Below are 225,785 nucleotides of genomic sequence, written 5' to 3'. Positions count from 1 at the left end.
AGCGGTGGCCCGTGTTCGCACGCACCCACGCGCTTGTCCGTGGGGAATCACAGCAGTCGCAGCCGCCCGGGGCCGTTATCGTGCCGGTGTCCGCGACGAAGGGGAACAGCGATGGATATGATCAAGGCGCTGATGTTTGGCGCGATCCTGTCGGCGACACTCGCGCTGGTTATCGGATCGCAAGGATCGAGCGCGGGCCCGCTCGCGATCCACATGGTGCAGGTTGTCGATGCCAAACTGTATTGGTCGTGGCCGGTATTCTTTTCGGCCAGCGGAATCGCGTTCGGGTTGATGCTGCTGCAACGCTGACCACGCGGGCACCGGACGAATACCCGGCACACACAAACCCGGCACGACGAAAAAGGGCGGCTCCCATGCGGGGCCGCCCTTTCGTCTTTCCCCGAGGGGAGAAATCAGCGCTTCGAGAACTGGAAGCTGCGGCGGGCCTTGGCCTTACCGTACTTCTTGCGTTCCACCACGCGGCTGTCGCGGGTGAGGAAGCCTTCAGCCTTCACCGCGCTGCGCAGTTCAGGCTCGTACTTGGTCAGCGCCTGCGCGATACCGTGCTTCACAGCGCCTGCCTGGCCCGACAGACCGCCACCGCGAACGGTGCAGATCACGTCGTACTGACCGGTGCGGTCGGTGATGGTGAAGGGCTGGTTGATCACCAGACGCAGGGTCGGACGCGCGAAATAGGTTTCCTGATCGCGGCCATTGATGGTGATCTTGCCGGTGCCGGGCTTGACCCACACACGGGCAACCGCATCCTTGCGGCGACCGGTGGCGTAGGAACGGCCCTGCTTGTCGACTTCGCGATCCCGCAGCGGAGCGGTGACGCGGGCGATTTCAGCAGCGTCACCCTGAGGGGCGTTGCCGGCAATGTCCTTCAGATCGGCGAGATCGGACACGGTGGTGGTTTCGTCAGCCATTATGCAACGACCTTGTTCTTGCGGTTCATGGAAGCAACGTCGAGCACTGTCGGCTTCTGGCCGTCATGCGGATGCTCGGTGCCGACATAGAGGTGCAGTGCGCGCATCTGGTCACGGCCCAGGGGACCGCGCGGGATCATGCGTTCCACGGCCTTTTCGAGCACACGTTCGGGGAAACGACCGCCCAGCACCTTGGCCGGGGTGGTTTCCTTGATGCCGCCGGGGTGGCCGGTGTGCTTGTAATAGATCTTGTCGGTCGACTTCTTGCCGGTGAACTTCACCTTCTCGACGTTGATGACGATCACGTGATCGCCGCAATCAACGTGCGGGGTGTAGATCGGCTTGGTCTTGCCGCGCAGGATGTTGGCGATGATCGATGCGAGGCGGCCGACAACGAGGCCTTCGGCATCGATGATGTGCCAGTTCTTTTCGACCTCGGCCGGTTTGATCGACCGGGTCTGCTTGCTGAGTGCCTTCATGGCATGTGTCCTTGGTTCGAAACTGTCCTGCCGCCAGATGTCGGCAAGAATCACCCCGTGCGATCGCTGGATCGGGTGGGGAAGTGGGGCGCAAATGTCGTTTGACCCTGCGAAAGTCAAGCAAAAGCGCCGTTTGCGCGTAGGGTAAAATAATACCCTATGACAAATCAGGTCACTGGTGCAGCGCCCCGATCCTCAGACTGCGGCGGTTGGAGCGCGGGCTTTTGCCAGTCCGTGCGCATGCATCGCCCATGCCGTCGCTGCGACGGTCAACGCGCCGACAAGTTGATGCGCCGCCGCGATCCACAGCGAAACCCCGCTCAGCACGGTGGCGATTCCCAGCAGCACCATCGTGCCGATGGCCGCATTCAGCGCGATGCTGGCAAAGCGATCGGTGCCGCGCACGCGCCGCGCCAGCCACACCAGCGCGGCAACCGCGACCCATGCCCACCAGCGGTGCAGGAAATGGAGCAAAAAGGGATCATGCGTCACGGTCCAGATCACGCCCTGCGTCCAGCTGGTTTCAGGGACAAGGCGATCGTTCATCAGTGGCCAGTCATTCGCGGCATGGCCTGCGTTAAGTCCGGCCACCCATGCGCCCAGCAGCAGTTGAACGAACAGCACGGCCGCCGCGGTGCCTGCGCCCACTGTCAGCGGGGCAGGGCGCGCTGTGGGATCGCTGGCAAGGCGCCGCAGGTCGCGCACCGTCCAGACAAGTCCGCCGAGCAGGAACAACGCGGTCAGCAGGTGAGCGGACAGCCGGAAGTGGCTGACATCGGTGAGATCGGTTTCGCCCACGCCTGACGACACCATGTACCATCCGAGCGCGCCCTGACCCAAAATAAGACCGAACATCGCTATCAGGCGCCAGCCATAGCCCGCCGGAATGGCGCGTCTTGCAGCAAACACGATTAACGGCAGCAGAAACGCCAAGCCGATCACACGGCCCAACAGGCGGTGGAACCATTCCCAGAAGAAGATGAACTTGAACGCCGCCAGATCCATGCCCGCCGGGCCACTTTCGATCCGGTATTCGGCCGTCGCCTGATATTTCACGAACTCGGCCTGCCATGCCGCCTCGGTCAAGGGCGGAAGGATGCCGCTGACGACGTTCCATTCGGTGATCGACAAGCCGCTTTCCGTCAGCCGTGTGATACCGCCAACCACCACGATTGCCACCACCAGCAGCGCGACCACCATCAGCCAGCGGGCAATCGCCAGCGGCCGTGCGCGGGTTTGCGTTGCGGGGGGAAGGGGTTCGACACGGGGGCAGATAGGGCCATGATGTCAGGCTCTTTGTGCTTCGCCGTGGCGGTGTGCAAGCCTGTTTGCTGCAAACCCCCATGCGCAGCGCGCAAGCAGGCCGCCCATGCGGATCGTGGAGCGCAATCGGCAGCACGTGTCGCGAATGGTGTCTTGCGCGATGTAACAACATAACATATAACGACTGCAGATCATGCCCCAGAACGCCCTTCCTCCCGCGAGTCGCACCTCGCTGCGTCGCCGACTCGATCAGATGGGTATTGGGCTGGCGGGTTTGTGCGCGGTGCATTGCCTTCTCACTCTGTTGCTGGTGTCCGCGCTTGGACTGGGCGGACATTTCCTGTTGGCTGAAAGCATCCACCGGATCGGTCTTGCGCTAGCGCTGGTTGTGGCAGGCGCAGCGATCGGGTGGGGCTACGTGCGCCACGGACGGGTGCTGCCCTTTCTTGTTGCGTTGGCGGGACTGGCCTTGATGGCAGCGGCGCTGGTGGTGCCGCACGGTGCCAACGAATTTCTGCTCACACTGGTCGGCGTCGCGCTGGTGTCGGGCGCGCATCTGCTGAACCTGCGCGCCGCGCGCTGATTGCAGCCCGCACTCGCAGGTTGCAGCCACGGTCTGAGCGCCTATGTCGGCGCCATGACGAAAAGCATCACTCTGAACGGCGCCCCTCACCGCTCTGACGCGGCGACCATCGCTGACCTCGTGCGCGAACTTGAATTGGCACCGGAAAAGGTCGCGGTGGAACAGAACGGCGCAATCGTGCCGCGTTCGACGCTGACTACAGCGCCGCTGGCCGACGGCGACCGGCTGGAAATCGTGCATTTCGTCGGCGGCGGCGACCATCAGGGCGACAGTTGGACCGTGGCGGGCCGCACCTTTACTTCGCGGCTGATCGTGGGGACGGGCAAGTACAAGAGCTTTGAACAGAACGCCGCCGCGGTTGCCGCGTCAGGTGCCGAAATCGTCACGGTGGCGGTGCGGCGCGTGAATGTCAGCGATCCCAAGGCGCCGATGCTGACCGACTTTATCGATCCCAAGAAAATCACTTACCTCCCCAACACCGCAGGCTGCTTTACCGGCGACGACGCGGTGCGCACCCTGCGGCTGGCGCGCGAGGCGGGGGGCTGGGATCTGGTGAAGCTCGAAGTGCTGGGCGAGGCGCGCACGCTCTACCCCGACATGCGCGAGACGCTGAAGGCGACCGAGGTGCTGGCCAAGGAGGGGTTCCTCCCGATGGTGTACTGCGCCGACGATCCGATTGCGGCGAAGCAATTGGAGGATGCAGGTGCGGTAGCAATCATGCCCTTGGGCGCGCCGATCGGTTCGGGGCTGGGCATCCAGAACCGCGTGATGATCCGCCTGATTGTCGAAGGCGCCAAGGTTCCGGTGCTGGTCGATGCCGGCGTTGGCACGGCGTCGGACGCGGCGGTGGGCATGGAACTGGGCTGTGACGGTATCCTGATGAACACCGCCATCGCCGAAGCCAAGGACCCGATTCGCATGGCCCGCGCAATGAAGCTGGCGGTGGAGGCCGGGCGCGAATCCTATCTGGCCGGACGCATGGCGCGGCGGATGTATGCCGATCCCTCTTCGCCGCTCGCAGGATTGATCTAGGTTAAAACTACATAACCCTAAATTAACCACGCTGTGCGACGTTCTCCTTGTCTGAAGGAGACATGCGCCATGATGATGCCGATTGCCGAAATGCGGGAATTTGCCGGGTTTGCCCCGGCCGAACAGCGATACATCAAGCGCAGCCTCGATATTGGCCTGGCGCGCACCGATGCGTTCCGGCGGTGGGGCCGCAGCGAGAGAGAAAACATCGCGATCCGCCGGCAATATGTCGCCTATCAGGATCTGAAGACGCTGCGGGCGCTTATCCCGCAGGATGGCACCCCGCAGGAAGTCGAACGCTTTCTTGGCAAGTTGGTGCGCTGCGCTGCCTTTGATCTGGAGCAGGAGCGGTTGGGGTGCTTTTCCGCCTTCCGCTTTCTGTACGAACGCCTGCTGGGTGCGCGTGCGCGCCCTTATCTGCCGGCCGCGTTCTGCGCGGCAAGCGCGCTGCCCAGCATCGCCCCGCAGCGCCGCAAGGTCTTGTTGCAATCACTGTCCGAAGCCGCTGCGACCGCGCCGGGCTGGTCGGAACGCGAGCCGGTGTTCCTGCCCGAATATGTGGACGACTTCGAAGCCGCCTGAGTCTATGTCGGGGCGCCTATGCAGTCGCCCTATCACCCCCCTGTCAAACGGTCGCTCAGCATTGCGGGCCACCAGACATCGATCAGCCTTGAACCGCTGTTCTGGGACATGCTGAAGGCCGCCGCCGCGCGCGAAAAGCTGGCGGTTGCTGCGCTTGTCGCCCGCATTGATGCCGAGCGGATCAAGTCACCGACGCCGCCGGGCCTGGCGAGCGCGATCCGGGTGTGGCTGGTGGTGAACGCTGAACCTGCCCGTTCGCCCTAACGAACGGGGGCCGGCCTTAATCGTCCACCCGCTCGATATCCGCGCCCACCAGCTGCAATTTCTCCTCAAGCCGTTCATACCCGCGATCGAGGTGGTAGAGGCGCCGCACCGTCGTCTCGCCTTCGGAGGCGAGCGCGGCGATGACGAGGCTCATCGAGGCGCGCAGATCGGTCGCCATCACTTCGGCGCCGGTCAGCAGATCCACACCCTTGACGACCGCGGTGCGCCCTTCAGTGGTGATGTCGGCGCCCATGCGTGTCAGTTCGGGCACGTGCATGAAGCGGTTTTCGAAGATCGTCTCTTTCAGCACGCTGGCGCCTTCGGCCCTGCAAAGCAGCGCCATCAGCTGGGCCTGCATGTCCGTGGCAAGACCCGGATAGGGCGCGGTGGTCAGGTTGGTCGCCTTCATCGCGCCGTTGGCGCGCACGTTGATACCCTTGGCATCCCAGTCGATATGAATGCCGATTGCCTGCAACGCATGGATCGTTGCCATCATGTCATCGGCCTTGGCGCCTTCAAGCCGCACCTCGCCCCCGGTAATCGCCGCAGCGCAAGCATAGGAGCCTGCTTCGATCCGGTCGGGCATGACACGGTAGGTGGCGCCGTGCAGCCGCTTGACCCCGTGGATGATAAGGCTGGACGTGCCGATGCCTTCGATTTCCGCGCCCATCGCCACCAGCATGTTGCACAGGTCGACGATTTCGGGCTCACGCGCGGCGTTGAACAACCGGCTGGTGCCGTTGGCCAGCACTGCCGCCATCAGCGCATTTTCGGTCGCGCCGACAGAAACGACGGGGAAATCGAAATCGCCGCCGGGCATCCCGCCATCGGGCTGAATGGCGCGGACATAGCCGGCTGCCAATTCGATATGCGCGCCAAAGGCTTCCAATGCCTTCAGGTGCAGATCGATCGGGCGATTGCCGATCGCGCAGCCGCCGGGCATCGACACCGTGGCTTCACCGCTGCGCGCCAGCATGGGGCCAAGCACCAGGATAGACGCGCGCATCTTGCGCACCAGATCATAGGGCGCGACATTCGATGTGATCCGCGTCGCTTCCATGCTCATCACCCGGCCGAAATCTTCGGGCCGCGTGCCTTGAATGACAGTGGTGACGCCAAACTGGTTCATCAGGTGCTGGAACCCGTCGATATCGGCGAGCCGCGGCAGATTGCGCAATGTCAGCGGCTCTTCAGTCAAAAGCGCACAGGGAATCAGGGTCAGCGCAGCATTCTTCGCGCCGGAAATGGGGATGGTGCCGGAAAGGCGATTGCCGCCGCGGATGATCAATTTGTCCATGCCGTCAGCCTTAGCGAAAAGTGCTTGCCGCGCAACTCGCAGCCGAGCCTTGCGCAACATTGATTGACCTTCGGTATTGTGCAAGGCACGGCGCAGGGATCGCACGATTGACGCAAGCAGCCATCAAGGGTGACACATGCCTCCCAAACCGATCCGCAAAGCTGTTTTTCCTGTCGCCGGGCTTGGCACCCGGTTTCTCCCCGCGACCAAGGTGGTTCCCAAGGAACTGCTGCCGGTCGTGGATCGCCCGCTGATCCAGTACGCTGTGGACGAAGCGCGCGAAGCGGGCATCGAACAGATGATCTTCGTCACCGGGCGCGGCAAGACCGGGATCGTCGAACATTTCGACATCGCTTTCGAACTTGAACAGACGATGTCCGAACGCGGCAAGGATCTGTCCGTGCTCGATTGCGCACGGGCCACTCCGGGCGATATCATCGCGGTGCGCCAGCAGGTGCCCATGGGCCTTGGCCACGCGATCTGGTGCGCCCGCGCCATCGTGGGTGACGAGCCCTTCGCGATCTTCCTGCCCGATGAACTGATGGTCGCGAAGGAAGGCGGTACTGGCTGCATGAAGCAGATGGTGCAGGCTTACGAACAGGTCGGCGGCAATCTGATCTCGGTGCTGGAAGTGCCGATGACGCAAGTCTCCAGCTACGGCGTGATCGATCCGGGCGATGCGAACGGTGCGCTGACCGAGGTGCGCGGCTTGGTGGAAAAGCCGGCGCAAGCCGATGCGCCGTCGAACAAGATCGTTTCGGGCCGCTATATCCTTCAGCCCGAAGTCATGCGGGTGCTGGAAAACCAGGGCAAGGGCGCAGGCGGGGAAATCCAGCTTACCGATGCCATGGCCAAGATGATCGGAACTCAACCGTTCCATGCCGTAACCTTCGATGGCAACCGCTATGACTGCGGCAGCAAGGTCGGCTTTGTTGAAGCAACGCTGGCGATAGCACTGGCCCGCGCCGACATGGGCGCTGAGGTGCGGGCGATTGCGCTGGATTTGCTGAAGTAACGCCATCCGCGTTTATGCTGTCGCCCATGCCTGTTGGAGACACATGAGACACTGTCTTGAGACGAAAAACCTGTGATCCTTTCGCTGGTTTGCAGAAGGCAGGTTTGAACGATCATTGCGCAGGATCATGGGCGCGATGCTGGCATTTCGGATGCATGTAGGAAAGCAGGTGCGCGGGCAGGCATGATGGCCCCCCGCGCAGGGAAGATCACTCGGCCGCTTCGTCGTCTGCTGGTGCGGAGTCCGCTTCATTCGCCCTTGCAACAGCCTTTTGCGGCGCAGGCGCTGGCTCAGGCGCTGCCTCGGCATCCGCGGCGCCCTTTACCAGCCCGGACAGCGACGATCCGTCCAGCCCCAGTTCCTTCATCAGCCCGTCAAGCACGGGGGCCTGCGCCCGGTAAGCCAGCGCTGCTGATACCGCATCACTGGCAAGGTTCCCCGATGCACCGCCGCCGGAACCGCCGCCGGAACCATTGCCGTCATGGCCCGCGCGCCCGCCATTGGTGAGCCCGTCGACCTGCACGATCTTGATCGAATCGATCGCTTCCATCGGTTTGGCGCTTTCGCGGATGACTTCGGGCAGCACCTTGAGCAGCGCCAGCTTGGTCTGCAGGCTGATCTGATCGTTGGAAAGGATATTGGCGGCCTCGTTGATCGCGCGTTGGCCTGCGGCCTCGACCTCGAACCGCACGGCCGCCGCTTCGGCGCGCAACTTTTCGGCCTCGGCCTCGCCCTGGGCTTCGAGCCGGAGCGCTTCGGCGCGGTTGCTGGCGGCATCCTTTTCCGCTTCGGCCTGCACCTTGACCCCGATGGCGTCACGTTCGGCCTGCTTGGCAGCTTCGATCAGTTCGATCTTTTTCTGGCGTTCGGCAATCTCGCTTTCGCGCGCGGTGGCCACGCGTTCCTCGGCCTCGACCGCCTTGGCGCGGGCGTCATCGGCCTCCGCCTTGGCCTGGCTTTCCTCGCGCGATTTGTTCTGCACCGCGATCTGCTGTTCCTGACGGGCGATTTCGAGCGCGCGCTGCTGGATGATGCGCGCCTCCTCGACGAGGCGATCCGCTTCGATCTGCTGGGCATCGACCTGCTTCTTGGCTTCGATCTTCGCGGCATCGGCCTCGCGGTTGCGTTCGGCTTGTTCGCGGGCGATTTCGGCGGTCTGGCCTGCGCGCCGCACTTCGACTTCGCGTTCCTGTTCCAATCGCGCATATTCCTGATCGCGCGCGATTTCGAAGCTCTTCTGGCTGGCTTGCAGGTTCTTGGTTTCGATCTGGACGCGGGTGTCCTGTTCGATATCGTTGCGCAGCTTTTTGCGCGCTTCGATTTGCTCGGTCAGCTTGGTCAGACCTTCGGCGTCAAAGGCGTTGTTGGCGTTGAAGTGTTCGATGCTGGTCTGGTCGAGCCCAGTGAGCGAAACCGATTCCAGCTCCAGCCCGTTCATTGCCAAGTCGTTGGAGCTGACCTGTTGCACCTTTTGAACGAAATCTGCGCGCTGTTCGTGCAGTTCGTTCATGGTCATGCCCGCCGCAACCGAGCGCAGCGCGTCGACGAACTTGCCTTCGACCAGATCCTTTAGCAGGTCTGGCTGCATCGTGCGTTGGCCCAGCGTTTGCGCGGCCATCGCAATCGCATTCGCGTCAGGGCGGACACGCACGTAGAATTCGGCCTTCACGTCGATCCGCAGCCGGTCGAGCGTGATCAGCGCCTCGCTGTCGCGGCGCACCACTGGAAGCACCAGCGTGTTCATGTTGACCGGCATGGTTTCGTGGAACACCGGGAATACCAGCGCGCCGCCATTCATCACCACGCGCTCTCCGCCCAGACCGGTGCGCACAAAGGCGGTTTCTTTCGATGCGCGGCGATAGAGCCGCGCCAGAAAGGTCAGGACGATGATCACGAAGATCAACCCGGCCGCGCCGATCGCCAAATAAGAAATCAAGCCTCCGGATGAGCTAAGAAGCTCCGTCGCCCCCGACTCTCCGGTTGTGGTCAAAGCCATTTGCGTTCCCCTTAAGTGTTCAGCCCAAGCAACGGGCTTTCATAGTGCACGCCGTAGAAGGTCTGCCCTTCACGGCGCACCAGCAGGACGGTATCGCCTGCATTCAATTCGAGTGTCTGATCGTGCGGTTCCACCATCACGAAATGGGCTTGCCCGTGCATGTCGATCACCTTGGCGCGTGCGGGCGATCCGGCGCGGGCGGTGCCTATCTGGATTTCGGCATCGCGCCGCACCAGATCGTCGATGTCTATAGCGGTGGTTTCATCCTTGGGCATGATCGCACCGATCGGACGCATGGCAAGGCTGTTGAGCGGCAGCGCAGCCGCGCCCGCAGCCAGCGCGGCCCATCCGGCCGAAAGCGGCGCACCCAGCATGTTCGTCAGCACTGCTTGCCCGATCACGCCAACAGTGGCGAACACGAACAGCAACGCCGCCAGCCAGATCAGCAGCGGCACACGGCCCAGCCCCAGCAGCGTGGTCAGCGCTTCGCCAAAACTGCCCATTTCGAGCCCGTCAGGCGAATCGATTTCGGTTGCGCCTTCGATCGCCTCGCCCACGCCGCTGACTTGCAGCAAGGCGATGATGGCCAGCAGGGCAAACGCGATCAGGAACGGCAGGTTGTGCGGTTCAAGCAGGTTCATGCCGCAACCGGCGCCTGTGCAAGGCGAACTGAAAATCCCATACCCCGAAAACTAGGCCAAAAGCCGTTGAAGCCAAAGCACAATCGGACGCGGTGCGGCCGATTTTCAGGCAGACGTGATGCACAGCGGCAAGGTTTTGAGACCGCCGACAAAGGTGCTGTTGGCGCGCCGTGCCTCGCCCGCTGGTTCGACATGCGCCACCCGGTCGAGGATCGCTTCGAACAGGATGCGCATTTCCAGCCGCGCCAGATGCAGGCCAAGGCACTGGTGCGCGCCCGCGCCGAAGGCGAGGTGGCGGTTGGGCGAACGAGCGGCATCGAACCGCCGGGGGTCGGGGAACTGCGCGGGATCATGGTTGGCGGCGACGTAATTCATCATCAGCCAGTCGCCCGCCTTGATTGCCTGCCCGCCCAACTCGCAGTCCTGCGCGGCGGTACGCATGAAGTGCTGCACGGGGGAGGTCCAGCGGATCGCTTCCTCGACGATGCCGGGCAGCAGCGAGCGGTCTGCGCGCACGCGGGCGTATTGTTCCGGGTCGTGGGCGAGCGCCTGCATCGCGCCAGCGGTTGAGGCGCTGGTAGTATCATGACCGGCGGTGGCGACGATGATGTAATAACCCGCCATGTCGCGCGGTGGCAGCGGCTGGCCATCGACCAGCGCATTGGCGATCACGCTGGCGACATCATCGTTGGGGTTGCGGCGGCGCTCTTCGGCAAGCTGCGCAAAGTAATCCTCGAAGGTCTTTACCGCGCCTGCAACGATCTGCACCACCTGTTCGGGCGTCATCTTGTCCATGCCGGAGCCCGAGAGATCCTTGTCCTGCCCGCCGAACAATTGCTGGGTAAGCATCTGCATGCGCGGCTCGTCCTCCGGCGGAACGCCAAGGATCTGCATGACGACGCGCAAGGGATAGGGGCCCGAAACCTGCTTCACGAAGTCCACTTCCGGCCCTTGTCCGATCATCCGGTCGACCATCTGCGCCGCCAGTGCGCGCAGTTCATCTTCCAGCCGGGCGAGGTTCCTCGGCATGAACCATTCCTGCGTCAGCTTGCGATATTTCGGGTGGATCGGCGCATCGAACACCACCAGCGAATCGACCAGCATGTTCGATCCCGTCGCCGCGCGGCTGAAACGAATCGCCTCGCTGAAGCTGAACACCACCGGACGCGGGTTGTTGAGGAAGGCAGCATTGTCTTTCGACATCCGCATCACATCGTCATAGCGAGTGACCAGCCAGAACGGATCGAACAGGCCCGGCGTATCGGGCTGCACCTTCGCGACCGGCGTTTCGGCGCGGATGGCATCGAAGGTATCGAGCAGCCCGTCCCATTCGGCATAGGCGTGCGGGTCGATCACCCGGCGCGCAATGTCGCCGGGGATCACCGCCGGCGCGCTCATGCCGCTGCTTCTTGGGCGCGCGCGGCGTATTCATCGCGCAGCTCGCGCTTGTAGAGCTTGCCATTGGCTTCACGCGGCAGTTCGGGGCGGAAATCGAACAGTTTGGGCATCTTGATCTTCGACAGGCTGGCGGAAAGGAAATCGCGCAATTCCGCCTCCAGCGCCGCGCCGCCGTCCTTCAGGGCATCGGCCATGTCGCGTGGCTGAACCACCGCCACCACCTTTTCGCCCAAGTCGGGGCAGGGCGCGCCGATCACGGCGGCGTCCATGACCCTGGGGTGCGTGACCAGCAGGTTCTCGATCTCCTGCGGGTAGATGTTGACCCCGCCGCTGATGATCATGTGGCTCTTGCGGTCGGTCAGGAACAGGAAGCCGTCGGCATCCAGATGCCCGATATCGCCCAGCGTCATCCAGCCTTTGGTGTGCATCGCCTCGGCGGTTTTGGCGGGATCATTGTGATAGGTGGGCAGCAGCGCGTTCTCGAAATAGATCAGCCCGTCCTGATCCGGAGCCAGCTCGGTCCCGTCAGGCCCGCAGACGTGCAACGTGCCATAGATCGCCTTGCCGACGCTGCCGGGGTGCGTCAGCCAGTCCGCGGAACGGATCATGGTCATCCCGATGCCTTCGCTCCCCGCGTAATATTCATTCACGATGTTGCCCCACCACTCGATCATCTCACGCTTGATCGGCACCGGGCAGGGCGCCGCGGCGTGAAGCGCGCGCTGGTGGCTGGAAAGGTCGTACCGGCTGCGCACTTCGGGATCGAGCTTCAGGAAGCGCACGAAGTGCGTCGGCACCCACTGGCTGTCGGTCACCTTGTATGTCTCGATTGCCTCCAGGGCGTCTTCGGGCTCGAACTTCTCCATCATCACCACCGTCCCGCCCAGGCGGTGGACAACCGAACACCAGCCAATCGGCGCGGCGTGATACAGCGGCGCGGGGGAGAGGTAGACCATCGACCCATCGGTCGGCATCCCGGCCCCCATCACCGCCAGCCCCACCAGCGGCACGGTGGCCTGCGGATCGGGGTCTTCGGGCGGGGCAGGGCGGATGCCCTTGGGCCGCCCGGTGGTCCCGCTGGAATAGAGCATCACCACGCCTGCGCTGGGATCGGGGATCGGATCGGAAGGCTGCGCGGCCAGCGCGGCGGCAAAGTCTTCCCCGTCCGCGCTGTCCATCACCAGCACTGTGAGTCCGGGACATTCGGCGCGGATGCCCTCCAGCACATCTGCAAAATGGCCGCTAGTGATCAGCAGCGTAGCCTGCGCGTCGCGGATGATATAGGCGGCCTCAGGCGCGGTCAGCCGCGACGAGATCGGCACCAGCATCGTGCCAGCGCGCTGCGAGCCCCAGATCAGCGTGAAATATTCGATCCTGTTTTCCAGCAGAACGGCAAAGGCATCGCCTGCCTTGATCCCGCGCGCGCGCAGCAGGTGGGCCAGACGGTTCGATTCCGCGTCCATCGCGCCATAGGTGATCTGCTTTCCCGATCCGGTCATGATGACAGCAGGATGATCGGGGCGGGTCGCGGCGTGCGCGATCGGATGCATCGACATGTGTTCTCTCTCCCTTGCCGGTCACTGCTTGTGAGCGTGCGCGGCTTGGGACAGGAAGTTACGCGAGGCAGGGCGACCCGCAAGCAAAAACGGTATCGAAATTGCTACTTATCTTTGTGGCGAGACCGCGCGGGCATTGGGCACAAAAAAAGGCGGCGGGTAAACCCGCCGCCAATGTTCGGACACCCTCTCCAATGTCCGGCCCGCTTGCAGCGGGCAATATCTTGCAGCTTATTCGCCGCCCTGACCGGTCAACCGGGCATCGCGGGCGTAGGCAAGCTGTGCTTCGCTCTCAACCATATACGGAATCGGATTGACTGCAAGCCCGTCGACGCGGACTTCGTAATGCAGGTGCGGGCCGGTCGAGCGGCCAGTCGAACCGACATAGCCGATCAGGTCGCCCTTCTTGACGTAATCGCCCGCAGCCACGGCAAGACGCGACAGATGCGCAAAGCGGGTTTCCATCGACGCACCATGATTGATGCTGATGAACAGGCCGTAGCTTGAGAACCAGTCGGCGCGGCCGATCACGCCATCAGCGGTGGCATAAACCGGGGTTCCGGTTGGTGCGGCCAGATCAATGCCCGAATGGGCGCGGCGGCCGCCAAGCACGGGGTGCGTGCGCATCCCGAAACCGCTGGTCAGCGCAGCGCCTTCAAGCGGCATGCGCGACGGCACCGAAACGGTGCGCTGCGGGATGGGTGAGGAAAACGCGGCAACCTGTTCGCCGGTGCCAAGCGTGGGGGCGGCGCGTTCGAGAGCCGTCATGCTTGAAAACAGCGACTTGAAGCGGGTGTCGCCGTTGTCGACCGCATCGCCATGCGCTTCGCGGACGGGTTCGACCATATCTGCGGTGGTTGCAGTGTTCGCGGTGTTGGCAAAAGCCGGAGCGGCGGCGGAAACCAGAATTGCAGAGCAAGCTGTAGCAGCGAGCTTCATTACGCGGCGCACGTCGAATTTCATAACTGACCCGGTTCCCGATTGCGGCCCGCCTTTTTTTTGAAGCGGCACCGTTGGATTATTCCGACACGTCGTCTTGCGCGCCTTCGCTGGAATTTGGTTATCCGGGTGAGTCGTTAATGCGCAATCTCTGCATAGAAATCACGCGATAAACCGGCTTCAAGACGCGCTGAGTCGTTGAATGGAGGGCGAACAAAACCGCGAAAATGGAGTTTTACCAATCTGCGCCAATAAGATTCGGCCGGCTCCTGCTTCATTTCGGCACAACGCTTAAAGTGTTTTGCGCCGAATCCGACGTGGCGAATTTCGTCGTCAAGAATGCGTGCCAGAATTTTTGCGCCGCGGTCATCGCCGCTCGCCTTGACCCGTTCCAATGTGGCCGGGGTGACATCCAGCCCGCGCGCTTCAAGCACCATCGGAACCACCGCCAGCCGCGCCGCCACGTCGTGCCGGGTTTCATGCGCCGCCTCCCACAGCCCCGCATGGGCAGGAAGCGCGCCGTATTGGCTGCCCAGTTGTTCCAGCTTGCGCGCCAGCAGCGCGAAATGCATCGCCTCGTCAGCGGCCACATCCAGAAAATCGCCGACAAACTCTGCGCCCATCTGCGCGCCAAACCGTCCCGCCATATCGAGCGCCAGATCGATCGCGACGAATTCGATATGCGCCAGACTGTGCCACAGCGCGATCCGGCCCCGTTCGGATCCGCCTTTGCGCCGCTTGGGCATCTGGCTGGGAGGAAGCAGATCGGGCGCATCGGGCCAAGCGGGCTGATCGGGCATGGCGACATCGAAGTCCCATACCAGGGCGCCGCGCCGCCACGCCCGCGCCACGTCGCGCGCGGCAAAACACTTGGCACGCGGATCTGCGGTGCACAGCGCGGTGCGGATGGCGCGGGCGACAGTTTGCACAGGAGCGGTCACAGCGCCCTTGCGGCCGCCAGCACATCTTCGGCGTGGCCGGCGACCTTCACCTTGGGCCAGACCTGCGCAATCGTGCCATGTGCATCAACCAGATAGGTTGCGCGCACCATGCCCATATAGGTCTTGCCGTACATCTGCTTTTCCCCCCATACGCCCAGCGCATCGGACAGCCCGCCTTCTTCGGCATCGGTCGCCAATGGTGCGGTGAGGCCGTGCTTGGCGATGAACTTCGCGTGCTTCTTGGCCGGGTCCTTGCTGACGCCGAGCAGCTTGGTGCCAGCGGCTTCGAACGCGTCCTTCAGCGCGGAGAAATCCTTGTTTTCGGTGGTGCAACCGGGGGTGTCGTCCTTGGGATAGAAGAAGATCACCAGCTTCGATCCGGCAAAGTCGGACGGTTTGACGCTGCCGCCTTCGGGCGTTTCCATCGCAATATCGGGGATGGCGTCACCGACGCCGGGAAAAGTGGTCATGCGCGAATCTCCTGTTCGGGACCGAGAATGTCTGGGCCCAGAATTTGTTTCCAAGCAGCCGCAACCTGCTGCCGTGCGGCGGCAAAGGCTTCCAGCAGGCCTTCGTAGCTATCCTCTCCGCACGCCCGCGCCAGCGCACGCGCACCCGAAGGCGGGGGTTCGCGGCCATCGGGGGCGAGCAGGCGTCCGGCGACCAGCATCCGGGTCATCAGTGCGTGCGGCTCGGCCAGATCGGCGGGGATCAGGCCCGCCGCCGCCAGCCCGGCGATCGCCTGTCCAAGATCGGGCGAGAGCGCATCCATCGCGGCCTCGGCGAGCGGGCGGCCATCGGCGGTTTCGCCCCTCAATTGCAGGTAGTGGACCAGAAACTCGATATCGACGAGGCCCCCACGCGCCAGCTTGGCATCGAGCGGGCCGGTGGGCGGCTTGTGCCTGGCCATCTCGGCGCGCATCCCCAGCACCGCATCGCGCAGCGCCGCTTTTTCGCGCGGGTCGCGCAGCACCTCGGCCAGCACGCCTTCGAGCTCGGCGCGTGCGGGCGGGGAACCGTAAAGCACGCGCGCGCGGGCGAGGGCCATGTGCTCCCACGTCCACGCCGCCTCGCGCTGATACTTGCCGAACGCTTCGCAGCTGACCGCCAGCGGGCCTTGGTTGCCCTGCGGCCTGAGCCGCGTGTCGACCTCATACAGAGCGCCTTGCGCGGTCGGCACCGAGAGCGCGGCGCTGACACGGCTGGCAAGGCGGTTGTAATAGGTCGTCGCCCCCAGCGGCCTCGGGCCATCGGACTGGGCGGCGAAATCGCCGGTGAAGAGATAGACGATATCGAGGTCCGAGGCGTGGGTCAGCGCGCCGCCGCCCAAGCGCCCAAGCCCGAGGATCAGCAGTTCGCTTCCCGCCACCTCGCCATGCTTGGCTGCAAACTCTTCTATCGTGGCCTGCGCTGCCAGCTGCATCGCAGCCTCGGCAGTGCGTGACAGGGCGCGGGCGATTGCCAGCGGATCGGCCAACCCTTCGATCAGCTGGATCCCCAGAGCGAAGCGGATTTCGCCGGTGACGATGCGGATTGCATCAAGCAGCGCTTCGTAATCGGCACGGATCGCAGCACCGCGCATGCGTGCCATGATCTGCGGCACATCCCCCGGCAGGTCGAGCGCATCCTTGTCGATCAGCGTGTCGAGCAGTTCGGGTTTGCGCGCCAGTTCGTCCGACAGCACCGGGGCCAGTGTCAGCGCGGCGACCAGACGCTGTGTCAGATCGGGCCGCGCATCAAGCAGGCGGAAGGTGGTGATCGCGCTGGGCACGGTTTCGATGATGCGTTCCCAGCGAGTTACCGCGCGCATCGGATCATCGGATTGCGCCATCGCTTCAAGCAGGACAGGTGCAAGCCTGTCCCATGCCGTCACCGCCTGCGGGGAACGGATCGCGGCAAAGCGGCCATCGCGCCATGCCTCGATCCGTTCGGCAAGAATGTCAGGTTCGGGAAAGCCCCATTCGCCCAGATTTCGGGTAAGCGCACTGACCGGCATTGCAACGGGGGCGGGGGCGGCGTCCGGGGTTCCGATCAGTTCTTCATAGATGCGCGCCGTCCGCGCGGTGATCGCGGTCAGTTCCGCGACCAGCGCCGCGCCGTCTTCCAGCCCATCAAGCTGCGCGACATTGTCCAGCGCCGCGCCATCGGGAAGCGCATGGGTCTGGCGGTCATAGACCATCTGCAGCCGGTGTTCGACCTGCCGCAGCCGGTCGTAAGCCTGACCCAGAACATGCGCATTGTCGGCGGGTATCCACCCGGCGGCGGCGAGCCGGTCAAGCGCTGCGCGCGTCCCGCGCACACGCAGCGACGAATCGCGGCCCCCATGGATCAGCTGGTGCGTCTGGGCGTAAAATTCGATTTCGCGGATGCCGCCGCGTCCGCGTTTTACGTCGAACCCGCCGCCCGGCGTGCGCGGGCCCTGGTGGCTTTCGCGAATCCGCAGCGTCAAGGCGCGAATTTCTTCAACCGCCCCAAAATCGAGCTGCGCGCGCCATACGAACGGGCGGATCTGGGCCAGAAACGCCTTGCCCGCGGCGATGTCACCCGCGGCGGCGCGGGCGCGGGTGAAGGCGGCGCGTTCCCACGCCAGCGCCGCGCCCTGATAATGTGTCAGCGCCGAGCCGACCGGTACGGCAAGCGGGCTGATCTCGCTTGCGGGCCTGAGCCGCAGATCGACCCGCAGCGCGTAGCCATCGGCGGTGCTGGATGAAAGCAGCGCCACGATCCGCCGCGCATAGCGTTGCGCGGCCTCACCCGGATCGTCCGACGCGCGCCGGGCCAGCCGTTCGCGGTCAAACAGCAGGATCGGGTCGATATCGGATGAATAATTGAGCTCGCCCGCGCCCTGTTTGCCCAGCGCCAGCGCGATGAAGCCGTCGGTCGAATCGCGGTCGGTGCGTTCGGCGATCGCGGTGCGGATGGCGCGATCGAGCGCATGGTCGGCAAAGGCAGTCAGTTCGCTCACCACCTGCGTCAGCGGGAAGGCGCCGGCCAGATCGCCCACTGCCAGCGCGGCAGCAAGCGCCAGCCGTTCGCGCCGCAATGCGACCTCGGCGTCGGCGCCCTCGCCCTGCTGGCGTGCCCAAGCCAGCGCCGCGTCGCCGTCACCTGCGGCAAGCAGCGCGGCAAGTTCCGGCTGGCGTTCCAGCGCGCGGGCGAGAAATGGCGCATGGGTGCGGGCGCGGTGCAGCGCGCTGTCCCAGTCAGGGGTTGGTCGGTTGCCCATTGCCAGCCTCTCTGGCCCCGCGCCGCGGCTGCGGCAAGGGGGGCCCGTTCTTGACCCCTGTGTTCACGCCCCGTGCTTGCACCGCACTTCCCGCTCTGCAATGGATCGTGTCTGAACGTGACACTTTCACCGGAGACTTATCGCCATGGCACTCAGACATTCCGCGCTCTTCGCGGTCACGGCAGCGGCGCTGACCCTGGCCGGATGCCAGACGATGACCGACAGTCAGGCCGTCGCGGGGCTGGATATTCCCGCAGCGCAACCGGGCCAGCTGTCGCAAAGCACCATGAAAGACGTCACCCGCACCTTGTCCAGCGATGCGTTCGAAGGCCGGATGCCCGGCACCCCCGGCGAAGACAAGACCATCGCGCTGATGACCGAACGCTTCAAGGCGGCAGGGCTCAGGCCCGGCAATGGCGATTCGTGGGTGCAGGAAGTCCCGCTGGTGGAGATTACGGGCAGCGATTACGCGCCGCTCACGATCAGCGGCAAAGGCACCGACCTCAGCTTTGCATTCCGCAAGGACTGGGTGGGCGTAACCTATCGCGAAGACGCCGCGACCGCGATTGCAGATAGCGAGCTGGTGTTCGTGGGTTACGGCATCAATGCGCCCGAACGCGGCTGGAACGATTACGCCGGGGTCGATGTGCGCGGCAAGACGGTGGTGATCCTCGTCAATGATCCCGATTGGCAGACAAGCGGCCTTGATGGCACCTTCAATGGCAAGGCGATGACCTACTACGGTCGCTGGACCTACAAATATGAAGAGGCTGCAAGGCAGGGTGCGGCGGGCGCGCTGATCGTTCATCAGACCGCGCCTGCCAGCTATGGCTGGAACGTTGTCGAAAGTTCGTGGACCGGGCCGCAGGCCTATGCCCAGCGCGGCGAGAACGCGCCGCCGCTGACGCAGATGAACGGCTGGGTCACCGAAGACGCCGCGCGCAAGGTGCTTGCCGCCGCAGGGCAGGATCTGGACGCGCTGACCCGGGCTGCGCAGGCGAAAGGGTTCAAGGCGGTTCCGCTGGGCCTGACCGCGTCGACGCGCTTTGCCAGCACCTTCCGCAGCATCACCTCGCACAACATCATCGGCATCCTGCCCGGCTACGAGGCGCCCGACGAATACGTGATGCACACCGCGCATTGGGATCATCTGGGGCGCTGCACGCCTGCGCCCGATGGCGATGACATCTGCAATGGCGCGGTCGACAATGCCACGGGCACCGCCGCGCTGGTGGCGCTGGCCGAAGCGCACGCCAAGGCCGGTCCGGCGCGCCGCAGCCTTGTGTTCCTGGCTGTGACGGCGGAGGAATCAGGGCTGCTCGGCGCGAAATATTACGCCGAAAATCCGGTCTTCCCGCTGGCGCAGACCGTGGGCGGGATCAACATGGACGCCTTTCAGGTGGCAGGGCCGGCAAAGGACGTGACCGTGGTAGGGCCGGGCAAGTCGCAGCTTGACCTGTTCCTTGATGCCGCGTTGAAGGCCGATGGCCGCGTCGCCACCCCCAATCCCAAGCCCGAAGCAGGATATTACTACCGTTCGGATCACTTTGCCTTCGCCAAGGAAGGCGTACCGATGCTGTATATTGATGGGGGCGAGGATCTGATCGATGGCGGAACCGAGGCCGGCGCCGCGGTGGCCGCCGATTACACCGAAAACCGCTACCACGGGCCGAAGGATGAATTCAACGAAGCCTGGGACTGGTCGGGCGTGATGGCTGATCTTCAGCTGTATTACCGCATCGGCCGCGCACTTTCGATGAGCACAAGCTGGCCCAACTGGAACGAAGGTGACGAGTTCAAGGCCGTGCGCGATCGGTCTTGCGCTGGCAGCACCGCGGGCTGCTGAGGGCGAAATGTCAGCCCTTATGCCGCCCGAATGGGCTCCGCAGGACTGGCTGTGGATCGGCTTTCCGCACTTGGCCGAAGAATGGCCTGGCTGGCTTGAACCGGCGCAGGAACAGATGGCCGCGTTTGCGTCTGCGGTGGCCGACAGCGGGCAAGAGGTTCGTCTGCTGGTGCGCGACGCCGCGAATGAAGCCCGCGCGCGCCAGCTTGTCAGCGACAAGGTGACGCTGGAGCGGCGGGTTTACGGCGATGTCTGGCTGCGCGACACCGGGCCGCTGGTGGTGTCGGACGGGCGGACACGCATCGCCCGCCGCTTCGGCTTCAACGGCTGGGGCGAGAAATATCTGATGCCCGGCGATCAGGAAATCGGGGCCGAATTGGCGCGTGACGCCGGGCTTCCCGTTACTGCGATCCCGATGATCCTGGAAGGCGGGGCGGTTGACGGTGATGGCACCGGGCTGGTGGCGACGACCGAGCAATGCCTGCTCAACCCCAATCGCAACCCCGCCCTGACCCGCGAGCAGATCGAGGCGGAACTGGCGGCGCAGCTGGGCTTTACCCGCGTGCTGTGGCTGGGCGATGGGCTGATCAACGACCACACCGACGGGCATGTCGACAACCTTTCGCGCTTTGTCGGGCCGAACCGGCTGGTGGTGCCGCAAGCGACGGGCACCGATGATCCCAACGCCGCGATCTATGCCGATGCGGCGGCGCGGGCGGACGCGTTCGGCGTCGAAGTGGTGCGGATCCCTTCGCCCGGCCTGCTGATCCGCGACGGGGTGGTCGAGCCGGCAAGTTATGTGAACTTTGCCATCACCACGCATCTCGTGGTGGTGCCCACGTTCGGCAGTCCGCATGATGCCGAAGGGGTCGCTGCCATTGCCGCGCTTTTCCCTGACCGTGACACGATCGGCCTGCCGGGCGAGGCCGTGCTGGCAGGCGGCGGTGGGTTCCACTGCGCCAGCCAGCAGATGCCGACCGAGGGTGCGCCTTAACGCTTCGTTAGGATTTTGGGGCGAGAGTGCAAAACCATGAACCGTGCTCACGCTCTGGCCCTGCCGCTCGTCTTTGTCACCCGGGTCGATCCGTTCGAAGCGGCGCGCCGGACAATCGTGCTGGGCTGTGCCGCCGCGCTGGTGTTTGCAGGGCAGGCCCTGCCAATCTGATTGCGCCGCTTGCGGATCAGATCAGGCGCGCCAATGCCGCCGCTGCTGCACCGCCCAGTATCAATCCGACCACCGCCCGCCAGATCGGATCGCTGATTCGCCCGGACACCCGCGCGCCCAGTGCGTTTCCGGCAAGGATCATCGGCAGCATCACGGCTGCAAATAGCAGCAGTTCCGCCCGCAAAACACCCAGCCACACAGCGCTGCCCAGCCCTGCGGTTGCTGCGATGGTGAAGATCAGCTGCATCGAGGCCTTGATCGTGATGCGTGGCAGCGTGCGCCCGGCGTAATACGGTACCACCGGCGGTCCCGGCATTCCGGCATAGCCCGTCATCAGGCCGCTCAGCAAACCCACGCCCCCCGTCACCGCCCGGCCCGGCACGCTTTCGCCGCGGCGCGGAAGCAGGATCGCCAGAAACGCGCTGAGCGCGATAAGCGCGATCACCAGCCGCGCCACGTCATTGCCGGTCATCGACAGCGCCCACAGGCCAAACGGCGTCGTCAGCACCGCCATGGTGCTGATGACCCACGCGGTCGGTTCGGCATTGCGCACCAGCATCCGGATCTCGGTAGCCCCGATCATCAGCGAAAGTGCGTTGGCAAGCACCACGGCTTCGACCGGCGGCAGGGCGAGTGCCAGCACCGGAACAAGCAGGATCGCCATGCCAAATCCGGTCAGTCCGCGAACGAACGCCGATCCCAGCGCCGCTGCAAACGCAACCGCGATCTGGACTGCGGTGAAGCCTGCGAAAACCTCCACCAGCCTAGCGGACGCCGCGCGCCTTGAGCCAGGCTTCCATCTCAGCAATTTCCTGCTTTTGCGCGGCGATGACCCGGTTGGCGAGATCGCGCGCCTGATCGTCCTTGGCGTATTTCAGCGCCACCTGCGACATCGCGACCGCGCCTTCGTGGTGGGCCAGCATCCCTTGCATGAAGGCGACATCGGGGTCGGCGGGAATGTCGGCCATGCCGGCGTGCATCGTGTCGTTCACCGCCTTGTAGGCGGCCTGCGCCTCGGTCAGTTCGCCGGGCGTGGCCGCGCCCATATCGTGCCCCATCGCGGCATGATCGACCGTGGCTTCGGCAACCGGCACGTCGGCGGTTTCGGCCCCGCAGGCGGCGAGGAGCAGTGCAGCGGCAAAGGCGAACGCGGTTTTCATCGTCAGTTCTCCGTTTTCAGATCCGGCGGTGTGCCTTCGGCGCGCAGCATCGCGATCGCTTCGGCCAGCGGCATCACCTTCTGGTGTTCCGCGCCCAATGTGCGCACCGCCACGGTGCCTTCATCGGCCTCACGCTTGCCGACCACCAACAGATGCGGAACCTTGGCGAGCGAGTGTTCGCGCACCTTGTAGTTGATCTTTTCGTTGCGCAGGTCGGTTTCGACCCGGATGCCCGCGGCGCGCAATTGCGCTTCAACCTCGGCGGCATAACCATCCGCGTCCGACACGATCGTTGCCACCACCGCCTGCACCGGGGAAAGCCAAGTCGGCAGGCGTCCGGCGAAGTGTTCGATCAGGATGCCGATGAAGCGTTCGTAGCTCCCGAAGATCGCGCGGTGGAGCATCACCGGGCGGTGCTTCTCGCCGTCCTCGCCGATGTAGTGGGCATCGAGCCGCTCGGGCAGCACGCGGTCGGACTGGATCGTGCCGACCTGCCAGGTGCGCCCGATCGCGTCGGTCAGGTGCCATTCGAGCTTGGGGGCATAGAACGCGCCTTCGCCGGGGAGTTCCTCCCACTCCAGCCCGTTCGCCGTCAAAGCATCGCGCAGTTCCTGCTCGGCCTTGTCCCAATCCGCTTCGCTGCCGAAGCGCTTTTCGGGGCGCAGGGCGAGCTTGATTTCATAGGTGAAGCCGAAATCGCGATAGACCGAATTGGCGAGTGCAAGGAACGCCTGCACCTCGGCCACCACCTGCGCTTCGGTGCAGAAGATATGCGCATCGTCCTGCGTGAACTGGCGCACCCGCATCAGCCCGTGCAGCGCGCCGTGGGGCTCGTTGCGGTGGCAGCAGCCCATTTCGCCCAGCCGGATCGGCAGATCGCGGTAGGAAGTGATCCCCTGCTTGAAGACCATCACATGCGCCGGGCAGTTCATCGGCTTGATCGCCAGCCACTCGGCATCGTCGGCCACCTTGGGGGAGGCCGCGCCGCTGTCTTCATCCACTTCGGGGACCATGTCGGGCACCGCGAACATGTTCTGCGCGTATTTCCCCCAGTGGCCCGATTGCGTCCACTGGCGCACGTCCATCAGCTGCGGGGTCTTGATCTCGCGGTAGCCGCTGCCGTCCATCTTGCGGCGCATATAGGCTTCGAGTTCGCGCCAGATGCGGTAGCCCTTGGGGTGCCAGAAGACGCTTCCGTGCGCCTCTTCCTGCAAGTGGAACAGGTCCATTTCGCGGCCCAGCTTGCGGTGGTCGCGCTTGGCGGCTTCCTCCAGCCGGGTAAGGTGGGCGTTCAATTGCTTCTTGTTGAGCCAACCGGTGCCGTAGATGCGGGTAAGCTGCGCATTGTTCTGATCGCCGCGCCAGTAAGCGCCGGCGACGCGCATCAGCTTGAAGGCATCGGGGTCAAGCTTCCCGGTCGAGGGCAGGTGCGGGCCGCGGCACATGTCGAGCCAGTCTTCACCCGACCAATAGACCGTCAGTTCCTCGCCTTCGGGCAGTTCCTTGGCCCATTCGGCCTTGAAGGTCTCGCCCTCGCCCGCCCACTTGGCGATTAGGTCTTCGCGGGTCCAGACCTCGCGGCGCAGCGGCTTGTCGGCGCGGATGATGCGGCGCATTTCGTCTTCGATCGCGGGCAGATCGTCCATGCTGAACGGCTCGCGCGTGTCGGGCGCCTTCACGTCATAGTAGAAGCCATCGTCGGTCGAAGGGCCGAAGGTGATCTGCGTGCCGGGGAACAGCGCTTGCACCGCTTCGGCGAGGATGTGCGCGTAATCGTGCCGCGCGAGTTCGAGCGCATCAGCCTCGTCACGGCTCGTCACCAGCGCAAGGTTCGCATCGCCATCGAAAGGCCGGGTCAGGTCGCGCAGCTCACCGTCGACGCGCGCGGCAATCGCGGCCTTGGCAAGGCCGGGGCCGATTGCAGCGGCGATATCTGCCGGGGTCGAGCCAGGAGGCACTTCGCGCACCGATCCATCGGGCAGGCTGATCTTGAGAAGTTCGGTCATCATCGCAGTTCCGTCTCGTTTGGGCGCGCCTTAGGGCAAAGGCTGACGCACCGGAAGAGCGGTGTTGTGCGAAGAACCAATTCGGGAGGGACACCGCGCCGCCCCGAACCGGGCGGCGGGCCTGGCGTCTAGCGCACAGCCCCCCGCCCCCGGATAGTCCGGGTTGTGGTGGTGGCAGTGGTGGTCAGCAGGCGGGCCATGCACACAGACATAATTCGCCGCGCCCCACGAGTCACGCGCAACCTGACATGCGATAGCTGCACGGTTGCTTTGCATCGATAAAATGGAAAGCCTGCTTGACATAGCTGAGAATCGAATTGTAAAGGTAGCTTGCCATTTTGAAAAAGGAGCTTTCCATGAGCAATATCAAATTCGCTCTCATCCTCAGCGCCGCCGTCATGGGGGTCGCTTTGCTTGCCGTGTTCGACATCGTCCCCGAAGCGGTTGCGCAATATGCGCCGTTGGCGGTGGTGCCGTTCATCGTGTCCCGCCAGCCAGCGTGCCGTGCATTCGGCAAAGGCAAGGCAGCATGACCACGCGCACACCGGCGATGCGCCGTTATTTCCGCGTCCATCTGGCGCTGACTGCGCTTTACCTTGCGCTGGTGTTGCTGGCTTCGCTGTTCGTCCCCGATGATGCCGCGCCCACGCCGATGGTGATCGCCTTTGCGCTGCTGCCCGGCTTCGTCGTGCTGGGCTGGATCTGGAACATGGGGCGCCTGCTGGTGGAAATGCAGGACGAATATCTGCGGATGCTGGAAGTTCGCAAGATGCTGTGGGCTTCGGCGATCACCCTGTCGATTTGCGGGGGGTGGGGCCTTGTCGAACTGTTCGCAAGCGTACCCCGCCTGCCGGTGTTCTATGTCTTCCCGATCTGGTGCGTGGGTCTGGCGGTAGGGCAGGTGATCAACCGCTTTACCGTGGGCGACGGGGGCTGCGCGTGAACAACCGCCTGAAAATCCTGCGTGCCGAGCGGGACTGGAGCCAGCAGGACCTGGCCGACCGGCTGGGGGTGAGCCGGCAAAGCGTGAACGCGATCGAAAAGGGACGCTACGACCCGTCGCTCCCGCTGGCTTTCACGATTGCCGATCTGTTTGGCCTGCCGATCGAGGCGATTTTTACCCGTGATTAGTCGCGGCCCCAGCCGCCATCGGCATGGGTTTTACTGAAATCGGGTGGGGGCAAAGGCTGCCCCACCTTCGTTCGCCGTTCGTATCCCGGACCGAGCGCGGGCGCGCTTTCGATGCTGCGCAGTTCCTTGGCGACGTTTTCTTGCAAGGTCTTCTGCATCGTGGCCACCGCGCCCGGATTGGCCGCCACTGCCGCAGCCAGTTTGGCCTGCATCAGCTGCTGATCAAACGCCCGCCCATCCAGCGCGGCATCGATTTTCTCTTCCATCGCAATCCGTGCGATGTCGTTGATCAGGGGGTCTTCGCCAAGGCCCATGATCGCGTCAGCATCGGTGAAGGCGAATGTTATCGAAACCCGCGTACCGGTATCCTCGGGCGCCAGATGGGCGCGCACCTGCGCCATTTTCTGCGGGCCGGCCATCACATCCCATCGCACCAACCCTGGCCCGCGGCTGCGCAGCAACAACCGCATATCGCCCGGCCCGCCCAAATCGCCAGCTTCCGGGCCCAACTGCAACCCGGCCAAGCGCGCCTCGACCGCCGTGGGGGCCATGGGATAAAATTCGCCCTGATCGAAGGCGCCTCCCAACCACGCCCCGCCGCCGATCACCGAGGCGGCTCCTGCCAAGCCTATCATGCGCACGTCTGCGTCCTCCCTTTCAACAGGGAGCGAAAGATAGCGCCGATGGCTTAACAAGCCGTCACTAGCCGGCAACCTAGACTTCCAGCGTACCGCTGCCCTTTTCCGTCATGATCCGCTTGGTGCCTGCAAGCCGCGTTGAACGCTGTTTGACCCCGGTGCTGAACCGATATTCGGTCATTGCCCGCGCCGGGGTCAGCTCCACAACCATATAACCGCGCTGCGCGGTGTCGGCCCATTGGAGCTGTTCATTCTCGGCCACCAGCGCGCTTGCCAGCGTGTCGGGCTTGATGAAGCCGAGATAGCTTTCAAAGCCGGGGGAACTGACCGAACACACGCCGAGTTCGACGCCCACCGCCGCGCCGTCCTGCGTCAGATCGAAGGCCCAGCCATTGTGGGTGTCGCCCGCCAGCACGATCAGGTTGGCATCGGCGTTGAGCGCCGCTGTGAATACACGCTCGCGCGCGGCGGGATATCCGTCCCAGGCATCCATGTTGAGCGGCAGGCCTGCCTTGCTCGCCATGCCCGCCGCAGCAAGACGCTGGCGCACGAAATCGGGCAAGCCATCGCCCAGCATCCCGGCGAGCGCCTGCGGGCTTTTGAGGTTGCCGATCAGCACCTGCTGCACCAGCACCTGCCAATGCGTGCCGGCGGAGGTTGAAGTAGCGAGGCTTTCAGACAGCCACGTTTCCTGCGCAGCCCCCAGCAATTGGCGATCGGGATGGGCCCAGTCCCCATCGCGGAAGGTATCGAGCGCGGCCATCGCCGCTTGCGGATCGGTTTTGCCCGCCAGCACCTGTTCCAGACTGAACGGCTGTTCGCGCCCTTCGAGCCGGGTGTCGAGCCGCAGCAAGGTGGCCAGATCGCCAACCTGATAGGCGGCATAGGGCGCATCGGACACCGGCATCCATTCGCGGTAGGCTTGTTTGGCAGCGGCCTTGCGCACCTGCCAGTCGCCTTCGGTATCGGGCTGATGATTCTGCGCGCCGTTTTCGTAGCTGTCGTTCGCGCTTTCATGGTCGTCCCACACCGCGATCATCGGCAGCACCTGATGCAGCCGCTGACAATCGGGATCGGCGCGGTAGGTGGCATAGCGCAGGCGGTAATCGGTGAGCGCGACGATTTCCGTCGCGGGCGCCAGCACACGTTCGGGCAATCCCTGCCCCGCGTTGGGATAGGTCCCCGCGCCATATTCGTAGATGTAATCGCCCAGATGCACCGCCAGATCGGCATCGTTCGCCTCGACCGCGTGACCATAGGCATTGAACCAGCCAAATCCGAAGTTGGAGCAGGAAAACACTGCCAGCCGGAACTTCGATGTAGTGTCCACCGGCAGCGTGCGGGTGCGCCCCGTGGGCGAGGCGGTGCCATCGGGCGCCATGAAGCGGAAGAAATACCAGCGATCCGGCGCAAGGCCGGTGGCCACGCCCTTGGCGCACCAGTCGCGGCTGGCCGAAGCTGTCACGCTGCCTTCGGCAACCGGTGCCGCGAAATCCTCGCTCGCGCTGACCTGCCATGTCAGTGCGGTGTCCGCTTCGGCCACGTAGCGCGTCCACAGCAGCACCGATTGGGCCGAAGGCTCGCCGCTGGCAACATTGTGCGTGAACCCGGTTCCGAAACTGCGCGCGGCCAGCGGCGCAGCGGCGAACGCCGCACCTGCGACGGCAAGCGTGAACAGATGGCGGCGGGTTAGCGCCGTTGCGGATGAAGCCGGCTGGGCGGCGGTATCGGTTTTGAACATGGCGGCGGGTTATTCCTCTCCGGTTGCGCTGCTGTGACAGCCGCCCGATGACAATACCCGATACTGTGGTTGCCTTTGCGCCGTTCGGCAAGGCATGGAAGCGGCATGACTGACCTGATGCACCACACGCTTTACGACGGCCGCCGCGTCGCCTTCCGCTACACGCCGGGCAGCAGCCCCCAGACATCCCCCTGTCTTGTCTTTCTGCCCGGCTATATGTCGGACATGACAGGGAGCAAGGCGACCGCGCTCTTTGCCGAGGCCGAGGCGAAGGGGCGCGCCTGTCTCCTGCTCGATTATTCAGGCTGCGGCCACAGCGCAGGCGATTTTGTCAATGGAACGTTGAGCGGCTGGCGTGACGAGGTTCTGGCGCTGGTCGAAAGCTATGTCAGCGGGCCGGTGCTGCTGGTGGGATCGTCGATGGGCGGCTGGCTGATGCTGCTCGTGGCCGAACATCTGAAACACCGGCTGGCGGGTCTTATCGGGATTGCGCCCGCGCCCGATTTCACGCGCTGGGGCTATAGCGATAAACAGCGCGACGCGCTGGCGGCGGGCGCAACGATTTACGAACCCAACCCCTATGGCCCCGAACCCACGCCCACCCATGCCAAATTCTTCGCCGATGCCGAATGTCACCTGCGGCTGGACCACGCGATCGATCTGTCCTGCCCGGTGCGGCTGATCCACGGCAAGGCCGACGCCGATGTGCCGTGGACCATCAGCCTGCGCCTTGAAACGGCGTTGCAGTCGGACGATGTTCAGGTGGTTCTGATAGAAGACGGCGATCACCGCCTGTCGCGCGACAGCGATATCGCAGCCATCAAGGCCCTCGTGGCCGAATATTACGGATAGAACCCCAAGGTGCAAACGACGTCTCTGCTTCTTGCCTTGCTGCTGCAGGTTGGCCCCAACCCGATGACGGGGGCGATTCCCAATGACGATCTGGTGCGTGACCGGCCAGCCAGACCCGCCGCTGTACAGACAGAACTGAACGCGACGAGCGCCTGGTTTGAAACGTGCCTCGATCAGTTGGCCGACGATCCTGCGCGCGCGCACACGGCGGCGCAAATTCGTCGCAGCGAAACCACCGGCCCGGACCGTGTTCTGGCCAATCTGTGCCTTGGCACCGCGTCCAGCGCGCTGAACCTGTGGGACGATGCGCGCGCCGCCTTTGTTGCTGCTCGCGATGAAACCCCGGATGATGAACAGCGCACCCGCGCCCGCTTTGCCGCCCTGGCCGGAAACGCTGCGCTTGCGGGCGGCGATGCGCAGGGCGCACTGACTTTGCTGACGGCTGCCGAAACCGATGCCCGCGCAGCCGGATCAACCGCGCTCGAAGCGATCGCCGCCACTGACCGCGCCCGTGCCTTGGTGGCGCTGGGGCAGAGTGACGCAGGTTTGGCGGCGCTCGAATTGGCCACGGCGCTGTCGCCAGAGCGCGGCGAGGCCTGGCTGCTGAAAGCCACGTTGCTGCGGCGGCTTGACCGTCTCGGCGATGCGCAGAGCGCAATCGAGCGTGCAGTTGCATTGATGCCCGGCAATACCGATGTGGGACTGGAAGCTGGTGTTATCGCCGTGCTTGCCGGACGCGATGATGCGGCGCGCGCCAGCTGGCAATCGGTGTTGGCCATCGCACCCGACACGCCGGCCGCCGCAACGGCCACAGATTACCTGGCGCAACTTGGCGCACCGCAAGACACTGCCCCCCCGCAGGAGAAACCCCGATCATGACCCGCTTTTCCGTTCTCGATCTGGTGCCGGTCCGCGAAGGCGGCACATTGACAGAGGCTTTTGCCGCCACCACCGATCTCGCCCGCGCCGCCGATGCGCTGGGATGCGATCGTTTCTGGGTGGCCGAACATCACGCGATGGACGGGATTGCAGGCGGGGCGACATCGGTGGTGCTGGCGCATATCGGCAACGCCACGCGCCGCATCCGCATCGGATCGGGCGGGATCATGCTGCCCAACCACACGCCGTTCCAGATCGCCGAACAGTTCGGCACGCTGGATGCGCTGTTCCCTGGACGGATCGACCTAGGACTGGGCCGCGCGCCGGGCGCCGGGCCCGAATTGCAGCGGGCGCTGCGCAAAAACCTGCATCAGGCGGCAGAGTATTTCCCGCAGGATGTGGCTGAACTGCGCGCATTGCTGACGGGCAACCTCGACCTGCCGATTGCGGCCACACCCGGCCTTGGCGCGCAGGTGGAAATGTGGATGCTGGGGTCAAGCCTGTTCGGTGCGCAGCTTGCTGCCCAGTTGGGCCTGCCCTATGCCTTTGCGGCGCATTTTGCGCCCGATCATCTCGATAGCGCGCTGGCAGTCTATCGCCGCGATTTCCAGCCGTCCGAGGCGTTGGACAAACCGCATGTCATGGTGGCGATGAACGTTTTTGCCGCCGATACCGAAGCCGAAGCGCATCTGCTTGCGTCAAGCCAGCAGCAAAGCTTTGTACGGTTGCGCAGCGGGACACCGGGCAAGCTGCCACCGCCAATTGCAGACTATGCCAATACCTTGCCCGCGCAGGCGCAGGCGATGCTTGCCCATCTGGGCCAGGCGGCTGCGGTGGGCACCGCGTCGCAGGTTCGCGAACAGATCGCGGCCTTTGTCGCACGCACCGGGGCCGATGAAATCCTGCTGTGCGGAGCGACCTATGATCCCGAGGCACGTATTCGCAGCCTCGAGGCCACGCTGGAGGCGTGCAACACCGTACCTGTCACCTGATACGCTAACATCGCCCCACGCAATCATCGCGCTTGCGCGGCGTGGGCGGATCGGCGTATCGCTGCCCGATACGATAACAACAATCCGGCACAATAATATTACGCCCAAGCGAAGCCGGTCATGCAGGATGAGCAGGAGCCGAATATGGTGTCGAAACCCACCGCCGCCGCGTCAACCCCCACAGCGGCGGCAGCGCCCAAGCCCGCGCTGATCAAGGCGCTGCGGCGTCAGCTCGAAGCCTCGATGCTGCCCGGCGATACACCGGTCGACAAACCTGCGCTGGACGAAGCGGCGGCATGGCTTCTTGCTGCAGCGGCGCGGCGCGCTCCCGGTCAATCGATCGTCCAGATCGAATCGGCGACCGGAGAACGGCGCCATCTGCGTATTGCGATCGTCAATGACGACATGCCGTTCCTTGTCGATTCGGTGGCCGCGACAATTGCATCGCAAGGCGTTGCGATCGATCGCCTGCTGCACCCGGTGATCGCGATTGATCGCGATGATACTGGCGCCGTCACTGCACTTGGCAAGAACGGCGCTGCGCCCGGCAACGGACGCGAATCGCTGATCTATATCGAAACCCCGCGGGTCGATGCGCGCCAGCGCCGCGAATTGCTCGATGCGCTGCAAACCACGCTTGGCGATGTGCACGCGGCGGTGAACGACTGGCCGGCCATGCGCACGGCGCTTTCCGACGATGCGGCAATGGCCGGCGCGCTCGATACCGAAGCCGGGGCGTTGCTGGGCTGGCTGTGCGCGGGGATGCTGACCCAGCTGGGCCATCTTACCCGTCACCGTGATGGGACAAGCACGCAGCGGCTTGGCATCTGCCGCGCCTCAGCCAACGAGCTGCTTGCCGAAATCAGCTATGACCGGGCGTTCGAATGGTTTGATCGGCACGATGATGCCGGCACGCTGCGTGCGCTTCTGGCGATTAAATCCAATGTCCATTCGCGCGTGCATCGCACAAGTCCGCTGGACCTGTTTATCGTTCCGCTGCGCGAAGACGGGCGCGTTGTCGCCTTGTCGATCCATGCAGGCCTGTGGACCAGCGCGGCGCTGAATGCGCAGCCGGGGGAAGTGCCCGTGCTGCGCACGATGGTCGCCAACATGACCGCGCAGGCGGGCTTCGATCCGGCGGGGCACAACGGCAAGGCGCTGGTGCACGCCTTCACATCACTGCCCAATGATCTGCTGACCGCATTCGACCCTGAACGCGTGGCGGATCTGGTCACCGCCAAGATGGCGTTGATCGACCGCCCCCGCCCGCGGCTGATCATGGTGCGCGCCACGCTGGAACGCCATGTCTTTGCCTTTGTGTGGTTGCCGCGCGATCAGCTTTCCACTGATGTGCGGCTGCAGATCCAGGCGATGCTTCTTTCGTCGCCGGGTGCCGCGCTGCTCGACTGGAGCCTTGAGGTGGAAAGCAGCACGCTGGCTTTGTTGCGGTTCCTGGTCGATGTGCGCGCCTGCGCCGAACTGCCCGATGATACCGCGATCGAAGCGCAGCTGGTCGATCTTTTGCGCGGCTGGAACGAAGCGGTGGCAGGCTATCTGACGCAAACCGAAGAAGAAGGCCGGGCCGCCGCGCTGGCGGCGCGGTATGCCCCTGCATTCCCGACCGGCTACCGCCTTGCCTATGGCGCGCACGAAGCGGCGCGCGATATCGCCAAGCTTCGCACACTGGCACTGGCGGATGATCCGGGCGGCGATGGCACGCGGGCGGTGCGATTGTATCGGCTTGAAGGGGACGCGCCCGATACGCTGCGTCTCAAAGCCTATGTGATGAAGGGCGCGCTGGCATTGTCCGATGCGGTGCCCGCGCTGGAGCATTTCGGGTTCCGGGTGGCTGCCGAAGTGCCAACGTTCCTGACCGATCCCAGCCTCGGCACGATCCATGAATTCCTTCTCACCGTGCCGCCGGGCCGTGATGCTGCGGCGTTGCTTGATCGGGCGGCCCTGATCGAGGATGCGTTGGCCGACGTGCTGGGCGCGGCGAGCGAGGATGATCCGTTCAACCGCCTGATCCCGGCCGCAGGCCTTGCCCCGCGCAGCGCCAACTGGATGCGCGCAATCTATCGCTATCTGCGCCAGACGGGGGTGAGCTACACGATCTATACCGTGGTCGATGCCCTGGTTGCCGCGCCGCACGTGACGCGCGCGATGATCGATCTGTTCACCGCCCGCCACGATCCGGCCTTTGAAGGCGACCGGGACGAGGCGATCGCCGTGGCGCAGAATGCCTTTACCCGCGGTCTTGCCAAGGTCACTGCGATCAATGACGACCGATTGCTGCGGCTTTACCGCGCGGTGATCGATGCGGTGTTGCGCACCAACGCCTTTGCGCCCGCCGCCGCCGAGGCGCTGGCCTTCAAGATCGATTCCGCCAAGGTCCCCGGCCTGCCCAAGCCACTGCCCTGGCGCGAGATCTTCGTCTATTCGCGCCGCGTGGAAGGCATCCACCTGCGGTCGGGCGCGGTGGCACGCGGGGGCCTGCGCTGGTCCGACCGGCGTGACGATTTCCGCACCGAAGTGCTTGGCCTGATGAAGGCGCAGCGCGTGAAGAATGCGGTGATCGTGCCGACGGGTGCTAAAGGCGGGTTCTATCCCAAGCAATTGCCTTCGCCCGCGATCGACCGCGAAGGCTGGGCGGCAGAGGGCCGCGCATCTTACGAAATCTTTATCCGCACCTTGCTGTCCGTCACCGACAACATCGTTGGCGGCAAGGTTGTGCATCCCGATGGCGTACGGGTACTGGACGGGCAGGACCCCTATTTCGTCGTCGCCGCGGACAAGGGCACCGCCACCTTCTCCGACATTGCCAATGGCATCGCGCAAGGCCGCGACTTCTGGCTCGACGATGCCTTCGCCAGTGGTGGTTCGAATGGATATGACCACAAGGCCATGGGCATCACCGCGCGCGGCGCATGGGTTTCGGTGCAGCGCCACTTCCGCGAAATGGGGATCGATGTGCAGACGCAGTCGATCACGGTCGCAGGCTGCGGCGATATGTCGGGCGATGTGTTCGGCAACGGAATGCTGCTGTCCAGGGCACTGAAACTGGTTGCCGCTTTCGATCACCGCCATATCTTCATCGATCCTTCGCCCGATCCGCTGACCAGCTGGAAGGAGCGCAAGCGGATGTTCGAACTCCCTCGGTCAAGCTGGGAGGATTACGATGCCAGCCTGATCTCCAAGGGGGGCGGAGTGTTCCCGCGTTCGGCTAAATCGATCAAACTGTCGAAGCAGGCGCGCGATGTGCTGGGTATTGATGACAAGACCATCGAACCCGAAGCGCTGATTTCCGCAATCCTGCGCAGTCCTGTCGATCTGATGTGGTTCGGCGGCATCGGCACCTATGTGAAGGCCGCGCAGGAAAACAACATTCAGGTGGGCGATCCCGCCAATGACGGGCTGCGCGTCGATGCCACTGAAATGCGTGCGCGGGTCATCGGCGAAGGCGCGAACCTTGGCGTCACGCAGGCCGGGCGTATCGCGTTCTCGCTGGCGGGGGGGCGCATCAACACCGACTTCATCGACAATTCGGCCGGCGTCGATTGTTCGGACAACGAAGTGAACATCAAGATCGCGCTGGCCGCCGCCATGGCAAGCGGCAAGCTCACGCCCAAAAAGCGTAACACGCTGCTGGCTGCAATGACGGATGAAGTCGCCGCACTGGTCCTGGAAGACAATCGCCTGCAGGCTTTGGCGCTGTCAGTGGCTGAAAGCCGCGGCGCTGCCGTGACCCCTGCCTATATCCGCCTGATCGAACGGCTGGAGGAAGTCAGCGATTTCGATCGCCGCACCGAAGGGCTGGCCGATGGCGAAACCCTGTCGCGCCGCGCGGCTGACGGGCAGGGTCTGACCCGCCCCGAACTCGCGGTCCTGTTGTCGTCGGCCAAGCTGGCGCTGCAAGCGGCCATCGAAGCCAGCGGTCTTGGCGATGACCCGGTGCTGGAACCGATGCTGCTGGCGCGCTTCCCGTCCGCGATGCGCAAGACCTACGCGGCCGAAATACGCGGCCACAGGCTGCGTTCGGAAATGATCGCTACCAGCCTGTCGAACCGTATCGTCAACCGGCTGGGCATGGTGCATCCTTTCGAACTGGCGGAAGAAGAAGGCGTGGGGCTGGCCGATGTTGCCGCTGCCTTTGTGGTGGCTGAACGCTTGTTCGGGCTGGAGCCGCTGTGGCGCGAACTGGATGCAGCCGACATTCCCGAAGCCGCGCGCCTGATCCTTTTCGACCGTTTGGCCGCCGCTGTTGGCAATCTCATGTCCGATGTGCTGCGCACCGCGTCCGGCAAGGTGGAAGCCGGCGCAATGATCGCCGAATTGCAGGACGGTGTGGCTGCGCTGATTGCAGGGCGAGACGAACTTCTGACGGATGAGCCGCGCGCCCGGTCGCGCGCGCTGCGCGACAGCTTTGTCGCCGTCGGTGCGACAGAGGCGCTGGCCGCCAAGGTTGCCAATCTGTTTGATTTCGATGGCGCGGTGGGCCTTGCACGGGGCGCGCTTGTCACCGGGATCGAAACCAAGCTGCTGACCCACGCCTTTACCGATATTGGCACGCTGCTGGGGCTGGATTGGGCGCAGGGGACCGCCGCCTACATGAGCCCGTCCGACATCTGGGAGCGTTTGCTGGTGTCAGGGCTTGCGCGTGATTTCCAGCAGATGCGGATCGAATTCTTGCGGCGCCTGATGAAGGGCACGACCGGGAAGGACAATCCGCGCGATGCCGTGGCGGCCTGGGCGCAAAGCAATGCCTTTGGCGTGGCGCAGTTCCGCGCCATGATCGGCCGCGCGCAGGCCCGCCCGCCGGTGGGGGCTGCGATGCTGGCCCAGATCGCCAGTCAGGCGCGCAATCTGCTCGAAAGGTAAACGGCACGGGTGATCGTGCCGCTGATCCGACCCGGTTGACCCCGGCGCCATTTGCGGGAAGTGAAGGCCCGCACAGCGCCGGAGGGGCATAGGCAAGGCATGGCAACCACCGATCAAACCACCCCAGACCATTGGGATGTCATCATCGTCGGCACCGGCCACGGCGGGGCCCAGGCGGCGATTGCGCTGCGTCAGCAGGGACACGAAGGGTCCATTCTCATGATCGGGCGCGACACCGCACCCCCTTATGAACGCCCGCCGCTGTCGAAGGAATATCTGGCGGGAGACAAGGGCTTCGAACGGATCATGATCCGCCCCGAAGCGTTCTGGGCAGAACGCGATATCACGCTGCGCCTTGGCGCGGCGGTAACGGCCATTGACCCGATCGCGCACCGACTGACTTTGAGCGACGGCGGCCAACCCACCTATCGCAAACTGATATGGTCGGGCGGCGGCGATCCGCGCCGATTGCCGGTGCCCGGGGCGGTGCTGCCCGGGGTGTTTTACGTGCGCGACAAGGCCGATGCCGACGCGATGATGGCGGCGCTGACGGATGGGGCCAAGCGTGCCGTCGTGATCGGCGGTGGCTATATCGGGCTTGAAGCGGCCGCAGTGCTGCGCAAGCTGGGCTGCGAGGTCACGCTGATCGAGATGCTGCCCCGCGTGCTGGCGCGTGTGGCTGGGGAAGAACTGTCGACATTCTACACCGCAGAACACCGCCGTCAGGGTGTCGATGTGCGGCTGGAAACCGGTGTGCATTCGGTTCTCGGTGAAGAAGCGGGCCGGGTCACGGGCGTCAGACTCGACACAGGAGAAGAGCTGGCCTGCGATATGGTGATCGTGGGGATCGGCGTAGTTCCGGCGGTCGCTCCGCTGATCGCGGCGGGGGCCGCGGGGTCCAACGGCGTCGATGTCGATTTCTGCTGCCGCACCACGCTTGATGATGTCTACGCCATCGGCGACTGCGCCGCCCACGCCAATCCCTATGCTGACAACGCCGTGATCCGGCTGGAATCAGTGCAGAACGCGCATGACATGGCGGCGACCGTTGCGCGCGCGATTATGGGCGAAAAGGAACCCTATCACGCGCTGCCGTGGTTCTGGTCGAATCAGTATGATCTGAAGCTTCAGACAGCAGGCCTGAACCTGGATTACGACCAGACCGTGCTGCGCGGCGATCCCGAGACACGCAAATTCACCGTGGTCTACATGCGCGCCGGGGTGCCGATTGCGTTCGACTGTGTAGGCACGATGAAGGACTACGTTCAGGGGCGCAAGCTGTTGGAAAACGGCCCGGGCAAGATCGATCCGGCGCTGCTGGCGAATCCCGATGTGGCGATCAGAGACCTGATGTAAGCTGTGCCAGCGCCCAGCGCGCTGCATCTGCGACCACGGCATCGGGGTCTGCGGTGAGAGCTGCTACCTGCGGCGCCAGCGCGGCGTTGCTGCTGTTGCCTGCGGCATACAGGCAATTGCGCACGAACCGGTCGCGCCCGATCCGCTTGATCGGGGAGCCGGAAAACAGCGCACGAAACCCCGCATCATCAAGCGCCAGCAATTCCGCCAGACGCGGCGCAACCAGTTCGGCGCGAGGCAGGAATTCGCGGATGGCCTGCGCTTCGCTTGCAAATTTGTTCCATGGACACACCGCAAGGCAATCGTCGCAGCCGTAGATGCGGTTGCCCAACGCGGCGCGGAATTCCTCCGCCACCGGGCCCTTGTGTTCGATGGTCAGGTACGAAATGCAGCGGCGCGCATCGAGCTGATACGGCGCAGGGAAAGCATCGGTGGGGCAGGCGTCCAGACAGGCGCGGCAGCTTCCGCACTGGTCGCGGTGTGGCTGCGCCGCGGCAAGGTCAAGCGTGGTGTAGATTGCCCCCAGAAACAGCCAGCTGCCGTGGGTGGCGCTGACCATGTTGGTGTGCTTGCCCTGCCAGCCGATCCCTGCCGCTTCGCCCAGCGGCTTTTCCATCACCGGGGCCGTATCGACGAACACCTTGACCTCGGCCCCCGGCTCTTCAGCCACCAACCAGCGGGCGAGCGCCTTAAGCCGCTTTTTCACGACATCGTGGTAATCTTTACTTTGTGCATAGACCGAAATGCGCGCGTGTTCGGGCGAGCTTTCAAGTGCCAGCGGATCATGCGCGGGGGCATAGCTCATGCCCAGCGCGATCACGCTGCGCGCCTGCGGCCACAGGCCTTGCGGCGAACGGCGATGTTCAAGCCGCGCCGCCATCCACTCCATGCTGCCATGCTGTCCTTCGCCCAGCCACTGTTCCAGCCGGGCGGCGCGCAATGGGTTTTCCCCCGTGCCGGTAAATCCACATGTCGCAAAGCCCAGCGCGGCGGCTTCGGCAGCGATCCGCACTTCAAGACCATCTCTTGCCGGGCCGTTAACCATGTTCGGAGAGGCTCCCGTTCAATCCTGCGCGTTAACCGCTGGAGGCTATGGACATGGCGGTAAGCGATCACGCAGCATCGGGCAATCGGGTGGCTGGCAATGGGATAACCGGCAATCAGGGAGATGTCTTCAGTGCCATCCCGGCCGATGCCCGCCCGCTGGCTATCGAAGCGCGAGGGTTGATCAAGGACTTTGACGGCACGCGTGCGGTGGACGGGGTGGATATTTCCGTACCCGAAGGCGCGATTTACGGCATTCTCGGCCCCAATGGCGCAGGCAAGACCACGACCTTGCGGATGCTTCTGGGCATAATCGATCCCGACGCAGGCGTACGCCGCGTGTTCGGGCACGATCGCCCGCATGATATTGGCCGTTTGATCGGCTATCTGCCCGAAGAGCGCGGGCTTTACCCGTCGATGAAATGTGTCGAAGCCATTGCCTTCATGGGCGCTTTGCGCGGGTTGTCGCTGAAGGAAGGCCGCAGGCGCGGTGCCGAATTGCTGGAACGCCACGGGCTTGGCCACGCGGCTGACCGGCAGATCCGTCAGCTTTCGAAGGGCATGGCGCAGACCGTCCAACTGCTCGGAACGCTGGTGCATCAGCCACGGCTGGTCGTGCTGGACGAACCATTCTCCGGCCTCGACGCGATCAATCAGGGCAAGCTGGAATTGATGATCCGCACGCTAGCGGATGATGGTGTCACGGTGATCTTTTCGACCCACGTGATCCACCATGCCGAACGCTTGTGCGAAGGCGTTGCGATTATCGCGGGCGGCAAGGTGCCCTATGCCGGTTCCGTCGAAGCCGCGCGCGACCGGATCCCGGCGCAGGTGCGGCTGGAGACGCGGGCCCGCGAAGGTGCGTGGCTTTCCGCACTGCCGGGGGATGCGCGCCGCAATGGCGATTTCTTCCAGTTCACGTTGCCCGAAAGCGGGATTGAGCCGCTGCTGAAGGGCCTGATCGAAGGCGAAGCTGGTATTCTCTCGCTGTCGATCGAACGCGCAGGGCTGCATGACGCCTTCGTCGCCATCGCGGGTGAGGCGGCCGCGCGCCAGCTCGAAGCCGATAATCAGGGGAACCGCGCATGAGCGAGAATTTGCGCCCGCGTCTTTCGGCGCTGGAAGCTGCATGGGTCATCGCCCGGCGCGATTTTGTCGCCGTGTTGTTCAGCCGCGCCTTCCTGTTCTTCCTGCTTGGCCCGCTTTTCCCGGTGATCGTCGGGGCGCTGGCAGGCAGCATCGGCGGTGAGGTCCAGCGCGAAGCGGTGAGCATTGAAGTGGGTCTTGCCCTCAGCGAGAGCGAAACCACCGCAATGATGGCGGCCAGCGGCCAGCTTGCCCGTCAGCTTGGCTCGGCCATGCCGTCGCTGCGGCCTGTCCCCGAAGCGGCGCGCAATCCCGATTTCGATGCCCGTGCCTTCATGGAAGCGCGGCGTGGAAACTACGCGGCGATCATGACCGGATCGCTCGAATCGCCCACGTTGGTCGGCACGGGTAACCAGATCCGCCGCTGGCAGGGCCCACTGGGCCTGATCGCCGACAACGCCTTGGCAGCCGAACCGGCCAACTATCCCGCGATCAAGGCCGAGGTGGTCGTCACCAGCGCCGCATCCGAACGCACCAGCCGCATTCAGACCGCACAGATCGCGCAGATGCTGCTATTCCTTTTGACAATGCTGCTGGCCGGGATGGTGCTGTCCAATCTGGTTGAGGAAAAGGCCAACAAGATCATCGAAATCCTTGCCGCTGCCATCCCGATGGATGCGGTGTTCATGGGCAAGCTGTTTGCCATGCTGGCGGTGTCCTTTGTCGGGATTGCGGTGTGGGGCACGGCGGCCTGGGCGCTGTGGGCGGCTGGCGGCGATGCGATCACGCAGGTGACGGGGTTTGATCCGGCGCGCCTTCCTGCCCCTGCTGTCGGATGGCCGCTGTTTGCCATCCTGGGCGTGATCTATTTCGCTATGGCTTACCTGCTGCTGGGCGCGCTGTTTCTCACGATCGGGTCGATGGCAAGTTCGGTGCGCGAAGTGCAGACCTTGTCGATGCCGGTGACGATGGTGCAGCTGATGGTGTTCTTCCTTGCCGCCTACACCATTAAGCAGCCCGGTTCAGGGCTGGAGCTGGCGGCGATCGCCTTCCCGCTGTCGTCGCCCTTCGCTATGCTCGCCCGTGCGGCGATGGAACCGGATCTGTGGACCCATGCGGCCGCCCTGCTGTGGCAGGGCATCGCTGTGCTGCTGATCGTTAAGGGCGGGTCGTTGCTGTTTCGCAAGCGGGTGATGAAATCGGGAGGTGCGGGGCGCGATCCCGCACGCAAGGGCGCACGGCTCAACGCCTGAACTGGCCCCACAATCAGTCTCCAATCGCAACCCACTATTGACATGCCTGTCAGTTGAGGCAGACTGCGATTCGGACGGAGCGGCTCAAGCCAGAAGCGGCCCGACGGGAGACAGACATGGCCACGATCGCCCCCCACGCGCCGCAAAGCGTTCAGCGCCCGAAAGTGCGGCATGAACCCACCGCGTATGATGCGCTGAAGTCGCATTTCGCCGCGCATCCCGAAGAACGGCCGCGCCATCCTCATGCCTGGGATGTGAGCCGATCTGACATCTATTTCGAGGACCGCTGGCAGCCGATCTTTGCCGAGATGCGCGCCGCCGGGCCACTGCATCATATTCCCGAAAGCCCTTTTGGCCCCTATTGGGCGGTGGTCGGCCACAAGGCGATCCAGCATATCGAAGCGCTGCCTGAAACATTCTCGTCAAGCTGGGAACACGGCGGGATCACCATTCTCAACCGCCTGACTGAGGAAGAGGCCGCGGCTGCCGGGACCGACACCCGCGAACTGCCGATGTTCATTGCGATGGACCGCCCGCAGCACACCGGTCAGCGGCGCACCGTCGCGCCCAAGTTCACGCCATCGGCGATTACCGACATGGAAACGGAAATCCGGGCCCGCACCGGCGAACTGCTCGATTCGCTTCCCCGCGGCGAGGTGTTCGACTGGGTTGATACCGTCTCGATTGAATTGACCACGGGGATGCTGGCGATCCTGTTCGGTTTCCCTTGGGAAGACCGCCGGTTGCTGACCTTCTGGTCGGACTGGGCGGGCGATACCGAACTCGCGACCGTGCGCGAACTGGACGAAATGCGGTGGGGCATCCTTCAGGAAATGGCTGCTTATTTCCAGTCGCTCTGGATCGAGCGGACGATGGACGCAGAGCCGGGCAATGACCTGATTTCGATGATGCTTCACTCGCCCGCGATGAACCAGATGCGGCCCGAAGAATTCATGGGCAATCTGGTGCTGCTGATCGTCGGCGGCAATGACACCACCCGCAACACCATGAGCGGGATCATCCATGGCATGGACAAGTTCCCCGACCAGCGCAAAGCGTTTGAGGAGCACCCCGAACTCATCCCCAACGCGGTGCAGGAAATGCTGCGGATGCAGACCCCGTTGGCGCATATGCGCCGCACCTGCACCGAAGACACAGACGTGTTTGGACAGACCATTAAGGCGGGCGACAAGGTGGTGCTGTGGTACTTGTCTGCCAACCGCGATGAAGAGGTGTTCGACAACGCCGACAAGCTCGACATCACCCGTGAAAACGCCCGCCGCCATCTTGCCTTCGGCTATGGCATCCACCGCTGTGTGGGCGCGCGCCTGGCGGAATTGCAGCTGAAGGTGTTACTGGAAGAAATGCACAAGCGCCGGATGCGTGTGCATGTTGCGGGCGATGTTGAACGGGTGCGCGCCAACTTCGTGCACGGATTCCGCAAGCTTGAAGTGGAAATCACCACTTTTTGACAGAGGGTCTGTGGGCGGATGTGAAACTGCCGCGGCGTTCCGGGCGTATTAAGGATGTACCTAATACGCCTCTCGTGATGGAAAGCTCTGTGATGCACCTGCCCCCGATCAGCCGCCGCCGCCTTATCGCCGTTGGCGCTACCTTGCCGTTTGTCGCTGCTTGCGGAAGTGTGCCGGCCGAAGCGAAGAATTACCCCAAGGGCAAGACCGAAGCCGAATGGCGGCGCCTGCTCACCAAACAGCAGTTCTATGTCCTGCGCGAAGAAGGCACCGAACGCGCTTTCACCTCACCGCTCGACAAGGAAAAGCGCAAGGGCACCTTCGTATGTGCGGGCTGCGCCAACCCCGTCTATTCATCGCTGCACAAATACGACAGCCGCACCGGCTGGCCGAGCTTTTATCAGGCGGTAGACAAGGGCGCCGTAGGCACATCGACCGACTACAAGATCGGCTACCCCCGCACCGAAGTGCATTGTGCCGATTGCGGCGGACATCTGGGCCATATCTTCGCTGATGGACCCAAGCCCACCGGGAAACGCCACTGCATCAACGGTGTCGCGCTGAAGTTCGTCCCTGCCTGAGCCAGCGCAATTAGGATTCGAGCAGCGCGGGAGCCTGCAGCAACGCAGCCAGACGCGCAAACTCGCCCAGCGTGAAGGTGTCGTCGAACACCACCCCATATTGGCGATCGCGCCGCCAGCGCACCTTGGCGCGCACTTCGCGGATCTGTCCGCCGGGTCCGGGGCCCGCGATGCGGACATTCTGGTCGATGGCCAGCAGCGTGTCGCAGCTAAGCCGCGCGCCTTGCTGGGACACGTTTTCCACCACCGCGTCGAAGCAGCCCGACAGGGTATGGATCGTCACCGGAAAACACAGGCCCAGCCGCAAACCACGCTTGGGATATTCGGCCGATTCGTGGACCAGCCGCGCAACTTCGACGGTTTCGTCGAAGGTGAACCCCGCCTCGTTATCGCGCTGCCATACCCGATTGACTTCATACACCGCGCCTGCTGGCATGTGCAGCGCGTAGGTCGCGCATGCTGGCAAGGCGTGGAACAGCCGCACGCTGATCCCGGTTTCCGAAACATCGCGAATCACACACACGAATTCGCCCTGCGCCGACACCAGCTTGGCAGCGCGGATCAGAAGCGTGAACCGCGGTGCGGCGCGCTGATCCGCGTCGGTCGCCGTTGGCTCCGGTGTCAGCTTGGCTGTGTTGGTCCCTGTGTCCATGTCCAATTGTCCCAACCCGACAGCCCCTGGTCCTGGCACTGGCGAGACGCGAAGATGGGGCGCGACTGCCCCAAGCTTGCCCCAAAGGCTTAGGTAGAAGGCGTTAAGGCGGAGATAATGGCAAGATCGCGATCAACGCTGCGTCGCAGCGGGTGAAGGCGATCTGGTACGGGCGGCGGGACTCGAACCCGCACGAGCAAAGCTCAGGGGATTTTAAGTCCCCGGCGTCTACCATTCCGCCACGCCCGCATCACAACGCCCTTTGCACAGATTGCCGGTCGAGCGCCAGAGCTTGCCAGTCGCCGAATGATCGCCCATCTCGGGCGAGATTTTCGGGAAACAAGGGCGCACCATGGCGGGCGAGGCATCTGACGCGCATTCTGTGGTGGCGACCATACAACCGGCGATCACGCTGCTGGGCCTGGGCATCGGCGCCGCCTTGGCGAGCCGCGCGCTGCGGTTGAACCCCATCGTCGGCTATCTCGGCCTGGGTCTCGGGCTTGCCAGTCTCGGCACGGCGGCCGATTTCCGCGGGCCCGTGGTTGCCGCAATGGCAGAAGCCGGTGTGATGTTTCTGCTGTTCAACCTTGGACTGCATTTTTCGCTGGGCCGGATACGGGCCGAGGCCGCCAATATCTTCGGCTTTGGCGCCTTGCAGATGGCGGTGGCCGGCGGCGGCTTTGCGGCCTTGTTCTGGATGTTCGGCCTTTCGCCGGCCTTTGCCGCGATTGCGGGGTTCAGCATGGGGCTATCGTCGACCGCAGTGGTGATCGGCTTGATCCGCGAGCGTGGGCAGGAAGACTGCCCGGTGGGCCGCGCCGCGCAATCGATCCTCATCTTTCAGGATATCGCTGCCATCGCGCTTCTGGTGACGGCTGGCGCCTTGGCGGGTGGCGGCGATCTGGCGCCTGCGCTGGGAATGGCGGGGATTAAGGCACTGGCAGCGTTCGGCATCGCAGTGCTGTTTGCGCGCTTTCTCACAGAGCCCCTGTTCGGTCTCATCGCACGTGCGGGCACAACCGAGGTCTATACCGCGACCGCGCTGTTTATCGCGTTGGCAGCCGGGTGGGCGACAGGCATGGCAGGGCTGTCACTGACACTGGGCGCCTTTCTGGGCGGCATGGCAGTGGCCGATTCGCGTTACCGGATCCTTGTCCAGACCGAGATCGACGCCTTTCGTGGCCTGTTCCTGAGCTTTTTCTTCATCTCGGTCGGCTTGTCGATCGATCCCCTTCTGCTGGTCAGCGACTGGGACCTCGTGGTTGCCATGACACTGGCAATGATCGTGCTGAAGTGCGCGTTCAATGTGGCGGCCGCCCTGGTCAACCGCTGGTCGGTGCCCGGATCGATTCAGCTGGGTTTTCTGCTCGGGCAGGGCAGTGAATTCACGCTTGTCCTGCTGGCGCTGCCAGCTGTTGCAGGTCTGGCAGAGCCGAGGCTGGTATCGGCGCTGGTGACGGCCATCGCGATCAGCCTGGCAGTGACATCCTTGATCTCCAACATAGGACGCAAGCTTGCAGGGCGCCTGCGGGCAGGTCCGCCCGACCGCAAGCTGGCAGGCGATGACGCGCCGGTGCTGATTATTGGAATGACGCCTGTGGGCCGCGCTCTGGCAGATGCGCTGTCGTATAATGATATCGGCTACCTCGCCTTGGAAGCCGATCATGACCGGTTCGAGCTGGCGTTGGCAGACGGGTATCATGTCCACCGCGCCAATCCCGCCGATCCGCGCAGCTGGGACGCAATCGGGATCGATCGCCGTACGGTTCTGGTCGTCGCCACGGGCGATACCAGTGTGTCGCGTGAAGTGACTCCGCTGGCGCAGGAGCGCATGCCGAATATCGCGCGAATCATCGCCGCGCCGGGTCCGGACGAGGCGAGCGAAATGGCCCAGCTCGGCCTGTTGCCCGTCGATATGAGCCTGAGCGGCGGCAGCGCACGCATGATCGAGCTGGTCTTTACCGCACTGGGCAAAGACCGCACGCTTCCACTACCCGGTCTCGCACACGCCGATCATCGCACGCGCGAAGCCGCGTAGGACGCACGCGCCGGCGATACCCTGTTGGAGCGACGGACATGGTTGACCACCAGCCACCAAAGCACCGCCGCACTGAACATCAAGCTGAGCATGGCGCATGCAGGCCCGATACCTGCTGCACCATGTCGGCAGCCTTATTTGTTCAAACGTTCACGAATTTCCTTGCCGGCCTTGAAATAGGGCACGCGCTTTCCGGGCACGTCCACTGTTTCGCCGGTGCGCGGGTTGCGCCCGCTGCGCGCCTCACGCTCCCGCGTGGAGAAGGCGCCAAAGCCGCGCAGTTCCACCCGGCCACCTTCGGCCAGACGCTGTGCGATTTCATCGAAGAAAATATCCACCACCTGCTCGATCTCGTCGGCGCGGAGGTCTGGATTGTCTTTATGCAGTTCCTGCAGCAATTCGGATCTGATCATACCGATCTCCCGGCGTGATGGACGGTTCGGCCACCATCTACGCCGCAAATGCGGGTTACCCCGTCGTTTCGTTTACGCGCCTCCGACCCGAAAGGCGGCCCCAATACTCGCAGCCATGCAGGTTAGGCAACCCGCCGCTGGTGAGTAGGAACACACTGGCAGAATAAGGGAAATTCTGCAAGTTGCATTCCGGCCGGCGCGTCAAATGTCTATGATGTGTGCGCCAAGTTCGCCGGGTCGAGCCCCAGGCGCTGCATTCGGTTGACAATGTCAGGCCATTCTTCGCGCAGGAAGGTTTCGCGTTCAGCACTGCGCAGGCGTTCCGCGGCGCCGCGCACGACATACATGCCGACACCGCGCTGCACTTCGACAAGGCCATCGTTCTGGAACTGCTGATAGGCTTTCGCCACGGTGAGCGGGTTGGCCCCCTGCTCTGCCGCCAGCGCCCGCACCGACGGCAGCATCGCACCCTCCGCGTAGATACCGTCGATGATCGCCGCCGCGATCTGGTCGCGCAGCTTGAGATAGACGGGGCGGGTGGAGCTTGGGCGGTTTGGGGTCATGTACGGCAAAGTCCCTTGCGAGGTGCATCAGTGCCATAATACAGCCATGCGGTCAAGTTGATCGCGATCCGGTTTCATACGCAACAAAAGCTTCACATGACCGAATGAGGCGTTAGGTTGCGCCCCCATGGTACCGCGCCCGGAGAGGGGTGCGCACAAGGGATATCCGATTTCATGGCTACTGCTGAGCTTCCGCATGGGGACAGCGCCGGGACTTTTCTCGGCCACCCCAAAGGTCTGTTCGTCCTCTTTTTCGCCGAGATGTGGGAACGCTTTTCCTACTACGGCATGCGGGCGCTGCTGATTTTCTACCTGACCAAGCATTGGCTGTTTGACGATGCCCAAGCTGGCGTCATCTACGGCGCATATACCGCGTTGGTGTACATCACCCCGGTTCTGGGCGGCTATCTGGCGGACAAGTATCTGGGGCAGCGCAAGGCCGTGGCCTACGGCGCGGTGCTGCTGACCTTCGGCCACTTCCTGATGGGCTTCGAAGGCACCGGCGGCCAGGATCAGGCCGCGCTCAACATCTTCTGGCTGGCGCTCGCCTTCATCATCGTCGGCTCGGGCTTTTTGAAGGCCAACATTTCGGTGATCGTCGGGCAGCTCTATCCGCGTACCGACGTGCGGCGCGACGGGGCCTACACCATCTTCTACATGGGCATTAACCTCGGCGCCGCCTTCGGTTCGTTGCTGTGCGGGTATCTGGGCGAAACCTATGGCTGGGCTTACGGTTTTGGTGCTGCGGGCTTTGGCATGCTGCTTGGCCTCGTTGTGTTCACGGTCTTCAGGCCGCTGCTGCTGGGCCGGGGCGAGCCGCCTGCGCTGTTGAGCAAGGGGCTCGAATGGGGTCTTTACGCCGTGGGTTTGCTTGCCGTGGTTGCATGCTGGTGGATGGTACAAAATCAAGCTGTAGTGGGCAGCCTGCTGGGTATCGCTGGCGCCATTCTGGTCGCTTACGTGATCTTCACCGCCGTGGTGAAGCTCGAACCGCATGACCGGGACCGTATCTTTGCCGCGATGTTCCTCATCCTGGGCTCGATCCTGTTCTGGGCGTTGTTCGAACAGGCTGGTTCGTCGCTCAACCTTTACACGGACCGCTATGTCGACCGGGGCGGGGTGCCCGCATCGGTGTTCCAGTCGATCAACGCAATTTACATCGTCCTTCTGGCTCCGCTGTTTGCAGCGTTGTGGACGTGGCTGGGCCGCAAGGGGCTTGAACCCTCGGCGCCGGCCAAGTTCGGATTTGCGCTGATGCAGCTGGGAGCTGGCTTCCTTGTGCTGGTGGCAGGGGCTGCGACGGGGGACATGACCCCGGTGCTGTTCATCTTCCTCATCTATCTGCTCCACACCACCGGCGAGCTTTGCCTCAGCCCTGTCGGCCTGTCGGCGATGAACCGGTTGGCACCAGCGCACATGGCATCGCTGATCATGGGCACGTGGTTCTTCGCTTCGGCCACCGGCAACTTTGCCGCAGGACTGATCGCGGCGGCGACCGGATCGGAAGCGGCCTCGGGCGAAGGCGCGGCCAAGGAAACCGTGCTCGGCGTCTACAGCCAGATCGGCTGGGTGGCGATTGCGGTGGGCGTGGGCGTGCTGGTTGTCAGCCCGCTCATCAAGAAGCTCATGCACCTCGACACGTTGCAGGACGATGATGCCAGTACCGCACTCGAAGGCCAGAAGGAAGCCGGACTCGAAGCACAGCAGGCGGGTGTCCACCCTGCTACCCGTCCGGCTGAATAACACAGGGGCGATAGTTTAATCGCCTGACTGCATGGACAAGCTTCCCGTTTCCCGTCACACATTGTGACAGGGAAACGGGAAGGGTTTCGATGATTTCACACACCAAATTGCGAGCGCGCATCGGCGTGCTGGCCACTCTGGCAAACGCGCTGGCGCTGTCCGCCTGCGCGACCACCGGGACTTCAGGCGACACTGCGAGCGCCTCGGGCAAATCCGATGACAAGACTTTCGCCGCGACGCCCGCGGGCGATCCGGTGTTCGCCTCGACCTACAAGCCCTTCCCTAACGCCGCGACCGCGATCCGCGGTGCGACGATCTATGACGGCAAGGGCGGACGCATCGAAAACGGCGTCGTGTTCATGTCTGGCGGCAAGATCACATCGGTCGGCGGCCCGGATACCCCGATCCCGGCCGACATTGCGGTGTTCGACGGCACCGGCAAATTCATCACCCCCGGCATCATCGACATTCATTCGCACCTTGGCGATTATCCCTCGCCCGGTGTCGAAGCCCATTCGGACGGAAACGAAGCCACCGCGCCGACTACGCCCGAAGTCTGGGCCGAACATTCGGTCTGGCCGCAGGACCCCGGCTTCAGCCGCGCGCTCGCCAATGGCGGGGTCACCGCGCTCCAGATCCTCCCCGGCTCGGCTAACCTGATGGGCGGGCGATCGGTCACGCTCAAGAACGTGCCTGCGCGCACGGTGCAGGGCATGAAGTTCCCCGGCGCGCCCTATTCGATGAAGATGGCCTGCGGGGAGAACCCCAAGCGCGTTTATGGCAGCCGCGGGCGGATGCCGTCGACCCGGATGGGCAACTTCGCCGTCAACCGCGAAACCTGGCTCGGCGCGATCGATTACGCCAATGATCCCAAGGCGAAACGCGATCTCGGCAAGGAAACGCTGGTCGGCGTGCTCAAGGGCGACATCCTGATCCAGAACCACTGCTACCGCGCTGACGAGATGGCGCTGGTGCTCGATATGGCCAAGGAGATGGGCTACAAGGTCGCCGCGTTCCACCACGCGGTCGAAGCCTACAAGATCGGCGATCTGCTACGCGAAAACGATGTGTGCAGCGCGATCTGGGCCGACTGGTACGGCTTCAAGATGGAAAGCTATGACGGCATCATGGAGAACGCCGCCTTCCTGCAACGCGAAGGCGCCTGCGTGGTGATCCATTCGGATGACCAGAACGATATCCAGCGACTGAATCAGGAAGCCGCCAAGGCGCAGGCCGCCGGGCAGCGGCTGGGCATGGACATTCCCGATGCCACGGTCATCCAGTGGATCACACTGAACGCTGCCAAGGCAATGGGGATCGATGATCTGACCGGCAGCCTTGAAGCCGGGAAGATGGCCGATGTGGTGCTGTGGAACGGCGATCCGCTGAGCGTTTATTCGCGACCCGAGAAGGTGTGGATCGACGGCGCACTGATGTTCGATGCGATGAACCCAAAGACCCGTCCGGTGAGCGATTTCGAGCTCGGCCAGCCCGGCGAAGGAGATGTGAAGTGAAGCGGCTTCTCACGCTGGCGGCGAGCGTTCTCGCCCTCACCGCTCCTGCGATGGCGCAGGATGTCACCATCACCAATGCCCGGCTCGTGATCGGCGATGGTTCGGCCCCGATCGAGGGCGGCACCGTGGTCGTGCGCGGAGGCAACGTGATCTATGCTGGCCCCGCGGGCGGTGCGCCGCAGGGCGGCACGTCTGTCGATGCGAACGGCGGATGGGTAACACCCGGCCTGTTTGCGACCGTCACCACGCTGGGTCTTGCGGATGTATCGGCGGTGGGTGAAACCAATGACATTACCGCACGCGGCACGCCGTTCAGCGCGGCGCTGGACGCATCGACCGCGATCAACCCGACATCGCAGCATATCCTTGTCCACAAGGCGGCGGGTATCACCCGTGCAGCGACGACAACGATGCCTTCGGGATCGATCTTCGCCGGGCAGGGTGCAATCATTGATCTGGATGGCGATGCCCGCCCCGTGGTGCAGGCGCGCGCGTTCCAGATGGTGACGCTGGGCGAAGCGGGTGCGGACAACGCGGGCGGCAGCCGCGTGGCCGCCCATGCCCTGCTGCGCGCTGCCCTGCGCGAAGCGCAGGCGCTGATCGGCAAAACCGGTATTCCCAAGACGACCGAGATCGGCAAGGCCGATGACGTGCTGCTCAGCCGTTTCGATGCCGAGGCGCTGGTGCCGGTGGTGACGGGGCGCCAGAAGCTGTATGTCGCGGTGGATCGGATGGCGGATATTCGCGCCGTGCTGGCGTTGAAGCAGGAATACCCGCGGCTCGACCTTGTTCTGGTGGGCGCGACCGAAGGCTGGCTGGTAGCGAATGAAATCGCGGCTGCCGGCGTGCCGGTGATCGCGAACGGGCTTATCGACCTCCCCGAAACCTTCGAGCAACTGGGTGCGACGCAATCGAACGCCGGGCGGCTTGCCGCTGCGGGCGTGAAAGTTGCGATCAACGCAGCCACCATGCAGGACCCCCGCCGCTTGCAGCAGGTGGCGGGCAACCTTGTCGCGCTGACCCGGATACCCGGCGCCAACGGCATGGAGTGGGGGAGGGCCTTTGCTGCGATCAGTTCCGTCCCCGCCGATATCAGCGGCATGGGCGGCAAGGCGGGCGTGCTGACGGCAGGCGCGCTGGGCGATGTGGTGATGTGGGACGGAGACCCGCTCGAAGTGGGGTCTGTGCCTACGCGGGTGTTCATCGGCGGGGTCGAACAAGATCTTACCAATCACCAGACCCGGCTGCGGGATCGCTATATCGACCTTGATGAAAGCGACCGGCCCAAGGCTTACGATTGGTAATGCTCGGATCGCCCAAGCTGTTCGGCGCCGCCTTGATCGGCGCGTTTCTCACCGTTTCTGCTCCAGTTCTGGCGCAGGACGGTCAGAGCGTTTCCACGGTGGCCGACGATGCACAGAATCCCGCGTGGCACACCCAGCAACAGCTCTATCTTCTTGGTCTGACAGCGGAGGATGGCTGGCACTTCATTGATGGCGGCGTGCGGTGGCGCTGGATCAGCTATCGCGCATCGCAGCGCAAGCCGACCGTGGCGGATGAGGTTACCGTTCATTACGAGGGCCGTCTGCTCGACGGGACAGTGTTTGACAGTTCCTATCAGCGCGGCGCACCGGCAACTTTTCCGCTGGGCCGACTGGTCAGGGGCTGGCAGCTTGCCATCCCGCAGATGGGCGTGGGCGAAACGATCGAAATCGCCATTCCCGCCGATCTGGCCTACGGCCCCGTTGGGCGGGGACCGATCCCCGGCAATGCGACGCTGGTGTTCAAGGTGGAGTTGATCGACATCGCCGACTAGGCTTGCAACTACTTGGGGGAGGGTGCGTGTCATGAACGAAGCATTGGTGAGCCTGATCGCGGCAAATATCGCCTTTGTCGGCACGCACTTCGTCATGTCACATCCCTTGCGCGCACCACTGGTCAAGGCCTTGGGCGCGGGCGGGTTTCAGATAGCCTATGTCGCCGTGAGCTTTGCCACGCTGGCGTGGGTCTATTTCGCATTCCTCGCATCGCCCCCTGCCGATCTGCCCGGATCAGGCACCATCGGCTGGATCGCGGCGACGATCATCACCTGGCCTGCGATGGTTCTGCTTGCAGGTTCCTTCATCGGCAACCCCGCGCTGCCAACGCCTATGGCAGAAGCGCAGGCGCGGGCGGAACCTGCACGCGTTTTCAAGGTGACACGGCACCCGATGATGTGGGGGATCGGGCTGTGGGCGCTTTCGCACATGGCGCTGTTCTGGAGCACGCGGACGATGGTGACGGCGCTCGCCATGGGTATCCTCGCGCTGGTCGGCGCCCGGCTTCAGGACACGAAGAAGGAAGCCTTGATGGGCGACGCGTGGGCCGCATGGGAAAGCCGCACAAGCTACTGGCCGCGTTGGGGCGTTTTGCTTCGTGTCGGCGCGGTGCCGCTGATCGCAGGCACCGCGCTGTGGCTGGCGGGAAGCTGGCTGCACCTGTGGCGCGCTGGTATTCCCGCCGGCGTGTGGCGCTGGATCGGGTAATTACTCGCCCTTGAACACTGCTGCGCGCTTCTCGATCAGCGCGGCAACACCCTCGGCATGATCGGCGGTGGTGTGCATCATCGCCTGCGTGTTGGCGGCAAGTTCCAGTGCGGTGTCGTAGCTGATCTGCTGGCCCTGCCGCAGCAGGTTCTTGGTGTGGCGCAGCGAATGCGGCGGCAGCAGCGCAATCTTTGCCGCAAGCGCGCGGGCCTCGTCCATCAGCGTGTCTGCTGGAACCACCCGGCTGACAAGGCCCCAGTCTTTTGCGGTGGCGGCGTCGATCACATCGCCGGTGTAGAACAGCTCTGCCGCGCGGCTCATGCCGATCACGCGGGGGAGAATCCATGTGCCGCCATCGCCGGGGATGATCCCGAGCTTGAGGAAGGTGACGCCAAACTTGGCCGCCTCGCTCGCGATGCGGATGTCGGCAAGGCAGGCGACATCGCAGCCGAGGCCGATGGCAGGGCCATTAACTGCAGCGATAACCGGGACACGCAGGCCGTACAATGCGCGCAGCATCTGGTGGATGTTGTCACGATAACCGTCTGAGATCGCCGGCGTGGTGCCGCCGAAGGTGCCGGTCTTGTTCTGCATCGCCTTGATATCGCCGCCCGCGCTGAATGCACGGCCTGCGCCGGTCAGGATCACCACCCGGCAATCCATGTCTCGGTTGATCGCGTTGGCGACGCTCACGAATTCATCCCCGTCACCCGGCGCGCCCAGCGGGTTCATCGTATCCGCCCGGTCTAGCGTGAGGATGGTGACGGGGCCTTCTTTGGCAATCTGGATCAGGGACATTGCAGGGCCTTGCGCGATAAGGGAGGACAATTCAGCTTGCGTATAGGCGCGTCGTCGCAAGGGCAAGGCTGGCACCCTGTGGCCTGTGCTATGACAAGGGGGCGAAGCGGAGAACTCGATTGCCCGGCCTTACCCTGATTGCAGCCCCATCACCGCTGTTGCGCGCCGCGCTGGCGCTGGCCGCACCGCCAGCTGCGGCGCATCCACCGCTTGTTGTTCCGCTGGAATGGCACCTTTCTGCCGCGCAGGCCGCCGTGCCCCTTGCCCAGACCGAAACAACCCCACCGCCGCGCGAGGGCGATACAGGGGCTGATGAGCCCGTAAACGAAATCGTGGTCGAAGGCTCGTACGGCCCGCCCAAAAGCGATCCGCTCGAGCAGATCAATGAAGACAGTTACCGGATTACCCAATCAGTCGATCAGGCGTTGGTCGAGCCTGTCACCTATGCCTACCGCGACGGTTTGCCCGAGCCGGTGCGTGATGGGCTGGGTAATGTGGTGCGCAATCTTGCCGAGCCGAGCAATGCGCTGAACTTTTTGCTGCAAGGCAAGGTCGGCAAGGCGTTCGAAACGCTGGGGCGGCTGGCAATCAACACCACGCTGGGCGTGGGCGGACTGTTCGATGTGGCGGGCAACAAAGCCGATCTGCCCTATCGCCGCAACGGCTTTGCCAACACGATGGGGTTTTACGGCGTAGGGCCGGGCCCCTATGTTTACATGCCGCTGGTGGGTGCGACCACTTTGCGCGATTTCATCGGCAATTCGCTCGATCAGGCCTTGCTGCCTTATACCGTCGGCGAACCGTTCAACCGCAGCGAATTTGCCGCGAGCTATTTCGTGGTCAACGCGATCGACCGGCGGCTGGCGCTCGATGCAGAATTGGTCGAAATTCGCGCGTCGGATGATCCCTATGTGATGCGGCGCGAAACCTACCTCGAACGGCGCCGCCGCGAGATTGCGGCGCTGAAGGGTGAGCCGGTGACGGGGCAGGAAACCGCCCCCGTCCCTATTGAAGAGCCAGCGCCGCAAGGCAACCTGACGGTGCCGGAGCGGTTGCAAATCCGCTCCGTGCCCCCGCCCGAAGGCCGTTAAGCCCGCGCTTCTTCGCCCGTGGCAACGCCTGCGCTGTTGTGCTTTAGCGCCTTCAACACCGTATCCACGATCTGCGGGGCGTTCAGCCCTGCCTCGTCATATTGCTTCATCGGGTCGTCGTGATCGATGAAGGTATCGGGCAGCCGCAGCGTACGCACTTTCAATCCGTTGTCGGTAAGGCCGGTGTCGCTGGCAAAGGTCAGCACATGCGCGCCGAGCCCGCCGACCGAGCCTTCCTCGACCGTGACGATCACTTCGTGGGTGCGCATCAGGCGGGCGATCAGCTCTTCGTCCAGAGGCTTGGCAAAGCGCATGTCGGCGACCGTGGTCGAAAGCCCCTTGGCTTCCAGCGTATCGGCGGCCTTTAACGCTTCGGCGAGGCGCGAACCGAGCGAGAGGATCGCCACCTTGGTTCCTTCGCGGACCACGCGGCCCTTGCCGATTTCCAGCTTCACCGGAATCTCGGGCAGGGGAACCCCGGTGCCGTTGCCACGCGGGTAGCGGAAGGCGATGGGGCCGTCGTCATACTCGGCGGCGGTGTAGGTCATGTGGACCAGTTCCGCTTCGTCGGCGGCGGCCATTACCACCATGTTGGGCAGTGTTGCCAGATACGTCACATCGAAGCTGCCAGCGTGCGTCGCCCCGTCCGCGCCGACCAGTCCGGCGCGGTCGATGGCGAAGCGCACCGGCAGGTTCTGGATGCACACATCGTGTACGACCTGATCGTAGGCGCGCTGGAGGAAGGTGGAGTAAATCGCCGCGAAGGGTCGCATCCCTTCGGCCGCCAGACCCGCCGCGAAGGTCACCGCGTGCTGTTCGGCAATGCCGACATCGAAGGTGCGGGTGGGGTGCGCCTTGGCAAACTTGTCGACGCCGGTGCCGGACGGCATGGCGGCGGTTATCGCGCAAATGCGGTCATCGGTCTCGGCCAGCTTCGCCAGCGTCAGGCCGAACACGTCCTGATAGGCGGGCGCGGATGGCGCGCTCTTGGCCTTTTCGCCGGTGACGACGTTGAACTTGGGCACGCCGTGATACTTGTCGGCGCTGTTTTCGGCCGGCGCGTAGCCCTTGCCCTTTTCGGTGACGACATGGATCAGCACCGGGCCTTCGGACGTGTCGCGCACGTTTTCGAGCACCGGTAGCAGGTGATCGAGATTATGCCCGTCGATCGGGCCGACATAATAGAAGCCCAGCTCTTCGAACAGCGTCCCACCGGTCACCAGGCCGCGGGTGAACTCTTCCGCCTTGCCGATGGTGTCGTGCATCCGGCGGCTCAGCTTCTTGACCGCGCGGCTGGCGAGGCTGCGGATGCCGAGATATTCGCTCGAGGACACCATGCGCGCGAGGTATGCCGAAAGCCCGCCCACCGGCGGCGCGATCGACATGTCGTTGTCGTTGAGGATCACGACCAGCCGGTTGCCCGCCAGCGCGGCGTTGTTCATCGCCTCATAGGCCATGCCCGCGCTCATCGAGCCATCGCCGATCACCGCAATGCCGCGGCCCGGCCGCCCACGCAGTTTGTTGGCGACGGCAAAGCCCAGCGCTGCACTGATCGAGGTGGAAGAATGCGCCGCGCCGAAGGGATCGTATTCGCTTTCGCTGCGCTTGGTGAAGCCTGAAAGCCCCCCGCCCTGACGCAGCGTGCGGATGCGGTCGCGCCGTCCGGTAATGATCTTGTGCGGATAGCACTGGTGCCCCACGTCCCACACCAGCTTGTCCTCGGGCGTGTTGAACACGTAATGCAGCGCCACGGTCAGTTCGACCACGCCCAGCCCCGATCCCAGATGCCCGCCCGATGTGCTGACGGCATCGATCATTTCGGTGCGCAGTTCATCGGCAAGCTGGCGCAGCTGTTCAGGCTTGAGGCGGCGCAGGTCGTCGGGTGTGTTCACCTGATCGAGCAGGGGCGTAATAGGCGATTGTGTCATACCCCCCAGCCTTACACGGGGAAATCGGGCGTGTCGATTGAAGGCTTTGCGTCAGAACGATTGCGGTCAGGTGCACCCTTTGCAGCGACCGCGAATTTCCAGCACCGGCCGTTCGGCCCGGAAATCGCGCGCCGCAGCAATCGCTCTCACCGCGCGGCTGACATCTTCGTCGTCGACATGCGCAGCCTCGCCGCATTCGTCGCACACCAGGAAGATGCAGTCATGCGCGCAGCCCGGGTGGGTGTTGGCCAGATAGGCGTTGGCGCTTTCGACGCGCATGGCCAGATTGCCCGCCACAAACACATCCAGGATGCGGTAGACCGAATTGGGGGCTACCCGCTTGCCGCGCGCGGCGGACAGGTTGTCGGCGATGTCATAGGCGGACACCGGGCGTTCGTGCCGGGCAAGTTCGGCAAACACGGCCTCGCGCATGGCGGTCCATTGTTCGCCTGCCGAAACCAAAGCCCGCGCCGCTTCGGCGACGAGGCCGGGGCCGGAATGTTCGTGATGCTGATGTGCGTGCGGTGCCATGGGCATGATATAGGCGGGCCCGCAGCAATCGCAAAGCGTCGCTTTACCGGGGGCTAGCCCGCGTCGCGCAGGAAGGTGCTGCGGTACATTGCCGGGAACATGGTCTTCAAGGCTGCAACCTTGGGCGCATCCCACCGCACGATGTAGCGGCTGTTCGGATTGTTGATCATGTAATCCTGATGATAGGCTTCGGCCGGATAGAACGCCTTGTAAGATTCAATCTGGGTGGCGATTGGCCGTTTCCACAGACCCGCCTTGCCAAGCTGTGCGATATAGGCCTTGGCCACCGCAGCCTGTTCGCCATTGGTGGGCACGATGGCGCTGCGATAATGCGCGCCCACATCAGGGCCTTGACGGTTCTTGAGGGTCGGATCGGCCACCACCGAAAAGAAGATCCGCAGCAACTGATCATAACGAACGACCGCAGGATCATAGGTGATCCTCACGCTCTCGGCATGATCGGTCATGCCGCTGGAAACAACGTCATACTTGGCGCTTTTCGCGGTTCCGCCGTGATAGCCCGACACGGCTGATTTCACGCCCTTCACATGGCTGAACACGCCCTCGACACCCCAAAAACACCCCCCGGCAAAGATCGCTGTCTTGAGGCCCTTGGGTTCCTTCGCGGTGCGGGCGGCGGCCGGTGCGTTGACGGCTTCTTCGGCCGCGGTGGCGGGGCCGGCGCAAGCGGTCACCGCAAGAGCAGCGGCGGCAAGCAGTGCGGCAAGCGTTTTCATGGGCGTCAGCGTCCTTCGGGCGCGATGAGGAAATCACCGGCGGGAACCGGGGCTTCATGGCTCTCCGCCGCCTGTGCTGCGGGCGCTAGTTCGCCGCCCCAAGTGCCAGCGTTGCCCACAGCCAGCATCACGGCGCCAAAGGCGAAGCCGATGCCGAAGTTGCGAAACAGATCGGGTGAGAAAAGGCGCATGGGAAGCTCGCAATGTCCGTTGTAGCCGAATGTCCTTTTGCCCGATGCCGAATTGCAGCGGGATGAACGTGGCCGTCAGGCCCGATTGGGTTGGGCTCTGATCTAGATACGGAACAGCAGCCGAAAAGATGAGATCAGGCGCGCGTCGTGGCGAACCGTGCGCCGCCTGCGTCAAGGCAGACACACGGTACGACGATCAAGCCACGCGAACGGCCGCGGACCATCATGAGAACAGCCAGTTTGGCGGCCAATCAGTGGCGGAAATGGCGCATCCCGGTAAACACCATCGCCAGCCCCGCTTGATCGGCGGCTGCGATCACTTCGTCATCGCGGATCGATCCGCCTGGCTGGATGACGGCAGTCGCGCCCGCTTCGGCAGCGGAAATGAGACCATCGGCAAAGGGGAAGAAGGCATCGGACGCCACAGCGCTGCCCTGCGTACGGGGAGCGGCCCAACCAAGGGTTTCAGCGGCTTCTCTGGCCTTGATCGCGGCAATCCGCGCCGAATCGCGGCGGTTCATCTGGCCTGCACCGATCCCGGCGGTAGCGCCATCCTTGGCATAGACGATCGCGTTGGATTTGACGTGGCGGGCCACGGTCCAGGCAAACAGGCAATCCTTCAATTCCTGATCGGTCGGCGCACGTTTCGTAACTACCTTCAGATCATCCAGACTGACGGCGCCCGAATCGCGCGACTGGATCAATACGCCCCCTGCCAGCGTCTTCATGGTCAGACCCGCGCGGCGCGGATCGGGCAGCGCGCCGCATTCCAGCAAACGCAGGTTCTTTTTGCGGGCGAAGATTTCACGCGCTTCGGCGCTGACGCTGGGGGCGATGACGACTTCGGTGAAGATCGCCGCAATCGCTTCGGCGGTGGCGGCATCCAGTTCGGTATTCACTGCCACGATGCCGCCGAAAGCCGAAACCGAATCGCACGCCAGCGCAGCCTCCCACGCTTCCAGCAGGCTGCCCGATTGCGCCACGCCGCAGGGGTTGGCATGCTTGACGATCACCACGGCGGGGTCCTGCCCTGCAAATTCGGCCGCCAGTTCGAGCCCGGCATCGGCATCGTTCAGATTGTTGTAGCTCAGTTCCTTGCCCTGCAACTGCGATGCTTGCGGCACGCCTGCGGAGCCGACAACCTGCGGCACGTAGATCGCGGCCGCCTGGTGCGGGTTTTCGCCGTAACGCAGCGTATCCGCACGCTTCAGCGCAATGGGGAGCGTATCGGGAAACGGGACAGTTTCGCCATCGGCATCGGCAAATGCGAACCAGCTGGCAATCGCGCTGTCGTAGGCTGCGGTGCGGGCATAGGCCTTGCCTGCCATGCGCGTGCGGAAGGCCTGCGTGGTTGCGCCGTCGTTCGCTTCCATTTCTGCCAGCAGCACAGAGTAATCGGCCGGATCGGTCAGGATCGTGACGAAGCCGTGGTTCTTCGCAGCCGAACGCACCATCGACGGCCCGCCGATGTCGATGTTTTCGATGATCTCGTCGCGCGCGGCACCCTTGGCGACGGTAGCTTCGAAGGGATAGAGATTGACCACGACCAGATCGATGGCGCCGATCCCGTGGGCCTGCATCGCAGCCACATGTTCGGGGTTGTCGCGCAGAGCGAGCAGCCCGCCGTGGACGGTGGGGTGCAGCGTCTTGACCCGCCCGTCCATCATCTCGGGAAAGCCGGTGAGTTCAGAGACATCCTTCACCGTCAGTCCCGCATCACGCAGGGCCTTGGCCGTGCCTCCGGTGCTGACAAGTTCCACGCCGCGTTCCGCAAGGCTCGCGCCCAATTCGGACAAACCCGTCTTGTCGGACACCGAAAGCAGCGCCCGCTGAATTGCCTTGTCACCCATGGCTGAAACCTATCCCGTTTTCCGAAGGCGCCAGGAGAATTGCCCCCCGCTGCGCAGTGCCAGTCCTTCGATCACCAGTTGCTGCGTTGCATGCGGGCGGCCTTCGCCATCAACCCACAGGCTGTCTTCCGCAGCAAGCGTGATCGCTCCGGCGCCCGCCCTATCGCCGCCCAGTCGAAATTGCCAGAGCCGACCATCGGGCAGCAGCAGGCTTGCGCCGCGATTGTCGCCCGAAATCTGTACATCGACGCCGCTCCCCAGATGGAACCGCAAGGCAAAGGCGATCTTGCCGCGTTTGCCGTTACGCCCGCTGGGCACCAAGATGTCTTCACCCGCCAGTTCGGTGCCATCGCCCGACAGCGTCAGGATGCGCTGGTGCGTCAAACCGAAACGGCTGACATAGCCATCATGCGCCGCTTCGATCCGCGTCGCCTCGCGCGCGCCCTTGCCAGCGACCATACGCCGTTCGAGGCTGACCGTTTCCACCCCTTTGCCCAGTTGGCCAGCCAGCAGAACCGCTGTGGAATTGGCATTGTCGAGCACGAGGGTTGAAAACGCGGCGGTTGCCCGCAGTCCCTGACCGATCCGCGCTGGCACCTGCCCGCCGGCCAACGCCGCGCCGCCGCAATTGACGATGATCCGCTGCGGCCCGTCCGACAGTTCAAACGCCAGCGTCGATGCGCAGCCCGTGCGTGCATGCTTGGCACGCGGCGGCGGCGCCGTGTCGAATTGTAGCAAGGTTTCGCCGGCCTTGATGCGGCTGTAACCCCAGCCCTTCACCACCGACAGCGGACGGGCGCGCACCCCGCTGGCTTCGATCACCGCATTGATCCGGTCCGCCGAAATTGCGCCCTGTCCCTGCCAGCTTCCCAGCATACCGTCCCCGTGTCGCAGCGCCAGCACCGGAGGGACAAGCAGTTCGCGCATCACCGCGAACGCGGCCGGCGGTGTAGTTTCGGCGGCATCGTAGCACGCCAGAAGATCGGTCAGCAGCCGGATCGCATCAAGCTGCGCGGCCGGACAGCGTGACAGCAGGCCGCCATCCTCGCCCACCATGTCGCCCAGCGCCCGCACCAGTCCGGCTTCTCCGAACAAGCGTCGGGGCTTGCCATGCGGAAGCAGCAGCCCTGCCGCCACGACACCGGCCCACGCAGCGACCTGCCCAAACCCGGCAGCCTCGCGCGGGGCCTTCTTGTCGAGCCAGCCTGCGGTTTCGGTGATGGCGCCAAGCAGCCGTGACTTCAGGTTTTTGTTCGTGCCCCCCAGCATCAGCGGTGCATGCACCAGCCACGCCATCAGCCTTGATCCGGCATATTCGGGTTCCCACGCAGGGCCTTTGCCCGGTTCACGGTGGGCGTGGAGCCATTGGGTTGCGATCCGTTCCGCCACTGCGGCGCCATCGGCGCGGCTGGCGCTGGCGGCCAGATCCGCAAGCCAGCCGAACCCGTGCAACATCCGTTCTACCCCCGGGGCATGACGCGCCGCCGGGGAAAAATCGAAGCTGGCAATGGGCAGCCGCGTGCCGTGGACCAGGAAATGCCCGGCGCGCAGCGCGGTGCCTGCAGCCCGATCGCCGCGATTGGGGCTGTTCACTGTCGCCAGCACGCGCACCGGTTGCGGGCGACGGAACGGCGCCGCAAGCGCATGTCCGGGCACGCCCAATCGGTACGCCAGCCGCATCAGGGCCGCCCCCGGCCCGGCATCAACCGCGATCACATCGCTCAAAGCAAGCGCGCGCGACGGTTCTTCATGCAGGACAGGCTCATGCGGAGGCAAGGACACCGACCCCGCCTCAGCCCCTGCATCGGCCCCCGTTTCCAGCGCCATCACTGGATTTTCGGCAGCCCGCTCCACCAGCGCATCGGCACGAACAGCGGCCGGATTGCGCAGCAGGGTTGCCATCAGTGTGCGCCTTTCAACGCCGCAATATTCCCGGCGTAGGCATCGGGCCCGCCCTTGAAAGTGGCTGATCCGGCGACCAGCACATCGGCTCCGGCATCGACACACAGACGGGCAATCTCGGCATTGACGCCGCCATCGACTTCGAGATGAATCGGTCGGCCCGATTGCGCAATCATCGTGCGGACGCGTGCGATCTTGGCAAGTTGCGATGCGATAAAGCTTTGACCGCCGAAACCAGGATTGACGCTCATCACAAGAATAAGGTCCGCCATGTCCATCAGGTTGTCGAGCACTTCGACCGGCGTGCCCGGATTAAGGACGACCCCAGCCTTTTTGCCCAGTGCCTTGATCGCCTGCAAGGTGCGGTGGATGTGTGGCCCGGCTTCAGGATGCACGGTGATGATGTCCGCGCCGGCTTGGGCAAAGGCTTCGAGGTAGGGGTCAATCGGGGCGATCATCAGGTGCACATCGAACGGCTTCTGGCTGTGGGGGCGCAGCGCCTTCACCACATCGGGGCCAATCGTGATATTGGGCACGAAATGCCCATCCATCACATCAATATGAATCCAGTCCGCGCCGGCCGCATCGATGGCGCGCACCTCTTCGCCAAGACGAGCGAAATCGGCAGACAGAATCGAAGGAGAGATGAGGGGTGATGGCATGGCGCGGCGTAAGGCCTTTCTGTGACGCTTTGCCAGCCATACCGGAGGCGCGAATCAAGGGACAAGGCATAAAGGCGACCTTTTCCACCGTCGCCGCGCGTTTGCCGGCAATTAAGCCCCAATTCAGGCGCGTCGTGCCAAAACAGCGCCTTGTCCGGAAGGCCTCGACCCCGCGCCCGTGCTTGCGCGCCTTTCCCTCTCCTTTTATTCAAGAGATGCCCATGAACGGTTTCCTTCCTCCTATCAGGCTGTCGCATCGCGGCCAGCGCATCGTGGCATCGCTGGCCGCGACTGGCCTTGCGCTGGCAGGCCTGCTTGCCGCGCCCGTGGCCGCGCAGTCGTTTTCCTATGCCAAGTCGGCGGGCAATGATCCTGGTCAGTGCGCAGCTGGCAAGGGTCCAGCGGCGCGTGTAACCGTGAGCGGCTTGAAATCGTCGGAAGGCAATCTGTTCGTGCGCGCTTACCCGGCCAACAGCCGCGACTGGCTGGAAAGCAAACGCTATGTCATGCGCATCGATGCGCTGCCGCAAAAAGGCACCGTGTCTGTCTGCGTGCCGCTGCCGGCTGCGGGTGCTTACGCGATTGCGGTGCACCATGATGTGAACGGTAATCGCAAGTCGGATCTGTCCGATGGAGCGGGCATGTCGAACAATCCGGGGATCAAGAAAATCCTCGGCCTCGTCCCCCGTCCACCATCGGTCGACAAGGCGCGCTTTACCGTTGGTGAAGGCGTCGCCCGCCTGTCGATCGCGGTGCAATACATGTGATCGGGATCAGCCGCCGCCGCGCTGGCGGCGGCGGTGTTCGCGCAAATCCCACAGCACCTGCGGCGCGGCGAGCAAGGGAAAGCGTTCGCGAAACGGCGTCAGCCTGACCGGCATGCCGGTGTGGCGTTCGATTTTCCACGCCGCATAACGTGCTGCCCCTTCGAAAGTGGTGCTGGCCTTGACCAGACGCAGCAGATTGAGCGGCTTGCCCATCCGTGCGCGGCGCTTCCACCATGCCAGAATCCGGGCCCGCTCGTGCCGCGCAAGGTCCGGGGACAGATCGGTGCCGTCCTGGCGCGGGGGGATGCCGCCTGCTGCCAGTGCGAGGGGCAGCAATCCGGCAAAATGCGCGGCGTTGACGCTGAGAATATCATTTTCGCGCCCGCTTTTCTCGACCCGGAATTCGGCGGTATACGTGGCGCGAAATAGCGCGCGCCAGTAATCTTCGGCGGCGGCGCTGACAGGGCCGAGCGCCGCGGCGAGCCGGGCTGCGGTGATAGCGGCTGCGCTGATTGCAGCGATCACTTTGCTACGCGCATCGTCATCGGCCGCCCAGATTAGTGCGCTTGGCTGGACGAAGCGGGCCCATATGGTCGTATCGGTCAGCACCCCTTCCGCTGCGCGGGCGAACGTCGCCAGTGTCATGGTGGCGACCTTGGCCCGCAGAACCGTGCCGCCATGGTCGCGTTCGTGATAGCTCACCTGCGGCCAGATCGTGTTTTCATGCGTGCCGGGCAGCAAGATATAGAAATCGAGCACCCCATCGAGCGACCCGGTGCGCAGGTTCGATCCGTAGAACAGCACCGCGCTGGCCCCGGCATCATCGGCCAGTGCCCGCGCAAACGCGGCAACCGCAGGATGAGCAGGAGCGGCAAGACGTTCCGCGATCCGCCCGGCCAATGCCGTTGGCGGCACGGTCATGGCGCGACGAAAGCGAGCTCCGGGCCCTGCTCAATACGGTAATCCCCGGAAGGGAACGCTTCTCCGTCGAGGATGAACTGATCATCGATCGTCAGGCTGAACTGCGTGGTGGCAAGCTGATGGATACCGCGCGCACGAAGCGAGCCGCGGATCTTCCCCATCAGCACCAGCGGAACCAGCGCAGTTGTGCGGCGCGTGATCTGATCGACCGCCACCAGCTTCAGCCCGCTTTTCAGCGCACCAAACGGCTTGATCCCGGCGGGCAGCCGTTCCAGCGTCGATGCAAACAGCAGCTGCCGCATCGCCGGATCGCCCTGTCCGCTGTGCGCCATCGGCGCATCGGCCGCGCCCAGCCCGATCTGCATCCGCGCACCCTTGCGCCACGGATTGCTGCGTCCGGCAAGCACGGACTGTAGCAGGGCCCAGATTCCTGTCACACCGACCACCATCGAATTGAACGCGCCCAGCTTGTGTGCGTTCTGGCCGGCCTGAATCGATTTGGTGAACGCGCCAGCGCCCATGATGAAACCAGCCACGCGCGAATCGGGCTCGTCCGCTCTGCCCACAGCCATCGGGCGGCGGTAAATCCGCGACCCGTGGTCAAGCGCGTCGATCGCGTCCTGCAACGTCCAGTCATCGGGCACACCCAGATCAACTGTCAGCGCATTGGTCTTTCCCTTGGGCAAGACCGCGATGACCGGCCATTCGTCACCGAAGATGGTCTGCCCGCAGGTCAGCACATCGCGGACGGTGCCATCGCCGCCGTTGATGACCAGAAGATCGATGCCTTTGGCTGCAAAATCTTCCAACGCTTCGGGTAGCTGCGCACGAGCCCGTGGCTGGGCAATGTGAACATGCGGGCACAGACCGCAATCGAAGTCCGCGCCAAGATTGCGGTGGCTACGGGGATTGTAGATCACCCCCACCGTCGGCGCCTGTCCGGCGTCGCGCACGCGCCGCATGCGGCCACGCGACGCATTCGCCGGGTCCATTTGCGGGATCTGTCCAAATTCGTAGATAGGCGTAGCCATGCGCGTCCTATACTTGTCGGAAAACTAACTTTCTACCGCAATCTTGACCCTGAACCGTCACAGAGCCAGGCGCAGAAGATTGGTCGCCCCCCGGGAAATGCAAGATCGCGCAAGCCCGCCGGTGGCAGTTTCGCGACATATACCGCCTTTTGATGAGGCGCGCCGCGTGGGCGCCGCTATTCGCCGCCTTCCAATGTACGGATCGTGAACTGGCTCACCAGCCGCTGCACACCGGGCAGAGCCGAAAGGATTTCGCGGTGAATCCGTTCGTAACTGTCGTGTTCGCGCACCAGTACCTTGATAAGATAGTCGGACTGGCCACTCATCAGATAGGCTTCGACGATTTGCGGCGTGCTTTTCATCGCCTGTTCGAATGCAAGCATGGTGGCCTGGCGTTGATCGGTCAGTGTGACCTGTACAAACACGGTCGAAGGATTGCCCCGCGCAGCCTTGGACAGCCGCGCACGGTAGCCCAAGATCGCCCCGTTTTCTTCCAGAGCCTTCACGCGCCGGTGCGCGGCTGAGGGCGAAAGCCCGACCCGTTCACCCAGTTGCTCTCCGGTCAAATGCGAATCCTGTACCAGCAGATCGAGAATTTTCCAGTCGGTGCGGTCCATATGCGTCGCTTTTGCGTTAAACCATCCAATGACGCAAGAATTTCCCATTCTTGAGGCGGCGCATTCTGCTCATTGCGAAGAAGGTGCAACGCGCTTCTGCTAGATGCAGGGGCAGAGAGATCCAGCAGGAGAGAACCCATGCGCGTCGGCGTGCCCACCGAAATCAAGAACAACGAATACCGTGTCGGTCTGACCCCTGCGGCGGTCGCCGAACTGACCCGTGCCGGGCATGACGTGGTGGTGCAGACCGGCGCAGGCATGGGCGTGGATTTCGCCGACAGCGCGTATGAAGCGGCAGGGGCGACGATCCTTCCTGATGCGGCCGCGGTGTTCGATACCGCCGAGATGATCGTGAAGGTGAAGGAGCCGCAGGCCTCCGAAGTCGCGATGCTGCGGGCTGACCACGTGCTGTTCACCTATCTGCACCTTGCCGCCGACAAGCCGCAAACCGAAGGACTGATGGCTTCGGGCGCAACCGCGATCGCCTATGAAACGGTCACCGCCAGTGATGGCACCTTGCCGCTTCTGAAGCCGATGTCGGAAGTCGCGGGCCGCATGTCGGTGCAATGCGGGGCGCATTACCTTGAAAAGCACCAGGGCGGACGCGGAGTACTGCTGGGGGGGGTTCCGGGGGTAGAGCCGGGCAAGGTCGTGATTCTGGGCGGCGGGGTCGCCGGGGTCAACGCCGCGCAGATGGCCGTGGGCCTGCGTGCCGATGTGACGATCTTCGACATTTCCAACCGCCGTCTTGCCGAGCTTGACGCGCAGTTCGGCAACCAGATCAAGACCGCCTTTGCCTCCACCGCGGCAATTGCCGAAGCGGTGCGTGAAGCCGACCTGGTGATCGGTGCGGTGCTGGTGCCGGGTGCCGCCGCGCCCAAGCTTGTCACGCGCGAGATGATCGCCGCGATGCGCCGCGGCGCGGTGGTGGTCGATATTGCGATCGATCAGGGCGGCTGCTTTGAAACCAGCCATGCGACCACGCACGAAGACCCCGTATTCGTGGTGGACGGCGTGATCCATTACTGCGTGGCCAATATGCCCGGCGCGGTGGCGCGCACGTCGACCATCGCGCTTGGCAATGCGACGCTGCCGTTCGTGCTGAAATTGGCCAACATGGGTGCAGAAGCGGCGATGGCCGCCGATCCGCATCTGGCCGAAGGGCTGAATGTGTCAGGCGGCAAGCTGCGCGTGGCCGCCGTAGCCGAAGCGCTGGATCTGCCGCTCGGCTAATTGCCGGCAAGCTGCACAGTGCGTCCCCGCATGGCATCGGTTGATACCGTGCGGGGACGCGCCGTACCGGACAATCAGCGGGCTTCGGGCACGGCCCTGATTTCTACCGGCGTTCCGCCTGCAAGGTAACGCTGCGCTGCGGCCTGCAGATCGGCCGCGGTTATGGCGTTGAGCAGGTCCAGCCGCTGACGCCGGCGGTCCAGCACGCTTGCATCGCTCTGCGCATTGGAAACCAGATCCAGCCACGCCGCATTCTGCGTTTCAGCGCGCTGGAAAGCGGCGCGTACGGGATTGCGGGCACGCTCCATCAGATCGTCTGTCGGCGGCGTTTGCGCCAGACGACCGGCAATCGCCTTCATTGCCGCCGCGGTTGCGTCCATCGCTTCAGGCGGGACAGTGGCGAAGGCAGCAAGGTAGCCGAAACCTTTCACATCGGTGCCCGAATAGCTGAAGGCTTCGGGCGAATAGGTCGTGCCCAGTTCCTCGCGCAGCGTTTCGGTCAATTGCAGGCTCATGACCGAAGCGAGCAGGTCGCGGGTCAGATCGTCGCGCAGATCGGTGCCGTCGGTGGTGGGCCAGCTCAGCGCGATGGCCCCCTGATCGGCGCCGCCGATGTGCGTCAGCGTTCTGACCGAACGATCGGTGGCGAAGGCAACGGGTTCTGCGGCGTCGATCGTCTCTGTGCGGATGGCGCGCGTTGGCAGCGCACCCAGCGTCTGCGCGACTGCGGCAATCGCCGCGTCAGGATCGAAATCGCCGACCAGACCCAGCGCCAGCGAGCCTTCGGCCAGCTGCGGCTGCACCTGCGCGCGAAGATCATCCAGCGTCACCTGCGCCAGCGCTTCGGCGCTGGTAAAGCCGAACCGGGCATCATCACCCGCCATCACTGCGCCGATGCTGGAAAGCAGAAGGCCCGCCGGATTGGCCTTGATCTGCTGGACGATCACCGGCCCGGCGCCCGCCAGTTGCGCCGCCGTTTCAGGCCGCCACCCCGTCGCGGTCAGACGTGCTGCCAACAGATCGAGCTGCAATTTGAGATCGGCGGACGTGGTCTGACCCTTGGCGACCAGCGCGTTTGCTTCGCCCTCAAGTCCCAGCCCCACGGCCTTTCCTGCGAGCACGCGGCGCAATTCATCGATGTCGTGGGCTTCAAGCCCATCAATGCTGGCGGCGACGGGAAGCAATTCGCGCAGACCTTCGCGGTCCTTGGGGAATTGCGAAAAACCGCTGCCGATCCGCATGGCAAAGGAAAGCTTGCCCGGTGCGAAATTTGTGACCTTCAGGTTAAGCTGCAGACCATTGGCAAAGCGGACGGTGCGGATGCCGAGATCGGCGATGGTCGTGTCGTCAACAACCGTTCCCGGTGTGCCCCATTCGCCATACGCCCACTGCGCAGCGGCGGCTTCGACAGGCGCGGTGACCGCGACCGCGGCGCTTTGTTCCAGCGCCGCTGCGATCTGCTGCGATCCGCCTGCAATGGACTGCTTGGTCGAAACGTGAACCAGCGTCGGCCCGCCTTGCCACGCAGCGCGGAACGCTTCGCTGACCGCTTCGGGTGTCAACGTGGGCTCGATCGCCTGATAGAACGCCAGATCCAGCGCCGGAGCGGTGGGCACTGAATTTTGCAGACTGGCTACAATCAGGCTTTCTGCAATCGCGGCGTTGGGGCGCCCATCGGCCTGCGCCACCGCATTTGCCAGAGCGGTTGCGATATTGGCCTTGGATTCGGCTATTTCTGCCGCGGTGAAGCCGAACTGATCGGCGCGGCGCAATTCGTTTTCGGCAAGTGCCAGCGCTTCATCCCACTGGCCGTCCTTGGCGACCGCGACAAGACCGAACGAGCGCGCCGAACGGTACAGCGGTTGATCGGCCATCTGACCGAACAGAATCGGCGCATCGGGCTTGCGCACAAGCGCGTTGACGCGGTTGGTGAGCGCGGCTGCGGCCACCGCGCGCAGCACATCATCGCGCGAAGCTGCGACGCTGTTGGCCGGCGGTGTCCAGCGCGAAACCCGTTGCAGTTCGATGATTTCGGGGATCGCCGGATCGACAAATGTGCCGATCGCCGGGGCATCGGTCGCCACATTGACGGGGCCGTCATAAATATCGCGCGCCGGCCCTTCGGCCTGCCAGTCGCCGAACACCGCTTCAATCTTGTCCTGCATCGCAGCGACATCGAAATCCCCGACGATCACCAGCGTTGCACGGTAGGGTCGGTAATAGCCCTTGTAGAAGGTCTGCAACTGATCGGCGGAGATATTGCGGATACGTTCCTCGCTCGCGGCGATCCTGTCGCCAATCCGCGAACCGGGCAGGGCGGCCTGGAAATAGCTGGCGCCGCGGCGCCGGTTGGGATCGTTGCGCACCTGCGCTTCGCTGAGCATGATGCCGCGTTCGCGATCGACGGCGGCAGGGTCGAAGGTCAGTTCCCCCGCCATTTCGCGGATGACCTTGAGCGCGGTGTCCACCGTTTCGTCATTGGTGCGCGGCAAGGACAGCTTGTAGGTGGTGTAATCAACGCTGGTTTCCGCGTTCGTATCTGCGCCGAAGGCCAGACCCAGCCGTTCCAGCATCGGCAAAAGCTGGCCTTCGGGGATGTTGGTCGACCCGTTGAAAGCCATGTGCTCGACAAAGTGCGCTGCGCCCAGTTCATCGTCGGCTTCTTCGCGATATCCGGCCGAAATGTTGAAGCGGACCGCAGCCTCGCCCGGCGGGTTGGCGTGGCGTTTGATGGCATAGCGCATGCCATTGGGCAGGCGGCCGAAAGTGATATCGGGATCGGCAGGGAAATCGGTGCTGGCAATACCCCATGCCGGCACGCCGCCAGTCTGGCTGGTGGGTGCAGTGGCCGACTGGCCGGTCGTATCCTGCGCCGCGGCGGCAGATGGCAAGGCCAGCGCCAATCCTGCTGCCATCGCCAGCCATGATGCCGTGCGCAGTGAACCAAACATTCTGCGACCCATGAAACTCTCCTGTTGCATCCGTCTGCGCCAAACCCCTGCAGACATCACCGGTTTCTAGCCATCCCCGGCAAGGCTTGGCAAGCGACGCCGCCTTTGGGGCAGTGTCAGCCGACATACCCACCGAAACCGTCAAATGTGCCTTGCCATCGCGGCCCAATATTTCCAGAAATACGGGATCTTATTCCAGCTGCGGCGCTGCCACGCCGCAATGACGCTGCACCATGTCTGGCCACGGGGTATCGCATCGCATGTCTGTTCTGGAAATCGCCAATGTCGTGAAGCGTTTCGATACCGTGCTGGCGGTGGACGATTTGTCCTTTGCGGTGGCGCCGGGCGAAATCTTCGGGTTTCTGGGCGGGAACGGTGCGGGCAAGACCACCACCTTGCGGATGGTGCTTGATATCATCCGCCCGACTTCGGGGACCATCCGGGTGCTGGGCGACACGCCCGATCGCCGTGTGACAGCCGCCATCGGGTTCCTGCCGGAAGAACGCGGGCTTTATGCCGGGATGAGCGCGATCGACACGATCGTCTATTTCGGGCGGCTCAAAGGGATGACCGAAGCGCTGGCGCGAAGCCGCGGGATGGACCTGCTTGACCGGTTCGATCTGGCCAGTCGGGCCAAAAGCCCCATCGGCGACATGTCCAAGGGCATGGCGCAAAAAGTGCAGCTTGCCACGGCGCTCATCAACGAACCCAAGTTGCTGATGCTGGACGAACCGTTTTCGGGTCTTGACCCCGTCAATCAGGGTTTGCTGGAAAACGAAATCCTGCGCGCCTCGCAACGCGGGGCTGCCGTCATCTTCTCGACCCATGTGATGCAACATGCCGAACGTCTGTGCGACCGGCTGTTGTTGCTGAGAAAGGGACACAAGCGGTTTGAAGGCACGATCGCCCAGGCCCGCGCGCAATTGCCCGCCAGCCTTACGGCGGTTGCGAAAGCCGATCTTTCGACCCTTGCCGGGGTCAGCGCGGCCACCGCCGTCCCCACAGCCGATCCCGGCTGGCAGGAATGGGCGCTGACACTGAAGCCGGGGGTCGATCCCGGCACGGTGCTTGAGGATTGTTCGTCCAGAGGGATCGCGTTGCGGCGCTGGGATCATCATCAGGCGAGCCTGCATGACGTGTTCGTCCGGCTTGTCGGATCAGAGGAGGTCAAGCCATGACGATCGCCAACATCCTGCTGGTGGCCAAGCGCGAGATGCTGCAAATCCTCAAGATGCGCAGCTTCTGGCTGACGCTGCTGATTCTGCCCGCCGCCGTGGCGATCGGGCCCTTGATGGGCGAATCGCTGGCCGATGGCGAACCGACCCGCGTAGCGGTGGTCGACCGTTCGGATGCCGACGCGGATGCCGCGCTTGCTGCGCGATTCCAGATGGATGAGACGCAATACCTGCTGCGCGAATTGTCACGTTACGTGCTGCGCTACGAACTGACTGATGCCGACCCCGGCGCCTCTTGGCTGGAACAGGGGCGGTGGTACACCCCGCAGGATATCGCTGCTTTCGAGGCAGCCGGCGGCATCGAAGCCGCGCTGGCGAAGATCGAAGCCGTTCGTCCCGATGGCGTGCCGACCTTCGACATCCCGCCGCATGACTATGCCTTCATCGCTCCGCCGCCGGCGCTGCTGAATGCGCCCGCAGATGGTTTTGCGGGCGCGGCGCGCGCGCTGTTTGCAGATGATACCGACGCTGACCACCCTGAAATCGTGGTGCTGATCCCCGAAGGCTACCCTGCTGACACGCGTATCGGAATTTATTCATCGGACGAGGTGCGATCCACCTTTGTGACCAAGCTGCAGGAGGTGCTGACCATCGATCTGCGCACCCGCCTGCTGGCCGAAGCGGGTATTACAGGTGAACAGGCGGCACTGGTGCAGACCATCGCACCCACGCTGGCCATCGATACACCGCCCCCCGGCGGCGGCGCGCGTGAAACCCTGCTGGTGCGTTCGATCGTCCCGATTGCGCTGGCCTATGTTCTGATGATGAGCCTGTTGCTGTCGGGCAGCTGGATGCTGCAAGGCTCGATCGAGGAACGATCCAACAAGCTGATCGAAAGCCTTCTGGCCTGCATCACGCCGGAAGAACTGATGTATGGCAAGCTGCGGGGTGCGTTGGTGGTGGGCCTGATGATGATATCGGTCTGGGCTGGCTGCGCCGCGGTGGCGGCCTATGCCACGCAGGGCGCGATCGCCGATCTGATCCGCCCGGCGCTTGAACCAGTGTCATCACCCGGTATCATCGCTGCGATCCTGTTCTTCTTTATCGCCGGATATGTCGGAATTTCCGCGCTGTTCGTAGGGATCGGTTCGATGGCCGATTCCATGAGCGAGGCGCAGGGCTTCATGATGCCGATTCTGCTGATCATCCTGCTGCCGATCACCTTCCTGTTGCAGGCCATCCTGCTGGGAAGCGATGGCATCGTGGTCCACATCTTCACCTGGGTGCCGCTGTGGACCCCGTTTGCGGTGCTGGCGCGGCTGGGGCTGGGGATCGAGGCGTGGGAGCTGATCGGGTCAGGGGTCTTGCTGACAATCGCGATCGTAGGAGAGCTTGTACTGGTTGGTCGCCTGTTTCGGGCCAGCCTGCTTGCATCCGGCCAGAAGCCAAGCTTTGCCAAGGTGATCCAGCGCCTGAAGCGTGCGCCCGGCCAGGGTTGACCGGATACCCCCAAAGGCAGCGACAATGACACTGCTGGCCTGCTCTTATGATCGCATGGCGCGCCGTGCCCTTTCGATGTATTGCCACCGGGCAGGAAAGGGGATCGGTTGCAATGGCAGGCGAGAACGGCGTGGAGGATACCGATAGCGGGCGCCGCCCGTCGGTCTTCGTCAGCTATTCGCGCACCGATCTTGACCGCTCCCGACCCGTGATCGCGCTGCTTGAAGATGCGGGTTTCGATGTTTGGTGGGATGGCAAGCTGGAAGGCGGCGAAAACTACCTCGCCACCACAGAAACCGCGCTCGAAACCGCAGATTGCGTCGTGGTGCTGTGGTCGCAGGTTTCGGTCGCTTCGCACTGGGTGCGCGACGAAGCCCAACGCGGGCGCGAACGCGGATGCCTGGTGCCGCTGTCGCTTGATGGAACGATGGCGCCGCTTGGCTTTCGCCAGTTTCAGCTGCTCGACATTGCACAATGGTCGGGCGATCCCGAAGCCGAAGCGGCAAAACGCATTCTGGTCGCCGTCGGGAGCAAGACTGGCGAGCAGGCATGCACTACCCCATCGGTTCCCTGGCAGCCGCGGCGTGCCGGTGCGGCGCTGTTGGGAGCCCAAGGCCCCGCGATCTCGCGCCGGGGCGCGCTGATCGGCGGCGCGGGTCTGGCCGGGGTCGCCGCGCTTGGCGCAGGGTGGGCCGCCGGGCTGTTTGGCCCGGCCACGGCTGGCGCTGTGTCGATGGTGGTGCTGCCCTTTGCCAATCTCACCGGCGATGACAGCAAGACGTGGTTTTCCGACGGATTGTCCAATGCCCTGCGCGCCGTGCTGGTGCGAAACCCCCGGCTCAAGGTTGCGGCCCCCACCTCCTCAAGCGCGATTCAGGGCGAGGATGAATTTGCGATTGGCCGCAAACTGGGGGTCGAACACATTTTGCGCGGCAATGTGCAGCGCGATGCGGCACGGATGCGGGTTTCGGCCGAACTGGTCGAGATCGAAGGCGGGCTGGTACGCTGGGCGGAAACCTATGACCGCGTCGTCGATGATGTGTTTGCGCTGCAATCGGAAATTGCCGAAACCGTGGCCACGTCGCTGGTCGCACAGGTCGCCTCCAGCGATGAAGTGCAAACCAGCCTCGCCGCGCAAAAAGAGATCGGCGGGACACGATCGGTCGCCGCTTATGATGCCTTTTTGCGGGGCGTTGCTATCTACAAAAGCTCGACCGGATCGGACACCGATCGCGACGCGCTGGCGCAGTTCGATACTGCGATCGCGCAGGACGCAGGCTATGCCGCGGCCCATGCGATGCGGTCGACCGCGCTGGCGGCGATTGCCAATGCGGCAAGCAGCGCCAGCGAAATCCAGCGCCTGTATGTCGATGCCATCGCAGCGGCCGAACGCGCCATTGCGATCGAGCCGAAGTTTGCCTTGGGCCATCTTGCGCTGGGGTTTGCATTGAACAATGGGCAATTGCAGCGATCCGCCGCTGCGCAGCATTATCGCGCGGCCGAACAGCTTGCGCCGGGCGATGCCGATGTGCTGCGCGGCGCGGCGATATTCCATTCCTATGGCAAGGATCAGGCTCGCGCGGCGCAGATGATTGCGCGTGCGCTGACGCTCGACCCGCTGAACGCCCGTGCGTTCCTGGCCGCCGGGTTCATCGCATTGTTTGCGCGGGATTATCCCAAGGTGATCCAACAAATGGAACAGGCGCTCTCGCTCAATTCGGGCATCCCCAGCGCCCATTTCGGAATTGCCAATGCGCGCTACCTGCAGGGTGATCTGGAAGGCGCGCAGGCGGCGGCGGCGAAGGAACCGGTGCGGGTGTTCGAATTGACATTGACCGCAATCACCGCCGCAAAACGCGGCGATAACGCGGCCGCTGATGCCGCGCAAACCGCATTGATAGGCGAATACGGCGATGCCTGTCTGTATCAGCAGGCGCAGATTGCCGCGCAACGCGGCGCGGTTGCCGAAGCGATCGCGGTGCTCGAACGGGCGTACACCACCCGCGACCCCGGCGTCCTGTTTGCGCGCAATGATCCGATGCTTGATCCGCTGCGCAAGGAAGACGGTTTCAAAGAATTGCTAAGACAGCTTGGATCGTGATATTATCGTGCCTTCGGGGAATGGGAAAAAGGGGTAACAGCATGAAGACGTCTGCTACATTCGTGATCGCTGCGGGATCGGTGCTGGCTTTGGCCGCGTGCAATCCCGATCCGGCTGAAACGCCTGTCGAACCTGTCACCAGCGAAACAATGGCCCCTGCCACCGCGGCGACCGATACCGTCATGGACCCGGCAATGGACCCTGCGGTCGACCCGGCCGAAGCCGCCGATGAAGGTTTCGACCCAACCAGCAACCCGATCCGGCCGCAGGCGCCTGCCGATGGCAATGAAACGGCGCCTTCTTCGGAATAACGCGGGGCAAGACCGCACGATGTTTCACGTGAAACATCGTGCGGAAGCTGCGGCGTGGCCGAAGGCGGCGATCAGCGCGATCCGAACCCGGGCACGTGCGAACGCAGCCATGCCGTGACACGCGGGTGCGCGATCCGGGTGTAGCGGCTGGGCCGGCCTGCGGTGCCGCAGGCTTTCCCGCCGCTTACCACGCCGATCACGGTGGGGATCTTGTCAGCATCGCCATAGGTGATGAGCGGGCCGCCGCTGTCACCGCTGCATGCCTGACCGCCATCGGCGGCGCGGGTGTCATCGGCGCAGATCAGCGAATCGCGGCGGAACGTGTCTTCGAAACGGGTATCCGCAGTGCAGGCCTGCCGATCGCGCAGGCGGACCCGCGCGGCGCGCAGATGGTCGGGCACCAGCCCGGTGCCCACACTGGTTTCGCCCCAGCCATATGTCACCACACGGCTGGTGCGCGCCAGATCGCGCTGATCAAGCGGCAGCGGATCAAGCCGGATGCGGCGCGGTGATATGACCACGCGGCCCTGCTGGCCGCGGCGCGTATCATATTGCACCAGCGCAATATCGAAGGAGAGCGGCTTGCGCTTGAAATCGGGGTGCGCAATCGCCCGGATGATCGGATAGCTGTGTCCTTCATCGCTCAGCGGATTGTTCAGCCCCAGCCGCACCCGATGCCCCGCCTTCACGATGGACACCCCGCCATCTTCGGTCAGACAATGAGCCGCAGTCAGGATCCAGCCATCGCGGATGACAGCGCCGCCGCACTTCACCCGTTCAGCCGGGGTCAGCGGGCGGGTGAGCGTTTCGGGCCGCCAGATCAGCGCCTGCCACGGTGCTTCGCCCACCCTTGCAGCATAGCCTCTCAACACCCTAACAACCGAATCGCACAGCTTGTCGGTGTAGCTTTGCCCTTCGAAGACAACGGTCGTGGTGGTGCAAGCGCGTTCCTTTTCTTCGCGCACCTGACGTTCGTTTTCGATGCGTTCGCGCTCGGCCTGCTCTGCGGCTTCAGCAATTTCTTCGGGGGTCGGTTCGGGGACGTAATCGGCCGAGGCCAGGGTCAGCGGAGTTGCCGGATCGGCTTGCGCCATCTCTTCGAGGAATTGGCAGGCGGTGTAGTTGTATTCGCGGGTTTCGCAGATATCGATGTAAAGCAGCGAGGCGGCAGCGATGTCTTGTGGAAGCAGATCCCCCGCAGCCAGCATCGCGGCCAGCCTTTCGCAGGATGCGGGCTCTCCGCCCTCGCAGCTGCGGCGCAGAAACGCTTCGAGCCGGACGGGATCGCCAGCATCGCCGCTGCGCCACTGCGTTATCATCAGCCGGGCCGCAACGCCGCACACTGCAGCGTCGCCCGCATCACACTGCGGTGCCAGCAAGGTGAGCGCGCGCCGAGCATCTCTGACAGGGCTTTGATCCGAAGCCAGCAGCATCCCGAACTGGCGGCATGACGCCTGATCTCCGGCATCGCATCCTGCGATGAGGTTCGGGACCGTGCGAAGGCTTTCGGCGGCTTCGCAATAGAAACGCTCTAGGGTGCAGGCCCGGTCCAGCGCTGCCTGCGCCGGCGCGAATTGTGCTGCATCACTGCCGATCGCATAGGGCAAAAGCCGGGTCGCCCGGTCACGGCACAGCCCCGCATCCCCGGCATCGCAGCCCAGCGCGATATAGTCGTCATACCGCACAGCAGTATCGGGCATGATCAGCTTTTCCCAATGCGCCGCAGCATTGCGGCAGGCGACCGGATCACCCCCACGGCATTGCCGGTCGAGCAGTGCGCGGCCTTCGTCCTGTTCTTCCCGGGAGCGATCCTGTTGCAGCAAAAGCCCCGCCAGCGCCGCGCAGGCGGCACGCCCGCCGCGATTGCAGGTATCGCGGCGGAGCGCCTCAGCCGCTGCCGGATCTGGATTGCCGAACATTGACCAGGCGAGGGCATCGGCCTGCCTGTCGCAACCGGTCAGGGTGCCCAAGGCACAGGCGCGGGCAAAGAATTGGAGGCCGATCTGTGCGTCGGCATCATCCGGCCGGCTGCTCAGCAAGTCCCCCAGTTCATAACATCCCCCGCTGTTCTGGTTGTCGCAGGCCCGGCGCATCAGCAATTCTGCCACCGGGCGGTTCTGGGGGCGGCCTTCGCCCAAGCGATAGGCGCGGCCCAGCGCCGCACAGCTCGCCCACCTGTCCGCACCCGCGCCCGACTGGCACGCCAGTTCGTGCGCATCGGCCCTGGCGGTTTCGCGCGCAATCTCATCCGCCGGCTTTTCCGGATCAGCCCGCGGGGTGCCGCGCAAATCATAGTATTCGCGCGGGATCGGCCCATCAAGGATAGCGTCTGGTAAAACCGGGGCGGCCATAGCCGGGGCCGGCAAGGCCAATGCGGCACAGGCAAGCAGCATCGTCAGCAGCATGGCAAAGCGTGTGGCCATCGCATGTCCCCAATCGCGGGCGGGAATATGCGCTTTTGCTGCCGTGCCGTCAAACTGTCAGCCGACCCGGACCGGCCAAGTTCGGTCTTGAAACCGCGTCCTACCCATCTATGGACCCGCGCGATGGTGTTACCCCGGTTCTATTGCGATGATATTGCTGCGCTTCAGAAGGCGGGCCGCCGCCGATCGCTGACCTTGCCGGGCGGCACCGACTTTTCATCGAATGATTATCTGGCGCTGGCAGGGTCTGATACCTTGCGCAATGCCGCCCGCGCGGCGCTGGACAGGGGTGTCAATCTGGGGTCGGGAGGGTCGCGGCTGCTGCGCGGTAACACGCCCGAACACGAAGCGGCAGAGGCCGCCGCAGCGCGGTTCTTCGGCGCGGAATGCGCGTTGTATGTCGGTTCGGGGTTTGCTGCCAACAGCCTGCTGTTTTCCTCTCTGCCGCAGCCCGGCGACCTGATCCTTCACGATGCGCTGATCCATGCCAGCGTCCACGAAGGCATGCGCCTGTCACGCGCACCGCACCGGGCGTTTGCACACAATGATGTTGCCGCAGCGCAAGCCGAAATCGCACGCTGGCGCGCAGCGGGCGGGCGCGGCACGGTCTGGATCGCGTTCGAAACGCTGTACAGCATGGATGGCGACATGGCGCCTGTGGCCGCGTTTGCGGCGCTTGCCGATCGTGAAGGCGCGATGCTTGTGATCGACGAAGCCCATGCGGCGGGCGTCTTCGGTCCGCAAGGGCGGGGGCTTGCCTGGCAATTGCAGGCCCGGTCTAATGTGGTCACGCTGGCCACCTGCGGCAAGGCGATGGGGTGCGAGGGTGCCTTCATCCTGACAGCATCGGTGCTGCGCGACTTCATCATCAACCGTGCGCGCAGCGTCATCTTCTCCACTGCGCCGTCCCCGCTGATGGCCGAAATCGCTAAGGCCGCTCTGGCCGCGGTTGCCGCTGCGGATGACAGGCGCGCGCAGCTCGCAACGCTGATCGCGCTGGCGCAGCAGACGTTTGAACCCTTTGGCGTGCTGCCCGGCTGTTCTCCGATCCAGCCGATCATTATCGGCGACGATGCCCGCACGATGGCGGCTGCGGCGCGGCTGCAGGCCTTGGGATTCGATGTTCGCGGGGTGCGCCCGCCAGCGGTGCCGCCGGGCACGGCACGGCTGCGCCTGTCGATCACGCTCAACGCCGATGCCGCAGCAATCGCGGCGCTTGGCAAGGCTTTGAAGGAGGTTGTGTGAACCAGACTGTCATCGTGACCGGAACCGACACCGATGTCGGCAAGACGGTGTTCGCCGCGGCGCTGACACGGGCGCTTGGCGCGCATTACTGGAAACCCGTTCAGGCCGGCGACGATGACGGCACCGACCGGGCGCGCGTGGCTGCGCTGGGGGTGCCGGAGGCGATGATCCTTCCCGAAGCCTATTGCCTCAAGACGCCGTGTTCGCCCCACCGCGCGGCGCGGATCGATGGCGTCAGCATTGATCCTGCCCGTCTGGCTCTGCCCCGAACGCACGGCCCGCTGGTTGTTGAAGGCGCAGGTGGCGCGCTGGTGCCAGTGACGGATCATATTCTTTACGCCGATGTCTTTGCGCAGTGGCGCGCCCCTGCGGTGATCGTGGCGGCAACCCGGCTGGGAACGATCAACCACAGCCTGATGACGATCGAAGCACTGCGCGCCCGCGGCGTTCCCATCTGCGGCATCGCCTTCATCGGTGATCCCGAACCCGATAGCGAAGACACGATCTGTGCGATCGGCAAGGTGACGCGGCTGGGACGCCTGCCGCGGCTCGATCCGCTGACACCCGCCGCGCTTGCAGATGCCTTTGCCGCCAATTTCCACCTGAAGGATTTTGCATGACCGGCCCGGCAATCTGGCACCCCTTCACCCAGCACGGTTTGCGCGAACCCATTCCGCAGGTCGTGCGGGCAGAGGGCGCGGTCCTGCACACCGCAGACGGCGACGAGATTATCGACGCCATATCGTCATGGTGGGTGACAACCCACGGGCACTGCCACCCCCGCATCACCGCTGCGATCGCGCAGCAGGCAACCCAGCTCGACCAGATGATCTTTGCCGGCTGGACGCACGAGCCTGCGCAGCAGGTCGCCGAAGGTCTGCGCGCGATCATGCCGGACAGCCTGACACGGGTGTTCTTTTCGGATTCGGGTTCGACCAGTGTCGAAGTCGCGCTCAAGATGGCGCTGGGATACTGGCGCAACACGGGCGAGCCGCGCGATCGGATCGTGGTGATGGAACATGGCTATCACGGCGATACCATCGGCACGATGTCGGTGGGCGCGCGCGGGGTGTTCAACAGGGCGTATCAGCCCTTGCTGTTCGACGTGACATCGATCCCCTTTCCGCATGATGGCACTGCGCAGGCCACCTACGATGCGCTGGAGACCGCGTGCCGCCAGGGCGCGGCGGCGTTTATCGTGGAGCCGCTGATACTGGGGGCGGGGGGGATGTTGATCTACCCGCCCGAAGTGCTGGCCAGGATGCACCGGATCTGCGCGGATCAAGGGACGCTGTTCATCGCCGACGAAGTGATGACCGGCTGGGGCCGCACCGGAACTCTCACCGCATGCGAGCAAGCCGGCGTTGTCCCGGATATCCTGTGTCTGTCCAAAGGGTTGACCGGCGGCGCGATACCGCTGGCGGTAACGATGGCGAGCGAGGTGATCTATCAGGCGCATTACGGCCCCGACCGGGCGACGATGTTCTTCCATTCCTCCAGCTACACCGCCAACCCGCTCGCCTGCGCTGCAGCGGCGGCCAATCTGGCGATCTGGCGCGATGAGCCGGTGCGCGAAAGAATCGCGGCGCTTTGCCAGCAGCAGACTGATCATCTGAACGCGCTTGCAGCCCATATGCGTGTTTGCAATCCGCGGCAGATCGGCACGATCACAGCGTTCGAAGTGGGAGGGGCAGAAGGCTATCTGTCAGATATGGCCCCGCGCATGCTGGCAATGTTCCGCGAACGCGGCGTCTTGCTGCGGCCACTGGGCAACACGGTGTATGTGATGCCGCCCTTCTGCATCACTCCCGATCAACTTGCGCGCATCTATGCCGTGATCCGCGAGGTGATAGATCACCTCGACAATTGAGACGCCAAGCCAGAGCGCTCGTTCTGACGCGTGACAATCGGCGCAATAGCCAACGCACCCGCATCGGTTCGAGTGCCCCTTGGCGAAGTTGCAAGATTAAAAAACTGCCTCTCAAGCCTGCTTCTGAGGCGGCAAGCTATCTGGCTAGGTCCGCTGCCCGGCCGACTTCGCGCTGCTAATTACCACAGCTTGAGCTGTCCTCTTTTGGCACCGACGCGGAGTTTCAAAAAACAACCCTATGCAACTGGTAAACACACTGTTAACCAACGAATAACGGGATGGGGGGGAAGTTCATTGGCCGGTTGGGTCATGTCTCCCACTCGGGTGGGAAGGTGAAAATCTTCACAGCAAAAATGGCGAGACAATTCTCCAGATCTCGTCGGTCGCAAACCGAATGTGCTTTGGCTCTCAGGCGAGGGTCAAAGGTTTTATCTGGTTCGTCTAAAGGTAAGGGAATTATCATGAAGAAGATCATCATCGCTGGCGCCGCCGCCGCTCTGTTCAGCGCCCCGGCATTTGCAGGTCCGAGCGATACGCAGGATTTCGACATCAACGCCACTGTCACACCTGAGTGCAGCATGGCCAATCCGACCAACATCAACCTCGGCGCGCTTTCGATCAACGAAGATCCGGGCGAAAACGCGTTGTTGCTGAACAATCCTGCTCCGTCGACCGCGCAGTCGATCTACATCAGCTGCAACACCGATGCGACCTTCTCGGTTAACACCCTGAATCGGCGCCTGCTGACCGCTTCGCCGGTTACAGACACCGCGCAGTTCACCAACGAAATCCGTTACGACATCAAGCTGACTCCTGATCGTACGACCAATTTCGCTGGCCTTGGTTCGTACAAGCCGCGCGTGCAGGCTCCCGGTCCGATCGCTTCTGGCGGCCAGCCTACTGGCGAATTCCACGCCAACTACAGCCTGGTCATTGGCTACGAAGCTGCGAACGTCAACAACAAGCGTCCGGTCGCCGGCAGCTACACCGAAACCGTGACCTTCACTGTCGCTGCACTCTGATTTTCCGCAATGCGGATTTGATTTCAGGAAAGGGAGGGGCGCTGCCCCTCCCTTTTTTATTTGGCGCATTCTTGCGGCGCGCCCCGATAGCTTGACTGAAAATTAATTCCCCGAGGTTAGTGTCGCCTGATAAATCGGGAGACAAACCTTGCGCCGAGCATTGTTGCCAATGATGGGAGTCGTAACTCTGGCGATGCCGGCCGGTTCGCTCGCAGCACGCGAAGCTTCGGGATCTGCGACCATTAGTCTAATTGTTCCTGAAGTATGCAACGTGTCGGCGGGACAGTTCATCCTGACAGAAGTCGGACTGGTGGTCGGCTCGGTTCAAGAGTTCTGCAACACCAGCACCGGTTTCCAAATTGTTGCAAACCACCGGCCGCTCGAAAGAAGCGAGCAGGCGGTTGTGCGATATGGCGGAATAGCTACCGTCCTTGATAGCACCGGTATGGCAAAAGTCGCTAATCGCAGCGGGCAGCGGTTTCAAAATGTGCCGGTTGCAATCAGCGCAAGCGCGCTAAACACGCCGCTTTCAATCGCCTTCTCCGTCGTGGCGATCTGATCTCAGCTGGCGGTCACTGTGACCCTAACTCGGTCGGCATAGGCACCGGCCCTTGCCGAAAAAGGCGGAACTTGCAGGCGCAGCGGATGAAAGTCGCCCAAGGCATCAGTCCCTCGCGGCACTTGTGCGGCAACCCCTCCTACCAGACTGACCGATCGGCTATCCATCCGCAAATCGTAGGGTATCCGCCCGCGTTGTTCGGAATGCACCAACTCGCCGCGGTTCTCGGACTCGAACTGTACCGAATAGGCCGATGTGCTCCACACCCGGATGCCGAATTGCTCCGATAAAGTGGTTGCCGTTGGGTCAAGCTCACCAAGGTCAATCTGCGCAACGCGATCGGTTCCGGTCGCTCCGACAACGCGAACTTCGGCGGCAGCCGGAATATTCAGTTCGATGGTGAATGGAAGGGTATCGACAATTTGTCCGAGGTTGTCGACCAACAGCAGAATCAAATCTTCGGTCTGCGCGCCTGATTTTGTGCCCCACCCACTGGCAATCTCCAGCTGGAAGGGCAGGGCAAAACCATTGGGACCGGCGCTTACTTGGGCGATACGAAGATTGCTAGCGGGCGTGCCTGGCGCGGTTTCGCTGGGCAGGATCGCCACGGCTTGACCGCGTGATTGCAACTTGAGCGGGGTGGGATTGATGGTCGGCGATGTGCTCAGGCGGGCTACCCGCAGGGTCGCACTGCACGCACCGTTTGTACCGGCATTCCGAATCCCGACCTGAAAATACTCTATCGCAAAATCATCACGCCCGACAACAATGTCGCGAACCACCAAGGTTTGAGCGGCATCGACAAATGTCGGTTGGCATTCGGCTTGCGCCAGTGCCGCAGCCGGAACCGCGCTCGCGACGCATGAAATCATGGCAAACAATGGCAGCTTCATCGCGCGCTCCTATTCGCAGGCTTCAATTCTACCGGACCAAGGCGAACGATCGGATCCGTATCGTCTGAAATGTCTACCACGAATGTTCTGTCCGATCCGCTAATCCGGATTTCATAACTGCGGCCCGGTGCAAGGCCGAATACGCCAAACCGGCCAGCCGCATTGGTAAAGAATGGGGAGCCTTCCAACACCTCGCCCGTCATAAGATCGCGCACGACCCCTGTTGCAACAGCAACAACGCCATTCTCGTCGCGCAGCGTGCCAATTACCGTCACAAAATTCGCTTCGCCGACGATTACGGCATAACCGCTTTGATAGGGTGGTTCGAGCAGCACCGTGCCATCACCCACATCAAATCCGCTTTCAGGATCGGCGGCATCGAACTGTACGTTCTGCGCGCTATAAACGCCAAGATCTCCTTGAAGTGCCGACCCGAACGGCCCGCTACGCGCGTAATATTTGCCGCTGTTCAAGCCGCGGCCCGTTATCACATTCTGATCATCGATCGCATCGTTCGGTTTGGCTAGAAGAAACGCGCCGTTAATCGGTCGGCCGATGCCGAATTGGCCGCCTGCAAATGCCAATGCGGTGGCCACTTGAACGCGAATTCGTTGTTCCTGCGTGATATTGCCGAAAGATGCGCCGCGCGAGGTCAGATCGGCGCGGGCATCAAACCTGTTGGCTTCGTATTCCAACTGCAGATCAGACCGCACGTCATCGCCAAACTGTGATAACGCAACGTCATAGCCGAACGAGCCGACCTCGTTTTCGGCGCCGTTTGACAGATTCGCTCTGAAATTGTCGAACCGGGTGCGGACATCGGCCGACGCGCGCGTCCCTCGTCCGAGCGCCAGCGCAACGCCGAAGCGGACACCAAATGCGCTACGGGTATCGGTGCGCAGCCCATATTCAAGCCCGCCGGTCAACCGCAGCCTGTCGTTCAGGCGGTGGGTATAATCGGCAAACAGGGCGTAATCATCGGACTGGTTGCCGCCTGTGAAGTAACTAAAGCCGATCGTAGCGACCGAATCGAGACCGAACGAGCGTGAGTAGGTCGCTGTGAGCGAAAGAAGATCAAAGTTGATCGGCAACAGGTTATTGACGCTGGTAAAGCCTTCGCTCTGGTAGCTGACATTGGCAGCAAACTGATTGGACGCCGTCAACGGACCGCCCACTGAAAAGCTGTATCCGGCTCTGATCGCAACACCGCTCTGCCCGCCAGCGGTGCTCCCCGCGAGCTCGACATCGAGAAACCCGGGAATGAATTGCGGAACCGCGATCACGCTCGCCCCGACGACCTGAATATTCTCGCTGAGTTGCAAGGCGCCGCCGACGATCAGGTTTTCGGAAAGTGCGCGGCGATAGAGCGCCGATGCGACGGGATCGCTGGTGTAGGTCGGGGCGAAACCGAGATTGTCGGCCAACACCCCGACCCCGATCGAATATTCCTCGTCACCTGCCGGAAGCGGCAGACTTTCGAAGAAGAAGTCATAAGAAATGACGTCCTTCTGGCCGAACGAATCTGTGACAATCAGCTGGATATCGTTCGAGCCTTGCTGGATTGGCAGCGATGACAAATCATAGGCGCCCGCATCAAGCTGCAGGCTTTCGACATTCACACCATTGACCACCACATCCACCGTCGACCGGTTGTTGAGGAAGATCTGGCGACCGTTAACCCGCAATGCCGAAAGACCAGGTTCGAAAATACGACGGCGCTTCTCTACACCGAAACCGGCGATTTGCGGTACAGTCAACAGTGAAAGGGTTTCGATACGCAAGTCACCAGCGGAATACCTGCGAAAGGACTTTGGGTCATCATAAACAAGCCGGGTATTACGGCGTGAAAACCCATAGGAATCGCTGAATTGATCAGTAAAGGCACCGTCATATTCTAAAACGGTATTGCCGACGCGCGTCGCCCCCGAGAGAAAAAACTCCGGATTTTGGCCACCAAGATCGGTCGAATAATTGTAGTTGCTGATGATGTTGAGATAGGTGCTGAAGCCTGCAGGGGCGATCCGGTCAAGTTCAGGCCGATTACCGTTATCACGGCTCGGAATGATTGACTGCACCGCTCGGAATTGCGGCTTCACCCCAAGCAATTCGAGTTCAAGACGGTCGGAATTGAATGAAAGATCGAACCCCGCCCGGCGTAAATCCGGGATCGGTATCAGCTCCTGCTCAGCCGTTGCCTCTGATAGCGCCGCGCGCCCTTGTTGGTTGAGTATAGTATCCAGTTCGCGAATTAGACTGTCTTTCGCAACGAAAACTTCGTTGTTGCTTCTGACTTCGATCAAAACGTCACCAAAGGCCCGGCTGGTCGATACCAGAGGAACCGTGAACGAGATGGCGTTCCGCAATCTTGGCGCGGCTTGGGGATCTTCGCTAACCGGACGTATCGCTGGCTGCGCGCCAGACTGCGCTTGGCCCACAGATGGCAAGAGTACAGCAATCGCGCCGACGCTTACCGTCCAAACAGACTGAAGACTTACCACAGGGTTTCTTACTGTTCGATGCTGATGCGGATCGATTCTGACTGAAGTGGCTTTTCGGTTGGAATGAAAAACTGCCGCGTCTTGCCGGGACCGATCACCCCAACACCTGTAAACTTAGCCGCCTCGCGCGGGGTCAAATTCAAATCGAAAGGCTCGCCGCTGGTGGTTTGTCCGGTAATCTGCCAGTTAGCGCGTCCTGCAAAGAAATAACGCGACCCGTCGTTGCCGAGATCGACCAGAATGCCCTGCTCCAATTCTGCGACCTCGGGGGCCTCATTTTCGACGGGCGTCCCAACAGCAGGTTCTCCGGAAAGTTTTTGCCGTTCTATATAGCGGGCATCCCGGGTGATGGGCTGTGCCTTGGTGTCATTCGGCACGACATTGACCAAGACATTATAATTCACAACCACCTGCACCTGATTTTGCCCTTCTTCGAAGGCAACCGGTATTTGCCGAATCGCAAGATAATAAATCTGCGAATTTTCAAGCGCTTCTTCGCCTACGTATTGCACGCGGAAAACCTGCTGCGAGTTCGCCTCAATCAGCGCTTGTGGTGGGAACACGATAAACTGCTCGTCCGCTGGTGTCAGCGTCAGCTCACCTGTCAGCGAAATATCGCCGCGCATCATTTGCACTTCGTAGGCAATATCGCGGCTTGCATCGTTGGTCAGTTCAACGCGTCCAACCGAACCACGTCCCGTCGGCGTCATATCGATAATCATCGGCGAAACACGGGAAGCCGAAAGTGGCAGCGGTACGGCTGCAAGTAGCAGAGACGCTACAATACCGCGAAACATGACGCGCCAATTGCTCAAACCCATTTTCAATCCCCATAAGGCGGCGGCCACGACATGGTTTTGCGCCCCGTTATCATCCCGTTAGAGGGGATATCGGGGGGTGCCAAGTCGCGTAACCAATGGTTGTTGGTGGGTTGGCCCAAAATGCGACCGATTCTTCGCCGATCGTGAAGACAAAGAATTATAGGGGCAAGAACGAACCAATCGGGAACACGATCATTCTTGCGCGCCGCCGATCAATTATCTTAGATGTATATGGAACCGCAGACGCAGATGTGCGTGCGCCGAATGTGGAAGTAGACGTCATCGACTATTACATACAAGTCGCTGGCCATTCGCCATTGCCTGCCGCGGTCGTCACCAAAGCTCTGGCAGCACCGACTTGTACCAGATCATCGTGGCGGCTGGCGATATTTTGAATGTGGATGTCCCGATGCAATGATCGGAGAAACATCGCAACTGCCATTCAAAATCGCAGATAAGCCACTAAAAAGCTGGTGCACCCGACAGGATTCGAACCTGTGACCTCTGCCTTCGGAGGGCAGCGCTCTATCCAGCTGAGCTACGGGTGCCTGCGGCGTGACGCATCTTTGCGTGCGGCGCGGCGCTTAGCAAGAGGCTGCGTGCGGCGCCACACAATTGTTCGGGCGCGGTGCGGGTCGCTGCAATTGACCGCAGGATCGCCACGGGTGGGCTTAACCAATCGGCAAGGACGCCCGCCTAGGCTTTGCCCCATGGCCAACTTTCCGCCCGAGACGATTCTCTTGCAGACCGCCTGCCGCGGTGCAGACGATCCCGCGCCCGAGGTTCTGGCCGAGGCATTGATTGCCTTGCACGGACAGGCCGCGGGACTGGCGCTGCTGGCGCGAATCGCGCCGGAACCCGTGGAGATCGCAGGCGAGCTTGGGGCGCTGATTGCGCGTTCGCAGCCCTGGCAGCGGGCGCTGGTGGCGCAGACGGTCGCCGATTGTGCGGCGATGCTAGATACCGGGCTGAGCGCGCTGAGCACTCTTACCCGCCGGGGACAGGATACCGCTGCACCTGCGCTGGTTTTGTGGCGCGAATTTCACGCAGCGCGGGCCGCGATGGTCGCCGTGCTTGCGCCAGAATCGCGGCCATAACGACATCTTGACGGCGTTCCGCTTTCGTTCCATCGACGGCGCATGACTGGCGCACCGCTTTCTATCGCTGATTCGTCCCTTGCCCCTGCGCTGGCGGCTTGTGATGTCGCCCGCGGGATCGGACGCCTGTTTGCGCGCAACAATATCTGGTGCCTTTCCGAAGTGCCGCTGAAGAACGGGCGCCGCGCCGATCTGATGGGTATCGATGCCAAAGGGCTGGTTGTTATCGTCGAGATCAAGGTGGCGCGGGCAGATCTGCTGGGTGATGCCAAATGGCCCGACTATCTCGATTATTGTGACAGGTTCTATTGGGGCCTGCCGCCGGGGCTGGACCGGGCGCCGCTTGAAAGCGATGCCTATCGCCCGGAAAGCTGCGGTGTGATCGTGGCGGATGGGTACGATGCCGAAATCGTGCGCCCGGCCGCCTTTGCGCCGCTGGCTGCTGCGCGGCGCAAGACGCAGGTCGAACATCTCGCCCGGATCGCGATGCGGCGCTACATGGCGATGCGCGATCCGCTGTGCACCGCGCCCGACACGCTGGCGTAACCCGGCACGACTTTGCCCTGTCACGGGGCTTTGATTTGCGGCATATCGCCCAGACAATGCTTCCAGCCAACACCCCCGTTCCGCTTGCCCTGCTGTTTGTCAGCATCGCGGTCACGTTGATTGTGGCGCTGCGGTATGTTCTGACCAGCGGGCTGTTCGCTTTTGCCACGTCACGGGTCAGGCCGGGACTATATGCGGGAAAATCGGCGCAGATCGGGCGCGAGGTGCGCTGGTCGCTGTTGTCGGCGGCCATTTACGGGGTGCCTGCCGGGATCGTGCTGTGGGGCTGGCAGCATCGCGGCTGGACCGCGATCACCGACGATTGGGCAAGCCTGCCCTTGTGGTATCACCCGCTATCGCTGCTGATCTATCTGTTTGTGCAGGATACCTGCTTTTACTGGAGCCACCGCTGGATGCACCGGCCCAAGTGGTTCCGGCTGGCGCATGCGGTGCATCATGACAGCCGCCCGCCGACGGCCTGGACCGCGATGAGCTTTCATCCGATCGAAGCGGTGACAGGCGCGGTGGTGGTGCCGGTGCTGGTGTTCCTGGTGCCGATCCATATCGCCACGCTTGCACTGGTGTTGACGATTGCAACGGTGATGGGCGTGACCAATCACATGGGGTGGGAGATGTTTCCGCGGTGGCTTGTTCACTCAGCGTTGGGACAATGGCTGATAACGGCCAGCCATCACGAGCGCCACCACGAGGAATACAGATGCAATTTCGGGCTATATTTCCGGCTATGGGATCGGCTTTGCGGAACCGACAAGGGGCTGTCGCGGCGAATTGTCGCAGAAGCGGGGCACGCATCATCGGCGGCGCCCCGGTGAAGGCGGCTACATTGGGGCTTGCCCTGTTTGCCGCCGGTGCGGGCGCGGCTGTGCCTGCGGCGCCGGCAAAGGCGGGCGAGGTTGTCATCACCGTCACCAATCTGCGTTCCGAACACGGCGTGGTGCGCGCCTGCATGACCGCCCGCGCCGATGTCTTTCCCAAATGTATCAAGGACCCGACCGCGCATCGCACCGCAGTGCCTGCAAACGGCAAGGTTGAAATCCGCTTCACCGGGGTCAAGCCCGGTCAATACGCCATCGCGCTGCTCCATGACGAAAACGACAATGGCAAGGCTGATCGTTCGATGGGGATGATGCCGCGGGAAGGATATGGGTTTTCCCGCGATGCGCCTGTCCACATGGCACCGCCCAAGTTCAGCGACGCCGTTTTCACGCAAGGCGAAGGCAGCCATCACGTGACCATCAAGATGCGGTATTTCCTCTAAGCCCGAACAGCGACCTTGCGTGCATTAGGGGTCGTTTAACGAGATGTTTACCACGCCCCGCCAGAACCGGTCAGGAACAGGTACACCAAGGGGCGGATTACGGCGATGGACACTCTGCGCGGCACCTTTGATCCCGACGCGACCGCGAATCGGGACTGGGACGCTCCCGATGACGATACCGGGTTCGACTCATCGCAGCGCCGCGATGTGCCGCCCGCCGCGATCGGACAGGACGAACGGCGGATGCAGGTGCGGGCCTACAACCACTGGGCCAGCCTGCTGGGGGAACGCATGTTCCCTAACATCACCGACCTTGATCCTGCCAGCCAGCCCGATTTCGGCCCGCATTCGGTTCTGCTTGATTTCAGTAACGGGATCGACAACCCGGCAGTCTGCTTTCTGGGTGCGCGATTGGCGCAGGAATGCGGCGCCACCGGCGTCATCACACGCCTTGCCGATGTGCCGCCGCGCTCCTTGTTGAGCCGCATCACCGATCATTACATGCAGATCCTCGCCAACCAGGCGCCGATCGGGTTTGAGGCGGAATTCGTCAACCACGCCGGAACCGCCATTCTGTATCGCGGCATCCTGTTGCCCTATTCCAGCGACGAGACCGCGATCGATTACATCTACGGCGTCATCAACTGGAAGGAAGTGGCCGATCAGCTGACCGCTGACGAACTGCTGCTCGAAATCGATCAGGCCCTGGAACTTGGCGCAGACCTTGAAGTCGTCAGTGAACCGGGTGTGCGTGCGGCCGATCCGATGACGGACTGGGCCGATTCGCCCGCGCATGAAGATGCCGACAGCACGGACCTTGGCATCACGGCGGAATTTTCCGCTGACGACGCCGATGATTTTGCCGGGATGTCGGCGCTGGGCGGCGGATATCAGGTCAGTATCGCCATGCCCGATTTCAGCCAGTTCACTCTGGACGGCGATGATGAGGAATATGACGAGGACGAAGGCGAGGATGACGGCGATCTGGCCGGTTACAGCTTCGCGTCGCTGGCCGACTATATCGAAGCGCCCACCAAGAAGGCGATCGATCTGACCGGGCTGGAACCGATGCCCGAAGACCCTGCCGAAGCCGAACCGGTTGACGGAGACACCCACGCCAGCATCGATGTTGTGCCTGAAGCGGCCTTCCTGCCTGAACCGGAATCCGATTTCGAACCCGAACCCGAGATTACGCCCCTAGCCGAAACGGCGCCCGCGCCCGAACCCGAACTTGAACCTGAACCCGAACCCGAACCCGAACCCGAACCCGTCGCCGAAATCACCGCAGCGCCCGAAGCCGATCCGGTTGCGGAGATTGCGGATGTCGTTGACGATCACTTCGATGACGAACTGCCCATCGATGACGAACTGCCCGTTGATGCCGGTTTGTATGATTGCCTTGCCGCCGCTCGCGAACTGGCCCGCGCCGCAGACAGCACCGAAGATCGCAGCCGCACCGCGCTTTATGCTGCTGTCAGCCGCGCTTACGACTTTTCGATCGCTGCGCAGGGATCGCCCGATGACTACGCCGAACTGATCGCCGATAGCGGTCTGACGGTGCAGGACCGTGCGCCGATGACGCCGGTGGTCAAGCTGGTGTTCGGGCATGATTACGACAAGACCCGGCTGACCGAATATGCCGCGGTGCTGACCCATGCCCACCGCCTGCGGCTGGACCGCGGCGCGCTGGCCCGCTTCCTGTTCGAAGTGGACGGCGGCATCAAGGCGGTGGTGAAGGCCGAACGCCGTCTGCGCCGCGAAGAGCAGGGCAAGCCGGTTGAAGATGCCGCAGCCGTGCGCGAAGCATTGGCACAGCAGCTGCGCGAACTCGAAGCGATCACGCTGGAAGAACTTGATGGCGCCGGATCGGAATTCGCGCTGGTGCTGATCCGCCGTGACGAAATCGGCTGCGCGGAAATCCTTGCCGAAGTGCCCGAAGACGTCGCGCTGATCGAACGCGCTGCACGCAAACTGTTCGGCTGACGCAGGGCGAAACGCGGCGGTCTTCAGTTTGCGTTCAGGCACCAATCCGGTAGGGTTGGCGCCATGCGCGCTCGCTCACATATCCAGGCATATTGCCTTGCGGTACTGGCGAGTGCGGCGCTGGCGTTACAGCCGGTTCGCGCGCAGTCGATCCTGCGCGACGCCGAAACCGAAGAACTGCTGCGGGACATGGCGGCCCCGCTGGTCGAAGCGAGCGAGCTTGAATCGCGCAACGTCGATGTCGTCCTCATCAACGATGGATCGATCAACGCCTTTGTTGCGGGCGGGCAGGCGATCTATGTCCATTCGGGCCTGCTGGGCGAAGCGGAAACCGCGATCGAAGTGCAAGGCGTGCTGGCCCACGAACTGGGGCACATCACCGCAGGCCATGCAGTGCGCTTTGACGAACGCACCAAACAGGCGACCAATATTTCGATCCTGTCGCTGCTGCTGGGTGTCGGCGCGGCGCTGGCCGGGGCGGGCGAGGCGGCAATGGGTGTCATTGCGGCAGGGCAGCAGGTTGCCGCGGGAAGTTTCCTGTCATTCAATCGCGATCAGGAAGCCGCCACCGATCTTGCCGGCGTGCGCTATCTTTCCGGGGCGGGGATCACCGGCAAGGGCATGATCACGTTCTTCGAACGGCTGCGCGGCAATGAAATCCGCGCTGGTTACAGCCAGGCCGATGAAGCTGCCTATGCCCGCACACACCCGCTGTCCGGCGATCGTATCCAGATGCTGCGCGGCCTGCTCGATCAGGACCCGGCATGGGACGTTCCGCCCGATCCTGCGTTGCAGATCCGGTTTGAACGGGTGAGAGCCAAGCTGTTCGGATACCTCGCCGAACCGCAGCGCACCTTCAACGCGTTTCCGCCCAGTGATACGAGCATCCCGGCGCGCTATGCCCGCGCCTATGCCTATCACAAGGAAGCGCGGGTCGAACTGGCGCTGGCCGAAACCGAAGCCTTGCTGGCGGCAGAGCCCGACAATCCGTGGTTTCTCGAACTCAAGGGGCAGGTGCTGCTTGAATCAGGCCGCCCGGTCGATTCGCTGGTGCCGCTGCGCAGGGCGACCGAGCTGACCCGTGCCAATCCGCTGATTGCCGGGATGCTGGGCCATGCGCTGATCGCGACCGAAGATCAGAGCTATTTCGCCGAGGCTGAACAGGTGCTGCGCGCATCGGTGCAAAAGGATCGCTACAACCCCTTCGCCTGGTATCAGCTGGGCGTGGTGTACGAAGCACGCGGCGATATTCCCCGCGCCCGGTTGGCAAGCGCGGAACAGCAGGTGATGAACCGGCTGTATCCTCAGGCGCTGGCCAATGCGCAGGCTGCCGAAGCCTATCTGCCCTATGGTTCGCCCGACTGGATCCGCGCACAGGATGTTGCATTGGAAGCGCGCGCCGAACTGGAACGACTGCGCGACCGGCGCTAGGCTGGCGCGACTTTACCCGCTTATCGACGGAACCCCTCCCCCATGTCCTCCCTGCCGCCTGCCTCCGATCGCGCGCCTGCGCCCCGCACGCTGACAGCAACCGTGCTGACAGCGCTGATGGCGCTGCTGTTCGGCTTTCTGGGTGCGGCGCTGTGGTCGTATTCGGGGCTGGGCGACCGCCACACCCGCGCCTACCTGCTCGCCAACCCCGATCTGCTGCCGCAAATGGCGCAGGCCTTCGAAGAACAGGAATCGGCCAAGCGGCTGACGCAGATGGGCGGCGCAGTGCGTGAACCCTTTCCCGGCGTGGTGCTTGGCAACCCCAACGGCAGCACGGTGCTGGTCGAATTTACCGATTACAATTGCCCCTATTGCGAAGCCAGTCTGAAGGACGTGAAGCGGCTGGTGGCCGAAGATCCCGATCTGAAGGTCGTCATCCGCGAATGGCCAATATTCGAAGGCAGTGACGTCGCATCGCGCATGGCGCTGGCCGCCGGTTTGCAGGGCAAATACCGCGCCTTTCACGAAGCGATGTTTGCAACCGGCGATGTTGACGCCGCCGCCAGGGCCGCCGGGCTGGATATGGCGCGGGCCCGGCGTGACGCGGCATCAGACGCTGTCTCCACCGAAATCGCGCGCAATCTCGATTTTGCGCAGTCGCTGGGCTTTAACGGCACGCCCGCATGGATTGCGGGCGATGCGCCCATTGGCGGCGCGGTCGGATACGAAAAGCTGAAGGCAGCGCTTCAGGCTGCGCCGCAAAAGGCGGGCTGATGCACGCCATGCGGGCGTTGTGGGGGACAGGGTTGCTGCTTGCTGCACCGCTGTCAGCGCAGGCCGATACCGCAGGCGCGCCCGTTGACTTCGCGGCAGAACGCGCGGCAATCGCACGCTATCAGGATGCCGATCAGCGGTTGCAGGATGTGGGATGGCATCTGGCCCGCAGCAACGCAGCCTTCTGCCCGCATGTGGTGCCTTCGGTCGGCCTGCAATTGCAGGACATGGCAAGCTACGGCGACCCCGCCATTGCTCGCGCCGCGCTGGGACTGACGGGCGATTTTGCGGTGCAGACCGCCGCGCGTGGTTCGCCCGCCGCGCTGTCGGGCGCCTTTACCCGCAACCGCGAGATCGTGCGTCTGGAAAGGTTTGACCCTAACCAATGGCCCGCAGGCCCGGCGATGGACTGGCGGCGGCTGGCGCGCAGCCATGATCATGTCGAAGCGATGCTGGCCGAACACGGCGGGATCGCCATCGGTTTTGCCGACGGCAGCGAAGCGCGGCTGGTGCCGGTGGACACATGCGCGACGCGGTTTGAACTGATGGGCGCGGGCGATACTGCGGTGGCCGATGGGGCGCGGGTGGTGATCGGGATTGAATTTCCCGCCTTTGCCTACCGTGATGAACCGGTGTTTGCCGCGTTGGTGGCGCATGAACTGGCGCACAATGTGCTGGGCCATGATGCCTGGCTGGATCGCAACGGCCGCAAGCCCAAGCGCGTGCGCCGGATCGAGCGCGAGGCTGATCGGCTGGCACCCTGGCTGCTCGCCAACGCCGGCTATGATCCGGCCGCCGCGGTTGAATTCATGAACCGCTGGGGGACCGCGCATGATGGCGGCTTGCGGTTTCGCCGCAATCATGAAGGCTGGGATGAACGCGCCGCTGCAATGGCCGCCGAAGTGCCGCAGGTGGCCGCGCTGATCGCACGCGAAGGGCAGGCCGACTGGCGGGTGCATTTCCGCCGCGAGATCGACCCTGCTGGCGGGCTTGCACCAAAGGCCGGACGCTGATGATTGCGCCGAACCGTTGCAGGTTAGCGCCGGTGCGGCCGATTTGCGGTGCGGTTTGCGACGAAATGCGTTAGACCTGACCGGCTATGGCAGTGCTCCAGATACAGGCGGCGCCGTTCTTCGCCAGCAAGAACCGGGCGTTCTGGAACCTCCAGTTGGCAGGCTGGGGCGCGGCATTCCTGCTGCGTGCGGTATCGGCGCTGGCAAACCAGCAATCGCTCGACATTCTGGCGCTGATTCTGGTGACGACGATCACCGGCTTTTCGATCAGCCTGATCCTGTCGGTCGTCTATCGCAGGCTCATCCACCAGTCGCCGCTTGTTACGTGGGGGCTGACCACGGTGGTGCTGTTTGTGGCCGTGATGATGCATGCATCGATCGATGCCTGGGTGCAGGGCGTTTATTACGCAGGCAGCCGTGACACCACCTTTGCGCAGCGGCTGATCGGGTTGCTGTATCTGCCGCTGACATTGCTGGGCGGATGGAGCGCGCTGTATTACGCGATCAACTTCTTCCTGACCGTCGAACAGCAGGCCGACCGTCTGGAACGGCTAGAAGCGCAGGCAACCGCTGCGCAGCTGGCGATGCTGCGCTATCAGCTTAACCCGCACTTCCTGTTCAATACGCTCAATTCGATCAGCACGCTTGTGCTGCTCAAACAGACTGAACCTGCCAATGCGATGCTGACGCGGCTGTCGGGGTTCCTGCGTCACACGCTGATTGCCGAACCGGGCAGCCAGGTCAGTTTGGCGCAGGAAGTGGAAACGCTGCAACTTTATCTCGACATCGAACGGATGCGGTTTGAAGAACGGCTGCGCACCCATTTCGAAATCGACGATGCCGCGCTTGATGCGCAGCTTCCTGCGATGTTGCTGCAACCATTGGTTGAAAATGCGATCAAATACGCTGTCAGCCCGCAGGAAGAAGGCGCGCGCATTTCGCTTACGGCGCGGGTGCTGGGCGATCGGTTGCGGCTGACGGTCGAAGATACCGGGCCGGGGATCGAGGATATGCAGCGTTTTCTTGCGCGTGTGGCCGCCAATTCTTCGGGCACGCCCGCACCCGGCCGCCCGGTTTCGACCGGTGTCGGTCTTGCCAATATTCGCAATCGTCTGGCGCAGGCCTATGGCGACACGCACCTGTTTGAAACCCGTTCGGAAGCTGGGGGCGGCTTTACCGTATTGATCGAAATCCCCTTCACCCGGGCCGATGATCCCGAAATCGTTCCGTCAGCATCACGCCCCCCCGGCGCCTTGGTTGATGGAACATTCGGCAACATCGTCCCGTTGAACCCCCCGCAACGTACGATCGGAAATCCCGCATGACCATCAGAACCATTCTTGTCGATGACGAGAAACTTGCCATTCAGGGCCTGCAACTGCGGCTTCAGGCGTTTGAGGATGTCGAAATCATCGACACCTGCGCCAACGGCCGCGAAGCGATCCGCAAGATCAAGACCGAAAAGCCCGATCTGGTGTTTCTCGACATCCAGATGCCTGGCTTTGACGGCTTCAGCGTGGTTAAGGGCGTGATGGAAATCGAGCCGCCGCTGTTCGTCTTCGTCACCGCCTACGAAGAACACGCGATCCGCGCATTCGAAGCCAATGCGGTGAATTATCTGATGAAGCCGGTGGACGAACAGAAGCTGGCCGACACCATCGAACGCGTACGCCAGCGTCTGGCGGAAAAGAAATCGGCCGAAGATGCAGGGCAGCTGCTTGACGTGCTGTCGGAAATCGCGCCCGATCGCGCAGCGGACTTCGTCGAAACCACCGCGCCCAATGCCGAAAACGCCGATCGCTTCGAAAAGCTAATCAACGTCAAGGATCGCGGACAGATCTTCCGCGTCGAAGTCGACACGATCGAGCATATCGAGGCTGCGGGCGATTACATGATCATCTCCACCGGCGACAATTCGCTGGTGCTGCGCGAGACAATGAAGGATCTGGAACGCCGCCTTGATCCGCGCAAGTTCCAGCGCGTCCACCGCTCGACTATCGTCAACCTCGATCTGGTGCGGCAGGTGAAGCCCCACACCAATGGCGAATGCTTCCTGGTGCTGGACAGCGGCGCCGAGGTGAAGGTTTCGCGGTCTTACAGGGATGTGGTGGCGCGCTTCGTTCATTGATGCGACTTTGAGGACGAGCCCGCCTCCGCGGGCTCGTCCTCGATAGACGTGCAGCAAAGCTGCGCCCGCTGCTGTCGGGCGGTCGCCCTTGCGGTCGCCTTGCGACCGTTTAATGAGAGCCCATGACCGCTTTCACCCTCCCCGGCTTCGACCTTGCCAAATTCATCCGCGAAACCCTCGCCGAAGACCTCGGTGAGGGCCTCCCCGGCGGCGGGCGGGATGTCACCAGCGAAAGCGTGATCCCCGCCGATGCGCGCTTCACCGGGGTGATGGACAGCCGCGATAAGATCGTCGTCGCGGGCCTTCCGCTGGCCGAGGCGTTCTTTCGCCATCTCGATCCCGAATGCGTGATCGAACCGCTCGTGCGCGATGGCGACGCCGTCTCCGCGGGCACCGATCTGATGCGCCTTGAAGGCAGCGCCCGCGCGCTTCTCACCGCCGAGCGCAGCGCGCTCAACATCGTTCAGCACCTGTCGGGCATCGCCACGATGACGCAGGCCTATGTCACCGCGATGCGCGGGCCGGATGGCAATCCGGCTTGCACCCTGCTCGACACGCGCAAGACCATTCCCGGCCTGCGCTTCCTTGAGAAATACGCCACCCGGCAGGGCGGCGCGCAGAACCACCGCATGGGGTTGTGGGACGCGGCGATGATCAAGGACAATCATGTTGCCGTGGCCGGTTCGGTGGGCGAAGCGGTGCGCTGCGCGCGTGATGCCGGGGTGACGCGGATCATCTGCGAGGTCGACAATCTCGACCAGATCGAACCTGCGCTGGCGGCAGGCGCGCATCACCTGCTGCTCGACAACATGGACCCCGCTACCCTCACGCAAGCGGTGCAAATCGTCGCAGGCCGCGTGCCGACCGAGGCGAGCGGGGGCGTCAATCTCGATACCATCGCCGCCAAGGCGGGGAGCGGGGTCGACTACATTTCGGTCGGCCGCCTGACACAAAGCGCCCCTGCGGCCGATATCGGGCTGGATTTCAAGCCGCTATGATCCCGCTGTCGCGGTCCCGGCCGCTGAGCATCAATCTGTTCGCCGCCGCCTTCATTGCAGCGGCGCTGATCGCGTTTCTTGATGGGATCGGCGATATTCCGGCGATGCAGGCGATGTTGCGGGCCGATCTGCCCGGTGTCGCCTGGTCGCGTGACGCGGTGATCGTGACACTCAGCGCGCGGCTGTCGATCGCGCTGATCCCGGTGGCGATGGTGTGGCTGGCCGCGGTCCGCTTTGCGCGGTGGATGGTGACGGTGCTGGCACTGGGCAAGCTGCTCAATCTGCCGGAAGGGGTGCGTGCGATTGCAGCCGGGGGTGCGATCGATACTGCATGGCTGACCGCGCTGGTGCTGGGGATGCTGGCGGTGGCCATGCTGTTCACTCCGGCAAGCAACCGCTGGTTTGCGCAGAAGGGGGAGAACAAAGCTGAGGTGTTTGAATAGCCTGATCGCCGCATTGGCGCTGATCCTGCCCGGCGCCGCCAGCGCGCAGGCGTACCAGTGCCGCATGCCGCAGATCGCCAGCGTGCCCAAGGTCATGCCCGATGGTCCGCGCCGCCAGATGCCGATCAACGGCTACACGCTGGCCCTGAGCTGGAGCCCCGAATTCTGCAAGCCGCGCTCCGATCAGCCAAGCCATGCGCTGCAATGTTCGGGCCGCAACGGCAGCTTTGGTCTGGTCGTCCACGGATTGTGGCCCGAAAGCGGGCAAAGCTGGCCGCAGTGGTGCGAAGCCCGAACCGCGCTGACCCCGGCGGTGATGCGCGCCAACATGTGCCTGTCGCCGTCCGAACGGCTGATCGCCCGCCAGTGGGCCAAGCATGGCAGCTGCATGGTGAAACGTCCGGCTAGCTATCTCAAGGTGATCCGCATCCTGCGCGGCGGTCTGCGTCTGCCCGATTACGACCGCATCAGCCGCGAAGACGCTCTGACCGCAGGGCGGGTGCGGGCGGCGCTTGTCGATGCGAACCCGGGCTGGCGCGAAGAGGCGATCGGCGTGAAGTTGAACGCGCGCGGATGGCTGGAGGAGATCCGCCTGTGCTATTCGCAAACCTTCCGCCCGGCGCGCTGTACGCCGTCGCGTTATGGTGCCAGGGATGATGCCCCGGTTAAGATCTGGCGCGGGCTTTAGGCTGCGGGCAAGGTTCGCCGCGGCCGCATCAGTTTTCCGATTTCCAACCCCATGCAAGCCGGCAGGGCAGGATGTTCAGCCATTCGAACCCGCTATCGACGCGAGTAAAATGCTGCGCGGTCAGGTCCTGCGCCGATTTGCTGAACTGGTAGGTCAGGAAGGCACCGCCCGGCCGGATTGCCCGGTGCGTGGCTGCCGCAATCCGCGGGCCGATGCCTTCGGGCAGCGTGGAGAAAGGCAGACCCGACAGGATGTAATCGGCCTGCTGGTGCCCCTGTGCGCGAATGATATCTTCAACATCTTCGGCAGAGCCATGAACCGCGACAAAGCGGCTGTCGGTGATGGTACGGTTGAGATAGTCAATGAACAGCTTGTTCGTATCGATCACGATCAACATGCCATCGCGCCGCAAACGATCCAGCACGGGGCGGCAGAAAGTGCCGACGCCGGGGCCATATTCGACAAACAGCTGGCACCTGTCCCAATCAACCGGGCCCAGCATCTTGCGGATGGTAAAGCGCGATGACGGGATGATCGACCCAACCATGACAGGGTGTTCGATGAAGCCTTGCAAAAAGACGCCCCAAGGCCCCAGATACTGGCGCAGCTTCTGTTTCAGCCGCGTGGTCTTGCGCACCTGCGTAACTTCGTAACCCGTCATTATGTCTCAACTTCCCATGCCACGCCCCCCGGCATGAGGACCCACTTGACGCCGCGACGGTTTGCAAAATCGTCATCGAATTGCAAGATATTGAAGCCGCCCTTGCCGCAGCCCCGTCAGGCTGTGTCAGGTTTGCGACGAAACCGGCAGTGCAACATGCCAGTCGAGTGTGGCCGCAACTTAACGACGCTGGCGGAAAAAGGTTTGCAGCAGATCGGCAGCCTCAGCCTCGCCGATGCCGCTGTAGATGTCGGGGCGGTGGAGGCATTGGTCCTGCGCGAACACCCGCGCCCCATGTTCGACCGCGCCGCCTTTGGGATCGCTCGCCGCGTAATAGACACGCGCAATGCGGGCGTGCGCGATGGCACCTGCGCACATCGCGCAAGGTTCCAGCGTGACCCACAATTCGCAGCCCGTCAGCCGTTCATCCCCCAATGCCTTGGCCGCACGGCGGATCGCCACGATTTCGGCATGGGCAGTGGGGTCATGATCGGTGCGCGGGCTGTTGTGCGCTTCGGCGATGATCACGCCGTCGCGCACGATAACCGCGCCAATCGGCACTTCGCCAGCCTGCGCAGCAGCGCGGGCAAGCGAAAGGGCGCGGGGCATGAAACCACGAAAGCTCGCTTCGATCATGCACCGCGCCCGCAGCGTAAAGATGGTAAAGTCTTATTCGTCGCCGGTGACAGGTTCGCCTTCGGCATCGCCGGGCATGGTGATGTTGACATCGGGAACTTCAACCGTGGTTTCCTTGGTGCCGACATCGACGTCAGCGGTTTCAACATCGAATTCTGGCAGCGCGCCGCCTTCGACCTGAACTTCAGGCATGTCGCCTTCCTGCGTCTGATCAACATCGCATGCGGCAAGCCCCAGGGCCAGGGCTGCGGTGAACGTGGTGGCGATAATGCGCTTCATGATTTTCTCCTGTGGGCCCGGCACGAATATGCCCCCAAGCCCGGGTTGTGGAGGGTAGAGGTCGAATCAGGCAAGTCATGTTCCACCAAACGCGCCAGACTGCGACGAAAGGAGCCTTATGCGCGCCAAATTGAGCGCAATGCTTCCGAACCTGCTAGTTGCTTGACGATTCGGACCTTGCCCGTTATGCGCGCCGCTTTCCCGGATTAGACACGAACCTTACGAGAAGAGAACCACCATGTCGCGCATCTGCGAACTGACCGGCAAGGGTCGCATGACTGGCCATAATGTCAGCCACGCCAACAACAAGACCAAGCGCGTGTTTCTGCCCAACCTGCAGAACGTCACGCTGATGAGCGAAAAGCTCGATCGGAGCTTCAAGTTCCGCGTTTCGACCCACGGCCTGCGTTCGGTTGAACATAATGGCGGTCTCGACAACTGGCTGATGAAGACCAGCGACGAGAAGCTGTCGACCAACGCGCTGAAGGTGAAGCGCGAACTGGCCAAGGCGCAAGCCGCCGCCTGATCGCCGCGCTGTCCTGCGGGATGGATGCGAACGGAAAAAAGCGCTCGGGCTGTCCCGGGCGCTTTTTCGCGTGTGCGGGATAGAGCCTTACCGGCCCATGGCCACGGTATCGGCATCCCAGTCGAACCGCACCAGCAGGCTGCGCTGGAAGATCGAAAAATTGTTGTCCGAAATCAGCCACAGGCTCCCGCGGGCGGGATCTTGGGGTGACGCGGCGTAGGCCAGCCCTTCGAAATTATCTGCCAGCGCGCCGCCGGTGAGCCGCTGGATCACTCGCACCCGCCAATTGGCACCGGCGCGAATCGCGCGCGGATCGGCAATCGCAATCGCGGTGTCGAACGGCGGAGGAATTGCCAGGGCATAGCGGCGCAGCAGAATCATCACACGGCCATCGGGCAGTGCGGTGGCATCGACCGGATCGAACCCTTCGGGCGCGATGAACCGGAACCGCAGCGGCTTTCCGGCTTCCACCGGATCGCGGGCGAACAGCAACGCGTCATGCGCGGTGACGCTGCCCGCCATCGTGCCTTCGGCGATGATGAGAAAGCGCCCGTCGCCCAGCCGAGTAAAGGTTTCGGGGCCGCTGTTGATGCTCCATCGGGCCATTTCGGCAGGGGCCCGCGTCCGGCGCGTGCCATCGATGGTAAATCGGGTGATCAGATTGTCATTTTCGAACGCGCCCCACACTGTGCCTGTGGCGGGGTCGCGCGCCAGCGATTCCAGATCGACCACCTCCTTGCGTCCGCGGCTGCGGTTATTGACGGGGCGGAAACTGCCCGGAACGGCGCGGGGGCGATCGCCGGAAAGATCAAGATCGAGCAGCCAGCCACGGTCGCTTGCGGCCAGCGCCGATCCGCGATTCCCTGCCACCAGCGCCGAAAAGCCGCCGAACCAGCCGTGCCGTGACCGCAATTCCCATACACCCGTCAACCGCAGCGCGCCCGCAGTGCCGCGGGTATCAGCAACCGGCGTGATGGATACCGTCGCCACATCGCTGCGCAAACCGACAGGGGTGCGCACGAAGGTGCCGGGCGCGAGGCCCACAGCGACGAGCGCAAGAAGCAGGAGACGCAGCATGCGCGCCGGGCCATCGGCGTTCATGCCGGCGCGGTCAACCGCCAAGCGGGCGCTTGTCAGCCGCGATCAGCGCCCAGCAGGCGGCGGGTCGCGATCTCGCACGAGGCGTAGGCTTCCTGCAGATCCGCGCTCCAGTACCGCAGTTCGGGCAGCGGGATCACTTCGCCGGTAACTGCGCAAAGCACATGGCTTCCCGGGCGCAGAACGCGGAAACTGGACGCGCCGTAATAAAGTTTGGCGGCCTTGTCGGATGGGGTCATCAGCATGGACCGTTTGATAGCACCGCAGCGTTAAGTGAACAAATCATCTTGAACCGGACCGGCGCCCGGACTGCGTTTGCGTGAGGGTTGCGGCGTGGGTTGAGGCGGGGGCGGGGTGCCGGTCGTGGGAACCGCATCAAGCGTTCCATCGCGAAATTGCATCGTCAGAGCGGGTTCGCGCGCGGCATCGGCGCGGTTCGTCAGCGCCCTCCCGCCCGAATCGCGGATGATCGCATAGCCGCGCTCCAGTGGCTTTTCGGGGTGAAGCTGGCTCATCACACGGGTCAGCGCGCCGAGCCGGTCTGCGCCTTGCCGCAGCGGCCGTTCGATCAGGGCAGAGGTCAGCCGCGCCCGGTCGAGCCGGCGCTGCGCTTCGGTGGCGGCGCGGGTGAGCAGACTGGGCGAAAGCCGCGCTGCCGCGCCTGCCAGCCGTTCGCGCCCCTTGGCGGAACGGTCCCCCAGCGCCCGGCGCAGCCGTTCGGACAGCTCGTCCAGCCGCTGCGCCTGCGGTTGCAGCAGGTTTTCGGGCCGCGGCATCATTCGCACCCGTGCCGCCAGCCGTTCGCGCCCCAGCTCCACCGGACGGTACACCGCCCGGCGCTGACGTGAGGCGAGATCGGCCAGCGTAAAGGCCAGATCGGCACGCACCGGCACCGCCATTTCGGCAGCGGCAGTGGGCGTGGGCGCGCGGCGATCAGCGGCGAAATCGGCCAGCGTGGTGTCGGTTTCGTGGCCCACCGCGCTGATCACCGGGATTGTGCATTCCGCGATGGCGCGCACCACCGCCTCTTCATTAAAGCTCCACAAATCCTCAATCGAGCCGCCGCCGCGCGCCACGATCACGACATCGGGACGCGGCACCGGGCCGCCGGGCTCCACCGCAGAGAACCCCCGCACGGCCGCCGCGACCTGTTCAGCCGCGCCGTTGCCCTGCACCAGCACCGGCCACACGATCACATGGGTGGGGAAACGATCCGCCAGCCGGTGCAGAATATCGCGGATCACCGCGCCCGTCGGCGATGTCACCACCCCGATCACTTGCGGCAGAAACGGCAGACGGCGCTTGCGCCCGGCATCGAACAGGCCTTCGCCCGCGAGCCGCGCGCGGGTCTTTTCCAGCAGCGCCAGCAACGCGCCTTCGCCCGCCAGTTCCATGCTGTCGATCACGATCTGGTATTTTGACCGGCCCGGATAGGTGGTGAGCTTGCCGGTGGCGATCACCTCCAGACCATCCTCGGCGCGGAAGTTCAGCCGCGCCGCGTTGCCCTTCCACATCACCCCGTCGATCAGCGCGCCATCATCTTTCAGCGCGCAGTAGAAATGCCCCGATGCCGCGCGCTTCACGCCCGACAATTCCCCGCGCAGCCGCACAAAGCCGAAGCGATCTTCGACCGTACGTTTCAGCAGCGCGGAAACCTCGCTGATGGTCAGCGGCGGGGCATTGTCGCCGCCCCGTGGGCGCGCTACCAGCCCGGCATCGTTTAGACCGGTTGGGTCATCACTGTTGGGCGGAGGGGCCATGAATATCCTGCTTCTGGGGTCTGGGGGCCGCGAACATGCGCTGAGCTGGAAGTTGGCGCAATCCCCGAGCCTTGCAAAGCTTTACGCCGCCCCCGGAAATCCCGGCATCGCCGATGAGGCGGAATGCGTGGCGCTCGACGCGACCGACCACGGCGCAGTGATCGCCTTTTGCAAGGCGCAGGCGATCGGCCTTGTAGTGGTTGGCCCCGAAGCGCCGCTGGTGGATGGGCTTTCCGATTCGCTGCGCGCAGCAGGCGTCGCAGTGTTCGGCCCGTCGCAGGCGGCGGCGCAGCTTGAAGGATCGAAGGGTTTCACCAAGGACCTGTGCCAGCGTGCGGGTATCCCCACCGCCGGTTACGTGCGCACCGCATCACTCGAACAGGCCCGCGCCGCGCTCACCCGCTTTACGTCGCCCTATGTGCTCAAGGCCGATGGCCTGGCGGCGGGCAAGGGCGTGGTGATCGCCGAAACGCTTGAGGATGCCGAGGCCGCGCTGGCCGACATGTTTGGTGGGCAGTTCGGCGGCGCAGGCGCCGAGGTGGTGATCGAGGAATTCATGGCCGGCGAGGAAGCCAGCTTCTTCGCGCTGACCGATGGCACCGCCATCGTCCCATTTGGCAGCGCGCAGGATCACAAGCGGGTGGGCGACGGGGACGTGGGCCCCAACACCGGCGGCATGGGCGCCTATTCCCCCGCTCCGGTGCTGACCCCGGACTTGCAGGCCCGCGTCATGGCCGAGATTATCGAGCCGACCGTGCGGACGATGCGGGCAGACGGGAACCCCTATTCTGGTGTGCTGTTCGCCGGATTGATGCTGACGGCGGACGGCCCGAAGCTGATCGAATACAACGCCCGCTTTGGCGATCCCGAATGCCAGGTGCTGATGATGCGGCTGGAAAGCGATCTTGCCGCGATCATGCTTGCCTGCGCCAAGGGGGAACTGGCGGGCACGGCGCTGTCATTCCGTGACCAGACCGCGCTGACCGTGGTGATGGCGGCCAACGGCTATCCCGGCACCCCTGAAAAGGGCGGCGCGATTGCGCTCAATAATGCCGAGGCTGAAGGCGCCAAGGTGTTCCACGCGGGCACCGCATTGAAGGACGGCGCGCTGGTGGCAAGCGGCGGCAGGGTGCTGGCCGTCACCGCTACCGGCGCCAGCGTCACCGAAGCGCAGGCGCGTGCCTACGCCGCAGTGGACGCGGTGCGTTTCCCAAGCGGCTTCTGCCGCCGCGACATCGGCTGGCGCGAAGCGGCGCGAGAGCGCGAGGCATAGCGGCTGAATATCTGCATCGCTGGAAAAAAGCTGCCGTTCAGGAAGCGACCCCGAAGCGGACATGGAAGATGGTGCTGAACCAATAAATTTATTATAAGGCGGTCGGATGCTGTTGCTCTATCTTTCAGCGTTAGCTCTCACTCTAGCCGCCCCCGCTGCGCAGATTGAATGTCAGCGAATTCCCAACTGGGAAAAGGTTCTGGAAAGCCAGCCGCGTTGGATCGTGATCGGCGAAATCCACGGCTCGAATGAGGTGCCAGAAGCGTTCGCTAACGCGATTTGCCTTACCGCCCAATTGACCCCAGTTGTGGTTGCAGTGGAGCAACCGACCTCGGACCAGCTTGCCATCGACGCCTTTGTGCAATCCGATGGAGAAGCCGTTGCGCAAAGCGCGTTCCTGAAAGCGCAGATGTGGAATGGCGATGTGAAGGATGGGCGCTCGAGCGAGGCATACTTCCGTCTATTCGAGAGCTTGAGGCGCATGCTCGCTGCCGGACTGATCGAAAAGGTTGTTGCCTTTCAGCCTTCCACTTTCACGACCCAGCCAACTCCGGCCGAATACGAACAGGCCATGGCCGAAATCTTGATAGGCGCAGGGCAGCCCGACATAACCGTGATCGCCTTGGTCGGAAACGTCCATGCGATGCGCACCGAAGTGCCTTGGCAGCCAAGTTACATGCCGATGGCAGGCCGACTGCCCCGCGAAGAAACTGTCAGCTTGAATACTTCTGCCAGAGGGGGTGCGGCTTGGAACTGTCAGGGAGCAGATAAGTGCGGCCCGCAGTCGTCGCCTGCTCCCGCGCCAGGCGAGCAGGTTGCTGGCGTTGAACTCGACGCAGAAGAAGGTTGGTATTCCGGCACACTGAATCTCGGTGTCCCGACGACCGCATCGCCGCCGAAATCTGGGGTAGAGCACGCTCGCCCCTGATCGTCAGTTATCCACCCACTTGCAGACATACGCATGTCGCTCGCCAACGTCCGAAGGCGGAAAGGCAGGTATCCGGGCTTTCCGGATAAAAGCGGACTGCCTGCTATGCCTTCAATGGCGTAGGCTGAAACCAAAGCTTGCTTGAAAAGGCTGGCACGCTCGCCACTTGTCACGGCAGGCTCGAGCAATGAAGGAGAAAGCGCAATGGCAGGTGGATGGGCGCGCGATGGTGCCGTGCAAGATCAGATTGACGACACAATAAGCGACGCTGTGAAGCGGGCGCGAAGCGATTTGCCATCAGGCGAAGCTGCAAAAATCTGCGCTGAATGCGGCGAGGATATCCCCGAAGCGCGTCGCCGGGCATTGCCGGGGGTAAAGGTCTGCGTCGCATGTCAGTCCGCTCGTGATGCACGCAAGGCTACTGTCGGGATCAATCGGCGCGGAAGCAAAGACAGTCAGCTTCGCTAACCCCGGTTCATGAAACCAATGCAGTACCCGGAACTGAACACGCCGCTCAGCTAGCCAGTTTTGCATACTACCGACGAATGCCCGATTTCCACTAACTTCCGGAATTGAGCAAGGCGCATGCGCAACCCCGAAAGCGGCCTGGCAGCTTTGTCACAATTCTGGAAAATTCCTGCCGTTCGGCAAACGACCCCTTTGCGGACGTAAGGTTCAACGCTAAATGCAGTGCCATGTGGCTGCGACGTTTAGCAAACTTACTCCTTGCCGCTTACCTCGGCGGCTTGGTTGGTTGCTATGTTAGCACCTATCAAGCACATCTCGCATCGTCGTATTCACTCGATTCAGCCTACGATATAGTTTTCCCGCTTTATTTCGCGTTCGCCATCTTATTTTTTACAATACCGGGCCTGATCTGTGTCTCAGGACTTTATCAGTTGGCGAAATCACGAACTACAGGCGCTTTTTCGTATGGTTTCGCAGTCCTGTTCGGCTCAGTAATTGGCGGCCTCGCATTCTGGTTGCCCACATTTTCGATAGAGCAGATGTGGCTGGGAGCGTATTTCGGACTTGTCACCGCCGTGATCTGGTCCGGCATAAATCGGTATATCTTGCCAGCTTTTTGACGACTGCAAACCACCCACTTCCGGTTATTCGCCATCCTGACGCATTTCGCCAAAAGCGGTCATACGACCGGCTCTTGATTTGATCCCCATCAACGACAGGGTGATGCGGATGGCGTACAGGGGCTTCATGATCCAGCCCCCCTTTCGCTTCCTCGCCCCGCTCGCCCTTCTCGCGCTTGCCGCTTGCGCCGCGCCCGGCACCGATAACCCGCCGCCGATGGTGGGCAAGGCGACTTCGCCCTCGCCCGATACGCGCGCGCCTGCCTTTGTCGAAGGGGCATGCGGCGGGTGCCACGCGGTTGAGCCGCCGTTCCTGTCCCCCAATCCGCAAGCCCCCAGCTTTGCCGCAATCGCCAACCGGCGGGGGCTTTCGCAAGCCTCGCTTGCTGCGTGGCTGGGCGAAGCGCACAATTATCCCGAAGACATGGATTTCACCCTGACCGCTGCACAGATCGACCAGATCGCGGCTTACATGGTGACACTGCGCGGGGCGGGATACGTGCCGGAGCGGTGAACTTTCCTACAGGCGCGGGGAGCGGCTAGGCTCGCCGCCGCTCTTTGCCATTGTCAGCCCCCACCCCGCCCGCCGAGCGCGGTTTTTGCGCTTCTGGACAGTGTCTCATGTGTCTCATGCGACAGGAAATCGGCCGCAAAGCTGAACGCAGCGCCGCCGACTCTGTCGCAAGCAGATTTGCGTTCTGAGAAGAGGCTCGCCCGGAGCGACGAGCGAAAGACCAACCCACCGGGACACAGGCCCGCAAGGGCGACCGCCCGCCCGCAGGTGCTCGCGCGCAGCGCGAAACGCGCCGAGGACGCTCGCCGGCAGCGACGAGCGAAAGACCAACCCGCCGGGCCACAGGCCCGCAAGGGCGACCGCCCGCCCGCAGGTGCTCGCGCGCAGCGCGAAACGCGCCGAGGACGCTCGCCCGGAGGGGCGAGCGAAAGACCTACAGCCGTTCTTCCATCAGCTTCAGCATATCGGCTTCAGGCCGCGGGCCGTAATGCGCGATCACTTCGGATGCACAGATCGCGCCGCGCTTCAGACAGCGGGTCAGCGGTTCGCCCTTGGCATAGCCCGACAGGAATCCGGCCGCGAACTGGTCGCCCGCGCCGGTGGTGTCGACCACCTTCAGCACCGGCACAGCGGCCACTTCGGCGCGTTCGCCATGCGCAATCGCGACCGCGCCCTTTTCGCCTTGCGTGGCGACCAGCACCGGCACCTTGCCCGCCACCGCCGCAAGCCCGGTTTCAAAGTCGCCCTCGCCCGTCAGCGTTGCCAGTTCGCTTTCGTTGACGAACAGGATGTCGATCACGCCGTCATCGATCATGGCGCGGAAATCGTCACCGTGGCGCGCAATCACGAAGCTTTCCGAGGCGGTGAAGGCGACCTTGCGGCCCGCATCGCGTGCCACTTCGATGGCGCGGCGCATGGCGCGGCGGGGCTCTTCCGGATCCCACAGATAGCCTTCGAGATAGAGAATCGCCGCCGAAGCGATCAGGTCTTCATCCAGCGCGCCCGCTGGCAGGAACTGGCCTGCGCCCAGAAAGGTGTTCATCGTCCGCTCGCCATCGGGCGTCACGAAGATCAGCACGCGGCCCGTCGCAGGTTCGCCCTCGCGTGCGGGCGTATCAAAATCGATCCCGGTGGCGCGCATGTCGTGGCGGAACACCTTGCCCAGCTGATCGTCAGCCACCTGGCCGATGAAAGCGCATTCGAGACCAAGTGTGGCAAGACCTGCCAGCGTGTTGGCCGCCGAACCGCCCGAAATCTCGCGTGCGGGCGGCATGGCTTCGTACAGTTCGTCCGCGCGTCCCTCGTCGATCAGGGTCATGCCGCCGCGGTTCAGTTCAAGCTCCTCGATCAGTTCCTCCGAACAGGAAGCGATCACGTCGACCACGGCATTGCCAATGGCGATCACATCGTAACGGGGCGGGGTCGTATCGGGCACAGCGGATTCCTTGGATGATGGCTCGCGGTCGCCTAGCCGCCTTCGCCGCCTGCGCCAAGCTTCTGTGTGCGCACATGCCGCGCTGCGTTGACTTCGCTGCGCGCCCATCCCATCGCACGCGCCATGTCCGCTGTCTTCGCCGCGATTGTGAAAGCCTTCGGCCAATTGGGCGACCGTGCGGTAACGGCCGTGCTGGCGAAAAGCATCGTCATCACGCTGCTGCTGTTTGCGATGGTGGGCGCAGGGGTCTATTTCGGGCTCGCCGGTGCCGCGTCACGCTATGGCGTCGCGGAAAGCTGGGCGGGGCTGGCCACGGCGGTGCTGGTGCCGATCGCGATGTGGCTGTTGTTCCGGATCGTGGCGCTGGCGGTGTTGCAGTTCTTCGCTGACGGGATCGTCGTGGCGGTGGAAGTGCGGCACTATCCGGCGCTGGCAGCGCGGGCGCGTCCCTTGCCCTTGCGGCGCGAAGCGGTGGTGGCGATTCGCGGGGCGATGCGGGCGCTGGGCGCGAATCTGCTGGCGCTGCCGGTAGCGGCGCTGTTGGTGTTCACCGCCATCGGCCCGGCGGCGGTGTTTCTGGCGGTGAATGCGGTGCTGCTGGGGCGCGAATTGACGGATATGGCGTGGCTGCGCCATGCAGACGGGGCGGACAGCGCCAACCCTGTCTCCAGGCCCGAACGGGTATTGCTGGGCGCTGTGATTGCAGGAATGATGCTGGTGCCTTTTGTGAATATCATCGCCCCCGTTATCGGCGCAGCAGCCGGGACCCATCTGGTACTGCGGCGGCTGGACGCGCGTGGGGGCAAGCCATGATCGGCCGGCTTGCCATGATCGCGATGCTCGCTTCGGCGTTGGCGGGATGTGTGGGAAGCGGGCAGCCCACCGCTGCGCGTCCGGCGCCCTCCTCTGCCGCTGCCCGCAGCGCGGTCGTGCTGGTGCCGCAGGTGATGGCGGCAGCGGGACTTGAAGGCGTGATCGGATCGCCTGCGCCTGCGCTGACCCGGCGGTTCGGAGAGCCGCGGATCGACCTTGCCGAAGGCGACGCGCGCAAGCTGCAGTTTGCAGGTCCGGCCTGCGTGCTCGATGTCTACCTCTACCCGCTAGCCGCCACGGCGCAGCCCACGGCGACTCATGTCGACGCGCGGCTGCGTCAGGGCGGCGCTCCGACGGACAAGGGGGCCTGCATCCGCGAGGTCGAAAGTCAGGCGTGCGCGCGGTAACGCGGTCTTAAGCATGCCCGTGGCATGACCCGGCGGCATTTTCAGGGGACCGACGCCGCATGACCACGCAATTCACCGCCATCGCCCGCGCCGCCGCCGCCGAAGGGCAGATCACCGCCGATGGTTTGCTGGCGCTGCGGCGCGAAGGCTGGGGTGACGGGATCATCACCCGCGCCGAAGCCGAAGCCCTGTTTGCGCTTAACGCCGCACTTGCTACACGCAGCTCCGAATGGTGCGACTTCTTCGTCGAGGCAATCGGCGAGCATGTGTTGAACGGCACTCCGCCGCGGCTGCAATGCTCGCGGGAGGAGGCCGAATGGCTGATTGCGCAGATCGATGCCGATGGCCGGGTCGAAAGCATGGCCGAGCTTGAGGTCTTGGTGCGGATCCTCGAACGCGCAGAAAACACGCCCGACCGGCTCAAATCCTATGTGCTGGATGTGATCGAGCGCGAAGTGCTGACCGGCACGGGCCCGGCGCGCTGCGGGGGGCAGTTGTCGGCGACACACATCAGCGCCGCGGAATGCCGCATCATCCGCCGCGTCATCTTCGCCAGCGGCGGTCATGGCCCGGCGGCTGTCACCCGCTTCGATGCTGAAATGCTCTTCCGGCTGAAGGACGCGACCCTGGGCGATGAAAACGCCGCCGAATGGGACGATCTGTTCATCGACGGAGTCGCCAATTATCTAAAAGGCTTCACGCTCAAGAACGCGCAGCTCAGCCATGAACGACGGCGCGAGCTGGAAGGCTTTATTGCCGACAACCACGCCAGTGTCGGCCGGTTCATGGGCCGCGTTGCGCGCGAAGCGCCGCAGGTGATGAACCATTTCGGCAAGGTGTTCGGCAAGAAGGGCGCGTCTGGTCTGAATTATGCCGCGCTGGCTGCCGAGGGCGAAAAAATCACCAACCATGAGAGCCAATGGCTTGAAACGATGATCGCCGCCGATGGCGAGGTTGATGAGCTGGAAAGCCGCCTTATCGCGCGGCTGGCGGCAGACGATTGAGCCTACGGCGCCTCAGACCATGAAACTCTCGCCGCAGCCGCAAGCGCCCTTGGCATTGGGATTTTCGAAAACGAAACCGGCGGTGAAATCATCTTCGCGCCAGTCCATCGTGCTGCCGATAAGGTAGAGGACGCTGGCGCCGTCGATGTAGAACACACCGCCCGGTGTCTCGATCTTCTCGTCGAACTTCGCTTCGGTGGTGACATAGTCGACCGAATAGGCAAGGCCCGAACAGCCCCGGCGCGGGGTCGACAGCTTGACGCCGATGGCATCTGCCGGGGCCTTGCTCATCAAATCGGCAATGCGCGCTTCGGCCGACGGGGTGAGGATAACCGCAGCCTTTGGGGCAGGACGCGTGGTTGTGGCGGTTTCGGTCATCACAGCATTCCCAGTTCAAGACGGGCGTCATCACTCATCTTGTGCGGGCCCCACGGCGGGTCCCAGACCAGCACCACTTCGGCATCGCGAATGCCCGGTACGCTGGCAACACGCAGTTCGATTTCACCCGGCATTGATTCGGCCACCGGGCAGTGCGGGGTGGTCAGCGTCATCGTGACAGTGGCATCGCGGTTGTCATCAACCTCGACCCCGTAGATCAGACCGAGATCATAGATGTTCACCGGAATTTCCGGGTCGAAGATTTCGCGCAACGCGGCGATGACATCGGCTTGCAATTCGCTGCCATCGCCGCCGACAGCGGCCTCGCCCGTTTTGGCGGCAAGGAAGCCTTCAAGGTAATCGCGGTTGCGCGGCGCGCCAGCCTCGCCCGTGGGCGCGGCGGTTTCGGTATCGTTGTCGATCGCATCGGAAACACGGGCGCGCGGCGGCTTCATGTCGGTCTGATCGGCTGAGCTGTCCATCGCTCTCATCCTTTTCCAAATATCTTGCGGGTGCGGGCGATCCCGGCGAGCAGCGCGTCGACATCGGCTTCGGTGGAATAGAGTCCGAAGCTGGCGCGCGCGGTGGCGGGAACACCAAGATAATCCATCAATGGCTGAGCGCAATGATGCCCGGCGCGGATCGCGACATTGCTTTCATCCAGAATTGTGCCGAGATCGTGCGGGTGAATGTCATCAATCGCGAAGCTGACGATCCCGGCGCTGTCAGCAGGGCCGAACAGCGTCACATCATTCATCGCCCCAAGTTCCCGGCGCAGGCGGGCAACCAGCGCTTGTTCGTGCGCGTGGATGCGGTCAGGGCCAATCGCGCTGACGTAATCGGCGGCAGCGGCAAAGGCGATGGCCTCGGTGATGGCAGGTGTGCCCGCCTCGAACCGCTGCGGGCCGGAGCCATAGGTGGTCCCGGCAAAGGTCACGCGGTCGATCATCGCCCCGCCGCCCTGATAGGGGGGCATATCAGCGAGCAATTCCGCCTTCGCCCACAAGGCGCCGATCCCGGTCGGACCGTAAAGCTTGTGGGCCGAGAAAACGTAGAAATCGCAGGCCAGTGCCGCAACATCGACGCCCATGTGCGGCGCGCTCTGGCATCCGTCGAGCAGCAGCTTTGCACCCACCTTGTACGCCGCCGCCGCCGCCCGCGGCGCGTCAAGCAGACTGCCCACCACGTTGGAGACATGACCAAAGGCCACTAGCTTGTGCGCCTCGGTCAGCATCGCTTCAGCCGCGTCAAGATCGATCTGATGATCGTCGGTCAGCGGGCACACGTCGATCACCGCGCCGGTTTCCTGCGCCACCATCTGCCACGGGACGATGTTGGAATGGTGCTCCAGTTGCGAAAGCAGGATGCGGTCCCCTGCCTTGAGATTCGCGCGGCCCCAGGTCTGCGCGACCAGATTGATCGCCTCGGTTGCGCCGCGGGTGAAGATCAGCTCGTCTTCATGTCCACCGATGAAGCGCGCAACAGTGCGCCGCGCCGCTTCGTAAGCGATCGTCATGTCGGCCGAGCGTGCGTAAACCCCGCGGTGGACGGTCGCATAGTCCTCGCCCATGGCGCGGGCCATCGCGTCGATCACGGCGCGCGGTTTTTGCGCCGTGGCGGCGGTGTCGAGGTAGTGCCAGGGCTGCCCATCGGCTGTGACAAGGCCGGGAAACTCGGCGCTGAAGTCGCGCTGAATGGCTGCGGGGGCGTTCACAGCTTGGCTCCTTCCAGCGCGCCGAGCGCCGCAGCGAGCAGCGCCTCGCGCTCATTCTCGTCATACAGCGCCACGAAGGCATCGCCGATAAAGGCCTGCACCAGCAACCGCTGCGCGGTGGCCGGATCGAGCCCGCGGGCCATCATGTAGAACCGCGCCGCTTCGTCCAGTTCGCCGACCGTTGCGCCGTGCGCACACTTTACGTCGTCAGCAAAGATTTCAAGCTGCGGAACCGCATTGGCGCTTGCCCCCGCTTCGAGCAGCAGCGCCTTGAAATCCTGCGCCGCGTCAGTCCTTTGCGCATCGCGTGCAACCTTGATTTCGCCAAGGAAATTGCCGGTCGCCCCGGCCCAGTGAACAGCGCGCACGGTCTGGTTGCTGGTCGCGTCGGGTTCGGCGTGTACGACCTGCGTCACGAATTCGCGGGTGACATGGCTGCCGCCAATGGTCACGCCGCCGAATTCGAAATGCGCACCGCGGGCGAGCCGCACTTCGATCTCGACGCGGGTGTAATCGCCGCCCGCATTGGTGACGAAGAACGCCGCCTGCGCCCCTTCGCCCAGTGTCACGCGAAAGCGGTGTAGTTCGGGTGCGTCACCGCCAACTGTCATGCAGCGCGAGACGCGCTCGCCCGCTGGCACGTCGATCGCCTGCCACTGGTCAAGCGCCGCCGCGCCAAGCCGCGCCACACCGTCCATATCGGCGTAGCGCCACGCCTCGTCGCGGCGCGTCGGTAGACGGGGGGGCTGAAGAGTGGCTGTGGTCACGCCATCACCGCGTCATAACCCTCGGCCTCAAGCCGCAGCGCGAGTTCGGGGCCACCGGTTTCGACGATCCGGCCATCGGCAAGGATGCTGACCTTGTCGGGCGTGACGATGTCGAGCAGGCGCTGGTAGTGAGTGATGAGCAGCACAGCCTTGTCGGGGCTGCGCATGATGGAATTGATGCCTGCGCCCACGATCCGCAGCGCGTCGATATCTAGGCCTGAGTCGGTTTCATCCAGCACCGCGAAGCTGGGGTTCAGAATGCCCATCTGCACCATTTCGGCGCGCTTCTTTTCGCCGCCGGAAAAGCCGACATTCACCTGCCGCTTGAGCATGTCCATGTCCATTTGCAGCAGCGCGGCCTTGTCTTTGGCGAGCTTCAGGAACTCCCCGCCGCTGAGCGGTTCTTCCCCTCGGGCCTTGCGCTGCGAATTGAGGGCTTCGCGCAGGAACTGCACGTTGGAGACGCCGGGGATTTCGACCGGGTATTGGAAGCCTAGAAACAGGCCCTTGGCAGCGCGTTCATGCGGGTCGAGCGCGAGGAGGTCTTCACCGTTGAAGGTCACGCTGCCTTCGGTCACATCATAGCCGGGCTTGCCGCCGAGCACGTTCGACAACGTCGATTTACCCGCGCCATTGGGGCCCATGATCGCGTGAATCTCGCCCGCAGGCACGCTCAGGGTCAGACCCTTTAGGATCGGCTTGGGATTGTCGCCGCCACCGACGGTGGCGTGGAGGTTGGTGATTTCGAGCATCGTTTCGTTCTCTGTCTTATCGCGATGACGAAGGCGCACGGGGCTTGCGATCATCACGCGGTTTGCGGTCGTCCCTGGCGCCGGGGCGCGGCTTGGGGCGGTCGTAGCTTTGATTGGGATTGGCCGCCTTGTGGGCGCGGGCGGCGGCTTTGCGTTCGGCAATCCGGTCGCGCATCACTGTGGTGAGGCGCTGGAGCACCGCGTCTATGTCTTCGAGGATGTCCTTCGCCGCGATCCGCATCACCTTGATGCCGACGCTTTCGAGGCTCTTGTCGCGCCGCTTGGCGAGGGCATCGTTCTGCCCTTCTTCGTCGATCGACAGCGCGAGGCCCATGGCATGGCAGTTGAAATCGACAATTGCGCTGCCGACCACCGCGTGGCGGGTGAAGGTGTAGCGGCCCAGATCAGCCTTGCTGAACTTCTCCGCCAGCGCCTTGTGCGCTTCGGATGAATGGCGCCGCATCTCGCGCGCCTGTTCGTGCAGCGCGTCGAGCCGCTTATCCGAAATCTCCCACCCGCGGCCCTTCTTCTTGAGCGCGGGGGCTTCGGCGGTGGCGGCCTCGGGGTTGAGGGCGAGGGTTTTGCGGGTGGTCATGAGGTGCGCTTCGCCCGGTAAGTGCTGACGGCAATCGCAATGGCAGCGATCGGCAGGAAGTAGAATATCGCAAGATCAAAGGTCGAATGGGTGTTCGGAAGGGGCACTCTCCAATCGCCATAGCCCTTGGCAATCCATGGCCCGCTTAGAAGCCAGCCCAATAAGAGCAAGAAGGCAAAGGCGTATCTCACCCCACGCTCCCCTCAAGCGAAATCGCCAGCAGCTTCTGCGCCTCCACGGCGAACTCCATCGGCAGCTCTTTCAGCACATCCTTGGCAAAGCCGTTGACGATCAGCGCCACGGCTTCCTCTTCGCCCAGCCCGCGCTGCATTGCGTAGAACAGCTGTTCGTCGCTGATCTTGCTGGTGGTCGCCTCGTGCTCGATCTGGGCGCTGGGGTTCTTGACCTCGATATAGGGCACGGTGTGCGCGCCGCATTGGTCGCCCAGCAGCAGGCTGTCGCACTGGGTGAAGTTGCGCACGCCGCTCGCGGTCGGACCGACGCGGACGAGGCCGCGATAGGTGTTCGATGATTTACCCGCCGAAATCCCCTTGGAGATGATCGTCGAGCGGCTGTTCTTGCCGTTGTGGATCATCTTGGTGCCGGTGTCGGCCTGCTGGTAATTGTTGGTGACCGCGACCGAGTAGAACTCGCCCACGCTATCCTCGCCATTGAGCACGCAGGAGGGATATTTCCACGTCACCGCCGAGCCGGTTTCGACCTGCGTCCAGCTGACCTTGGAGCGGTCCCCCTGGCACAGCGCGCGCTTGGTGACGAAGTTGTAGATTCCGCCCTTGCCCTCGGCATTGCCGGGATACCAGTTCTGCACGGTCGAATATTTGATCTCGGCATCGTCCATCGCGACCAGTTCGACCACCGCGGCGTGGAGTTGGTTCTCATCGCGCATCGGCGCGGTGCAGCCCTCGAGGTAGCTGACGTAAGCGCCCTTTTCGGCGATGATCAGCGTGCGTTCGAACTGCCCGGTGTTTTCGGCGTTGATGCGGAAATAGGTCGAAAGCTCCATCGGGCAGCGCACGCCTTCGGGCACATAGACGAAGGTGCCGTCGGAAAAGACTGCGCAGTTCAGCGCCGCAAAATAGTTGTCGCGCACCGGCACGACCTTGCCGAGCCACTTCTTGACGAGGTCGGGATATTCGCGGATCGCTTCTGAGATCGAGAGGAAGATCACGCCCGCGCGCAGCAGCTCGGCGCGGAAGCTGGTGGCGACAGAAACGCTGTCGAACACCGCATCGACCGCGACCTTCTTCGCACCCTTGACGCCTGCCAGCACTTCCTGCTCGCCCAGCGGAATGCCAAGCTTGTCGTAGATCCGCTTGATCTCGGGATCGAGGTCATCGAGCGAATCGAGCTCGATCTTCTTCTTTGGCGCGGCGTAGTAATAGGCGTCCTGATAGTCGATTGTGGGATAACCAACCTTGGCCCAGTCGGGCTCCGGCATGGTCTGCCACAGGCGGAAGGCCTTCAGCCGCCAGTCGAGCATCCATTCGGGCTCGTTCTTCTTGGCCGAGATGAACCGCACCGTGTCTTCGGTAAGGCCTTTTTCGGCAAATTCGGTCTCGATATCCGACGACCAGCCATGCTCGTAATCGGCGGCCTTGGCGGCGGCTTCGCGGGCTTCGCGGTCTTGCACTTCAATCTGGTCGCTCATGCGAGATATTCCTCGACAAGGGGGATGGTCGGCACCGCTGCCGGCGGATTGCGCAGCTGGGCAAGCGTGATGCCCGCCAGCGCACCGCGCAGCGCCTCGTTGATGATCGGCCAATGCGGTTTCATGTTGCACGCGGCCTCGTAATCGCAGGCGGTGTGATCGACGCAGGCGGTGAGCGCGATGCGCCCTTCGATCGCTTCGACAATATCCGCCACGGTGATCGCCGCAGCAGGGCGCCCCAACTGCAGACCGCCATGCGCGCCTCTGACCGTGCGAAGCAGCCCCGCCCCGGTCAGCTTCGACACCAGCTTCTGTACGGTGGGCACCGGCAAACCCGTTTCGGCGGCCAGTTCAGATGCGCTCACCCGGCCGTTGCCGCAGTGCTGCGCGGCCTGGCACATCGTGATGACGGCGTAATCGGCAAGATTGGACAGGCGCATTGCGAGCGGTTCTCAATTCGGACTGGTTCGTTCCGATTTGTCAATTAGGACCGAACCGCTCGTATTACAACCGCAAAGCGCCCCCTTGCCTGCTCGGGTGCGGCGGGTGGGTCAGGGATTCAGTTCGCGCAGGTTTCGCGCACCGATCATTTCGGACAGGTAGGGGGTCGAAGGATCAGACAGCCGCGCCGGGGTTCGCCCGACGAAGTGAGCGATTTCGCGGATCATGTGCGGTTGATCGAAGAAGGCCTCGGCTATTTCGGCCTCGTCCTGCAATGACAGCAGCGGGGCGGACAGCAGTGCAGCGGCGCGCAAAGCGCGATACTTGCGGGCCAACGCGCGCGGGGGGAGGCCGAAATAGCGTTCGACCAGACGTTGAACCTGACGCGCCGAATACCCCGCGACACCCGCCAGCGCGCTGACGTCGGGATTGAACGAGGCGGCCAGCCAGCGCCCGGTGGCCGCTATCAGTTCCAGATGGCGCGGATTGATCGGTTTGAGGTTCTGGGCAATAAAATCACCGACTGCCCTTGCGCAGTCCCGCCCGGACAATGCGCCTTCGCGGTAATCCGCAAGCAGGCGCTCACCGATCTCGTTGATGGCCGGACCAAGCAATGTCGATGCGGGCAGCAGGCGATCGCGGTATTGCCCGGCGTGAAGCCCTGTCAATGCGGCCCATCCCAAGGGCGTAAGCGCGGCGCCAAAGGCATGAAAGGGGCCGTCGACCACGATCGGGGTGGCGCGTGACAGCGGGGTCATCAGGCCGATCGGGGGATTCGGATCGCGGTGCCCCTGCGCAAATTGCATTTCCCCCGTGCCGTGCGGGAACAGGCACAGATTCCCGATTGATGCGGGCTGGATATCGCGGATCATCGGTTCATCACAGCGGAAGTGATAAAGCGTCGTGACAAAGGGCGCGAGCTGCGGCGGCGGTGCAATGTAATCGATTGCGATCAATGCTGGCGAAGTAAGCATGGAGTCTTCGCCGGGCGGGCGGCCGATCAGATCGGGCGGGGCTATCGATGTGTCCATGATGTGCCTTAATGCGTCATGGCACATTTCTTTCCCTGATCAATACAGGATTAAAAAAAAGGCGGCACCTCCATAGGAGGCACCGCCTGTTTAAGTAGAGGAACTCCAAGCAATGTTGCTCCGAGCCCTTCGGGTCGCAAGAAAGCCCATAAAGTGCGAATCGCCTAAAGGATTGTATGCAAGCGACACGCAATTGCCCCTAAGGCACTGGTAGTCCCATTTTGGCCCACAAATTCGCGATTAAACAACTGCGGTCGTGCCAATCCGTCCGATTCGCTCGACACGCAAACCCCGCTGACCTAACGGCGCGAACGATGCTGTTCGATCTTATCAAACCTGCTTTGTTCGCGCTCGATCCGGAAGCCGGTCATCGCCTCGCGATTCGCGGCCTGTCAGCGCTTCCGCGCCGGAACCCGCCAGCACCGGGCGGCGCGCTGGCGATCAATGTGGCGGGACTGTCGTTTCCCAATCCGGTCGGCGTGGCGGCAGGTTTCGACAAGGACGCCGAAGTGCCTGACGCGCTTCTGGGCCTGGGGTTCGGCTTTACCGAAGTCGGCTCGATCACGCCGTTGCCGCAGGCTGGCAATCCCAAGCCGCGGTTGTTCCGGCTGGTCGAGGATCAGGCGGTGATCAATCGCATGGGGTTCAACAACAGCGGGGCGGAGGCGGCGCTGTCGCGGTTGCAGGCGCGCAAGGGGCGGTCCGGTATCGTTGCCGTGAATATCGGCGCCAACAAGGATTCGGTCGATCGCATCGCCGATTATGCGGTGATGGTGCGCAAGATGGCGCCTTATGCCAGCTATCTGTGCGTCAATGTGTCATCGCCTAATACGCCGGGGCTGCGGGCGCTCCAGGATGAAGGCGCGCTTGCCGCGCTGATAGACGCCGTTACCGCCGCGCGCGATGCGGCAGCCAATGCCGCGCGCGTCCCCATATTCCTGAAGGTCGCCCCCGATCTGGAGCCGGCCGATATCGATGCGATTGCGCGCATTGCGCACGACAAGCGGCTGGGCGCGCTGGTCGTGTCGAACACCACGATTGCGCGCCCCGCACTCAGTTCGCGGCACGCGGGCGAAGCGGGCGGGTTGTCTGGCGCGCCGCTGCGCGCATTGGCCACTCAGCGTCTGCGCGATTTTCGCAAGGCCACCGGCGGTGCGATTCCGCTGGTTGGCGTCGGCGGAATTGCGACCGCAGACCATGCCTGGGAGCGGATACGGGCCGGGGCAAGCCTGGTGCAGCTCTATTCGGCGATGGTCTATGCAGGCCCCGGCCTTGGCGCGCGGATCGTGCGCGGGCTGGAAGCGCTTATGCGGCGTGAAGGCTTTGCGAGCATTGCCGAAGCGGTGGGAAGCGAATAGCACGCAGTCATGCGTTTCTTTCCTGCTCTTGCCGCTTCGGTGGCGCTGGCGCTTTCGGGCTGCGCCACCCTTCCGCCGGTCGAACCTTCGCGGCCAGCGTCCGCAGGCGCGGTCAGCTCCGCCGACCCGCGCGCAACCGCTGCGGGTGATGCGATGCTGGCGCAAGGCGGTTCTGCGGTCGATGCCGCAATTGCCGTAATGCTGGCGCTTACGGTGGTCGAGCCGCAAAGTTCCGGAATCGGTGGGGGCGGCTTCATGCTGCGCGCCGACGGGGCGAATGGTGCGCTGACTACCATCGATGGCCGCGAAACGGCGCCGGCGGCGGCCACACCGACCCGGTTTCTCGATCCGCAAGGCAAGGTGTTGCCGCGTGAGGTTCGGGTCTTTTCCGGCCTGAGCGTTGGTGTGCCCGGAAACATGGCGCTTGCCGCCAAGGCCCACGCTGAACAGGGTTCGCTGCCTTGGGCTGCGCTGTTCGATCCTGCCATCGCGCTGGCACGTGACGGGTTCACAATGAACCGCCGGCTGCACGAATCGCTCGCGCAGAACAAGGGCCGGGCCGATCGCGACGAAGCGGCGCGGCGGGTGTTTTTTGGCGCTGATGGCGAACCGCTGCCGATCGGCACATTGGTGCGCAATCCGGAACTGGCTGCGACGCTTGCCGATCTGGCCGCAGGCGGGCCCGGTGCGATGTACGATCGCAGCGCCGACGAGCTGGCGCGCTGGATCGCCAAGGAAACTCCGCAGGACGGCACGATGACCCCGGCCGACATGCGCGGCTATTCCGCCAAGTCCCGCGACCCCGTGTGCGCGCCCTATCGCACGTACCGGGTGTGCGGGATGGGCCCGCCATCGTCGGGCGGCGTCGCGGTGGCGCAGATGCTCGGTCAGCTCGAACGGTTCGATCTTGCCGCGATGGGCCCGGGAAGCCCGCAGTTCTGGCACCTGTTCGTCGAAAGCCAGCGCATCGCCTATGCTGATCGCGAACTCTACATTGCGGATGCCGATTTCGTCGTTGTCCCAGTGTCGGGGTTGGTGGATCGCGCCTATGTCGCGCGCCGATCGGCCTTGATCGCGCCTGAAACCACGATGGCCAAGGCCGAAGCAGGCGTGCCGCCCGGCGCGCCGCTGGCACGCGGCGACGGGCCGGAAGAACCGGAAAACGGCACAACCCATTTCGCCATCGCCGATGCAGCGGGTAACGCCGTCAGCTACACATCGACTATCGAAGGTGCGTTCGGATCGGGACTGTTCTTTGGTGGGTTCTATCTCAACAACGAGCTGACCGACTTCACCCTGACACCCGAAGCTGATGGCAAGCCGGTTGCCAACCGGGTCGAGGGCGGGAAGCGTCCGCGTTCTTCAATGGCGCCGACCATCGTCTATGATGCGCAAGGTCAGATCGTGATTGTTATTGGTGCTGCAGGCGGGCCAACCATTCCGGTGCAGGTGGCCCGGTCGATCATCGGCGTGATCGATTTCGGGATGAGCGCGCAGGACGCGCTTGCCATGCCTTTTATCATGAGCTTCGGCGATTCGGTGCTGATCGAAAGCGGCAGCGCGCTTGAAGCGATGGAACCCGCGCTGAAAGCATTGGGTCATAGCGCCATTCGCAAAGGCTCCCCGCCGCTGAAGGCCAACGCCCTGCGGCGTCTGCCGACCGGCGGATGGGAGGTCGCTGTTGATCCGCGGCTGGCAGGCAAGCTCGAATACAAGTGACGCGGCTGGGGGCGGATCGCCGCTCTGCGCTTGCTGCTCCGGCGATCAGCTTCTAATCTGGGCCGCATACGGGGTCAGGCTTGAACTCCGAGACGATAACCCGAAGGGATCAGGAGCCTTTGCCAGTGCATGCCCCCGCCTTGCCGCATTCGCCCCGCGCGGTTGCCAACCCTGCGGACCACCCGCTGTTACAGGACATCGACAAGGCCCGGAACCTTGTCGAACTGTTCCTCATGCGGGCCGATGAAAAAGGCGATGCGTCTTTCCTTGGCCGCAAGACCGGCGGGCAGTGGGTCACGCAAAGCTGGCGATCTGCGGCAGAGCATGTTTGCCTGCTGGCCGAAGCATTGCGGCGTATGGGGCTTGATGATGGCGACCGGGTGGCGCTGGTGTCCGAAAACCGGCCCGAATGGTGCATCGCGGATCTGGCGATCATGGCGGCAGGCTGCATTACGGTGCCCACCTATACCACCAACACGCGGCGCGATCACGCGCACATCCTCGACAATTCCGGCGCACGCGCCGTGGTCGTCTCGAATGAAAAGCTGCTCGCCCCGCTGGTGGGCGCGATCGGCGAAACCGGGCTGGTTGAACATGTCATCGGTATCGACAATCTGAAACGGCAGCAATCGGGCAGCTTTGAATATCATAGCTGGGGCGCTCTTGTGATCGGCGACGCAGCAGAAGCGCGGGAAGCAGTGAATACGCGGATCGCGGAAATTGACCGGTCTGACACCGCATGTCTGATCTACACCAGCGGCACCGGCGGGGCGCCGCGCGGCGTGAAGCAGCATCATGGAGCGATCCTGTGCAATGCGGCGGGCGCGGCTGAGGTTCTGATCGAGGATTTCGGCCTCACCGAAGAACGGTTCCTGTCGTTCCTCCCACTCAGCCACGCCTATGAACACTCCGGCGGACAATATCTGCCCATCGGCGTCGGCGCGGAAATTTTCTATTCCGAAGGCCTGGAAAAGCTGGCGAGCAATATCGAGGAAACCCGCCCGACGCTGATGGTCGTGGTCCCGCGCCTGTTTGAAGTGCTGCGCACGCGCATCATGAAACAGGTCGAAAAGCAGGGCAAAGTGGCCAATTTCATGATGGACAGTGCGCTCAGGATCGCCGGGAACAGCAAGGACGGCAAAAAGCGTCTGCGCGACCGGCCGCTTGATCTGCTGATCGAAAAGACACTGCGTCCCAAGATCCGCGCCAAGTTTGGCGGACGGATCAAGGCGATGGTTTCGGGCGGCGCGCCGCTCAACCCCGAAGTCGGCAATTTCTTCGATGCGATGGGGCTGACCATGCTGCAAGGCTACGGCCAGACCGAAGCCGGGCCGGTGATCAGCTGCAATCGCCCCAAGGTCGGGCTGAAGATGGACACGGTCGGCCCGCCGCTGCGCGGGGTCGAGGTGCGCGTGGCCGAAGATGGCGAGCTGCTGGTGCGCGGCGAACTGGTGATGCATGGTTACTGGCGCAACGAAGCCGAAACCGCGCGCACGCTGAAAGATGGCTGGCTGCACACCGGCGACATCGGCCATTTCGATAACAAGGGCCGGATCGTCATCACCGACCGCAAGAAGGACATGATCGTCAACGACAAGGGCGACAACATCGCCCCCCAGAAGGTCGAAGGGATGCTGACACTCCAGCCCGAAATCGCGCAGGCGATGGTGAGCGGGGACAAGCGGCCCTATGTCGTGGGCCTCATCGTGCCGGACGCCGAATGGGCGCTGGAATGGGCGCGCGCCAATGGCGAGAAGTTCGACCTGAAGGCGTTGCAGGATCTCCCCGCGTTCAAGAACGCGGTGCGCGCGGCGGTCGACCGGACTAATGCCGACCTGTCGGTGATCGAGAAGGTCCGCCAGTTCGCGTTCGCCGACGAAGCGTTTTCGATCGAGAATGAGGAAATGACGCCGAGCATGAAGATACGGCGTCACAAGATCCGCGACCGATATCAGCCGCGGATTGACGGGCTGTATCGGGGGTAGGGGGCTGGCTTCAGCCTCTCAGCCGTCACCCCAGACTTGATCCGGGGTTGGTCTTCGTGGAATCCTTTGTAGGCTTCACCTTCGCGGCCAGTGCCTTGATGTGACCCAGCTGCTGATGGAGGTGTGTTTGCACCTCCTCGAGCTCGGCAAGAATGGTAAGCATCTCGATCCGGTTGAGCTGCCGTGGCGGCAGGCGTTTCTCGGTCTTCCCGTCGAATGCGGCATGCTGGATGACCACACCGTTACCCGACGCCTTCACCGTCCCGTGTGCGAGATAGGCGCGCAATTCGTGGACCTTCTCCCACCGCCCGATACGCGTCCTTGCGACCTTGCCGTGTACCCCGAAATCGTGACTGGCGATGCAGGTGCTCAACGCTTTGAGGCGCGCGCCGGCGAAAGGGTGGCGCGCATCCTTGCCCACGGCGATGCCCGCCTTTTCGAGCGCGCGCAGGCAATCCGCAACTGAATGTTCGGCGCGGGAAAATACCTCAAGGCAGCAGCCCCGCCAGGCACAGACCGCTACGGACCAATCATCCAGTCCGAAAAAGCTGATCTTGTTGATATCGAAATGCACGGACATGGGCGTCGCATAAGATGCAAGCCCTTAAGCCTTCGTCACTTTTGTCACGCACGCCCTCAATAAGGCGGCTTCACCTTCTCTCGCTGCGTCTTGGCTGCCGCGGTCCACCACAGCAGATCATCGGCAAAGCGCGGAAACTGCTGCTCGAGCGCCTTGCCGCCATCGCCCACTGGCTCCCCGTCCTCGTCCAGAGTATCCTTCATCGGACCCACCGCAATGGTGCTCGAGACCACCACCATTCCCATCTCGCCGAGGATATCGCGCCACGCCAGTGCAGAGCGCACCCCGCCGAAACGTCCGGCAGAGTAGCTCGCGATCGCCGCGGGCCGCCAGAACCATTCTTCCAGAAAGTGGTCGGTGAGGTTCTTCAGCCCGGGCTGCACGCTCCAATTATATTCGCCCGTCACAAACACGAAGGCATCGGCCTTGCGGATCTTGCCTGCCAGCGCCTCCATCGCCGCAGGCGCCTCACCTTCGGGATATTCCTTGTACATGCGGTCGAGCATGGGGAGATTCACCGCCTGTGCATCGATCAGCTCGGCATCCGCACCGCGTCCCTGTAACTGGCGGACGCAGTATTCGGCCAGTCGGATGCCTTGCTGGTCGTGGCGGTAGGATCCGTAGAATACAAGAATGCGGTCAGCCATCGGAAGTCTCCTTCATTGGCGGGCTAACGCAGGCACGTGACAGATGCCCGGCGATTCGGGACAAAACATGGTTTCTGCGCGGGAATTTGATGGCGGGCGGGCTGTTCTTCCCACCGATCTGTTCGAACCTAACAGCCATTGTCACGAGAATCGTCGCATTACTCTGCTAACACATTGGTGCGACCCGAGGAGCCTTGGCTCCTGCCTTCAAGCCCCTGCCGCAAGGCAGGGGCCTTTTTTTCCCGGCACTTTGGGTTTGGCGCAAGACCGCGGCAGGTCACGATCAATACATGTGCTGGCCGCCATTGATGCTCATGGTCGAACCCGTCATGAATCCGCCATTCTCTGACGTGAGGAAAGCCACCCCGCGGGCGATTTCTTCCGCCATGCCAAGCCGGCCGACGGGGATCTTGGCGACGATCTTCTCCAGCACGGGCGCGGGCACGGCGGCGACCATATCAGTGTCGATATATCCCGGCGCGATGGCGTTCACGGTGACGCCGCATTTCGCGCCTTCCTGCGCCAGAGCTTTCGTGAATCCGTGAATACCGCTTTTGGCTGCAGCATAATTGACCTGGCCGTATTGGCCCGCCTGTCCGTTGATCGAACCAATATTGACGATCCGTCCCCATCCCCGTTCGCACATGTCGGGGAAAGTGGCCTTGGCCATGTTGAAGCACCCGCCAAGGTTGACGCGGATCACGTCGTTCCAGTCATCGAAACTGACCTTGCGCAGCGTGCCATCCCGGGTGATGCCCGCATTGTTCACCACGATATCGACGGCACCGAAATCGCGCGCGATCTGCGCGCACCCTTCCAACGTGGCTTCGTGATCGCCGACATCCCATTTGAACGCGGGAATGCCCGTTTCGGCGGTGAAGGCCTTTGCCTTTTCTTCATTGCCCGCATAGTTGGCGATCACGGTATGACCCTGCCGGGCAAGACGCTTGCAAATCGCCTCCCCGATCCCGCGTGTACCGCCGGTGACGATGGCTACCCTACCCATGCGCATTCCTCCCCAATTCTCAACATGTTTGCACCATCAGCAACGTAGCGTTGCCGTAGCGTCAGGGGAAGCGACGAATAGCTATGTCATCGCTGCAACGGTACGGCTTGGAAAGCAGGTCGTGAGGAAAAGGGGGGGCAGCGAAGCGAGACGGATCGCCCCGTACGAAACGGTCAGAACTTGATCTGTGTTCCGACGTAAACCGCTTGGCTATCCTGCACCGAATTGGTCAGCGGATCGAGCCGCTCACGTTCCTGCGAATAGCGCACGCCCGCTGTCACATTGAGATTGGGCGAAAGCCGGAAGCTGCCGCCCAGACCAACCGTCTGCGCTGCGGTGGCATCAAGCGTATTGGCCGACCGTCCCGCAATCTGACGATCTTCCAGTTCGATTCGCGGCTGAAGGCGCGAAGGCCTTTCGTCCGATTTAGGGCGTGAGGGTTCAAACTGCGCTAGATCGGGCAACGCCACATTCTTGACATTGGCCGACAGATCGATCGATCGCGTGAAGCTCTTGTAACCGCGCGCCGCACCCAGCTGGAACCGGCTGGTATCAAGGCCTGCCAGACCCAGTCCGCGGCCCGGTGCCACCTCCACGGCCTTGCGCACCGTAATGGCACGGGCGCTGTCATCATCGACGCGAACGGCCACGGTCATGGTGCGATTGCCGGAAAGCCGGGGCGCACTGGCCGGCGTGAAGCGCACACCGCGCGCCCGCGCCTTGTCAGCTACGCGGGCGGCCAGCGCAGGATCGACCGAAGCGGGCGTAAACATCCGCAACCCCAGCGATTCCATCGCCGCAGAACTGCGTGCTACCGATCGCATCGGGCTGATTTCGGCGGCGAGCGCAAAGGCACCGGGAAGCGCGAAAGCCAACGCTCCGCACGAAAGCGCGCACAGGGCAAACGACGGCAGCGTGCGCTGCGCCTTTGCTGAGCTGTCCGACTTGCGTGCCATTATGCGATCCGATTCCCGTTCTGTTGTGCCAGATTCATCCGACCCGGCCATTTCGCCTCACCACGACTCACCTTAATGGCGGCTGAGTCGCAGCGATTGCTAACCAGTGATAGGCACGGTCTGCTTGCATGCAATGGCTTTGCCATGATGCGAACCGGATTCGCGCCCGACCTGTGGCTCCATGCACACAGACGCCGCATGCAACCCTAATTCAGGTTGGGTAAAGCCCACAGAAGGCCTTGGAGCGGTTGATGCTTGCCGCATCAACCCTTGGGGCTATAGAGCGGGCCCATACACATGATGAGGATGAACCGGCTGTGACACGCGCCAATTCCGCCACTTTCCGCCACGCCCCCCGCCGCCGTATGGCCGGCCTTGCCCTGCTTGGAGGCGCGATGATTGCTCTTGCTGCGTGCGGCGGGAAGGATCGTCCGCGCACCGAACTGGCGGCAGCGCAGATCAACACCATCGGTGTGAATGCCTATCTGTGGCGTGCGTCGCTCGACACGGTGGCCTTTGCCCCGCTGCTTCAGGCTGACAGCGCCGGCGGCGTGATTGTGACTGACTGGTACACCAACCCCGCCAACCCGGGGGAGCGCGTGAAGCTGACCGTCACGATTCTCGATCAGGATCTGCGCGCTGATGCGTTGCGCGTGGCGGCAAGTCGCCAGGTCAACGAAGCGGGCACGTGGGTCGAAGCCCCCGTGCAGGCGGCAACGGTCCAGAAGCTGGAAGACATCATCCTTACGAAGGCCCGCGATCTGCGCCGCCAGGCGCTCGCATCGTAACACCGCCCTGCCACGGATAGGCTGACATGACTGACCATTCCAATGATCTGTCCGTCACCGGCGGACGGGAGCGTTTCGATCCGTCTGTGGCCGACAGCCGCTGGCAGCGTGCCTGGACGGACGCAGGCACCTTCATCGCTGATTCTGACAGCGAGAAGCCCAAAAGCTACATCCTTGAGATGTTCCCCTATCCCTCGGGGCGCATCCACATGGGGCATGTGCGCAACTACACCATGGGCGATGTGCTGGCGCGCTATCAGAAGATGCGCGGGTTCGAAGTGCTGCACCCGATGGGGTGGGACGCCTTCGGAATGCCGGCCGAAAACGCCGCGATGGAAAAGGGCGTGCATCCCGGCGGGTGGACGCGGGCGAACATCGCGCAGATGAAGGCGCAATTGCAGCGCATCGGATTTGCGCTCGACTGGACCCGCGAATTCGCCACTTGCGATCCCGAATATTACGGCCACGAACAGGCGCTGTTCCTCGACCTGTATGGAGCGGGCCTCGTCTACCGCAAGGAATCGACCGTCAATTGGGACCCGGTCGACATGACCGTGCTCGCCAACGAGCAGGTGATCGACGGCAAGGGCTGGCGTTCTGGCGCCGAGGTCGAGAAGCGCAAGCTCAACCAGTGGTTCCTGAAGATCACCGACTTTGCGGACGATCTGCTGGAGGGCCTGGGGAGCCTTGAAGACTGGCCCGAAAAGGTCCGGCTGATGCAGGAAAACTGGATCGGCAAGTCGCAGGGTCTGGAATTCAGCTTCGATCTTTCCGACGGTGGCAAGCTGGCGGTCTATTCGACCCGGCCCGACACGATCTTCGGCGCCAGCTTCTGCGCCATTGCCGCCGATCACCCGATCGCGCAGGGCCTGGCGGATGACCCCGAGGTCGCCGCCTTCATCGACCGGTGCAAGAAAGGCGCGACCACGGCTGCCGCGCTCGAAACGGCGGAGAAGCTGGGCTATCGCACGCCCGTAACCGCCAGGCATCCGTTCACCGGGGCGGACCTCCCGGTGTTCATCGCCAATTTCGTGCTGATGGAATACGGCACCGGCGCGGTGATGGGCGTGCCGGGCCATGACCAGCGCGACTTCGAATTCGCCACGAAATACGACCTGCCGATCCTGCGCGTCGTCGCCAGCGACCCCGTGCGCGCGGACGAGCCTTTCAAGGGCGAAGCTGAGGCGGGCGACGGGGTGATCGTCAATTCCGACTTCCTCAACGACATGACGGTGGAGGACGCCAAGCAGGCGGTTATCACCCGCGCCGAAAGCGGCGGTTGGGGCGAAGGCCGCACCGTGTGGCGTCTGCGCGACTGGGGCGTCAGCCGCCAGCGCTATTGGGGCACGCCCATCCCCTTCATCCACTGCGATACCTGCGGCGTGGTGCCGGTGCCCAAAGCGCAGTTGCCGGTGAAGCTGCCCGAGGATGTCAGCTTCGAGGTCCCCGGCAACCCGCTCGAACGCCACCCGACCTGGAAGCACGTGGACTGCCCCAAGTGCGGCGCAGCGGCGCGGCGCGAGACCGATACGCTCGACACCTTTGTGGACAGTTCCTGGTATTTCTTGCGCTTCGCGAGCCAGCCCGCCGACCGTCCGTTCGACCCCGAAGAGGTCGCCAAATGGCTGCCGGTGCAACACTACATTGGCGGGGTCGAGCACGCGATCCTGCACCTGCTCTACGCCCGGTTCTGGACGCGGGCGCTAGCGCACATGGGCCAGATCGCGGTGCAGGAGCCCTTCGCGGCATTGTTCACGCAAGGGATGGTGACGCACGAGACGTATAGCCGCATCGACGAGAGCCGCGGCGTGCCGGTGTTCTTCGCGCCCGAAGACGTGAACCGCGCATCCGATGGTGCAACGTTGCGCGCCGATGGCGCCCCGATCGACATTGGCCGCGTCATCAAGATGTCGAAGTCGAAGAAGAACGTCGTCGACCCCGATGCGATCGTCGCTCGCCACGGCGCGGATGCGGTGCGCTGGTTCATGCTGTCCGACTCGCCGCCCGAACGCGACCTGCCGTGGTCGGATGCAGGGATCGAGGGCTGCGCGCGCTTCGTGCAGCGCCTGTGGCGCTTGTTCAGCGCCTATGACGCGGGCGCGGCCGGCGAGGACAAGGCGCTCGACCGCAAGACCCATCAGACCATCGCAGCGATCGCCAGCGACATCGAAGGCTTGGGCTTCAACAAGGCGGTGGCCCGCATCTATGAATTGGCGGGAGCCGTAGAGAAGGCCGCCCCTTCTGCAAGCCGGTCCGCGGCGATCCGCGCTTTGGTTCACCTTGCCGCTCCGATGATGCCGCACCTGGCCGAGGAAGCATGGGCGGGCATGGGCTATGCGACCTTGATCGCCGATGCCTCTTGGCCCGAAGTCGATCCCGCGCTGCTGGTCGATGACGAGGTTACCATCGCGATCCAGCACATGGGCAAGCTGCGCGACACCGTCACCGCGCCCAAGGGGGCATCAAAGGACGCTCTTGAGGCGTTGGCGCTGGCTTCGGCCAATCTGCAACGATCGGTCGATGGCGCTGCGATCCGCAAGATCATTGTGGTGCCCGATCGTTTGGTGAATATCGTTACCTGATGCGCATCCTGCTTTCGCTTATGGCGATAATCGCCCTGTCGTCCTGTGGTCTTTCGCCGATGTATGCGGGCGGTGCGCGTGCAGACGTGGCGCAAGGGCTGGGCGCGGTCGAGGTCCCCGCGATCCCCGGGCGTGGCGGGTGGCTGGTTAAGAATGCGCTGGATGCGCAATTCGGCATGGCGGGCCAAACCACCCCGCAATATCGGCTTGATGTTCGGCTGGACGATTCGCTCGAAGCGCTGGGCGTGCTCAATGATGACACGATCAGCCGCGAACGCCGGATTTTGCGCGCGCGCTATCAATTGATCGAACTGGCAACAGGATCGGTGTTGCTTGATGCCACTGCGGGGTCTGATGCTGGAATCGATGTGGTGTCATCGGAATATGCCACCATCGCGGCCGAGCAAAAGGCGCTTGAAAACCTCGCCATCGAAGTGGCCGATCGGATGGTGACGCAAGTTGCTTTAACGCTGCGCAATCGCGCCGTTGCAGGCCAGTGAAGGCCAAGAACGGCGATTTTGCCCGCGGTATCCCGCAAGGTGCGTTGTCTGCCCGGATCTTCTTTTTCTGCGGCCCGGACGAAGCGGGTGCTAGCGCGGCTGCAAACCGGATCGCGGCATCGCTGTCGGAACCGGGCGAGCGGGTGGAGCTTGCCGGGGCCGATTTGCGCCGCGATCCAGCGCTTTTAGGGGACGAGGCGCGGTCCACTTCGCTGTTTGGCGGCGCACGTCACATATGGGTGCGTGCCAGCGGTGACGAGGCGCATGATGCGATTCAGTACCTGATCGAAACGGCCGATGCAGGCGCAGGCCTGGCGGCGCCTGTGCTGGTGGTGGCAACGTCAGCCACTGACAAATCGCGCACGGCCAAGCTGCTGGAAAAGCGCAAGGATGCACTGGTGGCGATGTTTCATCCGCCCGACCTTGGCACCGTGGCAGCGGCGGTGCGCGGGATGGCCGATGCTGCGGGCCTGCGCCTCGGCGGCGATCTGGCCGAACGCATCGCCCGGGGGGCCGGGCTTGATGTTCGTCTGGCCCAGTCCGAGGTCAGCAAGCTTGCGCTTTATTGCGGTGCCGATCCGCAGGCCCCGCGCCCGGCCACGCCCGAAGATCATGCAGCGATCGGCGCCGCCACCGAAGAAGATGGGTTTGCGCCGCTGATCAATGCGGTGCTTGGCGGCGAACTTGGCAAGATTGCTTCTGAAATCAAACGGATGCGTGAATTGGGCCTCAACCCGGTGGGCGTTGCCCTGGCGCTGGAACGGCGGGCGGCGCAACTGGCGCAGATCGCTGCTTATGTCGGCCCGCGCGGCAGTTTCGACCAGATCGACAAGGGCGCCGAGATGCGTCTTGGTATCTTCTTCAAGGAAAAGCGCGACATCGCCAACCAGTTCAAGCGGTGGACACTCGGGATGGGGCGGGGCAGCCGTGAAACCCGACTCGAACGATTAATACCGCGGCTGACGGTTCTCCACCGCAATCTGCTCGCCAACAGCCAATCTGCGGAGTTGCTGCTGGCGCACGAACTGGCAGAAATTGCCCGCTTTGCCGCGAAGCGATAGCAAAATGTGACAAACTGCGTTTCGCAGTCGCACAATGTGATCTTTCCTCTGTATGGGGCGCTAAGTAGAAAACCCTGGGTCGCGCCTTCGGGGGAAGGTCTCCAATGAATCGCGTCACACCGAAACTTCTGGAATCGGTTCGACATAATGCCGTCGATAGCAGGTTGGCGCCCTCGTTGGAGCGGCGGCGACTGCGCGCGTATGTCATGCTTTTGATAGCTGACGGCGTGCTGTTGAACATGTGTTTTGCGGTTGCCGCCTTACTTTGGGAAGGGCGCTGGTGGGAACCGCGCTCGATGTTGGCAGCGCAGGCGACGATGCCGATTTTCTACACGATTGCGCTGTATAACGGTTCTTATGGCGTCACTGCGCTGCGCGATTGGCTGTATGCGTCGCGCAAGGTGGTGGTGGCGCTTGTCATTTCCGCTGCGCTTATCAATTTCCTCGGATTCTATACCAAGTCGAACGAGGATTTTTCCCGCGCGGCAGTCACGCTCGGTTTGCTGTTCACTGCGATTTCGCTGGTTATGCTTCGCCGCGTGGTCGCCGAGTTCATCCAGCGCCATTGGGGTGGCCGGGTGTCGAACTGCATGGTGATCAATGACGGGGGGGCAAGCTTCATCTTCGACGGGGCAGAGACGATTTCGGCGGAAGAATACAATCTCGACCCCGGCAGTCGTGACCCCTTCATGCTAGATCGCCTCGGAAAGCTGTTGCGCAATCAGGATCAGGTCGTTGTCAGTTGTCCGCGCGAACGGCGCGAGGGGTGGGCGTTTCTGCTCAAATCGGCGGGTGTGTACGGTGAGATCGTCAGCGAACCGGCGCACAGCTTGGGCGCGGTGGGGGTGCATCGCTATGATTCGCTCGACCGCACGACACTGGTGGTATCGACAGGGCCGCTGGGTCTGCGTGCGCGCATACTGAAGCGATCCTTTGATGTCGCGGTGGCGGGCAGTGCGTTGCTGGTGTTATCGCCGCTTCTCATTCTGGTGGCGATCCTCATCAAGGTGGAAGACCGCGGCCCGGTACTGTTCATCCAGCGCAGGCTGGGACGCGGCAATCAGTTCTTCAACATGTTCAAGTTTCGCTCCATGCTCGAAGACAAGCTTGACCATGCAGGATCACGTTCTGCCGCGCGCGAAGATGATCGTATCACCCGCATTGGCCACATCATCCGCCGGACCAGCATCGACGAATTGCCGCAGATCATCAATGTGCTGAAGGGCGATATGTCGATTGTGGGCCCGCGCCCGCACGCGCTGGGATCCCAGGCCAACAACAAGTATTTTTGGGACATCGACCGCGAATATTGGCAGCGTCACTGCCTCAAGCCGGGGCTGACAGGGCTTGCGCAGGTTCGCGGACATCGCGGCGCGACCGAGCACGAAAAGGATCTGACCGACCGGCTGCAATCCGATCTTGAATATATCGCAGGCTGGTCGTTGCGGCGCGATATCGGAATTGTGCTGCGCACCGTGCTGGTTCTGAAACACAATAACGCCTTCTAACGCCGGTAAAGCCCCATGCGGCGTTATGGGTTACGGTTCTGCGGGACAGTAAAGCTTCCGGTGACACGCCCTGGCCCGGCGGGTGTCCCCGGCGCACCGATGCTGGAACCCGAAGCCGTGCCATCGACCGTCGAAAGGCCGCTGGCAAGATCGATCACCAGTCTGCCGCCGTTCAACGTATCCGAACCACGGCGTAGGCTGACATTGCCTGCCATCGTGATGATCCTGCGGTTGAAATCATAAATTGCATTGTTGCCGCTGGCACGTTCGTTGCCGCGGGTGACAACCACGCCGCTGGTGGCCGTGATACGCTGAATTTCCAGCTGCCCGCTATCGGTGAAGTTGACCAGCATCCGGTCGGATTGAATCCGCAGCCCCGCCTGATTGACCGTCACGCCGCCGCTGAAAATCACCTGATTGGCGCGGTCGTCGAGCACGATCTTGCCGGCATCATAGGTGACAGGCGCGTTGGAATCATGGCTGGCGATGCCTTGCGCATGAAGAGCCATCCCTCCCGCCAAAGCGGCCGCCAGCGCAAAGCCCGCAGCCCCCCAGATCAGGGCCAGACGGCCAAGCGGTGTGCGCACGGGTCGGGCATCGTCAGGCGGTAAGGTCATCACGGCATCCTCAACTGGCCGGGGATCATCGTCAGGCGAGCATCGCCTTCGAGCGTTATCGTGCGCGCCGACAGATCGGCGCGCATCGTGTTGGCAGAAAACGTCCCGGCCGGGATCTGGCCCGAGACGCCCGAATCGCCCTGCATCGTACGCGCTTTTAGATCGACCGAAACGCCGCGGGCAATCATGGCATAGCCATCATTGGCGGTGAGGCGGACCGGTCCGTTCACCGCGACGGTTTCGGCGTCGATGTCATAGATACCGCCGTCGGCGCTGAGCCTTGCGGGCCCTTCGGTTAGCAACAACTGTGCGACCAGATCCTGCATCCGCACCAGGCCTTCGGTGCTGGATCGCTGCACCGCATCGCCCGCCAGAAGCGAGAACGGCCGGCCCTGATTGTCGCGGCCGCGATACATCGCATTGTCCACGCTCAGCCGGTCATCAATCTGGGCGACCTTGTTGCGATCGAGCAGAAAGCTCACCTCGCCCCGCGGGCTGAGCGGGGTGATGATCATCAGCGCCGCCATCACACCGGCACCCATCGGCAGGGCGCGTGCCAGAAACCGGACCAACCGATCATGCGATCCGCCGGGCGCGGCAAAACGCTGACGGCGGCCACGCAGCGCACGCGCTTCGCTGGTTTCGATGCGTGGGTTCTGGGCTGGAGCCATGATCCGGACGGTGCTTCGCGCTTCCTTGTTGAAGGCTTACATGTGGCTGAAGATGTCGTTTTCGGCCCATCCGGCGATATCGAGCATCGCGCGGGTGGGAAGAAAATCGAAACAGGCCTGCGCGATTTCGCTGCGACCTTCGCGTTCCAATCGCCGGGTCAATTCGTCGCGCAAACGGTGAAGATAACGCACATCGGACGCGGCGTAATCGCGCTGCGCATCCGACAGGACAGGGCCACCCCAGTCCGAGCTTTGCTGTTGTTTGGAAATGCTTTCGCCCAGCAATTCTTCGACCAGGTTCTTCAGACCATGCCGATCGGTATAGGTGCGCACAAGCTTGCTGGCGATCTTGGTGCAGAATACCGGCCCGGCCGTGACGCCAAGGTAATATTGCACCGCAGCCAGATCAAACCGGCCGTAGTGGTAGATCTTCACCCGCGCCGGATCGCTCAGTATCGCTTCGAGATTGGGCGCGTCATAGGCACTGCCGGGATTGAACCGGACAAGGTGTTCGTCACCCGATCCATCGGAAATCTGTACGACGCACAACCGGTCACGCGGGGTGATGAGACCCATCGTTTCGGTATCGACCGCAAGATCGCTGGTGCCGGTCAAAACGCCGGCGGGAAGGTCTTCTTCATGAAAATGGACAGCCATGCCGCCCGCCCTACGCCGATTGGGGAAAGAGGGGAAGTGTTCAGTGGCCTGTTCAGACAGGGCGTGGCAGTTGGGCGGGGATGACAAACGAGACGATCCCCGAAAGCTGGCGCAGCGTGCTGGAACCCGTTCTGGCCGCGCCCGAAGCGCGAAAGCTGGGCGGCTGGCTGAAGGCCGAAGAGGCCGGCGGCGCTGTGATCTATCCTCCGTGGGGGCAAAGGCTTGCTGCGCTTGCACTTACCCCACTGCCCGATGTGCGGTGCGTGATCCTGGGGCAAGACCCTTATCACGGGGCAGGGCAAGCCCACGGGCTGGCCTTTTCGGTGCAGCCCGGCGTGCGGGTTCCGCCTTCGCTGGTCAATATCTACAAGGAGTTGGAGGCCGATTGCGGAATTGAGCGCCCACAAAGCGGCGATCTGACGTCATGGGCGCGGCAAGGTGTGCTGCTATTGAACAATACGCTGACGGTGGCGGCTGGTCAGGCCGGAAGCCATGCGGGACGCGGATGGGATGCGGTCACCGATGCCTGCGTTGCGGCCGTCGCTGACCGCGATGAACCGACCGTCTTCATCCTGTGGGGCAGCCATGCCCGCAAAAAGGCCGGGCGGGTGCCGGGCTTGGGCCGTGCAAGCCAGCATCTGGTGCTGACATCCGCACACCCCAGCCCGTTGTCAGCCTATACCGGCTTTTTCGGCTCGCGTCCGTTCAGCCAGACCAACGCCTTCCTCGCAGAGCATGGGCGGGGGACGATTGACTGGCGGTTGTGAAGGGCAGGGCCGCAGCCCCCGTTACCTTTTGATGAAGTCGGCAATGGTGGCGGCAACACCGTCGCTTAGCGGTAGATCGGGATTGCCGTAAGCGGCGATATTGGCTGCCGGGTTGTTGCTGTCCACCGTCTTTAGCACGTGATTGACGCCGGGCAGCACAGTCAAGGTGGCGGCAGGTTGAGCGGTCTTGATGCGTTCGGCATCGGCAACCGACACTTGCAGGTCCTGATCGCCCTGTACGATCAGGATCGGCAGGTCGGTGTTCGCCGCAAGCTGCGCCGGGTCCAGCGCGAAGGCGCTGATGAGAAAGCCTTGCACGGCCGGATTGAACAGCGGATGAAGCGGCGCAGGCAAGGTCGCCAGATCAACGCGCTCCCCTGCAGCAAGGCTATCGATCGCGGCGTCGGCTGGTGCGATCAGCGGCGCATTGGCGGGGTTGGCGCGCAGCTGCGATTTGATCGTGTCGCCCATCGAACGCCCCAAGGAGGCTACCAGCACGACGCCGCACAGATCCTGCCCCTGCTGCGCCGCAGCAAGCGCCACAAGGCCGCCTTCGCTATGGCCGATCAACCAGACGCAAGGCGCCCTTGTTTGTTCGCGGATTGCAGCCACCCAGGTGGCCGTATCGGCGACATAGTCGGCAATCGTGACGGCATTGGCATCGGGGATGGCGGCTGCGCTGCCGAACATGCCGCGCTTGTCGATCCGCACGCTGGTGATCCCTTCTGCAGCCAGCGCTTCGGCAAGCATCCTGTAGGTAGCGGCTTTCAGGCCCATCGGATTATTCCCATCGCGGTCGGTGGGGCCTGATCCCGGGATGATCAGGACTGCCGGCGCTGTGGCACCCGGCACGCGCAGCATCGAGCCTTTGAGCAGCCCTTGGGGCCCAGCCGCTTCGATCTCGATTTCAGCCAAGGCTGTTTGCGCATAAACAGGATGGGTCATCGCTGCTGCGCAGCATATCAGAAGTGTGGCAATCCGTGTCATGGCGCGCTCCCTTACATCTTATCCGGCGCGAGTGCGCCACAACCACCAGCTATAGGCAACCGGCACCACGACCGCGATTGCGATCAGAGCGGTTATTGCGATCCATTGCCCTTCGGGCGAAATCGGTGCGAGCGTTGCCAGCACGATCAGGCAACCGGCGATCATCATCATCTTTCCGCCGAGCCGGTGCGTGGCGATCCAGTTGTCGGTATCGGTCAGCGTCCACGGGGTACGAATGCCGACAAGGAAGCTGGGCCGTGATTTGGGCAAGCTGTCGCCAATCATCACCAGCAAGGCGCCCAGCCCCACCAACACAAGATCAGGGCCCAGATCCCAGTCCAGCCCGGGCCCGGCAATCGCCATCTGGACAAAAACCATGAGCAGGATCGTTCCGATCCAGGCCGAACGCAGCAAGGGGCCCGACGCTTCGAGGCGATCTTGCAGCGGTTCCATCTGCGGCACGGCGGCAAACAGGACACCGATCAGCACGGATACACCGGCCGGAAGCAGCAGCGCGGTTCCGGCAGAAGCGAACCCATCAGCCTCGCCCGCGGCGTTCCAATGGATCGGCAACTGCGCTCCTTCCGGCAGGTGCGCTGCTACCCACAGACCGAACAGCGCCATCGCGGCTGCGATCACCAGATTAGCGACCAGAAGCCCGCGCACTTTCATGCCGTTTCACCTTCGTCAGGCTGGGGTGCCGCGTCCTGCGTGCCGATGCCGACGCGCCCCATAAAGCCAAGCAACGCCTCTTCAAGCGTCGACAGATTGAGCGTGTAGGTGATTGATCCGCCGCGGTTTTCCCCACGGATCAGTCCGGCTGATTTCAGCTTGGCAAAATGGCCCGACATGGTCGGCTTGGACACAGGAAAACAATCGGCGATCGCACCTGCCGACATGCCGCCGCGCTTGAGCAATTCCAGCACTTCGCGGCGGATGGGGTGGGCCAAGGCGTCGAATATCTCGGTCATCGGCATTTAGCTAAATGCCGAAATGATCCGTGTCAACCGCAAGGCTTGCCTTGCAGGTTATGTTATCCGGCGTGCGCGGCAATCCATTCTTCCACCACCGGAGCTACCTTCGTGCGCCAGCGGCTGCCGTTGAAGATGCCATAATGGCCCGCGCCTTCGGCCATGTAATACCGCTTCTTGTCGTCGGGCAGGTTGGGTGTCAGCTTCAACGACGCCTTGGTCTGGCCCAGACCGGAAATATCGTCTCTTTCGCCCTCGATCGCCAGCAGCGCGGTGTCGGTGATCCGGGTAATATCCACCAGTTCGCCCTTGTGACGGAATTCGCCCTTGGGGATCGAATGCTTCTGGAACACCTCTTCCACCGTCTGCAGATAGAATTCCGCCGTCATGTCGCAAACGCTGCGGTATTCGTCGTAGAAGTCTTTCGTCGCCTGAGCGGAGGCATCGTCACCTGCGGTGAGGTGTTTGAACATTTCGTAATGGCTCATCATGTGGCTCGACAGGTTCATCGACATGAAGGCATTCAGCTGCATGAAGCCAGGGTAAACCCTGCGGCCTGAGCCGGGGTATTTCATTGGCACGGTGGCGATCACCGATTGGCGGAACCATTCGATCGGGCGCTGCATCGCCATGTTGTTGACCACGGTGGGGCATTCGCGCGTGTCGATCGGGCCGCCCATCATGGTGAGGGTTGCCGGCGTCGCAGGCGAATTGTGGAGGTTCAGCAAAGCGGTCGCTGCGAAGGCCGGAACGCTTGGCTGGCAGACTGCCATCATGTGGATGCGCTGACCGCCAGCCTCTTCGTGAACGTGTTCGGCAAAAGCGATCAGATAATCGATGTAGTCGTCCAGATCGAAGCGACCCGCCGTCAGCGGCACCATCTTCGCATCAGCCCAATCGGTGATGAACACATCGGCGCTTTCCAGCATCCGTTCCACCGTGCCGCGCAGCAACGTGGCGTAATGCCCGCTCATCGGAGCGACAATCAGCAAACGCGGCCGGTCTGAAGGCGTACCTTCAACCGTGAAGTGCAGCAAATCCCCGAAAGGACGGCTGAGCGCGATGGTTTCCTTTACGGCATGCGCATTGCCATCAATCATGATGCTGGTGATACCAAAATCAGGCTTGCCGTAATGCGCGGTGGCATGGGCGAACACTTCAAGCGCGTTGGCCGTCATGGGTCCCATGCCGACATACCCGAACGGATTGGCGGGATTGGCCAGCATTTCTGCGCTGATCGAAGCGAGCGCGCTGGCGCTGTTCATCCAGCTGCGCTGGAGTTCATAAGCATGATAAAGCATCGGCATACCTCAAGCATCGAACGGTTTGCCGCCCGGTTGTCGCGGCATCGTGGGCATACAGATGGGCCTTCGCCGACCATTGTGCAATGCACAATTGATTCAGCGGCGCGCTGCCGGGCAGCCGGTCATGGCGCTTTTTGCACGTGAAATTTCTGCCGTGCAGGGCTAGAGCGCTGCGATCATGCAAGTCGAACTCCCGAAGCGCGAACTTTCCGATGGCCCGGCCCATGGCGATATGATGGCCGAACCGCCCGCGGCGGCAACATCTGCGCAAGAGGCTGCAGCGCCCAAGTCACGGTCGCTCGGTCCGCTCAAGATGGTGTTCGGCACGGCCATTCAGTATCCTCGGCAGATCGGTTTGGCGCTGCTTGCGCTGGTCATCACATCGGCAGCGACGCTCGCCATTCCGTGGCGCTTCAAGGTTATCATCGATGAAGCCTTTACAGGCGCCGCCAGCCCGGACGATATTGGCCGGGCGTTTCAATACCTGCTGATGATCGTCGTGGTGCTGGGCATCGGCACTGCGCTGCGGTTCTATTTCGTCAGCTGGCTGGGCGAACGGGTGGTGGCCGATATCCGGCTGAAGGTGCAGGCCAATCTGCTCCGCCTGTCACCGGGCTTTTATGAAGTGAACAGCCCCAAGGAAATTTCCAGCCGGATGACAAGCGACACCGCAGTGATCGAAAACGTGGTCGGCACCACGGTATCGGTCGCGCTGCGCAACACGCTGACGGCCATTGGCGGCATCGGCCTGCTTTTGTATCTTGCCCCGTCGCTGACGCTGGGCCTTCTGATCGGCATTCCTCTGGTCATCGCGCCGATCGTGTTTTTCGGGCGCAAGATACGGGCCGTTTCGCGTTCGAGCCAGGATCGCATCGCTGACGTCGGGGCTTATGTCACCGAAGTCCTGTCCGCGATGAAGATCGTGCAGAGCTTCGGGCAGGAACGCCGTGAGAGTGATCGCTTTGCCGGGGTCGTTGAAGGCACGTTCGATACCGCGCGGCGCCGGATTGTGCTGCGCGCCGCAATGACGTCGGTGGTGATCCTGCTGGTCTTTGGCGGGGTGGTGCTGGTGATGTGGCGCGGCGCGCTGGCGGTTGCGGAAGGCACGATCAGCGGGGGCACAATCGCGGCATTCGTACTGACCGGCGGGCTTGTCGCCGGCGCGCTTGGCTCGCTGACCGAAGTGTACGGCGATCTGTTGCGCGGCGCGGGCGCGGCCAGCCGCTTGGCCGAACTGCTTGATTCGCGGCCTGAGATCGCTGCACCTGCCCGCCCCGAACGTCTGCCCGAACCGGCACGCGGCAGCCTGTCGTTCCGCAATGTCACGTTTCGTTACCCCGCCCGTCCCGAAGTCGCCGCATTGAGCGACTTCACGCTCGAAATCGAGCCCGGAGAAACCATCGCGATTGTCGGCCCTTCGGGCGCCGGCAAATCCACGATCTTCCAGCTTGTCGAACGCTTTTACGACCCGCAGGTCGGCACGATCCGCCTTGATGGAGTGCCGCTGACCAGTGCCGATCCCGCCGATATCCGCGCGCGTCTGGCGCTGGTGCCTCAGGAAGGCGTGTTGTTCAGTGCGAATGCTCGTGACAACCTGCGCTATGGCAACTGGAGCGCGACCGACGAAGAGATCTGGGATGCGGCCCGCGCTGCCAACGCAGAAAGCTTCCTGCGCAAGCTGCCGCAGGGTCTGGATACGTATCTGGGCGAAGGCGGCACGCAATTGTCTGGCGGGCAGCAACAGCGCGTCGCGATCGCCCGCGCCTTGCTGCGCGATGCGCCGATCCTGCTGCTGGACGAAGCGACCAGCGCGCTGGATGCCGAAAGCGAACAATTGGTGCAGCAGGCGCTGGACGGGTTGATGCAGGGGCGCACCACGCTGGTAATCGCGCACCGTCTTGCCACCGTACGGGCGGCTGACCGGATTATTGTGCTGGAAGATGGACGGATCATCGAACAGGGTACGCATGATGCCTTGACCAAGGCCGGCGGGCTCTATGCGCGCCTGGCCCGGTTGCAATTTGCCGATGCGGCCGCCTGAAAGCGCAGCCCTTGTCTTTTCGACGAAACGCATGGCCCGCCGGATAAGCGGCAACTCTTTGGCTTGTGCGACGTTATTGTGACCTCTTGCAAATATTCTGCCGCAGCTTTCCAGGGACACCCCAGATATGATCCACAAGACAGCCGCCCTTATCGGCGCCAGCCTGATCGCGCTTGCCGCGCCAGCTTTTGCGCAGGACCATGCGCACGGGCAGGACATCGCGATCGACGCGCTGACGCAAACCGGTTCGGATACGCCGGCGTCGGCCTTGCCAACGATGAGCTTCGGGGAATGGGGCGTCGATCCCGACCTGCTTGCTGACGACATCAAGCCGGGCGATGATTTCAACGCCTACGTCAACAAGCGGTGGATCGATGCCAACCCCTTGCCCGCCGAATTCAGCCGCATCGGCGCCTTCACCCTGCTAGGCGAAAAAAGCACCGCCGACGTAAAGGCGATGATGGACGACCTGATGGCCAAGGATGCCGCCAGCCTTTCGGATGACGAACGCCGCATCGTCGAGGCTTACCGTGCCTATCTCGACACAGATACGATCGAAGCTGCCGGACTTGCTCCTGCGCGCCCCTATCTTAACCGGATTGTGGCTGCGACCAGCCTTGAAGCTCTTGCGATGCTGTGGGCCGAACCCGGATACGCCAGCCCGCTTGGGGCCGGTGTGGGCGTCGATGCCAAGCAGCCCGACCGGTATATCGCCAGTGTCGGCTTTGGCGGGCTGGGGATGCCGGACCGCGACTATTATCTTGATACCTCGGAAAAAGGTCAGGCAATCCAGGCCAAGTACAAGGAATTTCTGGTCTTCCTAATGGGCGAGGCCGGATACACCGATCCGGCGGGAGCCGCTGCGGCGGTCTATGCCTTTGAAGATCGCATTGCCCGCGACGTGGCGTGGGATCGCACCGTGCGTCGCAACCGCGATCTCACCTATAACCTGCTGACCGCGGACGAACTGTCCGCAATCAGCGGCAAGGTTCCCGTGGCCGCGATGTTGCAGCAGATCGGCGTGTCCGACAGCCCTGGCTTCGTCGTCAGCCTGATGCCGCCCACCGCTGAAGAAATCGCCCAGTACAAGCTTGATGATGCCACACTCGCCAAAATTGGTACGGGTTTGCCGGGTATGTTCAAACTGCTTGAAGATATGCCTGTCGCGACGCTTCAGGCGTGGATGATGAAGGAGTTTCTGGCGAACAACGCGGCCGTGCTGCCCGCGCGCTTTGATGCGGCCAGCTTTGCATTCTATGGCAACACCCTGCGCGGCACACCCGAGCAGCGCCCCCGCTGGAAGCGCGCCATCGGCGAATCCGAAGGCCTGTTGGGCGAACTGATCGGCAAGGAATATGTCGCACGCCACTTCCCGGCGGAAAACAAGGTGGCGATGGACGAACTGGTCGCCAACCTGCGGTTGGCCTTGCGCGAATCGATCGCGGAAATCGACTGGATGGGCGACCAGACCAAGGTACAGGCGCTGGCCAAGCTCGACAGCTTCGACCCCAAAATCGGCTATCGCCCTAATCTGGAAACCTATGAAGGCCTTGCGATCACAGCAGGTGATCCCATCGCCAACCGCATGGCTGCGGCAAAATGGCAGTTGGCCGATAATGTTGCCAAACTGGGCCAGCCAATCGACCGCACTGAATGGGGCATGCTGCCCCAGACCGTGAACGCCTATTACAACTCGGTGAAGAACGAAATCGTCTTTCCCGCTGGCATTCTGCAGCAGCCGTTCTTTGCACTGTCGAACGATATTGCGGTCAATTACGGCGCCATTGGCGGCGTGATCGGCCACGAAATTGGTCACGGTTTCGACGATCAGGGGTCAAAGTCGGATGCCACGGGCAAACTGAGCAACTGGTGGACCGATGAAGACCGCACCGCGTTTGACGAATTGGGCAACCGTCTGGTCGCGCAGTACAACGGTTTCTGCCCGCTCGACGATGGCAAGACCTGTGTGAACGGGCGGCTGACGCTGGGCGAAAATATTGGCGATGTCGGCGGGCTTTCGATGGCTTACCGCGCCTACAAGATTGCCACCAAGGGCAAGGACGTACCGGTGATCGACGGGCTGACAGGTGATCAGCGCTTCTTCCTGGCCTGGGCGCAGGTGTGGCGTTCCAACCAGCGCGAGGCAAATTACCGCAACCGGCTGGTGACAGACAGCCACAGCCCCGAAGAATATCGCGTCAACGGAGTCGTGCGCAATCTGGACGAATGGTACGAAGCCTTCGGTGTGAAGCCTGGCGATGCCATGTACCTTCCCCCGGAACAACGCGTGCGCATCTGGTAATCCGCTTCAAGGCCCGCCCCATCAACCGGGCGGGCCTTTTGGTTTGACTTGCCGCCCCCTGTCGGCAAAGCGCACCGCCCATGAACGAAACCATCGTAGCGATCCTGCTCGGCATCCTTGAAGGGTTGACCGAATTCCTGCCTGTCTCATCGACGGGGCATCTTATCCTCGCCTCCGAACTGTTCGGTTACGACGCTGCGCAGTGGGCGCAGTTCAACGTCGTGATCCAGCTCGGCGCGATCCTGGCAGTGGTGGTGACGTATTTTCGCTACCTGTGGGGGATGTTCATGGGTCTGCTGAAGTGGGAGCGAACATCGGTGCTGTTCGTGCGCAACCTGCTGATTGGCTTCACACCCGCCGCGGTGATCGGGCTGCTTGCCAAAGACCAAATTTTTGCACTGCTCGAAAGCCCGCTGGTGGTGGCCTGGGCGCTGCTGGTCGGCGGGATTGCGATGATCGGTCTGGAAAAGGCCGTGCGCCCCGGTGAAGACAGCGGTGTCGCCGCAATTCCTCTGAAGAAAGTGATCGGCATCGGTTTTATCCAATGTCTGGCGATGATTCCGGGCACCAGCCGTTCGGGCGCGACCATCCTTGGCGCATTGGCGATGGGCGTAGGGCGCAAGACCGCCGCCGAATTCAGCTTTTTCCTTGCGGTGCCCACCATGCTGGGTGCAGCAACCGTCAAGATCGCATCCGAACCCGAAGCACTGCTGGCCGGCAACGGGTTAATCGGGTGGGGCGAGATAGCGATCGGTCTTGCTGCCGCCTTTATGGCGGCGATGTTGGTGATCCGCGCCTTTGTCACCTATGTCAGCCGCTTCGGGTTTGCGCCCTTTGGCTACTACCGCATCATCATTGGCGGTGCAGCGCTCGTTTGGCTGACATTGCGTTAATTGCACTTTTGCGGAACGGCTTTCTGTTCCGCTGGTTGAGAAGGTGAACCGGGCCGATCGCAATCGGGCGGTGTTATCGGAGATTGCAGACAAATGGCGTTGCTGGTGCTGATCGTGTTGGGGGCTACGTTAGGCTGGCTCGCCTCGATTATCGCCCGGACCGAGGCGCCGGGCAGTATCCTGCGCCAGATCGGCGTGGGAACCACGGTTTCGGTGATTGCGGGCGAGTTGGCCAATGAGGGTGCCGTGGTCGGCAGCCTGTCACTCCTCAGTCTTGGCGTGGCGCTGGGTGCCACGGGGGCTGCGTTGGTACTGTATCATGCACTGCGCCTGCGCAGGACAAACGCACCCACATGAAATTTTGCAAGCCTATGGAACTTTCGACACGATACGCTCTATAGGCAAGCTTGGCAGGTGGATGCCTGCCAGCCAGTTTTATGGAGAGCGTTATGAAGTTCACGTCCAAGCACACTGCCTTCTTTGCTGCCGCAGCCCTCGGTCTGTCGCTCGCTGCCTGCGAAGGCCCGAACGAAAACGCCATGGAAGATGCTGGCGAACAGAACGCCGAGATGGTTGAAGAGAAGGCCGACGCCATGGAAGACGCTGGCCAGATCACCGACGCCCAGGAAGACGCCATGGTCGACAATGCTGAAGACAAGGCCGACGCCATGGAAGCCAAGGGCGAAGCCATGGATGACGGCGCGGTCGTCGCTGAATAATTCGTCATATCCGTTGGCTGGCAACGGCCAATGATAGACACGACAGCCCGGGACCTTGGTTCCGGGCTGTTTTCTTTTTTGTCAGACGGGGCGAGCCCCACTGCCGCGGCCACCGCGCAGATGATATTCCTGCGTACCGCGGTGAAGCACGTTGTCGACATCGATCACCGCAGAATTGGCGTAGGTAAACCCGGAGGGCAGGCTTCGGTACAAGCGATCAAAATCGCGTTCCACCGTCTGCCGGTAAAGTTCGCCAAATCCGGGGATCACGAAATAGGTCGGTTGCAGATCGCTGATGACGTAATCGGTGCGCATGACACGATCGACATTGAGCATGATGCGATTGGGGCTTTGGGCTTCAACCGCGAAACGCGCCTCGGTTGGCCCCGACAGAATGCCCGCACCGTACGCGCGCACGCCGTCCGCTTCCTCGATCAGGCCGAATTCAACCGTGTACCAGTACAGCGCGCCCAATGCTTTCAGCCGGTTGTAGCGCATCGCCTTCCACCCGGCGCGGCCATATTCCTGCATATAGTCGGCATAGACCGGATCGGTGAGCATCGGCACATGGCCGAACACGTCATGGAAGACATCGGGCTCTTCGATATAGTCGAAGGTTTCGCGGGTGCGGATGAAATTGCCCGCCGGGAAACGGCGGTTGGCAAGATGCCAGAAAAACACATGATCGGGGATCAGCATCGGCACGGGCACCACGCTCCACCCCGTCAGCGCGCCCAGTTCTTCCGACAGGGTGCCAAATTCCGGTACGCCGCCGCGCCCCAGATCAAGCTTTTCGAGCCCTGCCAGAAACGCACTGCAGGCCCTGCCGGGCAGCACATCCATCTGACGCGCAAAAAGATCGTCCCACACCGCGTTGTCATCCGACGTATATCGGGTTTGCGCAGGCTCGAGCCAATCGTCCCCCACATGGTCCGGTTTGGTAAGCGGCGCGGTGAAGACATCGTCTGCCATGTCTGGCAAAGTAGCGAAATCGGGTTGGGGATCTGCGAGCGTAGCCATATTGTTGCAGATGATACTACCTTTGCGACGACAGCACAAACAGGAGAGCGGCACTTGGGGATGAAGCGCAAGGAATATGAGGCGGCGCTCGAACCGCTGACGCTTGAACTGGTCAGCATGGCGCGGTGGGCCAAGGCAACCGGCGCGCGCATCGTGGTGGTGTTCGAAGGGCGCGACACGGCGGGCAAGGGCGGTGCCATCACCGCGGTGCGGGACAAGCTGAACCCGCGCCAGTGCCGCACGGTGGCGCTGTCCAAACCGACCGAAGCAGAAAGCACGCAATGGTATTTCCAGCGCTACGTCCCGCATCTTCCCTCTGCAGGAGAAATCGTGCTGTTTGACCGGTCGTGGTACAATCGGGCGGGTGTGGAACGGGTGATGGGCTATGCATCCGCCGGGGAGGTCGATGCTTTCCTCGCTGCGGCACCAATGTTTGAAAAGCTGCTGGTGGATGATGGCATTCTGCTGTTCAAATATTGGCTGACAACCGATCAGGAACAGCAGGAGGCGCGCCTGCGCGAACGGCTGGATGATCCCTTGAAACGGTGGAAGCTGTCACCGATCGATCTTGCCGCGCGCGAAAAATATGGTGCCTACACCAAAGCGCGCGAAGCGATGATCAAGGCGACCCATACGAGCCATGCGCCCTGGACGCTGGTGGATTTCAACGATCAGCGGCGCGGACGGCTGACACTGGTCAGCGATCTGCTCTGCCGTATCCCTGATACGCATAAAGCGCCCGATGCCATTGCCTTCCCCGAACTTGGCAAAGCGCCAGCACGCGAAACCTACAAGGTGTTGAAGCCGATTGCGGACTTCCCGCTGGACTAGAGCGCGGCTTTTGCCTGCGTGATCTGCCGCCCATCATCGGCGAAGGCGGCAAGTTCGTAGCCCGGCGCGTCCCCGGACGCATGGTGGCGCATTGCCAAATGCAGCGGCTCTCCTGCAATTGCGGGGGAAAGACCGCGGAATTCAAAGCTGCGCAGCCGGTTGTGCCCCAGTTCCCGCGCCGCCAGTTGAAGCAGCAGGCTTGCGGTCAGCGGGCCATGCACCACCAGCCCGCGATAACGCTCAACCTTTTGGGCATAGGGCGCATCATAGTGGATGCGGTGGGTGTTGAAGGTCAGCGCCGAATAGCGGAACAGAAGCGGCGCATCAGGTGTGATCGTGCGCACGGCATCCCATTGCGACGCGTCGAAATGTCCGTCACCCGGCAGCGCGGGGCTGAGCGGGCTGTCGAATGCCGCGGCATCGCGATAGACCAGCGTCTGCGTCTCGATCACCGCCAAGGTGCCATTGGCGCGGGTCTGGTGTTCGACATCAACAAAGGCAAGCTGGCCCGATCCGCCTTCTTTTTGCGTGACTGAAGCGATCCGGCTGTTGCGTTCGATCACCGCGCCGATGGCAATGGGCGCGTGGAAGGCGATCTTGGATGATGCCCACATTCGGCGCGGCATCGGAAAGGGGGGAAGAAAGCTGCCCGGCGTTTCGTCACGCGCGGGATGCCCATCTTCGCCCAGTTTGGCGGTTGGGGCCTGCGGGGTGCATAGCGCAAAGTGGATGCCCTGCGGCATGATGGCAGGATGGGGACTGGGCAGGTCAAATGTCGCCAGCCAGCGCGCCGCAAGCGCGGGATCGAGCCGGTCTTTGGTGCGCTGCTCGCGCCCGATCCACGCCGCAAAGCTCATTCGGCACGCTCGAATATGGCGGCAATGCCCTGTCCGCCGCCAATGCACATGGTTTCCAGCCCGAAGCGCACCTGCCGCCGCTGCATTTCATACGCCATGTCGGCAAGTATCCGCCCGCCTGTCGCGCCGATGGGGTGGCCAAGGCTGATTCCCGAACCATTGACATTGAGCATGTCATGGCGGCTGTCATCCTCGCTCCAGCCCCAGCCTTTCAATACGCTGAGAACCTGCGGTGCGAAAGCTTCGTTGAGTTCGACCAACCCGATATCGTCCCAGCTGTAACCTGCCCTTTCAAACAGGCGCTCGACCGCCGGGACCGGGCCGATCCCCATGCGTGACGGGTCGCATCCTGCCGCCGCCCAACCGCCGAACCACAGCATCGGGGTCAGCCCCAGTTCTTCCAGCTTGTCTTCGGCGACCACCAGACAGGCAGCGGCGGCATCGTTCTGCTGGCTGGCGTTGCCTGCGGTGACGATGGCCTGCGGATCGCGCCGGCCATCGATCGGGGCAAGCTTGCCCAGCGTTTCCATGCTGGCATCGCTACGATAGCCTTCGTCATGGTCGAAGATAACCGGATCTCCGCGCCGCTGCGGGATCGCGACCGGGATAAGCTGCTGCGCAAACTTGCCATCCGCCCACGCCTTGGCGGCGTTCTGGTGACTGCGCACGGCATAGGCATCGGCCTGTTCGCGGGTGATGCCGTAATCCTTGGCAAGATTTTCAGCAGTCTCGATCATCCCGGTGATGACCCCGAAGCGTTCGATCGGCTGGCTCATCACCCGGCCGCGGCTGAGGCGGTCGTGCAGCGTGATGTCCCCCATCCGGACGCCGCCCCTGCCTTGCAGGGTGTAATGTTCGACGTTCGACATGCTTTCCACGCCGCCAGCCACAACGACATCGGCCATTCCGGTTTGCACCATCATCGCAGCCGTCGCTACGGCCTGAACGCCCGAACCGCAGCGCCGGTCCAGCTGAAATCCGGGAACTTCGATGGGAAGACCCGCTGCCAGCCACGCCCAGTGGCCGATTGCAGGGGCTTCGCCATTGCCATATCCCTGACTGAAAACCACGTCATCGACCCGCGCCGGATCGATCCCGCTGCGATCCATCAGCGCCTTCAGCGCAACCGCGCCCAGTTCACCGGCGTTCATGCTCGCCAGCCCGCCCAGAAACTTGCCCACGGGCGTGCGTAAAGGGGTGCAAATGGCGGCGCGTCTGGTCATGACTTCAAAACTCCGTTCGCCCCGCGATTGTCAAAGGGCCGCACTTTTCTGATCCCGTGTCCCAAAGCGATGGGCGGTGCTTCGACAAGCGTAGCACGAACGGGTTTGGGTGATTATTCCTTGTCGCTCAAGGCCACGGTCCCTGCATCGACCAGCTTGCCGATGGCACCGGACGACAGGCCAAGTTTTTCCGCCAGCACCTCTTCGGAATGCTGCCCGAGGAAGGGCGCAGGGGCGGGATCACCGGCCTCGCGCTCCGGAAGATTGGCGAAAGAGCGGGTGGCGGGATAGTCAAAGCCGGATGGATTGGCAGGGGCAGGCCCGAACAGCGGATTGTCGGCGACCAGCGCCCGATCATTCGCCGCTTCAAACGCGGTGCGGTAACGTTCGAAGGTGCAGCCCTGCGCAGTCATGCGTGATTCCAGTTCGGCGTAATCCGCGTGTTCGGCAGCGTGCTGGAACAGGGCGAAAAGATCGCTGCGATGCGTAAAGCGCGGCGTATCGCCATCGGCAAATCGGACGCCATATTCAACTTCAAGCGCCGCGATGCCCGCTTCGACGCCGAACGCCTTTACCAGGCCGCCCCATTGCTTGGGCGTCAGCGCCGCGACCATGAAGCGCACCCCGTCGCGGCTGCGGAAATCGCGCCCGAAAGCGCCCCAGATCGCATTGCCAAGCCGTTCGCGGTCGCCGCCGCGATACAGCACTTCGGCCATCAGCCCGGCGTTCGCCATCGTCCCGATCGCGACATCGCCCAGCGGCAGGCGCACTTCACTGCCCTCTCCCGTTCGGTCGCGGTGGCGCAGTGCGGCGAGCATGGCGAAGGCGCCATAAGCCCCAGTGATGAAATCCCACGCGGGCAGCACCTGATTGACCGGCGGCGCGGTGACCGGGTCCCAGTCCTCCGGCCCGCCCATCAGCGGGTATCCGACCGCCGCGTTGACGGTGAAATCCATCGCCTGGCGCCCATCGTGCCAGCCCATCACGCGAAGGCTCACCATGTCCGCGCGCCTGGCCTGCATCGCGGCATGGCTGAGGAAGCTCTTTTCGGGCAAGTTGGTGATGCACTGGCCGACGCTCGCGGCCAACGCCACCAGCAGCTCGCGCCCTTCGCCCGATTGCAGATCGAGCGCGAGCGACTTCTTGGCGCGGTTGAGGTTCTCCCAGCTGAGCGAGCGTCCCTCGCCCGTCAGCATGTAGCGGTTGTAATCGAGCCCGCCCGCCTTGTGATCGACGCGGATCACCTCGGCGCCCAGTTGCGCGCAGTAAAGCCCCGCGGTGGGAGACGCGACGAAGCTGGAAACCTCGACGATGCTCAGGTCATTGAGGAGGTTATACATCTCAGGCGTTTGCCGCCCACTCGCGCAGCATGTGCTTGGCGATCTGGAGTTGCAGGATCTGCGTCGTGCCTTCGTAGATGCGGTAGATGCGCGCATCGCGGAAGAAGCGCTCGGCGTCGTATTCGGCAAGGTAGCCTGCGCCGCCATAGACCTGCACCACCCGGTCGACCACGCGGCCGCACATTTCGCTGGCGAAGACCTTGAAGGCGGCCGCCTTGACCAGAATGTTTTCGCCCCGGTCGGCGCGCGCGGTGACATCGGCCATCATCGCCTCGGCGGCGTAGATTTCGATCTCGCTGTCGGCGAGCATCGCCTGAATCAGCTGAAAATTGGCGATCGGCTCGCCAAAGGCTTTGCGTTCATTGGCGTAACGCAGCGCCGAATCGAGCGCACGCCGGGCATAGCCGGTCGCCGCCGCGCCCACGGAAATGCGGCCGTTGTCGAGGCTCTTCATCGCGAAGACGAAGCCCTTGCCGGTCTCGCCGCCGAGCAGCGCGTCGCCCGGCACATGCACGTCATCGAGCATGATGTCGGAGATATGCGATCCGGCCTGCCCCATCTTCTTGTCGGGTGATCCGGTCGAGACGCCCGGTGCGGTCATCGGGACGAGGAAGGCCGAGACGTGCGCGTTCTTGGGCAGGGCTTCCTTGTTGGTGCGCGCCATGATCAGCGCGACATCGGCGTGCGGCGCGTTGGTGATGTACCGCTTGGTGCCGTTGAGGATCCAGCCATTGCCTTGCGTGTCGGGGACCGCGGTGGTCTGAAGGCCCGCGCTGTCGCTGCCCGAGCCCGGTTCGGTCAGGCCGAAACACGCGATCTTGCCTTCGGCGATCTGCGGATACCATTCTTCCTTCTGCGCCTGCGTCGCGCCGTTCTTCAGCGCGCTCGAAAACATGCCGACGTTGATCGAGAAGATCGAGCGGTAGGCGGGCGCGGCATAGGCCATGATGTTCACGACGCGCGCATATTGCGTCATGTTGAGGCCCGCGCCGCCAAACTCCTCGGGCACCGACAGGCCGAACAATCCCATGTCGCGCATTTCGTTCACGATCGCGTCGGGAATGCGGTCTTCGGCAATTACCTGCGCTTCGGCGGGGAGCAGGCGTTCGCGTACGTAGCGTTGCAGCTGCTCGGCGAACTGTTCGAAGGTGTCATCGTCCATACCCGGATTGGGGGCGGTGAGCGTGGCGGGAGCGTTCATTGTGACAATCATCCTTGAACGGAAGGCGCAAAACAAAAGACGGGGCGCGGCGCAGTCAATTGCGCGCAGGCGAAGCGGTGCCTGCTGTTGCTGCGGCCGGCGTCCCGGTATCGGCAGGCGGCGTGGGCGAAGGCGCCGTGTCCGACGGCAGGGCGTCGGCGGGCAGGGCGTCGGCGGGCAGGCTGCGCGCATCCAGCATCGACGCCGCCTCTTCCAACGCCTGCGCTTCTCCCGGGCTGACGCCGCCCGGCGCGCTTGCCCGCTCGTTCCCGCACCCAGCAAGCGCGCAGGCAAGAAGGCAAGCAGGGCACAGGGCGGCGGACCAGCGCGGCATCAGCGGGCCTATTCGGCGGTGTCTTCAGCCGCAGCGGCGGCTTCTGCTGCGACATCAGCGGCAGCATCGGCCGCTTCGGTGGCCCCGGCTTCGGGAGTTTCCTGCGTGACCGGGACATCAGTGGCGGTGGCGGAGGGATCGGCGACGGGTACCTCGGCAATCGGCGCCAGCGCGGCATCGGCGGGCATCTCCACAGTATCGGCGGTAGCTTCGGTCGAGGCGTCATCGGCGCTGCCGCAGGCGGCCAGCATCAAGGCCGCACCGGCAAGGGCGGTCAGGGGAAGGGCGTTACGCATGCAAAAGTCCTCTCTTGGGTCACGGTGTTGCGACGGGTTTAGCCAAGCCTTGGGCCTTACGCCAAGCAGCAAATGGTGCCTTAACCATTGCCCGCTATCTTCGATGCCATGACCCGCACGCCTTCCTTCGCGCTTCACGCGCTTGCCGCCGCCGTTGTCCTGCCTGCTGCCGTGCTTGTCGCGCAGCCTGTGCCGGGGGCCTTCACCGTTACCGAAACCGGGCGCAGCTATGGCAATCTGCAGGACGCGGTAAACGACATCGGCAACACCCGCGCCACGATCCGGATCGCGCCGGGCACGTACCGCCAGTGTGCGGTGCAGGAACAGGGCGTCATCATCTACGAAGCCGCCGAACCCGGCACCGTGACCTTTGCCGGGCGCGCCTGCGAAGGCAAGGCGGCGCTGGTGCTGCGCGGTACGGGTGCAGAGGTGCGCGGGCTGACCTTCAGCAATATCAATGTCGCGGACGGCAATGGCGCAGGCATCCGCTTGGAAGCGGGCGCGCTCAATGTCGCCCATGCGCGCTTTCAAAACAGCCAGCAGGGTATCCTGACCGCCGACAACCCGAGCGGCCGTATCTATATCACCCGATCAACCTTCACGGGTCTGGGCACCTGCGAGAACGACGCAGGCTGCGCGCATTCGCTGTATATCGGCAATTATGGCTCGCTTACTGTGCGCGAAAGCCGGTTCGAACGCGGCACCGGGGGCCATTATCTGAAGGCCCGCGCAAGCGAGGTGGTGATCGAAGGCAACAGTTTCGATGACGCCAATGGGCGCACCACCAATTACATGATCGATCTGCCTGCAGGCAGCATCGGCCGGATCGCGGATAACTGGTTCGTGCAGGGACGCGACAAGGAGAATTATTCAGCCTTCATCGCGCTGGGGGCGGAAGACCTGCTGCATGCGTCAGACGGGCTGGAAGTGGTCGGCAACGAAGCCCGCTTCGTCCCCGGCCTGTCCCGCAAGAGCGTGTTCTTCGCCGATTGGACGGGATCGCGCATCGTCATGCAGGGCAACACGCTGGCCGCTGGGCTGAAGCCGTACGAACAGCGTTAGACTTGCGCCAGCGGGGGGAAAGCGCACCGATGTCGGCATTCCGCATGCCGGAGCTGTTATGATTGCGACAGGACTTTGGTAGGAAGGCGAAGCGCAGATTTCGATCTACATTGTCGCACAAGACGGCATTAGGAATTGAGCAACACTACCCCCACAAGTGCCATAACCAGCATTACAAGCGCGATAAGAAAAAATACAGCGAGTGGGAGGCAAGTTCCAAGGTCATCATCGCTAGCAATGGCGACACCTAAAAACCCGATAGCGCCCGAAATTACCGTCGCGACGGGGCCAAATAAAGCGCCGAAAATAAGGGTGATGACTATAGCAGTCAGCGATGAATAGCCGAAACGCTTTACCCTGAGTTTCGTTTTCGTCTCCACTCCCGTTCATCTCCAGCAAGCGTAACGTAAAACAGTTATTCGGTTCGGGTGCGGCCTAGCGATCGCTCCGACGCGGATGAATGGCACTCACAGGAGCAAGTGCCCTGATCGGTCGCGCTTGGTCGCGAGGTAGCGGGCGTTGTGCGGATTTTCCGGGAGCTGGTGGGCGACACGTTCGCTCACCGTGATGCCCGCCGCTTCAAGCGCGGCGACCTTGGCGGGGTTGTTGGTCAGCAGCCGGATCGTTTGCGCCCCCAGCAGTTCCAGCATCCGCGCCGCCACCGGGAAGTCGCGCGCCTCGTCGGGCAGGCCCAAGCGCTGGTTGGCTTCAACCGTATCGAACCCCTGATCCTGCAGGCGATAGGCGCGCAGTTTGTTGACCAGCCCGATCCCGCGCCCTTCCTGCCGCATATACAGCAGCACGCCCCAGCCCCCGCTGTCCCGCGCCTCATGCGCCATCGCGTGGAGCGCAGCGTCCAATTGCGGGCCGCAATCGCATTTGAGGCTGCCGAGGATGTCGCCGGTCAGGCATTCGGAATGGAGCCGCACCAAGGGCTGGCGGTCGCCCGATTGGCGGCCGATCACCAGCGCAACATGTTCGCGCAGATCGGCGGCGGAGCGGAAGGCGACGATCTCGGCATCCTCGCACGCCGACACCGGCAGGCGTGCGCGGGTAATGATCTTGAGCGCGCCGGCCGCGGAATAGGCTCCCAGATCGGACACCGCGACTGGCACCGCCTCGCCCGCATCCACCGGATCGACGAGAAAGGCCGGCAGTATTCCTGCGATCCGGGCCAGTTCCAGCGCGGCGCGGGCGGTTTCTTCCCAATCCAGCGACACTGCCTTGAATGGGCCTTTCAGGGGATTGCCCATATCCAGCGCCGGATCGGCGATCGGCAGGGCATCGCGCATGGTGAAGTCATCGCCGCCCGCGATCAGCACCGGGGCGTGCGGCACGGCAGCCTCGCGCTGATTGGCGAGCTTCAGCGTCGCGGCGCGCGCAGCGGAAATCAGCATCCGCGGCGCGGTCGCACCCTGCGCAATCGCGGTCTCCACCGGCAGCAGCACCGGCCCGCCTGCAAACGCCAGCGGCCAGCCGTGGCGCAGAGCGTCCACCGCCTGCGCAGCGCGGCGTTCAGGCGATGCAGCGTTCAGATGTCGAACTCCGTGATCAACGGCACGTGATCGGACGGTTTTTCCCAGCCGCGCGCAGCTTCGATCACGCGGTGGCCGGTGGCCTGCCGCGCCAGATCAGGAGAGGCCCACATATGGTCGAGCCGGCGGCCCTTGTCGTTTTCCTGCCAGCCGGGATTGCGATAGCTCCACCAGCTGTAATAGCGCCCCGGATGCGGCACGTGTTCGCGCCCGATATCGACCCAGCCGTGCGCATCGCGGAACTTGCCCAGCGTCTCGACCTCGATCGGCGTGTGGCTGACGACCTTGAGCAATTGCTTGTGGCTCCACACGTCGCTTTCCAGCGGGGCGATGTTGAAATCGCCGACGATCAGCGTGGGCCGGTCGAGCGTATCGGCCCATTTCGTCATCCGGCCGAGGAAATCGAGCTTCTGGCCGAACTTCGCGTTCACTTCGCGGTCGGGCACATCGCCGCCAGCGGGGACGTAGACGTTCTCGACCAGCAGATCCTTGCCCAGCACCTCGACGCCGATGTGGCGCGCTTCGCCATTGTTCTGCCAGTCGTGGCGGGTCAGCTCGCGGATCGGGACGCGGCTGACCGTGGCGACGCCGTGGTAGCCTTTCTGCCCGCTCACCGCCTGATGCGTGTAGCCGAGATTCGCCAGCGCTTCGGCCGGGAACAGGTGGCTTTCGCACTTGATCTCCTGCAGGCACAGGATGTCGGGCGCGGCCTCGGTCAGCAGCTTTTCGATCAGGCCCACGCGAAGGCGGGCGGAATTGATATTCCAAGTGGCAACGCTCAGCATGAAGGCGGACTTAAGGGGCAGCGGCAACAAAATCCAGCCGCGCCGGCAAGATCGTCGCTTTACCGAAACACACCGGCCCGATAGCGCGCCGGGCAAGGAGATTGTGATATGACCCCACCCCGCGCGCTGATTGCTCTTGCCGCCGCCGCCCTGCCGCTTGGCGCTTGTGCGACTACAACCGACACGCGCCCCGCAACCACCACAGCATCTGCGGCTCCCACAAAGGCCAGGAACGTGATCCTGTTCATCGGCGATGGCATGGGCATTTCCACCATCACCGCGGCGCGCATCTACGAAGCACAAAAGCGCGGGGAAACGGGGGAGGAAAACCGTCTGAGCTTTGAAAAGTTCGACAATGTTGCGCTGGTCAAGACCTATAACACCAATGCGCAGGTGCCTGATTCTGCCGGCACGGCGACAGCGATACATTCGGGCCAGAAGACCCGCATCGGCGTGCTCGGGATCGGGCCGGACGCCGAAAAGGGCGTGTGCGCCGATGCGCTCGCGCATCCGCTGCCGCTGCTGGGCGAAGAGATGAAGCAGCGCGGGCTGGCGCTGGGGATCGTCACCACCACGCGGCTGACCCACGCCACCCCCGCCAGCGTCTTTTCGCGCAGCGCCGACCGCGATTGGGAAGGGGACAACAATATTCCCGCCGACCAGCAAGGGCAAGGGTGCAAGGATATCGCCCTGCAACTGGCCGAGGCCAACTTCGATGTCGCGCTGGGCGGCGGTACGGCGGCGTTCTACGGCAAGGACAAGGACCGCGCCGGTCGCCGCGTCGATGCGGCGGCCGATCTGCCTGCTGCCTGGGCGGCGCGAAGCGGCGGCACGGTGGTCAAGGATGCCGCCGGCCTTGCCGCTGCACCGATGGACAAGCCTGTGCTCGGCCTGTTCAGCCCCAGCCATCTTACCTTCATGGCCGATCGCAAGGCCGATACTGCCGAACCGACGCTCAGCGATATGACCGCCGCTGCCATCGCACGGTTGAAAGCAGATCCGGATGGCTATTACCTGATGGTCGAAGGCGGACGCATCGACCATGCGCATCATGCCGGGCAGGCCGGCTATGCGCTGGAAGAGGCGGTGGAGTTCGCCCGCGCCGTGCAATACGCGGTCGACAACACCGACCCTGCCGAAACGCTTATCATGGTCACCGCCGATCACAGCCACGTCTTCACGATTGCAGGCTATCCGCAGCGCGGGAACGACATTCTGGGACTGGTAGTACCGCCTGCCGGGCGCGGGGAGGATGGCGGGGACGGGACATCGCCCGTGCTCGCTGCCGACGGCAAGCCCTACACGACGCTGGGTTATGCCAACGGCCCCGGCGGCCTTTATGCCGATGAAGACGGCGACGGCGAACATCAGCGCCCGATGCCGCAAACCGGATTGAAGGCACGCCAGCAGGCGCTTGTCCCGCTGGGCAGTGAAACACACGGCGGCGAAGATGTCGCGCTGTTCGCAACCGGCCCCGGCGCAAACCGCGCGCGCGGTGTAATCGAACAGAATGTGATCTACGCGATCATCCGCCGGGCGCTGGGTTGGGAGTAAGCCAAACAAAAACCCTCGACCCGGGGGCGGTGGGTCGAGGGTTCCATGGAGCGTTCGTCACGCTTGTACAAGGCTGGCCCGTGTGAAGGGTGGGCAACAGGGGGGAAACCTCCCTTCAAGCCGCCTTGTTGAGAATGATTAGCCGTCGAAGGCTTTCACACACATGAACGCGGCAGAAATTCTGTCGCGTCCTTACAACCGTTCGGCGCAGGTCTGTTTATCCGGGACGACGAGTCGAACGGCGCGGGTCCTTGAAAGTGAAAGTGCTGTCAGGCACGCTGACGCCGTAACGCTGGTTCGACAGCTGGACCCGCGTGCGATTGTTCTGCGCATCCAGCGCCACCCAGTGAGTCAGCTGCCAGCCGCCCGGCGCCGAGGCATTGCGGGTGAAGATCAGGGTGATCATCCCGAATTCAGGCTTCTTGGGATCGCGCACTTCGACGCTGAGCACATTGGGATCGCGGGTGGGGACCATCTTCCCGTAACGCTTCACGTCCTTACCGGGATCGAACAGCGCGCCGAGCGGTGAATTGCCGATTGGCCAACGTTCCACCTGACTGACTTCGTAATCGACCATGTACAGCGACTTCCCGTTCGAAATGACGAGGAAGTCGGCATTCTTGCCGTAATCGAAGCGGATCTTGCCCGGCCGCTTCAGCGTCATCTGGCCGCGCACCGTGGAGCCCTGACGGTCGGTCTGGGTAAAATCGGCCTTCATGGTCGATATGCCGCGCAGCGCACCGATAACCTGATCGATCTGGCTGGTCGACTGTGCGGCAGCCGGTGCGGTCAGCACGTCGCGGGTGCCGGGTGCAACGCCAAACGCCAGCGCACCGGCCCCAAGGCCGATCGCCAGCGTGCGGAATGAGAAGAGATTTGTTTTCATGCCAGTGCGGTTAAAGCCGCTGGCTTGAACTGTCGATGAATTAACGCGCGCCGGGCAAGTTATGTTGCAACTGGCCCAACGCGGGAAAGCCGATCTTACTTGATCTTGGCTTCCTTGAATTCGACATGCTTGCGCGCAACCGGATCATACTTCCGGAAGCTCATCTTTTCGGTGATGTTGCGCGGGTTCTTCTTGGTCACGTAGAAGAAACCGGTGCCCTCGCTCGAGACGAGGCGGATCTTGACGGTGGTGGGCTTCGCCATGGCGGTATCCTGTCAAATGGGTCGGCCCGGCGCATGCGTCACGCAGGGCTATAAAAGCAAATAGCGGCGCGCCCGGTTGGCCCGGCACACCGCCACATGGGCGCGCCATTCGCCGATTCACGGGCAAAAGTCAAGGCGGCTTACCAGTCGCCCGAATTGGGCTTGCCGCGGTTGGCCTTCACCGCGCCGCGCACTTTCTTCACCTTGAGCCGCGCGGTTTTGCCCACGCGGTTCAGCCGTGTCTTGGCGCGCCGCTTGGGCTGGACCTGCGCTTCGTCGATCAGGGCGGCGAGTTTCACGCGGGCATCCTGCCGGTTGGCATCCTGGGTGCGATGCGCCTTGGAATTGACGATCAGGTCGCCATTGCCCGCCAGCTTGGCCCCTGCCAGCGCCCGCAACCGGGCAAACACCGCGGGCGGCAGGCGCAGGGCATAGATATTCACGCGCAGTTCGACTTCGGTGGCGACCTTGTTGGCGTTCTGTCCGCCCGGCCCGGACCCGGCAAGAAAGCTCTCGCTCGCCAGACGAATCGCCTTTGCGCTCAGGGGTTCGGTCGTGTCGTCATCCATCGGCCGCCCCGAATGCGAGAAAATCGGCCGGCAATTCGGCACGGGCTTCGATGGCGGTCTTTCCCGGACGCGTTACAGTCAGGCTTTCAGCGTGGAGCATCGTGCGCTTGGCCGCGCCCGACATTCCTGCGCCATACACCGGATCGCCCAGCAACGCTGCGCCAAGCCCGGCCAGCGCATGCACACGCAGTTGGTGTGTGCGCCCGGTTTCAGGCCGGAAGCGAATCAGGCTGTGGGGCCCAAGCGTCTTGATCAGTTCCCAGTGCGATACCGCAGGCTTGCCCTTTTTGGCGGGGATCATGCGCCAGCCCTTTTCAGCCGAACTGATCTTGGAAAGCGACAGTTCGATCGTGCCCGATTCGCCCGCCGGTTGACCTGCCAGAATGGCAAGATAGGTCTTTTCGACCAGCCGGTCTTCAAACGCCCGGTTGAACCGCGCCAGCGCCTTGGGGTTGCGCGCCAGCAGCAGGCAACCGCTGGTGTCGGTATCCAGCCGGTGCACGGCAACCGGTGGCCGCTGGAAGCCCAGCTTCAACCGTTCAAGATGATCTTCAAGGCAAATACCGCCCTTGCGCGGCCGATCGACCGCCATGCCCGAAGGCTTGTCGATCACCAGCGCTTCGCCGTCTTCGTACAGGATTTTGATGTCAGCCATGCGCCCCGTTACCTGTTCGGCCCGGCATTGTCGAAGGGCGATGCACGGCTAGACCAGAACGGCGCGCATCAGTCCGCGCAGTGCATTGCCGATCCAGAAGCCATGCGCCAGATCATCAAGCGTCAGTTCGGCCTCACACGCCCTGCCTTCGTCTAGCAGGTGCGCCGCCAGAACACCCGGCAGCAGGCCAAGATGGGCGGGCGGGGTGCGCAGAACGCCGTCCGGTGCCTCTGCGAACACGCTTGTGAAACTCCCCTCGGTCACGCGTCCGTCGCTTCGCACCAGCACGGCTTCCTGCGCGCCCAGCGTGCGCGCCGCTGTCAGCGCGTCGTCGTAAAATCCGCGATCTGAGGTCTTGTGCGCCAGCCGCCAGTCCGACGGGTCGAGCATATGCGGCAAGGCTGCTACCTTCACCGGATCGCCCAAAGCCGCAGGCAGCGGTCCGGTCTCCAGCGCGCTTGCGCCGCTGCGCGATACCATGAGGCGCACCCGCGCCGGTGCCTCCAGTTCAAAGCACAGCGCCTGAATGTGGTTGCGCAAGGCATGACGATCAAAAGCAAAACCCAGCGCCGCCGCGCTCGCCTTCATCCGGGCCAGATGCAATTCCAGCAACGCAATCCCGGTGTCGGGTGCGAACCGCATCGTTTCGATAAGATCGCAGGTGGGCGCGACAAGACCGGGCGCAGCGCGGCGCAGGAAACCCGCCTTGACCTCGCATTCGCGCCGTTCAGACATCGCATCGCTATCCGCAACGATGGCAGACCCGATGCCCAGCACCGCGCTGCCCTGTCCGTCTTCGATGGGGGTCAACCGCAAGGTGCGGATCGCGACGTTGAAGGCGGCATCGGCACGGCCATCGGCGCCGGGTGGATCGATACGGCCGATCGCCCCGCAATAGGCCCCGCGGGCATCGCGTTCGATCTGCCCAAGCAGTTCCATCGCGCGGATCTTGGGCGCGCCGGTAATCGACCCGCACGGGAACAGCGCCCGCACCAGATCCATCGCGCCCTTGCCCGGTTCCAGCGTCGCGCGAACGGTCGACACCATCTGGTGTACCGTTGGATAGGTTTCGACCGCGAAGGGGGCATCCACCCGGACGCTGCCCGGCACTGCCACGCGGGACAGATCGTTGCGCATCAGATCGACGATCATGAGATTTTCCGCACGGTCCTTGACCGACGTGGCAAGATCCTGCGCCATTGCCCGGTCCGCCGCAGGATCGCCCGCCCGCGGGCGCGTGCCCTTCATCGGCTTGACTTTGGCCTGCGCGCCATCGAGCGCGACAAACAGTTCGGGCGAAAAGCTCAGCAACCAGTGCGATCCGTCGAAGATCAGTCCGCCGTACCCGGCCGCGGCCGCGCTGCGCAGTGCGGCATACAGTCCGGTAGGATCGCCGCGGAACGAACCTGCCAGGCTGTAGGTAAGGTTGGCCTGATAGATATCGCCTGCATGGATCGCTTCGCGCAACGCTCGGAACGCCGCATCATAGCCTCCGGGGGAAAGCTGCGGTTCAAGCGGGCCGATCGTGCCCGTTCCTTCGGCGCGGGCTTCGAGAAAGGCGGGTACATCGGGCGCGGCAATCCGGCGCGGGGCATCGAACAGGCCAAGCCACACCAGCGGCCCTGCCGCGCCCGATCGTGCGGCGGCCATACCCGCCAGACGCGGTTCAAGCGCAAGGCCCGCTTCGTAGGCGATGTATCCCGCCAGCGATCCGCCATGCGCGGCCTGCGCCGCATCGGCTGCGGCCAGAACGCTGTCCACCTGTTCGGGCCGGTGCGCCGCGAACAGCGCCGCGGGGTTTTCATACAGCAGGGCATCGGCGGCGCCATCATGGGCCCCGTGCACGGCGCGGGCATCATCGAGCAGAACGAAAGGCGTGGTCTGACCCATGCCGGGTAGCCTTAGCCAAATGTGCGCCGCTGTCGAGAACTTGACCGCTGCGAGGCGTCCCTGCACATCGGGGGTAGAGCAGCAAGAAACAGGAAACGGGCATGGGCGAGCAGGCGGGCGATATCTATCTGGGGCTGGGATCGGACGGATCACGGCAGGCGCTTGCGCTCAGCCGGTCGAACCGTCACGGGTTGATCGCAGGGGCCACCGGAACGGGCAAAACCGTGACGCTGCAGGGTGTTGCGGAAAGCTTTTCCAAGGCCGGTGTGCCGGTCTTCGTCGCCGATGTGAAAGGTGATCTGTCGGGCATCGCGATGCCGGGGTCGCCCACCTTCAAACACGCCGACAAGCTGGAAAGCCGCGCGAAAGAGCTTGGGCTCACCGACTACAGCTATACCGATAATCCGGTGATCTTCTGGGATCTTTACGGCGAGCAAGGCCATCCGATCCGCACCACGGTTTCCGAAATGGGCCCGCTGCTGCTGTCGCGCCTGCTCGACCTGAACGAGACGCAGGAAGGCGTGTTGCAGATCATCTTCCGCTATGCCGACGAAAACGGGCTGCTGTTGCTCGATTTTGCCGATTTGCAGGCGCTGCTGGCCTGGGCCAACGACAATGTATCCGAACTGTCAGGAAAATACGGCAATGTCACGCGGCCATCGGTGGGCGCAATCCAGCGGCAACTGCTGAGCTTTGAAGCGCAGGGCGCGGACAATTTCTTTGGTGAGCCGGCGCTGGAGATCGATGATTTCCTGAAAGTCGACGATCAGGGTCGCGGTTATGTCAACGTGCTGGCGGTGGACAAGCTGATGCGCAGCCCCAAGCTTTACGCCACCTTCCTATTGTGGCTGCTGGCGGAACTGTTCGAATCGCTCCCCGAAGTGGGCGATCCGGAAAAGCCGAAGCTGGTGTTCTTCTTTGATGAAGCACACCTGCTGTTCGATGATGCGCCCAAGGCGTTGCAGGACACGATCGAACAAGTGGTGCGGCTGATCCGGTCGAAGGGCGTGGGGGTGTTCTTCGTGACACAGAACCCGATCGACATTCCCGAAGAGGTTGCTGGGCAACTGGGCAACCGGGTGCAGCACGCGCTGCGCGCCTTCACGCCGCGCGATCAGCGCGCGATCAAAGCAGCCGCCGAGACGTTCCGCATCAATCCCGCGCTTGATGTCGAAACCGCGATCACCGAACTCAAGGTGGGCGAGGCGCTGGTCTCCACACTGGATGAAGACGGCGCGCCCACGATTGTCGAACGCACGTTGATCAAACCGCCGCGTTCGCGGCTGGGCCCGGTCACACCCAAGGAGCGCGCAATCATCCAGTCGATCAGCCCGCTTGAAGGCAAGTACGACACCCGCGTTGATCGGCAAAGCGCTGCCGAAGTGCTTGCCGCCAAGGCCGCCGATGCGGCCGCCACCGCCAAAGAGGTCGAAGAAAAAGGCCGCGAAGAAGTCGGCAAGCGCGAACGCAAGACGCCATCGGTGTGGGCAAAGGCAGGCAAGAGCGCGATGACGGCTGCCAGCGGATCGATCGCGTCGATCGCAGTGGCAGCCGTGCTGGGAAAGAAATCAGGTGCCAACCCGCTGCAGACAGGCGCGACGGCCTTCGTCAGAAACCTGTTAGGCGGACTGATGCGATAGCAGGCCCGATGTTCCTGCAATGTTTCACGTGAAACATTGCAGGGCGGCAGGCCCGACCGGCATCATCCCTCGTCAGGGGTAAGCATGCAGTAAGCGTTGAGCTTGTTGCCATCGGGATCGCGGAAATAGCCCGCGTAAAAGCCATCCTCACCCCGCGGGCCGGGCGCGCCTTCATCGGTGCCGCCATGGGCCATTGCGATATCGTAAAGCGCGTGGACATCGTCCGCGCTTTTCACTTCCAGCGCCACCATCACGCCATTGCCGACTGTGGCGGGCTGGCCATCGAACGGCAATGTCGCGGCGATCCCGGTGCCCCCGCCCCATTCGCCCCAGGCGATGAAGGCTTCTGTATCCATCATCCGCCCAACGCCGAAATGGGCTGATAAAGCATCGTAAAACGCCGCAGCGCGCGGCAGATCATTGGTGCCCAAGGTGACATAGCCGATCATGCGTGTTCCTCCCGTAAAGTGCGCGACTCGTGTAGGAACATTACAGGAACACGGGCAGTCCAACAAGCGTCAAAGCGGCGCGGTTTCGCGTTCAACCCATTCCAGATCATCGCCCGATAGGCGCGGGGTCAACACGTCGCGCACCTTGGCGTGATAGGCATCGACCCACGCAATTTCGTCTGCAGTGAGCATCCTCTTGTCGATCAGCTTGCGATCGAGCGGCACGAAGGTCAGCGTTTCAAAGCCGAGATACCGGCCTTCCATGCCTTCGACCCTGCGTTCTTCGATCAGCACCAGATTTTCGATGCGGATGCCAAAGGCGCCCGGCTTGTAGTAGCCGGGCTCGTTCGAACAGATCATCCCGGCGTGCAGTTCATGCCCCGTGCCTGCCTGTCCGCCGCCCGGCTTGGCGATGCGCTGCGGGCCTTCGTGCACGGCGAGCACGCTGCCCACGCCGTGCCCGGTGCCGTGACCGTAATCGACGCCCGCTTCCCACAGATATTGCCGCGCCAGCACATCAAGCTGCGCACCCACCGTGCCTTGCGGAAACACGGCGCGGGCGAGCTGGATATGGCCTTTCAGCACGCGCGTGTTGCGATCGCGCATTTCCGCTGTCGGCTCACCCGGTCCGACCCATACGGTGCGGGTGATGTCGGTGGTGCCGCCGGGATATTGCCCGCCCGAATCGACCAGATAGATCGAGGACGGCGGGATCGGGATATTGCTGTCCTCGTCCACCTTGTAATGCGGCAGCGCGGCGTGGCCGGCGGCGGCCGAGATGGTGTCGAAGGAGAGGTCGGAAAGGCCCGGGTCTTCCTCGCGGAAAGCCTGAAGGCGCGCTGCGGCGCCCAGTTCATCAACTCCGCCCTTGGGCGCTTCGATCTCCAGCCAGCGCAGGAAACGGCTGACCGCGGCACCGTCGCGCGCCTGTGCATCGCGCTGCCCGTCCTGTTCCGCCTTGTTCTTGATCGCCTTTGCAAGGATGGTCGGGTCCTGTTTGAAGGCGAACTTCGCGCCCCCTGCACGCAGCGCCTGCGCGATGCCCACCACCGCAAAATCAGGGTCGAGCGCGACGCTTTGCCCGGTATACTCTCCCAGCGCGCTGTCAAACGCCGCCCGGTCGCGGATCGTGACCGCGTTGCCGAGATGGCGGGTGAGTTCAGGCGTTACCTTTTCGGGCGCGATGAACAGTTCGGCGCTGCCATCCTTGCGGGCAATGACATAGGACAGCGCGACAGGCGTATGCGCCACGTCCGCGCCGCGAATGTTCAGCAGCCATGCTACCGAATCCAGTGCCGGGATCACCACCGCATCATGGCCTTCCCTCACCAGCCAATCGGCCACGGCGGCGCGTTTTTCGGCTGAGGATCGCCCAGCCATTGCCTCGTCGTGCACCTCGGCCTGCGCCGTTGAAGGGGCGGGGCGATCGGCCCACACCGCGTCGATCGGGTTGCTGTCTGCAGGAACAAGCGTGATCCCCTTGGGATTGACCTGCGCTTCCAGCGCTTCGACCCAGGCCCAGGTGTGGAGCCAGGGATCATAGGCGATCTGCGCGCCATCTTGGCACACGTCGGCCAGCCATTGCCCCAGGCTTTCGGCCGGAACGCTCTTGTAGTCGAACAGCTGCCCGTCCACCTGTTCGCGCACCTGCACGGTGTAGCGTCCATCGACGAATATCGCAGCCTGATCGAGCGTGACGGCGGCAAAGCCTGCCGATCCGCGAAAACCTGTCAGCCATTCGAGCCGCTGGGCATAATCGCCGACATATTCGCTCATATGTTCATCGGAAATGGGGATGATGAAACCATGCACGCCCCGGCGCTTAAGCTCCTCGCGCAGAGCGACAAGGCGCGCGGCGCCTGAAAGGTTGGGGGTTTGCATCAGCATATCGTCGATCCTTGGCAGGTGGCGCGGGTCTTGCCGCGCAGGAATGTATCGCTAGAACCGCCACCATAGGCCCTGGGGCCGCGTTTTTCCACCCGCCGCTGCGACGCGCGGGTGCCAGCAGGGAACGACCATCAATGCTCCGCCAGACCAGCATCCATGCACTTGCCACCGCACTTCTTGCCACCACCTTGGCAGCCGCCGCCCCCGCAGGCGCGACCACGAACAGCTCAGAGGAACAGACCCGCGTGACCACACCCGCCGCCGCTGCCAATTCCGACATCACGCCCCCTGTCGCCGAGAAGCGCCCGCACACGTACACCCACCACGGGATCACCATCGAAGACCCCTATGACTGGCTGTACGACAAATCCTATCCGGTGATCGATGACGAGGATGTGCTGAATCACGTCAAGGCGGAAAACGCCTATTTCGAAGCCAAGATGGGTGCGCAGGCCCCCTTCACCGAAGCGCTGTTCACCGAAATGCGCGCGCGCATCAAGGAAGACGATTCCACGGTGCCGCAGAAGGATGGCGATTATATCTACTGGTCCGAATTTGAAGAAGGCGCGCAGTATCGCAAGCATTACCGCAAACCTGCGGCGGGCGGCGAGGCGCAGCTCATCATCGACGAAAACCAGCTGGCCGAAGGGCAGGAATATTTCCGTCTGGGCGCGGCATCGATCAGCCAGAACGGGCGGTTCCTTGCCTATTCGGCCGATACCGACGGGTCGGAACGTTACACCGCGCGGATCAAGGATCTGGAAACGGGGGAACTGCTGCCCGATGTCCTCACCAACCTGCGCAGCGATCTGGTGTGGGTCGCGAATGATACCGCGCTGGTCTATGGCCCGTCGACCGAGGAATGGCGCACGCTTGAAGCCAAGCTGCACGTAATCGGAACCCCGGTCGAACAGGACGTGACGCTCTACAAGGAAGAAGACCAGAGCTTCAGCGTGGGCACCGGGCTTTCGGCGCAGGACGATTGGCTGGTGATCGCCACCGGCGATAATGAAACCAGCGAAGTGCGCCTTGTCCCCGCAGCCACCCCCACTGCGCAACCGATCCTCATCAAGCCGCGCCAGAAGGGGGTCGAATATTCGGTCGATGTGCGCGACGGGGAATTGTGGGTGTGGACCAATGACGACCACATCAACTTCCGCCTTGCCAGGGCAAAGCTGGAAACGCCGGGCGATTGGCAGACCGTGATCGCCGGATCGGATGATTTTTATCTGACCGGCTTTGATCTGTTCAAGGATTTCTACGTCACCGAAGGGCGGATGAACGGGCTCGATCAGGTTCAGCTGCGCCAATATGGCGATGCGGCAAAGATCACCCCGATCACCTTCCCCGAAGCGAGCTACACCGCGGGGCTTTCCAACAACCCCGAATACGACATGACCAAGCTGCGCCTGTCCTATCAGAGCATGGTGACCCCCAGCACGATCTATGATTACGACGTGGCAACCGGCGGGCTGGAAACGCTGAAGACGCAGGAAATTCCCAGTGGTTATGACGCCAGCCTCTACACTACCGAACGGCTGACCGTGCAGGCGCGCGACGGGACGATGGTTCCGGTCAGCATCGTGATGCGCAAGGATCGTGCGGATATTCTTGCCAAGGCGGGGATCGAAGGGCCGGGGCCGCTCCACCTGTATGCCTACGGCGCCTATGGCTATGCAGTGCCGCCGGGCTTTTCGACCTCGCGGTTCAGCCTGATCGATCGCGGCTTTGCCTACGCCATCGCGCATATTCGCGGCGGCGATGATCTGGGGCGGCGCTGGTACATGCAGGGCAAGATGTTTGAACGCACCAACACCTTCAACGACTTCGTCGATGCAGGGCGCGGTCTGATCGCCAAGGGCTACACCGCCGAAGGCATGGTCACCGCCAGCGGCGGATCAGCCGGCGGCGAACTGATGGGGGCGATCATCAATCAGGACCCCAAGCAGTACGGCGCGATCGTTGCGCACGTTCCCTTTGTTGATGTGCTGAACACGATGCTCAACAAGGATCTGCCGCTTACCCCGGGTGAATGGCAGGAATGGGGCAACCCCATCACCGACAAGGCGGCGTTTGCCTATATGCTGTCCTATTCGCCCTATGATCAGGTGGTGGCGAAGGATTACCCCCCGATGCTGGTGACCGCCGGCCTCAACGATCCGCGCGTGACCTATTGGGAACCCGCCAAATGGGTCGCCAAGCTGCGCGAATTGAAGACCGACGACAACCTGCTGCTGATGAAGACCAACATGGGCGCAGGCCACGGCGGCCAGTCCGGGCGCTGGAACGCGCTGAAGGAAACCGCGGAGGAATTCGCCTTCATCCTGTGGCAGATGGGCATGGCGCCCAAGGCTGGGGGCGAATGACCCCGCCAAACCGCTTCACCCGCACCTTCACCGCCGAGCCGCAACACATCGACGAGCTCGGCCACGTCAACAATACCGTGTGGGTGCAGTGGATTCAGGACATGGCGACCGCGCATTGGGGTGCGGTGGCCCGTCCGGAACATCGTGACACGTTCTTCTGGGTCGTGGTGCGGCACGAGATTGACTATCGCGGGAACGTGTCGGAAGGCGCCGAAGTCCGCGCCGCAACATGGATCGAAGGCCCTGCGATGGGCGCCAAATCGCTCCGCCGGGTGGAATTCACCGATGCTGCCGGCAAGCGCCTTGTCAGCGCGGCGACCACCTGGGCGATGCTCGACCGTGCGAGCGGGCGGCTGGCGCGGGTGCGGCCCGATATTCTCGCACCGTTTCTTTAAGCCTTTGCGCCCGCAGGGCTTTATGCGGCGCGGTCATGCCCATGCAGCCGCGGTTCGGGCGCGGCATTGAACACGGTCAGGCGTTCGTATGCCATGCGGTTGCGCCCACTGGCCTTGGCTTCATACATCAGCGCATCGGCGCGGGCGTAAAATTCCGAAAACGCCATCGTGTGCCGGTTGGCGTCGGCTATCACAATTACGCCCATGCTGGCGGTGACAGGCAGTTCCAGCCCGGGCACTTCCTTGGCAATCCGCATCGGGATCGCCTGACGCAGCGCCTCTGCCCGCTCGATCGAGCGGGGGCCCCGCAGCAGCACGACAAACTCTTCGCCGCCCAGCCGAACCGCAATCGTATCGCGGTCGTCGCCTGCACGCATGGCGCTGGCACAGGCGACCAGCGCCGCATCGCCCACCTGATGCCCGTGCAGATCATTGATCGCCTTGAATCGGTCGAGATCGACCAATGCGAAGGTGTTGAAACCTTGTGCGATCAATTCATTGAAGCGCGCCTCGATCGCGCGGCGGTTCATCAGGCCGGTCAACGAATCGCAGGTGGATAGCTGTTCCAGCATCAGCGCCTCTGTCCGCGCGGCATCGCGTTCGCGCCTTAGCGCAAAGAACCGGTCGGCAATCGCAAGGCTGATCGCCACAACCTCGATGCCGACCGCGACATAAATGAACTGATCCAAGCTGGAGGGGCCGACATACCAGCCAAACCCGCGCAGCAGGCGTTCGATCGATGCGGCGATGATCGGCAGCCATGCCAACAAAAGATACCGCGCCGAACGGCTTCCGCGCAGCACCGCTTCGATCACGGCGGCGCTGACCACCACGATACACGGCAGGAAAGTGATGAAATAGGCGCGATCATCGAACGGCTGGGTCGCATCCAATTGCAACGCGAAAAAGCCTGGCGCCGCCATGGTGAACAATCCTGTCGCGATCGACAGCCGGCGCATCAGCGTCGATTGCGCGCCGCGTTCAAGGAAGGAGACCAGAAACAGCGAGGAAAGGCCTGCGCCCACGGCGTAGGACAGCGGGGCGATCACCGCCATCACGGCGACCGGGGCGGTCCAGAACACCGACAACAACCCGCCGGCGGTGATCACGTAGACCATCATCGCGCTCACCATCGCGGCGTGCAGCACCACGAAACGTTCGCGCAGCACCAGAAAGAAGCTGATGTCGAACAACAGCGGCAACACCAGCATCCCGACGACGAAGGCCAGCAGCATCATGTCGACCTGCGACCATTCGGCGCGGCCCGGATCGTGGATGATTCGCGCCTCGGTCAGCAGCGGGATCGAATGGGGCGCTTCGATCCGAACCAGCAGCATCGTGGTGGCCGCAGTGATTTGAGGCAACGGAAGCTGAAACACCGGGCCTGCGGGAAAGGGCGTGCCATCGGCTTCGGTCAGCCGCGTGGAGCGGATCTGGCCGTCCGCATCGATTGCGTGAAAGCCGATCGATGTGAAGCGGGCGATGCGGGTGAAAAAATAGGCCGGAAGCTGTTTGCCCTGCCAGCCGGCAGCGTCATAACGCAGCCACACGGCGGGCACATCGGCGCGCCACTCCGTGTTGTCGCAAATCCAGTTCTGCGCCGCCTGCATGGTGCGCGCATCGGTTTTCAGGTCGGTTGCCACATGGCAAGATGGGGCAAACGCCGCAATCGCCTGTTCCTGCGCGGCGGCAGGCTGCGCAGACAGCAACGCCAGAAGCGCAGCGGCCAAGCCGTACCGGAACACAAGACGCAGAACAGTCATACCGTGCCGCTACCATGTAAGCCGTTACGATGCTGTTAAGCCAAATATCTCCGTTTTGGAGGAATATGGTGAATTCTCATGCGCTTGCATTCAAACGGCAGCGGCGGCCTGTTGCGATAGGCGCTGCGGCCGTTTCGTCACAGACCTGTCATGAAAACGCCCTAGCTGCAGCCCTGCGGGGGGCTGATCTTGCACCCCTTCAGGAACAATCATGGCCAACCGTTTTCTCGCCTCGTTGAAGGGCGGCATCGTTCTGCTGCTGAGCACCGCAATTCTTTCCGCCTGCGACACGGGCGGGTCGAGCCAGCAATCGGTTCACGCTGTCGGGTCTTCAACGGTCTACCCCTTTGCCAAGCTGGTCGCCGAACGGTTTGCGCGGTCCTATCCCGACATGCGTTCGCCGCTGATCGAATCGACGGGTACAGGCAACGGCGTGCAGCTGTTCTGTTCAGGGCTGGGGCCCAACACACCCGACATGGTCAATGCCTCGCGCCGGATGAAACCATCCGAATTCGATGTTTGCGCCGGCAACAAGGTGGACGAAGTGATCGAACTTCAGGTCGGCCTCGACGGGATTGCCTTTGCTTCGGGCAAAGGAGGCATCATGCTGAACCTTTCGCCCAAGACAATCTACGAAGCGCTTGCAGCGCGGCCCTATGGCAAGCCGCAGACCAATCGCACCTGGCAGGATGTCGATCCGGCGCTGCCCGCCGATCCAATCCTTGTCTATGGCCCGCCCAGCACATCGGGCACGCGTGATGCGCTGAAGGAACTGATCCTTGAAGTCGGGTGCAACTCCGATCCTGCGATGACCGCGCTGAAGGACAGCGACAAGGACCGTTACACGCAGATCTGCACCGAAGTGCGCGATGATGGCGCCTATGTCGATCAGGGCGAACAGGACAATCTGATCGTCCAGAAGATCGTCGGCAACCCGCGTGCGGTAGGCATCTTCGGGTTTTCGTTCCTCGAAGAAAACGCCGATCGGGTGCAGGGCCTGCCGATGGAAGGTGTGCAGCCGACCTATGCCAACATTTCCAGCTTCGCCTACCCCGGTGCGCGTCCGTTGTATGTCTATGTGAAAAAGGCACACATGCGCGCCATTCCCGGCCTTGAGGATTACATGAAGGAATGGGTGAAAAGCTGGGACAAGGATGGCCCGCTGGCGCGGATCGGGATGGTGGCGATGCCCGCAGCTGCAATGGCAGCCAATGCGGGCAAGGTGCAGAACATGACGCTGCTGACCCGCGCCGAACTGGAAGCCGAATAACGCCCGCGCCTTAGCGGAAATCCTCGCCGGTTGCGGCGATGCGTGCCTTCAGCCCGGCCTGACAGATGTTCTGAATCTCGATGCCGGGATGCGCGTTCACCTCGATTACGAGGGGGCCGTCGTTGACATCCAGCACGATGTCCGCGCCGCAATAGCCCAGACCCACCGCAGGACCGCACCGTGATGCGAGCTCCAGCACCCTCGCCCACCCAGGGATTTCAAACCCGATCAGGTTCACTCCCGTATCGGGATGGTGCGTGATCGGCGTGCCTTTCACCACCGCACGGGTGATCCTGCCGGTTTCCATGTCGATCCCTGCGCCGATAGCGCGCTGGTGCAGGTTGGCTTTGCCATCGCTTTCGATGGTCGGCAGCCGCACCATCGCCATCAGCGGGGTGTGATGCAGGCTGATGACCCGCAGATCCGGCAGGCCTTCAGGCACGATGCGCGACAGCGCCGGGTCGGCAATGATCAGCGGCTCGATCAGCGCGGCATCCTCCGCCGCCGAATCGCCTGAAAAGCCCCCGTCGACGACCTTCTGGATGTGGTGCATCACCATGTCCTCGGGCAAAGGCGTGCCCGACCCCTTGAACCAGGTATTCCCTTCGCGCCGCACCGCCAGCAGAATGCCGTCCCCCTGCGATCCGCGCGCGGGCTTGATCGCCCAGGCGTCAGGCATGTCGCGGCTGGGTTTGAACTGCGCGAGCTTCTGATGATCGTCGATCACCGCTACGGTGCCGGTGCAGGCAATTCCTGCCGCTTCCAGCGCCACTTTGGCCGAAACCTTGTCGCGCGCGCGTTCAATGGCGTGGCGCGGATTGTAACGGGCGATCAATGCATTGCGCATGTTGATGCCCAGGATTTCGTCAAACGGATCGATTGATCGCCGCCTTGATGAACGGGCGAATTTCGGGCGCAGTTTCATGAACATGTCAGACGTCCTCGGCTTTGCGGATCACCCAGGCATTGTGCAGCGGCGGCTGCCATTCAGGCACCAGGGCGGCGGCCGGATCAATCGTCGGCGCGAACTGCGCGGCCATGTTGGGGACCACCGGCAGGTCATCACGGCACGCATGCCGCCGCGCCTGGTGGGCGAAATCGGCGGGCGACCGGATCACCCACATGCCTGGCATCAGTGGCACTTGTTCAGGCAGAACGGGTGCGACAGAGGGCCGCGGGGGCACGCGCCGCGTATCGGGCTGCCTTTGCCGCCGGTCCTGCGTCACACCTTCAGGCAGCACAGCCACCCGCGCCTTGCGCCGCCGTTCCAGCCAGATCGGCGCAAAGCGGCCGATCTCGGTCAGGCGCAACCCGCGGTAACGCCCCAGAATGGCGATCGCGATGCCCGTTGCCCCGGGCATGAGCAGCGGCGAGGTTTCGATCAGCGCCAGCGCAAAATTGCTGACCATTACGAATTCGATCACCACCGCCAGAACGAAGGTGTTGAGCGCCATCTTCGCGGCCGGCTTGGCGCCGTCCTTGGCCCATTGCTTCCACCACCGTTCGACACACAGCGCGCAGACGATTACCGGGAAGGCATCGACCTGAAGTTCGGTATCAAGGATCATCTGCAGCGCGACCAGCACCAGAACGATCAGCGAAATCAGCACGCCAAGAAAGCCCACGCGGGTCATCCGCAGTTTCAGCAGCGTCGGTGTCACGATCATCCCGGTAAGCACGGATGAAACCAGCACCACCGGACCCATCACCGGCCCGATCTGCAAGAACGCCAGCGCAATCAGCATCGGGGTAAACAGGCCGAACGCCTTGAGACCGATGAAGCTGCGCGCCAGCACCACCAGAAACGCCCCCAGCGGCAGCACCATCAGCAGGTTATCGGGCTTGAGCCCCCAGATCGCCTGCGACGTGGCCACCCCTTCAAAGGATGATGGCAACGCAAAAAATGAAGCAGTGTTGGCGAGGCCGACCCCGACCAGCGCGGCAAGGCACAGGCCCACGACCGCACCGATATAGATCGGGCGGCGGATTTGCGGCGTGGCTCTACGCCAGAACCGTTGAAAGGGTATCAGCAGCCTAGAAGGCATAACCAACCGAAAGGGTGAGCCTGTAACCTTCGCGTTCGCGCCGGGCTTCGTTGCTCTGGAAACCGATATACTTGGCCTCCGCTTCTACGCGCCACTTGTCCTTCCACCACAGCAGTTCGACTTCGGGTACGATCAACCTGTCGCGCCGGCGTTCGCCTGCGTCTGTCAGGCGGCCGTCAAACCGGGTGCGAATCACTTCCAGCGCCGGGCGCACGCGCAGGTCCGGGGTCAGGGGGCGGGTGTAGGCGACGCCCGCGGACTGGCGCTGATAGCCCCGGCGCGGATCGTCCGACCGGATGCCCTCAGCCCGAAGATCGAAAGCAAGATAGTGATAAGCGCCGAAACGGCGGCGATACTGGGCATCGATGCGCGGCCCTTGTCCGGTGGTTTCGGGGCCTGCGCTTCCGGCATATTCACGCTCGCGCCAAGTGCCCTGAAGCCGGATACGGTGTTGCCGCCGCGCTTCCCAGGTGAGCCGCGCCGATCCTTGCCATTCATCGGTATCGGCGGCTTCGACCGTGACAAAATCATCATAGTGGCGGCCCTGCACCTGCAATTGCCAGCCTTGGGCCAGATCGGTTTCGGCGGTTGCAGTGAAGCGGTCACGCGCAATATCTGCGCGCCCGTTGCCCAGCCGGAAAACTTCTATCCGGTCAGCTTCAAGCCGGAACCGCATCCCGCGCCCCTCAAGCGCTGCGCCCACCTGACCGCGCAAGGACACAGCTTCGCCATCGATGATCAGATCTTCATCGCGGGTGGTGGTTTGCGCGCTGACAGCTTGCACTTCGATGCGGGCATCGGGCTCCAGCGTCCAGACGCTGTCCTGCGCTGCTACAGGCGCAGACACGGCGATGCCGAGCACTGCTGCAAGCATGCCTGTAAGTAACCAGTTCATCACGATAGCCCCCGTTGACTTACGTGGAACTACCGTCTGCGCGTTTAGGAAATCCTAACCTTGAAAAGAAACTGGGCGCAGCGATCCGCGACCGGATGAAACGTCCTTGTTCTCATGACAAAAATGGGCAGGAGGGCGTGTGTGCGATTAGGCCTACAGCGGGTTGCCATCCCGATCGCGGTAAATTTCGCGCCGGCCGACATGGTTGGCAGGCCCGACGAGACCGTCTTCCTCCATCCGTTCGATCCATTTGGCAGCTGTGTTGTAGCCGACACCCATCTGCCGCTGTAGCCAGGAACCCGATGCCTTCTGGTTTTCGATCACCACCTGGCAGGCCTGACGGTACTTGCGTTCGTCGGGATTGTCCGAAGCGGTCAGGTCGTCTTCAAACCCGAAACCGCCGCCGTCTTCAGGCTCTTCGGTGACGGCATCGACATATTCGGGCGAGCCTTGCCCGCGCCAGAAATCGGCCACGGCTTCGACTTCCTCGTCAGAAACGAAGGGCCCGTGGACACGCACCATCGCGCCGGTGTTGGGCTTGTAGAGCATATCGCCCTTGCCCAGCAGCTGTTCGGCGCCCTGTTCGCCCAGGATCGTGCGGCTGTCGATCCGGCTCGTCACCTTGAAGCTGATGCGGGTCGGCAGGTTGGCCTTGATGACGCCAGTGATGACATCGACCGAAGGTCGCTGCGTCGCCATGATAAGGTGGATGCCCGCCGCGCGCGACTTTTGCGAAAGGCGCTGGATCAGGACTTCGATTTCCTTGCCGATCGTCACCATCAAGTCGGCCAGTTCGTCAACGATCAGCACGATCTGCGGCAGCGGCTGGTAATCGAGCTGCTCTTCCTCGAACAATTGTTCCCCGGTTTCGGGATCGAACCCGGTTTGCACGCGGCGGCCTAGTGGCTTGCCCTTGGCAATTGCGGCGCTGACCTTTTCGTTGAAGGAATGGATGTTGCGCGAGCTGATCGCGCTCATCATCCGATACCGCCGCTCCATCTCCTCAACCGCCCACTTCAGGGCGCGCACCGATTTGGCAGGCTCCGTCACCACGGGGGACAAAAGGTGCGGAATATCGTCGTAGGTCTTCAGTTCCAGCACCTTGGGATCGATCAGGATCAGGCGTAGTTCGGTCGGCGTAAAGCGGTACAGCAGGCTGAGCAGAATGACATTGAGGCCCACCGATTTACCACTGCCGGTCGTCCCTGCGACCAGCAAGTGCGGCATGGCGGCAAGATCGGCGATGATCGGTTCGCCGGCAATATCCTTGCCCAGAATAATCGGCAGGTTGCCCTTGGCATCGGCAAAATCGGCGCAGGCCGCCAATTCTTTCAGCATCACTACCTGGCGATCCTGATTGGGCAGTTCGATCCCCATCACGGTGCGCCCCGGAATGGGCGAAACGCGCGCGGAAATCGCGCTCATGTTGCGGGCAATGTCTTCCGCCAGCCCGACGATCCGGCTGGCCTTGATGCCCGGCGCTGGCTCCAGTTCGTACATCGTCACCACCGGGCCGGTGCGCACAGCAGTGATTTCGCCCTTCACGTTGAAATCATCGAGCACGTTTTCAAGCAGGCGGGCATTGCGTTCCAGTGCCAGCTTATCGAGCTTGGGTGCCTTGTCGACAGGGGGTTCGGCAAGCAGATCGAGGCTGGGCAGATTGAACGCTGCGAACATGTCGACCTGCGCGGTTCTGGCGGCGTCGGCGCGTTTGGGCGGTGCTGACGGATCGCTGATTTCCGGCGCTCGGCGGGGGCGATCATTAAGCGGGGTGGGCGGGGTTTCCGCCTTGGCCGCACGGCGCGGGCGCGGGGCGGGATTATCGTCTTCGTCTTCCCCGGCCAACGCCAGCGGCAGCGCGGCTTCGCGGACAGGGGGTTGCAGACGGCGCATCATGCCAGCCAGCGACCCACCGCCAAGAAATTCGGGCAGGCTCATCAGCACGCGCCAATCTATCGCAAAAATCCGCGTAAGCAGCGCCACGCCGACCGCAAGGCTGGCGAGGGCAAGGCCCAGAATCACCCAGCCCTGCGCCTGTTCGCCGAAGCGCGCCGCAATCGCCTGTATTGCGCCCGCCCCCAGCAGGCCCGATAAACCGCCCGCCTGTGCAGGCAAGGTGCCGCCGGGCCCGTCAAACGCGAGGCTTAGGACCGTAGCGATCAATGTCATCGCGATCAGCAGCAGCGCTGCGGGCATCCACCAGGCTGTGGTTTCCGGTTCATCGCCGTTTTCAACATCGCGCCAAAGTTTGCGCGCCGACACATACAGCAACGGCAGCAGCAGCACACCGGGAAGGCCGAAGATCAGCAGCACCCGATCCGCCGCCCACGCGCCGCTTGCCCCCATCCAGTTGGCAATCTGGTCAGGGTCGGCCGCGGTAGAGGGGCTGGGGTCGGTTTGGGTGTAGCTTGCCAGCGCGAGCGCGAGGAACACCGCCGCACCGAACAGCACCGCAGCGCCGGTCATCTGGGCAAGACGGCGCAAGCTGCGGCGCAGACCTGCGCGCCATTCGGCATCGGTCTGGCGACCGGGTTTGGTGGTCAGAGCCGCGCGGCTGGCCATGGGGAATCTCCTGCGTAGAACACACCATGAATCTTCCGGCGAGTCCGGTCAAGGACAGAGCGACGGATCGCCGCGCTGTGTCAGTCCGTCGATCGCTGCCCAGCGTGGCCAATCCAGTTCGCGCGCCCGTGCGGCGGTCATGCCGCCCAAGGCGATCACGGGGATCGCGGATCGTGCAGCAAGTGCGCGGAAGGGCGCCATCCCCAGCGTTGCGCCGCCCGGGTGGGAGCGCGTGGGAAACACCGGCGACAGCATCACAGCGGTCGCCCCTGCGGTGTTCGCATCATCCAGTTCAGCTGCGTTGTGCGCAGTGGCTATCCAGCGCAGCGGGGCGGGGGGTAGGCCAGCTTGCTGCCCGTAAATTCCATCCGCCCCCCACGCCTGCGCCGTTGCAGCATCGCCTGATATGATGGCCCAATGCCCGCCCCTGCGCAGCAGAGGGAGGATGTGTGCAAAGCGATTGGCGCGCAGTTCGGCATCCAGATGATAATGGCGGAACACGAAGCCTGATCGGGGCGGCAGACGCAGGATCGCATCTTCCAGCACCGCATCATTGCGGCGATCCGACAAAAGCCAGATGCAGGGGACAGACTGGTCTTGCGCCATCCTGGCGCTATAGCGCCGGGCTATGGAAAATGCAGCCACCCGCCTCGCCGCCATTTGCGCCAATATTGCCCGCGTTTGCAAGCCTGCCCGCCGTGACACCGCCGATGTCACCCTGATCGCGGTTAGCAAGACGCATGATGCGCCCGCTATCCAGCCGCTGATCGATGCCGGACAGCGGGTGTTCGGGGAAAACCGCGTGCAGGAAGCGCAAGGCAAGTGGCCGGCGCTGCGCGAAGGGCATCAGGATATTGCGCTGCACCTGATCGGCCAGTTGCAATCGAACAAGGCTGAAGAAGCCGTCGAGTTGTTCGACGTGATCCATTCGCTTGATCGCGCCAGTCTGCTTTCCGCGCTGGCGAAGGCGATGGACAAGACGGGGCGCCGGGTGCCCTGCTTTGTGCAGGTCAATATCGGGGACGAGCCGCAGAAAGGCGGCTGCCCGATTGCGGAACTGCCCGCGTTTCTGGCGGCCGCGCGCAGCGCCGATGTTCCGCTGGCCGGGCTGATGTGCATTCCGCCCGCCGACACCGAACCCGCACCGTTCTTCGCGTATCTGGCCAAGCTGGCAGCGGACAACGGCCTGACCGGGCTCAGCATGGGGATGAGCGGAGATTATGAAACCGCAGTCATGCTGGGCGCAACGCATGTACGGGTTGGCACGGCTCTGTTCGGCGAGCGTCAGGGCGCATAAGGCTGAAACGAAACGAGGCGCCCCGTTACCGGGACGCCTCGAATTTTTAGCGATCTGCTGTGGTTCAGAAGTTGAACCGGCCGGTCACGCCATACGTGCGTGGTTCGGCCAGGAACTGCGAGAAGATCTGACGACCACCGGGGAACTGCGGATCGACGAAGGGCGCTGACGTCGCACCCGCCTGGAAGGGCGAGTTGAAGGCAACCTGCGCGTAGTCCTTGTCGAAGATGTTCTGGCCCCAGAATTCGATCGACCACTTTTCGTCCGGACCGCGCACGCCGACACGGGCATTGAACAGCGCGAAGCCATCTTGGCCCTTTTGCGGGAACAGATCCGACCCGGTGTTGATGTCCGATGTCATGCGACCGTCGATATAAACGAGGCCCGACAAGCCCGACGAACCGATTTCGGGGGTCCAGGTCACACTGCCCGTCGCCACGATTTCTGGGGCGTTTGACAGGTTGTCACCGGGCAGCTTGCGCAGCGCAGCATCAAGCGGGGCGCCGCTGGCATTGCCCACAAGATCGCTGCGATACTTGGTGCTGGCATAGGTGAAACCCGCCGCCACGCGGACATCGGCCGCCGGAACCATCTGGGCTTCAAGTTCGACGCCTTCGGTAGTGACCCCGTAACCCACATCACCCGGTGCGCAGCTTCCGGTGGCAGAGCTGGTATCGGTGTCCGAATCGGGCCCGCCCACCAGATCGCCGGTGCAGCCATTGATGTTTTGCACCAGGAACACGGTGCCGTTAAAGGTGTTCAGCTGGAAATTGCTGAATTCCGAACGGAACAGCGAAGCGCTGAGGCTGAAAGGACCGGTCGCATACTTCGCGCCCAGTTCGTAGCTGTCGACCAGTTCGGGATCGAACTGCAGCCTGCCAACCAGCGCCTGCGTGCCCGCCTGTCCACCAAAGGGGAAGATCGGAGACTTCAGCGCCGAACGATCGAGGTTGAAACCGCCCGCCTTGTAGCCGCGCGCAAAGCTTGCATACAGCAGCAGGTCATCGGTTGCCTTGTAGGACAGGATCGCAGTGCCGGTCCATTCGTCCTCGGTGCGTTCATCGGAAATCGACACGCCGTTGAGTTCGGCGGTGGAGTTGCCCTGACAGCTCAGGCCGATCAAAGACCCTGCCAATGCGCGCGCGGTAGCGTTGGGGCTGGTGGTCAGATCATCAAGCAGCAGGCCCTGCACGGTGGTGCAGACCGTGTTGTCGTTTCCGAAGGTCGCGTCGAGTTCCTTGCGGTCGTTGGTGTAACGCACGCCAAGCGTCAGATCGAGGCGATCGGTGATGTGCACGATGTTGTGCGTGAACAGCGCCCAGTTGGTGCCATCCTGGAAATACCGGTCGTTGGTTGTGCCAAGATCGCTCAGACCGTCAAGCGCGGTGAAGGCGGCGACGATGTCCGCACCCGATGCGCCGGTGGCCCCGGCCAACGTTGCCGGACCAACGCCAGGCGCCACGCACAACGGGCTGTTCGGCGAATAGAGCCCGGCAAGACCGCCGCCCGAAATGATGCGGCAATTGGCAAAGCGGCCATACTGGTTGCCGAAGCGCAGGTTGTCACGCACCGTCAGTTTTTCATTCGAGAAGAAGCCGCCAACCAGCCAGTCCAGCGATCCGCCGAAGGCTTCACCCTGCAGACGCAGTTCCTGCGTAAAGGTGTGGAACTGGCGATAGGCATCATCGCTGGGTGCACGATAAAGAATGTCGACCGTGCCGTAATCGGTGTCCGACCCCTGGCTCGACCGGTATTCGCGATAAGCGGTGATCGATGTCAGATTGACGCCGCCCAGATCCCAGTCGATCTGGCCTGAAATCCCGTAATCCTTGGTTTCGCCAGCGAAGCTGCGACCGGGCGTGGTCGAAATGGTGCGGCCATAGCCCTGACTGAAGGCGCCCAGATCCTGCCCCAGATCGCGCAACACGTTGATAATGTTGTTGCCGTTCTGGCTCAGCGGCGTGATCGGGGTCGAGGGATTGTTGAGCCCGCCGATGAACGGATTGACACTGCCATCGACATAGGTGGCCGCGCAGCACTTTTCATCGCGGTAGGTGTAGTCGCCGATCAAGCGCACTGAAAGGCTGTCGGTCGGTTCAAACAGCAACTGCCCGCGCACGAAATAGCGATCGCGGTCATTCACATCGGTGTTGTTGGCGGGATCGAAATAGAAGCCGTCGCGCTTAACAAAGATCCCGTCGACGCGGGCCGCGATGTTATCCGTGATCGGGCCAGTGATGCTGCCGCCCAGTCGCAGGAAGTCATAGTTTCCGTAAGTCACTTCGCCGGTCGCGCCGAAATCGAATTCGGGTTCCTTGGAATAGATGCTGATAAGGCCCGCGGACGAGTTGCGGCCGCCCAGCGTGCCCTGCGGCCCGCGCTGCACTTCGATCCGGTCGATTTCGCCCAATTCGTTAAGGCCGATCCCCGATCGCGAACGATACACGCCGTCGATGAACACCGGCACCGAGCTTTCAAGACCGGGGTTGTCACCTACCGTGCCGATGCCGCGAATACGGGCCGAACCATTGGCTTCGCTGCCGGTCGAAGACACGAGCAGGGAAGGGGCCACCTGGTTCAACTGGCGAATGTCATTCGCGCCGCTGTTGAGCAGCGTTTGCGAATCAATGGCCGAAATTGCCACCGGAACATCGGCGAGGGCCTGACGACGACCCTGAGTGGTCACGATGATGACGTTTCTTTCGTCGACGGGCGGCGCTTCTGCTGCGGAAGTATCGTCGGTGACTTCTTGCGCCATGGCAGACGCAGGCAACAGCGCCATCCCGGCACCAAATAGCGCAATCGCACGAAGCGACGTCAGATTCGTCATAAAGTTTCTCTCCCAGGCATCAAGCGTTTTCGCTTGTTACCCCGGAGCCTAATAACATCGGCCGTTACTGCAAGACGGCTTTCCCGCATTCATCATGAATTTTCATCGGGTGTGGCATTTAGGCCTGTTCCAGCTGCCTTTGGCGCTGATCGCTGGCCGCGGCAAGCAGCGCGGCTTCGATTTCGGCCTGTCGTTCGGGCGCCTTGATTTTCGATGCGGTCAGATCGGTCACGTAGAACGTATCGGCTGCCGCTTCGCCATAAGCTGTGATGTGCGCCGAATGGACGATCAGGTTGGCCTTGTACAGCGCATGAGCCAGGCGGTTGAGCAAAGCGGGCCGATCGCGGGCGGTCACTTCGATCACCGTGAAGTGGTTCGATGCATCATTGTCGAAGCCGACACGGGGAGCCACGTCGAACGCCTTGGCACGCGAATGGGCAAGCGGGCGCGCGGCCAGTTTGGGCACCAGTTCAACCTGTGCGAGCAGTGCGTCGCGGATGCCCTTGTCGATCCGCGCCATCTGCGCCTCTTCCCGGAAGGGCTGCCCGTTCTGATCCTGCACAAGGAAGTTGTCGACGGCAAAACCGCTGCGCGCGGTATGAATGCGCGCATCGATGATGTTGGCACCCGCCAAGTGGATGCCGCCTGCCATACGGTAAAACAGGCCGGGGTGATCGGCCGCAATCACGCTGACGCGGGTGGCGCCGCGGGTCTCGTCCACCTCGCAGTGAATGGACAAGGCATCGCCGATCGCTTCGGCGGCGTCATATTGGACCAGATTGCTGGCGATGATGTCTTCCGGCTCGGCGATCCAGTAGGCATCGCCCAGCAATGCGCCAACGCTGTTGACGAGGTGATCGGACGCGCCGAGCAATTGCGCCACCGCATCTTTCTTGGCGGTGACGCGGCCTTTGCGCCCATGACCCTTGTGCCCCAGCCGAAGCCGTTCCTGCGTGGCATCGTAGAGTTCGCCCAGCAACTGGCCTTTCCAGCTGTTCCACGTCCCCGGCCCCACCGCGCGGATATCGACCGCGGTGAGGATGGCGAGATTGCGCAGGCGTTCAAGACTTTGGACTTCGCCGGCAAAATCCTCGATCGTCTTGGGATCGGTCAAGTCGCGCTTTTGCGCGGTGCGGCTCATCAGGAGATGTTGCAGCACCAGCCAGGCAACCAGCCCGGTTTCCTTGTCGTCCAGTCCGAAGCGCGGGCATAGCCGGTGCGCAACGTCGGCCCCCAGCACCGAATGATCGCCGCCCCGGCCCTTGGCGATATCGTGCAGCAACACCGCGACATACAGCGCCCGGCGCGAGGCCAGCTTGGGAAATTCGCGGGTGGCACGCGGATGATCGGCTTGTAGCAATCCGCGCTCGATCTGGCTGAGCAGTCCGATGGCACGGATCGTGTGTTCATCCACCGTGTAGTGGTGGTACATATCGAACTGCATCTGCGCGTTGACCCGGCCGAAGTCGGGCACGAACCGTCCGAACACGCCGGTTTCGTTCATCCAGCGCAGCGCGGTTTCGGGGTCCTTGCGCCCGGCCAGCAGATCAAGGAACAGCGCATTGGCGCGCTTGTCGCGGCGCACCTTGCCATCGATCAATTTGGCATCGCGCCCCGCCTGCCGCATGGTTTCGGGGTGAACTTCCAGCCCTTCGGCCTCGGCCAGCTGAAACACCTCGATCAAACGGACAGGATCGGCGCGGAACCAGTCATCGCCCGGCGCGCGCAGCCGTCCGCCATCGACGGTATAGCCTTTGAACATGCGCGGCCGCTGCGTCCATCCGGCAAAAAAGCCCGTGCGCGGGCGCTTCTTGGCGAATTCCTCGTCAAGGTGCGACAGGAACACGCCCGTCAGGCTGCCGACGCGCTTCACCTGCAAGAAGTAGTATTGCATGAACCGTTCGACCGCGCTTTTCCCCGGGCGGTCAGCAAAGTGCATGCGTTCGGCCACGGCGCGTTGCAGATCGAAGGTCAGACGGTCTTCGGCACGGTCGGTTATCAGGTGCATGTGGCAGCGTGCCGCCAGCAGAAACCCTTCGGCCCGGCGGAAGCTGCGATATTCATTGGCAGTCAGAAGGCCGACATCGACCAGTTCCGCCGCCGCGCCGACCCGGTGGACATATTTGCCGATCCAGTAGAGCGTTTGCAGATCGCGCAGACCGCCCTTGCCTTCCTTGACGTTGGGTTCGACGACATAGCGGCTGTCACCCATGCGTTTGTGCCGCGCATCGCGTTCAGCCAGCTTCAGCGTCAGGAACTGCCGTTCGCTGCCCTTGACCACTTCGTTCCAGAAGCGGCTGCGCAGTTCTTCGTACAAAGCCTGTTCGCCCCACACCAGCCGCCCTTCAAGCAAGGCGGTGCGGATCGACAGGTCTTCCTTTGCCATGCGCACGGTATCGGCAACGGTGCGGCTGGAATGACCCACCTTGAGGCCCAGATCCCACAGCAGATAGAGCATTGTCTCGATCACCTGCTCGCACCAGGGCGCGCGCTTGCCGGGGGTGATGAAGGCGACATCGACATCCGAATGGGGCGCCATCTCGGCGCGTCCGTAACCCCCCACCGCCAGGATCGCGAGCCGTTCGCCCTGCGTGCGGCCAGCGGCGGGGTAGAGATGCGTGGTGACGTGATCGTAAATCACGCGCAGCAGCTGATCCATCAGGAAGCTGAAACCGGCCGTCACCTCATGCCCGGCCGAAGGCGCCTCGGACAACCGGCGGGCCAGTTCGGTCCGCCCGGTGTCCAGCGCATCGCGCAGCGCCTTGACGATGTCGGGACGCGCGCCTTCGCCGCCGGCCTTGTGCAAGGCCGCGATAGCCTCGGCCAGCAAACGCCGATCGATGATGGCGCGCTGGCCCAAGACCCGCCTAGGCGACATGCCGCAGCCTCATGCCGACACTGCTTCGGACAGGAAATGCGCCTTGACGCTGCGCTTGTCGATTTTTTGCGTGCCCAGACGCGGCAGCGCTTCGCTGGCCATCCAGATCTGCGTTTCAAGCGGCACCTTGAAGGGGGCGATCCGTTCGAGCAGGAAGGCGCGCAGTTCAGCCGGGCTGATTGGTGCGCGACCATCCTTCATCGTGTACACCGCTGCGGGCACTTCGCCGTAGCGATCATCGGGAAGTCCGAATACCGAACATTCGCCGATGTCATCGTGCGCGTAGATTGCATCTTCCACCTCGATGCAGGAAATGTTCTCCCCGCCGCGGATGATGATGTCCTTCTTCCGGTCGACGATGAAGAGATACCCGTCTTCGTCCAGAAAACCCAGATCGCCGGTGCGGAAATAGCCATCATCGGTAAAGGCTGCCGCGGTTGCTTCGGGGTTTTTCCAATAGCCGCGGAAATTGGCGACCGAGCGGATGCAGACTTCGCCCACTTGACCCTGCGCGAGCGGATTGCCCAGATCATCAAGGATCGCCATGTCCACCAACGGCTTGCTGGGGCGCCCGGTCGACCCGGGCTTGGCCAGGTAGTTCTCGTTGAAATTGCCGCAGCCCACCGCGTTGGTTTCGGTAAGGCCATAGCCCAGCAGCGGGAAGCTGCCGGGGAAGGCTTCCTTGATCCGGGTGACGTGTTCGACCGGACGCGGCGCGCCGCCCGCAGCGAAACTTTTGCAGGCCGACAGGTCGTATTTTTCGCGATCGGGGTGATTGGCGATCTCATAGCTCATCAGCGGAACGCCGACGAAATAGCTGACCTGTTCTTCTGCCATCAGGCGGATCGCCAGTCCTGCGTCCCATTTGGGCATCAGCACCAATTTGCGGGCGATGGCGAAGCTTTGCAGAAACAGCGGCACTTCGCCCGTGACATGGAACAAGGGCACCGCGACCAGCGCGCAGGGCTGGGTGGTCATCGGGCCTTCCTGGCTTTCGACATGCACCTTGGCCATCGCCGACTGGGCGACATAATTCATCACCCCGTTCACCACACCGCGGTGATCCGACCACGCGCCCTTGGATTTGCCGGTCGAACCTGAGGTGTAGAGAATCGTGGCAATATCATCCGGCCCCAGCGTGCCCAGCATCGTCATCGCGACACTGGTCGCTTCGGGCTGCATCCACGCGTCAGCAAGCCCTTCGGACGGCGCATCGCCGTGCGTGAACGGCACGATTTTTGCCGGGTGGTCGTGCCCGTCAAGCCGTGCGGCGCGGCCTTCATCGGCCAGCAACACCTTGCATTCGGCCAGATCCAGCCCGTAGGCCAGTTCATCACCCGAAGAAAATCCGTTGAGCAGCGTGGCGCAACCGCCCGCCATCAGGATGCCCATGTAAGCGATCATCCAGTTGGCCGAATTGCGCGCTGCCAACCCGACCCGGTCGCCTTTCTGGACGCCGTGCCGCTTGACCAGACCTTCAGCCACACAGGTCGCCGCAGCATAGGCCTGACCGAATGTCAGCCGGATATCACCATCGACGATGAAGGGCACATCCTTGTGTTCATTGCAGAAATGCGCAAAATAATGGGCGAGGCTCGGCGGCGCTCCGGCGAAAGCGGGCATCTCCACACCATCGCGGTTGAAGGGCACGGTGGCGAAGGGCTGATCCTCGGCGGTGAGGCCGGTGATGATCGCTTCGAGCGCATTGTCCAGCTGGGTGGGCATGCGGTGATGTTCCTCTCTCTCGTGTTATGGCAACTGCCCGGGCTGTTTACCCATCACAAATTGCCTGTCCCATTTCGTCCGGTGGTTCCCGGCCTCTTCCCCTGCCCCGGTTGCTGTGCCAGAAGCGCCAGCGCGACCGGGGCCAAGGACGAGGCCATTTCGGGCCCGCCGATACGGCATCTCATTGTCAATAAGAGGTTCGCTCCGTGCTGTCACTACTTGCCGCAAGCGGCGCTGCCGATCCGATCTACTGGACCGAGCTTGGGCTTTCGCCGGGCATCGATCTGGGCTTCTTCACGCTGCGCTATTATTCGCTCGCATACCTGATCGGGTTGGTGTTCGCCTATTGGCACACCTCGCGCATGCTCAAGGAACCCGGCGCGCCGATGGCGCAGCGCCATGCCGATGACCTTTTCACCTATTGCATTCTGGGGGTGATTTTCGGCGGGCGACTGGGTTACGCGCTGTTCTATACCGGGGGCGAGACGGGCATTCCGTCGGCGTTCACCGACTTTTCCGGCGACGGGTTTGTCTCGTGGCAATTGCTGCGTTTGTGGGACGGCGGGATGAGCTTCCACGGCGGTCTGGCAGGCGTCACCGCAGCGATGGGTTACGTCGCGTGGCGCGACAAGCTGAGGTTCATCCGCGTTGTCGACTATGTATCGGTGGGCGTGCCGATGGGGATGCTGCTGGGCCGGCTGGCAAACTTCGTCAATGGCGAACTGTGGGGCCGGGGGCCGACCGATGTACCTTGGGCGATGGTGTTTCCCACCGCCGATGACCTGCCACGCCACCCCAGCCAGCTGTATCAGGCGGGCTTAGAAGGTCTGGCGATGCTGGTCATCATGATGGCGCTGTTCTGGCTGACCCGCGCGCGTTACCGGCCGGGATTGCTGGCGGGGGTATTTACACTCGGCATGGGGCTGGCGCGCTTCATCAACGAATTTTTCCGCCAGCCTGATCAACAACTGGCTGACTTTGCAGCCCGGACCGGGTTATCAATGGGGCAATGGCTAACGATACCGCTTATCCTGACTGGGTTGATTGTCGTGCTTTACGCGCTGCGGAAGCAGCCGCTGGCAACGGGGACGGCAGCGCCGGCCTGACCGAAGCGCCCGGCGTATGGCGCAGTGCGTTCCGGCTGGTTGACCCGGCGCCGGCGCCCAAGCCCGCGCCCGACGATGGTCAAGCCGCCGAACGTGCCGGGCGGGCACAGGCACAAGAACAGGCTGCGGCTGCCGCCGCCCAAGCCGCTGCCGAAGCTGCCGCGCGCGAACAGGCCAAGGCCGAAGCCCGCGCCCGCAGCGAAGCGGCAGCCCGCGGCAAGGCCGAAGCGCTCGCCCGCGCCAAGGTTGAGGCTGAGGAACGCATCCGCCTTCTGAAAGAAACCCGTCTGCGCGAAAAGGCCGAGGCTGAAGCCCGCGCCAAGGCGGAACGCGATGCACGCGAACAGGCCGCCGCACAGGCCCGGGCGCGCAAGCAGGCCGAAGCCGAAGCCCGCATGCGCGTCGAAGCCGAAGCCCGTGCCAAAGCTGCGGAGGAAGCGCGGCTGCGCAAGGAGGCCAAGGCCCGCGAAATCGCCGAAGCCAAAGCCCGAGCCGAAGCTGAGGAAGAGGCGCGGCGTGCAGCTGAAGCGGCCGCTGCGGCTGCCAAGGCCGCCGCCGAAGAACAGGCGCGCCGCGAAGCCGAGGAGCGCGCCCGGGTCGAAGCCGAAGCGAAGGCCAAGGCTGCCGAAGAAGCCCGTCTGCGCAAGGAAGCCGAAGCCCGTGCACGCGCACTTGCCAAGGCGAAAGCCAAGGCGGAAGCCGAAGCCCGCGCCCGCGCGGCTGCCGAAGAAAAATCCCGCCGCCAAGCGGAGGAACAAGCTCGCCGCGAAGCCGAAGCCAAAGCACGCGCCGAAGCTGAGGCCCGCGCCAAGGCAGAAGCCGAAGCCAGAGCCAAGGCAGCGGCGGAAGAACAGGCCCGGCGCGCTGCCGAAGCCAAAGCCCGCGCCGAGGCCGAGGCCCGTGCCAAGGCCGAAGCTGAGGAACAGGCGCGGATCGCTGCTGCCGATGTGGCCCGGATCGCAGCCGAAGAACAGGCCCGGCGCGAGGCTAAAGAAGCCGCCGCTGCGGAAGCCGCCGCCGCTGCCGCCGAACAGGCCCGGCTTGAAGCCGAGGTGCTCGCCCGCGCGCAGGTCGATGTGCCCGCAACGCTGCGCCGACTGATCCGCGAAACCGGCCCCATCAGCCTTGCGCAATATATGGGGGAAAGCAACGCGCGCTATTACGCCAGCCGCGACCCCCTTGGCGAACAGGGCGATTTCATCACCGCTCCCGAAGTCAGCCAGATGTTCGGCGAATTGATCGGATTGTGGCTGGCCGATCTATGGGTGCGGATGGGCAGCCGCAAACGCATCCACTACGTCGAACTTGGCCCCGGCCGCGGCACGCTGGCCAGCGATGCGTTGAACGCGGCGCGCCGGTACGATTTTGCGCCGGAGATTCATTTCGTCGAAACATCGGCAACCCTGCGCGCAATCCAGCGCGAGGCGTTTCCGGGATGTCATCATCATCACGACATTTCGTCGCTGCCCGATGATGCTCCGCTGCTGATTGTTGCCAATGAATTTTTCGATGCGCTGCCGGTGCATCAGTTGGTGCGATCAGCCGATGGCTGGTTCGATCGGCTGGTGGGGCTGGATGGCGATGCCTTCACCTTCATGGCCGGCCGCGAACGGATGGATCATCTGGTCCCGCCCAGCTGGATCACCGCCGCACAGGGCGCGATGATCGAAACAAGCCCTGCATCCGTGGCCTTGATGGCCGACATTGCCCAGCGCCTGAAGGCGCAGGGCGGCGCGGCGTTGGTGATTGATTACGGGCACATGGAGCTGCGATCGGGTTCAACCGTGCAGGCGCTCAAGGCGCATCAGAAGGTCGATATCTTCGCGCATCCGGGCGATTCGGATCTGACTGCGCACGTCGATTTTGAACTGCTGAAACAGGTCGCCGAAGATAATGGGGCCGATGTGATGGGGCTGACCTATCAGGGCGAATGGCTGCGTCAGATGGGAATCGACACCCGGTTGGAAGCGCTTCAGCGGCGCAATCCTTATGAAAAGGACAAGATCCGGCGGCAGCGCGACCGCCTGGTCGAAGACAATCAGATGGGCACTTTGTTCAAGGTTCTGGGGATCTGCGGTCGGCGCTGGCCATTCGGGGTCGGGTTCGACTGATGGTGCAATGGCGGATGATGGTGTTGGCGATCAGTATACTGCTGGCAGGAAGGGCTGATGCGGCTGACGCTGTGGCCGGGCGCTGGCTGACGGCGGAAAAGGACGCGGTGATTGTGATCGCCCCTTGCGGAACTGCGCTGTGCGGCACGATCGAAAGGTTCCTTATCCCCCCGCCGCAGGGCAATGACCAGCGCGATGTCAACAACCCCGATCCGGCCCGGCGCAGCCGCCGTTTGCTAGGCACAGTGATTCTGTCAGGCCTCAAGGCCGATGGCGCGGTGTGGCGCGGTCAGATCTACGATCCCAACAGCGGCAAAAGCTATCGTTCGATCATCCGCCGCAAAAACGCAGGCGTGCTGGAAGTGAAAGGCTGCATCGGCCCGTTCTGCCAGACGCAGGTGTGGCGAAAGGCGTCTTGATACGCACGGGCTCTGCGACCCGTCATAACTTTGTTTATTCGGCATAATGGGCGCCTCGTTGAGCGACCGTTTCATCGCGATTTACTGCTGTTCGATTGTTTGTGCCAATTGCGCCGCTGCCGTCTTTGGCGTCATCTTTCTGTCATCCTCACGGTCGACGGCCAGATTGGCTTCGCGCATCGCCTCCACGCTGATCGCTCCCAGCAAGGGCTCAAGCGCAGCGATCACCGCCTTGTCGCCTGTAATTCGGGGTGAAAGCATCAGGATTGCATCATAGCTTGGCAGGGCACCTTCAGGGTCTTCCAGCACCACCAGCCTGTCCGCCGCGATCCGCCCGTCCGAGGTGTAGGCGCTGATCACATCGGCCTCGCCCGAAGCGAGCGCGTTGTACATGAAGGTCGGCGCGAAGTTGCGGCTGCGGGCGAACCGCAAGCCATAGGCATCGCGCACCGCGATCCATTCGGGCCGCTCGAAGAATTCGGGATCGCCGCCGACGGTCAGCTGCGGTGCGGCCGCGGCGAGATCGGTGAGCGACGTGATGCCCAGTTGCCGCGCCCGGTCGCTGCGCATCGCAAAGGCATAGGCGTTTTCAAACCCCAGCCGACCCAGCACCGTGACCCCGTTTTCGCGGCTTTCCCATGCACGGATGGTTTCATACATCACATCGCGGCCGGGATTGTCCTTTCGGTTGAGATAGTTCGCCCAGATCGTGCCGGTGTAATCGACCGCGATGTCGATGCTGGAATTGGCGACGGCGCCGTGCACCACCGCGCTGCCCATCCCGTCGCGATATTCGACCGCGTAGCCCGCCGCCTCCAGCCGTGCGCCGATCAATTGCGCAAGGATGTATTGTTCGGAGAACGACTTGGCGGCGATGACGATGCGGCGTTCGGAGGAGCCTGCGCCTTGCGCCCATACAGCGCCGAGAATGCCCAGCGCGACCACCGCGATCCCGCCCAGCGTCATCCACCGCTTGCGGCGCGCCAGCCCCACTTCGATCACCCACAACAGATTGTCCGCCGCCAGCGCCAGCCCTGCGCTGGCAAAGCAGCCGGCCAGCACCAGCGCCCAGTTCTGCGTCTGCAGCCCGGCGAAGATCGGGTCGCCGAGGCTCGGCTGGCCGATGGTGGTGGCGAGCGTTGCCGCGCCGATGGTCCAGACGCTCGCGGTGCGGATGCCCGCCATGATGAAGGGCGCGGAAAGCGGCGCTTCGACCAAGGTCAGCTTCTGCCACTTGGTCATCCCGACGCCATCGGCGGCTTCGAGAACGCCGGGGTCGAGATTGGCCTGCGCGGTGACGGCGTTGCGCAGAATTGGCAGCAGCGCATAAAGCGTCAGCGCCAGCAGCGCGGGCAGGAAGCCCAGCGTGGGCAGGCCCTCGCCGAACACGCTGCGCAAGCTCAGCAGCAGCGGGAAGAACAGCGCCAGCAAGGCCAGCGCCGGAATGGTCTGGACCAGGCTGGCGAGGCTCAGCGCAACACGCGACACCACCTGCGACCGGCTCGCCCATACCGCCAATGGCAGGGCGATCAGGATGGCAAGCCCGATCGCGCTCGCTGACAGCACCACATGTGCAGCCAGCTTGTCGACGAGGCTGGGCAGGATCTCCCAGATGGTTTCCATCAGCGGTCAGCCCCCGTGCTGCTTTCCATCGCGGCGAGCCGTTCGGCCTGTTGGCGCGGCACGGCGACGAGGCCTTGGGCCACTTCTCCACCGGCACCGGTGATCAGGGCATGCGGCGTTTCGTCAGCCACCAATGCGCCCTTGTCCATCACCAGAACCCGGTCGGCGAGCAGCAGCGCTTCGGCCATGTCGTGCGTCACCATCACCGTGGTGAGGCCGAGGCGTTCATGCAATTCGCGCACCTTGTCGCCCAGCGCATCGCGGGTGACCGGGTCGAGCGCGCCGAAGGGTTCGTCCATGATCAGCAGCTCTGGCTCGCCCGCCAGCGCACGTGCCACGCCGACTCGCTGGCGCTGCCCGCCGCTGAGTTCATCGGGCATCCGCTGCCCCAGCACGGGATCGAGTTCCACCAGCGTCAGCAGTTCGGCAATGCGTTCGGGCAGCAGCTTCTCGCCAGTCAGGCGCGGGCCGATCGCGATGTTTTCGGCGACGGTGAGGTGCGGGAACAGGCCGATCCCCTGGAATACATAGCCGACGCGGCGGCGCAGGCGCGCGGGCGGCAGATCCGCCACGTCCTCGCCCGCAAACACCACGCGCCCCTCGCTCGGCGCGACCAGTGTGTTGACCGTCTTCAGCAACGTCGACTTGCCCGAGCCCGATGCGCCGACAAGTGCAACGAAACTGCCAGCCGCAATGTCGCACGTGATACCGGCGACCGCAGTCACGGTGCCGAAACGGCAGATCACGGCCTCGAAGCGGAGCAAGGGCGGCGGAATGTCCATAGTGTCAGGGGTTAGCGAGGTTCTTGGCGCTACACCAGCGTCGCCGATTGGCCTTTGCCCGATCGCTTGCTATGCGGGGTGCGTAGAACATCATTACCCTTGCAGGACATAAAATGCGCGCGACCCCCGATTTCGACTTCCAGCTTGGCGAAGCTGCCACGATGATCCGCGACACTACCGCACGGTTCGCGGATGAACAGATCGCGCCGATCGCGACACGCACCGACCGCGAAGACCGCTTCCCGCGCGAGCTGTGGGAACCGATGGGCGCGCTGGGCCTGCACGGCATCACGGTCGAGGAAAAATGGGGCGGGCTGGGGCTCGGATACCTTGAGCACGTGATCGCGGTCGAGGAAGTCAGCCGCGCGTCTGCCAGCGTCGGCCTCAGCTACGGGGCGCATTCCAACCTCTGCCTCAACCAGATCCGCCGCTGGGGATCGGACGAGCAGCGCGCGAAGTACCTGCCCAAGCTGATCTCGGGCGAACATGTCGGCAGCCTTGCGATGTCCGAAGCGGGCGCCGGCAGCGACGTGGTCTCGATGAAGCTGAAGGCCGAAGCTGGTGCCAAGAACGGAGAATCCGGCTATGTCCTCAACGGCACCAAGTTCTGGATCACCAACGCGCCCGAGGCCGATACGCTGGTGGTCTATGCCAAGACCGATGGCAGCGCGGGCAGCCGCGGGATCACCGCCTTCCTGATCGAAAAGGGCGACGAGGGCTTTTCCATCGGCCAGAAGATTTCGAAGGTCGGCATGAAAGGTTCGCCCACCGCCGAGCTGGTGTTCACTGACTGCTTCATCCCCGAAGACCGGGTAATGGGGCCGGTGAACGGCGGCGTCGGCGTGCTGATGAGCGGGCTGGATTACGAACGCGTGGTGCTTGCGGGCCTTCAGCTCGGCATCATGCAGGCGTGCCTCGACACGGTGATCCCATACCTGCGCGATCGCAAGCAGTTCGGGAAGCCGATCGGCTCGTTCCAGCTGATGCAGGCCAAGGTTGCCGACATGTATGTCGCCCTGCAATCGGCCCGCGCCTACACCTACGCGGTCGCCAAGGCGTGTGACGCCGGGCAGACGACGCGCTTCGATGCGGCGGGCGTGATCCTTCTCGCGTCCGAAAACGCCTTCAAGGTCGCGGCCGAAAGCGTGCAGGCGCTGGGCGGGGCGGGCTACACCACCGACTGGCCGGTGGAGCGCTACATGCGCGATGCGAAGCTGCTCGACATCGGCGCAGGCACGAACGAGATCCGCCGGATGCTGATCGGGCGCGAATTGATCGGGGCGGCGGGGTGAGCGGCCCCGATTACGATTCTGGCGAAGACTACGTCTATGACGAGGCCAGCGGCGAATGGATGGCCGCCTCCGAACTCGCGGCCAAGCAGGCGGCGGAAGACACGGTCGAGGTGCGCGATGCGGTCGGTAACCTGCTCGCCGATGGCGATGCGGTGACGCTGATCAAGGACTTGGAGGTCAAGGGCGCAGGTCAGACGCTCAAGCAGGGCACGCTGATCAAGTCGATCCGCCTGACCGGCGACGCGCAGGAGATCGACTGCAAATATCCCGGCATCAAGGGTCTGGTGCTGCGAGCCGAATTCGTGCGGAAACGGTGATCGCAAAGGCCATCTGGACGCTCGGCTTTCTGATCGGCACGACGACGCATACGCGCGATCTGATCAATTATGGCTGGCTGCCTTATGATTTCCGCCCGCTGCCGTGGAACATTTACTGGACCAGCCTGACCTTCCTTGATCCGGCCGCCGCGCTACTCATCTGGGTCCGGGAACGCTGGGGTATTGTGTTGGGAGCTGCGATCATGGCTTCGAATATTTTGGTGAACGGCTACACCGCATTCGTAGTCGGACACGAAGAGTTCTATTTCGCGCTGAGCCTGCAAAGCGCCTTTGCGATGTTTGTGTTTTGGATGGCTTGGCGGCATTGGCGCAGCAACAAGCAAACGGCAGAGATATCATGACCGCCCCCACGCTCACCACCAAACTCGACCGCGAAAGCCCCGAGGCCAAGGCCCGCTTTGCCCATAATCACGCGCTGGCGCAGGATCTGCGCGCGCGGGTGGCTGAGGCGGCGCTGGGCGGCACCGAAAAGTCGCGCGAGCGCCATGTCTCGCGCGGGAAGCTCCTGCCACGCGAGCGGGTCGAACGGCTGCTCGATCCGGGTTCGCCCTTCCTCGAAGTCGGACAATTGGCGGCCAACGAGATGTACGAGGGCGACGTCAACGGTGCCTCGATCATCTGCGGCGTGGGGCGCGTTGCGGGGCGGCAGTGCATGATCGTGTGCAACGATGCGACCGTGAAGGGCGGCACCTATTACCCGATGACGGTCAAGAAGCACCTGCGCGCACAGGAAATCGCGCAGGAGAACCGCCTGCCGTGCATCTATCTGGTCGACAGCGGCGGTGCGAACCTGCCGCATCAGGCCGAGGTGTTTCCAGATCGCGACCATTTCGGGCGCATCTTCTTCAATCAGGCCAACATGAGCGCGCTCGGCATCCCGCAGATCGCCTGCGTGATGGGCTCCTGCACCGCAGGCGGCGCTTACGTTCCCGCAATGTCGGACGAGAGCGTGATCGTCCGCAATCAGGGCACGATCTTCCTCGCCGGCCCGCCGCTGGTGAAGGCCGCGACGGGCGAGGAGATCAGCGCCGAGGACCTCGGCGGCGGCGATCTGCACGCGAAGAAATCGGGCGTGGTCGATCACCTGGCCGAGAACGACGAACACGCGCTCACCATCGTGCGCGATATCGTCAGCCATCTGGGCGCGAACACCGGCGCGGTGAAGGACGTTGCGCTGAAGGACCCGCGCCCGCCCAAGTTCGACGCCGAAGACCTCTACGCCCTGATCCCCGATGACGTGCGCGCGCCCTATGACGTCAAGGAAGTGATCGCGCGGCTGGTCGACGGCAGCGAATTCCACGAGTTCAAGGCGCATTACGGCAGCACCCTGGTTTGCGGTTTAGCGCATATCTGGGGGATGCCGGTCGCGATCCTCGCCAATAACGGCGTGCTGTTTAGCGAAAGCGCGCAGAAGGGCGCGCATTTCATAGAGCTCGCCTGCCAGAGGCGCATCCCGCTGCTGTTTCTACAGAATATCAGCGGCTTCATGGTCGGCGGGAAATACGAGGCGGAGGGCATCGCCAAGCATGGCGCGAAACTCGTCACCGCGGTTGCGACCGCGAGCGTGCCCAAACTCACCGTGGTGATCGGCGGCAGCTTTGGCGCGGGCAATTACGGGATGTGCGGGCGCGCCTATAGCCCGCGCTTCATGTTCACCTGGCCCAATGCGCGCATCTCGGTGATGGGCGGGGAGCAGGCGGCGAGCGTGCTGGCGACAGTCCACCGCGACGCCGAGAGCTGGGACGCAGACCAGGCCGAGGCCTTCAAGGCCCCGATCCGCCAGAAATACGAGGATGAAGGCAACCCCTACTACGCCACCGCGCGCCTGTGGGACGACGGGGTGGTCGATCCGGTGCAGACCCGCGATGTGCTGGGGCTGGCGCTGGCGGCGTGCTTGGAAGCGCCGATCCCTGAGCGATCTGCGTTTGGTGTGTTCCGGATGTAGTCTGAAACCGCCGCTCTTCCTCTTGCGTAGATAACGCAAGTTAGGCCACAAGCATCCGGCCTTTTGGGAGGGGCGTACCGCTTGCAAAAATCTGTTACTCCGGCGCCCGCACGCGCGCCCACCTTGCTGTCGCGCATTGTGCGCCGGATCATCCTTGCCATCTGGTATGCGCAAGGGTGGAAGGTCGTCGATCCGCTGCCCAAACACTTGAAGAAATACGTGCTGGCAGGTGCGCCGCATACCTCGAACTGGGATTTCGTGTTCTTCACCGGCGCTACGCATGAGGAAGGCGTGAAGCCCAATTTCATGGGCAAGCACACGCTTTTTACCGGCATGATGCGCAACTTCATGCTCGACATGGGCGGCATCCCGGTCGATCGCACCGCCAAGGCCAATGCCACCGAACAGGTCGCCGCCGAATTCGCCGCGCGCGATGAACTCGCGCTGGTGATTGCGTGCGAAGGATCGCGCAAGTCGGATGGCAGGTGGCGTTCGGGTTTCTACCATATCGCCCGCGCCGCCAACGTCCCGATTGTTCCGGCTTTTGCCGATCACGGCGCGAAGATCGTCAGCTTCGGGCCGCCCATGATGCCCACGGGCAATTACGGCGAAGACCTGCTGAAACTGGCCGAATGGTTCCGGTCGAAGCTGCCCGATTACGAACGCTTCAAGGTGCTGGAACAGCAGGCACGCGACATTATTGCCGGGCGCAATGATGTTTGAACTGCTCGCGGTGAATGCCGCAATCCTGCTGGCGCTGGTGCTGATCCAGTGGGCGATCAGCGTGAAGTTGGGCGATGTCAGCTTCATCGACGCCTTCTGGGGTGCGGGGATGGCTATTCTTGCCGTGGCAAGCTGGCTGCATGTGCCCGGCGGGCCCGGTGCGCTTGCCAGCCTTATCATGGTGATGACCGCCGCCTGGGGGTTTCGGCTGGGCGGATACCTGTTCCTGCGATGGCGGCGTGAGGGTGAGGACAAGCGGTACAAGCTTATTCTCAAAAAAGCGCGCGAGCGCGGTCATTTCGCCCGCGCCGCGCTGACCCGCGTGTGGCTGATGCAGGCGGTGCTGCTGTTCATGGTGTCGAGCCCCGCGCAGGTCGGCATCCTCGCCAGCGGTGAACCCGCGCCGATACCGCTGCTGGCATGGGCGGGCTTCGCGCTGTGGAGCGTAGGCGTGTTCTTCGAATGGGTGGGTGATTGGCAGCTGGCACAGTTCAAGGCCAACCCCGCGAACGAGGGCAAAGTGCTCGACACCGGATTGTGGCGTTACACCCGTCACCCGAACTATTTCGGCGATTTTGCCGCATGGTGGGGCATCTGGCTGACCTGTGCAGCGGCCGGATGGGGTTATGCCGCGGCGACTGTTATCGGCCCGTTGTTCATTAGCTTCACGCTCACCAAATGGTCGGGTGTGACCCTGCTGGAGAAGGGCATGGACAAGTCCCGGGGTGATAAATACGCCGATTACAAGCGCCGCACGTCGGCGTTCTTCCCTATGCCTCCCAAGGGCTGAGCGTATCGCAATGAGCGCTTTCATCGTGCTGCGCCGCACCAAAATCGACAAGCGGCACTTTCAGCCCGGGCAAAGCTCGCCTATGTTGTCCGCAGCGCAGGGAGGCGCGAGCGACATGGCCTTGACCAAGACAATCCGGGATGCCGAGCGCGAGCGGATTGCGCGGCGTGTGCTCGAACTGGTCAAGGAACGCGGCGCGGATGTTCCCTGGACCGTCGCCATGGCGGAAAGCGGCCTGACGCGCGCCCGGTTCGAAGCGCTGTTCGCCGACTATGACGATCTGTTTGATATGGTCGCGCAAACCTGGTTGGCGCCGCAACTGGCGGTAATGGAAGAAGTGCTCGACACCGCGCTGCCACCGCCGCGCAAGATGTACGAATTTTTCCGCCGCCGTTTCGTCATATCGCAGGAACGCTTCCGCGCTGATCCGCATTTCTTCACGATCCTGTGCGAAATGGGGGCCGCCAATTTTGAACGGGTGCGCAGCTATGTCGATCTGGCGGATCACTATCTGTGCGAATTGATTGCCGAGGCGCAGGCCGAAGGCTATTTTGCCGGGCTTGAGATTGATGAGGCGCTGTCGCTGATCAACCAGATGATATCAAACTATACCTTGCCCGATGCCATGATCTATCTCGGCGAAAAGCTCACCGAACAAAAGCTGGCGCGGATCGTCGATACCATGTTCATCGGCCTGTCGGGCGAAGCCGGATCGCACGCGGCCGGGGTGAACACGCTGAAGGTCGCGTCCTGAGCGCAATCACGCGGCGGCCTGCGCGGGCCTTGGGTCGCTACCGGCGCGGACCTCGCTTGAATTGCAGGACATTGGCGGGAAGCTTGCGCGGCGGTGGCCGAAGGCGGCTGGGCGCGAGCGCATATTTAAGCGCGGCACCCACCATGATGGCCGAAATGGCGAGGATCAGGCCCGCCCAGATCCAGTGCGGCAGACCCAGCGCGGCTTCGATCTGCCCGGTGTCCGAAAGCATCGCGCGGCCGTTGATTACGCCTTGTTCGGTGAACAGGTAATTGAAATCGCGCAGCATGCTCAGCGCGCCCAGCACGCCGAGGAACTGAAGGCTGAACCGTGCAAAGCCCGGCGAACCGCGCCATGCAACCAGCCCCAGGATTGCCGCCACCAGTGGCAAGGCCCAGAACCCGGTAGGCGAACGCACCCAGATCGCCACGCTGAGCAAAATGACCGCCGCAGACAGCCACAGCACCGGGCGCCAGGCGCGCGCATGCGCGCTGGCGACAATCAGAAGCGCCCCCACGGCGCTCGGCGCGAGCGGGCCGCCCGCTGCGATCGCGGCATGGGTGAAACGTGACATGTCCCCCGCCATGCGGCTTTCGGCCACGCCCGATCCGTTGGGGAAGATCACCAGCTGTTCAAAGTGCTGGCCCAGCAGCATCGCGGTGAGCCCGTGACCCATTTCGTGAAACCACGTTGTCAGGATCGCGAAGGGATATATCAGATAGGTGCCGAACGGCAGAGCCGGCAACATGATGACCACCAGACCGGCCACTACCAAGCGGCCGATCGCTTCGCCCTGCGAACCAGGTTTGACAAGCGCCTGCACCGCTCAGGCCGCCGCGGCAGTATTATCGGGGGTGTGACCCGATGCATCGATATTGATACCGTCGTCCGGTTCCGCCCCAAGATCGGCCAGGGCAAAATCCGCCTCCCGCTGTTCGCGCAGGATCGACCAGCTGGCAAGAAACAGCCCGGCCACCAGCGGGCCGAGCACGATGCCGGAAAAGCCGACCAGGCTGATCCCGCCCAACGTGGTGATAAGGATGATCCAGTCGGGGATGCCCGTGTCACGGCCCACCAGAATAGGGCGGAGCACGTTGTCGGCCGACGATATGACAAGGAAACCTGATGCAAGGACAAAGACGCCTTGCCAGGTTTCGCCGGCCACCAGCAACCACACGGCCGCGGGCAGCCAGATCACGCCCGATCCGATCACCGGCACCAACGCGCAGATTGCCATCAACACGCCGAACAGCAGGGCCGAAGGCACGCCTGCAATCATCAGCGTGATCGTGCCCAGCGCACCCTGCACCAGCGCCACCACGCCGGTTCCCTTGATCGTGGCGCGCACGATGCCCAGAAACCGTACTGCAAGCCGGTCCACGATCTCGCGTTCCAGGGGAATCGCCGACAACACGATCCGCCCGATCCGCTCCCCATCGCGCAGCAGGAAGAACATCACGTACAGGCCCACGCCGAAGGACAGCACTACACCCAGCGCCCCACTGCCAATCGACACCGCTTGGGACGCGATAATGCCCGCACTTGCACTGAGCCATTCCTGCAGCCGGGTCTGCACCATGCTGATATTGGCCCAACCATTGCGATCCATCGCCTCACGCGCGAAATTGGGCAGTCGGGAATGCACGGCTTCGAACATGGCCGCCAGATCGACGGGTTGTTGCTGCAAGGTCGCGATCAGCACGATCGCCTGTTCGACCACCATCGTTGCGATCATGGCTGCCGGCACCATGATTGCAAAAAAGATGACCAGCAGTGCAACGCCGGCCGCAGGATTACGCCGCCCCCGCATGTTGCGCAAAATATTGCGATACAGCGGCTGGAACATGATCGCCGCCAGCGCCGCCCACAACAATGGCTGCGAAAACGGCAAGACGATCACACCCATCAGCAAGGTGACCACCGCAAGGATGATCAGGAAGCTTGCCTGTTGCAAATCATCGGTGCGGTGGGGCTGATGCGCCATTAGGGTCTTTCGGAGAGGTTAGACGTCGAGATTGGCCACGTTAAGCGCATTATCCTGAATGAACTCCCGCCGAGGCTCGACGATATCGCCCATCAGTCGCGTGAAAATCTCGTCCGTCACGTCGGCATCTTCGACCTTGACCTGCAGCAGCACGCGCGCTTCGGGATCAAGCGTGGTTTCCCACAATTGTTCCGCGTTCATTTCGCCCAAGCCCTTGTAGCGGGCAATTGCCAGACCCTTGCGCCCCGCAGCGAAGATCGCTTCGAGCAGCTGGCTGGGCCGGCTGATCCCGTCATCCTGCGGTTGCGGCGGCGCGGCGGCGACCTGTTCGGCTTCGCCCGCAAGCGGATCGGCTTCGGCAGGCTCGGCGGCGGTATCAATCTCGGCTTCGGGCTCTTCAGCGACGTCGCCGGCCCGCACAAGACGCACGGGCGAAGCGTAAGCATCGGCTTGCGCAGCGGCAAGACCGTGAAGCTTGTGTCCTTCGGTGCTGGACAGGAACCGCGCTTCGATTTCGTGTACATCCTTGACGCCGCGCCACAGGCGTTCGAACACGACGGTGCCATCGTCGCGCCGATAGGCGCTCCAGCGGGCTTCACGGTCGCCTGCGCCCAATCGTCCGGCGGCGCGGTCCAATGCAGCGGTCAGTGCATCGCCTTCAAGCCCGGGTTCAAGCGCGCCAACCAGCGCCATCTGTTCGACGATCCCGCTGTCATAACGGCGCGGCACAAAAGCGAGCAGGTTCTTGAGCCTGAGCGCCCCGTCCACCAGCGCGCGCAGATCATCACCGCCGCGCGCACCCTCTGCCGTTTCAATCACGCGGCCCTGAAGTCCGGCATCAACCAGATAGCGGTCCAGCGCGGCCTGATCCTTCAGATAGACTTCCGAACGGCCCTTCGACACCTTGAACAGCGGTGGCTGCGCGATGAACAGATGGCCTGCGCGAATGATGTCGGGCATCTGGCGATGGAAGAAGGTCAGCAGCAGCGTGCGGATATGCGCGCCGTCGACGTCAGCGTCGGTCATGATGACGATCTTGTGGTAGCGCAGCTTGTCGAGGTTGAACTCGTCGCGAATGCCGGTGCCCATCGCCTGGATCAGCGTGCCGACTTCCTTGGACGAGATGATCCGGTCGAACCGCGCACGTTCGACGTTCAGGATCTTGCCCTTGAGCGGCAAGATCGCCTGCGTCTTGCGGTCACGCCCCTGCTTGGCAGAGCCACCTGCGGAGTCGCCTTCGACCAGGAACAGCTCGGACTTGGCCGGATCACGTTCCTGACAATCGGCCAGTTTGCCGGGCAAGCTGGCGACGCTCATCGCGCCCTTGCGGCTCATTTCGCGGGCACGTCGCGCCGCTTCGCGTGCGGCGGCGGCGTCGATCACCTTCTGGATGATCGAGCGGGCTTCGTTGGGGTTTTCTTCCAGCCACTCGGTCATCTTCTCGCTCATCAACGCTTCCAGCGGTGAGCGCACTTCGGAGGAGACCAGCTTGTCCTTGGTCTGGCTGGAGAACTTGGGATCGGGCAGCTTGACGCTGACGATCGCGGTCAGGCCTTCGCGCATGTCTTCGCCCGACAGGCTGACCTTTTCCTTCTTCAGCATTCCCGAACGTTCGGCGTAATTGTTCAGGGTGCGGGTCAACGCGGCGCGGAACGCGGCAAGGTGCGTGCCGCCGTCGCGCTGCGGGATATTGTTGGTGAAGGCCAGCACGTTTTCGTAGTAGGAATCGTTCCATTCCAGCGCGACGTCGATACCGATACCGTCCTTTTCCGCCGACACGGCGATAGGTTCGGGGATCAGCGGCTGCTTGTTGCGGTCAAGGTATTTGACGAAGGCGGCAATCCCGCCTTCGTAATACAGATCATGCTCGACCACATCTTCGTGCCGCTTGTCGCGCAGCTTGATGCGCACACCGGAGTTGAGGAAGGCCAGTTCGCGGTATCGGTGTTCGAGCTTTTCAAAATCGAAATCGGTGACGTTCTTGAAGGTGTCGTGGCTGGCCTTGAAGGTGACGCGGGTGCCTTTCTTGAGGCCATTGTCATCGCCGTTGCTCGCAACTTCAGGCGCATCTCCAGTGACTTCAAGCGGGGCGACCGCATCGCCATGTTCAAACCGCATCCAATGCGATTTGCCTTCGCGCCAGATCACCAGTTCCAGCCATTCGGACAGGGCGTTCACCACCGACACGCCCACACCGTGAAGCCCGCCCGACACCTTGTAGGCGTTATCGTCCGAGGTGTTTTCGAATTTGCCGCCCGCGTGAAGCTGGGTCATGATGACTTCGGCCGCCGACACGCCTTCTTCGGTGTGCATCCCGGTGGGAATGCCGCGGCCATTGTCTTCAACAGACACGCTGCCATCAGGGTTCAATTCGATCAGGACGAGGTCGCAATGGCCCGCCAGCGCTTCGTCAATGGCGTTGTCGCTGACTTCGAACACCATGTGGTGCAGGCCGCTGCCGTCGTCGGTGTCGCCGATATACATGCCAGGGCGCTTGCGCACCGCGTCGAGGCCTTTGAGAACCTTGATCGAATCAGCGCCATAGTCGCCCATCTGGCGAACTTTTTCGGGAAGACCTTCGGGGGTGTTGGAAGTGGTGTCGTTCATGACCATCATATAGTCGCTCGCGCGCGGAATCCCAACTGCGCGTGCGCCGCGATACCCGCTTTTCCACCAGTGTTCCGGCAGTCGCGGGTGCAACAATTCTGCCCAGCAGAGGTTGTGCGCCGATGATGATGACACTGATCGTGGTTGGGGTGGTTTCCGGGGCGTTGCTGATCGGCGCGGCCTGGGGGGTCTATTTCGGTCTGGGACGCAAGACCGAAGGCTTTCTGGTCGCGCTGGCAGGCGGGGCCTTGTTGCTATCGGTGGTGAGCGAATTGATCGAACCATCGATTTCGCGCAGCTCGGTGCTGCTGGCCATGACCGGTGTTCTTGCAGGTGCGATCGTGTTCACCGCGGCCGACTACCTTATCGACGAAAAGTGGGGCGAAAAGTCGGGCGGGGGTCTGCTGGCCGCCGTCACGCTTGACGGGATCCCCGAAAATCTGGCGCTGGGCGTGGCGCTGATCGGTGCCGGGCCGCTTGAAGTGGCGGCCTTGGCAGGGTCGATCCTGCTGTCGAACCTGCCTGAAGCGGCTGGCAGCGCACGCGAAATGGCGGCATCAGGGATGCCCAGGTATCGGGTGATGCTGCTGTGGGCGGGGACAGCGGTTCTGCTGTCGGCGGCTGCGCTTGTAGGAAACGTTGCACTGGTCGGTGTAAGCGAACACGCATTGGCGGCCATCCGGTGTTTTGCTGCGGGCGCCGTTGTCGCAAGCCTAGCCACCGAGGTGTTCCCCAAAGCCTACCGCGAAGATCATCATCTTGCCGGGATCGCAACCGCGATCGGAGTTGCGCTGGCTTTTGGTCTGGGCGCGCTGGCAGGGACTTGAGGCTCGACATCGGCGCATCGCGTCATAGAGTGTCCGCCATGACAATCTTCGATGCATCCGCCCGCCTTGCCGAACCCTTTGGCAGCTTTCCCGATATTCTGATGGAATGGTCGCGCATCAAGGGCGATGATCTCGCCCTGGTCGATGACACGCGCGAAGTGTACTGGGCTGAACTTGTGGGGCTGGTCGAACGGCTGGCGGCGCGGCTGGTGGAAACCGGGCTTGAGCGCGGGCAATCGATCGCGATCCTGGGCACGTCCACGGTCAATTATGCACTGGTCTTCCTAGCCGCGGTGCGCGCTGGCGGAGTAGCCGCGCCGCTGACGACCAGCGCGTCGGCAGAACAGCTTGCCGGAATGGCGCGTGATTCGGGTGCAGGCCATCTGTTCATCGATGCGGCCAAGGCGGCGGAACTGGGGCCGGACTTCATGGCCGATCTGATCCGCGTACCGCTGGAAAGCATCGATCAATGGATGGCGCCCCCCGGTAGCCGCGCGCCGGTCTTCGTCCCCGAGCCGAAGGACGCGTTCAACATCATCTATTCCAGCGGCACCACCGGCATCCCCAAGGGCATCGTGCATTCGCATCAGATGCGCTGGCGGCAGTTCGCCTCAACCGCGCTGTCCTATCTGGGCGCGGGGATGGAGGTACGCTCGCTCGCCTCGACCCCGCTCTATTCCAACACCACGATGGTCGCCTTCCTGCCGATATTGCTGGCAGGCGGCTGCGTGCGGGTGATGGGCAAGTTCGATTGTGCCAGGTGGCTCGAACATGCGCAGGCTGACCGCACCACGATCACCATGCTGGTGCCGGTGCAATATCAGCGGTTGATGGATTTTGCCGGGTTTGGCGACTTTGACCTGTCCAGTCTCGCACTCAAATACTGCACCTCCGCCCCGTTTTCGGCGGAACTCAAGCGCGAGGTGCTTTCGCGGATGCCGGGCGGGCTGATCGAAATCTATTCGATGACCGAAGGCGGCGTGGTGTGCCTGCTGCCGGCCCATGAATTTCCCGACAAGCTCCACACCGTCGGCCGCCCTGCACCGGGAAGCGAATTGAGGGTGCTGGACGACGAAGACCGCGAAGTGCCGCCTGGGACGCCGGGAAATATGGTCGGCCGCAGCCTGACGATGATGAGCGGCTACAAGAACCGGCCAGACAAGACCGCCGAAGCCCAGTGGATCGACCCGGCCACAGGAGAAGCATGGATGCGGATGGGCGATATCGGGCGGGTGGATGCGGATGGTTTTGTCGAACTGGTGGGCCGCGCCAAGGATATGATCATTTCGGGCGGGTTCAATATCTACCCATCTGATCTGGAGGCCGAATTGTGCAGGGAACCGGGCGTGTCAGAGGCGGCGGTGGTCGGGATGCCGTCGCGCAAATGGGGTGAAAGCCCGGTGGGTTTCGTGGTGCTGAAGGAGGCAGGCGCGGACTGCGATGCCATACTGGCCGCGGTGAATGCGCGGCTGGGAAAGACCCAGCGGCTGGCGGCGCTTTATCCGATTGGCGAAATGCCACGCAGCCATATCGGCAAACTGCTCAAGACCGAACTGCGCGATGAAGCCGCGTTGCGGGGCGGGGTAGAATAAGCGCGCGCCCTTGAACAAGACGGCCCAGTGCCTCCACCGAGGGACTGGGCCGGTGGCGCGGTGCCGTTTGCCGAGGCGTTACACGATGAACGTGTTGAACGCGGTACCGCTGATGACGACGGCAAACAGCAAGGCGACAGCCTTTTCGCTGATCATGCGCATGGTGCAAGTTCCCTGTTATGTTGTTGTATGGGAGCCCGGACAATCAAAGGGGGGGAGAGGGATGACTGCCCGGGCCGAAACATCATATACAAAGCCGAACGAAATATTCAATCAACAAAGTGAATGAAAATAATTCAACACCGCAATCGAAATAGGCAGCCAACCGCTGGGAATTGATGGCGCAGATGCGGCTCGAGACGCGGCCACCGGTTCAGGGGGGGAGGGGTGGCCGCGTCTCTTCGGCTGCATGTCCACGCGAGGCGGGACAGTGACGAGGCAAAGCGCGGGCATAGGGGGCATTCCCGGCGCGTTTGCCTGTCAGGCAGGCGGGTGGCAGGCCCGCGTTCGGGCGCTGCAACCCAGCGATGGCTCCACTAGTGGAGAGCGCCGGTTAGGAGAGAGGGGCCCGGCATAGCACCGCTTCAATCGCGAAATGGTGTTCGATGAAATCGAATTCAAATGCGAAAACGCGACTTTTTGTTGCAAGATATGCAACAAAAATGGCTCTATTTTCCGTAGTTGCCGATGAGATGTGCGACCAACGGGTCCGCGGCATTGCAAAATCGCGGATGGTTCGCGCAGCGATGCTGGACAGCGCCCGGCGCGCTTCGTAATCCGCCGCCATGAGCGCGCACCCATCCAGCCCCGCCACGGGCGATTCCTCCGCTTCGGACAGCCTTGTTTCCGATTCGATCCTGATCGTCGATTTCGGGTCGCAAGTGACGCAGCTTATTGCGCGGCGGGTGCGCGAGGCCGGGGTCTATTCCGAAATCGCTCCCTTTACTCAGGCCGAAGCGGCGTTCCACCGGATGAAGCCCAAGGGGATCATCCTGTCCGGATCGCCCGCCAGCGTGCCCGACGATGGCAGCCCGCGCGCCCCCCAGATGCTGTTTGATGCAGAAATCCCGATTCTTGGTATCTGCTATGGCCAGCAGGTGATGACCCACCAGCTTGGCGGGGAAGTAAGGCCGGGCCACGAAACCGGAGAAGGCGGCGAATTTGGCCGCGCCTTCCTGACTGTTACCGCCGATTGTGCGCTGTTCGATGGTCTTTGGAACGTGGGCGAACGGCATCAGGTGTGGATGAGCCACGGCGACAAGGTCACGCAGTTCGCCCCCGGCTTCGACATCGTCGCCACATCCGACGGCGCCCCCTTTGCCGTGATCGCGGACGAAGCGCGCAAGTTCTACGGCACCCAGTTCCACCCCGAAGTGGTTCACACCCCCGATGGCGGCAAGCTGATCGCCAATTTCGTGCGCCATGTTTGCGGGCTGGCGGGCGATTGGACAATGGCCGAATTCCGCAAGACCAAGATTGCCGAAATCCGCGCGCAGGTGGGTGACAGGCGGGTGATCTGCGGGCTTTCCGGCGGGGTCAATTCGGCGGTCGCGGCGGTGCTGATCCACGAAGCGATTGGCGACCAGCTGACCTGCGTCTTCGTCGACCACGGTCTGATGCGCATGAACGAGGCCGAACAGGTCGTCACCCTGTTCCGCGACCATTACAATATCCCGCTGGTCCATGTGGATGTCGAAGAGCAGTTCCTTGGCGGCCTTGCGGGCCTCACCGACCCGGAAGCCAAGCGCAAGTTTATCGGCAAGACCTTCATCGACGTGTTCGAGGAAGAAGCGCGCAAGATCGGCGGCGCTGATTTTCTTGCGCAGGGCACCCTGTATCCCGACGTGATCGAAAGCGTCAGCTTCACCGGCGGGCCGAGCGTCACGATCAAGAGCCACCACAATGTCGGCGGTCTGCCCGAACGCATGAACATGCAGCTGGTCGAACCCTTGCGCGAATTATTCAAGGACGAGGTGCGCGATCTGGGCCGCGAGCTGGGCCTTCCCGATGCCTTTGTCGGGCGTCACCCCTTCCCCGGCCCCGGCCTTGCCATCCGCATCCCCGGCGAAGTCACCAAGGAACGCTGCGATATCCTGCGCAAGGCCGACGCGATCTATCTCGAAGAAATCCGCAACGCGGGGCTTTATGATGCGATCTGGCAGGCCTTTGCGGTCCTGCTCCCGGTCAAGACCGTGGGCGTGATGGGCGATCATCGCACTTATGATTCGGTCTGCGCGCTGCGCGCTGTAACTTCGACTGACGGGATGACCGCCGATGTCTACCCCTACGACGCCGGGTTCCTGACTCGCGTGGCGACACGCATCGTCAATGAAGTGAAGGGCATCAACCGCGTGGTTTACGATTACACCAGCAAGCCGCCCGGCACCATCGAATGGGAATGAGGCGGCACGCCCACTTCCGGCCCTCGGGCGAATTGCCTATCTTCCGCGCCCGCAGTTTCTAGCTTCAGAGGTGTTGCCTGTGACGAACCTTCGCCCGCTTGCTCTTGTTGCTGCGCTTGCGCTGGGTCTTGCTGGGTGCGCGGAACCGGATAGCGATGGTCCCGAGGCCGGCGCTTCCGCTGCCCCGCTGACCGAAGGCAACTGGACGCTCGATCCGGCAGGTTCGCGCCTCAGCTATGTCAGCATCAAGGCGGGCGAAGTGGCGGAGGCCAATCGCTTCGATGCCATGACGGGAACGATCGCCGCCGATGGCACGGCCAGCCTCGACATCGATCTCGCCTCGGTCAACACCGGGGTCGATATCCGCAATGAACGGATGCGCGACATCTTCTTCGCGGTCGCCGAATATCCGACGGCGACGGTGACCGCACAGCTTGATCCGGCGACTTTCGCCGGGCTCGCGGTGGGCCAGTCGCTGACCCGCCCGCTGAAGGCCAGTGTCACGATCAAGGGCGTGTCGAGCGATGTCGAGACCGAGGTGCTTGTCACCCGCATCGCGGCCGACCGCGTAACCGTGGTGCCGACTGCGCCGGTCATCATTTCCACCGACATGTTCGGCCTGACCGATGAACTGGGCGAATTGCGCGCCTTGGCCGAACTGCCCTCGATCACCCCGGCGGTGCCTGTCACCTTCACGCTGGCGTTTGACCGATCGTAGCGCCAATTTGCAGCGCCGCCGCCCCGGGTGATTGATGCGCGGCGCGGCCATCACGCTTGCTTTGGCGAGCCTCGCCATCGCAGCCTTCGCCGGCAATTCACTGCTTGCCCGCGCCGCCTTGGGAGAGGGGGCGATCGGCGCAGGCGCCTTTTCGGCAATTCGGCTGGCGGCGGGCGCGATCATCCTTTTGCCGGTGATCGGGCGCTGGCCCCGGCGCGGCGATTGGTCGGGCGCGCTGGCTCTGGCGATTTACGTCGCCGGATTTTCCTTTGCCTATCGCACGCTCGACGCAGGCACGGGGGCACTGATCCTGTTCGCGGCGGTTCAGGCGACCATCCTGCTCGTAGGGCATGCCCGCGGAGAGGCGCTGACGCGCACCGGTTGGGCAGGGATCGCTGCCGCCATGGCCGGGCTTGTGGTTCTGCTCGCACCGGGCGGAACGGCGTTCGACCCCCTGGCCGCAGGATTGATGGGGGCCGCCGGGGCGGCATGGGGCGCTTATACGCTGTTGGGCCGCAGCCGCGATGATCCAGCCGGACGCACCGCCCGCAGCTTTCTGCTCGCCGCGCCGCTGATGCTGCCGTTGGTGTGGTGGGATGCAAGTGCGGCCGGGCACCTGCTGGCTGCATCGCGGAACGGCGCCCTGCTGGCGGCGATCAGCGGGGCAATCACATCGGGGCTGGGCTATGTCGTGTGGTACACGGTGATCCCGCGCCTGAGATTGGCAACCGTGGCGAGCGTACAGCTAGCCACCCCTGTGGTTGCGGCTTTGGGCGGAGCGGTCTGGCTGGCAGAGCCGGTGGGCTGGCGCATGATAGCCGGCGGCGGACTGGTTCTGGGGGGAATCATGCTCACCCTTGCCAAGCCGCGGCCGGCGCCGCTGTAGGCACCGCAAGCGACGCTACGGCTTGCGCCTCTTGCAAAAGCAGGCTTGCACGGCAGCGGAAACTCGGCTTGTCTCCCCGGCAAATACAGGTTTGCACGGGAGAGCACGCGCCATGAAAACAGCCATCACCGAAATGTTCGGCATCCAGCACCCGATCATTCAGGGGGGGATGCACTATGTCGGGTTCGCCGAGATGGCGGCGGCGGTTTCGAACGCGGGGGGCCTCGGGATCATCACCGGGCTGACGCAGGGCACGCCCGAAAAGCTCGCCAACGAAATTGCGCGCTGCAAGGACATGACCGACAAGCCCTTTGGCGTGAACCTCACCATCCTGCCCACGCTGACCCCGCCCGACTATCCGGGGCTGGTCAAGGCGGTGATCGAAGGCGGGGTAAAGGTGGTCGAGACCGCAGGGCGCAATCCGGTCGATCTGCTGCCACCGCTGAAGGATGCCGGGATCAAGGTCATCCACAAGTGCACCAGCGTGCGCCACAGCCTCAAGGCACAGGACATTGGCTGCGATGCGGTGAGCGTCGATGGCTTCGAATGCGGGGGCCACCCGGGGGAGGATGACGTTCCCAACTTCATCCTGCTCCCGCGCGCAGCGGACGAGCTGGAGATTCCCTTCGTTTCAAGTGGCGGCATGGCCGACGGGCGCAGCCTGATCGCAAGCCTCGCGATGGGCGCGCAGGGCATGAACATGGGCACCCGCTTCATCGCCACCAGGGAAGCGCCCGTGCACGACAATGTGAAGCAGGCGATCCTTGCGGCAAGCGAACTCGACACCCGGCTGGTGATGCGCCCGCTCAGAAACACCGAACGCGTGCTGACCAACGAAGCGGTCGAACGCCTGCTGGTGAAAGAGCGCGAGTTGGGGGATGCCATCACCATTCAGGACATCCTGCCCGAAGTCGCCGGAGTCTATCCCAAGATCATGGCCGAGGGCACGATGGATGCCGGTGCGTGGAGCTGCGGCATGGTGGCCGGATTGATCCACGACATCCCGACCTGTCAGGAACTGATCGACCGGATCATGCTGCAAGCCGAAGAGATCATCGCCCGGATGCAGGCTATGGCCCGCGCCGGATAGCGCCGGATCGGTTCCAGCCTGCGGCCAAAGCACCGCCGCTAGGTAAATCTCCGCATTCTCTCCGCTGCCGTGGTGCGGCACCATAAGGCTGCGTCGCAAGCGATTCTGGAGGGGATGGGCTGCGTCGGCATTGACCTGACACCGTCAGCTTCGGAGGGCGGCGGCATGTCTTGGACGGAGTATCGACGATGGAGATATCCTTGGGCCCGGCGGCGCTGGGCGGGATCATCATGTGTGTCGCGCTTATGGGCTGGATGCTCGGGCGCTGGCAGGGCGGGACGATATCATCCCCGCAGGATCATCGCGATGGCGCTGCCCCCATAACGGGCGCTGCGCCGCGCCCAGGGCGTTTTCTGCGGTCGTCTGACGGAATGGCTCCGGCTACCCCGCGCCCGCCAGCCAACCCGGCAAAGCGCCGCGGTGCGATGGTCGCCGCCGATTCGCTCGGCGCGCTTCATGCCGAAGTCAGTGCCTATCGCCGCGCCGAACAGGTCCTGTCCGACTTTGCGACCGATCAGATCAATCTGCTACCGGCGAGTGGTAGCGATGAAACACCGTGCCACAGTTTTGGACGGACAGGTCAGCCAGCCTGCGCGTCCCCTATCGAAACGCAAACAGGATACGATCGGGATACCTTTGGCGTGCCGGTCAACCTTCCGGCTCAGCCTTCCACCTCATCCGATTCGCGCCGGGTGTAAGGCACGAAATCTTCAAAGAAGACAGCGCCTGTGAAAAAGCCCGTGAGGCGATTGACTGCGCGCATCTGGTCAAGGCGGCATAGCTCGGTTCCGCCTGTCCGGATGCTGACCAAAGCGTCATCTTCGTCGATCTGCTGCGGATCGCGTGTGCGCTGGACGTAGATGGTGTTGCCCGAACCAAAGACATAGGCGGTGCCATTGATGGTGGTCATCCGGCCATTCGCAAAAGCACGGATGCATCGCACCGGCTCTCCGGCGACGCGCCCATCAAGCATCTTAGCAAGCTGCCGTTCGCCTTCGGTTGCGTTCGTTGGCGAACCGGCGCCCTCTTGCGCGGCGAGCGGGCTCAACCACAGGCCCGCGATTGCCGCGGGCGCGGCAGCGATCATGGCAAGGCGATAGATGTGCATGGCGCAATCCTTAATGAACGGGTTAAGGCCCAGATAGCAGACCGCGCCTTAACCCGCGCTGAGCGCCATGCACGGGATCAGGAGTGCGCGGTGCTGGCGGCTGACGAAATATCGGGCAGGGCAGCCTGATCCGCGCCATCGGCCGGGCCGCCGCGCAATACGAAGCGGCGGTCGCAATAGCCGCAATCGACATATCCGTGTTCGTCGATTTCAAGAAAGACCCGCGGATGGCCCAGCGCCGCCGGGCGATAACCGGCACGGGTGCGGATGCCGCTGGCCCCGTCGCAGGATACGCGCGGCGCATCGACCAGCAGGACTTCGGGAGGAGGAATGTTCATGACGCATGCCGATACAGTCCGCCGCGCCCGAGTTCAATTGCCTTTGCGCACCGCTTTGCCTAGGCGGAACGGCATGTCTTCCCAGCCCGCCATCCGTATCGACAATCTGGTCAAACGCTATGCGCCCGCCAAAGGGGCCAATGGCACCATCACCGAAGGCAAGCTCGCCTTGGGCGGGGTCAGCTTCGATGTGCCGCAGGGGTCGATATTCGGCCTGCTTGGCCCCAATGGCGCGGGCAAATCGACGCTGATCAACATTCTTGCAGGTCTGGTGAACAAGACCAGCGGCTCTGCCGAAATCTGGGGGTTCGATATTGACCGCGATCGGCGCAACGCCAGTCGTTCGATCGGAATCGTCCCGCAGGAAATCGTGTTCGATCCGTTCTTCACGCCGTTCGAAGTGCTGGAAAATCAGGCCGGGTTCTACGGCGTCGCCGCAGCCCTGCGGCGTAGCGAGGCGTTGCTGGAAGCGGTGCGGCTCAGCGACAAGCGCAACGCCTATGCGCGCACGCTGTCGGGCGGGATGAAGCGGCGGTTGCTGGTCGCCAAGGCCATGGTGCATTCCCCGCCGATCCTTGTTCTGGACGAACCCACCGCCGGGGTCGATGTCGATCTGCGCCGCCAGCTGTGGGAGCTGGTGAGCGAATTGAACCGTGATGGTGTGACCGTGGTGCTCACCACCCACTATCTCGAAGAAGCCGAAGAACTGTGTGACCGCATCGCGATCATCAATCACGGGGCATTGATCGCGAACAAGCCCACGCGCGAATTGCTGGACATGGCCCGCGAGAAGATCGTGGCGATCACCACCGCCGCCGATCTGACCGCTGCGCCACAGCACGATGCCTTTGTGCGCGTGCAATGGGACGGCGCCAGGGGTGTGGAAGTAACCTATGACAAGGACAATCTCAGCGCCGGTCAGGTGCTGGCTATTCTTCAGGCCCAGGGGCTGACTGTCGAAGACGTCACCACCCGCGAAGCCGACCTTGAAGATGTGTTCGTCCAGCTGACCGCGGCGAAGGCCTGACACGGGCCACCACGCTCTGCCGATGGCCTGCTGGCGTCAGGCGCTTTGGCCGGAACGCTTGCGCCATTTGCGCCGCCCCCGTCGTTCGATCGCAGCCCCGCAATGACGACATTGCCCGACATATCCGCGCCCGCTCCATTCGACCTCGCGGCGCAGGGGGGCGTGCATGTTCAGGATGCATCCGATAGCTGAAAAAACCGACATGAGTACGGAACGCTCCACTGCAGAAAGAGTGCGAGAAAAAACCGATACTGCGACCCACAGCCGCTCAGCTTTGGCAAAAAATCGTGCGGCACCGCACAATAGCACTTTGCTGCGCTGCAACCTAGGATAATAGCCGCAGCATATAGCGCCTGAATGTGTCATTCGGCGTACCGTCGCACGACACGCTCATGGTGATGGGAGACTATGGCGATCGCCCGGCTTGCAGCCGGTTGGCGATCAGCATCGCGCTTGCCGATCAAACTTTTGCACGGCATGGCAATGGCATGGCGACAGACAATCTTTTGCAACCGCACGGCAGCACGACGGAGCAGGATGCACTTCATCACGATGTTGTGGTGATCGGTTCGGGCGCGGCAGGTCTTACCGCGGCGCTGGCGCTGGCGGAAACGCGCCGCGTGCTGGTGTTGGCGAAGGGATCGCTGACTGGCGGATCAACCGCATGGGCGCAGGGCGGCATCGCTGCGGTGCTGGATACGGGCGATACCTTCGAAAACCACGTGCGCGATACGATGGTGGCAGGGGCGGGCCTCAATGATCTGGCTACGGTCGAATTCGTGATCGAGCGGGCGCCGCAATCGATCGATCGGTTGTGCGAATTGGGTGTGCCCTTCAACCGCGATGCGGATTCGCTCCACCTGACCCGCGAAGGCGGCCATTCGCATCGCCGTATCGTCCATGTCGACGATGCCACCGGCTGGGCGGTGCAATCGGCGCTATTGAAGGCGGCCGAAGATCACCCCAACATCACGCTTTTGCCGGGGCGCACCTGCATCGACTTCATTACCGACCGCCACGCCGAACAATTTTCCGCCGCGGGCCGCGTTTGGGGCGTTTATGCGCTGGACGAGGCCACAGGTCGCGTCGAACGCCACGTCGGCCGTGCCACCATCCTCGCCACAGGCGGGGCAGGGCGTGTCTACCAGTTCTCCACCGCGCCGCGCGGCGCGACCGGCGATGGCATCGCGATGGCCTGGCGCGCGGGCGCGCGCGTTTCCAACATGGAGATGATGCAGTTCCACCCGACCTGCCTCTATCATCTGGAAACCAAGAACTTCCTCATCACCGAAGCCGTGCGCGGCGAAGGCGGGCATCTCATCAATCCGCGCACCGGCAAGCGGTTCATGACCTTCTACGATCCGGAGCGCATGGAGCTGGCCCCCCGCGATGTGGTTGCCCGTGCGATCGATGCGGAGATCAAGCGTTTCGGGCTCGATTACGTGCATCTCGACATCAGCCACCAGCCTGCCGCCTTTGTGAAGGAACACTTCCCGATGATCCATGACAAGCTTATGGGTCTGGATATCGACATGACAACGCAGCCGATCCCGGTGGTGCCTGCGCAGCATTACACCTGCGGCGGCGTGGTGGTGGACTTGGCTGCGCGCACCGATATTCCCGGCCTGTGGGCGGCGGGCGAATGCACCGAAAGCGGGCTGCATGGTGCAAACCGCCTGGCATCGAATTCCTTGCTCGAATGCTTCGTGTTCGGCGAGGCGGCGGCGCAGGACATTCTGGCGCGCTGGGATACGCTGGAAGCGCCGCCTGCGATCCTGCCGTGGGACGAAAGCCGCGTGACCGACTCTGATGAAGAGGTCGTCATCAAACAGAACTGGACCGAAATCCGCCGCTTCATGTGGAACTATGTCGGCATTGTGCGCACCACCAAGCGCCTCGAACGCGCCGCCAGCCGGATCGATCTGCTGAAGCGCGAGGTCGAGGATTACTACGGTGCGTTCCGGGTGACGACCGACCTGATCGAACTGCGCAATCTGCTGCAATCGGCAGAACTGATCGTGAAGTCTGCGCTTCACCGCAAGGAGAGCCGCGGTTTGCACTACACGCTCGATTATCCCGAGCTGGCGGATGAGCCGCGGGATACGGTGCTGGTGCCTTAGCCTCGCCATCGGGCGGGAACGGGCAAGTTCGGTGGGGGTTCATCTGCCGTGCGCTAAGGCACCATCAGTTTTTTCCGAGGGGCGCCGTGATGAAGACCTTTCTGCCTTTTCTAAGTCTTGGCGCACTGGCCGCCCCCCTTGCCGCGCAGGAGCCCGCGCCGAACGAAAGCGGAAACGCCATCGTCGTCACAGCGCAGCGTTCGGGCGCGCCGATGTGGACGATCGACACCCCCACCGGCACCGTCATCCTCGTCGGCGAAATCCGCGCAATTCCGAAAAGCACGCCCTGGGAGCCGGCGCGGCTGGAGGAGGCTACCCGGCAGGCGGACCGCGTGATCCTCGGCGCGAAGCCCAAGGTGTCGCCGGGCGATGTGCTGCGGCTGATCTTCAGCGGATCGAAGTTCACCAAGCTGCCCGACAAGACCGAAGCCAGCCAGTATCTGACGCCGGACCAATGGGCGCGGCTGTCGGCGCTGGCCGCGGCGCACAAGGAAGACTACACGCGCCAGTCCTTCCTGCTCACCTCGTTCGAAATGCTGCGCAAACAGCTGCGCTTCAACCGCGACACTGCCGATGAACCCTCCGATGTCGTGCGCAAGGCCGCCGACAAGGCCAAGGTGCCCACCACCCGCGCCGCGACGCTGCGGGGTGAGGATATCATCGACAATCTCGCCGATGCGCCGCCGCAAGCGCACATCCCCTGTCTGACCTCCGCGATGGACGCGGTGGAGGCCGGCCCCGCCACGGTCGAAAAGCGCGCTGCCGACTGGCGCCGCTATGATATTCCGGGCGTGATGGCGAACCCGCTGGAAAACGCGCTGGGCCAGTGCTGGCCCTGGGCGGACGACACTTTGGGAAGCGAACTCAGGACCATATGGGTCGATAACATTGCTGAGGCCAGCACCGCCAGCGGCACGACGCTCGCCGTTGTGCCATTGCGGGTGTTGGCAGAAAGCGGCGGGGTGCTTGACCAATTGGCGTTGCGCGGCTTCGATATATCCGGACCCGAATGGAAGTGACCGGCCGGGCCTAAGAGGATCAACCGCCCATGCCCACCGTTACCACTCCCAACACCGGCATCGAACTTTTCTACGAAGACACGCTTCCGCACGGGGCCAATCCTGATGCCGATGTGATCCTGCTGGTGATGGGTCTTGGCGCGCAAATGACGCTGTGGCCCGATGAATTGGTGGCGGCGCTGGCGGGCGACGGGTTCCGGGTGATTCGCTATGATAACCGCGACATCGGACTGTCGCAGAAGATGGAAGGCGCCCGCGCGCCCAGTCTGCCGGTGCAGGTCTTGCGCAAGAAGATCGGCTTCCCCGCCAAGGTGCCCTACACGTTGAAAGACATGGCCGATGACGGGATCGGACTGCTCACCGCGCTCGGCATAGAAAAGGCGCACGTAGTGGGCGCATCGATGGGGGGCATGATCGTGCAGCTGATGGCGATCCACCACCCCGAACGCCTGCTCACCATGACATCGATCATGTCGACCACCGGCAACGGCAAGCTGCCTCAGGCCGAAAAGCATGCGATGGACGCGCTGATCGCGCCGCTCGCCAGTCTGGATGAAGACACGGTGGTCGCGCATGGGCTGAACATCGTGAAGAACATCGGCAGCCCCGGTTTCCCCTTCGATCCCGAAGCGCAGCGCGAACGGGTGCTGCGCAGCATCCGCCGCAGCGTCTATCCCGCAGGCCTGCCGCGCCAGCTGGCCGCGATCATCGACGATGGCTGCCGCCGTTCGCGCCTTGCCGATGTGCGCGTGCCGACGCTGGTGATGCATGGCGAGGCCGATCCGCTGGTCAAGCTGGAAGCGGGCGAGGACACCGCGAAGCACATTTCCGGCAGCCGGTTGGTGACGATTCCCGGTTGGGGCCATGATCTGCCCATCCCGCTGATCCCGCGCATCGCCGGCGAAATCGCGGCCCACGCGCGCGGCGGGTGATTTTCATTGGGACGCGCCCGATAGCCTGTTAAGGGCGCGCCCATGCTTACAATCGACGGTGTCACAGTGCGGCTTGGCGGCCGGGCCATTCTTGAACGCGCCAGCGCAACCGTGCCGGTGGGCGCGCGCGTCGGGCTGATCGGTCGCAATGGCGCGGGCAAATCCACGCTGATGAAGGCGCTGATCGGCGAGATCGAGCCTGACGACGGCGAAATCAGCAAGCCTTCGCGCGCCAAGATCGGCTACATTGCGCAGGAAGCCCCCAGCGGCAGCATGACGCCGGAAGAGGTTGTGCTGGCTTCGGCCACCGAACGCGCTGAACTGCTGGCAGAGCTGGAAACCTGCACCGACATGGACCGCATGGGCGATGTTCACGAGCGTCTGCTCGCGATCGACGCCTATTCGGCGCCTGCACGCGCCGCCAAGATCCTGAACGGTCTGGGCTTTGACGATGAGATGCAGCAACGCCCCGTCGACAGCTTTTCGGGCGGCTGGAAAATGCGAATCGCGCTGGGTGCGTTGCTGTTTTCCGAACCCGATATCCTGCTGCTGGACGAGCCTTCGAACCACCTCGATCTGGAAGCGACGCTGTGGCTGGAAAACTTCCTCAAATCCTACCCCGCCACGCTGGTCGTCATCAGCCATGAACGCGACCTGCTGAACAAGGTGGTCGATCACATCCTGCACCTGCAGGGCGGGCAGTTGACGCTGTATCCGGGCGGGTATGACGCCTTTGAAAAACAGCGCGCCGAACGCGCCGCGCAGATTGCGGCGGCCAAGGCATCGCAGGATGCGCAGCGCGCGCGGCTTCAGGATTACGTTGCCCGCAACTCGGCGCGCGCGTCTACCGCCAAGCAGGCGCAATCGCGTGCCAAGATGCTTGCCAAGATGCAGCCGATTGCGGCGCTGGCCGAAGACCCTTCGCTGACCTTCGATTTTCCCGATCCCGCCGAACTCAAATCGCCGATGATTACATTGGATCATGCGGCGGTGGGTTACGGCGAGGCGCCGCCGATCCTGAAGCGTTTGAGTTTCCGCATCGATGCCGATGACCGGATCGCGCTGCTGGGCCGCAATGGCAATGGCAAGACAACGCTGGCGCGCCTGCTTGCCTCGCAGCTGACCCCTGCCGAGGGGGAGATCAACGCGCCCGGCAAACTGAAGGTCGGGTATTTCACCCAGTATCAGGTGGAAGAACTGGCGGGGGAGGAAACCCCGCTCGATCTGATGAACCGCGCCATGGAAGGGCAGACCGCAGGGGCGATCCGTGCCCAACTGGGACGTTTCGGCTTTTCCGGCCCGCGGGCCAACCAGCGCGTCGACAAGCTTTCGGGCGGTGAACGCGCGCGGCTGGCGCTGGCACTGATTACCCGCGACGCGCCGCACCTGCTGATCCTGGACGAACCGACCAACCACCTTGATGTCGATGCGCGAGAGGCGCTGATTCAGGCGCTCAACAATTACACCGGCGCGGTAATCCTCATCAGCCACGATCGCCACATGGTCGAACTGACCGCCGATCGCCTCATCCTCGTCGATAGCGGCACCGCGCGCGAATATGCCGGCAGTATGGAGGATTACATCGACTTCATCCTCGGCCGGAACCAGCCCAAGGGCAATGCCGGGAAGGGCAAGGGACAACGCGGCGCCGCCAATTCGGGTGCCGATCTGCGTGCGGCGCAATCGGAACTTGGCAAGGCGGAAACCGCGATCGCCCGCCTCACTGCGGAAGTGGACGCCTTCGACCGGGAAATCCTTGCGCTTTCCGCCAGATCCGGCGGGCAAGGCGGAAGTGCCATGCAGGCGTTGCTGACCAAGCGCGCACGGGCCGCCGATTCGCTGGCAGAGGCCGAACAACGCTGGCTGGCTGCCGGAACCGCGCTTGAGGCCTTCGAACAGGCCTGAGCCTGCCTGCACGGCCCACCCGGCCACACGCGCAACAATCGCAGCTTTGCGTGTGCAAAAGATTCACGCGTGGATTCGAATGAATCAGCGCTTATTTTTTTCTTCACAGATTCAATTTGGGGGTTGCGGGCCGCGCGACTCAAGCTTGGTCCACGCGTCGCGGTAGAAACGGGCGCCTGAAACCCGGCGGCGATGGTAACTAAGTGCTTAAACGCCCGTTGACGGGAGTCGCGTGGTGATTCATCATCTAGTGGTTCGGTGCTAATCGGACCCCCAAGCCTTGGTGAAACCTCCGCCGCCCTCTAGAGGGCAGATGGCAGAAGATTTGCCTTGGCCCCAAGGTCTGCTGCGCATTGCGAATGGGTTCGGCAGACCTGCCAGCACGTCCAATAACAGGGTGGGCTGTTGGCAAATCTGTGGACCAACCGGTATAGAACAGAATCAGAACATGGCCCCTTGCGCCCTGGTGCTGATTCGGCGGACAAGTGGGGCTTCAGATGGATTTCAAGGCGAGCGACAACGTGCCGGGTGATGTGGTGAATAGCGACGTGACGAACGAACTGGACGCCGGCACGATCGCCGCGCCGTCCGCGAAGGATGAGAAAGCAGTGACAATGAAGACAACCGATGCAGGCTCCGACGTGCTGATTGCCGCCAAGGCGGGTGAGGCACTGGCCGGTGCCATGGCCGAAGTTGCCAAGTCGGCTGCTGTGGACAGCAAGAAGGTCAACGACCGCCGTTTCACCATCGTCACCGATTCCAGCCGCGATGCGCGCCTGACCGATTTCGGCAAGGAAACGCTGAACGACCGCTATCTGCTGCCCGGCGAAAGCTATCAGGATCTGTTCGCCCGCGTGGCCGATGCCTACGCCGATGATGATGCACATGCGCAGCGGCTGTACGCCTACATTTCGAACCTGTGGTTCATGCCCGCCACCCCGGTGCTGTCGAACGGCGGCACCAACCGGGGCCTGCCGATTTCGTGTTACCTGAACTCGGTATCCGACAGCCTCGAAGGGATTGTCGACACCTGGAATGAAAACGTGTGGCTCGCCAGCAAGGGCGGCGGGATCGGCACCTATTGGGGCAATGTCCGCGGCATCGGGGAGCCTGTCGGCCTCAACGGCAAGACCAGCGGGATCATTCCGTTCGTGCGCGTGATGGATTCGCTGACGCTGGCGATTTCGCAAGGCTCGCTGCGGCGCGGATCGGCGGCGTGCTATCTCGATGTCAGCCATCCGGAAATCGAGGAGTTCCTCGAAATCCGCAAGCCCAGCGGCGATTTCAACCGCAAGGCGCTGAACCTGCACCACGGCGTGCTCTTGACCGATGAATTCATGGAAGCCGTGCGCGATGGCGCCGAATTCCAGCTGCGCTCACCCCGCGATGGGAGCGTGCGCCAGACGGTCGATGCGCGCTCGCTGTTCCAGAAGCTCGTCGAAACGCGGCTGGCCACGGGTGAACCCTACATCGTCTTCAACGACACCGTGAACCGCATGATGCCCAAGCATCACCGCGATCTGGGGCTGAAGGTTTCGACTTCGAACCTGTGCAGCGAAATCACGCTGCCCACCGGCGTAGACCATCTGGGCAATGATCGCACCGCGGTGTGCTGCCTCTCCTCGCTCAACCTCGAAACCTGGGAAGAGTGGAAGGGCGACAAGCAGTTCATCGAAGACGTGATGCGCTTCCTCGACAACGTCCTGCAGGACTATATCGACCGCGCACCCGACGAGATGGCGCGCGCCAAGTATTCGGCCGAACGCGAACGCAGCGTGGGCCTTGGCGTGATGGGATTCCACTCCTTCCTGCAGCAAAAGGGCATCGCCTTTGAAAGCGCGATGGCCAAGGCGCTGAACCTTACGATGTTCAAGCACATCCAGGCCAAGGCATCCGAAGCCTCGATGCTGCTCGCACAGGAACGCGGGCCCTGCCCCGATGCCGCCGATATGGGCGCGATGGAGCGGTTCAGCTGCAAGATGGCGATCGCGCCAACCGCGTCGATCAGCATTATCTGCGGCGGCACATCGGCTTGCATCGAACCGATCCCGGCCAATATCTACACCCACAAGACGCTGTCGGGCAGCTTCATCGTGCGCAATCCGTATCTGGAAAAGCTGCTGGAGAAGAAGTCGAAGAATTCGACCAATGTCTGGAATTCGATCCTCGAACGCGGCGGATCGGTGCAGCACCTCGACTTCCTGACGCCGGAAGAAAAGGCGGTCTACAAGACCAGCTTTGAAATCGATCAGCGCTGGCTGCTCGAATTCGCCGCCGACCGCACGCCCTATATCGATCAGGCACAGTCGCTGAACCTGTTCATCCCGGCCGATGTCGACAAGTGGGATCTGATGATGCTGCACTACCAGGCGTGGGAACGCGGCATCAAGTCGCTGTATTACCTGCGGTCCAAGTCTGTGCAGCGCGCCGGCTTCGTCGGCGGGGTGGAGGCGGACAACACCTCCGAACTCGCCAAGATCGAACTCACCGCCGAGACCGATTACGAGGAATGCCTGAGCTGCCAGTAAGCGCCCGGCACCAGAGCGCAGCGGGCCGGCATTGCCCGGCGCTGCGCTCTGTCCCGAAAAAATGAAGACAGGGGACGAGACATCATGAATCTGCCGTTTGCCATGGCCATCTTCGGGCTGATCGTCAGCGCGGTGTTCGCCTTCAACGCGGTGCGCGAACTGCGCCGCAACGTGCCGGGCCATTCGCGCAATGCAGCGATGATCCACGTCGCGATGGTATCGATGCTTGCCCCTTTCTGCCTGTTCGTCGTCTTCGCCTACGCGCCGTAACGACGCTGTGAATCCGGGAGCCTTCGCGCTCCGTACCTGCCATTTTCCGATCTGTTCCAGGAGACCCGCCCATGTCGCTTCTCGAAGCCCGCTCGACCTACAAGCCCTTCCAGTACCCTTGGGCCTATGACTTCTGGAAACGCCAGCAGCAGATCCACTGGATGCCCGAAGAAGTGCCGCTGGGCGAAGATTGCCGCGACTGGGCGCAGAAGATCACCGAGAACGAGCGTAACCTGCTCACGCAGATCTTCCGCTTCTTCACCCAGGCCGATGTCGAAGTGCAGAACTGCTATCACGAAAACTACGGCCGGGTGTTCAAGCCCACCGAAGTCAAGATGATGCTCGCCGCGTTCTCCAACATGGAAACGGTGCACATCGCGGCCTATTCGCACCTGCTCGACACCATCGGCATGCCCGAAAGCGAATACAGCGCCTTCCTCGAATATGAGGAAATGAAGGACAAGCACGATTTCCTGCAGACCTTCAACGTCGAAAGCGACGAGGATATCGCCCGCACGCTCGCGGTGTTCGGCGGCTTCACCGAAGGGCTGCAGCTGTTCGCCAGCTTCGCGATGCTGATGAACTTCCCGCGCTTCAACAAGATGAAGGGCATGGGCCAGATCGTCAGCTGGTCGGTGCGCGACGAAAGTCTGCACTGCGAAGGCATCATCAAGCTGTTCCACACCTTCTGTGAGGAACGCCAGTGCCTTACCAAGGCGGTGAAGGAAGACCTGATCGACATCTGCCAGAAGACCGTGCGTCTGGAAGACAACTTCATCGACCTCGCCTTCGAAATGGGCCCGATCAACGGGATGAGCGCCAAGGAAATCAAGCGCTACATCCGCTACATCGCCGACTGGCGCCTGAAGCAGCTGGGCCTGCAGGAAATCTACATGATCGAAGAACACCCGCTGCCGTGGCTCGCGCCGCTGCTCAACGGGGTGGAGCACGCCAACTTCTTCGAAACCCGCGCGACGGAGTATTCGAAGGGCGCGACGCGGGGCGACTGGAACACCGTGTGGTCGTCGTTTGACAAGCGGCAGAAGGCCAAGGCCGTGAACGAGGACGGGGCTGAGGCGGCCGAGATGGGGCTGTTTGGGGTTCAGGCTGCAGAGTAGGGGAGTATGTCTAGCGGTAGCGGAGAAATAGACTCTGTTCTTTCGGCGCTGCCGGCTATCCCCGCAGGAACGAAAATCGGTTTCTTGAAGGCCGTAAGTTTCCTTTTTGGGGGAGTGGGATCATATATTTCTACATGGATTCGACGGGCGTCCCAGCCCGTCGATGATAAAACTGACGCAAGGTCCCTCATAACAAAAGCAGTGGCTGAAGCGGCTGCCAAGGAGGCGTCGTCTGATCCTGAAATCGTGAGAGCTGCGATCGCAGCTTATCTTCCAAAAGAGCTTAGGCGAGCAGAGAACAAAGCACGGGTGGTTCAGGCAGCTGCGGCGACACTTATCGAGCAGCCAGAGAATAGAGCATCGTCTGACGAAATTGATGAAGACTGGCTCAACATGTTTGAGCGGTCTTGTGAGGACGCATCTTCCGAGCAGATGCAGAGAATGTGGGGAAGAGTTCTCGCTGGCGAAATAACAGAGCCGGGACGATTTGCGAAGTCTACAGTGCGACTGATATCGGAGCTAGACAAGCAGACTGCCGAAATTTTTGAGGAATACTGCTCAAACAGCGTCCAAGGCATACTCTTCCACATCGACGAGATCGATTTTCCTGTTAGTAGGCTAATTCAGCTTGAGAGTGCGGGCCTTATAACAGGCGCCAGTGGCGCCTTTGGGTGGGTCGCTCCCGTCATTGAAGAAAATCAAGTCGCGATTCTTGGCAAAAAGTTGGCTCTGCTTGGCATACTAGAAACGGGAAAGGGATTCTCGATTACGGCGAGCCAATTTACAAAGGCAGGCTCAGAAATATCAACGCTGATTTTGCCCACCGATGAAGAAGCAGTTCTACAGAAAATTTCCGGGTATCTCGAAACTATGAAGCCCAGTGTGGTGCGTAAGGATCGCCTCCTTGGCCTTTCACTCTGCGAGATAAAAGATACATCAGGAACTTCTTATTCCCTCAACGAGCTTCGGAGAATGTTTGGGGTAAACCCGTTCCTTGACCGTATGGCTGAGGAGTCAGAGACCAAGACTTGATCCGACAAGCTGTTTCCTCTCGCTAGCTGCGGCGCAAGGCGGCGGCACATGTGAAGCGCGACCGCAAGCGGTTCCCTCCCTCGCCTTCCCGGGCTTAACCCGGGACCCCGCTTTTTTCTTCTGCCGCTTCCAAGGCAGCGGGGCCCCGGATCAAGTCCGGGAAGACTGTAATGGGAGCGCCGACCCTCCACCACCCCGTCACTCCGGCGCAGGCCGGGGCCCAGCTCTCTTCCGCTGACGCGCGCGCTGGCCCGCTCTGGGTCCCGGCCTGCGCCAGGATGACGGTGGGGGCCGCTCGCCGCGCCGCTCGCTGCGGTGCCGCCGCTTTCCTACACCCCTCGCACCCGGCTAACCCTGCGGCGTCATGCCCACCCTCTCGCCTTGCCCCGCCACGCCGCCGCGTCGCTGCACCTTTGCGGGGGCTGATGCTCGCTGCGTGCAGGGGCCTGTGCAGATTCCAGAGTGGGGGCCAGAGAGGCAGGCACGGTTTTCTTGTCTAAGACAGTGTCTCATCTGTCTCATGGTTCAGGCAGCAGGCGCTTTGGCTGAACGGCGTGCGGGGCGCTTGCCGCGTTGCAGTCAGTCGCGGCTCTCTTCGCGCGGGGTTGCGCGCCGGTCTGCGCCCGATCGCCGGTCGCCCTTGCGGCGGTCGGGCCCATCGAAAGGCTGCCGCGCCCGCCGCCGCTCGCCGCTGCGGCGTCCGCCGCCCGGTCGGTCCGCGGGTGTGCCGTCTGTGCCGGTGCTATCGTTCATGAACCCTCCCCTTCGGTTGGGGGATAGCATTATGGTGTAAAAATTCCCTATCGCACATACCGGGTCGCCAAGCGACTTGGCCCGGCGCCTGCGAGCCGCTACGGCGCGGCGCATGGGCGCGATGGGCGCGCAAGGGGTTTGACCGCCGGTGACTGACAAGCTGAACCACACGCCGCCGCGTTCGGGTGCCGATACGCCCGATCTGGCCAAGGCCGAAGTGCTGATCGAGGCGCTGCCCTATTTCCAGCGCTATGCCGGGCGGACATTCGTGGTGAAATATGGCGGTCACGCGATGGGCGATCCCGAAGCGGCGCGGGACTTTGCCGAAGATATCGTGCTGCTGCGCGCGGTCGGGATCAATCCGGTGGTGGTCCACGGCGGCGGGCCGCAGATCGGCCAGATGCTGAAGCGGCTGGGGGTGGAAAGCACCTTCGTCGATGGGTTGCGCGTCACCGATGAAGCGACCGCCAAGGTGGCTGAAATGGTGCTGTCGGGGGCGATCAACAAGGAACTGGTCGGCTGGATCGCAGCGGCGGGCGGCAAGGCGATCGGCATTTCGGGCAAGGATGGCGGGCTGGTGACAGCGCGCAAGGTCAATCGCACCACCCGCGATCCCGACAGCCAGATCGAACAGGTTGTGGATCTGGGCTTCGTGGGCGAACCGGCGACGGTGGATACCACGGTGATCGATACGATGGTGGCAGCAGGGATGGTTCCGGTGATCGCCCCCATCGCACCGGGCGAAGACGGCGCGACCTACAACATCAATGCCGATACGATGGCAGGCGCCATCGCGGCGGCGCTGGGTGCGGCGCGCCTGTTCCTTTTGACCGACGTGGCAGGCGTGCTGGATGGTGAGGGCCGGTTGTTGTCCGACCTCACCCCGGACGACATCGCCAGGCTGCGCGAAGACGGGGTTATCCGCGGCGGCATGGTGCCCAAGCTGGAAACCTGCGTCGCCGCCGTGCAATCCGGGTGCGAAGCGGCCGTTGTGCTTGATGGACGCGTTGGCCATGCGATGCTGCTCGAATTCTTCACGGCTCGCGGTGCAGGCACGCTGGTGCGGGCTTGAACGATCGGGCGGGAGCGGGAACTGGGATATGGCGCAGAGCGTATTAACCAGCTAATACGCCTGGCAAGGGACAGACACGGGCGCCCGCGCCACATCGGCCGCGCCTTCGCAACGGAAACGGATCGCAATGACTGACGCACTCATCCAAATTCTTGCCATGATCATCAGCACCGCAAACATGCTGCTGATCGTCTGGTTCATCATTGGTCTGCTGTTCGCCTTCAATGTGGTGAGCCCCAGCAACCAGTTCGCCTATGCTGTGCATGATGCATTGAGCCGCCTGTTCGAGCCTGTGCTGCGCCCGATCCGCAAGGTAATGCCTGACACCGGCGCCATCGACTTTTCGCCGATGGTCTTTCTGTTGATCCTGAATGCCGTGGGCTACATTCTTCAAGGCGCCGCAAGCTGATGCAACAGGCAAAGCGGATTGACGGCAAGGCGTTCGCGCAGGATTTGCGCGACCGGATCGGTGCGCTGGCCTTGGCGTTTGCGCAGGTCACGGGACGGCGGCCGGGGTTGGCGGTCGTGTTGGTGGGCGAAGACCCGGCCAGCCAGGTCTATGTCGGCGCCAAGGCCCGCGCCTGCGAAGAAGCCGGTATCGCCAGTTTTGAACATCGGCTGCCCGCGGAAACGAGCGAGGCAGAGCTGCTGGCCCTGGTTGAACGGTTGAACCGCGATCCGGAAGTTGACGGGATACTGGTGCAGATGCCGCTGCCAGGCGGGCTGGACGAACAGGCCGTCATCGGCGCGATCAGCCCTGACAAGGATGTGGACGGGTTCCATGTGATCAACGCCGGGCGGCTCAGTGTCGGACAGCAGGGCTTTGTGCCCTGCACCCCGCTGGGCTGCCTCATGCTGCTCAAGGATCATCACGGCGACCTTTCGGGGCTGGAAGCGGTGGTAATCGGCCGGTCGAATATTGTCGGAAAGCCGATGGCGCAGCTGCTGGTTGATGCCAACGCGACCGTCACCGTGGCGCACAGCCGCACGCAGAACCTGCCCGATGTGGTGCGTCGCGCCGACATTGTCGTGGCCGCCGTGGGCCGGCCCGAAATGGTGCGGGCCGATTGGATCAAGCCTGGCGCAAGCGTGATCGATGTCGGCATCAATCGCCTGCCGCCCGAAGAAGGCAAGCCCAAGGGGCGGCTGGTGGGTGATGTCGCCTTTGGAGAAGTCAGCGCAGTGGCGGGCGCGATCACGCCGGTGCCGGGCGGAGTCGGGCCGATGACGATTGCGGTCCTGCTGCGCAACACGCTGGTCGCGGCCTATGGTCATGCGGGCTTGCCCCTGTCTGAAGGGGTATAGCCCCTGCATCGCTTGATCTTCGACAAGCGCGGGTTGCGGAAGTAGGGTGCATGGCATGATCCGATCCGTCTCTGCCTTGCTGGGGTCTTGCGCGCTGTCGATGGCTCTTGTTGCATGTTCCTCAAGCCAGATGCCCAAGGGGCCGCCGCGGGCGGTGATTGACCGGGCCTTGAAATCGGCGCCGGGCGCGGCGCAGCCCAGCACCATCGTTGCTGCCGAACTCGCCTTCGCGCGCGCTGCGCGTGAGCGTGGGCAGTGGACCGCTTTCCGCCAGTTTGCAGCGCCCGGTGCATTGGTTCACGGCCCTGACGGGCCCTTGGCGGTCGACGCCTGGCTTGCAGGCAAGGCTGACCCGGCTGCTGCGGTACAAAGGCAGCCGCGCGTAGTGGCGGTAAGTTGCGACGGGGCGCTTGCTGTCGGCAAGGGGCGCTATCGCGATCCGCAGGGCAGGGTCGGCAGCTTTGTGACCGTCTGGGAACGCCAGCCCAGCGGCGACTATCGCTATATCTTCGATGCATCAGGCGACGATGTGCCGCAGCCTCCACCACCGCCGCAACAGCAGGTGGAAGAAGGCGATATTGTCGTGACTGAAATGGACGCCGTAACAGGGCTGGTAGCCAGTTGCCCGCGCAAGGATACAACGGTTCCGGCGCCGCCCGCCATTCCCATCGGCGAAGATGGCAAGGCCGATGCGCGGCTGTCGCGCGATGGCACGCTGCGTTGGCGTTGGGAACAGTCTGCCAATGGTACACGTTCGATCGTGGCCGATTACTTTTACGAAGGCCGCTGGCTTAATGCCATTGAACAAAGCCTTGTGCTGACAGGCGAATGATGTGAGTGGCGCGATGACCTTCCTGACGCGAGACCAGAAAAGCCCGCCGCTGTGCTGACAGAACTTTTC

The 225,785-nt window shown here is 63.1% G+C and carries 214 protein-coding genes and 2 tRNA genes (1 of these 216 running past the window's edge); 115 read left to right on the top strand and 101 right to left on the bottom strand.

The annotated features are described in order from the left end of the window. Positions 1–111: 111 nt before the first annotated feature. A complete protein-coding gene (locus SJY33_RS11765) occupies positions 112–309 on the top strand; it encodes a hypothetical protein (RefSeq protein WP_379922955.1) in 198 nt (65 codons plus the stop codon). Positions 310–413: 104 nt separating this feature from the next. On the opposite strand, the gene rpsI is transcribed toward SJY33_RS11765, so the two are convergent. From rpsI to SJY33_RS11750, 3 genes are all read right to left on the bottom strand, one after another. Next, positions 414–929 carry a 30S ribosomal protein S9 gene (gene rpsI / locus SJY33_RS11760; protein WP_379922954.1) on the bottom strand — a complete coding sequence of 172 codons (516 nt, stop codon included), beginning with the start codon at positions 927–929 and terminating at the stop codon, positions 414–416. Further along, positions 929–1,408 (bottom strand): 50S ribosomal protein L13, encoded by a 480-nt coding sequence (rplM, locus tag SJY33_RS11755; protein WP_379922953.1) that lies wholly within the window; start codon positions 1,406–1,408, stop codon positions 929–931. Before rplM ends, rpsI begins: the two co-directional genes overlap by 1 nt. 195 nt (positions 1,409–1,603) lie before the next feature. Beyond that, entirely contained in the window at positions 1,604–2,608 is a 1,005-nt protein-coding gene (locus tag SJY33_RS11750; RefSeq protein ID WP_379922952.1) for a COX15/CtaA family protein, read from the bottom strand. Positions 2,609–2,864: 256 nt separating this feature from the next. Between SJY33_RS11750 and SJY33_RS11745 the strand changes: the two genes are divergently transcribed. The 4 genes from SJY33_RS11745 (at position 2,865) to SJY33_RS11730 (ending at position 5,132) form a co-directional block, all read left to right on the top strand. Next, the gene (locus tag SJY33_RS11745) at positions 2,865–3,254 is read left to right on the top strand and encodes a MerC domain-containing protein (protein ID WP_379922951.1); all 390 of its coding nucleotides are present in this window, start codon (positions 2,865–2,867) and stop codon (positions 3,252–3,254) included. A gap of 54 nt (positions 3,255–3,308) precedes the next feature. Then, positions 3,309–4,286 carry a sulfur carrier protein ThiS gene (thiS, locus tag SJY33_RS11740; RefSeq protein WP_379922950.1) on the top strand — a complete coding sequence of 326 codons (978 nt, stop codon included), beginning with the start codon at positions 3,309–3,311 and terminating at the stop codon, positions 4,284–4,286. A gap of 69 nt (positions 4,287–4,355) precedes the next feature. Beyond that, positions 4,356–4,868, top strand: coding sequence for a hypothetical protein (locus SJY33_RS11735; RefSeq protein WP_379922949.1), 513 nt, complete (start codon positions 4,356–4,358; stop codon positions 4,866–4,868). Between the two features lie 18 nt (positions 4,869–4,886). Continuing rightward, positions 4,887–5,132, top strand: a complete 246-nt coding sequence (locus SJY33_RS11730) for a ribbon-helix-helix domain-containing protein (protein ID WP_379922948.1) — start codon at positions 4,887–4,889, stop codon at positions 5,130–5,132. 16 nt (positions 5,133–5,148) lie between these two features. Here the strand turns inward: SJY33_RS11730 and murA are convergent, their stop codons facing one another. Beyond that, positions 5,149–6,429 (bottom strand): UDP-N-acetylglucosamine 1-carboxyvinyltransferase, encoded by a 1,281-nt coding sequence (gene murA / locus SJY33_RS11725; protein ID WP_379922947.1) that lies wholly within the window; start codon positions 6,427–6,429, stop codon positions 5,149–5,151. A gap of 136 nt (positions 6,430–6,565) precedes the next feature. Between murA and SJY33_RS11720 the strand changes: the two genes are divergently transcribed. Next, positions 6,566–7,444 carry a UTP--glucose-1-phosphate uridylyltransferase gene (locus SJY33_RS11720; RefSeq protein ID WP_379922946.1) on the top strand — a complete coding sequence of 293 codons (879 nt, stop codon included), beginning with the start codon at positions 6,566–6,568 and terminating at the stop codon, positions 7,442–7,444. 208 nt (positions 7,445–7,652) lie between these two features. Here the strand turns inward: SJY33_RS11720 and SJY33_RS11715 are convergent, their stop codons facing one another. The 8 genes from SJY33_RS11715 to glnE all read right to left on the bottom strand — a co-directional run bounded on the left by SJY33_RS11715 (position 7,653) and on the right by glnE (position 18,141). After that, positions 7,653–9,440: a flotillin family protein gene (locus SJY33_RS11715; protein ID WP_379922945.1), complete on the bottom strand. Its 1,788-nt coding sequence runs from the start codon at positions 9,438–9,440 to the stop codon at positions 7,653–7,655. Between the two features lie 11 nt (positions 9,441–9,451). Further along, a complete protein-coding gene (locus SJY33_RS11710) occupies positions 9,452–10,081 on the bottom strand; it encodes an OB-fold-containig protein (protein WP_379922944.1) in 630 nt (209 codons plus the stop codon). A gap of 105 nt (positions 10,082–10,186) precedes the next feature. Beyond that, the gene (locus SJY33_RS11705; RefSeq protein ID WP_379922943.1) at positions 10,187–11,479 is read right to left on the bottom strand and encodes a cytochrome P450; all 1,293 of its coding nucleotides are present in this window, start codon (positions 11,477–11,479) and stop codon (positions 10,187–10,189) included. After that, positions 11,476–13,029 (bottom strand): acyl-CoA synthetase, encoded by a 1,554-nt coding sequence (locus SJY33_RS11700; protein WP_379923583.1) that lies wholly within the window; start codon positions 13,027–13,029, stop codon positions 11,476–11,478. The genes SJY33_RS11705 and SJY33_RS11700 overlap by 4 nt, the downstream gene beginning before the upstream one ends. Before the next feature lie 237 nt (positions 13,030–13,266). Further along, positions 13,267–13,998: a M23 family metallopeptidase gene (locus SJY33_RS11695; protein ID WP_379922942.1), complete on the bottom strand. Its 732-nt coding sequence runs from the start codon at positions 13,996–13,998 to the stop codon at positions 13,267–13,269. Between the two features lie 113 nt (positions 13,999–14,111). After that, positions 14,112–14,915: a ferritin-like domain-containing protein gene (locus SJY33_RS11690; protein WP_379922941.1), complete on the bottom strand. Its 804-nt coding sequence runs from the start codon at positions 14,913–14,915 to the stop codon at positions 14,112–14,114. Continuing rightward, on the bottom strand, positions 14,912–15,385 hold the full coding sequence (locus tag SJY33_RS11685; RefSeq protein ID WP_379922940.1) for a peroxiredoxin: 474 nt from the start codon (positions 15,383–15,385) through the stop codon (positions 14,912–14,914). Before SJY33_RS11685 ends, SJY33_RS11690 begins: the two co-directional genes overlap by 4 nt. Continuing rightward, positions 15,382–18,141 (bottom strand): bifunctional [glutamate--ammonia ligase]-adenylyl-L-tyrosine phosphorylase/[glutamate--ammonia-ligase] adenylyltransferase, encoded by a 2,760-nt coding sequence (glnE, locus tag SJY33_RS11680; RefSeq protein ID WP_379922939.1) that lies wholly within the window; start codon positions 18,139–18,141, stop codon positions 15,382–15,384. Before glnE ends, SJY33_RS11685 begins: the two co-directional genes overlap by 4 nt. 145 nt (positions 18,142–18,286) lie before the next feature. Here glnE and SJY33_RS11675 point away from each other — a divergent pair, with 145 nt between their 5' ends. Genes SJY33_RS11675 through SJY33_RS11665 form a run of 3 tightly spaced genes read left to right on the top strand, consistent with a single transcriptional unit; the run spans position 18,287 to position 21,152 of the window. Then, complete coding sequence (locus tag SJY33_RS11675) at positions 18,287–19,987, top strand: M28 family metallopeptidase (protein ID WP_379922938.1); 1,701 nt, start codon at positions 18,287–18,289, stop codon at positions 19,985–19,987. 7 nt (positions 19,988–19,994) lie between these two features. Continuing rightward, the gene (locus tag SJY33_RS11670; protein WP_379922936.1) at positions 19,995–20,981 is read left to right on the top strand and encodes an agmatine deiminase family protein; all 987 of its coding nucleotides are present in this window, start codon (positions 19,995–19,997) and stop codon (positions 20,979–20,981) included. 36 nt (positions 20,982–21,017) lie between these two features. Next, entirely contained in the window at positions 21,018–21,152 is a 135-nt protein-coding gene (locus tag SJY33_RS11665; RefSeq protein ID WP_379922935.1) for a hypothetical protein, read from the top strand. Between the two features lie 16 nt (positions 21,153–21,168). Here the strand turns inward: SJY33_RS11665 and SJY33_RS11660 are convergent, their stop codons facing one another. Genes SJY33_RS11660 through thrS form a run of 3 tightly spaced genes read right to left on the bottom strand, consistent with a single transcriptional unit; the run spans position 21,169 to position 24,318 of the window. After that, on the bottom strand, positions 21,169–21,912 hold the full coding sequence (locus SJY33_RS11660) for a TSUP family transporter (RefSeq protein ID WP_379922934.1): 744 nt from the start codon (positions 21,910–21,912) through the stop codon (positions 21,169–21,171). Between the two features lie 4 nt (positions 21,913–21,916). Further along, complete coding sequence (locus SJY33_RS11655) at positions 21,917–22,312, bottom strand: DUF305 domain-containing protein (RefSeq protein WP_379922933.1); 396 nt, start codon at positions 22,310–22,312, stop codon at positions 21,917–21,919. A 2-nt stretch (positions 22,313–22,314) separates the two neighbouring features. Beyond that, positions 22,315–24,318 (bottom strand): threonine--tRNA ligase, encoded by a 2,004-nt coding sequence (gene thrS, locus SJY33_RS11650; RefSeq protein WP_379923582.1) that lies wholly within the window; start codon positions 24,316–24,318, stop codon positions 22,315–22,317. Positions 24,319–24,674: 356 nt separating this feature from the next. Between thrS and SJY33_RS11645 the strand changes: the two genes are divergently transcribed. From SJY33_RS11645 to SJY33_RS11635, 3 genes are read left to right on the top strand one after another with little or no spacing between them, the layout of a single operon-like run. Further along, on the top strand, positions 24,675–24,851 hold the full coding sequence (locus tag SJY33_RS11645; protein ID WP_379922932.1) for a hypothetical protein: 177 nt from the start codon (positions 24,675–24,677) through the stop codon (positions 24,849–24,851). Next, positions 24,848–25,261, top strand: a complete 414-nt coding sequence (locus SJY33_RS11640; protein WP_379922931.1) for a hypothetical protein — start codon at positions 24,848–24,850, stop codon at positions 25,259–25,261. Before SJY33_RS11645 ends, SJY33_RS11640 begins: the two co-directional genes overlap by 4 nt. Further along, positions 25,258–25,449 carry a helix-turn-helix transcriptional regulator gene (locus SJY33_RS11635; protein ID WP_379922930.1) on the top strand — a complete coding sequence of 64 codons (192 nt, stop codon included), beginning with the start codon at positions 25,258–25,260 and terminating at the stop codon, positions 25,447–25,449. The genes SJY33_RS11640 and SJY33_RS11635 overlap by 4 nt, the downstream gene beginning before the upstream one ends. Here the strand turns inward: SJY33_RS11635 and SJY33_RS11630 are convergent. Beyond that, positions 25,446–26,090, bottom strand: a complete 645-nt coding sequence (locus tag SJY33_RS11630) for a hypothetical protein (RefSeq protein WP_379922929.1) — start codon at positions 26,088–26,090, stop codon at positions 25,446–25,448. The two genes, SJY33_RS11635 and SJY33_RS11630, sit on opposite strands and share 4 nt — an antisense overlap. A gap of 73 nt (positions 26,091–26,163) precedes the next feature. Further along, a complete protein-coding gene (locus tag SJY33_RS11625; protein WP_379922928.1) occupies positions 26,164–27,828 on the bottom strand; it encodes an alkaline phosphatase D family protein in 1,665 nt (554 codons plus the stop codon). Positions 27,829–27,933: 105 nt separating this feature from the next. Between SJY33_RS11625 and SJY33_RS11620 the strand changes: the two genes are divergently transcribed. From SJY33_RS11620 to SJY33_RS11600, 5 genes are all read left to right on the top strand, one after another. Beyond that, entirely contained in the window at positions 27,934–28,680 is a 747-nt protein-coding gene (locus SJY33_RS11620; protein ID WP_379922927.1) for an alpha/beta hydrolase, read from the top strand. Positions 28,681–28,689: 9 nt separating this feature from the next. Further along, complete coding sequence (locus tag SJY33_RS11615; RefSeq protein ID WP_379922926.1) at positions 28,690–29,559, top strand: hypothetical protein; 870 nt, start codon at positions 28,690–28,692, stop codon at positions 29,557–29,559. Further along, positions 29,556–30,551 carry an LLM class flavin-dependent oxidoreductase gene (locus tag SJY33_RS11610; RefSeq protein WP_379922925.1) on the top strand — a complete coding sequence of 332 codons (996 nt, stop codon included), beginning with the start codon at positions 29,556–29,558 and terminating at the stop codon, positions 30,549–30,551. The genes SJY33_RS11615 and SJY33_RS11610 overlap by 4 nt, the downstream gene beginning before the upstream one ends. A 144-nt stretch (positions 30,552–30,695) precedes the next feature. After that, positions 30,696–35,429 carry an NAD-glutamate dehydrogenase gene (locus SJY33_RS11605; protein ID WP_379922924.1) on the top strand — a complete coding sequence of 1,578 codons (4,734 nt, stop codon included), beginning with the start codon at positions 30,696–30,698 and terminating at the stop codon, positions 35,427–35,429. A gap of 99 nt (positions 35,430–35,528) precedes the next feature. Further along, on the top strand, positions 35,529–36,785 hold the full coding sequence (locus tag SJY33_RS11600; protein WP_379922923.1) for an NAD(P)/FAD-dependent oxidoreductase: 1,257 nt from the start codon (positions 35,529–35,531) through the stop codon (positions 36,783–36,785). Here SJY33_RS11600 and queG read toward each other — a convergent pair. Beyond that, positions 36,769–37,830: a tRNA epoxyqueuosine(34) reductase QueG gene (gene queG, locus SJY33_RS11595; protein WP_379922922.1), complete on the bottom strand. Its 1,062-nt coding sequence runs from the start codon at positions 37,828–37,830 to the stop codon at positions 36,769–36,771. The two genes, SJY33_RS11600 and queG, sit on opposite strands and share 17 nt — an antisense overlap. A 47-nt stretch (positions 37,831–37,877) precedes the next feature. Between queG and SJY33_RS11590 the strand changes: the two genes are divergently transcribed. From SJY33_RS11590 to msrB, 4 genes are all read left to right on the top strand, one after another. Beyond that, a complete protein-coding gene (locus tag SJY33_RS11590; protein WP_379922921.1) occupies positions 37,878–38,918 on the top strand; it encodes an ABC transporter ATP-binding protein in 1,041 nt (346 codons plus the stop codon). After that, positions 38,915–40,168, top strand: coding sequence for an ABC transporter permease (locus tag SJY33_RS11585; RefSeq protein ID WP_379922920.1), 1,254 nt, complete (start codon positions 38,915–38,917; stop codon positions 40,166–40,168). The genes SJY33_RS11590 and SJY33_RS11585 overlap by 4 nt, the downstream gene beginning before the upstream one ends. A 116-nt stretch (positions 40,169–40,284) precedes the next feature. After that, positions 40,285–41,640 carry a cytochrome P450 gene (locus SJY33_RS11580; protein WP_379922919.1) on the top strand — a complete coding sequence of 452 codons (1,356 nt, stop codon included), beginning with the start codon at positions 40,285–40,287 and terminating at the stop codon, positions 41,638–41,640. A 92-nt stretch (positions 41,641–41,732) separates the two neighbouring features. Further along, complete coding sequence (gene msrB / locus SJY33_RS11575; RefSeq protein ID WP_379922918.1) at positions 41,733–42,221, top strand: peptide-methionine (R)-S-oxide reductase MsrB; 489 nt, start codon at positions 41,733–41,735, stop codon at positions 42,219–42,221. A gap of 10 nt (positions 42,222–42,231) precedes the next feature. On the opposite strand, the gene SJY33_RS11570 is transcribed toward msrB, so the two are convergent. Continuing rightward, a complete protein-coding gene (locus SJY33_RS11570) occupies positions 42,232–42,873 on the bottom strand; it encodes a PilZ domain-containing protein (RefSeq protein ID WP_379922917.1) in 642 nt (213 codons plus the stop codon). A 164-nt stretch (positions 42,874–43,037) separates the two neighbouring features. After that, positions 43,038–43,122, bottom strand: a tRNA-Leu gene (locus SJY33_RS11565). A gap of 103 nt (positions 43,123–43,225) precedes the next feature. On the opposite strand from SJY33_RS11565, the gene SJY33_RS11560 reads away from it, so the two are divergent. Beyond that, positions 43,226–44,911 carry a cation:proton antiporter gene (locus SJY33_RS11560; protein ID WP_379922916.1) on the top strand — a complete coding sequence of 562 codons (1,686 nt, stop codon included), beginning with the start codon at positions 43,226–43,228 and terminating at the stop codon, positions 44,909–44,911. 134 nt (positions 44,912–45,045) lie between these two features. Here the strand turns inward: SJY33_RS11560 and SJY33_RS11555 are convergent, their stop codons facing one another. Both SJY33_RS11555 and SJY33_RS11550 read right to left on the bottom strand, forming a co-directional pair. Then, positions 45,046–45,324 (bottom strand): integration host factor subunit beta, encoded by a 279-nt coding sequence (locus SJY33_RS11555; RefSeq protein WP_379922915.1) that lies wholly within the window; start codon positions 45,322–45,324, stop codon positions 45,046–45,048. 209 nt (positions 45,325–45,533) lie between these two features. Continuing rightward, positions 45,534–45,887, bottom strand: a complete 354-nt coding sequence (locus SJY33_RS11550; RefSeq protein WP_379922914.1) for a GntR family transcriptional regulator — start codon at positions 45,885–45,887, stop codon at positions 45,534–45,536. Positions 45,888–46,061: 174 nt separating this feature from the next. Between SJY33_RS11550 and SJY33_RS11545 the strand changes: the two genes are divergently transcribed. The 5 genes from SJY33_RS11545 (at position 46,062) to SJY33_RS11525 (ending at position 51,669) form a co-directional block, all read left to right on the top strand. Further along, positions 46,062–47,630, top strand: a complete 1,569-nt coding sequence (locus SJY33_RS11545) for a peptide MFS transporter (RefSeq protein WP_379922912.1) — start codon at positions 46,062–46,064, stop codon at positions 47,628–47,630. Positions 47,631–47,719: 89 nt separating this feature from the next. Beyond that, positions 47,720–49,144, top strand: a complete 1,425-nt coding sequence (locus tag SJY33_RS11540; RefSeq protein WP_379922911.1) for an amidohydrolase — start codon at positions 47,720–47,722, stop codon at positions 49,142–49,144. Beyond that, complete coding sequence (locus SJY33_RS11535) at positions 49,141–50,448, top strand: amidohydrolase (protein ID WP_379922910.1); 1,308 nt, start codon at positions 49,141–49,143, stop codon at positions 50,446–50,448. The genes SJY33_RS11540 and SJY33_RS11535 overlap by 4 nt, the downstream gene beginning before the upstream one ends. Beyond that, positions 50,448–50,960, top strand: a complete 513-nt coding sequence (locus SJY33_RS11530) for an FKBP-type peptidyl-prolyl cis-trans isomerase (RefSeq protein ID WP_379922909.1) — start codon at positions 50,448–50,450, stop codon at positions 50,958–50,960. Before SJY33_RS11535 ends, SJY33_RS11530 begins: the two co-directional genes overlap by 1 nt. Positions 50,961–50,991: 31 nt before the next feature. Continuing rightward, positions 50,992–51,669 carry an NnrU family protein gene (locus SJY33_RS11525; protein ID WP_379922908.1) on the top strand — a complete coding sequence of 226 codons (678 nt, stop codon included), beginning with the start codon at positions 50,992–50,994 and terminating at the stop codon, positions 51,667–51,669. Here SJY33_RS11525 and SJY33_RS11520 read toward each other — a convergent pair whose 3' ends face one another. Next, positions 51,670–52,467: a crotonase/enoyl-CoA hydratase family protein gene (locus SJY33_RS11520; protein ID WP_379922907.1), complete on the bottom strand. Its 798-nt coding sequence runs from the start codon at positions 52,465–52,467 to the stop codon at positions 51,670–51,672. A 119-nt stretch (positions 52,468–52,586) separates the two neighbouring features. Between SJY33_RS11520 and SJY33_RS11515 the strand changes: the two genes are divergently transcribed. After that, positions 52,587–53,558: a VacJ family lipoprotein gene (locus tag SJY33_RS11515; RefSeq protein ID WP_379922906.1), complete on the top strand. Its 972-nt coding sequence runs from the start codon at positions 52,587–52,589 to the stop codon at positions 53,556–53,558. Here SJY33_RS11515 and dxs read toward each other — a convergent pair. The 7 genes from dxs to rpe form a co-directional block, all read right to left on the bottom strand. Then, positions 53,555–55,486, bottom strand: coding sequence for a 1-deoxy-D-xylulose-5-phosphate synthase (dxs, locus tag SJY33_RS11510; RefSeq protein WP_379922905.1), 1,932 nt, complete (start codon positions 55,484–55,486; stop codon positions 53,555–53,557). The two genes, SJY33_RS11515 and dxs, sit on opposite strands and share 4 nt — an antisense overlap. 66 nt (positions 55,487–55,552) lie before the next feature. Beyond that, entirely contained in the window at positions 55,553–56,017 is a 465-nt protein-coding gene (locus SJY33_RS11505; protein ID WP_379923581.1) for a Fur family transcriptional regulator, read from the bottom strand. Between the two features lie 53 nt (positions 56,018–56,070). Next, on the bottom strand, positions 56,071–56,754 hold the full coding sequence (gene msrA, locus SJY33_RS11500) for a peptide-methionine (S)-S-oxide reductase MsrA (RefSeq protein WP_379922904.1): 684 nt from the start codon (positions 56,752–56,754) through the stop codon (positions 56,071–56,073). A 5-nt stretch (positions 56,755–56,759) separates the two neighbouring features. Next, complete coding sequence (locus SJY33_RS11495; RefSeq protein WP_379922903.1) at positions 56,760–56,945, bottom strand: hypothetical protein; 186 nt, start codon at positions 56,943–56,945, stop codon at positions 56,760–56,762. Positions 56,946–57,196: 251 nt separating this feature from the next. Continuing rightward, positions 57,197–58,795, bottom strand: a complete 1,599-nt coding sequence (gene purH, locus SJY33_RS11490; RefSeq protein WP_379922902.1) for a bifunctional phosphoribosylaminoimidazolecarboxamide formyltransferase/IMP cyclohydrolase — start codon at positions 58,793–58,795, stop codon at positions 57,197–57,199. Positions 58,796–58,804: 9 nt separating this feature from the next. Further along, complete coding sequence (locus SJY33_RS11485; protein ID WP_379922901.1) at positions 58,805–60,697, bottom strand: heparinase II/III family protein; 1,893 nt, start codon at positions 60,695–60,697, stop codon at positions 58,805–58,807. Continuing rightward, the gene (gene rpe, locus SJY33_RS11480) at positions 60,697–61,359 is read right to left on the bottom strand and encodes a ribulose-phosphate 3-epimerase (protein WP_379922900.1); all 663 of its coding nucleotides are present in this window, start codon (positions 61,357–61,359) and stop codon (positions 60,697–60,699) included. Before rpe ends, SJY33_RS11485 begins: the two co-directional genes overlap by 1 nt. Positions 61,360–61,580: 221 nt before the next feature. Here rpe and SJY33_RS11475 point away from each other — a divergent pair, with 221 nt between their 5' ends. Next, positions 61,581–62,126, top strand: a complete 546-nt coding sequence (locus SJY33_RS11475) for a DUF2141 domain-containing protein (protein ID WP_379922898.1) — start codon at positions 61,581–61,583, stop codon at positions 62,124–62,126. Positions 62,127–62,132: 6 nt separating this feature from the next. On the opposite strand, the gene SJY33_RS11470 is transcribed toward SJY33_RS11475, so the two are convergent. The 3 genes from SJY33_RS11470 to SJY33_RS11460 form a co-directional block, all read right to left on the bottom strand. Beyond that, positions 62,133–63,047 (bottom strand): hypothetical protein, encoded by a 915-nt coding sequence (locus tag SJY33_RS11470; RefSeq protein ID WP_379922897.1) that lies wholly within the window; start codon positions 63,045–63,047, stop codon positions 62,133–62,135. Beyond that, entirely contained in the window at positions 63,044–64,078 is a 1,035-nt protein-coding gene (locus SJY33_RS11465; protein ID WP_379922896.1) for a diacylglycerol/lipid kinase family protein, read from the bottom strand. Before SJY33_RS11465 ends, SJY33_RS11470 begins: the two co-directional genes overlap by 4 nt. A 176-nt stretch (positions 64,079–64,254) precedes the next feature. Continuing rightward, complete coding sequence (locus tag SJY33_RS11460) at positions 64,255–64,695, bottom strand: Lrp/AsnC family transcriptional regulator (protein WP_379922895.1); 441 nt, start codon at positions 64,693–64,695, stop codon at positions 64,255–64,257. Positions 64,696–64,833: 138 nt separating this feature from the next. Between SJY33_RS11460 and ald the strand changes: the two genes are divergently transcribed. Then, positions 64,834–65,928, top strand: a complete 1,095-nt coding sequence (gene ald / locus SJY33_RS11455; protein WP_379922894.1) for an alanine dehydrogenase — start codon at positions 64,834–64,836, stop codon at positions 65,926–65,928. 74 nt (positions 65,929–66,002) lie between these two features. On the opposite strand, the gene SJY33_RS11450 is transcribed toward ald, so the two are convergent. Next, positions 66,003–68,891: a M16 family metallopeptidase gene (locus SJY33_RS11450; RefSeq protein ID WP_379922893.1), complete on the bottom strand. Its 2,889-nt coding sequence runs from the start codon at positions 68,889–68,891 to the stop codon at positions 66,003–66,005. Between the two features lie 248 nt (positions 68,892–69,139). Between SJY33_RS11450 and SJY33_RS11445 the strand changes: the two genes are divergently transcribed. From SJY33_RS11445 to SJY33_RS11430, 4 genes are all read left to right on the top strand, one after another. Next, on the top strand, positions 69,140–70,057 hold the full coding sequence (locus SJY33_RS11445; protein WP_379922892.1) for an ABC transporter ATP-binding protein: 918 nt from the start codon (positions 69,140–69,142) through the stop codon (positions 70,055–70,057). After that, positions 70,054–71,553: an ABC transporter permease gene (locus tag SJY33_RS11440; RefSeq protein WP_379922891.1), complete on the top strand. Its 1,500-nt coding sequence runs from the start codon at positions 70,054–70,056 to the stop codon at positions 71,551–71,553. The genes SJY33_RS11445 and SJY33_RS11440 overlap by 4 nt, the downstream gene beginning before the upstream one ends. Positions 71,554–71,666: 113 nt before the next feature. Next, on the top strand, positions 71,667–73,655 hold the full coding sequence (locus SJY33_RS11435) for a TIR domain-containing protein (RefSeq protein ID WP_379922890.1): 1,989 nt from the start codon (positions 71,667–71,669) through the stop codon (positions 73,653–73,655). Between the two features lie 41 nt (positions 73,656–73,696). Beyond that, a complete protein-coding gene (locus SJY33_RS11430) occupies positions 73,697–73,966 on the top strand; it encodes a hypothetical protein (protein ID WP_379922888.1) in 270 nt (89 codons plus the stop codon). 71 nt (positions 73,967–74,037) lie between these two features. Here the strand turns inward: SJY33_RS11430 and SJY33_RS11425 are convergent, their stop codons facing one another. Next, positions 74,038–76,389, bottom strand: coding sequence for a trypsin-like serine protease (locus tag SJY33_RS11425; protein ID WP_379922887.1), 2,352 nt, complete (start codon positions 76,387–76,389; stop codon positions 74,038–74,040). 123 nt (positions 76,390–76,512) lie between these two features. Here SJY33_RS11425 and SJY33_RS11420 point away from each other — a divergent pair, with 123 nt between their 5' ends. The 5 genes from SJY33_RS11420 (at position 76,513) to SJY33_RS11400 (ending at position 81,085) form a co-directional block, all read left to right on the top strand. After that, entirely contained in the window at positions 76,513–77,634 is a 1,122-nt protein-coding gene (locus SJY33_RS11420) for an 8-amino-7-oxononanoate synthase (RefSeq protein ID WP_379922886.1), read from the top strand. Next, positions 77,631–78,254 carry a dethiobiotin synthase gene (bioD, locus tag SJY33_RS11415; protein WP_379922885.1) on the top strand — a complete coding sequence of 208 codons (624 nt, stop codon included), beginning with the start codon at positions 77,631–77,633 and terminating at the stop codon, positions 78,252–78,254. The genes SJY33_RS11420 and bioD overlap by 4 nt, the downstream gene beginning before the upstream one ends. Continuing rightward, positions 78,251–79,504, top strand: coding sequence for an adenosylmethionine--8-amino-7-oxononanoate transaminase (locus tag SJY33_RS11410; RefSeq protein WP_379922884.1), 1,254 nt, complete (start codon positions 78,251–78,253; stop codon positions 79,502–79,504). Before bioD ends, SJY33_RS11410 begins: the two co-directional genes overlap by 4 nt. A 461-nt stretch (positions 79,505–79,965) precedes the next feature. Further along, positions 79,966–80,526: a spore coat protein U domain-containing protein gene (locus SJY33_RS11405; RefSeq protein ID WP_379922883.1), complete on the top strand. Its 561-nt coding sequence runs from the start codon at positions 79,966–79,968 to the stop codon at positions 80,524–80,526. Positions 80,527–80,695: 169 nt separating this feature from the next. Continuing rightward, positions 80,696–81,085 (top strand): hypothetical protein, encoded by a 390-nt coding sequence (locus tag SJY33_RS11400; RefSeq protein WP_379922882.1) that lies wholly within the window; start codon positions 80,696–80,698, stop codon positions 81,083–81,085. A 2-nt stretch (positions 81,086–81,087) separates the two neighbouring features. Here SJY33_RS11400 and SJY33_RS11395 read toward each other — a convergent pair whose 3' ends face one another. The 4 genes from SJY33_RS11395 to SJY33_RS11380 all read right to left on the bottom strand — a co-directional run bounded on the left by SJY33_RS11395 (position 81,088) and on the right by SJY33_RS11380 (position 85,845). Next, positions 81,088–81,978 (bottom strand): hypothetical protein, encoded by an 891-nt coding sequence (locus SJY33_RS11395; RefSeq protein ID WP_379922881.1) that lies wholly within the window; start codon positions 81,976–81,978, stop codon positions 81,088–81,090. Further along, positions 81,975–84,341: a hypothetical protein gene (locus SJY33_RS11390; protein WP_379922880.1), complete on the bottom strand. Its 2,367-nt coding sequence runs from the start codon at positions 84,339–84,341 to the stop codon at positions 81,975–81,977. The genes SJY33_RS11395 and SJY33_RS11390 overlap by 4 nt, the downstream gene beginning before the upstream one ends. 143 nt (positions 84,342–84,484) lie before the next feature. Further along, on the bottom strand, positions 84,485–85,297 hold the full coding sequence (locus SJY33_RS11385; RefSeq protein ID WP_379922879.1) for a fimbria/pilus periplasmic chaperone: 813 nt from the start codon (positions 85,295–85,297) through the stop codon (positions 84,485–84,487). 471 nt (positions 85,298–85,768) lie between these two features. Continuing rightward, positions 85,769–85,845, bottom strand: a tRNA-Arg gene (locus SJY33_RS11380). 162 nt (positions 85,846–86,007) lie between these two features. Here SJY33_RS11380 and SJY33_RS11375 point away from each other — a divergent pair. The 13 genes from SJY33_RS11375 to SJY33_RS11315 all read left to right on the top strand — a co-directional run bounded on the left by SJY33_RS11375 (position 86,008) and on the right by SJY33_RS11315 (position 97,677). Next, positions 86,008–86,394, top strand: a complete 387-nt coding sequence (locus SJY33_RS11375; protein ID WP_379922878.1) for a hypothetical protein — start codon at positions 86,008–86,010, stop codon at positions 86,392–86,394. A 42-nt stretch (positions 86,395–86,436) separates the two neighbouring features. Beyond that, the gene (locus tag SJY33_RS11370) at positions 86,437–86,940 is read left to right on the top strand and encodes an MmcB family DNA repair protein (protein WP_379922877.1); all 504 of its coding nucleotides are present in this window, start codon (positions 86,437–86,439) and stop codon (positions 86,938–86,940) included. 56 nt (positions 86,941–86,996) lie between these two features. After that, on the top strand, positions 86,997–87,773 hold the full coding sequence (locus SJY33_RS11365; RefSeq protein WP_379923580.1) for a sterol desaturase family protein: 777 nt from the start codon (positions 86,997–86,999) through the stop codon (positions 87,771–87,773). Further along, complete coding sequence (locus tag SJY33_RS11360) at positions 87,770–88,219, top strand: DUF2141 domain-containing protein (RefSeq protein WP_379922876.1); 450 nt, start codon at positions 87,770–87,772, stop codon at positions 88,217–88,219. Before SJY33_RS11365 ends, SJY33_RS11360 begins: the two co-directional genes overlap by 4 nt. Before the next feature lie 105 nt (positions 88,220–88,324). Next, positions 88,325–90,202 (top strand): hypothetical protein, encoded by a 1,878-nt coding sequence (locus tag SJY33_RS11355; RefSeq protein WP_379922875.1) that lies wholly within the window; start codon positions 88,325–88,327, stop codon positions 90,200–90,202. 63 nt (positions 90,203–90,265) lie between these two features. Further along, positions 90,266–91,633, top strand: coding sequence for a M48 family metalloprotease (locus SJY33_RS11350; protein ID WP_379922874.1), 1,368 nt, complete (start codon positions 90,266–90,268; stop codon positions 91,631–91,633). A gap of 42 nt (positions 91,634–91,675) precedes the next feature. Then, a complete protein-coding gene (locus tag SJY33_RS11345) occupies positions 91,676–92,407 on the top strand; it encodes a DsbA family protein (protein ID WP_379922873.1) in 732 nt (243 codons plus the stop codon). Next, a complete protein-coding gene (locus SJY33_RS11340) occupies positions 92,407–93,420 on the top strand; it encodes a hypothetical protein (protein ID WP_379922872.1) in 1,014 nt (337 codons plus the stop codon). Before SJY33_RS11345 ends, SJY33_RS11340 begins: the two co-directional genes overlap by 1 nt. A gap of 86 nt (positions 93,421–93,506) precedes the next feature. Beyond that, positions 93,507–94,745, top strand: coding sequence for a sensor histidine kinase (locus SJY33_RS11335; RefSeq protein ID WP_379922871.1), 1,239 nt, complete (start codon positions 93,507–93,509; stop codon positions 94,743–94,745). Next, complete coding sequence (locus SJY33_RS11330; RefSeq protein ID WP_379922870.1) at positions 94,742–95,548, top strand: LytR/AlgR family response regulator transcription factor; 807 nt, start codon at positions 94,742–94,744, stop codon at positions 95,546–95,548. Before SJY33_RS11335 ends, SJY33_RS11330 begins: the two co-directional genes overlap by 4 nt. Before the next feature lie 122 nt (positions 95,549–95,670). After that, entirely contained in the window at positions 95,671–96,546 is an 876-nt protein-coding gene (nadC, locus tag SJY33_RS11325) for a carboxylating nicotinate-nucleotide diphosphorylase (RefSeq protein ID WP_379922869.1), read from the top strand. Next, positions 96,543–96,989: a hypothetical protein gene (locus tag SJY33_RS11320; RefSeq protein ID WP_379922868.1), complete on the top strand. Its 447-nt coding sequence runs from the start codon at positions 96,543–96,545 to the stop codon at positions 96,987–96,989. The genes nadC and SJY33_RS11320 overlap by 4 nt, the downstream gene beginning before the upstream one ends. Then, positions 96,982–97,677 carry a ribonuclease T gene (locus tag SJY33_RS11315; RefSeq protein WP_379922867.1) on the top strand — a complete coding sequence of 232 codons (696 nt, stop codon included), beginning with the start codon at positions 96,982–96,984 and terminating at the stop codon, positions 97,675–97,677. The genes SJY33_RS11320 and SJY33_RS11315 overlap by 8 nt, the downstream gene beginning before the upstream one ends. 28 nt (positions 97,678–97,705) lie before the next feature. Here the strand turns inward: SJY33_RS11315 and SJY33_RS11310 are convergent, their stop codons facing one another. The 3 genes from SJY33_RS11310 to SJY33_RS11300 form a co-directional block, all read right to left on the bottom strand. Continuing rightward, a complete protein-coding gene (locus SJY33_RS11310; protein WP_379922866.1) occupies positions 97,706–98,338 on the bottom strand; it encodes a class I SAM-dependent methyltransferase in 633 nt (210 codons plus the stop codon). A gap of 180 nt (positions 98,339–98,518) precedes the next feature. Next, positions 98,519–98,974 carry a nucleoside deaminase gene (locus SJY33_RS11305; protein WP_379922865.1) on the bottom strand — a complete coding sequence of 152 codons (456 nt, stop codon included), beginning with the start codon at positions 98,972–98,974 and terminating at the stop codon, positions 98,519–98,521. Positions 98,975–99,007: 33 nt separating this feature from the next. Continuing rightward, positions 99,008–99,253 (bottom strand): hypothetical protein, encoded by a 246-nt coding sequence (locus SJY33_RS11300; RefSeq protein ID WP_379922864.1) that lies wholly within the window; start codon positions 99,251–99,253, stop codon positions 99,008–99,010. A gap of 238 nt (positions 99,254–99,491) precedes the next feature. Here SJY33_RS11300 and rpmB point away from each other — a divergent pair, with 238 nt between their 5' ends. Continuing rightward, entirely contained in the window at positions 99,492–99,779 is a 288-nt protein-coding gene (gene rpmB / locus SJY33_RS11295) for a 50S ribosomal protein L28 (RefSeq protein WP_379922863.1), read from the top strand. Positions 99,780–99,866: 87 nt separating this feature from the next. Here rpmB and SJY33_RS11290 read toward each other — a convergent pair whose 3' ends face one another. Genes SJY33_RS11290 through xseA form a run of 3 tightly spaced genes read right to left on the bottom strand, consistent with a single transcriptional unit; the run spans position 99,867 to position 102,637 of the window. Beyond that, positions 99,867–100,901, bottom strand: a complete 1,035-nt coding sequence (locus SJY33_RS11290; protein WP_379922862.1) for an esterase-like activity of phytase family protein — start codon at positions 100,899–100,901, stop codon at positions 99,867–99,869. 11 nt (positions 100,902–100,912) lie between these two features. Beyond that, on the bottom strand, positions 100,913–101,122 hold the full coding sequence (locus SJY33_RS11285) for a DUF2093 domain-containing protein (protein WP_379922861.1): 210 nt from the start codon (positions 101,120–101,122) through the stop codon (positions 100,913–100,915). 24 nt (positions 101,123–101,146) lie between these two features. After that, complete coding sequence (gene xseA, locus SJY33_RS11280) at positions 101,147–102,637, bottom strand: exodeoxyribonuclease VII large subunit (protein ID WP_379922860.1); 1,491 nt, start codon at positions 102,635–102,637, stop codon at positions 101,147–101,149. Here xseA and purD point away from each other — a divergent pair. The 5 genes from purD to SJY33_RS11255 all read left to right on the top strand — a co-directional run bounded on the left by purD (position 102,636) and on the right by SJY33_RS11255 (position 106,440). Continuing rightward, the gene (purD, locus tag SJY33_RS11275; protein WP_379922859.1) at positions 102,636–103,910 is read left to right on the top strand and encodes a phosphoribosylamine--glycine ligase; all 1,275 of its coding nucleotides are present in this window, start codon (positions 102,636–102,638) and stop codon (positions 103,908–103,910) included. The genes xseA and purD overlap by 2 nt on opposite strands. Before the next feature lie 106 nt (positions 103,911–104,016). Next, positions 104,017–104,838, top strand: a complete 822-nt coding sequence (locus SJY33_RS11270) for a hypothetical protein (RefSeq protein WP_379922857.1) — start codon at positions 104,017–104,019, stop codon at positions 104,836–104,838. Positions 104,839–105,042: 204 nt separating this feature from the next. Next, the gene (locus tag SJY33_RS11265) at positions 105,043–105,306 is read left to right on the top strand and encodes a DksA/TraR family C4-type zinc finger protein (protein ID WP_379922856.1); all 264 of its coding nucleotides are present in this window, start codon (positions 105,043–105,045) and stop codon (positions 105,304–105,306) included. A gap of 104 nt (positions 105,307–105,410) precedes the next feature. Next, positions 105,411–105,926, top strand: coding sequence for a hypothetical protein (locus SJY33_RS11260; RefSeq protein WP_379922855.1), 516 nt, complete (start codon positions 105,411–105,413; stop codon positions 105,924–105,926). A 127-nt stretch (positions 105,927–106,053) separates the two neighbouring features. Further along, entirely contained in the window at positions 106,054–106,440 is a 387-nt protein-coding gene (locus tag SJY33_RS11255) for a hypothetical protein (RefSeq protein WP_379922854.1), read from the top strand. A 433-nt stretch (positions 106,441–106,873) separates the two neighbouring features. Here SJY33_RS11255 and SJY33_RS11250 read toward each other — a convergent pair whose 3' ends face one another. Continuing rightward, complete coding sequence (locus SJY33_RS11250) at positions 106,874–107,875, bottom strand: adenosine kinase (RefSeq protein WP_379922853.1); 1,002 nt, start codon at positions 107,873–107,875, stop codon at positions 106,874–106,876. Between the two features lie 123 nt (positions 107,876–107,998). Between SJY33_RS11250 and SJY33_RS11245 the strand changes: the two genes are divergently transcribed. From SJY33_RS11245 to SJY33_RS11235, 3 genes are read left to right on the top strand one after another with little or no spacing between them, the layout of a single operon-like run. Further along, positions 107,999–108,688 (top strand): EI24 domain-containing protein, encoded by a 690-nt coding sequence (locus SJY33_RS11245; RefSeq protein ID WP_379922852.1) that lies wholly within the window; start codon positions 107,999–108,001, stop codon positions 108,686–108,688. Beyond that, positions 108,685–109,095, top strand: a complete 411-nt coding sequence (locus SJY33_RS11240; RefSeq protein ID WP_379922851.1) for a hypothetical protein — start codon at positions 108,685–108,687, stop codon at positions 109,093–109,095. Before SJY33_RS11245 ends, SJY33_RS11240 begins: the two co-directional genes overlap by 4 nt. Before the next feature lie 59 nt (positions 109,096–109,154). Then, complete coding sequence (locus SJY33_RS11235; RefSeq protein ID WP_379922850.1) at positions 109,155–110,099, top strand: hypothetical protein; 945 nt, start codon at positions 109,155–109,157, stop codon at positions 110,097–110,099. 12 nt (positions 110,100–110,111) lie between these two features. On the opposite strand, the gene SJY33_RS11230 is transcribed toward SJY33_RS11235, so the two are convergent. From SJY33_RS11230 to SJY33_RS11185, 10 genes are all read right to left on the bottom strand, one after another. Continuing rightward, positions 110,112–110,477 (bottom strand): HesB/IscA family protein, encoded by a 366-nt coding sequence (locus SJY33_RS11230; protein ID WP_379922849.1) that lies wholly within the window; start codon positions 110,475–110,477, stop codon positions 110,112–110,114. After that, positions 110,477–110,959: an SUF system Fe-S cluster assembly protein gene (locus SJY33_RS11225; protein WP_379922848.1), complete on the bottom strand. Its 483-nt coding sequence runs from the start codon at positions 110,957–110,959 to the stop codon at positions 110,477–110,479. The genes SJY33_RS11230 and SJY33_RS11225 overlap by 1 nt, the downstream gene beginning before the upstream one ends. A gap of 5 nt (positions 110,960–110,964) precedes the next feature. After that, positions 110,965–112,191 carry an aminotransferase class V-fold PLP-dependent enzyme gene (locus SJY33_RS11220; RefSeq protein ID WP_379922847.1) on the bottom strand — a complete coding sequence of 409 codons (1,227 nt, stop codon included), beginning with the start codon at positions 112,189–112,191 and terminating at the stop codon, positions 110,965–110,967. After that, positions 112,188–112,958, bottom strand: coding sequence for a SufD family Fe-S cluster assembly protein (locus SJY33_RS11215; protein WP_379922846.1), 771 nt, complete (start codon positions 112,956–112,958; stop codon positions 112,188–112,190). Before SJY33_RS11215 ends, SJY33_RS11220 begins: the two co-directional genes overlap by 4 nt. Continuing rightward, complete coding sequence (gene sufC, locus SJY33_RS11210; protein ID WP_379922845.1) at positions 112,955–113,710, bottom strand: Fe-S cluster assembly ATPase SufC; 756 nt, start codon at positions 113,708–113,710, stop codon at positions 112,955–112,957. Before sufC ends, SJY33_RS11215 begins: the two co-directional genes overlap by 4 nt. 16 nt (positions 113,711–113,726) lie before the next feature. Beyond that, entirely contained in the window at positions 113,727–114,305 is a 579-nt protein-coding gene (locus SJY33_RS11205; protein ID WP_379922844.1) for an endonuclease domain-containing protein, read from the bottom strand. After that, positions 114,302–114,496 (bottom strand): hypothetical protein, encoded by a 195-nt coding sequence (locus SJY33_RS11200; protein ID WP_379922843.1) that lies wholly within the window; start codon positions 114,494–114,496, stop codon positions 114,302–114,304. Before SJY33_RS11200 ends, SJY33_RS11205 begins: the two co-directional genes overlap by 4 nt. Then, positions 114,493–115,974 carry a Fe-S cluster assembly protein SufB gene (gene sufB, locus SJY33_RS11195; protein ID WP_379922842.1) on the bottom strand — a complete coding sequence of 494 codons (1,482 nt, stop codon included), beginning with the start codon at positions 115,972–115,974 and terminating at the stop codon, positions 114,493–114,495. The genes SJY33_RS11200 and sufB overlap by 4 nt, the downstream gene beginning before the upstream one ends. Further along, a complete protein-coding gene (locus tag SJY33_RS11190) occupies positions 115,971–116,414 on the bottom strand; it encodes an SUF system Fe-S cluster assembly regulator (protein ID WP_379922841.1) in 444 nt (147 codons plus the stop codon). The genes sufB and SJY33_RS11190 overlap by 4 nt, the downstream gene beginning before the upstream one ends. 111 nt (positions 116,415–116,525) lie before the next feature. After that, positions 116,526–117,446 carry a helix-turn-helix domain-containing protein gene (locus SJY33_RS11185; RefSeq protein WP_379922840.1) on the bottom strand — a complete coding sequence of 307 codons (921 nt, stop codon included), beginning with the start codon at positions 117,444–117,446 and terminating at the stop codon, positions 116,526–116,528. Between the two features lie 314 nt (positions 117,447–117,760). Between SJY33_RS11185 and SJY33_RS11180 the strand changes: the two genes are divergently transcribed. The 3 genes from SJY33_RS11180 (at position 117,761) to SJY33_RS11170 (ending at position 122,508) form a co-directional block, all read left to right on the top strand. After that, positions 117,761–118,804, top strand: a complete 1,044-nt coding sequence (locus tag SJY33_RS11180) for a quinone-dependent dihydroorotate dehydrogenase (protein ID WP_379922839.1) — start codon at positions 117,761–117,763, stop codon at positions 118,802–118,804. A gap of 9 nt (positions 118,805–118,813) precedes the next feature. Then, positions 118,814–120,523: a gamma-glutamyltransferase gene (gene ggt / locus SJY33_RS11175; RefSeq protein WP_379922838.1), complete on the top strand. Its 1,710-nt coding sequence runs from the start codon at positions 118,814–118,816 to the stop codon at positions 120,521–120,523. 125 nt (positions 120,524–120,648) lie between these two features. Continuing rightward, a complete protein-coding gene (locus tag SJY33_RS11170) occupies positions 120,649–122,508 on the top strand; it encodes an AMP-dependent synthetase/ligase (RefSeq protein ID WP_379922837.1) in 1,860 nt (619 codons plus the stop codon). Between the two features lie 25 nt (positions 122,509–122,533). On the opposite strand, the gene SJY33_RS11165 is transcribed toward SJY33_RS11170, so the two are convergent. The 4 genes from SJY33_RS11165 to SJY33_RS11150 form a co-directional block, all read right to left on the bottom strand. Next, positions 122,534–123,088, bottom strand: a complete 555-nt coding sequence (locus SJY33_RS11165; protein WP_379922836.1) for a hypothetical protein — start codon at positions 123,086–123,088, stop codon at positions 122,534–122,536. Between the two features lie 56 nt (positions 123,089–123,144). After that, complete coding sequence (locus SJY33_RS11160) at positions 123,145–123,735, bottom strand: NADPH-dependent FMN reductase (protein ID WP_379922835.1); 591 nt, start codon at positions 123,733–123,735, stop codon at positions 123,145–123,147. 283 nt (positions 123,736–124,018) lie between these two features. Next, positions 124,019–124,741, bottom strand: a complete 723-nt coding sequence (gene phbB / locus SJY33_RS11155) for an acetoacetyl-CoA reductase (RefSeq protein WP_379922834.1) — start codon at positions 124,739–124,741, stop codon at positions 124,019–124,021. A gap of 173 nt (positions 124,742–124,914) precedes the next feature. Further along, positions 124,915–125,697 (bottom strand): hypothetical protein, encoded by a 783-nt coding sequence (locus tag SJY33_RS11150; protein WP_379922833.1) that lies wholly within the window; start codon positions 125,695–125,697, stop codon positions 124,915–124,917. A gap of 365 nt (positions 125,698–126,062) precedes the next feature. Here SJY33_RS11150 and SJY33_RS11145 point away from each other — a divergent pair, with 365 nt between their 5' ends. The 5 genes from SJY33_RS11145 to SJY33_RS11125 all read left to right on the top strand — a co-directional run bounded on the left by SJY33_RS11145 (position 126,063) and on the right by SJY33_RS11125 (position 132,136). Continuing rightward, a complete protein-coding gene (locus SJY33_RS11145; RefSeq protein WP_379923579.1) occupies positions 126,063–126,485 on the top strand; it encodes a DUF3576 domain-containing protein in 423 nt (140 codons plus the stop codon). Between the two features lie 26 nt (positions 126,486–126,511). Then, positions 126,512–129,067, top strand: coding sequence for a leucine--tRNA ligase (leuS, locus tag SJY33_RS11140; RefSeq protein ID WP_379922832.1), 2,556 nt, complete (start codon positions 126,512–126,514; stop codon positions 129,065–129,067). Continuing rightward, positions 129,067–129,567 carry an LPS assembly lipoprotein LptE gene (gene lptE, locus SJY33_RS11135; RefSeq protein ID WP_379922831.1) on the top strand — a complete coding sequence of 167 codons (501 nt, stop codon included), beginning with the start codon at positions 129,067–129,069 and terminating at the stop codon, positions 129,565–129,567. The genes leuS and lptE overlap by 1 nt, the downstream gene beginning before the upstream one ends. Next, the gene (locus SJY33_RS11130) at positions 129,564–130,628 is read left to right on the top strand and encodes a DNA polymerase III subunit delta (protein ID WP_379922829.1); all 1,065 of its coding nucleotides are present in this window, start codon (positions 129,564–129,566) and stop codon (positions 130,626–130,628) included. The genes lptE and SJY33_RS11130 overlap by 4 nt, the downstream gene beginning before the upstream one ends. Before the next feature lie 206 nt (positions 130,629–130,834). Continuing rightward, entirely contained in the window at positions 130,835–132,136 is a 1,302-nt protein-coding gene (locus tag SJY33_RS11125) for a sugar transferase (protein ID WP_379922828.1), read from the top strand. A 23-nt stretch (positions 132,137–132,159) separates the two neighbouring features. Here SJY33_RS11125 and SJY33_RS11120 read toward each other — a convergent pair whose 3' ends face one another. Genes SJY33_RS11120 through SJY33_RS11110 form a run of 3 tightly spaced genes read right to left on the bottom strand, consistent with a single transcriptional unit; the run spans position 132,160 to position 134,081 of the window. Further along, entirely contained in the window at positions 132,160–132,753 is a 594-nt protein-coding gene (locus SJY33_RS11120) for an LptA/OstA family protein (RefSeq protein WP_379922827.1), read from the bottom strand. Beyond that, positions 132,753–133,424 carry an LPS export ABC transporter periplasmic protein LptC gene (gene lptC, locus SJY33_RS11115; protein WP_379922826.1) on the bottom strand — a complete coding sequence of 224 codons (672 nt, stop codon included), beginning with the start codon at positions 133,422–133,424 and terminating at the stop codon, positions 132,753–132,755. Before lptC ends, SJY33_RS11120 begins: the two co-directional genes overlap by 1 nt. 36 nt (positions 133,425–133,460) lie before the next feature. Beyond that, the gene (locus SJY33_RS11110; protein ID WP_379922825.1) at positions 133,461–134,081 is read right to left on the bottom strand and encodes a ribonuclease D; all 621 of its coding nucleotides are present in this window, start codon (positions 134,079–134,081) and stop codon (positions 133,461–133,463) included. Positions 134,082–134,161: 80 nt separating this feature from the next. On the opposite strand from SJY33_RS11110, the gene ung reads away from it, so the two are divergent. Further along, on the top strand, positions 134,162–134,848 hold the full coding sequence (gene ung, locus SJY33_RS11105; RefSeq protein ID WP_379922824.1) for a uracil-DNA glycosylase: 687 nt from the start codon (positions 134,162–134,164) through the stop codon (positions 134,846–134,848). A 21-nt stretch (positions 134,849–134,869) separates the two neighbouring features. On the opposite strand, the gene SJY33_RS11100 is transcribed toward ung, so the two are convergent. The 4 genes from SJY33_RS11100 to SJY33_RS11085 form a co-directional block, all read right to left on the bottom strand. Beyond that, positions 134,870–135,835 carry an alpha/beta hydrolase gene (locus SJY33_RS11100; RefSeq protein WP_379922823.1) on the bottom strand — a complete coding sequence of 322 codons (966 nt, stop codon included), beginning with the start codon at positions 135,833–135,835 and terminating at the stop codon, positions 134,870–134,872. An 18-nt stretch (positions 135,836–135,853) separates the two neighbouring features. Beyond that, positions 135,854–136,507 carry an SdpI family protein gene (locus tag SJY33_RS11095; RefSeq protein WP_379922822.1) on the bottom strand — a complete coding sequence of 218 codons (654 nt, stop codon included), beginning with the start codon at positions 136,505–136,507 and terminating at the stop codon, positions 135,854–135,856. Beyond that, positions 136,504–136,806 (bottom strand): metalloregulator ArsR/SmtB family transcription factor, encoded by a 303-nt coding sequence (locus SJY33_RS11090; protein ID WP_379922821.1) that lies wholly within the window; start codon positions 136,804–136,806, stop codon positions 136,504–136,506. The genes SJY33_RS11095 and SJY33_RS11090 overlap by 4 nt, the downstream gene beginning before the upstream one ends. Positions 136,807–136,868: 62 nt before the next feature. After that, a complete protein-coding gene (locus SJY33_RS11085) occupies positions 136,869–138,107 on the bottom strand; it encodes a polyhydroxyalkanoate depolymerase (RefSeq protein ID WP_379922820.1) in 1,239 nt (412 codons plus the stop codon). A 235-nt stretch (positions 138,108–138,342) separates the two neighbouring features. Between SJY33_RS11085 and SJY33_RS11080 the strand changes: the two genes are divergently transcribed. The 5 genes from SJY33_RS11080 (at position 138,343) to SJY33_RS11060 (ending at position 144,065) form a co-directional block, all read left to right on the top strand. Next, a complete protein-coding gene (locus SJY33_RS11080; RefSeq protein ID WP_379923578.1) occupies positions 138,343–140,151 on the top strand; it encodes an ABC transporter transmembrane domain-containing protein in 1,809 nt (602 codons plus the stop codon). Positions 140,152–140,278: 127 nt separating this feature from the next. After that, complete coding sequence (locus SJY33_RS11075) at positions 140,279–142,453, top strand: M13 family metallopeptidase (protein ID WP_379922819.1); 2,175 nt, start codon at positions 140,279–140,281, stop codon at positions 142,451–142,453. 80 nt (positions 142,454–142,533) lie between these two features. Next, on the top strand, positions 142,534–143,346 hold the full coding sequence (locus tag SJY33_RS11070; protein ID WP_379922817.1) for an undecaprenyl-diphosphate phosphatase: 813 nt from the start codon (positions 142,534–142,536) through the stop codon (positions 143,344–143,346). 93 nt (positions 143,347–143,439) lie between these two features. Next, a complete protein-coding gene (locus SJY33_RS11065) occupies positions 143,440–143,703 on the top strand; it encodes a hypothetical protein (RefSeq protein WP_379922816.1) in 264 nt (87 codons plus the stop codon). 92 nt (positions 143,704–143,795) lie between these two features. Next, positions 143,796–144,065 (top strand): hypothetical protein, encoded by a 270-nt coding sequence (locus SJY33_RS11060; RefSeq protein WP_379922815.1) that lies wholly within the window; start codon positions 143,796–143,798, stop codon positions 144,063–144,065. An 81-nt stretch (positions 144,066–144,146) separates the two neighbouring features. Here the strand turns inward: SJY33_RS11060 and phhA are convergent, their stop codons facing one another. Continuing rightward, positions 144,147–145,085, bottom strand: a complete 939-nt coding sequence (gene phhA, locus SJY33_RS11055; RefSeq protein ID WP_379922813.1) for a phenylalanine 4-monooxygenase — start codon at positions 145,083–145,085, stop codon at positions 144,147–144,149. Between the two features lie 60 nt (positions 145,086–145,145). Here phhA and ppk2 point away from each other — a divergent pair, with 60 nt between their 5' ends. Further along, complete coding sequence (gene ppk2, locus SJY33_RS11050; protein ID WP_379922812.1) at positions 145,146–145,916, top strand: polyphosphate kinase 2; 771 nt, start codon at positions 145,146–145,148, stop codon at positions 145,914–145,916. Here the strand turns inward: ppk2 and SJY33_RS11045 are convergent. The 6 genes from SJY33_RS11045 to SJY33_RS11020 form a co-directional block, all read right to left on the bottom strand. Then, the gene (locus tag SJY33_RS11045; protein ID WP_379922811.1) at positions 145,913–146,773 is read right to left on the bottom strand and encodes a MaoC family dehydratase N-terminal domain-containing protein; all 861 of its coding nucleotides are present in this window, start codon (positions 146,771–146,773) and stop codon (positions 145,913–145,915) included. The two genes, ppk2 and SJY33_RS11045, sit on opposite strands and share 4 nt — an antisense overlap. Beyond that, the gene (locus SJY33_RS11040) at positions 146,770–147,996 is read right to left on the bottom strand and encodes an acetyl-CoA C-acetyltransferase (RefSeq protein WP_379922810.1); all 1,227 of its coding nucleotides are present in this window, start codon (positions 147,994–147,996) and stop codon (positions 146,770–146,772) included. The genes SJY33_RS11045 and SJY33_RS11040 overlap by 4 nt, the downstream gene beginning before the upstream one ends. Positions 147,997–148,109: 113 nt before the next feature. Then, positions 148,110–149,336, bottom strand: coding sequence for a CoA transferase (locus tag SJY33_RS11035; protein WP_379922809.1), 1,227 nt, complete (start codon positions 149,334–149,336; stop codon positions 148,110–148,112). A 1-nt stretch (position 149,337) separates the two neighbouring features. Then, on the bottom strand, positions 149,338–150,537 hold the full coding sequence (locus tag SJY33_RS11030; protein ID WP_379922808.1) for an acyl-CoA dehydrogenase family protein: 1,200 nt from the start codon (positions 150,535–150,537) through the stop codon (positions 149,338–149,340). A 55-nt stretch (positions 150,538–150,592) separates the two neighbouring features. Then, the gene (locus SJY33_RS11025) at positions 150,593–150,871 is read right to left on the bottom strand and encodes a hypothetical protein (protein WP_379922807.1); all 279 of its coding nucleotides are present in this window, start codon (positions 150,869–150,871) and stop codon (positions 150,593–150,595) included. 8 nt (positions 150,872–150,879) lie between these two features. Continuing rightward, on the bottom strand, positions 150,880–151,167 hold the full coding sequence (locus tag SJY33_RS11020) for a hypothetical protein (RefSeq protein ID WP_379922806.1): 288 nt from the start codon (positions 151,165–151,167) through the stop codon (positions 150,880–150,882). Positions 151,168–151,275: 108 nt separating this feature from the next. Here SJY33_RS11020 and SJY33_RS11015 point away from each other — a divergent pair, with 108 nt between their 5' ends. Next, the gene (locus SJY33_RS11015) at positions 151,276–152,229 is read left to right on the top strand and encodes a right-handed parallel beta-helix repeat-containing protein (protein WP_379923577.1); all 954 of its coding nucleotides are present in this window, start codon (positions 151,276–151,278) and stop codon (positions 152,227–152,229) included. Positions 152,230–152,696: 467 nt separating this feature from the next. Here the strand turns inward: SJY33_RS11015 and ribA are convergent, their stop codons facing one another. Both ribA and SJY33_RS11005 read right to left on the bottom strand, forming a co-directional pair. Then, positions 152,697–153,725 (bottom strand): GTP cyclohydrolase II, encoded by a 1,029-nt coding sequence (ribA, locus tag SJY33_RS11010; RefSeq protein ID WP_379922805.1) that lies wholly within the window; start codon positions 153,723–153,725, stop codon positions 152,697–152,699. Positions 153,726–153,760: 35 nt separating this feature from the next. Continuing rightward, positions 153,761–154,549, bottom strand: a complete 789-nt coding sequence (locus SJY33_RS11005) for an exodeoxyribonuclease III (protein WP_379923576.1) — start codon at positions 154,547–154,549, stop codon at positions 153,761–153,763. Between the two features lie 108 nt (positions 154,550–154,657). Between SJY33_RS11005 and SJY33_RS11000 the strand changes: the two genes are divergently transcribed. Next, positions 154,658–156,103, top strand: a complete 1,446-nt coding sequence (locus SJY33_RS11000; RefSeq protein WP_379922804.1) for an alkaline phosphatase — start codon at positions 154,658–154,660, stop codon at positions 156,101–156,103. A gap of 217 nt (positions 156,104–156,320) precedes the next feature. Here the strand turns inward: SJY33_RS11000 and SJY33_RS10995 are convergent, their stop codons facing one another. The 5 genes from SJY33_RS10995 to pabB form a co-directional block, all read right to left on the bottom strand. After that, positions 156,321–156,989, bottom strand: coding sequence for an outer membrane lipoprotein carrier protein LolA (locus SJY33_RS10995; protein WP_379922803.1), 669 nt, complete (start codon positions 156,987–156,989; stop codon positions 156,321–156,323). Positions 156,990–157,084: 95 nt separating this feature from the next. Next, on the bottom strand, positions 157,085–157,252 hold the full coding sequence (gene rpmG, locus SJY33_RS10990; RefSeq protein WP_017664380.1) for a 50S ribosomal protein L33: 168 nt from the start codon (positions 157,250–157,252) through the stop codon (positions 157,085–157,087). A gap of 140 nt (positions 157,253–157,392) precedes the next feature. Further along, the gene (arfB, locus tag SJY33_RS10985; protein WP_379922802.1) at positions 157,393–157,821 is read right to left on the bottom strand and encodes an alternative ribosome rescue aminoacyl-tRNA hydrolase ArfB; all 429 of its coding nucleotides are present in this window, start codon (positions 157,819–157,821) and stop codon (positions 157,393–157,395) included. Then, positions 157,814–158,476 carry an RluA family pseudouridine synthase gene (locus SJY33_RS10980; protein WP_379922800.1) on the bottom strand — a complete coding sequence of 221 codons (663 nt, stop codon included), beginning with the start codon at positions 158,474–158,476 and terminating at the stop codon, positions 157,814–157,816. The genes arfB and SJY33_RS10980 overlap by 8 nt, the downstream gene beginning before the upstream one ends. Before the next feature lie 48 nt (positions 158,477–158,524). After that, positions 158,525–160,366, bottom strand: a complete 1,842-nt coding sequence (gene pabB, locus SJY33_RS10975) for an aminodeoxychorismate synthase component I (RefSeq protein WP_379922799.1) — start codon at positions 160,364–160,366, stop codon at positions 158,525–158,527. A gap of 101 nt (positions 160,367–160,467) precedes the next feature. Here pabB and SJY33_RS10970 point away from each other — a divergent pair, with 101 nt between their 5' ends. After that, a complete protein-coding gene (locus SJY33_RS10970; protein WP_379922798.1) occupies positions 160,468–162,006 on the top strand; it encodes a helicase HerA-like domain-containing protein in 1,539 nt (512 codons plus the stop codon). Between the two features lie 62 nt (positions 162,007–162,068). Here SJY33_RS10970 and SJY33_RS10965 read toward each other — a convergent pair whose 3' ends face one another. After that, a complete protein-coding gene (locus SJY33_RS10965; RefSeq protein ID WP_379922797.1) occupies positions 162,069–162,455 on the bottom strand; it encodes a VOC family protein in 387 nt (128 codons plus the stop codon). Positions 162,456–162,524: 69 nt separating this feature from the next. Next, a complete protein-coding gene (locus SJY33_RS10960) occupies positions 162,525–164,342 on the bottom strand; it encodes an aminopeptidase P family protein (protein WP_379922796.1) in 1,818 nt (605 codons plus the stop codon). Positions 164,343–164,476: 134 nt separating this feature from the next. Here SJY33_RS10960 and SJY33_RS10955 point away from each other — a divergent pair, with 134 nt between their 5' ends. Beyond that, entirely contained in the window at positions 164,477–166,708 is a 2,232-nt protein-coding gene (locus tag SJY33_RS10955; RefSeq protein WP_379922795.1) for a S9 family peptidase, read from the top strand. Continuing rightward, positions 166,705–167,103, top strand: coding sequence for an acyl-CoA thioesterase (locus SJY33_RS10950; protein WP_379922794.1), 399 nt, complete (start codon positions 166,705–166,707; stop codon positions 167,101–167,103). Before SJY33_RS10955 ends, SJY33_RS10950 begins: the two co-directional genes overlap by 4 nt. A gap of 20 nt (positions 167,104–167,123) precedes the next feature. On the opposite strand, the gene SJY33_RS10945 is transcribed toward SJY33_RS10950, so the two are convergent. Further along, positions 167,124–168,866, bottom strand: coding sequence for a diguanylate cyclase (locus SJY33_RS10945; protein ID WP_379922793.1), 1,743 nt, complete (start codon positions 168,864–168,866; stop codon positions 167,124–167,126). Between the two features lie 211 nt (positions 168,867–169,077). Between SJY33_RS10945 and SJY33_RS10940 the strand changes: the two genes are divergently transcribed. Then, positions 169,078–170,136, top strand: a complete 1,059-nt coding sequence (locus tag SJY33_RS10940; RefSeq protein ID WP_379922792.1) for a substrate-binding domain-containing protein — start codon at positions 169,078–169,080, stop codon at positions 170,134–170,136. Between the two features lie 10 nt (positions 170,137–170,146). Here the strand turns inward: SJY33_RS10940 and SJY33_RS10935 are convergent, their stop codons facing one another. The 5 genes from SJY33_RS10935 to SJY33_RS10915 all read right to left on the bottom strand — a co-directional run bounded on the left by SJY33_RS10935 (position 170,147) and on the right by SJY33_RS10915 (position 176,244). Then, positions 170,147–171,067, bottom strand: a complete 921-nt coding sequence (locus SJY33_RS10935) for a sugar-transfer associated ATP-grasp domain-containing protein (protein ID WP_379922790.1) — start codon at positions 171,065–171,067, stop codon at positions 170,147–170,149. Between the two features lies 1 nt (position 171,068). Beyond that, the gene (locus tag SJY33_RS10930; RefSeq protein ID WP_379922789.1) at positions 171,069–172,181 is read right to left on the bottom strand and encodes a 7TM domain-containing protein; all 1,113 of its coding nucleotides are present in this window, start codon (positions 172,179–172,181) and stop codon (positions 171,069–171,071) included. After that, positions 172,171–173,076, bottom strand: coding sequence for a hypothetical protein (locus tag SJY33_RS10925; protein ID WP_379922788.1), 906 nt, complete (start codon positions 173,074–173,076; stop codon positions 172,171–172,173). Before SJY33_RS10925 ends, SJY33_RS10930 begins: the two co-directional genes overlap by 11 nt. 153 nt (positions 173,077–173,229) lie before the next feature. After that, complete coding sequence (locus SJY33_RS10920; RefSeq protein WP_379922787.1) at positions 173,230–175,638, bottom strand: DNA translocase FtsK 4TM domain-containing protein; 2,409 nt, start codon at positions 175,636–175,638, stop codon at positions 173,230–173,232. Positions 175,639–175,686: 48 nt separating this feature from the next. Continuing rightward, complete coding sequence (locus tag SJY33_RS10915; protein WP_379922786.1) at positions 175,687–176,244, bottom strand: thiamine phosphate synthase; 558 nt, start codon at positions 176,242–176,244, stop codon at positions 175,687–175,689. Between the two features lie 22 nt (positions 176,245–176,266). Between SJY33_RS10915 and SJY33_RS10910 the strand changes: the two genes are divergently transcribed. Further along, positions 176,267–176,935, top strand: a complete 669-nt coding sequence (locus SJY33_RS10910; protein WP_379922785.1) for a YggS family pyridoxal phosphate-dependent enzyme — start codon at positions 176,267–176,269, stop codon at positions 176,933–176,935. Between the two features lie 64 nt (positions 176,936–176,999). Here the strand turns inward: SJY33_RS10910 and SJY33_RS10905 are convergent, their stop codons facing one another. The 3 genes from SJY33_RS10905 to SJY33_RS10895 form a co-directional block, all read right to left on the bottom strand. Beyond that, positions 177,000–179,765 carry a TonB-dependent receptor gene (locus SJY33_RS10905; RefSeq protein WP_379922784.1) on the bottom strand — a complete coding sequence of 922 codons (2,766 nt, stop codon included), beginning with the start codon at positions 179,763–179,765 and terminating at the stop codon, positions 177,000–177,002. A 118-nt stretch (positions 179,766–179,883) separates the two neighbouring features. Continuing rightward, positions 179,884–182,643, bottom strand: a complete 2,760-nt coding sequence (locus SJY33_RS10900; protein WP_379922783.1) for a [protein-PII] uridylyltransferase — start codon at positions 182,641–182,643, stop codon at positions 179,884–179,886. Positions 182,644–182,652: 9 nt separating this feature from the next. Beyond that, complete coding sequence (locus SJY33_RS10895) at positions 182,653–184,368, bottom strand: class I adenylate-forming enzyme family protein (protein ID WP_379922782.1); 1,716 nt, start codon at positions 184,366–184,368, stop codon at positions 182,653–182,655. Between the two features lie 206 nt (positions 184,369–184,574). Between SJY33_RS10895 and lgt the strand changes: the two genes are divergently transcribed. From lgt to SJY33_RS10880, 3 genes are read left to right on the top strand one after another with little or no spacing between them, the layout of a single operon-like run. Further along, positions 184,575–185,474 carry a prolipoprotein diacylglyceryl transferase gene (lgt, locus tag SJY33_RS10890; protein WP_379922780.1) on the top strand — a complete coding sequence of 300 codons (900 nt, stop codon included), beginning with the start codon at positions 184,575–184,577 and terminating at the stop codon, positions 185,472–185,474. After that, positions 185,378–187,585, top strand: coding sequence for a class I SAM-dependent methyltransferase (locus tag SJY33_RS10885; protein ID WP_379922779.1), 2,208 nt, complete (start codon positions 185,378–185,380; stop codon positions 187,583–187,585). Before lgt ends, SJY33_RS10885 begins: the two co-directional genes overlap by 97 nt. Then, entirely contained in the window at positions 187,585–188,004 is a 420-nt protein-coding gene (locus tag SJY33_RS10880) for a DUF2147 domain-containing protein (RefSeq protein WP_379922778.1), read from the top strand. Before SJY33_RS10885 ends, SJY33_RS10880 begins: the two co-directional genes overlap by 1 nt. Positions 188,005–188,085: 81 nt before the next feature. Here SJY33_RS10880 and SJY33_RS10875 read toward each other — a convergent pair whose 3' ends face one another. Beyond that, positions 188,086–189,627: an ABC transporter permease/substrate-binding protein gene (locus SJY33_RS10875; RefSeq protein ID WP_379922777.1), complete on the bottom strand. Its 1,542-nt coding sequence runs from the start codon at positions 189,625–189,627 to the stop codon at positions 188,086–188,088. Continuing rightward, positions 189,627–190,409: an ATP-binding cassette domain-containing protein gene (locus SJY33_RS10870; protein WP_379922776.1), complete on the bottom strand. Its 783-nt coding sequence runs from the start codon at positions 190,407–190,409 to the stop codon at positions 189,627–189,629. The genes SJY33_RS10875 and SJY33_RS10870 overlap by 1 nt, the downstream gene beginning before the upstream one ends. Positions 190,410–190,522: 113 nt before the next feature. Here SJY33_RS10870 and SJY33_RS10865 point away from each other — a divergent pair, with 113 nt between their 5' ends. From SJY33_RS10865 to SJY33_RS10835, 7 genes are all read left to right on the top strand, one after another. After that, positions 190,523–191,701 (top strand): acyl-CoA dehydrogenase family protein, encoded by a 1,179-nt coding sequence (locus SJY33_RS10865; RefSeq protein WP_379922775.1) that lies wholly within the window; start codon positions 190,523–190,525, stop codon positions 191,699–191,701. Positions 191,702–191,760: 59 nt separating this feature from the next. Then, positions 191,761–192,018 (top strand): alkylphosphonate utilization protein, encoded by a 258-nt coding sequence (locus SJY33_RS10860; RefSeq protein ID WP_379923575.1) that lies wholly within the window; start codon positions 191,761–191,763, stop codon positions 192,016–192,018. Next, complete coding sequence (locus SJY33_RS10855; RefSeq protein WP_379922774.1) at positions 192,015–192,380, top strand: hypothetical protein; 366 nt, start codon at positions 192,015–192,017, stop codon at positions 192,378–192,380. The genes SJY33_RS10860 and SJY33_RS10855 overlap by 4 nt, the downstream gene beginning before the upstream one ends. Further along, on the top strand, positions 192,377–193,984 hold the full coding sequence (locus tag SJY33_RS10850; RefSeq protein WP_379922773.1) for a carboxyl transferase domain-containing protein: 1,608 nt from the start codon (positions 192,377–192,379) through the stop codon (positions 193,982–193,984). Before SJY33_RS10855 ends, SJY33_RS10850 begins: the two co-directional genes overlap by 4 nt. A gap of 81 nt (positions 193,985–194,065) precedes the next feature. After that, a complete protein-coding gene (locus tag SJY33_RS10845; protein WP_379922772.1) occupies positions 194,066–194,707 on the top strand; it encodes a 1-acyl-sn-glycerol-3-phosphate acyltransferase in 642 nt (213 codons plus the stop codon). Further along, positions 194,697–195,497, top strand: a complete 801-nt coding sequence (locus tag SJY33_RS10840; protein ID WP_379922771.1) for a DUF1295 domain-containing protein — start codon at positions 194,697–194,699, stop codon at positions 195,495–195,497. The genes SJY33_RS10845 and SJY33_RS10840 overlap by 11 nt, the downstream gene beginning before the upstream one ends. A gap of 10 nt (positions 195,498–195,507) precedes the next feature. Beyond that, positions 195,508–196,251 carry a hypothetical protein gene (locus tag SJY33_RS10835; protein ID WP_379922770.1) on the top strand — a complete coding sequence of 248 codons (744 nt, stop codon included), beginning with the start codon at positions 195,508–195,510 and terminating at the stop codon, positions 196,249–196,251. Positions 196,252–196,288: 37 nt separating this feature from the next. Here SJY33_RS10835 and SJY33_RS10830 read toward each other — a convergent pair whose 3' ends face one another. Genes SJY33_RS10830 through gyrB form a run of 3 tightly spaced genes read right to left on the bottom strand, consistent with a single transcriptional unit; the run spans position 196,289 to position 200,842 of the window. Beyond that, positions 196,289–197,074, bottom strand: a complete 786-nt coding sequence (locus SJY33_RS10830; RefSeq protein WP_379922769.1) for a M50 family metallopeptidase — start codon at positions 197,072–197,074, stop codon at positions 196,289–196,291. 3 nt (positions 197,075–197,077) lie between these two features. Further along, positions 197,078–198,235: an AI-2E family transporter gene (locus SJY33_RS10825; RefSeq protein ID WP_379922768.1), complete on the bottom strand. Its 1,158-nt coding sequence runs from the start codon at positions 198,233–198,235 to the stop codon at positions 197,078–197,080. Between the two features lie 18 nt (positions 198,236–198,253). Next, complete coding sequence (gene gyrB / locus SJY33_RS10820) at positions 198,254–200,842, bottom strand: DNA topoisomerase (ATP-hydrolyzing) subunit B (protein WP_379922767.1); 2,589 nt, start codon at positions 200,840–200,842, stop codon at positions 198,254–198,256. Positions 200,843–200,964: 122 nt separating this feature from the next. Here gyrB and SJY33_RS10815 point away from each other — a divergent pair, with 122 nt between their 5' ends. From SJY33_RS10815 to SJY33_RS10805, 3 genes are all read left to right on the top strand, one after another. Continuing rightward, the gene (locus SJY33_RS10815; protein ID WP_379922766.1) at positions 200,965–201,669 is read left to right on the top strand and encodes a ZIP family metal transporter; all 705 of its coding nucleotides are present in this window, start codon (positions 200,965–200,967) and stop codon (positions 201,667–201,669) included. A gap of 38 nt (positions 201,670–201,707) precedes the next feature. Further along, on the top strand, positions 201,708–203,261 hold the full coding sequence (locus SJY33_RS10810) for a class I adenylate-forming enzyme family protein (RefSeq protein WP_379922765.1): 1,554 nt from the start codon (positions 201,708–201,710) through the stop codon (positions 203,259–203,261). A gap of 85 nt (positions 203,262–203,346) precedes the next feature. Then, positions 203,347–203,550: a hypothetical protein gene (locus SJY33_RS10805; protein WP_379922764.1), complete on the top strand. Its 204-nt coding sequence runs from the start codon at positions 203,347–203,349 to the stop codon at positions 203,548–203,550. A gap of 264 nt (positions 203,551–203,814) precedes the next feature. Here SJY33_RS10805 and SJY33_RS10800 read toward each other — a convergent pair whose 3' ends face one another. Then, positions 203,815–204,048 (bottom strand): hypothetical protein, encoded by a 234-nt coding sequence (locus SJY33_RS10800; RefSeq protein ID WP_379922763.1) that lies wholly within the window; start codon positions 204,046–204,048, stop codon positions 203,815–203,817. On the opposite strand from SJY33_RS10800, the gene guaA reads away from it, so the two are divergent. The 5 genes from guaA (at position 204,047) to SJY33_RS10775 (ending at position 209,055) form a co-directional block, all read left to right on the top strand. Further along, complete coding sequence (gene guaA / locus SJY33_RS10795) at positions 204,047–205,663, top strand: glutamine-hydrolyzing GMP synthase (RefSeq protein WP_379922762.1); 1,617 nt, start codon at positions 204,047–204,049, stop codon at positions 205,661–205,663. The genes SJY33_RS10800 and guaA overlap by 2 nt on opposite strands. A 79-nt stretch (positions 205,664–205,742) precedes the next feature. Then, positions 205,743–206,381 carry a YceI family protein gene (locus tag SJY33_RS10790; protein WP_379922761.1) on the top strand — a complete coding sequence of 213 codons (639 nt, stop codon included), beginning with the start codon at positions 205,743–205,745 and terminating at the stop codon, positions 206,379–206,381. 34 nt (positions 206,382–206,415) lie between these two features. Further along, on the top strand, positions 206,416–207,267 hold the full coding sequence (locus tag SJY33_RS10785) for a DMT family transporter (RefSeq protein WP_379922760.1): 852 nt from the start codon (positions 206,416–206,418) through the stop codon (positions 207,265–207,267). Then, on the top strand, positions 207,239–208,357 hold the full coding sequence (locus SJY33_RS10780) for an NAD(P)H-dependent flavin oxidoreductase (RefSeq protein ID WP_379922759.1): 1,119 nt from the start codon (positions 207,239–207,241) through the stop codon (positions 208,355–208,357). The genes SJY33_RS10785 and SJY33_RS10780 overlap by 29 nt, the downstream gene beginning before the upstream one ends. Positions 208,358–208,545: 188 nt before the next feature. Next, a complete protein-coding gene (locus SJY33_RS10775) occupies positions 208,546–209,055 on the top strand; it encodes a hypothetical protein (protein WP_379922758.1) in 510 nt (169 codons plus the stop codon). On the opposite strand, the gene SJY33_RS10770 is transcribed toward SJY33_RS10775, so the two are convergent. Both SJY33_RS10770 and SJY33_RS10765 read right to left on the bottom strand, forming a co-directional pair. Next, a complete protein-coding gene (locus SJY33_RS10770; protein ID WP_379922757.1) occupies positions 209,019–209,465 on the bottom strand; it encodes a hypothetical protein in 447 nt (148 codons plus the stop codon). The genes SJY33_RS10775 and SJY33_RS10770 overlap by 37 nt on opposite strands. Before the next feature lie 77 nt (positions 209,466–209,542). Beyond that, positions 209,543–209,803, bottom strand: a complete 261-nt coding sequence (locus tag SJY33_RS10765) for a zinc-finger domain-containing protein (RefSeq protein WP_379922756.1) — start codon at positions 209,801–209,803, stop codon at positions 209,543–209,545. 73 nt (positions 209,804–209,876) lie between these two features. Here SJY33_RS10765 and SJY33_RS10760 point away from each other — a divergent pair, with 73 nt between their 5' ends. The 9 genes from SJY33_RS10760 (at position 209,877) to SJY33_RS10720 (ending at position 221,754) form a co-directional block, all read left to right on the top strand. After that, positions 209,877–210,830 carry an ABC transporter ATP-binding protein gene (locus SJY33_RS10760; RefSeq protein ID WP_379922755.1) on the top strand — a complete coding sequence of 318 codons (954 nt, stop codon included), beginning with the start codon at positions 209,877–209,879 and terminating at the stop codon, positions 210,828–210,830. A 488-nt stretch (positions 210,831–211,318) separates the two neighbouring features. After that, on the top strand, positions 211,319–212,950 hold the full coding sequence (gene nadB / locus SJY33_RS10755; protein WP_379923574.1) for an L-aspartate oxidase: 1,632 nt from the start codon (positions 211,319–211,321) through the stop codon (positions 212,948–212,950). An 89-nt stretch (positions 212,951–213,039) separates the two neighbouring features. Next, entirely contained in the window at positions 213,040–213,969 is a 930-nt protein-coding gene (locus SJY33_RS10750) for a TraB/GumN family protein (protein WP_379922754.1), read from the top strand. Positions 213,970–213,998: 29 nt separating this feature from the next. After that, the gene (locus tag SJY33_RS10745; protein WP_379922753.1) at positions 213,999–214,901 is read left to right on the top strand and encodes an alpha/beta fold hydrolase; all 903 of its coding nucleotides are present in this window, start codon (positions 213,999–214,001) and stop codon (positions 214,899–214,901) included. 42 nt (positions 214,902–214,943) lie between these two features. Continuing rightward, positions 214,944–216,806 (top strand): ATP-binding cassette domain-containing protein, encoded by a 1,863-nt coding sequence (locus tag SJY33_RS10740; protein ID WP_379922752.1) that lies wholly within the window; start codon positions 214,944–214,946, stop codon positions 216,804–216,806. Between the two features lie 497 nt (positions 216,807–217,303). Next, the gene (locus SJY33_RS10735) at positions 217,304–219,334 is read left to right on the top strand and encodes a ribonucleoside-diphosphate reductase subunit alpha (protein ID WP_379922751.1); all 2,031 of its coding nucleotides are present in this window, start codon (positions 217,304–217,306) and stop codon (positions 219,332–219,334) included. Positions 219,335–219,418: 84 nt separating this feature from the next. Then, a complete protein-coding gene (locus SJY33_RS10730) occupies positions 219,419–219,604 on the top strand; it encodes a hypothetical protein (protein ID WP_379922750.1) in 186 nt (61 codons plus the stop codon). 71 nt (positions 219,605–219,675) lie between these two features. Further along, complete coding sequence (locus SJY33_RS10725; RefSeq protein WP_379922749.1) at positions 219,676–220,722, top strand: ribonucleotide-diphosphate reductase subunit beta; 1,047 nt, start codon at positions 219,676–219,678, stop codon at positions 220,720–220,722. Between the two features lie 6 nt (positions 220,723–220,728). Then, on the top strand, positions 220,729–221,754 hold the full coding sequence (locus SJY33_RS10720) for a DUF2806 domain-containing protein (RefSeq protein WP_379922748.1): 1,026 nt from the start codon (positions 220,729–220,731) through the stop codon (positions 221,752–221,754). A gap of 579 nt (positions 221,755–222,333) precedes the next feature. Here SJY33_RS10720 and SJY33_RS10715 read toward each other — a convergent pair. Next, positions 222,334–222,507 (bottom strand): hypothetical protein, encoded by a 174-nt coding sequence (locus SJY33_RS10715; RefSeq protein ID WP_379922747.1) that lies wholly within the window; start codon positions 222,505–222,507, stop codon positions 222,334–222,336. Between the two features lie 148 nt (positions 222,508–222,655). On the opposite strand from SJY33_RS10715, the gene argB reads away from it, so the two are divergent. From argB to SJY33_RS10690, 5 genes are all read left to right on the top strand, one after another. After that, a complete protein-coding gene (gene argB / locus SJY33_RS10710; RefSeq protein WP_379922746.1) occupies positions 222,656–223,579 on the top strand; it encodes an acetylglutamate kinase in 924 nt (307 codons plus the stop codon). A gap of 127 nt (positions 223,580–223,706) precedes the next feature. After that, a complete protein-coding gene (locus SJY33_RS10705) occupies positions 223,707–223,988 on the top strand; it encodes a YggT family protein (protein WP_379922745.1) in 282 nt (93 codons plus the stop codon). Next, positions 223,988–224,884, top strand: coding sequence for a bifunctional methylenetetrahydrofolate dehydrogenase/methenyltetrahydrofolate cyclohydrolase FolD (folD, locus tag SJY33_RS10700; RefSeq protein ID WP_379922744.1), 897 nt, complete (start codon positions 223,988–223,990; stop codon positions 224,882–224,884). Before SJY33_RS10705 ends, folD begins: the two co-directional genes overlap by 1 nt. Positions 224,885–224,939: 55 nt before the next feature. Next, entirely contained in the window at positions 224,940–225,716 is a 777-nt protein-coding gene (locus tag SJY33_RS10695; RefSeq protein WP_379922743.1) for a hypothetical protein, read from the top strand. A gap of 54 nt (positions 225,717–225,770) precedes the next feature. Then, positions 225,771–225,785, top strand: partial view of a MarC family protein gene (locus SJY33_RS10690; RefSeq protein WP_379923573.1) — the beginning only. 609 nt of this gene lie beyond the right edge of the window; only the first 15 of its 624 coding nucleotides appear in the window; its start codon is at positions 225,771–225,773; its stop codon lies beyond the right edge, outside the window.

Source organism: Erythrobacter sp. R86502, from assembly GCF_042466465.1.
Lineage (GTDB): Bacteria > Pseudomonadota > Alphaproteobacteria > Sphingomonadales > Sphingomonadaceae > Erythrobacter.
Note: the sequence above shows the minus strand (reverse complement) of the source record. Positions and strands in the feature narration are given on the sequence as shown.

Bases quoted from the DNA above. Each gene is read 5' to 3' on its own strand.
- SJY33_RS10720 (WP_379922748.1), top strand. From the start codon at position 220,729: ATGTCTAGCGGTAGCGGAGAAATAGACTCTGTTCTTTCGGCGCTGCCG.
- SJY33_RS11370 (WP_379922877.1), top strand. From the start codon at position 86,437: ATGACTGGCGCACCGCTTTCTATCGCTGATTCGTCCCTTGCCCCTGCG.
- SJY33_RS11400 (WP_379922882.1), top strand. From the start codon at position 80,696: ATGATGGGAGTCGTAACTCTGGCGATGCCGGCCGGTTCGCTCGCAGCA.
- SJY33_RS11710 (WP_379922944.1), bottom strand. From the start codon at position 10,081: ATGAACCTGCTTGAACCGCACAACCTGCCGTTCCTGATCGCGTTTGCC.
- SJY33_RS11350 (WP_379922874.1), top strand. From the start codon at position 90,266: ATGCGCGCTCGCTCACATATCCAGGCATATTGCCTTGCGGTACTGGCG.
- SJY33_RS11100 (WP_379922823.1), bottom strand. From the start codon at position 135,835: ATGACACGGATTGCCACACTTCTGATATGCTGCGCAGCAGCGATGACC.
- SJY33_RS11015 (WP_379923577.1), top strand. From the start codon at position 151,276: ATGACCCGCACGCCTTCCTTCGCGCTTCACGCGCTTGCCGCCGCCGTT.
- SJY33_RS10805 (WP_379922764.1), top strand. From the start codon at position 203,347: ATGAACGTGTTGAACGCGGTACCGCTGATGACGACGGCAAACAGCAAG.
- SJY33_RS11320 (WP_379922868.1), top strand. From the start codon at position 96,543: ATGATCCCGCTGTCGCGGTCCCGGCCGCTGAGCATCAATCTGTTCGCC.
- SJY33_RS11020 (WP_379922806.1), bottom strand. From the start codon at position 151,167: ATGCGTAACGCCCTTCCCCTGACCGCCCTTGCCGGTGCGGCCTTGATG.
- SJY33_RS10740 (WP_379922752.1), top strand. From the start codon at position 214,944: ATGCTTACAATCGACGGTGTCACAGTGCGGCTTGGCGGCCGGGCCATT.
- SJY33_RS11645 (WP_379922932.1), top strand. From the start codon at position 24,675: ATGAGCAATATCAAATTCGCTCTCATCCTCAGCGCCGCCGTCATGGGG.
- SJY33_RS11205 (WP_379922844.1), bottom strand. From the start codon at position 114,305: ATGACCACCCGCAAAACCCTCGCCCTCAACCCCGAGGCCGCCACCGCC.
- rpmG (WP_017664380.1), bottom strand. From the start codon at position 157,252: ATGGCGAAGCCCACCACCGTCAAGATCCGCCTCGTCTCGAGCGAGGGC.
- msrA (WP_379922904.1), bottom strand. From the start codon at position 56,754: ATGAAAACGCTTGCCGCACTGCTTGCCGCCGCTGCTCTTGCGGTGACC.
- SJY33_RS10835 (WP_379922770.1), top strand. From the start codon at position 195,508: ATGAGCGCTTTCATCGTGCTGCGCCGCACCAAAATCGACAAGCGGCAC.
- SJY33_RS11745 (WP_379922951.1), top strand. From the start codon at position 2,865: ATGCCCCAGAACGCCCTTCCTCCCGCGAGTCGCACCTCGCTGCGTCGC.
- gyrB (WP_379922767.1), bottom strand. From the start codon at position 200,842: ATGAACGACACCACTTCCAACACCCCCGAAGGTCTTCCCGAAAAAGTT.
- dxs (WP_379922905.1), bottom strand. From the start codon at position 55,486: ATGACACAATCGCCTATTACGCCCCTGCTCGATCAGGTGAACACACCC.
- SJY33_RS11685 (WP_379922940.1), bottom strand. From the start codon at position 15,385: ATGACCACTTTTCCCGGCGTCGGTGACGCCATCCCCGATATTGCGATG.
- SJY33_RS11110 (WP_379922825.1), bottom strand. From the start codon at position 134,081: ATGGCTGTCCATTTTCATGAAGAAGACCTTCCCGCCGGCGTTTTGACC.
- SJY33_RS11395 (WP_379922881.1), bottom strand. From the start codon at position 81,978: ATGAAGCTGCCATTGTTTGCCATGATTTCATGCGTCGCGAGCGCGGTT.
- SJY33_RS11420 (WP_379922886.1), top strand. From the start codon at position 76,513: ATGGTGTTACCCCGGTTCTATTGCGATGATATTGCTGCGCTTCAGAAG.
- SJY33_RS10905 (WP_379922784.1), bottom strand. From the start codon at position 179,765: ATGACGAATCTGACGTCGCTTCGTGCGATTGCGCTATTTGGTGCCGGG.
- SJY33_RS11305 (WP_379922865.1), bottom strand. From the start codon at position 98,974: ATGATCGAAGCGAGCTTTCGTGGTTTCATGCCCCGCGCCCTTTCGCTT.
- SJY33_RS11520 (WP_379922907.1), bottom strand. From the start codon at position 52,467: ATGTCCCTGATCCAGATTGCCAAAGAAGGCCCCGTCACCATCCTCACG.
- SJY33_RS10735 (WP_379922751.1), top strand. From the start codon at position 217,304: ATGGATTTCAAGGCGAGCGACAACGTGCCGGGTGATGTGGTGAATAGC.
- SJY33_RS10725 (WP_379922749.1), top strand. From the start codon at position 219,676: ATGTCGCTTCTCGAAGCCCGCTCGACCTACAAGCCCTTCCAGTACCCT.
- SJY33_RS11450 (WP_379922893.1), bottom strand. From the start codon at position 68,891: ATGGGTCGCAGAATGTTTGGTTCACTGCGCACGGCATCATGGCTGGCG.
- queG (WP_379922922.1), bottom strand. From the start codon at position 37,830: ATGGTTAACGGCCCGGCAAGAGATGGTCTTGAAGTGCGGATCGCTGCC.
- SJY33_RS11470 (WP_379922897.1), bottom strand. From the start codon at position 63,047: ATGACCGTGCCGCCAACGGCATTGGCCGGGCGGATCGCGGAACGTCTT.
- SJY33_RS11245 (WP_379922852.1), top strand. From the start codon at position 107,999: ATGTCCGCTGTCTTCGCCGCGATTGTGAAAGCCTTCGGCCAATTGGGC.
- murA (WP_379922947.1), bottom strand. From the start codon at position 6,429: ATGGACAAATTGATCATCCGCGGCGGCAATCGCCTTTCCGGCACCATC.
- SJY33_RS11540 (WP_379922911.1), top strand. From the start codon at position 47,720: ATGATTTCACACACCAAATTGCGAGCGCGCATCGGCGTGCTGGCCACT.
- SJY33_RS11355 (WP_379922875.1), top strand. From the start codon at position 88,325: ATGGACACTCTGCGCGGCACCTTTGATCCCGACGCGACCGCGAATCGG.
- SJY33_RS10955 (WP_379922795.1), top strand. From the start codon at position 164,477: ATGCTCCGCCAGACCAGCATCCATGCACTTGCCACCGCACTTCTTGCC.
- SJY33_RS11555 (WP_379922915.1), bottom strand. From the start codon at position 45,324: ATGATCAGATCCGAATTGCTGCAGGAACTGCATAAAGACAATCCAGAC.
- leuS (WP_379922832.1), top strand. From the start codon at position 126,512: ATGACTGACCATTCCAATGATCTGTCCGTCACCGGCGGACGGGAGCGT.
- SJY33_RS11000 (WP_379922804.1), top strand. From the start codon at position 154,658: ATGACCCCACCCCGCGCGCTGATTGCTCTTGCCGCCGCCGCCCTGCCG.
- SJY33_RS11580 (WP_379922919.1), top strand. From the start codon at position 40,285: ATGGCCACGATCGCCCCCCACGCGCCGCAAAGCGTTCAGCGCCCGAAA.
- xseA (WP_379922860.1), bottom strand. From the start codon at position 102,637: ATGGCCCCTCCGCCCAACAGTGATGACCCAACCGGTCTAAACGATGCC.
- SJY33_RS11085 (WP_379922820.1), bottom strand. From the start codon at position 138,107: ATGCTTTATCATGCTTATGAACTCCAGCGCAGCTGGATGAACAGCGCC.
- SJY33_RS10895 (WP_379922782.1), bottom strand. From the start codon at position 184,368: ATGCCCACCCAGCTGGACAATGCGCTCGAAGCGATCATCACCGGCCTC.
- thiS (WP_379922950.1), top strand. From the start codon at position 3,309: ATGACGAAAAGCATCACTCTGAACGGCGCCCCTCACCGCTCTGACGCG.
- ald (WP_379922894.1), top strand. From the start codon at position 64,834: ATGCGCGTCGGCGTGCCCACCGAAATCAAGAACAACGAATACCGTGTC.
- SJY33_RS11550 (WP_379922914.1), bottom strand. From the start codon at position 45,887: ATGACCCCAAACCGCCCAAGCTCCACCCGCCCCGTCTATCTCAAGCTG.
- SJY33_RS11365 (WP_379923580.1), top strand. From the start codon at position 86,997: ATGCTTCCAGCCAACACCCCCGTTCCGCTTGCCCTGCTGTTTGTCAGC.
- SJY33_RS11570 (WP_379922917.1), bottom strand. From the start codon at position 42,873: ATGGACACAGGGACCAACACAGCCAAGCTGACACCGGAGCCAACGGCG.
- SJY33_RS11545 (WP_379922912.1), top strand. From the start codon at position 46,062: ATGGCTACTGCTGAGCTTCCGCATGGGGACAGCGCCGGGACTTTTCTC.
- nadC (WP_379922869.1), top strand. From the start codon at position 95,671: ATGACCGCTTTCACCCTCCCCGGCTTCGACCTTGCCAAATTCATCCGC.
- msrB (WP_379922918.1), top strand. From the start codon at position 41,733: ATGCACCTGCCCCCGATCAGCCGCCGCCGCCTTATCGCCGTTGGCGCT.
- SJY33_RS11610 (WP_379922925.1), top strand. From the start codon at position 29,556: ATGACCCGCTTTTCCGTTCTCGATCTGGTGCCGGTCCGCGAAGGCGGC.
- SJY33_RS10960 (WP_379922796.1), bottom strand. From the start codon at position 164,342: ATGCTGATGCAAACCCCCAACCTTTCAGGCGCCGCGCGCCTTGTCGCT.
- SJY33_RS10930 (WP_379922789.1), bottom strand. From the start codon at position 172,181: ATGCCTTCTAGGCTGCTGATACCCTTTCAACGGTTCTGGCGTAGAGCC.
- SJY33_RS10800 (WP_379922763.1), bottom strand. From the start codon at position 204,048: ATGGCGGCGGATTACGAAGCGCGCCGGGCGCTGTCCAGCATCGCTGCG.
- SJY33_RS11230 (WP_379922849.1), bottom strand. From the start codon at position 110,477: ATGACCGAAACCGCCACAACCACGCGTCCTGCCCCAAAGGCTGCGGTT.
- SJY33_RS11495 (WP_379922903.1), bottom strand. From the start codon at position 56,945: ATGCGCCTTTTCTCACCCGATCTGTTTCGCAACTTCGGCATCGGCTTC.
- SJY33_RS10945 (WP_379922793.1), bottom strand. From the start codon at position 168,866: ATGACTGTTCTGCGTCTTGTGTTCCGGTACGGCTTGGCCGCTGCGCTT.
- SJY33_RS11270 (WP_379922857.1), top strand. From the start codon at position 104,017: ATGCTGTTGCTCTATCTTTCAGCGTTAGCTCTCACTCTAGCCGCCCCC.
- purD (WP_379922859.1), top strand. From the start codon at position 102,636: ATGAATATCCTGCTTCTGGGGTCTGGGGGCCGCGAACATGCGCTGAGC.
- SJY33_RS11150 (WP_379922833.1), bottom strand. From the start codon at position 125,697: ATGGCACGCAAGTCGGACAGCTCAGCAAAGGCGCAGCGCACGCTGCCG.
- SJY33_RS11425 (WP_379922887.1), bottom strand. From the start codon at position 76,389: ATGGCCACACGCTTTGCCATGCTGCTGACGATGCTGCTTGCCTGTGCC.
- SJY33_RS10730 (WP_379922750.1), top strand. From the start codon at position 219,419: ATGAATCTGCCGTTTGCCATGGCCATCTTCGGGCTGATCGTCAGCGCG.
- sufB (WP_379922842.1), bottom strand. From the start codon at position 115,974: ATGAGCGACCAGATTGAAGTGCAAGACCGCGAAGCCCGCGAAGCCGCC.
- SJY33_RS10745 (WP_379922753.1), top strand. From the start codon at position 213,999: ATGCCCACCGTTACCACTCCCAACACCGGCATCGAACTTTTCTACGAA.
- SJY33_RS11285 (WP_379922861.1), bottom strand. From the start codon at position 101,122: ATGCTGATGACCCCATCCGACAAGGCCGCCAAACTTTATTACGGCGCG.
- SJY33_RS10760 (WP_379922755.1), top strand. From the start codon at position 209,877: ATGTCTTCCCAGCCCGCCATCCGTATCGACAATCTGGTCAAACGCTAT.
- SJY33_RS11235 (WP_379922850.1), top strand. From the start codon at position 109,155: ATGACCACGCAATTCACCGCCATCGCCCGCGCCGCCGCCGCCGAAGGG.
- SJY33_RS10900 (WP_379922783.1), bottom strand. From the start codon at position 182,643: ATGTCGCCTAGGCGGGTCTTGGGCCAGCGCGCCATCATCGATCGGCGT.
- SJY33_RS11180 (WP_379922839.1), top strand. From the start codon at position 117,761: ATGCTGTTCGATCTTATCAAACCTGCTTTGTTCGCGCTCGATCCGGAA.
- SJY33_RS10935 (WP_379922790.1), bottom strand. From the start codon at position 171,067: ATGTTCATGAAACTGCGCCCGAAATTCGCCCGTTCATCAAGGCGGCGA.
- SJY33_RS11330 (WP_379922870.1), top strand. From the start codon at position 94,742: ATGACCATCAGAACCATTCTTGTCGATGACGAGAAACTTGCCATTCAG.
- SJY33_RS11065 (WP_379922816.1), top strand. From the start codon at position 143,440: ATGGCGTTGCTGGTGCTGATCGTGTTGGGGGCTACGTTAGGCTGGCTC.
- SJY33_RS11585 (WP_379922920.1), top strand. From the start codon at position 38,915: ATGAGCGAGAATTTGCGCCCGCGTCTTTCGGCGCTGGAAGCTGCATGG.
- SJY33_RS11340 (WP_379922872.1), top strand. From the start codon at position 92,407: ATGCACGCCATGCGGGCGTTGTGGGGGACAGGGTTGCTGCTTGCTGCA.
- pabB (WP_379922799.1), bottom strand. From the start codon at position 160,366: ATGGGTCAGACCACGCCTTTCGTTCTGCTCGATGATGCCCGCGCCGTG.
- SJY33_RS11165 (WP_379922836.1), bottom strand. From the start codon at position 123,088: ATGTCCGTGCATTTCGATATCAACAAGATCAGCTTTTTCGGACTGGAT.
- SJY33_RS10965 (WP_379922797.1), bottom strand. From the start codon at position 162,455: ATGATCGGCTATGTCACCTTGGGCACCAATGATCTGCCGCGCGCTGCG.
- rpmB (WP_379922863.1), top strand. From the start codon at position 99,492: ATGTCGCGCATCTGCGAACTGACCGGCAAGGGTCGCATGACTGGCCAT.
- SJY33_RS10810 (WP_379922765.1), top strand. From the start codon at position 201,708: ATGACAATCTTCGATGCATCCGCCCGCCTTGCCGAACCCTTTGGCAGC.
- rplM (WP_379922953.1), bottom strand. From the start codon at position 1,408: ATGAAGGCACTCAGCAAGCAGACCCGGTCGATCAAACCGGCCGAGGTC.
- SJY33_RS11310 (WP_379922866.1), bottom strand. From the start codon at position 98,338: ATGACGGGTTACGAAGTTACGCAGGTGCGCAAGACCACGCGGCTGAAA.
- SJY33_RS11505 (WP_379923581.1), bottom strand. From the start codon at position 56,017: ATGGCACCGCACGCACATCAGCATCACGAACATTCCGGCCCCGGCCTC.
- SJY33_RS11730 (WP_379922948.1), top strand. From the start codon at position 4,887: ATGCAGTCGCCCTATCACCCCCCTGTCAAACGGTCGCTCAGCATTGCG.
- SJY33_RS11240 (WP_379922851.1), top strand. From the start codon at position 108,685: ATGATCGGCCGGCTTGCCATGATCGCGATGCTCGCTTCGGCGTTGGCG.
- SJY33_RS10920 (WP_379922787.1), bottom strand. From the start codon at position 175,638: ATGGCCAGCCGCGCGGCTCTGACCACCAAACCCGGTCGCCAGACCGAT.
- SJY33_RS10840 (WP_379922771.1), top strand. From the start codon at position 194,697: ATGATGTTTGAACTGCTCGCGGTGAATGCCGCAATCCTGCTGGCGCTG.
- SJY33_RS10940 (WP_379922792.1), top strand. From the start codon at position 169,078: ATGGCCAACCGTTTTCTCGCCTCGTTGAAGGGCGGCATCGTTCTGCTG.
- SJY33_RS10775 (WP_379922758.1), top strand. From the start codon at position 208,546: ATGGAGATATCCTTGGGCCCGGCGGCGCTGGGCGGGATCATCATGTGT.
- SJY33_RS11045 (WP_379922811.1), bottom strand. From the start codon at position 146,773: ATGAGCTTTGCGGCGTGGATCGGGCGCGAGCAGCGCACCAAAGACCGG.
- SJY33_RS11405 (WP_379922883.1), top strand. From the start codon at position 79,966: ATGAAGAAGATCATCATCGCTGGCGCCGCCGCCGCTCTGTTCAGCGCC.
- SJY33_RS10885 (WP_379922779.1), top strand. From the start codon at position 185,378: ATGGCTAACGATACCGCTTATCCTGACTGGGTTGATTGTCGTGCTTTA.
- SJY33_RS11600 (WP_379922923.1), top strand. From the start codon at position 35,529: ATGGCAACCACCGATCAAACCACCCCAGACCATTGGGATGTCATCATC.
- SJY33_RS11695 (WP_379922942.1), bottom strand. From the start codon at position 13,998: ATGAAATTCGACGTGCGCCGCGTAATGAAGCTCGCTGCTACAGCTTGC.
- SJY33_RS10995 (WP_379922803.1), bottom strand. From the start codon at position 156,989: ATGAAAACAAATCTCTTCTCATTCCGCACGCTGGCGATCGGCCTTGGG.
- SJY33_RS11070 (WP_379922817.1), top strand. From the start codon at position 142,534: ATGAACGAAACCATCGTAGCGATCCTGCTCGGCATCCTTGAAGGGTTG.
- SJY33_RS11185 (WP_379922840.1), bottom strand. From the start codon at position 117,446: ATGGACACATCGATAGCCCCGCCCGATCTGATCGGCCGCCCGCCCGGC.
- SJY33_RS11410 (WP_379922884.1), top strand. From the start codon at position 78,251: ATGACCGGCCCGGCAATCTGGCACCCCTTCACCCAGCACGGTTTGCGC.
- SJY33_RS11190 (WP_379922841.1), bottom strand. From the start codon at position 116,414: ATGCGCCTGTCCAATCTTGCCGATTACGCCGTCATCACGATGTGCCAG.
- nadB (WP_379923574.1), top strand. From the start codon at position 211,319: ATGGCGACAGACAATCTTTTGCAACCGCACGGCAGCACGACGGAGCAG.
- SJY33_RS11030 (WP_379922808.1), bottom strand. From the start codon at position 150,537: ATGAACGCTCCCGCCACGCTCACCGCCCCCAATCCGGGTATGGACGAT.
- SJY33_RS11750 (WP_379922952.1), bottom strand. From the start codon at position 2,608: ATGGTGGTCGCGCTGCTGGTGGTGGCAATCGTGGTGGTTGGCGGTATC.
- SJY33_RS11435 (WP_379922890.1), top strand. From the start codon at position 71,667: ATGGCAGGCGAGAACGGCGTGGAGGATACCGATAGCGGGCGCCGCCCG.
- SJY33_RS10910 (WP_379922785.1), top strand. From the start codon at position 176,267: ATGGAAAATGCAGCCACCCGCCTCGCCGCCATTTGCGCCAATATTGCC.
- SJY33_RS11605 (WP_379922924.1), top strand. From the start codon at position 30,696: ATGGTGTCGAAACCCACCGCCGCCGCGTCAACCCCCACAGCGGCGGCA.
- SJY33_RS10770 (WP_379922757.1), bottom strand. From the start codon at position 209,465: ATGCACATCTATCGCCTTGCCATGATCGCTGCCGCGCCCGCGGCAATC.
- SJY33_RS11090 (WP_379922821.1), bottom strand. From the start codon at position 136,806: ATGACCGAGATATTCGACGCCTTGGCCCACCCCATCCGCCGCGAAGTG.
- SJY33_RS11040 (WP_379922810.1), bottom strand. From the start codon at position 147,996: ATGACCAGACGCGCCGCCATTTGCACCCCTTTACGCACGCCCGTGGGC.
- SJY33_RS10950 (WP_379922794.1), top strand. From the start codon at position 166,705: ATGACCCCGCCAAACCGCTTCACCCGCACCTTCACCGCCGAGCCGCAA.
- SJY33_RS11640 (WP_379922931.1), top strand. From the start codon at position 24,848: ATGACCACGCGCACACCGGCGATGCGCCGTTATTTCCGCGTCCATCTG.
- SJY33_RS11525 (WP_379922908.1), top strand. From the start codon at position 50,992: ATGAACGAAGCATTGGTGAGCCTGATCGCGGCAAATATCGCCTTTGTC.
- ppk2 (WP_379922812.1), top strand. From the start codon at position 145,146: ATGAAGCGCAAGGAATATGAGGCGGCGCTCGAACCGCTGACGCTTGAA.
- SJY33_RS11620 (WP_379922927.1), top strand. From the start codon at position 27,934: ATGACTGACCTGATGCACCACACGCTTTACGACGGCCGCCGCGTCGCC.
- SJY33_RS10705 (WP_379922745.1), top strand. From the start codon at position 223,707: ATGACTGACGCACTCATCCAAATTCTTGCCATGATCATCAGCACCGCA.
- guaA (WP_379922762.1), top strand. From the start codon at position 204,047: ATGAGCGCGCACCCATCCAGCCCCGCCACGGGCGATTCCTCCGCTTCG.
- SJY33_RS10915 (WP_379922786.1), bottom strand. From the start codon at position 176,244: ATGGCGCAAGACCAGTCTGTCCCCTGCATCTGGCTTTTGTCGGATCGC.
- arfB (WP_379922802.1), bottom strand. From the start codon at position 157,821: ATGGATGACGACACGACCGAACCCCTGAGCGCAAAGGCGATTCGTCTG.
- SJY33_RS11475 (WP_379922898.1), top strand. From the start codon at position 61,581: ATGAACGGTTTCCTTCCTCCTATCAGGCTGTCGCATCGCGGCCAGCGC.
- SJY33_RS11445 (WP_379922892.1), top strand. From the start codon at position 69,140: ATGTCTGTTCTGGAAATCGCCAATGTCGTGAAGCGTTTCGATACCGTG.
- SJY33_RS11430 (WP_379922888.1), top strand. From the start codon at position 73,697: ATGAAGACGTCTGCTACATTCGTGATCGCTGCGGGATCGGTGCTGGCT.
- lptE (WP_379922831.1), top strand. From the start codon at position 129,067: ATGCGCATCCTGCTTTCGCTTATGGCGATAATCGCCCTGTCGTCCTGT.
- SJY33_RS11440 (WP_379922891.1), top strand. From the start codon at position 70,054: ATGACGATCGCCAACATCCTGCTGGTGGCCAAGCGCGAGATGCTGCAA.
- SJY33_RS10815 (WP_379922766.1), top strand. From the start codon at position 200,965: ATGATGATGACACTGATCGTGGTTGGGGTGGTTTCCGGGGCGTTGCTG.
- SJY33_RS11080 (WP_379923578.1), top strand. From the start codon at position 138,343: ATGATGGCCGAACCGCCCGCGGCGGCAACATCTGCGCAAGAGGCTGCA.
- rpe (WP_379922900.1), bottom strand. From the start codon at position 61,359: ATGCCATCACCCCTCATCTCTCCTTCGATTCTGTCTGCCGATTTCGCT.
- SJY33_RS11005 (WP_379923576.1), bottom strand. From the start codon at position 154,549: ATGCTGAGCGTTGCCACTTGGAATATCAATTCCGCCCGCCTTCGCGTG.
- SJY33_RS11720 (WP_379922946.1), top strand. From the start codon at position 6,566: ATGCCTCCCAAACCGATCCGCAAAGCTGTTTTTCCTGTCGCCGGGCTT.
- SJY33_RS11120 (WP_379922827.1), bottom strand. From the start codon at position 132,753: ATGACCTTACCGCCTGACGATGCCCGACCCGTGCGCACACCGCTTGGC.
- SJY33_RS11655 (WP_379922933.1), bottom strand. From the start codon at position 22,312: ATGAAAACCGCGTTCGCCTTTGCCGCTGCACTGCTCCTCGCCGCCTGC.
- SJY33_RS11145 (WP_379923579.1), top strand. From the start codon at position 126,063: ATGGCCGGCCTTGCCCTGCTTGGAGGCGCGATGATTGCTCTTGCTGCG.
- SJY33_RS11335 (WP_379922871.1), top strand. From the start codon at position 93,507: ATGGCAGTGCTCCAGATACAGGCGGCGCCGTTCTTCGCCAGCAAGAAC.
- SJY33_RS11125 (WP_379922828.1), top strand. From the start codon at position 130,835: ATGCTTTTGATAGCTGACGGCGTGCTGTTGAACATGTGTTTTGCGGTT.
- rpsI (WP_379922954.1), bottom strand. From the start codon at position 929: ATGGCTGACGAAACCACCACCGTGTCCGATCTCGCCGATCTGAAGGAC.
- SJY33_RS11375 (WP_379922878.1), top strand. From the start codon at position 86,008: ATGGCCAACTTTCCGCCCGAGACGATTCTCTTGCAGACCGCCTGCCGC.
- SJY33_RS11465 (WP_379922896.1), bottom strand. From the start codon at position 64,078: ATGGCTACGCCTATCTACGAATTTGGACAGATCCCGCAAATGGACCCG.
- purH (WP_379922902.1), bottom strand. From the start codon at position 58,795: ATGGGTGACAAGGCAATTCAGCGGGCGCTGCTTTCGGTGTCCGACAAG.
- ggt (WP_379922838.1), top strand. From the start codon at position 118,814: ATGCGTTTCTTTCCTGCTCTTGCCGCTTCGGTGGCGCTGGCGCTTTCG.
- SJY33_RS11665 (WP_379922935.1), top strand. From the start codon at position 21,018: ATGAACCGTGCTCACGCTCTGGCCCTGCCGCTCGTCTTTGTCACCCGG.
- SJY33_RS10980 (WP_379922800.1), bottom strand. From the start codon at position 158,476: ATGGCTGACATCAAAATCCTGTACGAAGACGGCGAAGCGCTGGTGATC.
- SJY33_RS11560 (WP_379922916.1), top strand. From the start codon at position 43,226: ATGGCGGGCGAGGCATCTGACGCGCATTCTGTGGTGGCGACCATACAA.
- SJY33_RS10870 (WP_379922776.1), bottom strand. From the start codon at position 190,409: ATGGACATTCCGCCGCCCTTGCTCCGCTTCGAGGCCGTGATCTGCCGT.
- SJY33_RS11625 (WP_379922928.1), bottom strand. From the start codon at position 27,828: ATGTTCAAAACCGATACCGCCGCCCAGCCGGCTTCATCCGCAACGGCG.
- SJY33_RS10850 (WP_379922773.1), top strand. From the start codon at position 192,377: ATGACCGCCCCCACGCTCACCACCAAACTCGACCGCGAAAGCCCCGAG.
- SJY33_RS11345 (WP_379922873.1), top strand. From the start codon at position 91,676: ATGTCCTCCCTGCCGCCTGCCTCCGATCGCGCGCCTGCGCCCCGCACG.
- SJY33_RS11025 (WP_379922807.1), bottom strand. From the start codon at position 150,871: ATGCCGCGCTGGTCCGCCGCCCTGTGCCCTGCTTGCCTTCTTGCCTGC.
- lptC (WP_379922826.1), bottom strand. From the start codon at position 133,424: ATGGCTCCAGCCCAGAACCCACGCATCGAAACCAGCGAAGCGCGTGCG.
- glnE (WP_379922939.1), bottom strand. From the start codon at position 18,141: ATGGGCAACCGACCAACCCCTGACTGGGACAGCGCGCTGCACCGCGCC.
- SJY33_RS10785 (WP_379922760.1), top strand. From the start codon at position 206,416: ATGCGCGGCGCGGCCATCACGCTTGCTTTGGCGAGCCTCGCCATCGCA.
- SJY33_RS10860 (WP_379923575.1), top strand. From the start codon at position 191,761: ATGGCCGCCTCCGAACTCGCGGCCAAGCAGGCGGCGGAAGACACGGTC.
- SJY33_RS11460 (WP_379922895.1), bottom strand. From the start codon at position 64,695: ATGGACCGCACCGACTGGAAAATTCTCGATCTGCTGGTACAGGATTCG.
- SJY33_RS10765 (WP_379922756.1), bottom strand. From the start codon at position 209,803: ATGAACATTCCTCCTCCCGAAGTCCTGCTGGTCGATGCGCCGCGCGTA.
- SJY33_RS10925 (WP_379922788.1), bottom strand. From the start codon at position 173,076: ATGAACTGGTTACTTACAGGCATGCTTGCAGCAGTGCTCGGCATCGCC.
- SJY33_RS10865 (WP_379922775.1), top strand. From the start codon at position 190,523: ATGCGCGCGACCCCCGATTTCGACTTCCAGCTTGGCGAAGCTGCCACG.
- SJY33_RS11715 (WP_379922945.1), bottom strand. From the start codon at position 9,440: ATGGCTTTGACCACAACCGGAGAGTCGGGGGCGACGGAGCTTCTTAGC.
- SJY33_RS11530 (WP_379922909.1), top strand. From the start codon at position 50,448: ATGCTCGGATCGCCCAAGCTGTTCGGCGCCGCCTTGATCGGCGCGTTT.
- SJY33_RS11485 (WP_379922901.1), bottom strand. From the start codon at position 60,697: ATGGCAACCCTGCTGCGCAATCCGGCCGCTGTTCGTGCCGATGCGCTG.
- SJY33_RS11670 (WP_379922936.1), top strand. From the start codon at position 19,995: ATGTCAGCCCTTATGCCGCCCGAATGGGCTCCGCAGGACTGGCTGTGG.
- SJY33_RS10715 (WP_379922747.1), bottom strand. From the start codon at position 222,507: ATGAACGATAGCACCGGCACAGACGGCACACCCGCGGACCGACCGGGC.
- ung (WP_379922824.1), top strand. From the start codon at position 134,162: ATGACAAACGAGACGATCCCCGAAAGCTGGCGCAGCGTGCTGGAACCC.
- SJY33_RS10880 (WP_379922778.1), top strand. From the start codon at position 187,585: ATGGTGCAATGGCGGATGATGGTGTTGGCGATCAGTATACTGCTGGCA.
- SJY33_RS11590 (WP_379922921.1), top strand. From the start codon at position 37,878: ATGGACATGGCGGTAAGCGATCACGCAGCATCGGGCAATCGGGTGGCT.
- SJY33_RS10970 (WP_379922798.1), top strand. From the start codon at position 160,468: ATGGGCGAGCAGGCGGGCGATATCTATCTGGGGCTGGGATCGGACGGA.
- thrS (WP_379923582.1), bottom strand. From the start codon at position 24,318: ATGACCGAACTTCTCAAGATCAGCCTGCCCGATGGATCGGTGCGCGAA.
- SJY33_RS11735 (WP_379922949.1), top strand. From the start codon at position 4,356: ATGATGATGCCGATTGCCGAAATGCGGGAATTTGCCGGGTTTGCCCCG.
- SJY33_RS11765 (WP_379922955.1), top strand. From the start codon at position 112: ATGGATATGATCAAGGCGCTGATGTTTGGCGCGATCCTGTCGGCGACA.
- SJY33_RS11300 (WP_379922864.1), bottom strand. From the start codon at position 99,253: ATGAAGCGCATTATCGCCACCACGTTCACCGCAGCCCTGGCCCTGGGG.
- SJY33_RS11385 (WP_379922879.1), bottom strand. From the start codon at position 85,297: ATGGGTTTGAGCAATTGGCGCGTCATGTTTCGCGGTATTGTAGCGTCT.
- phhA (WP_379922813.1), bottom strand. From the start codon at position 145,085: ATGGCTACGCTCGCAGATCCCCAACCCGATTTCGCTACTTTGCCAGAC.
- SJY33_RS11225 (WP_379922848.1), bottom strand. From the start codon at position 110,959: ATGGACAGCTCAGCCGATCAGACCGACATGAAGCCGCCGCGCGCCCGT.
- SJY33_RS11060 (WP_379922815.1), top strand. From the start codon at position 143,796: ATGAAGTTCACGTCCAAGCACACTGCCTTCTTTGCTGCCGCAGCCCTC.
- SJY33_RS10695 (WP_379922743.1), top strand. From the start codon at position 224,940: ATGATCCGATCCGTCTCTGCCTTGCTGGGGTCTTGCGCGCTGTCGATG.
- SJY33_RS11265 (WP_379922856.1), top strand. From the start codon at position 105,043: ATGGCAGGTGGATGGGCGCGCGATGGTGCCGTGCAAGATCAGATTGAC.
- SJY33_RS11675 (WP_379922938.1), top strand. From the start codon at position 18,287: ATGGCACTCAGACATTCCGCGCTCTTCGCGGTCACGGCAGCGGCGCTG.
- SJY33_RS11035 (WP_379922809.1), bottom strand. From the start codon at position 149,336: ATGTATAACCTCCTCAATGACCTGAGCATCGTCGAGGTTTCCAGCTTC.
- SJY33_RS11160 (WP_379922835.1), bottom strand. From the start codon at position 123,735: ATGGCTGACCGCATTCTTGTATTCTACGGATCCTACCGCCACGACCAG.
- SJY33_RS11075 (WP_379922819.1), top strand. From the start codon at position 140,279: ATGATCCACAAGACAGCCGCCCTTATCGGCGCCAGCCTGATCGCGCTT.
- SJY33_RS11705 (WP_379922943.1), bottom strand. From the start codon at position 11,479: ATGAGCGCGCCGGCGGTGATCCCCGGCGACATTGCGCGCCGGGTGATC.
- folD (WP_379922744.1), top strand. From the start codon at position 223,988: ATGCAACAGGCAAAGCGGATTGACGGCAAGGCGTTCGCGCAGGATTTG.
- SJY33_RS10825 (WP_379922768.1), bottom strand. From the start codon at position 198,235: ATGGCGCATCAGCCCCACCGCACCGATGATTTGCAACAGGCAAGCTTC.
- SJY33_RS10750 (WP_379922754.1), top strand. From the start codon at position 213,040: ATGAAGACCTTTCTGCCTTTTCTAAGTCTTGGCGCACTGGCCGCCCCC.
- SJY33_RS11095 (WP_379922822.1), bottom strand. From the start codon at position 136,507: ATGAAAGTGCGCGGGCTTCTGGTCGCTAATCTGGTGATCGCAGCCGCG.
- SJY33_RS11255 (WP_379922854.1), top strand. From the start codon at position 106,054: ATGATCCAGCCCCCCTTTCGCTTCCTCGCCCCGCTCGCCCTTCTCGCG.
- SJY33_RS11700 (WP_379923583.1), bottom strand. From the start codon at position 13,029: ATGCATCCGATCGCGCACGCCGCGACCCGCCCCGATCATCCTGCTGTC.
- sufC (WP_379922845.1), bottom strand. From the start codon at position 113,710: ATGCTCGAAATCACCAACCTCCACGCCACCGTCGGTGGCGGCGACAAT.
- phbB (WP_379922834.1), bottom strand. From the start codon at position 124,741: ATGGGTAGGGTAGCCATCGTCACCGGCGGTACACGCGGGATCGGGGAG.
- SJY33_RS10875 (WP_379922777.1), bottom strand. From the start codon at position 189,627: ATGGAAACCATCTGGGAGATCCTGCCCAGCCTCGTCGACAAGCTGGCT.